Genomic DNA, 230,686 nt, shown 5'->3' with positions numbered 1-230,686 from the left:
GGAGGCCCCCGGGACGTCGGCCACCGCGTGAGAGCCGCGGCGGAGCCGCTCATCCCCGAAGCCGGGGCCGGTTCCGAGACCGCCCTGCGTGACCTCGTACGGGCCTTCGCCGAGAGCGCGGCGGACCCCGCCGACCCGCTGTGCGCGGCCCACTTGCACTGCCCGCCGCTCGCGGTGGCTGCGGCCGCCGACCTCGCGGCGAGCGCGCTCAACCCGTCGATGGACTCCTGGGACCAGGCGCCGGGTGCCTCCGTGCTCGAAGACCTCGTCGCTCGCGGACTCGCGACCGAGATCTTCCCCGCCGGATCCGCTCCGGACGCGCTCGTGACGACCGGCGGGACCGAGTCCAACCAGCTGGCCCTCCTGCTCGCCCGCGAACTCGCCCGGGAAGAAGGCCCCCTGCGCGTCGTCTGCGGGGCCAACGCGCACCACAGCATCGCCCGCGGGGCCTGGCTCCTCGGGCTGCCCGAGCCCGTCGTGCTGCCCACCCCCGCCGGGATCGTCAGCCCCACCGAACTCGACCGTGCTCTGGGCGAGTTGAGCGGACCGGCACTCGCCGTCGCCACCGCCGGCACCTCCGACGCCGGGGAGATCGACCCGCTGCCGCAGCTCGCCGACGTCTGCGCCGCGCACTCCGCCCGCTTCCATGTGGACGCGGCGTACGGCTTCCCGCTGCTGTTCAGCACCACGCTCCGCCACCAGCTCGACGGCCTGGCCCGCGCCGACACCGTCACCGCCGATCTGCACAAGCTGGGCTGGCAGCCGGTCGCCGCCGGTCTCCTGGCCGTGCCCGACCGTACGGCACTGGACCCGCTCGGCCATCGCGCCGACTACCTCAACCCCGCGGACGACACCGCCGCCGGCATCCCGGACCTCCTCGGCCGCTCGCTCCGCACGACCCGCCGCCCGGACGTCCTCAAGGTCGCCGTGACGCTGCGGGCGCTCGGCCGCACCGGGATCGCCGCCCTCGTCGAGCACGCGGTGGCCGCCGCCCAGCGACTCGCCGACCTGGTCGAGGCCCACCCGGGGTTCGACCTGTACGAGCGGCCCACCCTGTCCACGGTCCTGTTCCGGCCGGCCGGGGCCGACGACGAGCGCGTCGCGTCCGTGCGCCGCCATCTGATGACCGAGGGCCGCGCGGTCCTGGGGCGGGCCCGCGCCACCGACCACCGTGACGGCGTGGACAAGCTGTGGTTCAAGGCCACCGTGCTCAACCCGCACACCCGGCCCACGGATCTCGAAATCCTGCTCGGCGTGGTGGAAGGGAGCACGGCCGTATGAGCGACCGAACGCCGGAGTTCCCGGACCCGCCGAGGCACGCACCGACCCTGCCGGGGCAGCGCCCGGTGCCCGCGGTCGAGAGCGACGCGCCCCGGTCGCCGAAGGGGGCATCGACGGGATCGGCGGGATCACCGACGGGATCGACGGGATCACCGACAGGGTCGACGGGATCTTCTCCACGGTCGCCGGCCGCGCCGCCGAAGGGGAGGTCCGAGGCCTCCGCGCGCGAGGCCGACGTCCCCGGCCGCCCCCTCGACCTCGTCGGCATCGGCATCGGCCCGTTCAACCTCTCCCTCGCCGCCCTCGCCCACGGCGTCCCGGGTCTGCGCACCGCCTTCTACGACCGGCGCCCCGCCTTCCACTGGCACCCCGGCCTGCTCATCGAGGGCTCCACCGTCCAGGTCCCGTTCCTCGCCGACCTGGTCACACTCGCCGACCCGGCCAGCCCCTGGTCCTTCCTCAGCCATCTCCGCGCCGGCGGCCGGCTCTTCCCGTTCTACGTCGCGGAGCGCTTCCACATCGAGCGCGCCGAGTACGACGCCTACTGCCGCTGGGTGAGTGAGCGGCTGCCAGGTCTGCACTTCGGGCACCAGGTCGACGGCGTCCGCTGGAACCCCGAACGCGAGCTGTTCGAGGTCGATTTCAGCCGCACCGGCGCGGACGGCGAGGCCGAGTCCCTGGGCCGGGTCCACGCCCGTAACGTCGTCGTCGGGATCGGCACCGAGCCGTACGTCCCCGAGCGGCTCCGCCCGCTCGCCGAGGCCCCGGCCGTCCCCGTGGTCCACTCCGCGGACTACCTCGCCCACCGCGAGCGGCTGCTGGCCGCCGAGCACCTCACGGTCATCGGCTCGGGTCAGTCCGGGGCCGAGGTCTTCCTCGACCTTCTGAGGGCCCGGCCCGCCGGACGCGAACGGCTCGCCTGGCTCGGCCGGACCGCGGCCTTCGCGCCCATGGAGCACAGCAAGCTGGGGCTGGAGCACTTCACGCCCGACTACACCCGCTACTTCCACGGCCTGCCCGAGCCGATCCGTGACGAGCTGCTGTCGCGGCAGTCGCAGCTCCACCAGGGCATCGCCCCCGGCACGCTCGCCGCCATCCACGACGAGCTGTACCGGCGCACGCTGGACGGCGGCTGGCCCGACGTCGTCCTCACCCCCGGCGTCCGGATCCGTACGGCAGGACGGTTCGGCAGCGGGACCAGGCGCGTCGAACTCCACCTGGAGCATCTGCAGCAGGGCACCCGCAGCCGGGTCACCACCGACGGCGTGGTCCTCGCGACCGGCTACCGCGAGCGCGGTGTCGACGACCTCCTGGCGTCCCTCGACCCGTACATGCGGCGGGACGCCTCCGAACGGCCCCGTGTCGACGAGCAGTTCCGGCTGGTGATGGACCGCGGGGTCACGGGCGCCGTGTATGTCCAGAACGCGGAGCGGCACACCCACGGGGTGGGCGCCCCCGACCTCGGCCTCGCCGCCTGGCGGAGCGCCACCATCCTCAACACCCTGACGAAGGCGGGCGGTTGGCGTGAGGAGCCCTACCCGCTGCCCGCCCGCACCGCGTTCACGACCTTCGGTCTGGACGGCGGTGCGGACGGCAGGCGGGGGCGCCCTGCGGGCGGTGCACCGGTCAGAACAGTGGAGCTCCGTCACGCGTGAGCTTCCAGTCGACGGAGGAGAACGCGTCGACGTCGATGTTCCCCTTCGCCTTCACCCACGAGATGATCGTGTTGCGGATCTCGTCGGAGTTGGACCAGAGCTGCTTGGCCGCCGCGACGTGCGGGAAGTTGCCGCCGCCGCTGGCCCGGTAGTTGTTGACGGCGAAGACGAACTGCGCCTTCGGGTCGACCGGCTTCCCGTCGAAGGTCAGGTTCGCGATCCGCGAGCCGGCCGCCTTCGCGATGTCGATCTCGTACGCCACGCCGCTGATCACGTCGTAGTTGTAGTCCGGGGTGTTGTCGGCGTTCGTCAGCTTCGCGGGGTCGACGGGCGCGTCGGGCGCGGTCCGCACGAAGTAGCGGGCCGAGAACTCCAGATAGTCCTTGAGCTGCGCACCCGTGACGAGCCGCGCCTCCAGGGTGTTCTCGAAGACGTACAACCCGGCCACGTCCCGGATGGTGACGTCACCGGCGGGGATCGACGCCGTACGGGAGAAGCACGCTGCCTGCGAGATCACCGGCAGCTCGGCGTGCTCGGTCCCCTTCAGCGCCTCCTTCACCGTCTCCGCCTGGACGAAGTTGATGAAGTCGATGACCGGGACGTCCTTGTAGGGGGCCTCGGCCGCGGCCATGGCGGCGGTGGAGGTGCCGATGACCTGGTTGACGTAGGCCACGACCTTGCGGTGCTCGTCGGTCAGCAGCCCCGTGATCCTCGGGTCCTCGGCGACGGCGTTGGAGTTGAGGACCTTCGCGGAGACCGACTCCACGGTCCAGGTGCCGCGCTTCCACACCAGGTCGAAGTCGAAGAGGGTCAGCCGCTGGCCCCACTTGAGCGGTTCGGAGAGCACGACCTCCTTGCCGGTCTCCTTGTTGGTGACGCGGTACTCGGGGATCTCGGTGTGCGCGTGGCCGACGAGGATCGCGTCGATGCCGGGGACCTGCTCGGCCACGAGCGCCGCCGCGTTCTCGATGTGCGGCAGCTGGTCGCCGTACGAGGAGGTGCCGCTGCTGCCGGAGTGCGCCGACACGATCACCACGTCCGCGCCCATCGAGCGCAGCCGCGGCACGTACTTCGCCGCCTGCTCCTCCAGGCCGGGGAAGGCCATCTTCCCCTGGACGTTGGCCTTGTCCCAGATCGCGATGCCAGGGTTGGTCAGGCCCAGGATCGCAACCCGCACCGAGCGGCCGCAGGGCGTGCGGAACTTCTTGAAGACGTACGGCGGGAAGGCGGGGCGGAGCGTCTTCGCGTCCAGGGCGTTGGCGCCCAGGAGCGGGAAGTCGCACTGCTCCTCGAACTTCCGCAGCACCGGTATGCCGTAGTTGAACTCGTGGTTGCCGAGGGCGGCGGCGTCGTAGCCGATGGTGTTCATCGCCTGGGCCATGGGGTGGACGGGCCCGCCGGCGCCGGTGATCGGGTCGACCTTGGCGTAGTAGTACGAGAGCTGGGTGCCCTGGATGGTGTCGCCCGCGTCGATGAGGAGGGTGTTCTCGCGGCCCCGCTCCTCGCGGATCTGCTCGACGAGCGTGGAGATCTTGGCGAGTCCGACGTCGTTGTGGTCCTTGTCGTCGAACTCCTTGTCCGTGAAGTAGTCCCAGTTGAAGACATTGCCGTGCAGGTCGGTGGTCCCCATGACCGTGAAGGAGTAGCGCTTGGTGGACCGGCTGCCGCTCTGTGCGTGAGCGGTGGGCGCGGTCGCCGCTCCGGCGAGCGCCACGGCGGCGCCGGTGGCCGCGGTGCGGCCCAGGAACTTCCTTCGGTCGAAGGGCATGGGGGGACTCCTCAATGTTCGGCTGTGGTCGGTCGCGATCGGCGACGCGCGTAGATTCTGGCCCACGGGCGGCTGTGCGCAACACCCTTGCCAGATATCCGTTCGATGACCGTGCGCGGAGGGTCCGCCGCGCGCCCCGGCCTGAGAGAGTGGCGGCATGACGACATCACCGCAGCCCGCACCGTACGGCACCCCCGAGGTTCCGCGCGTCGCCGTCCGCGGCGAGGCGCGGCTCGAAGTCGACCCCGAGATCGCCAGGATCGGCATCACCGTCAGCGCACGCGGCACGGACCGGCGGGGCGCGCTGGACGATCTGACCCGGCGCAACTCCGCCGTCCTCGACCTCGTCAAGTCCTACGGCGACGCGGTCGAGAAGCTGTCGACCGGCGCGTTCGTCATCACGCCCCAGCTGACCGGCAAGGGGCGCGGCGAGCGCGTCCGGTCGTATCACGGCCGGGTGCACGTGACGGCGACGCTCTCCGACTTCACGGCGCTCGGCGAGCTCGCGACCCGGCTCGGCGACCTCGAACTCACCGGCGTCGACGGCCCGTGGTGGTCGCTCCGTCCGGATTCGCCCGCCCATCGCGACGCGCGGCAGCAGGCCGTGCGGGAAGCGGTGCAGCGGGCGCGCGAGTACGCGGGCGCGCTCGGCGCCGAACTGACGGCGCTCGTCGAACTCGCCGACGAGGGAGCCGAGGGCCCCTCGGCCCCGGCCTCTCCCAGCGGGGCGAGGACGCGAGGCTACGCGGGCGGCGGGGCGGAGTCCGAGCCGCGCGCACTGGATCTGGAGCCGCAGCGGCAGACGGTGTACGCGCGCGTCAACGCGCGCTTCACGATGTCGCCGCCGCAGCTCTGACCCTGGGACCCGCGGTCACGGCGGCTGCCGCCTAAGGGTGCTGCCGCCGGTGGGTGCGGCGGCCGGGGCTCTGTCCCTCTGTCCCGCTATCCCTCGTAGCGGGAGCCGATGTTCGTCGACTCGTCCGTGGCGGCGCACCGGGTCCGGACGCGTGAACCGGAGAGGGTCGTCGCCTGCTCGTTCTGGTTGCCGCAGACGTTGCTCTGGCGGCCCTCCTGCGCGGTGTTCGTCTGCTGCACCGTGCCGTTGCCGTTGCCGCCACTGGTGTGGGCGCCGCCGCCCTGGACGGCGGCCGCGGTGTCGGTCCGCCGGGTCACTTCGACCAACGGCCCCCGTTCGGGCCGGTCATCGCGGGGGAGTCGCAATTCCCTGAACGGCCCATCGGCGACGAGGCGAGCACCGGGCCCGGACGGGTACGTGGAGCGCTTCGGCACATGGACGGATGCCGCGCGTCGACTGATGCCGCGCGTGGACGGGTCCGGCATGCCGTCGGGTCCGGCACGTGGACCGGTCCTGCACATGGGCCGGCCCCGGCTCGGACGATGCACGAGCCGGGGCCGGGGACGGCGGCCGCCAGGGACGGTTCGGCCTAGCGGTAGTCGGAGTCGACGCTGGTCGACTCGTCGGTTGCGGTGCACTGCGTGGTGGAGCGGCTTCCGGTGAGCGTGACGGTCGCGTTGTTGGGGTTGCCGCAGTTGTTGTTCTGGCGGCCTTCCTGCGCGGTGTTCTGCTGGAAGAGATCCGCCGTGCTGCTTCCGCCGTCGGCCTTGGCGCCGCCCCCGATCTCGGTCGTGTTCGTGTTGGCGGAGTTGTCGGTCGTACCGCAGTCGATGTCGTAGCGACCGCCGGTGACCTCGATGCGCGAGGCGTTGGCGTTGGCGCAGTTGTTGTTCTGACGCCCCTCCTGTGCGGTGTTCTGCTGGTCGACCGTGGCCGCACCGCTGGAGCCGCCCGTGGCCTCGGCCCCGCCGCCGCGGGTGAGGACCTTCTCGTTCGTCGAACCGTCCTCGTGGGCGCAGGTGCCGGAGGTCGAGCCGCCGGTCACGTCGAAGACGGTGCGATTGGGGCTCGCGCAGTTGTTGTTCTGGCGGCCCTGTTGTGCGACGTTCTGCTGGATCAACGAGGCTTGTGCGGAACCGCCGTCGGCGTGCGCGCCTGCGCCCTTGACGGCGACCTTCCGGTTGGTCGAACCGTCGGTGTTCTCGCAGCTTCCCGCGATCGTGTCCAGTCCACCGGAGTTGGGGCTTGCGCAGTTGTTGTTCTGCCGGCCCCCCTGCGCCACGTTCTGCTGGGTCAGGATGCCCGTGGTGGCCGAGCCGCCGTCGGCCTTCGCGCGCCCGCCCTTGACGAAGAACTGCTCGTTGTCCGACGCGTCGGCGTTCGCGCAGCTGCCTCCGGTCACCGAGGTGAGGTTGGGGCTCCCGCAGTTGTTGTTCTGGCGGCCTTCCTGCGCGATGTCCTGCTGGAAGACGCTTGCCGTGCCCGCGCCGCTGCCGCCGTTGGCCTCGGCTCCGCCGCCCTTGATCCAGGTGTGCTTGTCCGCCGACGCGTTGTCGTTCACGCAGTCGCTCCCGGACGATCCTCCGATGACGGAGGGCTCACCGGCGTTGAGGTTCCCGCAGTTGTTGTTCTGCCGCCCCTCCTGGGCGATGTTCTGCTGGGTGACACTGGCCGCTCCGGAGCCGCCGTTCGCCTTGGCTCCGCCGCTCCGGACGAACGCCTTGTAGGCGGTCGAGGTGTCCGTGTCCGCGCAGCTGTCCTCCAGCCGTCCGCCCTGTACGAGAATGCCGGACTGGTTGAGGTCGGAGCAGTTGTTGTTCTGCCGGCCGCGCTGCGCGGTGTTCTGCTGGAACAGCCCCGTCCCGGAGGAGCCTCCCACCGCGTCGGCCCCGCCGCTGCGGAACTCCGAGAGCTCGGTGACGGAGTCGTCGGTGGTGAGGCAACGCCCCTTCGTCCGCGCCCCGGTCAGCATCAGATTCGCGTCGTTCGAGGAGGAGCAGTGGTTGTTCTGCCGTGCCTCCTGGGCGGTGTTCTGCTGGAACACGGCGCCCGTGGCGGAGCTGCCGCCGGAGGCATGTGCGCCGGGGGTGCCGGCGAGCGCGGTTCCCGAACCGAGGGAGGCGAGGCCCCCCACCGTGAGGGCGACCATGGTGGCGATCGCCAGTCTCTGCACCTTCACTACTGCCTCCGGGGGATGGTCTGGACGCGTGTTCCGTCATCCCGACCAACGCCCCCGTACGGGAGGGGGCATGGTGGTCACGGCCGAAATCCCCTGATCGGCGCAGTGATCCCGTCCTGGGCGGCAGGCAGGCAGGCAGGCAAGCAGGCAGGCAAGCAGGCACGGGCCGGCCCCGGCTCGGACGATGCGCGAGCCGGGGCCGTACGGGGCTGCCGTGGGAAGAGTTGTCGCTGCCGTGCGTCTCAGCGGTAGTCGGAACCGATGTTCGTGGACTCGTCGGTGGCCGCGCACTGCGTGGTGGAGCGGCTTCCGGTGAGTGTGACGGTCGCGTTGTTGGGGTTGCCGCAGGTGTTGTTCTGCCGGCCCTCCTGAGCGGTGTTCTGCTGGAAGAGGCTCGCGGTGCTGCTTCCGCCGTCGGACCGGGCTCCGCCGCCGATCTCGGTGGTGCGGTCGTTGGTGGAGTTGTCGGTCGTACCGCAGTTGACCTCGTACCGGCTGCCGATCACGTCGATGCTGCCGGCGTTGGGGTTGTTGCAGTTGTTGTTCTGCCGGCCTTCCTGGGCGGTGTTCTGCTGCCACATGTCAGCCGCGGTGGCGGAGCCGCCGTTGGCCTCGGCCCCGCCACCCTTGACAGCGGCCTTGACGTTGGACGAGCCGTCCTCGTTGGTGCAGCTCCCCGGTGCGGAGCCCCCACTCACATTGATCCCGGTGTCGTTGGGGTTGGCGCAGTTGTTGTTCTGGCGGCCTTCCTGAGCGGTGTTCTGCTGAATGAGACGGCCCCCTGCGGTGGAGCCGCCGTTGGCGTTGGCGCCGGTGCCCTTGAAGAACGTCTTCTCGTTGGCCGACGTGTCCGTGTTCGCGCAGTCGCCGCCGACCGAATCGGGGCCCGCGGTGTTCGGGTTGGCGCAGTTGTTGTTCTGCCGCCCCTCCTGAGCCCTGTTCTGCTGGAGCACCTGCCCCACCTGGAGCCCCGTGCCGGAGCCGCCGTCGGCGCCGGCGCCACCGCCCTTCACGAAGGCTTCTTGGTTCGCCGAGTCGTCGGTGTTCGCGCAACTGCCCCCCGGCGAGGCGCCGAAGGTGTTGGGGTTGGCGCAGTTGTTGTTCTGCCGGCCCGACTGGCCCGTGTTCTGCTGCGCGATGTCGAAGATGGTGCTGCCGCCGTTGGCTTCGACTCCGCCGCCCTTGGTCCAGGTGCGCCGGTTCTCCGAGCCGTCCTCGTTCCCGCAGGCGCTCTCCGACGAACCCCCGCTGATGTCGATCTCGGTGAGGTTGGGGTTGCCGCAGTTGTTGTTCTGCCGGCCCTCCTGGGCCGTGTTCTGCTGGTTCATGCCCATCGCTGTGGAGGATCCACCGTTGACGTCCGCAGGGCCGTTCTGAACGAACGCGCCCTGGTTGGCGGAGTTGTTCGTGTCCTCGCACGCGGTTTCCCAGCTGCCGCCGGTGATGTCGATCTCGGCGTTGTTGGGGTTGCCGCAGTGGTTGTTCTGCTGGCCGCGCTGGGCGGTGTTCTGCTGGGCCAGGCTCGCCCCGCTGGATCCGCCCTCCGCGTTGGCGCCGCCGCTCCGGAACTCGGAGGACTCGGTGAGGGAGCCGTCGGTGGTGACGCACCGCCCCCTCGCGCGCGCACCGGAAAGGTTCACCACGTCCGGGTCGCCGTTCTGGCTCGAGCAGCGGTTGTTCTGCCGGCCTTGCTGGGCCGTGTTCTGCTGGAACAGTTCCCCCGCCGTGTTCGAGCCGCCCGAGGCCTTCGCGCCCGGTGTATCGGCGAACGCCGGTCCCACTCCGAGGGACGAGAGACCGCCCACGGCCAGGGCCACGATCGTGGCCGTTGCGACGCTCTGCACCTTCACTGATGCCTCCGGGGGCTCGACGCTCGTTCGGTCAACCCGCCCAACGCCGTTCGCGGGAGACCGGTGTTGGTGGCCACCCCCGAAATCCCCTGATCGGCCCAGTGCCGTGCCGGGCATGGACCGGCCCCGGCTCCGACGGCGCACGAGCCGGGGCCGGAGCCACCGTCACCGGATACAGCTCCGGCCCAGCGGTGGTCGGAGCCGACGGTCGCGGACGTGTCGGTGGTCGCGCACCGGGCCGTGGCGGGGCCGCCGGTGACCGTGAGCGACAGGTCATCGGGGGTGCCGCAACTGTGGCCATGGCGATCCTCCGCACCTCACTGAACCTCCTGGGGTCGCGCACTGCGCCACCTGATCGCCCGCGTGATCCACCTCACCAACGCAACCCGGATGAACCGGACATGGAAGGAGGCCGCCGAATCGTCTGAAGGGATCACTGCGCGAGGCCCGGACGGCCGCTTCCTGAGAGCGCCGGTGCGTGCCGGTGCCCGCCGGGCCGGATCGGGCCCCGCACACCGCCGTACCTGCGGTCTCGTCGCGCAACGGCTGTGCGCGCGAACGGACATGGCTTCGGCCTCGCCCGCCCGGTGCGGGTCCGCCGACCCTGCGGCGACCCCGGCCGCGCACCCGGCCGCAAGCGGTTACCGCGCTCCCGAGGGGTGCGCCCGCCGCCGTACCCGGCCAGGTGCCGCGCCCGAGGACAGGGGACCCCAGGGTTGGACAGAGCGGACCTGTGCTTTAGGTTAGGCTCGCCTAAGTGGCCGCTCCCGGCGGCCGGGCGCCCATGACCCTGGGGGACTCATGTCTCGACCGCAGAACGTGCCGGCACGGCCGGAGCCGACCGCACCGACGGTCCTGTCCGGCACCCCCGCACGCACGGCAGCCCCCGCGCGCACCACGGCCCCCGCGCCCGCCGCGCAGGCCCCCCTGGCGCACGTCCCCCGGCAGTCCGCCACCCTCCCCGACGCCTCGCCCGCACCGGCCGAACCGGACATACGGATCTTCGACGGCGCCGCCGTCACCGCCGCCGCCGACCGGTGGGCCCGCGTCTACGAAGAGGTCTACGCCCAGGCGCTCGGCCTCCCCGACCACAGCGACCCGCCCATATCCGAGCGCCTGCTGCGCCACGCCACCCGCCCCGGCTTCTCCCTCGTGGCGGCCTTCGACGGCGAGGACGTGGCCGGCTTCCTCTACGGCTACACGCTGCCCCCCGACTCCCTCTGGTGGGACGGCCTGACGCCCGACCCGGGCCCGGAGTTCACCCGCGAGTACCCCCAGCGCACCGTCGGACTCTGCGAGTTGCTGGTCTCCCCCCGGCGCCGCCGCTCGCGCGTCGCGCTCACGCTCTTCGAGACCTTCCTCGCCGCACGCACCGAGGAGCGCGCCACCGGCCTCGTCGCCGACGACAACTCCGTCATGCTCGCGACGTACGCCAAGTACGGGTTCGAGATGGTGGGGCGGATGGAGCCGTACCCGGGCTGGCGCCCGCACGTCATGGTCGTCCGCCAACTGCGCCCGAGCTGAGCCCCGTCCGTCCGCCCGTCCACCCCCGAGCCACCGAGGCGAAGCCGTGTCCGTCCAGTTCCCGCCCTCCGCAGCCCCGCGATCCGCCTACCCGGTCGACGCGCTCCCCGAGCCCGTCCGCCGCCATCTGCTCGATCTGACGCAGCAGTCCGAGGCACCCGTGTCGGCTTACGTGTACGACGGCGAGGTCGCCGCCGAACGTGCCCGCGAACTGCGCGCCGCGCTCCCCGGCTGGGCCGCCGTGCACTACGCCGTGAAGGCCAACTCCTTCCCCGGCATCCTCGGCGCCCTCGCCCCGCACGTCGACGGCTTCGAGGTCGCATCGGTCTCCGAACTCGAACTCGCCCTGGCCGCCCTCCCCGACGCGAGCGGACAGGCCGGCACGCCCGCCCCCGTCGTCGCCGCGGGCCCCGCCAAATCCGTCCCCGTCCTCACCGCCCTCGTACGGGCCGGTGTCGAGGCCATCAACGCCGAGAGCCTCCTCGAACTGAGCCGCATCAGCCGTATCGCGGTCGCCGAGGGCGTCACCGCCCGCGTGGCGCTGCGCGTCAACCCGGCCGAGATCCCCGTCACCGGCTCGCTCCTCATGGGCGGCGCGCCTTCGCAGTTCGGCGTCGCCGAGCCCGACGTGCCGGGCGTGCTTGCCGAGGCCCGGCGCCTGCCCGGCCTCGACCTCACCGGCTTCCACATCCACGCCGCGTCCAACAACCTCGACGCCGAGTCCCAGGCCGCGTACCTGACGTGGTGCGTGGAGTGGAGTGTCCGTACGGCCCGGGAGAACGGCATCGATCTGCGCCACGTCGACATCGGCGGCGGCATAGGCGTCGCCTTCGAGGGTGAAAAACCCTTCGACGTGGCCCGCTTCGGCGAACTGGCCGCCCGCGTCGAGCCACCCGAGGGCGTCAAGGTCATCCTGGAGCCCGGCCGCTTCCTGGTCGCCGACTGCGGCTGGTACGCGGCGGAGGTGACCGATGTGAAGCACTCCTACGGTGAGGCGTTCGCCGTCCTGCGCGGCGGCATCAACCACTTCCAGCTCCCCACCTCCTGGGACATCGTGCACAACATCGCCGTCCTGCCCGTCGACCGCTGGACCGAGTCCTGTCCCCGCCCCGCCGCCGAGGACACCCGCGTGACCGTCGTCGGCGAACTGTGCACACCGGAGGACACCCTGCTGCGCGACGTCCGCGTGGACCGCGTGCGCGCCGGTGACCTCGTCGTGTTCCCCTACGCGGGCTCCTACGGCTGGGAGTTCGCCATGCACCGCTTCCTCGGCCACCCCGTCGCCGAGCGCCACCTCCTCTGAGCCGAGCCCGACGCACCCGAGCCCGAAGCATCCGAGCCCGACGCACTCGAAGCCCAGCGCACCCGAGCCCGAGCATCCGGGCCCGACGTACACGGAGCCCGAAGCATCCGAGCCCGCAGCATCCGACCGCGCGCCCCCCACGCCGCACCTCGCCCCCCACGGGCCCGCACGCCACGCCGCGGCCCGCCACCCGCACCCTCCTGCACCCGGAGCCCGTCCCATGACCGTGCACACCCCTGCCCGCGCCGGTAGCGACCTGCCCGCCGCGGACCGAGCGGACGCGATCCTCGCCCGCCAGCGTGCCCGCGAGTCCTCCGCCCGTACCTACGCCCGCTCCTTCCCGATCGTCCCCGTCCGCGCACAGGGCATGGTGATCGAGGCGACCGACGGACGCCGCTACCTCGACTGCCTGGCAGGCGCCGGCACCCTCGCCCTCGGCCACAACCACCCCGTGGTCCTCGAGGCCGTCCGGCGCACGGTCGACAGCGGCGCCCCGCTGCACGTCCTGGACCTGGCGACGCCCGAAAAGGACGCGTTCACGGACGAGTTGTTCGCCACCCTGCCGCCCGCGTTCGCCGACCGCGCCCGCATCCACTTCTGCGGCCCCGCCGGCACCGACGCGGTCGAGGCGGCCCTGAAGCTGATGCAGACCGCCACCGCACGCCGCGGGCTGCTCGCCTTCACCGGCGCCTACCACGGCATGACGGCGGGCGCGCTGGCCGCGTCCGGCGGCGTCGGCGCCAAGACTCCGGTGCCGGGCATCGCGGCCGATGTGACGCGGCTGCCCTACCCGTACGCGTACCGCTGCCCGTTCGGCGTCGGCGGTGAGCGCACCGCAGAGCTGTCCGCCGCCTACACCGAGCGGCTGATCGACGACCCCAACGGCGGCGTCGTCCCGCCCGCCGCGATGATCCTCGAGGCCGTGCAGGGCGAGGGCGGCGCGATCCCCGCACCCGACGCCTGGATGCGCGAGATGCGGCGGATCACCGCCGAGCGCGGCATCCCCCTCGTCGTCGACGAGGTGCAGACCGGCGTGGGACGCACCGGCGCCTTCTGGGCGATCGAGCACAGCGGGATCGTGCCCGACGCGATGGTGATGTCGAAGGCGATCGGCGGCACCCTCCCGCTCGCCGTGCTCGTCTACCACGAGGACTACGACGGCTGGCTCCCCGGCGCCCACACCGGCACCTTCCGCGGCAACACCCTGGCCATGGCGGCCGGTACGGCCACGCTGCGCCATGTCGCCCGCGAGCGGCTGACCGAGCGCGCGGCCACGGTCGGCGCCCGGATGACGGCCAGGCTCGAGGGGCTGCGCGCCGAACTGCCCACGATCGGCGACGTCCGCGGGCGCGGCCTGATGATCGGCGTCGAACTCGTCGACCCGCAGGGCGAACCCGACGCGTGCGGTGCCCGCCCGTTCGCCCCCGAACTCGCCGCCCGCGTCCGTTCGGCGTGTCTCTCACGGGGCCTTATCGTCGAACTCGGCGGCCGGCACGACTCCACCGTGCGGCTGCTGCCGCCGCTGGTGATCAGCGACGAGCAGGTGGAGGCCGTCCTGGACCGGCTCACCGACGCCATCGCCGAGGTGACGGCTTCTCAGCCCGCCGGGCGGCCGGCATGACGGGCCGCACCGGGGCGCTGCGCGAGCCCCAGCCGGCGGGTGGCGGCACGGCCGCCGCGGCGCTCACGGCGGACGACGTGCCTGCCGTGCCGGGACAGGTGATCCGCTCGGCCGCGGCCGAGCGCGTACAGGAACTTCTCGTGGAAGGGCGGGACGAACTCCTCGTGGAAGGGCGGGATGTGAACCAGCGTCACGGCGAGCCGTACGGCGCGGGGGAGCCGCATCACCCCGAACTCGCCGACGCCTTCGGCCCATCCCTGCCGACGGCCCTCGCACTGCTCGCCGATAGCACCGGAGCCGCGGTGCACGGCCTGCCGGGACAGACCCGGGGCGGTGCGTCCGTGCGCGGTGGCCGGCCGGCGGGCGGTTCAGTCGACGGCGGCACGGCCGACGGCGGTTCGATCGAGAGCCGTCCGGTCGTCAACGGCGCGGCAGACGACGGCCTGGTCGAGGACGGCCTGGCCGACGGCGGCCCATTCGAGGACGGCCCCCGCGAGGACGGCCGGGCGCCCGGGAGCGCCGCACGCCGCACCGCCCCGCTGTCCGGCGGCACGGGCGGCCCCGCCGCGCTGGAGCCGCTGCTGCGCACCGTGCTGGACGCCCTCGCCGAGGGCGCGTCCCGCCGCGGCGGGCCGCTTCCCGCCGGGACACCGGGCGAGATCGCCGCCCGGGTCGCGTGGGAATTCGCCGCCACGGGCGAGGACTTGGGGACGGCGCCGGCACCGCACGCCGATCCCCGTACGGCCCCCCGCACCGACGCCCGTACGGAGACTCGTACGGAGCCCGGTCCGGATCTCGGTACGGACCCCCGTACGGCGGAGCCCGCCGCGGACCCGCGCACCGACGTCCCGTCCGCGGACTCCGCCCTGCACCGCCTCACCGCCCTCCTCGCCCACGGCACCGCCGACCCGGCCGACCCCTCCTGCGCCGCGCATCTGCACTGCCCACCGCTGGCCGTCGCCGTCGCAGCCGACCTCGCCGTCTCCGCCCTCAACCCCTCCCAGGACTCCTGGGACCAGGCACCCGCCGCCACCACCCTGGAGACCCTGCTCCTGGAGGAACTGGCCGCCCTCGTGGGCTACGACCCGGCCGAGGCAGCCGGAGTCCTCACCTCCGGCGGGACCGAATCCAACCTCATGGGCCTCATGCTCGCCCGTGACCGGGTCCTCGGCCGCGCGTCCGGACGACAGATCGAGATGGGCGGAGTGCCGGGCGCCACCGGCCCGCGCCCGCGCATCTTCGCCTCCACCGCCGCCCACTTCTCCGTCCAGCGGGCCGCGGCCCTCCTCGGGCTCGGCGAGGACTGCGTCATCCCCGTCCCCGTCGACCGCGAACTCCGCATCGACCCGCAGGCGTTGCACACCGCGCTCCAGGACTGCGCCGACCGCGGCGACCTCCCGCTCGCCGTCGTCGCGACGGCCGGCACCACCGACACCGGGGCCGTCGACCCGCTGCGCACCTGCGCCGCGCTCGCGGCCGAGTACGGCGCCTGGCTCCACGTGGACGCCGCGTACGGAGGAGGCGCACTGCTCTCCGACCGGCTCGCCCCCCTCCTCGACGGCATCGCGCTCGCCGACTCGGTCTCCCTGGACTGGCACAAGCTGGGCTGGCAGCCCGTCGCCGCGGGCGTCTTCCTCGTCCGCCAGGCCGAGACGTACGCCTCCCTCGCCCGCCGCGCCGTCTACCTCAACCCGCAGGACGACGAGGAAGCGGGCTACCCGAGCCTGCTCGGACTGTCGCTGCGCACCACCCGCCGCGCCGACGCGTTCAAGATCGCGGTCACGCTCCGCACCTTCGGACGCGACGGCCTTGGCCGCCTGGTCGACGCCTGCCACGACCTGGCGCACGAGGGTGCCAAGGCCGTCACCGCCCACCCGCGTCTGGAACTCCACGCCGAACCGGTGCTGACCGCCTTCCTGTTCCGCTACGTCCCCGCCGGGGCCGACCCCGAGCACACCGACCGGATCAACGCCGGGCTGCGGCGCAGGCTGCTGCGCGAAGGCCGGGCGGTCGTCGGCCGTACCGAACTGCCCGGCGATGGGCCCGGACGCGTACGCCTCAAGCTCACCCTGCTCAACCCGCACACCACCCCTGCCGACGTGGAGCGGCTGCTCCACGCGGTCGCCGCCGCGGGACAGGCCGAGGAGGACGCACTGTGACCCCGCCGACCGACGCTCCGGCCACCACGGCCACCGACGCTCCGGCCACCACGCCCACCCACGCTCCGGACACCACCCCGCGGGCCGACGCCCCAACGGCCGCGGACGGCCCGACGGTCGGGCACGCGCCCGTCGGCCCGGACCCGCTCGACCACCCCGACGCCCTCCGCGCCGGTGACGCCGCCGCCACCGAGACCCTGCTGCGCGCCTACGTCCGGGAGACCGGCACCGAAGTCCCGCCCGCGGGGGAGGAGTTGCTGCTCCAGTTCCCCTCCAGCGGACTGCGCGTCGCCGTCCCCGTCCGCCACCGCTCCACCACCGGCTGGCACCGCTTCGGCGAACCCACCGTCCAGCCTGCCGAGCCCGCCGCCCAGGCCGGCCCGGCCGGATCAGCCGACCCCGCCCGCCGGATCACCGCCGACGCCGCCCTCGTGGCCGCCGCCGCCATACGGGAGACCACCGCCGGTCGCGGACTCCCGCCGCACCTCGGCGGCGACGCCGTCGCCCGCGTCCTCGGCTCCGCACGGCGCACCGGGGTGCACCTGGCGCGGCGGCGCGCCGAGGGCGAGGACGCCCACGGCCCCACGCCGTTCCTCGACGCCGAACAGGCGCTGCTCCTCGGCCACCCCTTCCACCCCGCGCCCAAGAGCCGCGAAGAGGCGTCCGACGCCGAACTCGACGCGTACTCGCCCGAGTTGCGGGGCTCCTTCCCGCTGCACTGGTTCGCCGCGCACCCGGACACCGTCGTCGGCGAGAGCGCCGACGGGCGCGCCGTCGCCGACATCCTGCGCCCGCTGGCCGCCGGACTGGACCTGCCCGACGGCATGCTCCCCGTACCCGTCCACCCCTGGCAGGCCCGCGAAGTCCTCGCCCGGCCCGAGATCGCCGCGCTCGCCGACGCCGGGCGCCTGCGGCCGCTCGGCCCCGCCGGACCGGCCTGGTACCCCACGTCGTCCGTACGGACCGTGCAGCGCCCCGACGCGGAGATCATGCTCAAGCTCTCCCTCGGCATGCGCATCACCAACTCCCGCCGCAACAACCTGCGCAGCGAGATGCGGCTCGGCGTGCAGGCCGCACGCCTCCTGGCCGGAGGACCCGCCGACTGGCTGCGCGCCGAACACCCCGAGTTCGGTATCCTCCGCGACTTCGCCTGGGTCTCCGTCGGCACCGACGGACCCGAGACCGGCCTGGAGACCGCGATCCGCGACAACCCCTTCCGCGGCGCACCGGGCACACCCGCGCGTGAAGGGCTGTGCGTCGCAGGGCTGCTCGCGGAACGCACCGGCCCCGGCGACGGCACCCCGCCCCGCCACCGCTCCCTGCTCTCCGCCGCCGTCGAACGCGCCGCCCGCGCCGACGGCACCTCCACCGCCGAGGCCGCCGAGCACTGGCTCGTCCGCTACCTCGACGTGCTCGCCGTCCCCCTCATCCGCCTCCAGGCCCGCTACGGCATCGCCCTCGAACCGCACCACCAGAACACCCTCGTCGCCCTCGACGACGACGGTCTCCCCGCCGCGGGCTGGTACCGCGACAGCCAGGGCTACTACCTCGCCGCCTCCCGTGCCGACGAGGCCGAGGCGCTGCTGCCCGGCGTCGCCGAAGGACTCGACCTCGTCTTCGACGACGCCTTCGTCGACGAACGCGTCGCCTACTACCTCGGCATCAACAACCTCCTCGGCCTCGTCGGAGCCTTCGGCGCCCTCGGCCTCGCCGACGAGACCCGCCTGCTGCGCGTACTGCACCGCGTCCTGGACCGGCTGCGCACCGAAGAACCCGGCGCCAAGGGCCTGCTCGACCTGCTCCTCGACGCCCCCACCCTGCGCTGCAAGGGCAACTACCTGACCTGCGTGGACGGACTCGACGAACTCGTCGGCGACGTCCACACCCAGTCCGTCTACATCGACCTTCCCAACCCTCTCGCGGAGGCACAGCCGTGACCGTGACCGAACAGCAGACCCCCTACGATCTCGTCGGCGTCGGCATCGGCCCCTTCAACCTCTCCCTCGCCGCGCTCAGCGACGGCGTGCCCGGACTCCGCACCCTCTTCCTCGACAGCAAGCCGGCCTTCTCCTGGCACCCCGGCCTGCTCATGGAAGGCACCGTCCTCCAAGTCCCCTTCCTCGCCGACCTGGTCACCATGGCCGACCCGACGAGCCCCTGGTCGTACCTCAACTACCTGCGCTCCCACGACCGGATGTTCCCGTTCTTCTTCTCCGAGCGCTTCCACATCCCGCGCCGCGAGTACGACCACTACTGCCGCTGGGTCGCCGAACACCTGCCGTCCTGCCGCTTCGACGCCGAGGTCACCTCGGTCGAATGGGACGAGGCCGCCGACACCTTCGCCGTCGTCCACCGCTCCGCGAAGAACGGCGACACCACCCGCGTCCTCGCCCGCCAGATCGTCCTCGGCGTCGGCACCGCACCCGTCGTCCCCGAGCCGCTGCGCCCGCTGCTGACGGAGCATCACGCGGGCCGCGTCCTGCACAGCGCCGACTACCGCACCCACCGCGCCCGCCTCGCCGGCCGCGAAGACGTCACCGTGATCGGCGCCGGGCAGTCCGGCGCCGAGGTCGCCCTCGACCTGCTCCGCCACCAGGACGGACAGGGCCAGGACGGGCCCTACGTCCGCTGGCTCGCCCGCACCCCCGCCTTCGCGCCCATGGAGTACTCCAAGATCGGCCTGGAGCACTTCACCCCCGACTACATCCGCTACTTCCGCGGCCTGCCCGAGCACGAGCGGGAGCGCCTCGTCGCCGAACAGTGGCAGCTCTACAAGGGCGTCAGCGAGGAAACCCTCGCCGACATCCACGACGAGCTGTACGAGCGCACCATCGGCGGCACCGAACCGCGCGCCGCCCTCCACCCGGGCGTCGAGATCGTCGCCGCCGAGGCCGAGGACGACGGCTACCGCCTCACCTGCCGCCACGCCCCCCAGTCCGCGACCTTCGACATCCACACCTCGGCCGTCGTCATGGCCACCGGCTACTCCGCCCGCCGCCCCGCGTTCCTCGACACCCTCGCCGACCTCGTCGACTGGGACGACCGCGGCCGCTACCAGGTCGACGGCGACTACCGCGTCGCCCTCGACCCGCGCGTCGCCGGCTCCCTCTACGTCCAGAACGCCGAGATGCACACCCACGGCGTCGGCGCACCCGACCTCACCCTCGGCGCCTGGCGCGCCGCGACGATCCTCAACGCCGTCGCGGGCAGGACCGTGCTGCGCGTACCGGAACGGGCCGCCTGGACCACCTTCGGCGTCCCGCAGCAGACCGCCGCGGAGAACGCGCCCGAGGGAGGCGTCTGGAGGGCCCCGGCCCAGCAGGGGCGGCGCGCCGAAGCGGGTACGCCGCGGTGACACGCACGGAACCACCGCACGACGCGGCCGCGGGGCGCACCCCCGCGCGCCGCGCCAAGGCCGTCCTCATATCGGCGATAGGACTCCACCTCGTCGCCGAGACCGCGCTCACCCCGTTCCTGCCGCAACTCTTCGACCGGCTCTACGGCATCGACGACCCGGGCGCCACCGGGCTCTACCTGTGGATCTGCCGCATCGTCGGACTCGCCGCGCTGCCCCTGTGGGGGCTCGCGGCGAGGCGCTGGCCGCTGCACCGCCTGGTCCTGGCCGGGCTGTGCGGCTCCGCCGTCCTCGACATCCTCCTCGGGCTCGCCCCCACCTACGCCGCCTACACGGCCGTGTCGACCGCCGTCGTCGCCACCAACTCCGCGCTGCTGCTGGCCTATCCGGCGTTCATCGCCGAGCACGGCGACGAGGACGCGGAGGGAACGACGGGCACGGACCGGGCACGGCTCGCCGGGATCTGCTCGATCGTCGTCGTCTTCCATCTGTCGACGGTCGTCGCGACCCTGGTGGGCGCCGGAGTCCTGGCCCTACCCGAACCCCGCATCGGCATCTCGGCGTTCGCCGTCCTCGACGCGGTCCTGGCGGTCCTCACCTACCGGATCCTCGGCAAGGCGGGCGGCCCCACCGCCGAAACGGGACCGGCGCTCGCGTCCGCACCAGGCGCGGGACACGACACGGTGCCCGGTGACGTGGTGGCCGCCGCCCACCTTCCCTACGGCGCGACCTCCGCCGAATCCGCAGAAGCTGCTGAATCCGCCGACGGGGGCGTCCCGGACGCGGGGGAGAGCAACGCCCGTACGAACCGGGCGGACCGTACGACGCCGGTGGACCGTACGACACCGGTGGACCGTAAGAGGCCGGCCGACCGAACGACGACGCGCGGTACCCGTCGCGCCGGGCGGCTCGCCGTCCTCGCCTACGCCGCCCTCATCGGGCTCGCCTTCGACTTCTCGGTCAACGTCGCCCGCCCCTTCTTCACCGAGTTCGCCGACAGCCTCGGCACCAACAGCGCCGGATCCGCCGTGCTGTTCTTCCTGCCCAGCGTCGCCGCCCTGGCCGTGCTTCCCGTGGCGCGCCGCTGCCACGACCGGCTCGGCGACCGGCTGCTGCCGCTCTCGCTGGCCGTCGGCGCCGCCGGACTGGCCTGGCAGGCGATCGCCTCCTCCCTGACCGGACTCGCCGCGGGGCGCCTGCTGTTCGGGATCGGCCTGGGGCTCGGCCAAGTCGCCGTGGAACTACGGATGTTCCGCGCCACCGGCACCGACGGCCCCGCCTTCACCGGCGTCGAGACCGCACGCTCCGTCGGCCTCCTCGCCGCGCCCCTGGCCGCCACCGCCGCGGTCTCCCACGACCTCGCCCTGCCGCTCGCCGTCGCCGCAGGGATTCAGGTCGCGGGCATGGCCCTGGCCGCCAGGCGACCGCGCCGGCTCGACCCCCCGGCCACCGCGGACCGGCCCGCGCCCGCGAAGGACCCCGCGCCCGCACCAGCCGGACGCCCACGCGCCCGCGCCACCACGGCAGCCGTCGCCGCACCGGAACCGGCTCACGCACCGGAGCCCGCACAGGCCCACGCACCGGAACCGGCTCACGCACCGGAGCCCGCACAGGCCCACGCACCGGGCCCCGCCCGCGTACCGCACGACGCCGTACGACCCACCGTCCCCGCGCTCGCCCGGGAACGCCACGCGCCCCCGCAGGACGGAGCCCTCGCCTCCGCCGCGTACTCCGAGGAGATCCACCCATGAACCCCACCACCCGCGACACCTGGGCGCAGGCGGGCCATCGGCTGCTCGTCAAGGCGATCGAAGAGTTCGCCTACGAGGAACTCCTCGTTCCCGAACCGGACACCGACACCGACACCACCACGGGCGAACCCGGCGCCTACCGCCTCGACTTCGCCGACGGCGTCCGCTGGACCTTCCGCGCCACCCGCGGCACCTTCGGCACCTGGCGGCTGACCGACGGCACCCTCCGCCGCACCCCCGAAGCCGACGGCGAAGCCGGGCCCGAACGACTCCTCCTCGACGCCCGCACCACCCTCGGCTGGGACGGCCCCACCACCGCCGAAGTCCTCCGCGAACTCACCGCCACCCGCCGCGCCGAGGCCGATGTCATCGCCCGCGCCGTCCCCGCCGCCCGCCTCGCCGACCTGGACCACCTCGACCTCGAGGCCCACCAGGACGGCCACCCATGCATGCTGCTCAACAAGGGCCGCCTCGGCTTCTCCGCATCCGACGCCGCCGCCTACGCCCCCGAAGCCGCAGGATCCGTACGCCTCCGCTGGGCCGCCGTCCACCACAGCCTGGCCGCCTACTCCGGCATCCCCGGCCTCGACGCCGCGACCCTCCTCGCCGACGAACTCGACGACGCCACCCGCAAGACCTTCACCACCACCCTCGAAGCGGCCTGCGCCGACAGCGGACACGCGGCAGCCGACTACACCTGGCTGCCCGTCCACCCCTTCCACTGGGACGAGGCCGTCGCCACCCTCTTCGCCCCCTACCTCGCCCAAGGAACGATCATTCCCCTCGGCGAAGGCCCCGACCGCTACCGCCCCCTGCAGTCCATCCGCACCCTGGCCAACCTCGACCACCCCCACCGCCGCAACGTCAAGGTGCCCCTCCTCATCCGCAACACCCTCGTCTGGCGCGGCCTGTCCACCGAACCCACCGAAGCCGCACCCGACATCAGCGCCTGGCTGCACTCCGTACGCGACCAGGATCCCTACCTGCGCGACGAACTCCGCTTCCACCCGCTCGGCGAGACAGCCGCCGTCTCCGTGCACCACCCGCTCTACGAGTCCGTCACCGACGCCCCCTACCGCTACCACGAACTCCTCGGCGCCGTCTGGCGCGAGCCCGTCGCCGCCCACCTCCGGAGGGGCGAACAGGCCCGCACCATGGCCTCCTTGCTCAAGATCGGCTCCGACGGGCGCGCACTCGTCACCGAACTCGTGAGACGCTCCGGCCTCGACCCCCGCACCTGGCTTGACCGCTTCCTCGCCGCACTCCTCCCCGGACTCCTCCACTACCTCTACCGCTACGGCGTCGCCTACTGCCCCCACGGCGAGAACACCGTCATCCTCTACGACGCCACCGACACCCCCATCGGCATCGCCCTCAAGGACTTCGCCGAGGACGTCAACCTGCTCCCCGGCAACCGCCCCGAGTACGCCGACCTCACCCCGCGCGCCGACGCCGTCCTGCTGCGCTGGCCCGCCCACGAACTCGCGCACTCCCTCCTCAGCGCGATCTTCGCCGGACACTTCCGCTTCTTCGCCCCCCTCGCCGAAACCCACCTCGGCATCCCCGAGACCGAGTTCTGGGCCGCCGTCCGCGCCGAGATCGAGCGCTACCACGCCCGCTTCCCCGAACTCGCCGACCGCTTCGAGGACTTCGGCCTCTTCGCCCCCGAGTTCGACCGCGTCGCCCTCAACCGCGAACAGCTCCTCGGCGGGGGCTTCCACGACCGCTCCGAACGCGACGAAGGCTTCGACGTCGTCCACGGCACCGTCCCCAACCCGCTCGCCACCGCCACCGCCACCGCCCACCAGGAGCCGCAGATATGAGCACCCCGACGCACCAGGCGTACGAGCGGCTGCGCGCCGACGCCGACGCCGGGCGCATCGACGAGGTCATCGTCGCCGTACCCGACCTCCAGGGACGGCTCCAGGGCAGCAGACTCTCCGTCGACCACTTCCTCGGCGAAGCCGCCCAGGACGGATTCGGCGCCTGCGTCTACCTCCTCGCCTCCGACGTCGAGATGGGCACAGGACCCGGCTACGCCATCGACGCCTGGAACTCCGGCTTCGGCGACTTCCTCCTCCGCCCCGACCCCGCCACCCTGCGCACCCTCCCCTGGGACGACCGCACCGCCCTCGTCCTCGCCGACACCGAATGGCCCGCCGGCCACGAGGAGGCCGGACGGCCCGTCGGCATCGCCCCCCGCCACGTCCTCCGCACCCAGCTCGACCGCCTCGCCGACCACGGCCTGACCGCATTCGCCGGCACCGAGCTGGAATTCCTCGTCTTCACCGACACCTACCGCGACGCCTGGGACCGCCGCTACCACGCCCTCGAACCCGCCACCCGGTACAACGTCGACTACGCACTCCAGGGCCTCGGCACCCTCGAACCCGTCGTCCGACGCATCCGCCGCGAGATGGTCCGCGCCGGCCTCACCATGGAGACCGCACGCGCCGAATGCCACCCCGGCCAGTACGAGATCGTCTTCCGCTACGACGAGGCGATGACCACCTGCGACCACCACGTCCTGTTCAAGAACGGCGCCAAGCAGATCGCCGCACAGGAAGGCGTCGCCCTCACCTTCATGCCCAAGTACGACGAGGGCGAAGGCAATTCCTGCCACATCCACCTCTCCCTCCGCGGCACCGACGGCACCCCCGTCCTCGCCGACCCCGCCGCCGACGACGGCATGTCGGACCTCATGCGGCACTTCGTCGCCGGACAGCTCGCCTGCCTCCCCGACTTCGCCCTCCTCATGGCCCCCAACATCAACTCCTACAAGCGCCTCCAGCCCGGCGCGTTCGCCCCCACCGGCATCACCTGGGGACGCGACAACCGCACCTGCCCCGTACGCGTCGTCGGCTCCGGCGCCTCCCTGCGCATCGAACACCGCGTACCGGGCGGCGACGCCAACCCCTACCTCGCCGTCGCGGCAGCCGTCGCCGCCGGACTCCACGGCATCGAGAACCGGCTGCCCCTGCCCGCACCGCATGCCGCCAACGCCCTGGCCGACCCCGACGTGCCCCGCCTGCCCACCACGCTCACCGAGGCCCTGCACCGCTGGGAGACCAGCGAGACCGCGGCCAAGGTCTTCGGCGAGACCGTCGTCGGCCACTACGCACAGGCCGCCCGCACCGAACTGGCCGCGTTCGAGACGGCGGTGACGGACTGGGAACGGGTCCGCGGCTTCGAACGCCTGTAGACAGCGCCGCGCACCGCCGACAAACACAGCGGCCCTGCCACGGACAACTCCGTGGCAGGGCCGCTGCGGTGTGCGCGACGAACCGGGCCTACTCGGCCGCGTAGTTCTTCTCCATCTCGTCCAGCACCTGGGTCGCGCCGGTGTAGCCGATGCCCAGCATCCACACGTTGTCGTCGACCTTGAACGCCTTCTTGCTCTTCACCGCCGCCAGGTTCTTCCAGAGCTGACCGCCCGTGATGGACGTCTCCTTGGCCTTCTTCGGGTCACCGTAGGTGGAGTAGAAGATGACGTCGGCGTCCGCCTCGTCGATCTTCTCCGGGCTGACGTCCAGCGAGAACCCGGTCTTGTCCTGGTTGGCCGGACGGCCCACCTTCAGGTCCTTGAAGATCGAGCCGACGAACGTGTCGTTGAAGTAGAGACGCGTGTCCGCACCCTCCACGAAGCGGACGAAGCCGACCTCGACCTGCTTCGCCTTCTCGGGCCCGCCGAGCGCCTTCGTCAGCCCCGCGACCTTCGTCTCGTAGGCCGACACGACCTTCTTCGCCTCGGCCTCCTTCCCGAGAGCGTCCGCGTGCAGATCGAAGTTCTCCCGCCAGGTCGGGCCGGTGGTCTCCGAGAAGACCGTCGGCGCGATCTGCGACAGCTCCTTGTAGTTCTTCTCGTCACGGACCTTGCTGCTCAGAATCAGGTCCGGCTTCAGCTCGTTGATGGCCTCGAGGTTCGGCTCACCGATGAGACCGACCTCCTTGATGCCCTTGATCTTCGCCTCGGGCAGGTAGGTGGACAGCGGCGCGCCGGCCACGACCGTGACCGCCCCGACCGGCTTGACGCCGAGGGTGACCGCCGAGTCCAGGGCGTCGGTGTCGAGCACCACGACGCGCTTGGGATGGTCGGGCACCTCGACCTTGCCCATGGCCGTCGACACCGCGTGCTTGCCACCCCCGGAGGAGGACTGCTTGGCGTCGTCGTCCGAGGAGCCGCACGCGGTGGCGGTGACGGCGAGCGCGGAGACGAGCGCCAGGGCTGCGGCGCTACGACTGAGGGTTCCGGACATGAAAGGAGGCCTTTCGTACAAGAAAGCCCGGATCCACTCCGGGCTTGAACTTAGGTAAACCTAACCTTATGCTTTCCGGCTGACAAGTCCCGATCCGGTTACGGCCCCCGAACCCCCTCCGCGCTGCTCATCGGAGCGGACCCCCGCACTTTTCAACACTTGTCAATAGCCTTTCACCTAAAGGTCGTTCGGCCGTCCCGCAGGTCCACCTCTCTACCCGCCAGTACGGCATAGGCTCGACCCATGCGCCGAGCAAAGATCGTTTGCACCTTGGGACCCGCCTCGGACTCGTACGACCAGATCAAGGCACTCGTCGAGGCCGGAATGGACGTGGCCCGCTTCAACCTCAGCCACGGCACCTACACCGACCACGAGGCGCGGTACCGCCACGTGCGCCAGGCCTCCGACGAGACCGGCCGCAGCGTCGGGATCCTCGCAGACCTTCAAGGCCCGAAGATTCGCCTCGGCCGATTCACCGAAGGCCCCGTACTCCTTGAACGCGGCGACGACTTCACCATCACCGTCGAGGACAAGGAAGGCGACCGCCAGACCTGCGGCACCACCTACAAAGGACTCGCCGCCGACGTCACCCGCGGCGAACGCATCCTCGTCGACGACGGCCGCGTCACCCTCGAAGTCACCCGCGTCGACGGCCCCCTCGTCCACACCACCGTCATCGAAGGCGGCATGGTCTCCGACCACAAGGGCCTCAACCTCCCCGGCGTTGCCGTCTCCGTCCCCGCCCTCTCCGACAAGGACGTCGCGGACCTCCGCTGGGCCCTGCGCACCGGAGCGGACATCATCGCCCTCTCCTTCGTCCGCAGCGGCCGCGACATCGAGGACGTCCACCGCATCATGGACGAGGAAGGCCGCCGCCTCCCCGTCCTCGCCAAGATCGAGAAGCCCCAGGCCGTCGACCACCTCGACGACATCGTCGACGCCTTCGACGGCATCATGGTCGCCCGCGGCGACCTCGGCGTCGAAATGCCCCTCGAATCCGTACCGATGGTCCAGAAGCGCGCCATCAAACTCGCCAAGCGGAACGCCAAGCCCGTCATCGTCGCCACCCAGATGCTCGACTCGATGATCGACGCCTCCCGCCCCACCCGCGCCGAGGCGTCCGACGTCGCCAACGCGGTCATGGACGGCACGGACGCCGTGATGCTCTCCGGTGAGACCAGCGTCGGCAAGTACCCCGTCGAGACCGTCGAGACCATGGGCCGCATCGTCTCCGCCGCCGAGGAGGACATGCTCGCGAAGGGCCTCCCGCCCCTGACCGAACGCAACAAACCCCGCACCCAGGCGGGCGCGGTCGCCCGGGCGGCGGCCGAGATGGGTGACTTCCTCGGCGCCCGGTTCCTGGTCGCCTTCACCCAGTCCGGCGACACCGTCCGGCGCCTCTCCCGCTACCGCTCCCCGATCCCCGTCCTCGCCTTCACCCCCGAACACGCCACGCGCTCCCAACTCAACCTCACCTGGGGCGTGGAGACATTCATCGGCCCGAGCGTCGACTCCACCGACGAGATGATCCAGCAGGTCGACGAACACCTCCTCAAGATCGGCCGCTGTCAGCAGGGCGACGTCGTGGTCATCACGGCCGGCTCCCCGCCCGGCGTCCCGGGCATGACGAACCTGGTCCGTGTCCACCACATCGGCGAGGACGACTACCAGAAGTAGCCCGGGCCCCGGGCGGCCCGGCGCGGCACCATGGCGCGCGGAGTCAGTACTTAGCCCCGACGTGCGCATCCATCAACGCGACGGAAGCCCGCCTGGCGACGGAGATGTTGTACGGATCCCGGCCCCGCCGGGTGACCTTCCACTCGACGCCGACCTGGTCGAGGGCGTCGGTGTAGAGCTGCCGGATGTCGTCGGACTTGTTGGTGAAGAAGTACCGGGGATATTCGTAGCGCTTACGCTCCCCGCCGACGACGCGCACGGTCCAGTTCGTGATCCGGCACCCGTCGGAGTGGACCAATCCGCGGATGAATTCCCAGGGATGGGCATCCACGATCTTCTGCTGCCAGGGTTCGAGGGCGATCTTCCGGTCGTGCTTCTTTCCCTTTCCGTGCTGAGGGAAGAGGCACCACAGGTGCTTCGAATAGACCTTCACGTTGCTGCAACCGGTTCTGCGGATGCGGCAGACGGAATTGTCGGGGAAGACGGCTCGGATGGCCTTCTCGCAGTCACCCATGAGGCCTGGCCAGGACTGGTCGCAGGCGATCATCAGGTTGGGCACGCGGTGTTCGGAGTACTGGATGATGTGGCCGTCGCCGAGGTAGAGGGCGAGCAGGTAGGAGTAGGCCGCCTCGTCGAGTTCGCGGCCGTCGCACCGAGGACAGGGGCGGTGCGGCCTGCCCGGTAACTCGCCCTGGGCCGCCCGGTCGAGGTGCAGCCAGTAGCCGACGGTCCCCGGCGGTACGTCCAGGGAGCGTGACACATCGGCGTTCTTCTCCCCGGCCCGCAATCGGCGCACGGCCTCGGCTCGCACATCAGTGCCATATGAGTTCATGCCATTACAGTGCGTGATGAACGGGAGATGTGCGGACCGAACCGTCGAGGTTCACGAGAAGGTGGAGATCCGCTTAGGGTGAGAGATGTGCCGGGTGCGGGATTCGAACCCGCAAGCCCTTTCGGGCAGATGTGTTTGAGACATCCGTGTATGCCATTCCACCAACCCGGCCGGGTTGCAGAGACACCCTACCGTGTGTGTGTCCTCACCTGCAGCTAGGTAGGCTGCAGGGGCACCACCTTGCCCTGGAACGAGGAGTCCCGTGAGCGCCGCCGAGCCCGAGCAGCCCTTCGATGACGCGCCGTCGCACGTCCCGCCGCTGACCACCCGCGTCGTCATCGCCGAGGACGAGGCTCTCATCCGACTCGATCTCAAGGAGATGCTCGAGGAGGAGGGCTACACCGTCGTCGGTGAGGCCGGAGACGGTCAGACGGCCGTCGATCTCGCCCGCGAGCACGATCCGGACCTGGTCATCCTCGATGTGAAGATGCCGATCCTCGACGGCATCTCCGCCGCCGAGAAGATCGCCGAGGAGCGCATCGCGCCGGTCCTGATGCTGACCGCCTTCTCGCAGCGCGAGCTGGTGGAGCGCGCGCGGGACGCCGGGGCGATGGCGTATCTGGTGAAGCCGTTCAGCAAGAGCGACGTCGTGCCCGCCATCGAGATGGCGGTCTCCCGCTTCACCGAGTTGAAGGCCCTCGAGCAGGAGGTCGCCGATCTCTCGCAGCGGCTGGAGACGCGCAAGCTGGTGGACCGGGCCAAGAGCGTTCTGCAGACGCAGTACGGGCTGACCGAGCCGGCCGCGTTCCGGTGGATCCAGAAGACCTCGATGGACCGCCGGCTGTCGATGCAGCAGGTGGCCGAGGCCGTGATCGAGGACGCGGAGGAGAAGAAGCAGAAGGGGTAACGGATCCCGTACGCGAAGCCCGTACGCGAAGGGTCCCCCTGTACGAAGGGCCCGCACCGGACGAGATCGGTGCGGGCCCTTCGCGTTCGGCGCCCGTGACGGCGCGCCGTACGGATGTCAGTCCTCGCCGAGGTAGGCCTTGCGGACCGACTCGTCGTGCAGCAGGTGTTGTCCTGTTCCCGAGAGCACGATCTTGCCGATCTCCATCACATGGCCCTGGTCGGCCAGGGACAGCGCGGCCTGGGCGTTCTGCTCGACCAGCAGAATGGTGGTGCCCTGGGACTTCAGCTCGGTGATCGTCGCCATGATCTTCTGCATCATGATCGGCGACAGGCCCATCGAGGGTTCGTCGAGCATGAGCAGCTTCGGGCGGGACATCAGAGCCCTGCCCATCGCCAGCATCTGCTGTTCGCCGCCGGACAGCGTGCCCGCTGCCTGGTTGCGTCGCTCGCCGAGGATGGGGAAGAGCTCGTACGCCCTTTGCTGGTCGGCGCGTATGCCCTCGTTGTCCTTGCGGAGGAAGGCTCCGAGCTGGAGGTTCTCCGCGATCGTCAGCCGGGGGAAGATGTGGCGTCCCTCGGGCGAGTGGGCCAGGCCCAGTGCGACGATCTTGTGGGCGGGCGTGCCGTTCAGCGGCTTGCCGTCGAAGCGGACCTCACCGCTCAGGGGCTTGAGGAGCCCGGAGAGGGTGCGCAGCGTGGTGGTCTTGCCCGCGCCGTTCGTCCCGATGAGGGTGACGACCTGGCCGGCCTCCACGCTGAACGAGATGCCCTTGACGGCTTCGATCTTGCCGTAGGCGACCCGCAGGTCCTCGACTTCGAGCAGAGCGGTCACTGGTCGCCCTCCTTGCTGATGTTCTTGGGGGGAGTGGCGGCCTCGCCGGTGTCGGCGGCGGGGGTGTCGTCCCCGGCGGGTGTGTCGTCCGCGGCGGGGTCCGTCGCGGGGTCCGTCGGGTTGTCGGGCTGCGGGGCCGGCTGGTCGGTTCCCGCGGCGACTTCGGCGGCTTCGACTTCGGCGACCTCGTCGTCCCCGGGTGCGCCCTCGAAGGGTTCGCCGAGGTAGGCGGCGATGACGCGTTCGTCGCCCTGGACGACGTCGGAGGTGCCTTCGACGAGCTTCTGGCCCTGGACGAGTACGGCGACCCGGTCGCAGAGGTTGAAGATGAAGCGCATGTCGTGCTCGATGACGAGGACGGCGGTGCCTTGGTCGCGGATGGCGAAGACCAGTTCCTCGGTGGCGCGGGTCTCCTGGGGGTTCATGCCCGCGGTCGGCTCGTCGAGGAGGAGCAGGCCGGGGTCGCTGGCGAGGGCGCGGGCGATTTCGAGCTTGCGCTGTTCGCCGTAGGGGAGGTTGCGGGCGAGGTGGTCCTTCTTGGCGGCGAGGCCGGTGAACTCGAGGAGTTCCATGGCTCGTTCCTCGGAGGCCCGTTCCGCCTTCTTGAAGCCGGGGCCACGCAGGAGGGCGGACCAAAGGCCTTCCTTGGTGCGGGTGTGGCGTCCGACGAGGACGTTCTCCAGCACGGTCATGTTGGCGAAGAGCCGGATGTTCTGGAAGGTCCGTGCGATGCCGGCCTGGGTGACGAGGTGGGGCTTGGGCGGCAGGACTTTGTTCTTGTACTTGACGGTGCCTTCGGTGGGGACGTAGAGCCCGGTGAGGCAGTTGAAGAACGTGGTCTTGCCGGCGCCGTTGGGGCCGATCAGGCCGACGATCTCGCCGGTCCTGACTTCGAGGTCCACGGAGCGTACGGCGGTGAGGCCGCCGAAGCGCATGGTGACGCCGCTGGCGCTGAGGACGGGTACGGCGGTCTTGACGGGGCCGGTTCCGGTGGTGGTCGTGGTGGTCATGTCGCTCACGCCTCCGCCTTGCTGACGCCGACGGACCCTGGTGGCAGGCGTTGTTCTGGCACGTCGAGTTGTCCGGTCTCGTGGAACTCGAGCTGCTTCCTGCGGTCGGCGATCAGGCCCTCGGGGCGGAAGCGCATCAGGAGGATGAGTGCGAATCCGAAGAAGAGGAGCTGGTAGTCGGAGAGGAACTGCAGCTTCGCGGGGATGAGGTAGAGCAGTGAGGCGCCGAGCAGGGGGCCGGTGATGGTGCCCATGCCGCCGAGGATGACGGCCGCCAGGAGGAAGGCGGAGCTGGGCGGTACGGGGCCGGCGAAGACGTACTGCTCGGGTACGACGGTGTACTGGACGTGGGCCTGTACGGTGCCGGCGACTCCGGCGAGTGTGGCGCCGAGGGCGAAGGCGATGAGCTTGACCTTGAAGCCGTTGATGCCCATGGCGGTGGCGGCGGTCTCGTCCTCGCGGATGGCGACCCAGGCGCGTCCGATGCGGGAGTTGCCTGCTCGGCTGAAGACGAGGACGACGAAGGCGGTCACCAGCAGCATCAGGAAGTAGTAGTTGGCGAAGCCGCCGATTTCCTGGCCGAGGATGGTGTGGTCCTCGCCGAAGTTGAAGCCGAGGATGGTGAGGTCGGGGATGTTGGGGATGCCGTTGGGGCCGTTGGTGACGCGGGGGCCGGAGTCGCCGTCGAGGTTGCCCATGGCGATGCGGAAGATCTCTCCGAAGCCGAGGGTGACGATGGCGAGGTAGTCGCCGCGCAGTCGCAGGGTGGGGGCGCCGATGACGACGCCGAAGATCAGCGACGCGAGGGCGCCGGCGAGGACCGCGGCCCAGAAGGGGAACTGGATGTCGAGGACGGAGGCGGTCGATCCGGAGACGAGGGCGGCGGTGTAGGCGCCGACGCCGAGGAAGGCGACGTATCCGAGGTCGAGGAGTCCGGCGAGGCCGACGACGACGTTCAGGCCGAGGGCGACGGTGGCGAAGATGAGGATGTTGACCGCGACGAGGGTGTACTGGTCGTTGGTCTGGGTGACGGGGAAGAGCGCGGCGGCGACGAAGGCCGCGATGAGGGTGATGGATCGGTTCTTCGCCGTGATGCGGCTGAGGCGGGCGATGAGCCCGGACTTGAACAGCGCGGTGGCGGCGAGTCCGGCGGTGAAGAGGTAGCCGGTGAAGAGTTCCGCGTATTCGGTGTCGATGCCGTAGGTGAAGACGTACAGCGCGAGGCCGAATGCGGCGACCACGATGAGGATCTCGGCCCAGGAGGGGAGTTCCTTGGCGGGTGGTGCGATGCGGGTGTCGTCGGGCAGCAGGAAGCTGGTGACGACGGGGGCTGCCGAGGCGAGGACGGCGATCCAGCCGCCGGGCTCGACGTTGATCAGGCCGCCGAGTTCGACGGATATGGCGATGGCGGTGAACCAGGTGGTGGCCATGGCGCCGATGGCGAGCAGGCGGAGGGCCTTTGTGCTGCCGGCGGGGATGAGCCACCCGGTGCCGCGGACGCCGAGGGCGGCTGCGGCGAAGAGGGTGACGAGGAGGCCCGCGACGAGGGTGAGGACCTGGAGGCCGCCGGGATAGCCGTAGACGGTCAGGTTGCCGGGGAAGTCGGAGCTGTAGGCCCAGGCGAGGAAGGTGCTGGCCACGGTGGCGAGGCCGCCCGCGGCGGTGAGGACGCGGAGCATCCTGGTGCGCGGGGTGGTGTCGCCGGCCGTCACGGTGGTGGTCTTGGTGGTGGTTTCGGTGCTCATCGGCCTCACGCCCGATCCGCCACGCGCTCACCGAGCAGGCCTTGTGGCCGCACGAGGAGCACGAGGATGAGAAGTACAAAGGCCCATACGTTCGCCCAGGCACCGCCGCCGAGCTGTTCCATCCCGGGGATGTCCTGGATGTAGTGGATGGACATGGCTTCGGCGAGGCCGAGGACCACGCCGCCGAGCATGGCGCCGTAGATGTTGCCGATGCCGCCGAGGACGGCTGCGGTGAAGGCCTTGAGGCCGGCGATGAAGCCCATTTCGAACTGGACCTGGCCGAAGCGGAGTCCGTGGGCGACCGCGGCGACGGCGGCGAAGACCGCGCCGATGGCGAAGGCCATCACGATGATGCGGTCGGTGTTGATGCCCATGAGCTTGGCGGTGTCGGGGTCCTGCGCGGTGGCCTGCATGGCGCGGCCGGTGCGGCTCTTGGAGACGAAGACGCCGAGGGCGAGCATGCACAGGGGGGCGGCGATGAAGAGGAACGCGTCGCCGCGCTGGATGTGCAGGTTGTCGAGGATCTCGAACGACTTGCCTTCGAACTGGGGGAAGGGCCGGGCCTTCTTGGCGTCCGGGTAGAACGCCCAGACCAGCTGCATCAGGGCGATGGACAGGCCGATCGCGGTGATGAGGGGGGCGAGTCGTGGTGCGCCGCGCAGCGGCCGGTAGGCGAAGCGTTCCGCCGCGACGGCGATGCCGGTCGAGGCGACGGCGCCGCCGATGAGCATGAGGGGCAGGGCCATCAACAGGCCGGTTCCGTTCGGAAGCAGCAGGTAGACGGTGAGGGCGCCGAAGCCCCCGATCATGAAGATCTCGCCGTGGGCGAAGTTGATGAGCTGGACGATGCCGTAGACCATGGTGTACCCGATGGCGATCAAGCCGTAGAGGGTACCGAGGGCCAGGCCGTTGGCCAGCTGTTGCGGCAGTTCGTGCACCGCAGGGCCTCCGATGAGCGTGTCGGATGTGAGTCCGCGCGAGGGCGCTGTGTGCGCCCTCGCGCGGGTGATTCAGGTGGACGGGGTGGGGCGGGGCGAGGTCAGTCCTTGAACGTCTCGCTCTTGACGGCTTCCCAGGCGTTGCCCTTCACCTCGTAGACGGTGAGCTGCTTGTTGGTGGTGTCGCCGTACTTGTCGAAGGCGACCTTGCCGGTGACGCCGTCGAAGGAGACGCCGGAGAGGGCTTCGGTGACCTTGGCGCGCGAGTCCTCGGGCAGCTTGCCGTCGTTGTCCTCGACGACCTTCTTGACGGCCTGGATGATCGACCAGGCGGCGTCGTAGGAGTAGCCGCCGTAGGCCGCGTACGGGTCCTTGTAGCCGGCTGCCTCGTAGTCCTTGATGAAGGCCTTGGCGGAGTCGAGCTCCTCGACGGGGTAGCCGACCGAGGTGGCGAGGTCGCCGTCGTTCTTGGTGCCGGAGGCCTTGATGAACTCGGGGTCGTAGATGCCGTCGCCGCCCATGAGCGGGATCTCGGCGCCGGCGCCCTTGACCTGGTCGGAGAGCAGGCCGCCCTCGGGGTACTGGCCGCCGAAGTAGACGGAGTCGGCGCCGGAGTTCTTGACCTTGTCGGCGATGCTGGAGAAGTCGGTCTCCTTGACGGTCAGGTGGTCGGTGCCGACGACCTTTCCGCCGAGGCGCTTGAACTCCTGGGCGAAGATCGACGCCAGGCCGGCGCCGTAGGTCTGCTTGTCGTCGATGACGAAGACCTTCTTCTTCTTCGCGTCCTTGTAGTAGTACTGCGCGGCGAAGCGGCCCTGGATGACGTCGGTGGTGGCCGTGCGGAAGTAGCTCTTGAAGGGGCGCTTGAGGTCGCCCTTGGCCCAGTTGTCGCCCTGGCTGAGCGCCGGGTTGGTGTTGGCGGGGGAGACCTGGGCGAGGTCCTGCTTGGCGAGGACGCCCTGCATGGACTGGGCGACGCCGGAGTTCAGCGGGCCGACGACGCCGAGGACCTCGTCGTTGCCTGCGAGCTTGGTGGCGTTCTGCTGGCCGGAGGCGGGCACGGCCTGGTCGTCGAGGGCTTCGATCTTGAAGGTGACCCCGTCGACCTCGTTGTTCTTGTTGGCGGTCTTGGCGGCGAGGTCGGCCGAGTTCTTGATGCCCTGGCCGAGCGCGGACAGCGATCCGGTCAGCGGGGCGTCCACACCGATCACCACGGTGGTCTTGCCGCTGTCGCCGCCGCCGTCGCTGCTGTCGTCGCGCGATCCGCACGCGCTGAGGGTGAGGGCCCCTGCCGTGATCGCGGTGGTGAGTATGAGCAAGGAACGGTGTCTCACTGGTGTGTCCTCTCCCTGGCGCGGCGCCTCGCTTGAGGTGCCGATCGCGTGCCGGACGAGTCCGGGGGTCTCTATGGGCCGAACTGTGAAAGTGCTGTGTGCATCCGGCTGCGCCGTGACTGGCGGTGACTCTAAGCGCGGGGGGCTGCCAGGGGCAGAGGGCCTGGCCATGATGTGACTGTCTTGTTATGCCGAACACCGTGTCCGGCTATCGGTGTAGCCCCAATAACCATTCATAGTGGGCAAACTCGGACAAGGTGTCCGGTCCGTATAGGGAGAAGCTGCAGTTCCGCTAAGCAGTCCCGGGTGTCGCGGGTCACACCGGCCGGAATGCGGCGAACGGGTGCCCGGTCCTTCCGCTTGTGCGGGTTGCGTGAACATCGCTGATGGTGTCGGGTACGGCCTCGTCGTCACGGAGTGTTACGGCCGCGGGTTCCCCCGTTGTCCGCGGGCGAGCCCTGCTTGTCCCCGTCCGCCCTGCACCGCCGTTCGGTCTGACGGTCCATCGTCTTCTCCGCGGCGCCCTCGCCGTGGCGCGAACGCTCGGCCTTCCCCGCGGCGACCACCGCGTCGAGGATGTCCCGCTGCACGGTCGACAGGCCCTTCTGCTCCCAGTCGAGCCCGGCGCCCCGGCCGTCCTTCAGCATGACGTCGGCCCAGTACCCGACGAGGGTGATGCACAGTTCCTGGGGCGAAGTGCTGTGCGGAGCGGGGGAGTTGGCCGGACGGGACTCAGGGGCCGGGCCGCCGCAGGCCGCCAGTGGCGCCGCGGTCAGGAATGCTGCCAGCGCGCAGGCGAGAGTGCGGCGCACGCGGCGCCCGCGCGCCGGTCCGGCCGGGCGCGGCCGACGGCCGGAGGTCTCTTCCGCGGACGGCCGGACCGTGTACGGCCCGTGTCCGCGGCGCCCGTGCGCGTACGGCCGTTCTGCGAACGGCGCTTCCGTTTGTGGCTCTTCCGCGTACGGCGTCCGCCCCATGCGGACCGACGCCGGGCCGTGTCCTCCGGGTCGGCTCGGATCGCCCGCGGCGTCTGGTGCGGTGCGTCGCAAGGCGGAGGGGCGTCCTCGTAGTGGGCCTACTCGGATGCTCCGACAACGCAGCGAGGCGCCGTGCCAGGCGTCGCGGGCCCGAGCTGATCCAGAAGGCACGGCCTAGCCCGCCGCGCCGTCCTCGGCCACCTCGCGGAGCAGACACGTCAGTCGGGCCGTGCAGACTCGCCGGTCCCGCTCGTCGGTGATCACGATCTCGTACGAGGTGGTGGACCGGCCGCGGTGCACCGGGGTGGCCACGCCGGTCACCAGCCCCGAGCGGATGCCGCGGTGGTGCGTGCAGTTGAGGTCGACACCGACCGCGATCTTGGTGGGCCCGCCGTGCAGCATCGCGCCGATCGAGCCGAGCGTCTCGGCGAGAACGCCCGACGCACCGCCGTGCAGCAGTCCGTACGGCTGGGTGTTGCCCTCCACGGGGAGGGTGCCCACGACGCGCTCCGGGGCCGCCTCCAGGACCTGGAGGCCCATCCGCTCGCCGAGATGCCCGGCCGAGAACAGAGCGGGGAGATCGTGGCCGAGTCCGGCCCACTGCTCGATGATCTCCTGCGGGAACTTCGTGCTGCTCTGCTCACCCATGGGGCCCGGCTCCGATCGGCGGTTCTCTGCACAACGCTGATGTTCGGTGCAGTGTGCACCGTCTTATCAGCCGGCCGCAGTGATCCCGGTCTCGGGGCCCGATGCCCCGCCCGCCTCCACCCGCACGACAACGGACTTGGAGACGGGGGTGTTGCTGCCGTCGGCGGTGGAGTCCAGCGGCACCAGGACGTTGGTCTCCGGGTAGTAGGCGGCCGCGCAGCCCCGCGCCGTCGGGTAGTGGACGATCCGGAACCCCGGCGCCCGCCGCTCGCTGCCGTCCACCCACTCGCTGACCAGGTCCGCGTAACCGCCGTCGGCGAGGCCCAGGTCGGCGGCGTCCTCGGGGTTGACCAGGACGACGCGGCGGCCGTTCCTGATGCCGCGGTAGCGGTCGTCCAGGCCGTAGATCGTGGTGTTGTACTGGTCGTGCGAGCGGATCGTCTGCAGCAGCAGACGGCCCTCCGGCACCCTCGGGTACTCCACGGGTGCGGCCGTGAAGTTGGCCTTGCCCGTGGCGGTGGGGAAGCGGCGGCTGTCGCGCGGGGCGTGGGGCAGGGTGAAACCGCCCGGGCGGCTCACCTTCGCCTCGAAGTCCTCGAAGCCGGGCACGACGCGGGAGATGCGGTCCCGGATCGTCGCGTAGTCGTGTCCGAACTCCTCCCACGGCGTACGACTGTCCTCGCCCAGTACGCGCCGGGCCAGCCGGCACACGATGGCCGGCTCGGACAGCAGTGTGGGACCGGCCGGCTCCAGCCTCCCGCGGGAGGCGTGCACCATGCCCATCGAGTCCTCGACCGTCACGAACTGCTCGCCGCCGCCCTGCAGATCGCGCTCGGTCCGGCCGAGGGTGGGGAAGATCAGGGCGCGCGCGCCGGTGACCACATGGGAGCGGTTGAGCTTGGTGGACACATGCACCGTCAGCCGGGCGCGGCGCATCGCCGCCTCGGTCACCTCGGTGTCGGGGGTCGCCGAGACGAAGTTGCCGCCCATCGCGACGAAGACCTTGGCGTGGCCGTCGCGCATCGCGCGGATCGACCGTACGACGTCCAGGCCGTGCTCCCGCGGGGGTGCGAAGCCGAACTCCTTCTCCAGGGCGTCGAGGAAGGCCGGCGCGGGGCGCTCGAAGATGCCCATGGTGCGGTCGCCCTGGACGTTGCTGTGCCCGCGCACCGGACACACCCCGGCGCCGGGGCGGCCGATGTTGCCGCGCAGGAGAAGGAAGTTGACGATCTCCTTGATGGTGGGCACGGCGTGCTTGTGCTGGGTGAGGCCCATCGCCCAGCACACGATGATCCGCTTCGACTCCAGGATCATCGCGAGGGCCCGCTCGATGACGTCCCGGTCCAGTCCGGTCGCGCGCAGCGTCTCGTCCCAGTCCTGCGCCCGCGCCTCGGCCGCGTACTCCTCGAAGCCGTGGGTGTGCTCGGCGATGAACTCCGCGTCGATCGCGGCCGGGCCCGCGCCGGAGGCGTTGTCGGACGCCTCCAGGACGAGCCGGTTGAGCGTACGGAAGAGGGCCTGGTCGCCGCCGAGCCGGATCTGCAGGAAGAGGTCGGTGAGGGCGGTGCCGCGGCCGGCCAGGCCGCGCGGGGTCTGCGGGTTCTTGAACCGCTCCATGCCCGCCTCGGGCAGCGGGTTGACGGTGATGATCCGCGCCCCCTCCTCCTTGGCCTTCTCCAGGGCGGAGAGCATCCGCGGGTGGTTGGTGCCCGGGTTCTGGCCGGCCACGATGATCAGGTCGGCGCGGTAGAGGTCCTCCAGCAGCACGCTGCCCTTGCCGACGCCGAGGGTCTCGGTCAGCGCCGACCCCGACGACTCGTGGCACATGTTGGAGCAGTCGGGGAGGTTGTTGGTGCCGAACTCGCGGGCGAAGAGCTGGTAGAGGAACGCGGCCTCGTTGCTCGTACGGCCCGAGGTGTAGAAGACGGCCTCGTCGGGGGAGTCCAGGGCGCGCAGTTCCTCGGCGACGATGTCGAAGGCCCGCTCCCAGGGCACCGGCTCGTAGTGGTCGGCGCCTTCGGGGAGGTACATGGGCTGGGTGATCCGGCCCTGCTGGCCCAGCCAGTAGCCGCTGCGTGTCGCGAGGTCGGTGAGGGAGTGCGCGGCGAAGAAGTCCGGGGTGACGCGGCGCAGCGTCGCCTCCTCGGCGACGGCCTTCGCGCCGTTCTCGCAGAACTCGGCCGTGTGGCGCTTGCCGGGCTCGGGCCAGGCGCAGCCGGGGCAGTCGAAGCCGTCCTTCTGGTTGACCCGCAGGAGGGTGAGCGCGGTGCGCTTCACGCCCATCTGCCGCTGGGCGGCGCGCAGGGTGTGGCCGACGGCGGGGAGGCCGGCGGCCGAGGTCTGCGGGGGCGTGACGTCCGGTGCGTCCTGGACGGGGTCTCCCGCGGGGGGCTTGCCTGCCATGTCGCTGCCTCCTTAAGCGCCGCAACGCGCTCCCACAGCAATCCTCGCACGCCGCGGCGGGACGGTGCCGCGTGGTCACGGGGCACAGGCCGTACGGGATGCGGGCGGGCCGTCGTACGAGGTGCGGGCGGACGGTCGTACGGGATGCGGGCGGGCCGTCGTACGAGGTACGGGTGGCCCGTCGTCCGGATTCCGGAGGCCCGTCGTCCGTGAGCTTCGCACGGCTCACGGTGCTGTCAGTGTTCCGTGGCAGGATCGGGGGCGTGGCAGAGACAGCAACGAAGAAGACCGCACCGACCGCGCCCTCCGACGGGTCGGCGACGCGCCCGCGCCTGATGCTCCTGGACGGCCATTCCATGGCGTACAGGGCGTTCTACGCCCTGCCCGCGGAGAACTTCAGCACCACCACGGGCCAGACGACCAACGCGATCTACGGCTTCGCGTCGATGATGGCGAACACGCTGCGCGACGAGTCGCCCACGCATCTCGCGGTCGCCTTCGATGTCTCCCGCAAGACCTGGCGCTCCGAGGAGTTCACCGAGTACAAGGGCAACCGCATCCAGACACCTGACGAGTTCAAGGGCCAGGTCGAGCTGATCGGCGAGCTGCTGGACGCGATGAGCGTGCCCCGCTTCGCGGTCGAGGGCTTCGAGGCGGACGACGTGATCGCCACGCTGGCCACCCAGGCGGAAGCCCTCGGGTGGGACGTGCTGATCATCACCGGCGACCGGGACGCGTTCCAGCTCGTCAGCGATCACGTCACCGTCCTCTACCCGACGAAGGGCGTCAGCGAGCTGACCCGCTACACCCCCGAGAAGCTCGAGGAGAAGTACGGACTCACTCCTGAGCAGTACCCGGACTATGCCGCGCTGCGCGGGGACTCCTCGGACAACCTCCCCGGCATCCCGGGTGTGGGGGAGAAGACCGCGGCGAAGTGGATCAGGCAGTTCGGCTCGTTCCAGGAGCTGGTCGACCGGGTCGACGAGGTCAAGGGCAAGGTCGGCGACAACCTCCGTGAGCACCTGGAGTCCGTGAAGCGCAACCGCCGGCTCACCCAGCTCGTGCGGGACGTGGAGTTGTCGTCGGGGCCGGAGGGGCTGGAGCGCAGCGGGTACAACCGTGAGGCGCTGTCCCTGATCCTGGACATGCTGGAGTTCCGCCACCAGAACTTCCGGGACCGGCTGATGGCCGCGGACCCGGCCGCGGGGGAGTCCGGCGAGGAGGAGCCCCCGGCACCCGGCCTGGAGCTGGAGGGTGAGGTGCTCGCCTCCGGCGAACTGGCCCCCTGGCTGGAGCGTCACGGCGAGGGGCCGATCGGCCTCGCCACGGTCGACGCGTGGGCTCTGGGAAGCGGGAGCGTCAGCGAGATCGCGCTCGCGCTGGGCTCGGGAGCGGCCGCCTGGGTCGACCCGGCCGAGCTGGACGAGGCGGACGAACGGGCCTTCGCCGCCTGGATCGCCGCCCCGGAGAAGCCGAAGACCCTGCACAACGCCAAGGGCGTGATGCGGGTCTTCGCCGAGCACGGCTGGGAGGTCGGCGGCGTCACCATGGACACCGCGCTGGCCGCCTATCTCGTCAAGCCCGGCCGCCGCTCCTTCGCCCTGGACGCGCTGTCCGTGGAGTACCTGGGCCGTGAGCTGGCGCCGGCCGCGGACGAGGGCGGGCAGCTCGCCTTCGGCACCGACGAACAGGCCGAGAAGGACGCGCTGATGTCCCAGGCGCGCGCCGTACTGGACCTGGGCGAGGCGTTCGAGTCCCGGCTGAAGGACGTCGGCGCCGCCGCCCTCCTGCGTGACATCGAGCTGCCGACCTCATCGCTGCTCGCGCGTATGGAGCGGGCGGGGATCGCGGCGGACCGCGCCTGGCTGGAGAGCATGGAGCAGCAGTTCGCGGACGCGGTGCAGCAGGCGGTGAAGGAGGCGCACGCCGCCGTCGGCCACGAGTTCAACCTGGGCTCGCCCAAGCAGCTCCAGGAGGTGTTCTTCGGCGAGCTGGGACTGCCCAAGACCAAGAAGACCAAGACCGGTTACACCACGGACGCCGACGCGCTGGCCTGGCTGGCCACCCAGACCGAGCACGATCTTCCCGTGATCATGCTGCGCCACCGTGAGCAGGCGCGGCTGCGGTCCACCGTCGAGGGCCTGATCAAGACGGTGTCGCCCGGCGGCCGTATCCACACCACGTTCAACCAGACCGTGGCGGCGACCGGCCGGCTGTCCTCCACCGACCCGAACCTGCAGAACATCCCGGTCCGCACGGACGAGGGCCGGGCCATCCGGCGCGGCTTCGTCGTCGGCGAGGGGTTCGATTCGCTGCTGACCGCCGACTACAGCCAGATCGAACTGCGCGTGATGGCCCATCTCTCCGAGGACGAGGGACTGATCGAGGCGTTCACCTCCGGCGAGGACCTGCACGACACCGTCGCCTCCCAGGTCTTCTCCGTGGCCAGGACCGACGTCGACCCCGAGATGCGCCGCAAGATCAAGGCGATGTCGTACGGGCTGGCGTACGGGCTCTCGGCGTTCGGGCTGTCGGGGCAGCTCAGCATCTCGCCCGACGAGGCGCGCGGGCTGATGGACACCTACTTCGAGCGCTTCGGTGGCGTCCGCGACTATCTGCGGCGGGCCGTCGACGAGGCGCGAGCCACCGGCTACACCGAGACCATGCTCGGCCGACGCCGGTACCTCCCCGACCTGACCAGCGACAACCGCCAGCGCCGGGAGATGGCCGAGCGTATGGCACTCAACGCCCCGATCCAGGGCACCGCCGCGGACATCGTGAAGATCGCGATGCTGCGCGTGGACGAGGCGCTGACCCGGGAAGGGCTCTCCTCGCGCATGCTGCTCCAGGTGCACGACGAAATCGTGCTGGAGGTGGCCCCGGGCGAGCGGGGCGCGGTCGAGGAGCTGGTGCGGCGCGAGATGATCGGCGCGGTCGAACTGCGGGCGCCGCTCGATGTGTCGGTCGGATTCGGCCGCGACTGGGAGTCCGCCGCGCACTGACGCGGTGGGCCCGGCCGCAACGGGCAGGCCGCAACGGCCCGGTCGCAACGGGCCGGGCCGGTCGAGCAGGCCGGGCCGGTCGAGCAGGCCGGGCCGGTCGAGCAGGACCGGCCCGGCGGGGCGAGCGGGGCAGGCGGTTGGACGGGACCTGGCGGGATGTGGACGGGGTGGCGCGGGCGTCAGCCCGTCCCGGGCTGCTCTGCGCGGCGGCGGATCCGTACCGCTGCCGCGTACAACGGCAGCCCGAGCGCGAGTCCCGCCCCCGCCCCGAACATCGCCGTGGGGATGAAGTCCATCGGTGTCGGATCGCCGGTGAGCGTCATGATCGCGTCGTAGGAGCGCAGACAGCGGTGCACGACTCCCGCGCAGAGCGCGAGCACCAACAGCGTTGCGGCCAGCATCCGTTCGCGGGGTGTCAGTCCCGGTACGGACTCGGGTGCCTCCAGGTCACCCGGCAGTCCGCGCACCGCCGTGACGAGGAAGGCACCGATCAGCAGCAGCGCGAGCGCCGAACCGCCGTACTGCGCGTACGTGTAGAGCGGGAAGCCCGCCACGACCTCGCCCAGTGCCGGCACCAGCCGCGTCCCCCAGCGGTCCAGATGCGTGAACGCGTCCCACACGATGTGCGTCGCGGCACCCAGCACGGCCGACACCCAGAACCACAGCAGCAGGGGTACGAGCGGCCGGCCCCGCCAGGACCGGCCGCGCACCAGCGCCCAGGCCCGTCCCTGCCAGGACGGCGGCAGGAGCGCAAGCAGCGGTTCGCGCAACAGCAGCCAGCCCGCGACGAGTACGGCCGTCACCACGGCGTCGACGGTCAGCACCCCGGCGGGGGAGTGCGTGAAGTCGCCGAAGAGCATGGCGCCGGGGAGAACGGTGTCGGCGAAGTAGGTCATGTCCGGCGCGAACGAGCCCGCGACCAGGGCGGAGGCGACCAGAGGCCCCCGCGCGCCCGTTGCGTCCCGGCGGACGGCCGGAAGTACCGCCGCCGCATGGCTGAGCGTGAACGGCATGCTCCCCCTTGGTTCTTCGGTCGCTCTCGGTCGCTCTCGGTCGCGACGGGCGTCGGACGCCACCTCGGTCGCGACGGGCGTCGGTCGCCGCCTCGGTCGGCGCCGGCTGCGCCGTCGACGGGAACGACGCGAACGCCGGGAAACCGGTTGCGCCTCAGCGGGTCCGCGCGGGCCCGCGCCGGTCCGCCTGGTCCGGTTCCGCGCCGTTCCACCCGGTGCCCGCCCTCACGCCTCGCCGCCTGCGACCCTGCGCCCGCTTGCGAGGTCACGGTGATCGTTCCCGGCTCAGTATGCGGGACGGGCGTTTTCCGGAATCCGCCGAACCGTACGCGCGAATGAGGTGAAATCTGGGCAGGAGCCGGTGACTCCTGGCCCGAAGGTGCCGTAGGGTCACCAGAGTTCGCGCCGGGGGACCCACGGGCGCGACGCCTCAGACCGGGCCGGGGGCGACACCCCTCGCCGCGCATACAGGGGAGGACGCACGTATGGCAGCCCAGTTCGGACGGCGCATACGCAGGGGCGCGGCCACCACGGCCGTCGCTGCACTCGCGATGGCGGCGCTCACCGCCTCCCAGGCGCCCGACCTGCTGGACTCGAAGCGGCAGTCGGCGAGCGGTCCGTCGCCCGCCACTGACACGCCCATCGACGGCGGCTCGTCGTACTACACGGATCTTCCGCCCCTCAACACCCCGGACAAGCCCGGTACTTCCGTCGAACTGCCCCGTAAGGGCAAGGCGGAGGCGGGCATCCCGGCGACCGTCCTCGACGCGTACAAGCAGGCCGAGTCCGCGCTCGCCGAGAGCAACCCCGGCTGCAACGTCCGCTGGGAACTGCTCGCGGCCATCGGCAAGGTCGAGTCCGGGCAGGCCCGCGGCGGCCGGGTCGACGCCGAAGGCACCACGCTCTCGCCGATCCTCGGCCCGCAGCTCAACGGCAACGGCTTCGCCGAGATCCGTGACACCGACGGCGGTGCGTACGACGGCGACACCACGCACGACCGCGCCGTCGGCCCGATGCAGTTCATCCCCTCCACCTGGGCGAACTGGGGCGCGGACGGCAACGGCGACGGCGAGAAGGACCCCGGGAACATCTACGACGCGGCGCTGGCCGCCGGCCGCTATCTGTGCGCGGGCAGCCGCGACCTCTCCCGGCAGGCCGATCTCGAGCGCGCGATCCTCGGCTACAACCGGTCCCAGGAGTACCTGCGAACGGTCCTGTCCTGGTTCGAGTACTACAAGAAGGGCACGCACGAGGTGCCCGACGGCACGGGTGTCCTGCCGGTCGGCACCGGTCCCGGCGGCGAGGACGACGGCACCAAGGGCGGCGGCAGCGGCGCCAAGGACTCCGGCGGCTCCAAGGGCTCCGGCAAAGGGTCGAAGGACACCCCGTCGAAGGACGAGGACAAGCCGCAGCCCCCGAAGGGGGAGGACGGCGAGGACGACACGCCGGACCCGGACCGCCCTGCCCCGGCCGACACCGTCACCGCCTTCGCGCACGTCGGCGCGCGGGAGCTGACCGCCACCGCGGGCGGCGCGTTCGCCGATCCTCCCCGCGTGCGGACACGGGACGCGGCAGGCAGGTCCGTACGGGACGTCCGCGTGCAGTACGAGATCCGGGGCACCACCGAGGCACGCTTCCCCGGCAAGGCCACCCGCGTCACCGTCCGCACCGGCAGCGACGGCACGGCCACCGCGCCGAAGCTGCTCGCGGGCGGCAAGGCGGGCGAGTTCACGGTGCGGGCCACCGTCGTCGGACGCTCCCTGCCCGCCGTCGACTTCGCGGCCGCCGTCAAGGCCGCCCCCGTGCCGAAGGCGGACGTCCTCGCCCGTACGAGCGAGGAGCCGCTGAAGGCCGAGGCCGGCGGCGAGTTCGCCGAGCAGGTGGAGATCAAGGCCACCTACCAGGGTGCGGTCGCGGCGGGTGTGCCGGTGACCGCCACCATGATCACCTCCGACCCGGACGAGCCGGTCGTCAACGACAAGGGCCCTTACTTCAAGGACGAGGACGACAAGCCCGTCCGCACCCTGAAGGCCCTCACCACCGACGAGGACGGCGTCCTGAAGCTGCCGAAGATCTTCACCGACGCGGAGAAGGGCACCTTCCTCCTCCGCCTCACCACCGCCGACGGCGCCACACTGACCCTGGAGCTGGAGGTCACCGAACCGGCGGCCGAGGACCAGTAGCGGCCCAGCGCCCCCTCCGGGCGTTCCCGCCCCGGCCGGACCGCTTCCCGCCCATCGCGCGCACCGCTCCCACTGCCCCGCCGGGCAGGGGAGCGGTGCGACGTGTTCTCTTCTGCGGCCCCCGTTGCTACGGTGCCCCAGCCCCAAGCATTCTGACGAACCGTCAGTCCATGCCGACCGAGCCGCCACATCACGGGAGGCCGACCATGCGCGCTCTGGCAGCCGCCGCCATCGGACTGGCCGCGGCCCTCGCGCTCGTCCTCACCGTGACCGCGATCGGTGCCCCCACCGGCGAGACCTCACCGAAGCCGCTGCTCACCACCGTCCCCGACCGTCCGTAGACGGCCCCCGCCGGCCGCACGCCGACCGTCCTGGCAGGCCCCAGGGCCCGCACCCCCGAACGCCCGCACACCTCAACGCCCGCACAACCCAAGGCCCTTACCGCACGAGGGCCCGTACCGCACGAAGGCCCGAACACCCGCAGAGGGAGGACGCACCGCCATGAGCCGCGCTGTGCCGACCCGGGAGAACGGCCCCGGATCCCCGGCGGCGACCCGAGCCGGTCACCCCGCCCGACGCCGGAGCCGGAGCAGGGTCGGCATGCGCCGCAGAGCGAGCCTGGTGCTCCTCGCCCTCGCCGTCTTCTGCGCAGCGCTGTCGCCGCTCCTGCGCTGGTACGCCTTCCCGCGGCTGGTCAAGATCCCGGCGAACCAGTACCAGGACATGGTCCTCGAAGCGAAGGACGCCACCCTCCTCGACTACGGCACGATGAAGCCCAGGAACGTCTCCAAGGTGACCATCGTCCAGACGCTCAAGGGCAATGTCGAGGCGTCGGAGAAGATCGAACGGACCGCGGGACGCGACGTCGTCGTCTGGGACGGCCTGTCCTACGTGGTGGGCCCGGACGGGAAGATGGTCTCCGAGATTCCCGAGCGCTACATCTTCGACGCCCACACCCAGGAGCCGGTGCACGCGGACGGCGAGCACGTCGACGGCGACCCCGTCCGGCGGGAGGGCATCGAGTTCAAGTGGCCCTTCCTGACCGAGAAGCGCGACTACACCTACTTCGACGCCCAGGCCCGCGTCTCCGCGCCCATCCACTACAAGGGCACACGCACCTTCCGCGGGCTGGAGGTCTACTACTTCGAGCAGACCGTCCCGTGGACGAAGGTCCCCATGCCGAAGAAGCTGCCGGTGAAGGGGATCACCCCGGAGTCGGTCGCGAAGACCGGTACGACCCGCTGGTACACCACCAAGCGCATGTTCTGGGTCGACCCGACCACCGGGGGCCCGGTCAACGGCCAGGAGATCCACAAGGAGGAGCTGCGCGGCGGCACACTGCTCGGCGGGCGCGAGAAGGTCACCGCGTTCGCCGGGCACGTGAAGATGCGCGAGGACTACATCGATTCCACGGTCGAACTCGTCTCCGCGCAGCGGCAGTTGGTCCTGCTGATGACCAGCTACCTCCCCTGGGGACTGCTGGGCCTCGGCGCCGGACTGCTCGCTCTGGCCCTCGTCCTGGAGGCGCGCGGCCGGCGGCCCGCGGAGCCGGCCGGCGACGACGACCGGTCACGGGAACCGGTCGCCCTGTGAACGGGCCCTGACGCGCTCTGCCGAACAGGCCCTGCCCGGCGCTCCGTTCGGCCCGCACCCCGCCATTACGTCCGGTTCAGCCGTGCCTTCGTGTGCCGGGTCGGCTCCGCGGACGCCGGGTCCTCGGGCCACGGGTGCTTCGGGTACCGCCCGCGCAACTCGGCCCGTACGGACCGGTACCCGTCCCGCCAGAACGACGCCAGGTCGGCGGTGACCGCGGCCGGGCGTCCGGCGGGGGAGAGCAGATGGACGAGCAGCGGCACGCGCCCGTCCGCGATCCTCGGCGTCTCCTGCAGTCCGAACAGCTCCTGCAGCTTCACCGCGAGCACCGGCTGCGCGCCCGCGTAGTCGATCCGGATCCGCGAGCCGCTCGGCACCTCCATCCGCTGCGGCGCCAGTACCTCGAACCGCACCGCGTCACCCGTGGCCCACGGCAGCAGCCGCGTCAGGACCGAGCCCGCGCCGACGCGCTCCAGATCCGCGCGCCGCGCCGCGCGGTCCAGCTCCGGCCCCAGCCAGACGTCCGGATCCGCCAGCAGCGCCGCGTCCGACACATCGGGCCACGGCGGGCCCAACTCCCGGTGCAGAAAGGCCAGTCGCTGCCGCAGCTCGGACGCCTCCCGCGACCAGCGCAGCAAACCGGGCCCCTCGCACCGCAACCCCTCCAGCAGCGCCGCCCGCACCCGCGCCGGTTCGGGCGAGTCCAGGGGGCGTACGAGCAACTCGACCGCGCCCAGCCGCTCCACGCGCCGCGCCGTCACGTCCCGGCGCTCCTCGGACCAGTGCACCTCCTCGTCCGCGGACAGCAGCGGGGCGGCCGCGCGCCGCGCGGTCTCCTCGTCGGTCACGGCGGCCAGCCGTACGCGGGCGGAGGCGGATGTCACGGGCCGGTCGGCGACGGCGACGGCCAGCCAGTCCGCGGAGCCGAGCCGTGATCCGCCGGCCAGTTCGGCACCCGTCCCCGACGCCATGAGGTACGCGCCCTGGCCCCGGCCGCGCGCCACGCGCTCGGGGAACGCCAGGGCCACGACCAGCCCCGCGGCCGCGTCATCCGTCCCTCCTCGTCCGCCCGTTGCCGCCGCGCCGTCCCCCGGCGCGGTGTCCGCACGGCCGTCTCCGCGCGCCGCGCGCAGTGCGCCCTCCAGGCGGCGTGACTCGGCGCGCCAGCGGGCGGCGTACGCGTCGCCGCCGCGCCGCGCGGTCCGCCAGGCGGCCACCAGGTCGTCCCCGTACGCGCGCGGCGGCTCCTCCGACAGCAGAGCCACCACCTCCGCCGCCCGGCGCGCGCCCACCGCGTCGGCGCCGTCCAGCAGCGCCCGCGCGAGCCGGGGGTGCACGCCCAGCCGGGCCAGCCGCGTACCGCGCCCCGTCACCCGTCCGTCCGCGTCCACCGCGCCGATAGCGCGCAGCACCTCGCGTGCGGCGGCCATCGCGCCGCCCGGCGGCGGGTCGAGCAGCGCGAGCCCCGAGGCGTCCGGATCGCCCCAGCAGGCGGCCTGCAGCGCGAAGGCGGTCAGATCGGCCACCGTGATCTCCGGCGAGGGCCACCGCGGCAGGCGCCCGTCCTCCTCCTCGGCCCAGCAGCGGTACACCGCGCCGGGAGCCTCGCGCCCCGCGCGGCCCGCGCGCTGCCGGGCGGCGACGCGCGAGGCCCGTACGGTCGTGAGCGCGCTGAGCCCGCGCGCATGGTCGGTGCGCGGCTCGCGCGCCAGGCCCGCGTCCACCACCACGCGGACGCCCGGGACCGTGAGGCTCGACTCGGCGACGGCGGTCGCCAGCACCACCCGCCGCCCTTCCGTACCACCGGCCAGGACGGCGTCCTGGACCTCCGCGGGAGCCCGGCCGTGCACCTGCAGCACCTCCGCGCCGCACCCGGCGAGCTGCCCCGCCACCCGCCCGATCTCCCCGACGCCCGGCAGGAAGCACAGCACGTCGCCGTCCCGTTCGCGCAGCGCCCGCCGCACGACGGCGGCGACGTGCTCCAGCAGGGCGGGGTCGACCCGCATGCCGTGCGGCGGCCTCACGGAGCGGGGCGGAGGTGCCCACACCACCTCGACCGGATGGGACGCCCCTGCCGCCTCGACCACCGGCGCCTCCGCGGCCTCACCGCCGGAAACGGCGCCGTCGCCGAGCAGCCGGGCCCAGCCCGCGGCGTCCGTCGTCGCCGACGCCGCGACGAGCCGCAGTTCGGGACGGAGCGTCTGCCGTACGTCGAGGAGGAACGCGGCCGCCGTGTCGGCGTCCAGATGCCGCTCGTGGCACTCGTCGAGGACGACGACGTCGACCCCGGCCAACTCCGGGTCGCGCTGCAGCCGCTGCAGCAGTACGCCGGTCGTCACCACCTCGACGACCGTCCCCGGCCCGGTACGCCGCTCTCCCCGCACGCTGAACCCGACCCGCTCGCCGACGCTCTCGCCGAGCAGCCACGCCATACGACGGGCCGCGGCACGGGCCGCGATGCGCCGTGGCTCGGCGACCACCACACGCCGTACCGGGCCCGTGCCCGGCAGCGCCCGCCCGCCGTCCGTCAGCCCGGCCAGGGCCAGTGGCACCAGCGTCGTCTTGCCCGTCCCCGGCGGTGCGCACAGCACCGCGGTGCCGCGGGTCTCCAGGGCCTCGTCCAGCGCGGGCAGCGCCGCCCCGACCGGCAACCGCTCCAAGGCGTCCGTCCGTATCACGCGCCCAGTCTCCCAGCGCGCCGCGGCGTCCCGCCCCGGGCCGTCCCGGGGGTCCCGACCGTACGAGCTGCCCTACGCCGTCTCGCAGACGAAGATCGCCGTGCCCGGGATCAGATGCCCGCGCAGCGGTGACCAGCCGCCCCACTCCTGGTGGTTCCATTCCGGCCACTCGGGCTCGACCAGGTCGACGAGGCGGAAGCCCGCGGCCACGACGTCCCGGACCCGGTCGCCCACCGTCCGGTGGCTCTCGACGTACACGGCACGCCCCGACTCGTCCTGCTCGACATAGGGCGTGCGGTCGAAGTAGGAGGACGCGACCGACAGACCCTCGGGTCCCGGCTCGTCGGGGAAGGCCCAGCGGAGGGGATGGGTCACGGAGAACACCCACCGGCCGCCGGGCCGGAGGACCCTGCGCACCTCGCGCAGCACCCGCACCGGGTCCGCCACGAACGGCAGCGCGCCGTACGCGGAGCACGCCAGGTCGAAGGAGCCGTCGGCGAAGGGCAGTGCGCCCGCGTCGGCCTGGACGAGAGGGAACGCCGGCGCCGGCCCTCCTTCGTCCGTGCCGGTTCCGTCCGCTCCGGTCGAGCCCTCCGTGCCGCCCTGGCCGCCGCCGAGGCGCAGCGCGTGCTGGAGCTGCCGGAACGAGAGGTCCAGCGCGACCGGGCGCGCTCCCTGCGCGGCCAGCCAGCGGGAGCACTGGGCCGCACCGGCGCCGACCTCCAGGACGTCCCGCCCCTTCAGTTCCTCCGCGGGGCCGAGCAGCGCGGCCTCTTCCTCGTCGAGCCCTTCCGGGCACCAGACGAACCGGTCGTCGCCGAGGAAGCCGCCGTGCTCCAGCTGGTACTCGTCCGCATTGCGGTCCCACCAGCCGCGGTTGGCCCGGCTGCTCTCCGTGTTCCCCACGCCACGCCGAGTGGCCTCGGCTTCTTCCTCTTGGCTCATCGCGTCCGTCGTCGTAACCTTCGCTCAAACCTGTAGCTGCGGACCGCAGCATGTGTTGTGCCGGGTATGGGCCTTGTGTCCGCTTGTGCCCTGGGTGCGCTCTTCGCGCATTGACCCTGCCCGGCCGCCCCCGTATGCTACAAGTTGCGCTGCGGGCCTGCGCGCCTCAGACGGAGCAGGCTGCGCTCGCATCTGTTGTATGTCCCCTCGGTTGTCGAGGCGCCACCGGCCCTGTGAAGGACGGCGTCTCCTGGCTGTCCGGCTTCGGCAGTGCGATAACGGGCTCCCGGCGTGAGCAGTACCTACGACCTCAATGTCCGTACCGGAGCCCTTTCCCACATGACGAGCAGCACCGAGACCACCGCCACCACTCCGCAGGTAGCGGTCAACGACATCGGTAACGAGGAAGCATTCCTCGCCGCGATCGACGAGACGATCAAGTACTTCAACGACGGCGACATCGTCGACGGCGTCATCGTGAAGGTCGACCGGGACGAGGTCCTGCTCGACATCGGCTACAAGACCGAGGGTGTCATTCCCTCGCGTGAGCTCTCGATCAAGCACGACGTCGACCCCAACGAGGTCGTCGCCGTCGGCGACGAGATCGAGGCCCTGGTTCTCCAGAAGGAGGACAAGGAAGGCCGCCTCATCCTGTCCAAGAAGCGCGCTCAGTACGAGCGGGCCTGGGGCACGATCGAGAAGATCAAGGAAGAGGACGGCATCGTCACCGGTACCGTCATCGAGGTCGTCAAGGGTGGTCTCATCCTCGACATCGGCCTCCGTGGCTTCCTCCCCGCCTCGCTGGTGGAGATGCGCCGCGTCCGCGACCTCCAGCCCTACGTGGGCAAGGAGCTCGAGGCGAAGATCATCGAGCTGGACAAGAACCGCAACAACGTGGTCCTGTCCCGCCGTGCCTGGCTCGAGCAGACCCAGAGCGAGGTCCGCCAGACCTTCCTCACGACCCTGCAGAAGGGCCAGGTCCGCTCCGGCGTCGTCTCCTCGATCGTCAACTTCGGTGCGTTCGTGGACCTCGGCGGCGTCGACGGTCTCGTCCACGTCTCCGAGCTGTCCTGGAAGCACATCGACCACCCCTCCGAGGTCGTCGAGGTCGGCCAGGAGGTCACGGTCGAGGTCCTGGACGTCGACATGGACCGCGAGCGCGTGTCCCTGTCGCTCAAGGCGACCCAGGAAGACCCGTGGCAGCAGTTCGCCCGGACCCACCAGATCGGTCAGGTCGTCCCGGGTAAGGTCACCAAGCTCGTTCCGTTCGGTGCGTTCGTCCGCGTCGACGAGGGCATCGAGGGCCTGGTCCACATCTCCGAGCTGGCCGAGCGCCACGTGGAGATCCCGGAGCAGGTCGTCCAGGTCAACGACGAGATCTTCGTCAAGGTCATCGACATCGACCTCGAGCGCCGCCGCATCAGCCTCTCGCTGAAGCAGGCCAACGAGTCCTTCGGTGCCGACCCGACGGCGGTCGAGTTCGACCCGACCCTGTACGGCATGGCCGCGTCCTACGACGACCAGGGCAACTACATCTACCCCGAGGGCTTCGACCCGGAGGCCAACGACTGGCTGGACGGGTACGAGAAGCAGCGCGAGGAGTGGGAGCGTCAGTACGCCGAGGCGCAGACCCGCTTCGAGCAGCACCAGGCGCAGGTCGTCAAGTCCCGCGAGGCCGACGAGCAGGCCGCGGCCGAGGCCGGTCAGGCCGCCCCGCAGCAGGGTGGCGCCGGTGGCGGCGGTTCGTACTCCTCGGAGACCCAGGACAACTCCGGCGCGCTCGCGTCGGACGAGGCCCTGGCCGCTCTGCGCGAGAAGCTGGCCGGAGGCCAGAGCTGACCGCTCGCTGAGCACCGGCTGAAGAGCTGAACGCGAGGCCCGTCCCCTTCGGGGGGCGGGCCTCGCGCCATGTCCGGGACCCGCACTCCCCGTGCCGCCGGGCATCGCTTCGGTGCCGACCGGCCACCACTGACGGTGCGTCACACCCCGCGTGACGCAAGATCACGCCGTGGAAGGGGAATGCCCCCGAGGCCTTCCGCGTTGATCGGGAGGAACACGAGGAGGCGCGGTTACGGTGCTTGATCCGCAGGATCTGTACGCATGGGAGCCCAAGGGGCTCGCGGTGGCGGACATGGCGATGGCCCAGGACACGGCGGGGTTCGTCATGCTCTACCACTTCGACGGCTACATCGACGCCGGGGACACCGGAGAGCAGATCGTGGAGCGGCTGCTCGACCAGCTCCCGCACCAGACCGTCGCCCGCTTCGACGTGGACCGCCTCATCGACTACCGCGCCCGGCGCCCCCTGCTGACCTTCCGCAGCGACCACTGGAGCGCGTACGACCGGCCGACGCTCGACGTGCGCCTCGTCCAGGACACGACCGGTGCCCCCTTCCTGCTGCTGTCCGGGCCCGAGCCCGATGTGGAGTGGGAGCGCTTCGCCGTCGCCGTCCGCCAGATCGTCGAACGCCTCGGCGTCCGGCTCTCGATGAACTTCCACGGCATCCCCATGGGCGTCCCGCACACCCGCCCGGTCGGCCTCACCCCGCACGGCAACCGCCTGGACCTCATGCCCGGCCACCGGGCCTTCTTCGACGAGGCACAGGTGCCCGGCAGCGCCGAGGCGCTCGTGGAGTTCCGCCTCGCCGAGGCAGGACACGACGTGCTGGGCATCGCGGCGCACGTACCGCACTACATCGCCCGCTCCTCGTACCCCGACTCGGCGCTCGCCGCGCTGGAGGCCATCACGGCGGCGACGGGCCTCGTGCTCCCCGGCGTCGTGCAGACGCTGCGCACGGACGCGCACCGCACCCAGACCGAGATCGACCGGCAGGTCGGCGAGGGAGACGAGGAGCTGGTCTCGCTCGTACGCGGGCTGGAGAACCAGTACGACGCGGTCGCCGGCGCCCAGAGCCGCGGCAACCTGGTCGCCGAGCCGGCCCAGCTGCCGTCGGCGGAGGAGCTGGGCGAGGAGTTCGAGCGGTTCCTCGCCGAGCGTGAGGGCAACGGCGACTGACCGCCCGGTCCCGGGGCGTTCCCGGCCGGTTCTGGGTCGGCGCTGTCCGCGGCGGACGGCTGAACTACGCTGACCGCATGCTGAAGGTGGGCCTGACCGGTGGCATCGGCGCGGGAAAGAGCGAGGTGTCACGGCTGCTGGCGTCGTACGGCGCGGTGATCGTGGACGCGGACAAGATCGCCAGGGAGGTCGTGGAGCCGGGCACCCCTGGACTGGCGGCCGTCGTGGCCGAGTTCGGCCCGGAGATCCTGACCGGCGACGGCACGCTGGACCGGCCGAAACTCGGCGGCATCGTCTTCAACGACCCCGAGCGGCTGCGCGCGTTGAACGCGATCGTGCACCCCCTGGTCGGCGCCCGCTCGGCCGAGCTGGAGGCGTCCGCGCGCGGCGAGGACGCCGTCGTCGTCCATGACGTGCCGCTCCTCGCCGAGAACGGGCTGTCGAAGCTGTACGACCTGGTGGTGGTCGTGGACGCGTCCACCGAGACCAGGACCGACCGGCTGGTGCGGCTGCGCGGTATGGCCGAGGACGAGGCCCGCTCCCGTATGGCCGCGCAGGCCACGCGTGAGCAGCGGCTGGCCGTCGCCGATCTGGTGATCGACAACGACGGGCCGCTGGACGCGCTGGAACCGCAGGTCCGGAAGGTGTGGCAGAAGCTGCGGGAGCGCGCGGCGGCGCACTGACGGGCTGCGGGGGGACCGGGCGGGAGCGCCCGATGCCCGTCCGGTCCGTCGGTGCGGGCCCGGAGCCGGAGCGCCCGCGGGCAGCGGCCGGGGAATGCCCTCCCGTAGGGCGTTGTTGACCGGACGGCGGTGGCGCGACCGTTGCGTGGACCCTTGCGCGCACGACGATGCCCGCCGAGTGTGTGCACGAGATGCCCGCCGAGCCGAGCCGCGCGGAGCTGCGCCGCCGCCGAGGAGCTGAGGAAGGAGCCGGCCGTGCCCGAGAGCACCCCCGCGACCCACGTCATCGACTTCCGAGCGGCGGAGCACCTGCTGGCCGCCCGCGACCCGCGGGGCGCGATCCAGCTCCTCGACAAGGTGATCGAAGCCCATCCGGAGAGCGGCGCGGCGCGCCTGCTGCGGGCCCGCGCGTACTTCCTCGCGGCCCGGCTCGGGGCCGCGGAGCGGGAGTTCCAGCACATCGTCGACCTCGAACCGGACAACGCGTTCGCCCACTTCGCCCTGGGCCGCACGCTGGAGCGCGCCAACCGCCCGGACGAGGCCATCCGCCACTTCCGCCTGGCCGCAGCCCTGGACCCGCGCCCGGACTACGTCGAGGCCGCACGGTTCGACACCCCGGCCTGAGTTTCGACACCCGGGCTCGAGCGGGCCGCGGCCCTCGTGCGCGAGAATCCGTGGGCACCGACGTGACCGCGGTCCGGCAGGAGCCCCTGCCCCCCCAGGACGCCCTGCCCGACGGAGAGGCCCGAGATGGAAATCTGGATCAACCCCGCATGCTCCAAGTGCAAGTCCGCGCTGACGCTCCTGGACGAGGAAGGCACCTCGTACACCGTCCGGCACTATCTGGACGAGCCGCCGAGCACGGAGGAGATCGAGGAAGTGCTGCGGCGCCTGGACATGGAGCCGTGGCACATCGCCCGTCTCGGAGAGCCGGTCGCCGCCGAACTGGGCCTGGACGCCTGGGCGCGTGACGCCTCGACGCGCGCCCGCTGGATCGAGACCCTCGCCGCGCACCCGATCCTGATCCAGCGCCCCATCATCACGGTCGACGACACGACGGCGGTGGTGGCCCGCACGGAGGACTCGCTCCGCTCGGTCCTCCCGTAGCGGCCGAGCCGTCCTCCGATTCAGCGCCGGCGCGAGCGGTGTCGGTCCGGGCCGGTGACGTGAGCGTCTGCTGAGTCCTGTGGGGGCCGGGCGAGCGGTGGGGCGTCTGCGCCGCGTGCGGGCGGAGGGGCGCTCGCGAAAACGGGCGTGGTCGTGTCACAGGCGTGTGGCACGATGCTGGCGTGCCAAGACTCGGATCGGGAATTCCGCTGGTCGGGCGTGGCGTCGAGATGGACCGGCTGCGTGCGGCGGTCCGCCGTGCGGCGGGGGGATCCTCCGGGGCGGTGCTGATCGCCGGGGAGGCCGGGGTCGGCAAGACCCGGCTCGTGGAGGAGCTGGCCGCGTACGCCCGCGAGGCGGGGGCGGTCGTGCTCTCCGGCCGCTGCGTGGACGTCGGCGAGGCCGGTCTGCCGTATCTCCCCTTCGTCGAAGCGCTCGCCCAGGCGCGCGATCTCGGCGGCGAGGGCCGTCCGGCGCGGCCGGGCTTGTCGATGCTGCTCCCCGGTCCCGTGGTCGCGCAGACCGAGTCGGCCGCCGCCGAACCGCAGCGCTTCGCGCCGAACTTCGTCAGCGTGTCCGGTATGGCACCGCGGCGCGAGCAGGACATCGGGCAGCTCCAGCTCTTCGACGCCGTCCACGCCCAGCTCGCCGAACTCGCCGCCGAGCGCAGCGTCGTGCTCGTCGTCGAGGACCTGCACTGGGCGGACGGTTCGACCCGGGGGCTGCTGTCGTTCCTGCTGTCCCGGTCGAGCACCAGAGGGCTGCTCGTGGTGGGCACCTACCGTACGGACGATCTGCACCGCCGCCACCCGCTGCGCCCGCTGCTCGCCGAACTCGCCCGCCTGCCCTCCGTGGAGCGGCTGGAGCTGGCGCCGTTCGACGCCGCGGACGCGCACGCGTTCGTCGCCGCGCTCGCCGAAGGGCGGGTGGACGAGGTGACGTTGAGGCGCGTCGCCGGCCAGTCCGAGGGCAACGCCTTCTTCGCGGAGGAACTGCTCGCCGCGTTCACCGACGAGGGCGGGGACGGCGAGAGCCGCGCGGGCACCACCCGCGGCATCCCGTCCTCCCTCATGGACGTCCTGCTGACCCGCGTGGAAGGGCTCGGCGAACCGGCCCAACGGGTCATCCGCGTGGCCTCCGTGGCCGGGCGCAGAGTCCGGCACAGCACACTCCGCGAGGTGTGCGATCTGGACGACGACCGGCTCGAGGAGGCGCTGCGCGAGGCAGTGCAGCACCATGTCCTCGTCGTCGGCGGTGACGGAGGCGGGGGTGGCGGCGGCAACGGCGGGGGCGGCACGGGAGGCGACCTCGGCGACCGGGAGATGTACGCCTTCCGGCACGCGCTCCTGCGCGAGGCCGTCTACGGCGATCTGCTGCCGGGCGAGCGCGTCCGTCTGCACGCCGCGTACGCCCGGTATCTGACGGAGCGACAGGAAACCCAGCGCGGAGCGTCCGCCGCGCTCGCCCACCACAGCCTGGAGAGCAACGCCCTGCCCGCCGCGCTCGCCGCGTCCGTACGGGCCGCCGAGGAGGCCACCGGCCTCGGTGCGCCCGCCGAATCGCTGCGCCTGCTGGAGCAGGCGCTGCGGCTGTGGAGCGCCGTGGAGCCGGACCGTCGCCCGCCCGGCACCGACGAACTCACCCTGCTGCGCAGGGCGTCGTGGGCGGCCGGCACGTCCGGGGAGCCGGAGCGGGCCGTCGCCTTCGCGCGTTCCGCCGTCCAGCTCGCCGACGAGCGCGACGATCCCGAGGTGGCCGCCGAGGCGCGGCGCCGGCTCGCCCAGGCCCTGCTCGCGATCGAGGGCACCGAGGAGGAGGCCCGTACGGTGATCGCGTGCGCCTGGGAGGGCGTGGCCGGACTCCCGCCGAGCCGTGTCCGCGCCTGGGTGCTGGCCGTACAGGCCCGAATCCTCCGCTTCGACCAGTGCGCATTCGCCCGCGAGCAGGCCGAGTTGGCGGTACGGGACGCGCGTGCCGTCGGCGCCACCGGAGCCGCCGCGGACGCGCTGGCCACGCTCGCGATCCTCACGGAACTCGAACGCGGGCCCGGCGAAGGCGGGCCGGACGAAGGCGGGCCGGAAGGCCGCGGGCCGGACGTAGGGGGGCCGGGCGACGGCGGGCCGGACGACGGTGAGCCCCGGGAAAGCGGGCCCGATAGGAGCCGGGCCCTGCTGATGGAGGCACTGGAGGGCGCCGCGGAGGCCGGCGCGATCGCCGTCGAGCTCCGGACCCGGTACTACCTCGGACTCCACCACTACGAGCGGGGGCGGCTGAAGGAAGCGGACGAGGCCATCGAGACAGGGGTCGGGCGCGCCTGCGCCACCGGCCTCACCTGGAGCGACTTCGGCCTGGAGCTGCGCGTGCTGCAGGTGCTGGTCCGCTTCGCGAGCGGCGACTGGGACGGGGGAGAGGCGGCGGCCGAGCAGCCGCGCGGGCGGGTCTCCGGCACCGTCTCCGCACGGCTCGCCGCCGTCGGCCTCCATATCGCCGTCGCCGGCGGCCGGTTCGGGGACGCGGAACAGCTGATCACCGACCTGCGCACGGAGTGGTACCGCGACCTGCAGATCCCGCTGATGGCCGGTTCGGTCGGCGCCGAACTGGCCTGCTGGCGCGGCCAGCCCGAACTCGCCGTCGCCCGGGTCCGCGAGACGCTCGACTGGGCCCGCAAGGTCGGCGGGCCCTGGCTGATGGCCGGGATCCGGCTCGGAGCCGTGGGCACGAGCGCGTACGCGGACCTGGCCGCGAACGCCATGGCCCGGGACGACACCACCGCGGCGGAGCGCGCCGTGGCGGAGGGCGAGCGGTTCGCCGAGCACGCCCGGCGTACGGCGGAGCACGGCACCCCGCGCACCGGCGTTCTCGGCCCCGAGGGGCGCGCCTGGCTCGCCCGGGCGGAGGCCGAACTGACCCGTCTGCGCGGCGCGAGCGCCCCGGAGAGCTGGGAGGCGGCGGTCGAAGCCTTCGGCTACGGGGCCGTGTACGAACAGGCGCTGTGCCGGTGGCGGCTCGGCGAGGCCCTGCTCGGCGCGGACCGCAGGGACGAGGCGGCGGGTGCCCTCCGGGACGCGGACGCGGTGGCGGCACGGCTCGGCGCCGTACCGCTGCGGGAGGCCGTGGCCCAACTCGCCCGCCGCGCACGGATCCCGCTCACCTCCGCCGACGGCAGACCGGTGCCGGAGAGCGGCGAGGCGGCGGCCGTGGCGCTCACGCCGCGTGAGCTGTCCGTGCTGCGCGTGGTGGCGCTGGGCAGGACCAACCGGCAGGTGGGCGAGGAACTGTTCATCAGCGAGAAGACGGTCAGCGCGCACCTGTCGCACATCATGGCGAAGCTGGGCGCGAGCCGGCGGGGCGAAGCGGTGGCGATCGCGTACGAGCGGGGGCTCCTGGACTGACGCGTGGTGCTGCGGCGAGGGGTGTCGGGGCGCCCCCGCGGCGGCGCGTGTCCCTCGCGAACTCGGGAGTCGGCGGCCCGAGTTCGCGCCGGCCGCTTGGCCCCGGCCTCGCCGCGTACGGCCCCCTGGACCCGCGCCCGCCTCGCCGGGCCTTGGCCGCTCCCGGTCGGGCGCTGCCCTGCCCGGCCGCGCCCTGGGCCTGCCCTCGAGGCCATGCCCGTCCGGCCCGGGCCTGGCCGACTCCCATAGAGCCCAGAGCCGGCCCTCACCGGTGGCTCGTCCTGCGCGCGCCCGCCTCGCCATGCCGCGGCCGCTCCCTGGCAGGCCCTGGACGGTCTGTCCGGCTCCGCCTGTCCGGCTCAGCCTGTCCGGGTTCGCCTGTCCGGCACGGTCTGTCCGGCTCAGCCCTCCAGTCCGAGCCCGGCTCTCGGGCCCTTAGGCGCCCCCTGTCGGGGACGGTCCTGGCCCTGCCCCGTACGGCCCCGTGCGCTTCGCCGCCGCACTCTCGGCCCCCGCACCACCCCGTGGGAGTCCGCCTCCGCCTTACCCCGTCGGGCCAGCGCCCCGTCGGGCCAGCGCCCCGTCGGGCCCGCGCCCCGTCGGGCCCGCGCCCCGTCGGGCCAGCGCCCCGTCGGGCCCGTGGCCTCGCCCCCGCCGGGCCCGCGTCCGCCCTTCACCCGCGGCGGGTGAGGTGACGCGGCGTCCCCGTCCGCCACTCTCGGAGCAGGCCCGCGGCTGGGTGCCCCTGCCCACGCCCGCGGGGCCCATCGCCGGGCCCGGCCGGGACCCGGCCCACCCGGCGGATCGGAGACCAGCCCCGCGCCGCGTCGGAGACCCGCCCCGAGGAATCGGGGACCCGCCCCGCGGCATCGGAGGACCCCGCCGGAACGGCGACCCGATCCGGCGATCGGAGATCGGAGAGGTGCCCATGACCGACCCGGACACGTTGGCGGTGAACACCATCCGCGGCCTCTGCATGGACGCCGTCCAGCGGGCCGACTCCGGGCACCCCGGTACGCCGATGGGCATCGCGCCCGTCGCGTACACGCTGTGGCAGCGCTTCCTGCGTTTCGACCCCGGCAATCCGATCTGGCCGAACCGCGACCGCTTCGTCCTCTCCGAGGGGCACGCCTCCACTCTGCTGTGGTCCCTGCTGCACCTCACCGGTGTCCGCGCCGTGGACCCCGACTACGAGGTGCTGGGCCGCCCCGCCGTGACCCTGGACGACCTCAAGTCGTTCCGCCGGCTCGACTCGCACTGCCCCGGCCACCCCGAGTACCGGTGGACGAGCGGGGTCGAGACCACCACGGGGCCCCTCGGCCAGGGCGTGGCCACCTCCGTCGGCATGGCGATCGCCGGGCAGTGGCTCGCCGCGCGCTACAACCGCGACGGCTTCCCGCTCTTCGACTTCGACGTGTACGCCCTCGCCGGCGACGGCTGCATGATGGAGGGCATCGCCTCGGAGGCCGCCTCGCTCGCCGGCTACGAGCAACTGTCCCGTCTGTGCTGGATCTACGACGCGAACCGGGTCACCATCGAGGGCCACACGGACATCACCTTCACCGAGGACGTGGCGGCCCGCTTCCTCGCGTACGGCTGGAACGTCACCACCGTCGCCGACGCCAACGAACTCGACCAGGCCGCCCGCGCCTTCCACACCTTCAAGGCCGAGACCGAGCGCCCCACCCTCGTCCTGGTGCACAGCCACATCGGCTACGGCTCACCGGTCGAGGACTCGCCGAAAGCCCACGGATCCCCCTTCGGCCCCGAGGGCGTCCGCGAGACCAAACGCTTCCTCGGCATGGACCCGGACGCCGACTTCGCCGTCCCCGACGGTGTGCGCGACCACTTCGACCACGGCATCGGCGCGCGCGGCGAGGAGCTGCGCATCGAGTGGGAGAAGCGGTTCGAGGACTACAGGGCCGCGTACCCCGCTCTCGCCGACGAGGTGGAGCGTATGCAGCGCCGCGAGCTCCCGGGCGGCTGGGAGGCGGCGCTGCCCGACTTCCCGCCCGACCCCAAGGGCATGGCGACCCGCGAGTCGTCGGGGCGGGTGCTCAACTCCCTTGCGCAGAAGGTGCCGTGGCTGCTCGGCGGATCGGCGGACCTGTCGCCGTCCACCAAGACCCGTCTGACGTTCGACGGGGCGGGGGACTTCGAACCCGACGACCGGGCGGGACGCAATCTGCATCTCGGGGTACGGGAACACGCCTCGGCCGCCGTCGCGAACGGCATGGCACTGACCAAACTCCGCCCGTACTGGTCGGGGTTCCTGATCTTCTCCGACTACGCGAAGGGCGCGATCCGGCTGTCCGCGCTCATGGAGATCCCCAGCGTCCACATCTTCACGCACGACTCGATCGGGGTCGGCGAGGACGGCCCCACCCACCAGCCGGTCGAGCAGCTCGCCGGTCTGCGCGCGATGCCGGGGCTGCTGGTCTTCCGGCCCGCGGACGCGAATGAGGTCTCCGAGACCTGGCGCGTCGTGGCCGCGCTGCGCCACGAGCCCGCGGCGCTGGTCCTCTCCCGGCAGGCCCTGCCGACGCTGGACCGGTCGGAACTCGCGCCCGCGTCCGGTGTCGCGCGCGGGGCGTACGTCCTGGCCGACGCACCGTCAGGGACACCCGAAGTGATCCTGCTCGCGACCGGATCCGAGGTCGCCCTCGCCCTCGCCGCGCGCGACGAACTGGCCGCCGAGGGCATCGGGGCCCGGGTGGTGAGCATGCCGTGCTGGGAGCTGTTCGACCGCCAGCCCCGGGAGTACCGCGACCAGGTGCTGCCGCCCGACGTACCGGCCCGGGTCGCCGTGGAGCAGGCGTCCACCTTCGGCTGGGAACGCTGGGTGGGCGACCGCGGCACCGTCGTCGGGATGCACACCTACGGCGCCTCCGCGCCGCTCAAACAGCTGCTCACCAAGTTCGGGTTCACCCCTGAGCGGGTGGCCGCCGCCGCACGGGACTGCGTGGAGGCCACCGGCCGCCACGCGCCGCAGCGACAGGAAACGGAGGGCCGGTCATGACCACGGACACCCCCCTGCAGCTCGGCATGGTCGGGCTCGGCCGGATGGGCTCCAATCTGGTGCGCCGGCTCATGCGCGACGGCCATCGCTGCGTCGTGTACGACCTCGACCGCGAGGCCGTCGAGGAGCTGGAGCGCGAGGGCGCCTCCGGGGCCTCCTCGCTCCAGGACCTCGTGGGGAAGTTGGAGACGCCCCGGACCGTGTGGCTGATGCTGCCCGCCGGCGTCGTCCGGTCCACGCTGGAACAGCTCACCGGAATGCTCGAGCCCGGGGACACGGTCATCGACGGCGGCAACTCGTACTACCGCGACGACATGGCCCGCGCCCGGCAGCTCGCGCCGCACGGCATCCACTACGTCGACTGCGGGACGTCGGGCGGCGTCTGGGGCCTGGAGCGCGGCTACTGCCTGATGATCGGCGGCGAGGACGAGCCGGTCCGGCGCCTCGACCCGCTCTTCCGCACCATCGCCCCCGGTGTCGGGAGCGCCGAGCCCACCCCCGGCCGGACCGGCACCGGCGGGACCGCCCCCGAGGGCTATCTGCACTGCGGGCCCAGCGGCGCCGGGCACTTCGTGAAGATGGTCCACAACGGGGTCGAGTACGGGATGATGGCCGCCATCGCGGAGGGCCTCAGCATCATCGAGCACGCGGACGCCGGTCTGAGGGACCGGTCGGTGGACGCCGAGACGGCCCCGCTGCGCGAGCCCGAGGCGTACCAGTACGAGATCGACGTGGCCGAGGTCGCCGAGGTGTGGCGGCGCGGATCGGTCGTCGGCTCCTGGCTCGTCGACCTGATCGCCGACGCCCTGGCCCGCTCCCCGGAACTCGGCTCGTACACCGGGCGCGTCTCGGACTCGGGGGAGGGCAGGTGGACGGTGCTCGCGGCGGTCGACGAGAGCGTGCCCGCTCCCGTCATCAACGCCGCGCTGACCGAGCGCTACGAGTCGCGCGGGCTGGGCGAGTTCGGCGACAAGGTGCTGTCCGCGATGCGCGGCGAGTTCGGCGGGCACGCCGAGAAGGCGGCGTGAACCATGGCGTCGGCGCGCCCGTCGCGGCGCAGCACGGGGCCGGTTCCCGACCCGCACGTCATCGTGCTGTTCGGGGCGACCGGTGACCTGGCCCGGCGCAAGCTGCTGCCCGGGCTGTTCCATCTCGCCAAGGCCGGGCTGCTGCCCTCCCGTTACCGCATCGTGGGCTCGGCGCCCGCGCAGGCCGCGCTCGGCGACGACGCGTTCCGCAAGCACGCGCGGGAGGCCGTCGAGGAGTTCGGGCGGGCGAAGCCCGACGGCCGGGCCTGGCAGGAGTTCGAGGAGACGCTGCGCTTCGGCGCCGCCGACTCCGACGACCCCGGGCCGCTGCTCGCGGCCGTGCGGGACGCCGAGCGGGACATCGGCGGGAGCCCGCGCCGGCTGTTCCATCTGGCCGTGCCGCCCGCGGCGTTCACCTCCGTCGTCGAGTTGCTCGGCGCGACCGGGCTCGCCGAGGACGCCCGGCTGATCGTGGAGAAGCCGTTCGGCACCGACCTGCCCTCGGCCCGGGCCCTCAACGACACGATCCACGCGGTCGTCGACGAGTCGCGGGTGTTCCGCATCGACCACTTCCTCGGCAAGGAGTCCGTGGACAACATCCTCGCGCTCCGCTTCGCCAACGGACTATTCGAGCCCATCTGGAACCGCGACCACATCAGCCATGTGCAGATCGACGTGCCGGAGAGCATCGGCATCGAGGGCCGCGCCCAGTTCTTCGAAGGCACCGGCACCTTCCGCGACATGATCGTGACGCATCTCTTCCAGCTCCTCGGTTTCGTCGCCATGGAGCCGCCGACCGCCCTGAACGCCAAGTGCCTGAGGGACGAGACGGAGAAGGTCTTCGAGACCATGGAACCCCTCGACCCGGCGCAGGTCGTCCGCGGTCAGTACGAGGGGTACCGCCAGGAGCCAGGGGTCGCCCCGCACTCCGACACCGAGACCTTCGTCGCCCTGCGCGTCCGGCTCGAGAACTGGCGGTGGGCCGGCGTCCCGTTCTATCTGCGGTCAGGCAAGTCCCTCGGGCAGGGGCGGCACGTGGTCACGCTCGGCTTCCGTGAACCCGCCCTGCGGATGTTCCCCGACGATGCGCGGCGCGGCGCCGGTGCCCAGGGCAACCGGCTCGTCATCGACTTCGCCGACCCCGGCCGGATCGCGGCCCGCTTCCTGGTGAAGGACCCCGGCCCGGCCATGCACCTCGGCACGGCCGACATGACCTTCAGCTACGCCGAGTCCTTCAACAGCCTGCACGCCCTGGAGGGCTACGAACGCCTCATCCTCGACGCCATGCTGGGCGACCAGTCGCTGTTCACGCGCGCCGACGGGATCGAGCGCCTCTGGGCGGCGTCCACCCCGCTGCTGGAGAACCCGCCGCCGGTGCAGCCGTACGCCCAGGGCTCCTGGGGGCCGGACGCGGTGCGCCGGCTGATCGCGCCCTACCACTGGTACCTGCCGGACCGTTAGGGTCCGGCGGCAAGCCCCGACCGCCGGTGACCGGGGGACACGGCCAGGCGGGGAGTCCGCGCCGTCCGCGGATCCCGCGGCCGCCGCGCGTCGTCCGCACCCGCCCGCCGGTCGCTTCTAGGCTCGGGGCCATGCTCGGGCTTCCGGATCACGTGCGTACCTGCCTCTTCGACCTCGACGGTGTGCTCACCCGGACCGCTGAGGTCCACGCGGCCGCGTGGAAGGAGATGTTCGACGACTATCTGCGGCATCGGGCCGACCGCGAGGGCGTCCCGTTCGTGCCCTTCGACCCGGTGCACGACTACGACCGGTACGTGGACGGGCGGCCGCGCGCCGACGGGGTCCGCACCTTCTTCGCCGCCCGCGGCATCGACCTCCCCGAGGGCACCCCCGACGACCCGCCGGAGGCGGACACCGTCCACGGCCTCGGCAACCGCAAGAACGACCTGGTGCTGCGCAAGATCGACGAACAGGGCGTGCAGCCGTACGAGGGCTCGGTCGCCTACGTCCGGGCCGCCCGGGACGCCGGGATCCGGCGCGCCGTCGTCTCCTCGAGCGCCAACTGCCGGGCGGTGCTGGAGGCCGCGGGCATCGCCGATCTCTTCGAGACGCGGATCGACGGCATCGTCGCCCGACGGCAGCGCCTCCGCGGCAAGCCGCACCCCGACACGTATCTCGCCGCCGCCCAGGCGCTCGGGGCGGAACCGGGCGACGCGGCGGTCTTTGAAGACGCGCTCGCAGGAGTGGAGTCCGGTCGTTCGGGGAACTTCGGAATGATCGTCGGCGTGGACCGGACGGGACAGGCCGACGAACTGCGCCGGCACGGTGCCGACGTCGTCGTCCAGGACCTGGCCGATCTGCTGGAGGGCCGAGACACGTGATCAGCCACCCGAACTACGCCGTGGAACCCTGGTGTCTGCGGGAGACCGAGCTCGACCTGCCCGTCCTGGCACAGAGCGAGTCCGTCTTCGCCCTGGCCAACGGGCACATCGGCTGGCGCGGCAACCTCGACGAGGGCGAGCCGCACGCACTTCCCGGCACCTACCTCAACGGTGTCCACGAACTGCACGACCTGCCGTACGCGGAAGCCGGCTACGGCTATCCCGAGTCCGGCCAGACGATGATCAACGTCACCAACGGGAAGATCATCCGGCTGCTTGTCGACGACGAACCCTGCGACCTCCGCTACGGCGAACTCGCCGCCCACGAACGGGTCCTGGACTTCCGCGCCGGAGTGCTGCGCCGCACCGCCGACTGGACCTCCCCGGCCGGCCGCAGCGTCCGCATCACCTCCACCCGGCTGGTCTCCCTCACCCAGCGGGCCGTCGCCGCGGTCCTCTACGACGTGGAACCGCTCGACGGACCGGCCGACGTCGTCCTGCAGTCCGAGCTCGTCGCCAACGAGCAACTGCCCGGCGGGGACGACGACCCTCGCAACGCCGCCGTCATCGACTCCCCGCTGCTCGCCGAGGAGGACTTCGCGCAGGGAACCCGGCTGCGCCTGGTCCACCGTACGAACCGCAGCGCCCTGCGCGTCGCGGCCGCCGCCGACCACATCGTCGACGGGCCCGAGTCGACCGCCTGGTCGGCGGAGAGCGAGCCGGACGTCGCACGGCTCACCGTCACCAGCAGGGTCGAGCCCGGACAACGGCTGCGGCTGGTGAAGTTCGTGGCGCAGGGCTGGTCCGGGCAGCGGTCGCTGCCCGCCGTGCACGATCAGGTCGACGCGGCGCTCGCCGCGGCCCGCTCCACCGGCTGGGAGGGCCTGCTCCGGGACCAGCGCGCGTATCTGGACGACTTCTGGTCGCGCGCTGACGTGGAGGTCGAGGGCGATCCGCAGATCCAGCAGGCCGTACGGTTCGCGCTGTTCCACCTGCTGCAGGCATCGGCGCGCGCCGAACGGCGGGCCATCCCTGCCAAGGGCCTCACGGGCACGGGCTACGACGGGCACTCGTTCTGGGACATCGAGTCCTTCGTCCTTCCCGTCCTCACCTACACCGCCCCCGACGTCGTCGCACCGGCCCTGTGCTGGCGGCACGCGACCCTGGAGGCCGCCCGCGACCGGGCACACCAACTCGGCCTGCGCGGCGCGACATTCCCGTGGCGCACCATCACCGGGCAGGAGTGCTCGGCGTACTGGCCCGCCGGCACCGCCGCCTTCCATGTGAACGCCGCCGTCGCCGACGCCGCCGTGCGCTACGCGATGGCCACCGGGGACGAGGACTTCGAGCGCGGCCCCGGGCTGGACCTCCTGGTCCACACGGCGCGCCTGTGGCGCTCGCTCGGCCACCACGACACCGAGGGCACCTTCCACATCGACGGGGTGACGGGCCCCGACGAGTACAGCGCCGTGGCCCGCGACAACCTCTACACCAACCTGATGGCGCAGCAGAACCTGGTCGCCGCCGCGCAGGCCGCCGTACGCCACCCGGACCGGGCGCGGGAACTCGGCGTCGACGACGAGGAGACCGCGGAGTGGCGGGACGCCGCCGCCCGCGTCGCCGTGCCGTACAACGAGACGCTCGGCGTCCATGAGCAGTCGGCGGGCTTCACCCGGCTCCAGATGTGGGACTTCGAGGACACCGAGCCCGGCCAGTACCCGCTGCTGCTGCACTTCCCGTACTTCGACCTCTACCGCAAGCAGGTCGTCAAGCAGGCGGACCTGGTCCTGGCGATGCAGGTCCGCGGCGACGCGTTCACCGCGGAGGAGAAGGCCCGCAACTTCGCGTACTACGAGGCACTGACCGTACGGGACTCCTCGCTCTCCGCGTGCTCGCAGGCCGTGATGGCCGCCGAGACCGGCCACCTGGGCCTGGCCTACGCCTACTTGGGCGAGGCGGCGCTGATGGACCTGGAGGACCGGGAGCACAACACGCGGGACGGGCTGCACATCGCGTCCCTCGCGGGCACCTGGATCGCGCTGGTCTCCGGCTTCGGCGGCATGCGGCGGCCCGGCGACCACCACGACGGCGAGCTCTTCGGGTTCGCGCCGCGGCTGCCGGAGCAGCTCTCGCGGCTGGCGTTCAGCGTCGTGGTGCAGGGGCGGCGGCTGCGGGTGGAGATCGGCGACTCGACCGCGCGCTACACCCTGGTCCACGGGGAGCCGCTGCGGATCCTGCACCACGGCGAGGAGGTCACCGTCTCGGGCAAGGAACCGGTCGAGCGGCAGGTCCCTCCCCTGCCGCAGCGACCGGAACCGCGCCAGCCCAAGGGCCGGCGCCCCGCCGACCGCTCGGGCGGGACGCCGGACCGGGAGGAAGCACCGGACTGACGGCGTCCGGGGAGGCCGTCACCCCCGTCGCGGGAGGGTGACGGCCGTGGCTCGCCGGTGGCGTGGCAGGCGGGTGCCGCGGGCTGTTCCCGTGGCCCTGGCTCAGCGCTTCTCCTCGCACTCCTTCCAGGCCAGGTGGTAGACCGTGCTGACGCTGGCGTCGGTGGAGTCCATCGTCATGAAGCTGGTCTTGCGCGGGTCGGAGGTGCCCCGGTTCACGCGCAGTTCGGTGTTGATGTTGAAGTTGCGCTGCTCACCGCAGGGCGCCCAGACGAGCTGCGCGACATCGGTCTCGTCGGAGGCCTGCCAGGTGTCGTTGTAGGGGCCCTTGAAGGTGTGGCTCTTGGTGACCGTCTGCGGCATGCCCTGGAAGTAGTAGTTGGCCCGCGACTGCCCGCTCGCGCCGTTCTCCAGGTACGCGAACCCGCGGTAGTCGGCCCGGGCGATGGCGTACGTGAAGCCGCCGGGAACATGGACGATCAGGTTGAGCTGGCAGTTCTTGCGGAACCACGTCGGATCCGCGTTCCCGCCCACCTGGGCGAGGTAGTCGCTGTACGTCACGGTGAAGGCCTCGTTGTCGGGCGAGACGGCCACGGCGGCGGTGCCCTCGGGACACCCCGACCCGTTGACGGTCGCGAGCTCGATCACGATCTTGTCCGGCGGGACGTCGATCGCGGGCGCACCGTAGGCCGACGTGGTCGCACCGAACAGCGCGGCCACCGCACCGAGCACGGCCAGGGTTCTTCGCATGGGGGGTTCTCCATTCGCTCGTCGCTGGTCCCGACACCCGTCTGCGGCGCGGCGGATGGCGCGGGGCAGGGTGGGGCGTCTGTGAAGAAGTGCTAGAGATTGCGACCACATGGGAGCAGGTTGCGGCGAACCTGTGAAGGCCGCCTCGGGGTGGGCGCGCATTCGGACGGCCGGTACGGGGGAGATCCGGCCGAGTGCGGGATCGGCCGGAATGGGGGTGGCGGCCGGGGCGTCCTGGCAGTGGGGCCCTCTGAGGGCGCCCACCGGAGCCGGAGTGACCAGCTCCGGTGGGCAGGTGGACCGGCACGCAGGGGGCGGATTCCGGACGGCCGCGCCGTCGCCGCCCGGTGAGGGCGGCGGTGAGGCGCTGCCAACTCGTCCAATTCACGACGGGGTTCGGTCCGTTGAACCGTCACACGGTTGCGTCCCCGATCCCGCGGGTCCCGTGGCGCGCGGGTCTCCACTGCGCGCGCCGGTCTCCTTGGTGAGTGCCGGTCTCCCTTACGCGACGCCGGTCTGCCTCATACGCCGCTCGTCTCCGGCGAGCCGCTCGACCGCGGAGCGATTCCCGCCGCATGGGCGGCGGCCAACCACGCGGGGAACTCACTCATGAGCCTGTCGTACAGCGCGGCATCCGTGAGCGCGCGCGGCTCGGACCCTGCGGGAAAGAAGCCGGTGTTGTCGACGATGCGCTTTCCCGGCACATCGAGATCGTCCAGCCTCCGGAGAAAGTCGAACTGTGCGTCCTCGGGATCCCCGAACCCGATGAACTGCCAGAACATCGGCAGCCGCGCAGCCCTGCAGACCCATCGCTCGGTGGCCGTGCGGTTCGTCGGACCGCCGTCGGTCTGGAACACGACGAACGCCGGATCCTCGCTGCCGCTCGCCAGATAGTGGTCGATGACGGCGTCCATGGCGGCTTCGTAATGGGTCCGGCCCATGTGCCCCAGGGAATCGCTGAGCGGACCGATGCGCCCGGCGTAGCTTTCCAGCGAGATTTCGGCGGTGCCGTCGACATCCGTGGAGAAGAACACCACCGGGACGACACCGTCGTCATCGAGGAGCGCGGCCAGCCCGAGGACCTGTTCGGCGAGATGCTGGACCGTACCGTCCTTGTAGTAGCGGCGCATCGAGCCGGAACGGTCGAGAACGAGATAGACGGCGGCGCGATGACCGGTCAGCCCGAGGTGTTCCAGTGCCGTCGCCGCGGACTTGTAGAGACTGACCAGCCGCGGGGCGGTGCGCTCCACCTTCTCGAGGCTGATGGCGGGACCGTGCGCGACGGGTGGTGGAGCGGTGTGCTTGGAGTAGTCGATCGCCATGGGTGCGGTTCTTCCGGTGTAGTGCCTTGGGGGTGCGTGCGGGGCAACGGGCGCGCCCGGTCGGCTCATCCGTCCTGCGACGTCCCGGGAGCCAGGCCATGGCGTCGAGTACGCGCAGCAGGGACACATCGTCGCCGATGCCCGCGGACGTGCGGACCAGGTGAACTCCCGTGGAAATCCTGCCCATACGGGTGAGAGCGATGGCAGGAATGCAGGTCTATCACTTCTCTTCCGCCTGTCAGGGGGATTCGCCCGAACGATCAGATGCCGACCCCGGTCTTGTCCCTGGCGCCGGAAGCGGTGTCATAAATCCCGCGCCCATCCCTCCAGGCGCGCGAAGTCATCGTCCCGGAGCCCGCGCCGGGGGTCGATGCGGAGCAGCAGGGCCGGGGCGTCGTGGTGGGTTGCCACGTGGGCCGTGTCGCGGTGCGTGATCAGGTCGTCGACCCAGGCGAAGGGGCGGCCCGCCGCCCACGCGAGGATGTGGCGGGTCTTCCAGTACAGGCCCTCGGGGTCGCGGGTGAAGAGTTCGGGCCATTCGATGACCGGCAGGTCGCGCGGGAGGCCGATCGCCGGGGCGATCATCTCGTTCGCCTGGTGCATCCATGTCGTGGCCCAGGCCAGTTCGTACGGCAGCGCGGTGAGGCGTGCCCCGTGGCCCGGATTGAGCCGGACGCGCAGGCCGCGGCGGTGGCGGCGCGAGCCGGGGGTCTGGCGGGCGAGCCAGATCGCGGGATGGAAGCGGTGGGTCGTGTAGCCCTGGGGACGCAACAGCCGGGCGCCGTGCGGGTTGAGCGGGCCGTCGACGTCGAGCAGCAGCAGCGGGCGATCCGTCATGCCGTGGTCCCTACCCCGGCCGCCGCCGGTTGCCCCTCGACGTGCACTCTCGACGCGGAAAGGTAACGCAGAAAGGCGACGCGGACTCGACGCGGAACGCGACGCGGAAAGGCGACGCGGAGGTCCGCGCCGTTCCTGCCGCAGCGGCACAGGGCCATCGAACTTGACGGTTCGTCAGATCACCGCGACCGTAGGGCCCATGGCGAACCCACGCGCGCACCGGGGCCCGTTCCGTACGCGGTGGTTGGCCGGCCTCGTCGCCGGGCCGGCGGCCGTGGCGGCGTTGTACGGCGCCCCCGCCCAGGCACAGGACCAGGCACGGCCCCAGGGCCGGGCGCCTGCGCCCGCGCACACCTCCGCCCAGCGCACCGCCGGCGCCCCGCTCTGGTTCGACACCCGCGCCGCGGACGACGTGACCCCGCAGGGCACGCGCTTCGTCGACGGCCACGGACGCGAGGTCGTCCTCCGCGGATTCAACGTGTCCGGCGAGGTCAAACTGGACGAGAACCGCGGGCTGCCGTTCGCGAGTACGGCCGATGCGCGCACGTCCGCCCAGGCCCTGCGGAATCTGGCCGGCGCCGACTCCGTCCGCTTCCTGCTCTCCTGGGCCTACGCCGAGCCCGAGCCCGGACGCGTCGACACCGCCTATCTCGCCGCGGCGACCGAGCAGATGAAGGAATTCCTCGACGCCGGGCTCCGGGTGTATCCCGATTTCCATCAGGACCTCTTCTCCCGCCATCTCTTCGACCGGGACAGCTGGTACACCGGTGACGGCGCCCCCGCATGGGTCGTGAAAGCGGGCGGCTACGGCAAGGAGTTCTGCGGAATCTGCGTGCACTGGGGCCAGAACATCACCCAGAACAAAGCCGTCATGGACGCGAGCCGGGACTTCTGGCACAACCGCACGCTCTCCACCGACCACGGATCCCTCGGTGTCCAGGACGCCTTCCTGGACACCGCCGAGAAGACGATGACGTATCTCCGCGACCATCTCACGGCCGGTCAGTTCGCACGCGTCGCAGGGTTCGACCCGTACAACGAGCCGTACGCGGGGACCTACGAGTCCGGGCAGAACAGCCGCTCCTGGGAGCGGGACCTGCTGTGGCCGTTCTACGAGCGGTTCCGGGCCCGTATGGATGCCGCGGGCTGGCGGGACAAGCCCGCGTTCGTGGAGCCGAATCTGTACTGGAACTCCAATCTCGACTTCACCCGCCAGGAGGGCGGTCTGCTCGACGCAGGAAAGCTCGGCCCCCGCTACGTCTTCAACACGCACTTCTACGACCAGAAGGCGATATCCGGGATCTTCATGCCGGGAAAGGCGAAGGACGGCCGGTACGGGGCGGACTTCCAGAAGCTGCGCGACCGTTCGGCCGCCGCCGACACCCCGGCCGTGGTCAGCGAATTCGGCCATCCCCTGAACGGCCTGGTCGCGGACAAGGCGCCGACCATCCTGAAAGCGATGTACCAGGCGCTCGAATCCCGTCTCCCGGGCCGGGACTGGTGGAACCGGGCACCCGAATCAGGTTCCGTTCTCTCCTCGACCCAGTGGCAGTGGGACCTCTACAGCGGCCGTCATCACGAAGCGATGAACGGCCATCCCGGCAAGGTGCTCACCGAGGCCGACGCGTGGAACGACGAGGATCTCTCCGCCGTCGCGCTCGACGACTCCGGCGAGCCCGTGCTGCGCCAGGACGCACGGCTCATCGACCGCCTCCACCCGACCGCGGTCGCGGGCCGCACCCTCGCCTTCACCTACGAGGACCGGTCGCGCGACCGCGGCACCACGCTCACCTGGAACCGCGTCCCCGACGACCTCCCGAACGTGGCCCGACTCGTCGGCTCCGGCCAGTACGGCATCCTCGTATGGCGTTCCGGCGACGGCCCGGCCGGGGTGCCGACCGAACTGCATGTGCCGCACACCTTCGACCCGGCCACCACGACCGTGATCTCCGATCTCGGCACGGTCACCGGCCCTCCGCGCTACGCCGCCGAAGGGCGCACCGCCTCCCATCCCGTCGCGATCGCACCCGAACCCGGAGCGTCGGCGGACACGGGGGACGGCGGTGCGACGGCCCGCCGGCTGCTGTTCTCCGCGCCCCACCGGGCGGGGGCGCTCCACTACGCCCTCGTCAGCGACGGCACGACGCGCCCTTCGTCCGAACTGCGTGCCGCCGCGCAGAGGGAACTCAACCGCTGGACGGTCCGTTCCGGCTTTCCCGAGGCCCCGGCGGGCTGACGGCCGCGGGCCCCGCGTTCCGCGCGCCGGTCCCCGACGGCGTACGGCCCGGGGGTACGGGGCGGCCGCCGGTCACCGTCACGGCTTCCGCTCCGGCGCGGCAGCCGGCCCGGGCGGCGGACACGGCGTCGTGCGCCGCCAGACGCGCGGCGAGGAACGCGCCGGTGAACGCGTCGCCCGCCCCCGTCGTGTCCACGCACCGGGCAGGTACCGCGGCGACCCGCGGGCCGGCCGTGCCGTCCGACGCCAACAGGGCGCCGTCCGGCCCGAGTTTCGTGACCACGAGCGGGAAACGGCCGCTCAGGACGGATGCCGCTTCCTCGGGGTCCTGCGTGCCGGCGAGGAGCCGGGCCTCCTCGAGGCTGGGGAGCAGGACATCGACGCCGGACAGCGCGTCGAGGAGCCGGTCGGGTCCGAAGCCGGCGATGAAGCCCGCCGACGCCGGGTCCACGCTCACCGGGATGCCGTGCGCCCGGGCGGACTTCAGCGCCGCCCGCGCCAGTGCGCGGGAGCTGTCCGCGAAGAAGAGATAGCCCGACAGGTGGAGCCGGGCCACCCCGTCCAGGAAGGCGTCGTTCCAGTCCTCCGGGCCGAGGCGGAGGGCGGCGCCGCTGTCGGTGACCAGAGTGCGCTCGGCCGTCGGGTCCACGAGCGAGATGACCACCGCCGTGGGGACGTCCGGGTCGATGCGGAGCATCGGACGGACGCCGGACCGGCGCAGCGCCTCCTCGTGCCAGGACGCCGAGTCCTCTCCGGCACAGGCCAGCAGGCGTACGTCGGAGGCGCCCGCATGGGCCGCCCAGCACGCGACGTTGGCACCCGCGCCGCCGGGCAGCGTCGCGATCCTGGCGGCGGTGTCGGTCGCCGCGGCCAGGGGAGTGGCATGGCGGGCGACGACATCCGTGACGACGTCGCCGATGACCAGCAGTGCGCCGGGAGTTCCGCCCGCGGCGACGGGACCGCTCACGCCTGGGCCCATGCCGTCGCGATCTGCGCCGCGAGGCGCACATTGCCGCGAACGGCGGCCAGGTTGGCCTCAAGCGACGCGCCCGCCGTGTGGCGGACCAGGTAGTCCAGGAGGAACGGGGTGACCGCCTGGCCGGTGACGCCCTCGCGGGCGCACGCCTCCAGCCCGTCCTCCAGCACGCGGTCGTGGAGGGCGGGGTCGAGCTGATGGTGCGTGGGAACCGGGTTGGCCACGACGAGGGCCGACTCCCGTTCGCCCAGCCTGTCCTGGGCGGCCATGATCGCGGCCACGCTCCGGGGTTCCTGCACCGTCCAGTCGACCGGCTCGCCCGAACTGCTCACGTAGAAGCCGGGGAAGGAGTCGGTCCGGTAGCCGACGACGGCGACGCCCAGGGTCTCCAGGCGCTGCAGGGTCGCCGGTACGTCGAGGATCGACTTCACGCCCGCGCAGACGACGGTGATGCGTGTCCGGGCGAGGAGCCCGAGGTCCGCCGATTCGTCCTGCGTCGTCGTCCACTCGCGGTGGACGCCCCCGAGGCCGCCGGTCGCGAACACCCGGATCCCGGCGCGCCGCGCCAGGAAGGCCGTACCGGACACCGTCGTCGCCCCGCTCGCCCCCGCCGCCAGCGCAGGCGCGAGGTCGCGGTGGCCGAGCTTCCGCAGCGAGGGGTCGTCGGCGACTCGCTCGAGCTGCGCCTTGCCCAGGCCCACATGGACCTGTCCGTCGAGAACCGCGATGGTCGCGGGCACCGCGCCATGGGCCCGGACGATTTCCTCCAGCTCCTCCGCCACCCGCAGATTGCGGGGCCGGGGGAGGCCGTGCGCGATGATCGTCGACTCCAGGGCGACCACGGGGCGACCGTCCGCCAGCGCTCCCCGTACCTCCTCGGACTGGACCATCAAGGGTGCGGTCATCGCTGTTCGGCTCCCGTCTCGTCGGTGGTGCAGTGCTGCCGTCCTTCTCCGGCGGCCGTCCCGGTCGGCGGACTCCGGAGCGAGGCCCGCCCCGCGCAAGCCCCCCCCGTAAGCCCTCGTCCGGCCTCCATACGGGTACGGCCGGCCGCCCCTCGGCGCGGCCATACGGGTACGGCCTGGGCCCGCGTACAGCCGTCGTCCCGGGAACGGCGGTCCGCGGTACGACCGTGCCGATCAGGCGCTTCCTACCCATCCCTGGCATGCGCGCCACGCACCCAAACCTGCGCGGCAGTCCTTGACTCCGGCGTCGTTTGGATGGAAAACCATGACACAAGATGACAAATGCTGATAGTCCGTCACGGTCCCGAGCGCGTGAGCTCACGGGGACGCGTCTGAGAAGCGCTCGCCGGAAAGCTCCTGAGCACGCCCTCGCGTGAACCGAGAACTCGAGAACCGCCGGACCCGGCCGACTCCACGGGGGCCTTCATGCGCAAGCTCCGCGCCACGCACCGCATCAGACCGAGTCTCACCCTCCTCGTCGCCGCCGTCACCGGCGGCGCGCTGACGTTCGTCCTCGCCCCGCCCGCCACCGCCGACCCCGCCACCCCGGTCACGTATCCCTCGGGCGGAACCTCCACGCGCTTCTCCGGGCAGGCCTTCGACACCTGCTCGGCGCCGACCCTCGACGCCATGAAGGCCTGGGGCAGCTCGCCGTACCGCGCCGTCGGCATCTACTTCGGCGGCGTCAACCGCACCTGCTCCCAGCCGCAGCTCACCCCCGACTGGGTGGGCGAGGTCACCGGGCTGGGCTGGCGGCTGCTCCCCATCTACAAGGGTCTGCAGCCCGCCTGCGGCGCCCGCGCCAAGGACGAGAAGATCACCTCCTCGGGAGCGGCCGCCGAGGGCAGGGCCGCGGCCCGGGACGCCGTCTCCAAGGCCAAGGCCCTCGGCCTCCTCCCCGGCAGTGCGTTCTACAACGACATCGAGAACTACTCGCGGACCGACACCGGCTGCCGTGACGCCGTCCTCACCTACCTCTCCGCCTGGACCAAGGAGCTGCACGCCCGCGGCTATCTCTCCGGGGTCTACATGAACCTCAACCACGGGGCGAAGGACCTCGCGGACGCCCACAACTCCTCGTCGTACGCCCGCCCCGACGCCCTCTGGATCGCCCGCTACGACGGCACCCAGTCCCTCACCGGGTGGGAGGGCATCGGCGCGTCGCAGTGGGCCGTGCACCAGCGCGCCAAGCAGTACACCAACAGCCACGACGAGACCTACGGCGGCGTCCGGATCAACATCGACAGCGACCGGCTCGACGCACCGGTGGCCACGGTCGCGCACCCGTACAAGGTGACCAGCTCCTCCGCGCTCTCGGCGCGCAGCGGGCCCACCACGACCGCGTCGGTCGTCCGCTCGGTCGGCGCGGGAGCGTCGGTGAACGCGGTCTGCCAGACACCGGGTTCCAAGGTCGGCGACAGCTCCGTGTGGAACAAGCTCTCCGACGGCACGTACATCGCCGACAGTTACGTGAACACCCCATCGGACACCGGCTACAGCGAGGCCCTGCCGCGCTGCGCGTACCCGTACCAGGTCACGGCCGCCGACGGGGTCAACCTCCGCACCGGCGCGGGCACCGCGAACGCCACCGCCGGGACGATCCCCGGCGGCGCCCTCGCCTGGGTCGTCTGCCAGGCGCCGGGGTCGGACGTGAACGGCACCAAGGTGTGGAACAAGCTCGACAACGGCCGCTGGGTCTCCGACTACTACGTGTCCAACGCCAGCAATACGACGTACAGCAAGCCCGCGCCGCGCTGCTGAGCCCGGCACAGGCATGATGGGGACGTGCGGCTCGAAGCGATCTCCTGGGAACGGTTGACCGGCGCTCTCGCCGGCCGGATCGCGGAGACGGAAGCCGCCGACGGCAGCCCCTGGCTGCGCGTCGCCGTCGACGGAGCACGCGCCGCCGGCCCCGAGGGGCCGGCGGCCGCCGTCGCGGACGCCCTGCGTCTCCTCGGCCGCCCGGTCCTCACGGTGGCTGCGGGCGGATTCCTGCGACCCGCCTCCCTGCGCTACGAGTACGGGCGCGAGGACCCCGACACGTTCTACGACGGGTGGCTCGACACCGGCGCGCTGTGGCGCGAGGTCTTCGGCCCGCTGGAGCCCGGGGGCAGCGGGCGCGTCCTGCCGGACCTGTGGGACCCGGACACCGACCGCGCCACGCGCAGCCCCTACGCCGAACTGCCGCCCGGCGGCGTGCTGATCCTGCACGGACCGCTCCTCCTCGGACGGTGGTTCCCCTTCGACGTGACGGTGCATCTGATGCTGACGCGCGCCGCGCTCGCCCGCCGGACGGAAGAGCGGGACCGCTGGACCCTCCCGGCCTTCGAGCGCTACGAGGAGGAAGTGGAGCCGTCGGAGGCGGCCGACGTGGTCGTGCGGGTGGACCATCCCCGCAACCCGGCCTGGAGCGGGTGGCGAGGTTAGAGCGCCGGAGCATTGGCTCGGGCGGGGAGCGCTCCGGCGTACGGGGACCCGTGCCGTGGTGCCGTGAGAGGTGGGGAATGTGGGTTGACTTGGAGTGCGCTCCAAGTGATGCACTCCGGGTCCCGGTCGGGAGAGGGGGGGCGCGGCAGCCGCCGTCGGCCACCGTCCCGACCCCGTCACCTGAGCATCGGGGGCCTTCTCATGACAAAATCAACGACCGTTTCCTCGCCCGACTCCCCTGTCGTCCTCATCACGGGCGGCGGCAGCGGCATCGGGGCGGCGGCGGCACGGCGGCTACTGGACCTGGGACACCGCGTGGCCGTCACCGGGCGGACGGCGGACCGGCTGCGCAGGTTCTCCGACGAACTCGGCTGCCCCGAGGGGCTGTTGACGCTGCCCGGGGACGCGTCCGACCACGAGGCCGTCGAGTCGGCCGTCGGCGCCACGCTGGACCGGTTCGGACGGCTGGACACCGTCGTCGCCAACGCCGGGTCCGCCACCCACGACACCCTCGCCGACGGCGATCCGGCGGCGTGGCGGGACATGGTGCTGACGAACGTCCTCGGCCCGGCCCTCCTCATCAGGGCCGCCCTTCCGGCGCTGAAGGAGACGCGCGGGCGCATCGTGCTCGTCGGCAGTGTGGCCGGGATCGTGCACACCCCGGGCAACGTCTACGGGGCGACCAAGTGGGCGGTGACGGGGCTCGCCGAGAACGCCCGCCGCATGGTGACCGGGGACGGTGTCGGTGTGACCCTGATCGCTCCGGGGCGGGTGGAGACGCCCTTCTGGGACGGGCTCGGAAGCCTCCCCGAAGGACGGCTGCTGACAGCCGATCAGATCGCCGAGTCGATGGTGTGGGCGATCCGGCAGCCGGAGGGCGTCGACGTCAACAGCGTGATCGTCAGGCCGGTCGGCCAGCCCGTGTGACGGTGCCGGTCCGGTGGGGAGTGCGGGGCGCGGGGCGTGTGCCCGGGGTGGGGAGCGTGGACGGGGGCGTGGCCGTAACCGCTTGCTGCACGCATCTGTCCGTGTACGGACAAAGCCTGCCACCATCGTCCACGTCCGTACGCGGTCCGTACGCACAACCTGTGCGCCCCTCGCGCGAACGCACGACCGCGTTCGCGTGGGGCGTCCGGTACCGCGTCGGCGAGAACACCCCACGAACCCCCACTCGACACCGGGAGAAACCCGTGAAGAGATCCGCACTTCTCGGCCTGTCCGGCGCTCTCCTCGCCGCCGCGACGGCGTTCGGCGCCGCCGCCGCGTCCCCCGCCGCCGCGTCCCCCGCCACCCCGGCCGCCTCCGAACGGGCCGCGGCCGCCAAGCTCACCCACGCCCAGGCGACGTCCCGGCTGAGTGCCGCCGGCATCTCCTGGACCTCCAGCGGCGGGTGCAGCGACCGCAACAACCCGACCTGCACCTCGTTCGAGCAGGTCAATCTCGCGACCGTCCAGGGCGCGGACACCCTGAGGTCCGCGAGCGGGTGCGCCCTCACGATCACCGGGGGCACGGAGACCGGCCACGCCTCCGGCACGTACAGCCACTGGAACGGCTACAAGCTCGACTTCAGTCCCACGAGCTGCCTCAGCAACTACATCACCGGCACGTTCACGAACATCGGTCCCCGCCCGGGTGACGGCGCCGCTCAGTACCGATCGGGTTCGGGCAACATCTACGCCCGCGAGAGCAACCACTGGGACGTCCTGTACTACAACTGCGGCGGCTGCTGACCGCGCGCCACCCCCTGCTCCCGTGCCCCCTTTCGTCCCTCGGGGACGCGCTGGCGTACTGGTTGCCCGGGCCCCGGGCAACCAGTGCCGGGCGGTACGCAGGAAGGGGCGGAGTGCGGTGAAGTGGCTGCGGAAACGGCAAGGGCAGCGCGAGCACGACCTCAACGAGAACGCCAAGGAGATGTTCAGCCGGGGCGACCGCGACGGGGCGTTGCGGCTCTGGCGGGAGCTGGCCACGACGGGGGACGGCGCCGCCGCCGCGAACATGGTGATCGAGTGCGCCGCCGACGAGCTGTACGACGAGGCGTTCGCGTGGTGGGGCAAGGCCGTCGAACGCGGCATGGACATCCCCGTACACGAGCCCGGCGTACGGCTGCGCACGATGCAGCGCAGACCCGCTGCCGAGGGGTGGTGGCGCAAGGCGGCCGAGGCCAGGAACGACGACACCAGCCGCGAGTACCTGGGCGCCGCCCTGCGCGAACAGGGCCGGTCGGACGAAGCCGAGGAGTGGCTGAAGCCGGGCGCGGAGCGCGGACACGGGGGCTGCGCACGGGAGTTGGCGACGCTGTACATGCGCCGGAAGGAAGAGGCGACCGGCGACCAGGCCAAGCGCGACCACGCGGCCCGGGCGCTCAACTGGGCCCAGCGGGCGGTGGTCGCCGGTGACGCACGTGCCCGGGTCCTGCTGTTGCGTCTCGACCGCTGAGGCCGCCGGGCCGACGTGCCGGGCCGAGGCGCTGGGTCGAGGTGCCGGGCTGAAGTGCCGTACTGAGGAATCGAGTTCAGGCACGGGCGACGGCCGAGAGGGGCACGGTACGGCGCGGAACTCGGCCTGTGCGCCCGGTGGTTGCACCGGTGCCCGGGCGCCGTGCCTCACCCGGTCGGCATGGACCGGCCCTCGCCTCTCGGCGCGGAACGGGAAGCCTCCGCGGCCGTCGTTCAGAACAGCGGCTGCGGCAGCACCCCTTCGAGCGCGAGCAGGGCGCGCTTGGTCTCCAGCCCGCCGCCGAAGCCGCCGATGCCTCCACCGCTCTCGACCACGCGGTGGCAGGCGACCACGACCGGCAGCGGGTTGGAGCCCATCGCCACGCCCACGGCCCGTGCCGCGCCGGGCTCGCCGACCCGCTCGGCGAGGTCGACGTAGCCGACGACCGTGCCGTACGGGACGCCGTCGGCCAGTTCGCGCAGCACCTGCCGGTTGAAGCCGCCGGACAGCGACCAGTCCAGAGGGAGGTCGAAGGCGCGCAGGGTGCCGTCGAAGTACGCGCCGAGCTGGTCCACGGCCTCCGTCAGTACGCGATCCGCCGCCGCCCGGTCCTCTGCTGCGCCGCCTCCGGCACCGTCCTGGGGCGCCGCTTCCGCGCCCTGATCCCCGCCCCCGCCCCGCCGCTCGGCCGGTGAGCCGACCTCCACGGGCTCCGCGCCCAGCCGCGCCGCCAGGCGCTCCCGTGCCGCGCGGGACGTCTCCTCGTCGGCGTGGAAGACGACGTTGACCAGCCCTCCGGGAGTGGCGGCGAGCAGCAGCGGCCCGATCGGGCTGTCGGTCACGGTCCAGGTCACGGTGGTCATGCTCCGGAGCGTAGCGCCGGGGTCCGACATCCCCGCGGGCTCCGCCGTACCGCCGCGACCGGCCCCGCTCCGCACCACCGCCACCCGCTCCGCTCGCCGTCCCCACGCGGTGCGGCCGCGCCCCGGGCGGGGGCGCGGCCGCGAGGGTCGCCGTGGGCTCCGGGAGCGGGAGCTACGGCGTGGCGCCGGCCCCGGCCGGTTCGCGGGAGGCCCCGGAACCGGTGTCCGCGGTGACGCCCTGTGTGGCGTCCCGTACGACATCGGGCTTGTTGGTGATGATCCCGTCGACCCCGTACCCGGCCAGGCGCTTCGCGATCTCGGCGTCGTTGACCGTCCAGGTGAACAGCTCCAGGGTTCGCTGGTGCGGTCCCCGGAGGCTGTGAACGGCCTTGACGTACTCGGGGGTCACCGTCCCCTGGCTCGGGTTGATCTGGTCCGTGAACTCGGCGTACGCCGGGAGGTCGGCGACCGCCGGGGTCCCGAGGAACCCGGTCTTCACATCACGCCGGATCGTGTGCACCGTCTTGATGGCGTCCGCGTCGAAGGACTGGATGATCAGCTTGCTCCGCACATGGGACCGGTCGAGCCAGCCCTCGCGGAACAGCACCCACAGCGTCTGGGCCTCGATCCCCGGGTAGAGGTCGGGCGCCTTCAGCTCCAGCAGCAGCTTCTGGTGGTTGTCCTCGACCCGGTCCAGGTACTCGCTCAGCGTGGGTACGCGCGCGCCCTTGTAGTCCGCGGAGAACCAGCTCCCCGCGTCGAGCCGCTTGATCTCGGCCAGGGTGAAGTCGGCGACGTTCCAGGGGGAGCGGTCCGGGAAGACCTCCTCCACGTCGGTGGTGCGCTTCAGGTTGGTGTCGTGGATGACGACCAACGCGCCGTCCCTGGTGCGCTGGACGTCGTTCTCCACCCAGGTGGTGTCGAGCTCGTCGGCCTTGTCGACCGCCTCGAGCGTGTTCTCGGGTGCGTACGCCGATGCGCCGCGGTGTGCCACGACCACGGGGCCGTGGTCCGTCTCGGCGGCGTGCGCCGTGGATGTCGGGAGGAACAGAGCGGAGAACCCCAGAATCGCACCAAGAGCGGCGGCGACAGCGCGTGTTTGCACATGGACTCCTCGCGTCGGCTGTGCACGGACGCCAGGAGAGTCCCAGTCGGGTCCCAACGGGGGACAGGCGCAGAATGGCCAAGAGTTGAACGGGACACCTCAGGATCTTCGGAGCGCGGCAAACCGCTCAGGACGCGGTCCCGGTGCGCTCCCGAGCGCCCCCTGTGCGCGCCGGGGGCGCCCCCTGTGCGCGCCGGGGGCGCCCCCCCGAGCGCTCCGGCGTCCGTTGTCGGTGGCGAGTCGTACGGTGGATCCATGCGGCCCGTATCCCACATCGAACGCACCGTGGCGCCCTTCGAGGTCGTCAGCCCCTACCAGCCGAGCGGCGACCAGCCCACGGCGATCGCCGAGCTGGAGCGGCGCATCAAGGAGGGGGAGAAGGACGTCGTGCTGCTGGGCGCCACCGGCACCGGCAAGTCGGCGACCACCGCCTGGATGGTCGAGAGGCTTCAGCGGCCCACGCTGGTGCTCGCGCCGAACAAGACGCTCGCGGCCCAGCTCGCGAACGAGTTCCGGGAGCTCCTGCCGAACAACGCCGTCGAGTACTTCGTGTCGTACTACGACTACTACCAGCCGGAGGCGTACGTCCCGCAGTCGGACACCTACATCGAGAAGGACTCCTCGATCAACGAGGAGGTCGAGCGGCTCCGTCACTCCGCCACGAACTCCCTGCTCACCCGCCGAGACGTGGTCGTGGTCGCCTCCGTCTCGTGCATCTACGGCCTGGGCACCCCACAGGAGTACGTGGACCGCATGGTCCCGCTGAAGCTCGGCGAGGAGATCGACCGCGACACCCTGCTGCGCCGCTTCGTCGACATCCAGTACCAGCGCAACGACCTGGCCTTCACCCGCGGCACCTTCCGCGTGCGCGGCGACACCATCGAGATCTTCCCGGTCTACGAGGAGCTGGCCGTCCGCATCGAGATGTTCGGCGACGAGATCGAGGCGCTCTCCACGCTCCACCCGGTGACCGGCGAGGTCATGAGCGAGGACGACCAGCTGTACGTCTTCCCGGCCAGCCACTACGTCGCGGGTCCCGAGCGCATGGAGAAGGCCATCGCCGGGATCGAGACCGAGCTGGAGGTGCGGCTGGCCGAGCTGGAGAAGCAGGGCAAGCTGCTGGAGGCCCAGCGGCTGCGCATGCGCACCACCTACGACATCGAGATGATGCGGCAGATCGGAAGCTGCTCCGGCATCGAGAACTACTCGCTGCACATCGACGGCCGGGAGACGGGCTCCGCGCCGCACACCCTGCTCGACTACTTCCCCGAGGACTTCGTCCTGGTCATCGACGAGTCCCATGTGACGGTGCCGCAGATCGGCGCGATGTACGAGGGCGACGCCTCCCGCAAGCGGACGCTGGTCGACCACGGCTTCCGGCTGCCCTCCGCCATGGACAACCGCCCGCTGAAGTGGGAGGAGTTCCTTGGACGCATCGGCCAGACCGTCTATCTGTCGGCCACCCCCGGGCAGTACGAGCTGTCGCGTTCCGGCGGTGTCGTCGAGCAGATCATCCGTCCCACCGGGCTCGTCGACCCCGAGGTGGTCGTCAAGTCCACCGAGGGCCAGATCGACGACCTGGTCCACGAGATCCGCACCCGCACGGAGAAGGACGAGCGCGTCCTGGTCACCACCCTGACCAAGAAGATGGCCGAGGACCTGACCGACTACTTCCTCGAACTCGGCATCCGCGTCCGGTATCTGCACAGCGACGTCGACACGCTCCGCCGCGTCGAGCTGCTGCGCGAGCTGCGGTCGGGCGAGTACGACGTCCTGGTCGGCATCAACCTGCTGCGGGAGGGCCTCGACCTGCCCGAGGTCTCGCTGGTGGCGATCCTCGACGCCGACAAGGAGGGCTTCCTCCGCTCCGGCACCTCGCTGATCCAGACCATCGGCCGCGCCGCGCGTAACGTCTCCGGCCAGGTGCACATGTACGCCGACAAGATGACCCCGGCGATGGAGAAGGCCATCGACGAGACCAACCGCCGCCGGGAGAAGCAGATCGCGTACAACAAGGAGCGGGGCATCGATCCGCAGCCGCTCCGGAAGAAGATCAACGACATCGTGGCGACCATCGCCCGCGAAGGGGTCGACACCGAGCAGCTGCTCGGCACCGGCTACCGCCAGGGCAAGGACGGCAGGCCGAAGGCCCCGGTCCCCGAGCTGGGCGGCAGGACCGGCGCCAAGGGCAAGGCGGCGGCGAAGGCGGCGAGCGGCGCCAAGGACGGGACGGTGCTGACCGACCGGCCCGCGACGGAGCTGGCCGGGATCATCGAGGAGATGACCGAGCGGATGCGCGCCGCGGCCGCGGATCTCCAGTTCGAGGTCGCCGCCCGGCTGCGCGACGAGGTCGGCGAGCTGAAGAAGGAGCTGAGGCAGATGAGGGAGGCGGGGCTGTCCTGATGTCCGTCTGTTGCAAGAAAGCCACAAGTTGGCATGTGCCATGCACCTCGGTCCGTGCCGATGCGTAGGGTTTCAGGCGCAGCCGCCACAGGGAGGGCGGTTGCGGTGGATTTGTTGAGAGGGGACAGCGCGTGAGCGTCAACTTGTCCAAGGGGCAGGGCATCAGCCTGCAGAAGTCCGACGGGGGCACCCTGAGTGCGGTGCGGATGGGCCTGGGCTGGCAGGCGGCTCCCCGCCGCGGGCTGTTCGGTTCTCGCACGAGGGAGATCGACCTCGACGCATCGGCCGTGCTGTTCGCCGACAAGCAGCCCGTGGACGTCGTCTTCTTCCGTCACCTCGTCAGTGACGACGGCTCCGTGCGGCACACCGGCGACAACCTGGTCGGCGGCGCCGGACAGGGCGGCGACGACGAGGCCATCCTCGTCGATCTCCAGCGCGTCCCCGTCCACATCGACCAGATCGTCTTCACGGTGAACTCCTTCACCGGCCAGACGTTCGCCGAGGTGCAGAACGCCTTCTGCCGTCTCGTCGACGAGTCCAACGGCCAGGAGATGGCGCGCTACACGCTCACCGGCGGCGGTCAGTACACCGCCCAGATCATGGCCAAGGTCCACCGCGTCGGGGGCGGCTGGCAGATGACGGCGGTCGGCAACCCCGCCAACGGCCGGACCTTCCAGGACCTGATGCCGGCGATCCTGCCCCACCTCTGAGCGGAGTCCGGCGTGCCGCGGCAGCGGCGGCCGGCACCGCAGTACCGACGGCTCCCGGAGGCACGGCCCCCGGGAGCCGCGCAGCACCGGCTCCGGTGCCGGGGCTCCGGAGGGGGCCGCGAGAGTGGCGGGTGCCGAACCCCCGCCACGGGAATCGCCGATCACCACCGGGACCGCCGCCCGTCACCGGGACACCCGGCCACCGACCGGGATCACGTACCGGTACCACCGGACCCGTACGACACCGACCCGTACGACACAACGAGGGGAAGCACGATGACGGCCGAGCTGGTGCGTGGGCAGAACCACCCACTGCCCGGGGCGCGTTGGGAGATCCGGGTCTCGGCGGGCAAGCCGGTCGTGGCCGGGGCCACCCTGAGCGACGAGCAGGGCAGCATCCGGGGCACCGACTGGGTCGCCCACCCCGCCTCGCCGAACCTCCCCGGCCTCGAAGTGCCCAGGCAGGCCGCGGCCGAGCACCGGCTCGCCGTCGATCTCGACGCGATACCCGAGGCCGTCCACCGCGTCAGCGTGCTGCTCGCCCTGCCCGTCGGTGTCGGCGGCCCCGTGAGTTTCGCCGGGCTCGCCGCGCCCTTCGTCGCCGTCACCGGCCTCGACGGCACCGAGATCGCCAGCTACACCGTCACGGGCCTCGACGCCGAGTCCGCGGTCATCGCCCTCGAGCTCTACCGCAGGCAGGGGGCGTGGAAGGTGCGCGCCGTCGGCCAGGGGTACGCGGGCGGGCTCGCCGCCCTGCTCCAGGACCAGGGACTGCCCCAGGCCGCCGAACTCGCCGCCGCCATCAACGAGGCCGTCGCCGAGGGCATCGCCCGGTCCGTACCGGCGCCTCCGCCCCTGCCGCCGGGCGACGGAGGCCGCGTCCGGACCGCCACCTCGGGCGGCGCGACCGGCAACGGCACCATCGGGGGCCCCTCCGGCTCCGGCCCCGCTGGGGGCGCCTCCGGCACCGTCCCCACCGGGGAGCCCGGTGACTCCATGGGCGGGCCGGCCCCCGCGACGCCGGGCGGCCCGACACCCGTATCGCCCGCCCAGCCCGTGGCGGGCGGCGGCGGACCGGTCAACTACCAGCACCCGGGCCGTACTCCGGCCGCTCCCCCCACGCCGCCCCCGGCCGCGCCGCCCGCCGAGCCGGGCCGGCCCGCGCAGCCCGTCGCGGGCGACGCCACCGGCTGGACCATGGAGGAGCGCCTCTACAACCAGGTCTGGGGCATGTTCGAGGACCTGGCCCGGACCACCGCCGCCTACCGCAGTGCGGTCGACTTCGCCGACTCGCGGATGGAGCAGGAGCTCGACCGGGTGCTCTCCGACCCGCGTTCCCGGATCGGGAGCGCGGGCGACGCCGCACGTGCCGAGGCCCGGGCCAAGCACGCGGCCCTGGTCGACCAGGCCCGCGCCGCCCTCGACCGGGACCTCGCCCAGCTCGTCGCCGAGGCCGAGGTCGTCGAGCCCGCACTGCCCCCGGCCTTCGCGGGCTGGGACAGCCCGGTCTGGCAGGGCTACCGCGTCCCCATGGAGATCCCGATGGCCCTGCGCCTGGGGGACGTCCATCTCCCCGAGCGCCCCGAGCTGCGGATCCCCATGCTCGTCCGGCTGCCGCTGGAGCGCGGGCTCTGGGTGGACAGCGGCCGGGTGGCGTCGGACGAGGGCAGCCTGGCCGACCCCGCACGGATGCGCCGCCTGGCCATGGACACCGCCGTCGCGCACGCCGCGCGCATGCTCGCGGTCTATCCGGCGGGCGAGTTCACGGTGCAGGTCATCGACCCCGCGGGGTCCGCCGCGTCCGCGCTCGCGCCCCTGACGGAGACCGGGGCGCTTCGGGAGCCGCCCGCGTCGGGCGCCGCGGGCGTCTCCTCGGTGCTGGCCCGGCTCACCCAGCGCGTGGACCTGGTGCAGATGGCGCTGCGGGGCGGGGCGTCCGACGCGCTGCCGCCCGACCTGGACACCGCCGAGCAGCTGCTGATCGTGAACGACTTCCCGCACGGCTTCGACGACCGGGCGGTCACCCAGCTCCGCTACCTCGCCGACGAGGGACCGGCCGTGGGCGTGCATCTGATGATGGTGGCCGACCGGGAGGACGCCCGGGAGTACGGTCCGGTGCTCGACCCCCTGTGGCGGTCGCTGCTGCGGATCACCCCCGTCGCCGACGATCATCTGGCCGATCCCTGGGTCGGGCACGCCTGGACCTACGAGCCGTCGCTGGCCCCGGCCGGGAGCGCGGTACTGCATCACGTGCTCGGCAAGGTCGCCGAGGCCCGCCGGGCATGGGGTCGCTGACCTGCCGCCTTACCCCTTCTTTGCCCTTTCCTTTACCTTTCCTTGGTGTTGCGTGTACTCTTCTGGGTGCGGAGGGGAGTACTCCTGCTGCGACGTTCCCGTCAGTACGGATCGCTGTGTGATCCCGGGGCGTCGGCCCGGCGCGCGGTGCGCGACCCAGGGTGGAAGAGACCTCCGGCAGCTACGACGCTGACCATTGCCGTACGACTCTGCCGGAGGAGTTAGTGGACGTCTCCATGGGCCTGTGGGCGCTGACCATTGGTGGTCTGTGCGCCCTGATCGCGGCCGACTTCTTCATCGGGCGCAAGCCCCATGACGTATCGATCAAGGAAGCCGGGATCTGGACGATCGTCTGGATCGCGCTGGCCGCCCTCTTCGGGGTGGGCCTGCTGATCTTCGCGGGCGGGCAGCCCGCGGGCGAGTTCTTCGCCGGATTCATCACCGAGAAGTCGCTGAGCGTCGACAACCTCTTCGTCTTCGTCCTGATCATGGCGAAGTTCTCGGTGCCCTCGCAGTACCAGCAGCGCGTCCTGCTCTTCGGTGTGCTGATCGCCCTGGTGCTCCGCGCGATCTTCATCGCGGCGGGCGCGGCCATCATCGCCAGCTTCTCCTGGGTCTTCTTCATCTTCGGCGCGTTCCTCATCTGGACCGCCTGGAAGCTCATCCAGGAGGCGCGCTCCGGCGGCGAGGACGAGGAGTACGAGGAGAACCGCCTGCTCAAGGCGGCGGAGCAGCGCTTCGGCGTGGCCGACCGCTACCACGGCACCAAGCTGTTCATCCAGAAGAACGGCAAGCGCATCATGACCCCGATGCTCGTGGTCATGCTGGCGATCGGCACCACGGACGTCCTCTTCGCGCTGGACTCCATCCCGGCGATCTTCGGCCTCACCCAGGACCCGTACATCGTCTTCACCGCCAACGCCTTCGCGCTGATGGGTCTGCGGCAGCTCTACTTCCTCATCGGCGGGCTGCTGAAGAAGCTGGTCCACCTCTCGTACGGCCTGTCGGTCATCCTCGGCTTCATCGGTGTGAAGCTGGTGCTGCACGCGTTGCACGAGTCCGGGGTCCACGTCCCCGAGATCAGCATCCCGGTCTCGCTCGCCGTGATCTGCGGCGTGCTGGTCGTCACCACGATCACCAGTCTCCGCGCCTCCAAGAAGCAGGCGGAGGCGGAGGCGAAGGCGGCCGGGGAGCAGCCGGAGGCCGCCGGCGCCGGGTCGCGGTCCGCGGGCGGCGGCGGGAGCGACAAGCAGCTCGACGGCTGACGGGTCGCGCTTCGCGGCTCACGGGCGCCGACCGTGCTCGTCCGACGGTGTCCGGCGTACTCGTCGCCCGACGGGGCACATGCATGAATGTCCTCCGTGCAGGGGCGGTCCGGGGTTCTCCCCGGGCCGCCCCGCGGCGTGTCCGGGGTCTTGCGGGCGGCCCCTCGCAGGCCGTCCCGCCGGGCGGACGCGGTGCGGACGCGGTGCGGACGTTGGGGACCGGCCGGGGCCGGGTACCCGTGGCCGGACGAGAGGCTCCGTATGCACCCCATCGACACGCTGGACACGACCGGCCTCGGCAACCGCAGCTATCTCGTGGCGGGTACGGACGCGGCCGCCGTCATCGATCCGCCGCGCGACATCGACCGTGTGCTCGCCGCCGCCGAGCGGCACGGGGTGCGTATCGCGCTCGTGGCCGAGACCCACGTCCACAACGACTACGTCACCGGCGGCCTCGAACTGGCCCGGCTCACCGGCGCCCGCTATCTCGTCCCCGCAGGAGCCGACGTCCGCTACGCGCGCGTCCCGGTGACCGACGGGGACGCCGTCCCCGTCGACGACGGACTGAAGCTCGAGGCCGTCGCGACCCCCGGCCACACCCAGCACCACACCAGCTACGTCCTCCACGACGACGGCCTGCCGGCCGCCGCCTTCACCGGGGGCTCGCTGCTCACCGGCACGGTCGGCCGCACCGACCTGGTCGACCCCCGGCTGGCCGAGCCGCTGGCCCGGGCCCAGTTCGCCTCCGCGCACCGGCTGGCCGACCGCCTCCCCGACGACGCCCTGGTCCTGCCCACTCACGGATTCGGCAGCTTCTGCGCGTCCGGAGGGTCCGAGGACACCGACCGTACGACCATGGGGGAGCAACGCCGGGCGAACGAGGCGCTGTCGGAGGACGTCGACACCTTCGTGGGGCAGCTGCTGGCCGGACCGGACGACGTGCCCGCGTACTACGCGCGAATGGGGCCGGTGAACGCCGACGGCCCTCCGCCCCTGGACCTGACCCCACCGGAGACCGTGGACGCCGGCGGCATCGCGGCCCGGCTGGAGGCGGGGGAGTGGGTCGTGGACCTGCGCAGCCGGGTCGCGTTCGCGCGGGAGCACGTGCGGGGCACGTACAACTTCGAGGGCGACGGACGCCTCGCCACCTACCTGGCGTGGCTGATCCCCTGGGGCACGCCGGTCACGCTGCTGGCCGGGACCGCCGGCGACATCGCCGCGGCACAGCGGGAACTGGTGCGCGTCGGCATCGACCGTCCGGCAGCCTCGGCGACGGGCGGCCCGGCCGACTGGCTGGCGGGGAACGACCGCCCCTCCGGCTTCCGCCGCGCGGACTTCGCCGCCCTCGCGCGGGAGCTCCGCGCGGGCGAGGACTCCGTGGTGCTCGACGTACGCCGGGACGCCGAGCGTGCCGAGGGCGCGGTCACCGGTTCGGTTCACCTCCCGGTCCACCAACTGCCAGGACGGCTGGCCGACGTGCCCGCCGGGACCGTGTGGACGCACTGCGCGAGCGGCATGCGCGCCGCCATGGCCGCCTCCCTTCTGGACGCGGCGGGACGCTCGGTGGTCCTGGTGGACGACCACTTCGAGGCCGCGGAGGAGGCGGGGCTGGTGACGACGGGACGGACGGGGTGACGCGCGGCAACGGCGGTACGTACGCCACGTCGCCGAGCAAACGGTGCCGACCCTCCGGACGCGCCCCTGACCCATGGCGGTCGGGCCGGTGCGATCAGCCCGGCAGCCGAACCCAGTTGGGCTCACACGGCCGTGCTCGCCACCGCCTTGCCCGCTCCCGCGGCCGCCGGCCGGGTCTCCGGCAGCAACGCGAAACAGCCCAGGCTCACCAGCGCCACCGCCGTCAGATAGGCGGCGACGCCCCAGGGCGGGCCAGGCCCGTCCGACACGGCCGTCGCCACGATCGGCGTGAGCGCACCGCCCAGCACGCCGCCGAGGTTGTAGCCGACCGCCGCACCCGTGCAGCGGACCCGCGCCTCGTACAGCTCGGGGAGATACGCCGCCACGACCGCGAACATGACGATGAACGCGAGCAGCGCACCGAGGGTGCCCAGGAACATGAACAGCGGCTCGCCCGTGCTCAGCAGGGAGATCAGCGGGAACATCCACACCGCCGAACCCGCGCATCCGGCCAGGCACATGAACCGCCGCCCGTACCGGTCGCCGAGCACCGCCATGAATGGCGTGCATACCCCCTTGACGGCCACGGCGGCCATGACGCACCCGAGCATGACGGTCCGGCTGACCCCCAGCCGATCGGTCGCGTAGGCGAGGGACCATGTCGTCACGGCGTAGAAGACGGCGTACCCGACGGCGAGTCCCCCGGCCGTCAGCAGCACCAGCCGCCAGTGATCGCGGACGACTTCGGCGAGCGGGACGCGGGAGCGCGCGCCCCGCTTCGCCAGCTCCTCGAACTGCGGGCTCTCGGCGAGCGAGGCGCGCAGGAGCAGCCCGGCGAGCGCGAGCAGCCCGGCCGCCCAGAACGGCACCCGCCAGCCCCAGGAGCGGAACTCCGCATCGGTGAGCAGGGCGGACAGCGCCAGCATCACCCCGTTCGCCAGCAGGAAGCCCACCGACGGCCCGATCTGCGGAAAGCTCGACCACAGCGCGCGCCGTCGCTCGGGCGCGTGCTCGGCGGTCAGCAGCACCGCTCCGCCCCACTCGCCCCCCAGGCCCAGCCCCTGCAGAAAGCGCAGGGCGATCAGCAGCGCGGGAGCGGCGGCGCCGATCGAGGCGTACGACGGGACGAACCCGACGCACACGGTCGCGACACCCGTCAGCAGCAGGGACGCGACGAGTACGGGCCGCCGGCCGTGGCGGTCCCCGATGTGCCCGAAGAGCATCGAGCCGAGCGGACGGGACACGAATCCCACGGCGAACGTGGAGAACGCCGCCAGCGTGCCCGCCATGGGGGAGAAGGCCGGGAAGAACAGCGGCCCGAGGACCAGGGCAGCTGCCGTCCCGTAGACGAAGAAGTCGTAGAACTCGATCGCCGTGCCCGCCAGGGACGCCGCGGCCAGGCGCCGCATCGTCGGCCCGGCCGGGGGTGCGTCCGGTGCCGGGGTGGCCGAGGGGCGAGGGGCGGCTGCGCGGTGATCATCCACGCTGCGCCCAACGAGGCGCCGCACGCCCCGGTCACCGGGCGCACGGGGGCACCGGCGGCCGACCGGTGTCCGCCCGGCGCCCGTACGGTCACCCGGTCCACCCGCTCTCCCCGCCCGAACAGGAGGGGCCCGCGATCAGTACGTGACGGTGATCCGGCGCGCCGGGCCGTCGACGCGCACCAGCCCGCCGTACGGGATCACCTGCTGCGGATCGGTGTGGCCGAGGTCCACGTCGAAGACCGCCATGGTCTCCGGAGCGTATGCCTCGAGCGCCCGCAGCACCGCGGCGCGCTGCTCGCGGGCGTAACGCGCCTTGGTCTCCGGGTCGTTCCGCTTCTCCAGCGACCAGGCCTTGGCGCGCCCCATCAGCAGCGCCGGGAACCGCTGCAGCAGACCGCGCTCGCCCATGGTGCGGAGGATGCGGAAGACCTCCTCCGCGGTGGGCAGTTCCTCCGAGGTCTCCAGGAAGAGCACGCAGCCGTCGTACGCGCCGGCGTCCCGCTGGATCTCGCGGTCGGCCATGAGCAGCCAGGACAGGATCTCGAGGTTGCCTCCCCAGCTCGCGCCCTCGACGACCCGCTCCGGCCGGTGCCACCACCAGCCCTCGCACGGCCGCATCACGGGCTCGGAGTCGAAGGTCGCGGGATCGGCCCAGTCGGCCCCCTCGTCCCCGTAGGTCTCGACGGGCGACAGCTCGTACGGACCCGAGGTGAACAGCGCGGCGCGCAGCGATGCGGCCGTCAGCGGGTGCATCGCGCCGGGGCGGCCCAGCTCGGCCATCACGCTCGCGCCGTGGTAGCCGACGATGCCGGTGTTCCACAGATAGGCGAGCAGGTTGGTGTTGTCGCTCCACCCGAAGAACGGCTTGGGGTGGGCGCGCAGCAACGCGCGGTCGAGCAGCGGCAGCACCGTGATCTGGTCGTCGCCGCCGATGCTGGCGATGACGGCGGCGACGGACGGATCGGCGAAGGCCGCGTGGATGTCGTCCGCACGCTGCCGGGGCGTGGAGTCCATGCGGCGGGTGCTCGGATACTCGACCGGTACCAGCCCGAAGTCCTTCCTCAGCCGCTCCAGGCCGAGTTCGTACGGCAGCGGCAGCACGCCGGGCAGGCCGGAGGACGGCGAGATGACGGCGATCCGGTCACCGGGGCGGGGTTTCGGGGGGTACGAGAGGGGCGGCATCCACGGAGAGTAGCCACCGGGCAGCGGCGTCGGCATCCGGTTTCCTGCGCGGTCCTGAAGAGCGCGAGGGCGCGGGCAGGCCCCGGGCTCCGTTCCCTGAGGACCGGGGTGTGGGCCCGCGGTTCACCAGCCGCGCTTGCGCCAGTCCGCCAGGTTCGGGCGTTCGGCGCCGAGGGTCGTGTCGTTGCCGTGCCCCGGGTAGACCCAGGTCTCGTCCGGGAGCCGGTCGAAGAGCTTGGTCTCGACGTCGTGGAGGAGGCTCGTGAACGCCTCCGGGTCGTCGTGGGTGTTGCCGACCCCGCCCGGGAACAGGCAGTCGCCTGTGAAGACGTGCGCGTGGCCGTGGGGGTCGTCGTAGACGAGCGCGATGCTGCCCGGTGTGTGCCCGACGAGATGACGCGCGGTCAGCTCGACCCGGCCGACGCGGATGACGTCCCCGTCGTCGACCAGGACGTCCGTCTCCACGGGGATGCCCGCCGCGTCATGACGGCCCGCGTAGGTCCGCGCGCCGGTGGCCTCCACGACCTCGGCCAGCGCCTGCCAGTGGTCGCCGTGGCGGTGGGTGGTGACGACGGAGGCGATGCCGCCGTCCCCGATGAGGTTCAGCAGGGTGCGCGGCTCGTTCGCGGCGTCGATGAGGAGTTGCACGTCCGTGGCGCGACAGCGCAGCAGATAGGCGTTGTTCTCCATGGGGCCGACGGCCACCTTGGAGATCATCAGGTCCGTGAGCTCGTGCACATCCGCAGGTCCGCCGACCGTCACCATTCCGCTGTACGTCATGCCGTCAGCCTAGTGGGGGGAGGACGGGCAGCGGCGAGCCGCCCGTGTCGAGTCCGGTGCCGTCCGAACGGCCCGTGAGCCACCCGAGCAGGGCGACGGGGGAGCCGCCGACGACCGTCGCCTCTTCCGTAACACCGGCCTCGTCCGCCCCACCTGTCCCGGCTCCGCCTGCGACGACCCCGCCGCGGCCCGTACGCCAGGAACGGCCCTCGTCGGTGCGGATGACCAGGGCGGGGACATCGGCGCGTCCCGCGAAGCGCTCGCCCGCCACGTACTCCAGGTCGCGGTCGACGAAGGAGGCCGGCAGGTCGTCGACGGTGCAGCCGACGCCGAGGTCGACGTGGTGCAGTTCGACCTCGATCAGCCGGCGGAAGGGCACGCGGGCGGCGAGGTCGGTGACGCCGTTGCGCAGTTCGACGGTCCGCTGCCACATCTCGGAATGAAGCGAGGCCGCTTCGTCGTTGAAACGCTCGGCGCTGCCGGCCAGGTCCGCGAGATGGACGTCGAGCGGGCGGGGTGCGTCGCGCTCGATGTCCGCGGTGCGGCTCTCGGCGCTCGCGTACATCGGTACGTGCGTGGCGGTGCGGGCGGCGGTGAGGACGTTCAGCAGCGCGTCCGCGTTGCGGGCGACATGGGCGAGCACATGGCCGCGTGACCAGCCCTCGAGCCGGGAGGGCTCGCGGAGCGCGGCGTCGTCGAGTCCGCGCGCGGTGACGAGCAGGCGGTCGGTGGCCTCCCGTACGGCGGCCATGTCCTTGATGGGGTCGGTCCCATGATCGGTCATGGGCCGACGCTATCGCCGCCACACGTTCGGGTGAAGGAGGGCGATGGCGGGCTTAAATCGAATGTGCGTGCTATAGGCTCGTCCCGGCATCAGTAAGACATCGACGTGGCGTCCCCCATACGCTTGAGCGGGGGTGCGGCGCACCTCTGCTTCTCTCACGAAAGGTCCCGACCGGCGTGGCCGACCGTCTCATCGTCCGTGGCGCTCGCGAGCACAATCTGAAGAATGTGTCGCTCGACCTGCCCCGGGACTCCCTCATCGTCTTCACGGGCCTGTCGGGCTCCGGCAAGTCATCCCTCGCGTTCGACACGATCTTCGCCGAGGGACAGCGGCGGTACGTCGAGTCCCTCTCCTCGTACGCCCGGCAGTTCCTGGGCCAGATGGACAAGCCCGATGTGGACTTCATCGAGGGTCTGTCCCCCGCGGTCTCCATCGATCAGAAGTCGACCTCGCGCAACCCGCGCTCGACGGTCGGCACGATCACCGAGGTCTACGACTACCTCCGCCTCCTCTTCGCCCGTATCGGCAAGCCGCACTGCCCCGAGTGCGGCCGCCCGATCTCGCGGCAGTCGCCGCAGGCGATCGTCGACAAGGTGCTGGGCCTGGAGGAGGGCAGCCGCTTCCAGGTCCTCTCGCCGCTGGTGCGCGAGCGCAAGGGCGAGTTCGTCGACCTCTTCTCCGACCTCCAGACCAAGGGCTACAGCCGCGCGCGCGTCGACGGGACGACGATCCAGCTCTCCGACCCGCCGAAGCTGAAGAAGCAGGAGAAGCACACGATCGAGGTGGTCGTGGACCGCCTCACCGTGAAGGACAGCGCGAAGCGGCGGCTCACGGACTCCGTCGAGACCGCGCTCGGGCTCTCCGGCGGCATGGTCATCCTCGACTTCGTCGACCTCGACGAGGACGACCCGCAGCGCGAGCGAATGTTCTCCGAGCACCTGTACTGCCCGTACGACGACCTGTCGTTCGAGGAACTGGAGCCGCGGTCGTTCTCCTTCAACTCGCCCTTCGGCGCCTGCCCCGAGTGCACCGGCATCGGCACGCGTATGGAGGTCGACCCCGAGCTGATCGTCCCCGACCCGGAGAAGTCGCTCGACGAGGGCGCCATCCACCCCTGGTCGCACGGTCACACCAAGGACTACTTCTCCCGTCTCGTGGGCGCGCTCGCCGGAGAGCTCGGCTTCCGCACCGACATCCCCTGGGACGGGCTGCCGCAGCGCGCCCGGAAGGCCCTGCTGAACGGCCACCGCACACAGATCGAGGTGCGGTACCGCAACCGCTACGGGCGGGAGCGCGCGTACACCACCTCCTTCGAGGGCGCCGTGCCGTTCGTCAAGCGGCGTCACTCGGAGGCGGAGAGCGACAGCAGCCGTGAGCGCTTCGAGGGCTACATGCGCGAGGTGCCCTGCCCGACCTGTGAGGGCACGCGGCTCAAGCCCATCGTCCTGGCGGTCACCCTGCAGGGAAGGTCGATCGCCGAGGTCGCCGCGATGTCCATCAGCGACTGCGCCGACTTCCTGCGGGACATGAAGCTCTCGGCGCGGGAGAAGACCATCGCCGAGCGGGTCCTCAAGGAGGTCAACGAGCGGCTCCGCTTCCTCGTGGACGTCGGCCTCGACTATCTGTCGCTGAACCGCGCCGCAGGCACGCTCTCCGGCGGCGAGGCCCAGCGCATCCGGCTGGCCACGCAGATCGGCTCCGGCCTGGTCGGCGTTCTCTACGTGCTGGACGAGCCGTCGATCGGACTCCACCAGCGCGACAACCACCGCCTGATCGAGACCCTCGTCCGGCTGCGGGACCTCGGCAACACGCTGATCGTCGTCGAGCACGACGAGGACACCATCAAGACCTCGGACTGGGTGGTGGACATCGGCCCGGGTGCGGGCGAGCACGGCGGCAAGGTCGTGCACAGCGGGCCCCTGAAGGAGCTGCTGGACAACGAGAAGTCGGTGACCGGGCAGTATCTCGCCGGGAGGAAGGCGATCCCGACGCCGGACCTGCGGCGGCCGGTCAACGGCACGAAGCACCTCACGGTCCGCGGCGCCCGGGAGAACAACCTCCAGGACATCGATGTGTCCTTCCCGCTGGGCGTCTTCACCGCCGTGACCGGGGTGTCGGGCTCCGGCAAGTCGACGCTGGTCAACGACATCCTCTACACGCACCTGGCGCGCGAGCTGCAGGGCGCGAAGGGTGTGCCGGGCCGGCACACCCGGGTCGACGGGGACGACCTCGTCGACAAGGTGGTGCACGTCGACCAGTCGCCCATCGGCCGTACGCCGCGGTCCAACCCGGCCACGTACACCGGGGTCTTCGATCATGTCCGCAGGCTGTTCGCGGAGACGATGGAGGCGAAGGTGCGCGGCTATCTGCCGGGCCGCTTCTCCTTCAACGTCAAGGGCGGCCGCTGCGAGAACTGCTCCGGCGACGGCACCATCAAGATCGAGATGAACTTCCTCCCCGACGTGTACGTCCCGTGCGAGGTCTGCCACGGCGCGCGCTACAACCGGGAGACGCTGGAGGTCCACTACAAGGGCAAGTCCATCGCCGAGGTCCTGGACATGCCGATCGAGGAGGCGCTCGACTTCTTCGAGGCGGTGCCGACGATCTCGCGCCATCTGCGGACGCTCAACGAGGTCGGCCTCGGCTACGTCCGCCTCGGCCAGCCCGCACCGACGCTCTCCGGCGGTGAGGCGCAGCGGGTGAAGCTCGCCAGCGAGCTGCAGAAGCGCTCGACGGGCCGCACGGTCTATGTCCTGGACGAGCCCACGACCGGACTGCACTTCGAGGACATCAGCAAGCTGATCAACGTTCTCTCAGGGCTGGTCGACAAGGGCAACACGGTGATCGTCATCGAGCACAACCTCGATGTGATCAAGACGGCCGACTGGATCGTCGACATGGGGCCCGAGGGCGGCAGCGGCGGTGGCCTGGTCGTCGCCGAGGGCACGCCGGAGGAGGTCGCGGCGGTCCCGACGAGCCACACCGGCAAGTTCCTCCGGGACCTGCTGGGGGAGCGGGTGAGCGACGCGGTCCCGCAGCAGCGCTCTGCGAAGCCGAAGAAGGCGGCGGCGAAGAAGGTCTCGGCCGCGAAGGCGTCGACGTCCGGGACGAAGACGGTGAACGCGACCGCCACCGGGGAGAAGCGGGCCGCCACGAAGAAGACGGCCAAGACGGCCAAGACGGCCAAGACCGCCAAGCCGGCGAAGTCGTCGGCCCGCACGCGACACGCCTGAGGCGCCGCCCTTGACGTGGGCGCGCGGGCAGCAGGTGACGAGAGCCCGGCCACCGGCCGGGCTCTCGTCGGTTCTTCTGCGCGGGCCGGAGCGGTCTCCGCACCGGATCCGGCCGCCGGGGCGAGGAGCCCGACGGAACGCACCACGCTGCCTGTCCCGGGCGCGGCTCTCCGCACTTCCCCGGGCTACGGGGTCAGCCCAGCTCCGACGCGTACGGCGGCTCCGCGCCCGCGCGGGAGCAGGTGATCGCGGCCGCGCGTGCCGCGAAGCCGAGGATGTCCTTCCACTCGGCCTCGCCCAGGTCTCCGATCGCGCCGGGCGTGAACGCGTCGTGCGCGCCGAGCCGGTGGAGCAGCGCCGCGTTCACCGTGTCGCCCGCGCCGATGGTGTCGACCACGTCCACCTTCTCGCCCGGCACCGCGTACTCCTCGCCGTCGCGGGTCAGCACCCGGAGCCCTTCGCCCCCGTGCGTCAGCACGACCGCGGACGGTCCGGCCGCGAGCCACTCCCTCGGGGTGCCGCCGAGCCAGTCCGCGTCCTCCTCCGACAGCTTCAGCAGCGACGTGTGCGGCAGCCAGGAGAGGAACCGGGCCCGGTAGGCGTCCGCGTCGGGGATCAGGGAGGCGCGGATGTTGGGGTCGAGCGCCGTGAAGACCCCGCGCGCCGCCTCACGCCGCATCAGCTGCTCGTACGCGCCGGCGCCGGGCTCCAGCATGAGCGAGCAGGTGCCGAACGAGACCGCACGCGTCGACTCGGGCAGCGCACCCGGCAGGCCGAAGAGCCGGTCGGCCGTGCCCTCGACGTAGAAGCCGTAGCCCGCCGAACCGTCGGCGCCGATCGCGGCCACCGCCAGCGTCGTCGGCTCCTGGCCCCGCTGGACCAGGGAGACGTCGACCCCGTCGGCACTCAGACCGCCCAGCAGGGACTCACCGAACACATCCGTGGAGACGCGCGAGCAGAAGGCGACGGACGAACCGAGGCGGCCCAGGGCCACCGCTGTGTTGTAGGGGCCGCCGCCGCGGCGCGGCAGCAGCGCGGGCATGTCACCGCCCCCGTTCGCCGTGCCCGTCCCGCTCCCGGAATCCGCGACCGGGCTGTGCCCCGTCCCAGCGGCCGGGACCAGATCTATCAGCGCCTCTCCCGCAACGACGATCACCAGCCGGTCCTTTCTCTGCCGTCCGCCCTCTGCCTCTGCACCGTCCCGCAGCTCACCTGCGACGAGCGCGTGGCGTCGAGTCTGTCAGCAGGTAGGGTCGGGCCGCAGCACGGTCCCGACCTGTGAAACACGCTGGAGGGGCGACATCGCCATACGCCTTCCCGGAGCGCTGCGGGGAACGGCCTCCGCAGGCCCCCTCTGGTGGGAGAGCCGCCGCTCCATGCTGTTCGACGCCGCAGTGGCGCTGGGCTGTGTTCTCTCTCCGGGCGGGTTCGTCGTCCACGACCACCCCTGGGGCATCCCGCCCGGCGCCTCCCTCACCGTGGCGGTCGTGATGGGGCTCGCCACGCTCGTACGGCGCCACCGGCCCCTGCACCTGTGCGTGGCCGCCGTCCTGCTCATCCCCCTGGGGCTGGCCTCTCCCGTGCTGCCCGTGAGCCTGTACGCGCTGGCCAAGTACGGGCGCAGCCGCCGTAGCCTCCTGCTCGCCACGGCGGCCGCCGCCGCCGGCCTGGTCGCCACCGCGGTGCTCATCGGCCCGGGCGAGGACCTGCCGTTCGTGATGGTGGTCGCTCCCGGCCTCTACATCGCCGTACCGGTGCTGGCCGGTATGTACGCGGGAGCGCGCCGCCAGATGCTGGAGGGCCTGCGGGAGAAGGCGGAACGGCTGGAGCGCGAGCAGGTCCTCCTCGGCCGCCAGGCGCGCATGGAGGAGCGGACCCGTATCGCGCGGGAGATGCACGACGTCGTCGCCCACCGGGTGAGCCTGATGGTGATCCACTCCGGGGCCCTGGAGGTCTCGGTGAAGGACCGGAAGACCGTGCAGACCGCCGAACTCATCGGCGAGATCGGCCGCCAGGCCCTCGACGAACTGCGGCAGCTGCTGGGCGTGCTGCGCACCGCGGACGAGGACGAGGACGACGCACCGCGGAGCCCGCAGCCGACGCTGGAGGATCTGGCCGCGCTGGTGGAACAGTCGCGCGGCGCCGGTATGCGGATCGACCTGGAGCGGTCCGGCACCTGCCGCCCGCTGGACCTGACGGCGGAGCGCACCGTCTACCGGCTCGTGCAGGAGGCGCTGACGAACGTGCACAAGCACGCGGGCGGCGCGTCCGCCCGCGTCCACCTCCGCTACGCGGCCGACGCGCTCCACCTGACCGTGGAGAACGACGTGCCGGTGAAGCTCCCCGGCCCCCGCCTCCCCAGTGGGGGCAACGGCCTGGTGGGGCTGCGGGAACGCGTGACGGTCCTGGGCGGATCGTTCGAGGCCGGCCCCCGGGACGACGGCGGATTCCGGGTCTCCGCCGTGGTCCCCGTGAAAGGAACGCCGTCATGACGATCCGCCTGCTGCTCGCGGACGACGAGGACCTCGTGCGGACCGGTCTGGCCATGATCCTCAGGGCCGACCCGGACATCAGCCTGGTCGCGGAGGCCCGCAACGGATCCGAGGCGGTGCACCTGACCCGCGCCCACCGGCCCGACGTCGTCCTCATGGACATCCGGATGCCGGTCATGGACGGGCTCGCGGCGACCCGGGAGATCACCGGCCTCCCGGACGCGCCCAGGGTGGTCGTGCTCACGACGTTCGACATGGACGAGTACGTGCACGCCGCCCTGCAGGCCGGTGCGATGGGGTTCCTCCTGAAGAACACCCGCCCCCGCGACCTCACCCAGGCGGTCAAGACCGTCCACGACGGGGACGCGCTGCTCGCCCCCTCGGTCACCCGCCGCCTGATCTCGACGTTCGCGGCCCGCGAGACGTCGAGGGAGGCGGACGCGCGCAGCCGTACCGCGTCCCTGACCGAACGGGAGCGGGACGTGCTCCGTCTCGTCGGGGACGGCCGGTCCAACGCCGAGATCGGGGCCTCTCTGCATCTGAGTGAGGCGACGGTGAAGACGCACATGACGCGGCTGCTGGCCAAGCTGCGGTGCGCCAACCGCGTTCAGGCGGCGATCCTCGCGCACGACGCCGGGATGCTCGGGGCCTGAGACGGGGGCGGCGCTCCGGCTCGGGCCGCTGTGCGCCGGCGGGGGAAGGCGGGCCCTGGCGGTGACACGGAGCCGAACTGCCGCTCCCGGAGTCCCTGTTGGCCGCTCGCCCGGTCAGGCGTCGCGCCGGCCGTCTTTGACCCGGTAGCGCAGGTGCGTGACGCCGGTACCCTCCACCACCGTCGTGGGCCCCTCGAACTGCACCGGCGTGACGCCCAGTTCGCCGAACAGGGTCTTCCCGCCGCCCAGGACGACCGGCACCAGCTCGATGCCGACCTCGTCCAGCAGTCCCGCCTCCAGCGCCTGGCGGGCCATCTGCCCGCCGTTGACCACGACATTCTTGTCACCGGCCAGCTTTCGCGCCGTACTCACCGCCGCCTCGATGCCCTCGGTGACGAAGACGAAGTTCTCGTCGTCCTCCGGGCGGTCGTCAGGGCGCCGGTGGGTGAGCACGACCGTGGTCACGTCGATCGGGTGACGCCCGCCCCAGGCGTTGGTCATGTCGTAGAGGTACCGGCCGACGACCAGCGCACCCGTATCCCTCCACTCCGGCCTGATCAGTTCGGCGCTCGCGGCGGAGACGCGGATGGGCGGGACGTCCGGACTGGCCGACGGGATCTCGGCATCGCCGTTGCCGTACCACTGGAACAGCAGGTCGAAGCCGCTCTCCTTTGGCCCGGCGATGTAGCCGTCGAGGGACATCGTGGCGCCCGTGATGATCTTGCCCATCGGAGGTCTCCTTCGTCGTCTGCGGCTGTCGTGGGTACGTCGGAGCCAAGGCCGTACTTTCGACATCCTGCGCCAGGATTCCGTCCGCGGGCCGGACGAGCGCCGGCACGGCGGTGTGGTCGCGGCGGGGTCGGTCCCCGTCCCAGCCGATGCACTCGCGACTCGCCCCTCACACCCCCCGCGTCCCACCTCTTTCCCCGGAGCCCCGTCACCCACCCCGCGGCACCGCAGCGCCCCAGCACTCCAGCGCTCGGCCGGTGGTCTCTCAACGTCCGCCGCACGCGACCCGCTGTCACTCCGCGCCAGTAGGGTGAGTGACATGGCCGACCCCAGCACCTACCGACCCAAGCCGGGACAGATCCCCGACTCGCCGGGGGTCTACAGATTCCGCGACGAGCACCGGCGCGTGATCTACGTAGGGAAGGCGAAGAGCCTCCGCCAGCGGCTCTCCTCCTACTTCCAGGATCTCGCCGGGCTGCACCCGCGTACCCGCACCATGGTCACCACCGCCGCCTCGGTCGAGTGGACCGTCGTCTCGACCGAGGTCGAGGCGCTGCAGCTGGAGTACTCCTGGATCAAGGAGTTCGACCCGCGGTTCAACGTCAAGTACCGCGACGACAAGAGCTATCCGTCCCTCGCCGTCACCCTCAGCGAGGAGTTCCCCCGGGTCCAGGTGATGCGCGGACCCAAGCGGAAGGGCGTGCGCTACTTCGGCCCGTACGCCCACGCCTGGGCGATCCGCGAGACGGTCGACCTGATGCTGCGGGTGTTCCCCGTACGCACCTGTTCCGCCGGGGTGTTCAAGCGCTCGGCGCAGATCGGCCGCCCCTGCCTCCTCGGGTACATCGGCAAGTGCTCGGCGCCCTGCGTCGGCCGGGTCACCCCCGACGAGCACCGCGAACTGGCCGAGGAGTTCTGCGACTTCATGGCCGGCCGCACCGGAACGTATCTGCGCCGCCTGGAGAAGCAGATGCACGAGGCCTCCGAGGAGATGGAGTACGAGAAGGCGGCCAGGCTCCGGGACGACACGGAGGCCCTGCGCCGCGCGATGGAGAAGAACGCCGTCGTGCTCGCCGACGCCACCGACGCCGACCTGATCGCGGTCGCCGAGGACGAACTCGAGGCCGCCGTCCAGATCTTCCACGTCCGCGGCGGCCGGGTGCGCGGCCAGCGCGGCTGGGTCACCGACAAGGTGGAGGCCGTCGACACGGCGGGGCTCGTCGAGCACGCCCTCCAGCAGCTCTACGGCGAGGAGACCGGCGAGGGCGTTCCCCGCGAGGTACTGGTCCCCGCTCTCCCCGACCCGGTCGAGCCCGTCGCGCAGTGGCTCGCCGAGCACCGCGGATCAGGCGTCAGCCTGCGCATCCCGCAGCGCGGCGACAAGAAGGACCTGATGGAGACGGTCCAGCGCAACGCCCAGCAGGCGCTCGGGCTGCACAAGACCAAGCGCGCATCGGACCTGACCACCCGCTCCCGCGCGCTGGAGGAGATCACCGAGGCACTGGAGCTGGACTCGGCGCCCCTGCGCATCGAGTGCTACGACATCTCCCACCTGCAGGGCCAGGACGTGGTGGGCTCCATGGTGGTCTTCGAGGACGGCCTGGCCCGCAAGAGCGAGTACCGCCGCTTCCAGATCAAGGGCCGTGTCGGGGACGAGCAGGTCTGGCACGGCGAGGGCCAGGACGACGTACGGTCCATGCACGAGGTCGTCAGCCGGCGGTTCCGCCGCTATCTGCTGGAGAAGCAGAAGACGGGGGAGTGGGACGAGGAGCCGGGCGGCGAGGTCGGCCCGGACACCGACGGCGTGCCCGGCGGTCCCGTGGACCCGGAGACCGGCAGGCCGCGCCGGTTCGCCTACCCTCCGCAGCTCGTGGTCGTCGACGGAGGAAAGCCGCAGGTCATGGCGGCGCAGCGAGCCCTGGACGAGCTGGGGATCGACGACGTGGCCGTCTGCGGTCTCGCCAAGCGGCTGGAAGAGGTCTGGCTGCCCGGCCAGGACGACCCCGTGGTCCTTCCGCGGACGAGCGAAGGGCTCTACCTTCTGCAGCGGATCCGGGACGAGGCGCACCGGTTCGCCATCGCCTACCAGCGCGGCAAGCGCGGGAAGCGGATGAAGGCCGGACCGCTGGACTCCGTCCCGGGTCTCGGCGAGTCCCGCCGCCAGGCGCTGCTCAAGCACTTCGGATCGCTGAAGCGTCTGCGCGCGGCGACCGTCGAGGAGATCTGCGAGGTGCCCGGAGTCGGGCGGAAGACGGCGCTGACGATCGTGGCGGCCCTGGCCGGCGCGGCACCCGGCGCGCCCGCGGTGAACACCGCGACAGGAGAGATCATTGAAGATGAGAGCGCGGACGGGATCGCGGCCCCCGCGTCCGCCGCGTCCTCGTCCTCATCCGAACAGGGGCAGGACAGATGACCGGCATCGACGGAGACGGAGCACAGGTGAGTACGGGCACGACGGCCGAGGGCGGCGCCGAGGCGGCGGCCATCCCCGAGCTGGTGATCATCTCCGGCATGTCCGGCGCGGGCCGCAGCACCGCCGCCAAGTGCCTGGAGGACCTGGGCTGGTTCGTGGTCGACAACCTGCCCCCCGCGCTCATCCCGACCATGGTGGACCTCGGGGCCCGCTCGCAGGGCAATGTCGCCCGTATCGCGGTCGTCGTGGACGTCCGCGGCCGCCGGTTCTTCGACAATCTCCGGGAGTCGCTGGCCTCCCTGGACTCCAAGAGCGTCAAGCGCCGGGTGATCTTCCTCGAGGCGTCGGACGAGGCGCTGGTGCGGCGCTTCGAGTCCGTGCGCCGCCCGCACCCCCTCCAGGGTTCGGGCCGCATCGTCGACGGCATCGCTGCTGAGCGCGAACTCCTGCGCGAGCTGCGCGGCGACGCCGACATCGTGATCGACACCTCCAGCCTCAACGTCCATGAGCTGCGCGCCAAGCTGGACGCCCAGTTCGCGGGCGAGGAGGAGCCGGAGCTGCGCGCCACGGTGATGTCGTTCGGCTACAAGTACGGCCTGCCCGTGGACGCCGACCTCGTCGTCGACTGCCGGTTCCTGCCCAACCCGCACTGGGTCCCGGAGCTGCGGCCCTTCACGGGCCTGAGCGCCGAGGTCTCCGGTTACGTCTTCAACCAGCCCGGCGCCAAGGAGTTCCTGGACCGTTACGCCGAGCTGCTGCAGCTCATCGCCGCCGGCTACCGCCGCGAGGGCAAGCGGTACGTGACCATCGCCGTCGGCTGTACGGGCGGCAAGCACCGCAGCGTCGCCATGTCCGAGAAGCTGGCCACGCGCCTCGCCGCCGAGGGCGTGGAGACCGTCATCGTCCACCGCGACATGGGGCGCGAGTGACGCCCGGCAGGCCCTCGCGGCTGGGCCGCGTACGGAGGCTGGTCCCCGAGCGCAGGGCGGACGGCACCAGCCGTGCCCCGGCCCGTACGCCCGCACGCACGTTCCGCAAGCGCGGCGCGCAGCCCAAGGTCGTCGCGCTCGGCGGTGGCCAGGGGCTGTCCGCCTCGCTCGCCGCGCTGCGCCGCATCACCGGCGATCTGACGGCCGTCGTCACCGTCGCGGACGACGGCGGCTCGAGCGGCAGGCTCCGCGACGAACTGGGCGTCCTGCCACCGGGTGATTTGCGCAAGGCGCTGGCCGCGCTGTGCGGGGACGACGAGTGGGGCCAGACGTGGGCCAGGGTCGTCCAGCACCGCTTCGCGAGCGAAGGCGATCTGCACGGACACGCCGTCGGCAATCTGCTGATCGTCGCCCTGTGGGAGCAGCTCGGCGACCACGTCAGGGCGTTGGAGTGGGTGGGCCGGCTGCTCGGCGCGCACGGCAGGGTGCTGCCGATGTCGGCCGTGCCGCTGGAGCTGCAGGCGCTGGTCCGCGGCCACGACCCGGCGTTCCCCGAGGAGGTGTCGACCGTACGGGGCCAGGCGACGGTGGCGTTGACGCGCGGTGAGGTCCAGTCCGTCCATCTCGTGCCGAACGACCCACCCGCCGTGCCCGAGGCGGTCGAGGCGGTCCTCGACGCGGACTGGGTGATCCTCGGTCCCGGCTCCTGGTTCTCGTCCGTGATCCCCCATCTGCTGGTGCCCGGGCTCCTCGACGCGCTCACCGAGACGAAGGCCCGGCGGGTGCTGTCGCTGAACCTCGCGCCGCAACCCGGCGAAACCGCGGGCTTCTCCCCGCAGCGTCATTTGGAGGTTTTGGCCCGACACGCCCCTAAACTCGCCTTCGACGTGGTGCTGGCCGACGAGGCCGCCGTCCCCGACCGGGACAGCCTGATCGAGGCCGCCGAGCGGCTGGGCGGGACGGTCGAGCTGGCTCCGGTGGCCTCGGCCCAGGGCGTCTCCCAGGCCGACGGCTCCGGGGGAAGCTCTCCGAGGCACGATCCGGAGCTGCTGGCGGCCGCGTACGACCGTATTTTTCGGATGCATGGAAGGATCGGCCCATGGCGATGACGGCAGCGGTGAAGGATGAAATCTCCCGGCTCCCCGTCACCCGTACCTGCTGCCGGAAGTCGGAGGTCTCGTCGATCCTGCGGTTCGCGGGTGGACTGCACCTGGTCAGCGGCAGGATCGTGATCGAGGCCGAACTGGACACGGGCATCGCGGCCCGGCGGCTGCGCAAGGACATTCTCGAGATCTTCGGACACGCGTCCGACCTGGTGGTGATGGCGCCCGGCGGGTTGCGCCGCGGCAGCCGCTACGTGGTGCGGGTCGTGGCCGGCGGTGACCAACTGGCGCGGCAGACCGGCCTGGTGGACGGCCGCGGCCGCCCGATCCGCGGCCTCCCCCCGCAGGTCGTCTCCGGCGCGACGTGTGACGCGGAGGCCGCGTGGCGCGGTGCGTTCCTCGCGCACGGCTCCCTCACCGAGCCCGGCCGGTCCTCCTCGCTGGAGGTCACCTGCCCGGGACCGGAGGCGGCGCTGGCACTGGTGGGTGCGGCGCGCCGGCTCGGGATCGCCGCGAAGGCGCGCGAAGTACGCGGTGTGGACCGGGTGGTGGTCCGGGACGGTGACGCGATCGGCGCGCTGTTGACGCGCCTCGGGGCGCACGAGTCCGTCCTGGCGTGGGAGGAGCGGCGGATGCGCCGCGAGGTGCGCGCCACGGCCAACCGTCTGGCCAACTTCGACGACGCCAACCTGCGCCGCTCGGCGCGTGCGGCCGTCGCCGCCGGGGCCCGCGTGCAGCGCGCGCTGGAGATCCTCGCCGATGACGTGCCGGAGCACCTGGCCGCCGCGGGGCGGCTGCGGATGGAGCACAAGCAGGCGTCGCTGGAGGAGTTGGGGGCGCTGGCCGACCCGCCGCTCACCAAGGACGCCGTGGCGGGCCGTATCCGCCGGCTGCTCGCGATGGCCGACAAGCGCGCCCAGGACCTCGGGATCCCGGGCACCGAGTCGAACCTCACGGAGGAGATGGCCGACGGCATGGTCGGCTGACGCCGGCTCGGATCACGAGCTCACTTGGCGGGCCGGGGACGGCGGTTGTCGTCCCCGGCCCGTTCGATGTTCGTGGTGGGGACCGTGGTACCGGCCCTATTGACATGATCATGTGGCGTCACAAGTCTGTCGTCCGCTCACGCACTCGCGCGTGGCGGACAACAGCAAGGGGGGCTCATGAGACGCAGAGCGAGACCGATCCTCGCAGCGGTTTCACTGCTGCTCGGTGGACTGGCGGCGGCACCCGCCGCCCAGGCGGATCCCGGCACCGGCGGCGGCGACGCGCTCACCGCATGGACCGCCGAGGTCACCAAGGCAGAGATACCGCTCCTCCTCGAGGCCGGCGCCGACGGCCACGAACTGGGCGAACGGGCACCGGACAAGGGCACCACCGAGGTCGAACTCTTCCTCACCGGCCGGCAGGCCAAGAAGCTCAGGAGCCAGGGGGTCGACCTCACCGAACGCTCCCTCTCCGAGCGGGCCGAGAAGCGGCTCGCGGCCGCGGGCGACGGCGTGTTCCGCCCGTACAGCGGCGGGACAGGCATCGCGGCGGAGATCCGCGAGACCGCCCGGAAGCATCCCTCCCTCACCAAGGTCGTCAGCATCGGCAGGACGGTGAACGGCCAGGACATCCTCGCCCTGAAGGTCACCAAGGGCGCGGACCGCACCCGCGACGGCGCCAAGCCGTCGGTGCTGTACGCCTCCAACCAGCACGCCCGAGAGTGGATCACGCCGGAGATGACGCGGCGGCTGATGCACCACTACCTCGACGGCTACGGAACCGACCGCCGTATCAAGAAGATCGTCGATTCCACCGAACTCTGGTTCGTCATCTCCGCGAACCCCGACGGCTACGACTTCACCTTCACCCCCGGCAACCGCCTCTGGCGCAAGAACCTCCGCGACAACAACGGCGACGGGAAGATCGCCCCCGGCGACGGCGTCGACCTCAACCGCAACTTCGCCTACAAGTGGGGCTACGACAACGAGGGTTCCTCGCCCGACCCCGCCGACGAGACCTTCCGCGGCACCGCGCCCATGTCCGAACCCGAGACCAAGGCGCTCGACCGCTTCGAGAAGCGCATCGGCTTCGAGTACGGCATCAACTACCACTCCGCCGCCGAACTGCTGCTCTACGGCGTGGGCTGGCAGGTCGCCACCCCGACCCCCGACGACGTCCTCTACAAGGCGCTCGCGGGCACGCCCGAGAACTCCGCGATACCCGGCTACCGCCCGCAGGTCTCCTCCGAGCTGTACACCACCAACGGCGAGGCCGACGGTCACGCGGCCAACGTCAACGGGATGATGATGTTCACCCCGGAGATGTCGACCTGCTCCACGGCCTCCCGCGTCGACCCGAACGACGCCTGGAACCCCGCCGACTGCGAATCCGGCTTCAACTTCCCCGACGACGAGAAGCTGATCCAGCAGGAGTTCGCCAAGAACGTCCCCTTCGCGCTCGCCGTCGCCGAGAGCGCCGCGCACCCGGACCGGCCCTCCTCCCCGGTCGGCATCGACGCCCCGGACTTCACGCCCGACACCTTCACGACCTCCTACGCGCGCGGCGCCGACCAGGAGGTGTCCGTCACCGCTCGCAGCAGCGTGCGCGACAAGAAGCTCAACTACCGCATCGACGGCGGCGTCAAGCACACGGAGCGGCTCAAGGCCTGGAAGGGCGGCGAGACCTACGGCGGCGAGGACAACATCCGCTTCGACCAGTACCGGGCGGAGGTGGAGAACGCAGACCCGGGCGAGAAGGTCCAGGTCTGGTTCACCGGCCGCACCGCGAGCGGCAAGCGCACGGCGAGCGAGCCGTTCACGTACACGGTCGCCGAACGGCCCCGCGCCGACACCCTGGTCATCGCCGAGGAGGGCGGCACCGCGCCCGCCCGCCACGCCGGCGCCTACACCGACGCACTGGCGGCCAACCACCGCAAGTCCCTCGTCTGGGACGTCGCCGAGCGGGGCGCGCCGCACGCCCTCGGCGTCCTGAGCCACTTCCGCACCGTGCTCTGGTACACCGGCGCCTCGGAGCCCGGCGGTGCGACCCTCCTCGCGGTGCGCGACTACCTCAACGAGGGCGGCAAGCTCGTCAACGCCGGTGAGAAGGCGGGCGGCAGCTCGCGCGTCGGCCGGGCCGCCACCGACGACTTCAGCCAGTACTACCTCGGCTCCGGGGGCCGGATCGCGCTCAAGAGCCCGCCGGACTTCGCGGGCACCGGGAAGCTCGGCGGCGCGAAGGCCGGGCTCGGTGACGCGGCGGGCAATCCGCTGGACGGCGCGGGCGCGTACACCGTCATCTCCGACGAGCTGCCCCCGGCGGACTTCCCGCAGTTCAGCAGCGCGGCCGCGGGCGACTACCCGGGCGTACGGACCCCGTTCCAGCCGTACGAGGGTGACTGGTTCGCCGCGGCGAGGCACACCGACAACTCGTGGATGCGGCTGAGCCGCACCGTGGACCTGACCGGGACGCAGGCGTCGGCGAAGCCCAGCCTTGCGTTCATGCTCAGCCATGACACCGAGGGCGACTACGACAACGTGGTCGTGGAGGCACACACGGTCGGCAAGGACGACTGGACCACGCTGCCCGACGCCCGAGGCGGCACCGCGACCGACGTCCCGGCCGAGTGCTCCGAGGGCTTCTACGTCCGCGCCCACCCCTTCCTCGAGCACTACCTCACCGTCGGCGACGACGCGTGCACCGCCGAGGGCACCACCGGGCGCTGGAACCGCTTCACCGGCGCCTCCGACGGCTGGCAGCCCGTCGCCTTCGACCTCAGCGGCTACGCGGGCGAGAAGGTCGAGTTGTCCGTCTCCTACATCACCGACCCGGGCACCGGCGGCCGCGGCGTTTTCGTCGACGACACCCGGCTCGTCACAGCAGGTGCCGCCGAGGGCGACGGAGGGTTCGAGACCGAGCTCGGCCCGTGGGCCGCTTCCGGGCCGCCCGCGGGCAGCCCAGCGGGCGGCGCCGACTGGGCCAGGTCGCAGGAGCTGTTCCACTCATCGGCCGCCGTAACCACGCGCGACACCGTGCTTCTCGGGTTCGGACTGGAGCACGTACGAGGGGAGAAGGAGCGGTCCGACCTGGTGAGAGCGGCACTGCGCGCGCTGCGCCGCTGACCCCGGAATCCCGGCCCGTGTCCCCGGCCGCCCGATGTCACCCCGCGCCTCCGAGAGGGGTAGGGTCGTGGGTGGTCGGGGACTTCCCTATACAGCTCGCCGGAGTGTGCACACCGGCGTACCAACGAGGAGATCGGTTCGTGACGATCCGCGTAGGAATCAACGGCTTTGGCCGTATCGGCCGCAACTACTTCCGGGCGCTCCTGGAGCAGGGTGCCGACATCGAGATCGTCGGTGTCAACGACCTGACCGACAACGCCACCCTGGTTCACCTGCTGAAGTACGACTCGATCCTCGGTCGTCTCCAGCAGGACGTCAGCCACACCGACGACACCATCACGGTGGGTAACCAGACCTTCAAGACGATGGCGGAGCGCGACCCCGCTCAGCTCCCGTGGGGGGAGCTGGGCGCCGACGTCGTCATCGAGTCCACGGGCATCTTCACCAAGCGCGACGACGCCGCGAAGCACCTCGCCGCCGGGGCGAAGAAGGTCCTGATCTCCGCGCCCGCCAAGGACGAGGACATCACGATCGTCATGGGCGTCAACCACGACAAGTACGACGCCGCGAAGCACCACGTGATCTCCAACGCCTCCTGCACCACCAACTGTGTGGCGCCGATGGCGAAGGTCCTCGACGAGAGCTTCGGCATCGTCAAGGGCATGATGACGACGGTCCACGCCTACACCAACGACCAGCGCATCCTGGACTTCCCGCACAAGGACCTGCGCCGCGCCCGCGCCGCCGCGGAGAACATCATTCCGACCTCCACCGGTGCCGCCAAGGCCACCGCGCTGGTCCTCCCGCAGCTCAAGGGCAAGCTGGACGGCATCGCGATGCGCGTCCCGGTCCCGACCGGCTCGGTCACCGACCTCGTCCTCGAGCTCGACCGCGAGGTCACCAAGGACGAGATCAACTCCGCCTTCCAGAAGGCGGCCGAGGGCCAGCTCAAGGGCATCCTGGACTACACCGAGGACGCGATCGTCTCCTCGGACATCGTCAACTGGCCGGCCTCCTGCACCTTCGACTCGCAGCTCACGATGGTCCAGGGCAAGCAGGTCAAGGTCGTCGGCTGGTACGACAACGAGTGGGGCTACTCCAACCGCCTGGTGGACCTCACCACCTTCGTCGGCGGCAAGCTCTGATCGCTGCCAGCGGCACCGAGATGTAAGGGACAGGGCTCGAATGACGCGAGGACGCGTCGTCCGGGCCCTGTCCTGTTGATGAAGACGACACGGAGTCCCCATGAAGACGATCGACGACCTCCAGGTCAGCGGCAAGCGGGTGTTCGTCCGCGCCGACCTGAACGTGCCGCTGGACGGCACCACCATCACCGACGACGGCCGGATCCGCGCCGTCCTGCCGACCATCGCGGGGCTCGCCGACGCGGGTGCCCGGGTGATCGTCGCCTCCCACCTCGGCCGTCCCAAGGGCGCCCCGGACCCGCAGTTCTCGCTCGCACCGGCCGCCAAGCGCCTGGCCGAACTCCTCGGCAAGGGCGTCGCGTTCGCCACCGACACCGTCGGTGAGTCGGCCCGCTCGACCGTCGCCGGACTGGCGGACGGCCAGGTCGCGCTGCTGGAGAACCTGCGCTTCAACGCCGGTGAGACCGCCAAGGACGACGCCGAGCGCGGTGCCTTCGCCGACCGGCTCGCCGGCCTGGCCGACCTGTACGTGGGTGACGGCTTCGGCGCCGTCCACCGCAAGCACGCCTCGGTCTTCGACCTCCCGGCCCGCCTCCCGCACGCCGCGGGGCTCCTCATCGCCGCCGAGGTGGAGGTGCTGAAGAAGCTCACCGAGGACGTACAGCGCCCGTACGCCGTGGTGCTCGGCGGCGCCAAGGTCTCCGACAAGCTCGGGGTCATCGACCACCTGCTGGAGAAGGCCGACCGCATCCTCATCGGCGGCGGCATGGCGTACACCTTCCTCAAGGCCCAGGGCCACGAGGTCGGCACGTCCCTGCTCCAGGAGGACCAGGTCCCGGCCGTGCAGGCGTATCTGCGGCGGGCCGAGGAGCTCGGCGTGGAATTCGTGCTCCCCGTCGACGTCCTGGCCGCGGGCGAGTTCCCGGACCTGAAGACCAAGGCACCGGCGAACCCGAAGGCCGTCCCCGCGGACGGCATCCCGGCCGACCAGCAGGGCCTGGACATCGGCCCCGAGTCCCGCAAGCTGTACGCGGGCAAGCTCGCCGACGCCGCGACCGTCTTCTGGAACGGCCCGATGGGCGTCTTCGAGCACCCCGACTACGCCGACGGCACCCGGGCCGTCGCCCAGGCCCTGATCGACAGCCCGGCCTTCACCGTCGTCGGCGGCGGCGACTCGGCTGCCGCCGTACGCATCCTGGGCTTCGACGAGAACGCCTTCGGCCACATTTCGACCGGCGGCGGCGCGAGCCTCGAGTACCTCGAGGGCAAGACGCTCCCCGGACTCGCCGCACTGGAGGACTGACCCTCCCGTGATGCGCGACGCGCGCGCGGCCGCAGGGCCGCAGTCCCACACCCATCCCGCACCTCTGCGCCGCGCGGGCGGAGACGGGGGTACCTCCCGGGCGAACGCCCCGGCAGCGAATCCAGAAGGAGGGGCATGAGCTCCCGCACCCCGCTGATGGCCGGCAACTGGAAGATGAACCTCAACCACCTCGAGGCCATCGCACACGTCCAGAAGCTCGCCTTCGCTCTGAGTGACAAGGACTACGAGGCCGTCGACGTGGCCGTCCTGCCGCCCTTCACCGACCTGCGCTCGGTGCAGACCCTGGTCGACGGCGACAAGCTGAAGATCGCCTACGGTGCGCAGGACCTGTCCGCGCACGACTCCGGCGCGTACACCGGCGAGATCGCCGGCCCGATGCTGTCCAAGCTCAAGTGCACCTACGTCACCATCGGTCACTCCGAGCGGCGGCAGTACCACGGCGAGGACGAGGAGATCGTCAACGGCAAGGTCAAGGCCGCGTTCCGCAACGGCCTGACCCCGATCCTCTGCATCGGCGAGGGCCTGGACGTCCGCAAGGCGGGCAACCAGGTCGCGCACACCCTCGCGCAGCTCGACGGCGCCCTGAAGGACGTCCCGGCCGAGCAGGCCGCGACGATCGTTGTCGCCTACGAGCCGGTGTGGGCGATCGGCACCGGCGAGGTGGCCACGCCCGAGGACGCCCAGGAGGTCTGCGGGGCGATCCGCGGCCGTCTGGCCGAGCTGTACAGCCAGGACGTGGCCGACGCGGTCCGGATCCAGTACGGCGGCTCGGTGAAGTCCGGGAACGTCGCGGCGATCATGGCGCAGCCGGACGTGGACGGCGCCCTGATCGGCGGGGCCTCGCTGGACGTCGACGAGTTCGTCAAGATCGTCCGGTTCCGCGACCAGTAGGCTGACCAGCGAGTGGGCCACAGGGCCTCCTCCGTCGTACCCTGTCGGGGGTCGGGTGGTGCGGACCGCGAGGTCCCGTGCCCGGCCCCCGGCTCCGTCGCCGTACCGTCCCGAAGCCGAGTCCCAGTCCGAATCAAGCCCGAGTTTTCCGAGAGAGTTGGTCCAGCCGTGATTGTTGGGTTCTCGATCGCCCTCATCGTCTTCAGCCTGCTGATGATGCTGCTGGTGCTGATGCACAAGGGGAAGGGCGGCGGTCTCTCCGACATGTTCGGTGGCGGCATGCAGTCGTCCGTCGGTGGTTCCTCGGTCGCTGAGCGCAACCTCGACCGGATCACCGTCGTGGTCGGTTTGCTGTGGTTTGCCTGCATTGTCGCCCTCGGTCTGCTCATGAAGGCGAACAGCTGACCTCAGCCGTCCGTACCCCGTCTCCCGGCGGGCGCGGCCTATCATGAGGTCGGCGTTCCGGGGGAATGTGCGGGGGGCGGGTGTAACTCCTGTCACTGGACGCGCGTTGGGCCTTACGTAGACTGGGGCGCCTCGGGCAGCGGAGCTGCCGACCGAAGCTTTGCGGCACCATGACGCAGGGGAGATACGACCGTGGCAAGTGGCAACGCGATCCGTGGAAGCCGGGTCGGAGCGGGGCCGATGGGTGAGGCCGAGCGGGGCGAGTCCGCGCCGCGTCTCCGCATCTCCTTCTGGTGCTCGAACGGGCACGAGACGGTGCCCAGCTTCGCAAGCGATGCGCAGATCCCCGAGACCTGGGACTGCCCCCGCTGCGGCTTCCCCGCCGGCAAGGACCGGGACAACCCGCCGGACCCGCCGCGCACCGAGCCGTACAAGACGCACCTCGCGTACGTACGGGAGCGGCGCAGTGACGCCGACGGCGAGGCCATCCTCGCCGAGGCGCTCGCCAAGCTCCGCGGCGAGATCTGAACGCCGCATTCCGGCTCCGCGGCACCGCCGCGGCACCATGACCCACGGCCCGGCAGGGCAGCCGCTCAAGGCTGCCCGGCCGGGCCTCTTTGCCGCCCCTCGGCCGCCCCTCGGCCGCCCCGGACCGGCGCGGCCGGACCTGTGCGGTCCCTCCTCACCTCCGTCGGTGTCATCGATTAGGTTGGGGCGGCAGCGGGGGCTACGCACGAGAACGAAGTGGGCTGATGTCCGAGATGAACGCAGAAGGCCGTACCAGGCTCGACCGGATGCCCGAGTGGACCGCGCTCGCCGAGCACCGTGAGCGCCAGGGGGAGGTGTCGCTGCGTCAGCTCTTCGCCGGTGAACCGGGCCGCGGCGAGCGCTACTCCCTCCAGGTGGGCGACCTGTATCTCGACTACTCCAAGCACCTGGTGACGGACGAGACCCTCGCGCTGCTGAGGGATCTGGCGGCGGCGACCGGCGTGGCCGAACTGCGGGACGCCATGTTCCGCGGCGAGAAGATCAACATCACCGAGAACCGCGCCGTGCTGCACACCGCCCTGCGTGCCCCGCGCGACGCGGTGGTCGAGGTCGACGGCGAGAACGTGGTCCCCCGCGTGCACGCCGTGCTGGACAAGATGGCGAGCTTCGCCGAGTCCGTCCGCTCGGGCAAGTGGGTCGGCTCGACGGGCGTACGGATCCGCAATGTCGTCAACATCGGTATCGGCGGCTCGGATCTGGGCCCGGCGATGGCCTACGAGGCCCTGCGCCCCTTCACCGACCGCTCCCTGACGTTCCGTTTCGTCTCCAACGTCGACGGCGCGGATCTGCACGAGGCCGTACGCGACCTGGACCCGGCCGAGACGCTGTTCATCGTCGCGTCCAAGACCTTCACCACCATCGAGACGGTCACCAACGCCACGTCCGCCCGCTCCTGGCTCCTCGACGGTCTGAAGGCCGAAGGGGATTCCGCGGTGCCCTTCCACTTCGTCGCGCTCTCCACGAACGGGCCGGAGGTGAAGAAGTTCGGCATCGACCCGGAGAACATGTTCGAGTTCTGGGACTGGGTCGGCGGCCGCTACTCGTTCGACTCGGCCATCGGGCTCTCCCTGATGATCGCCATCGGCCCGGAGCGCTTCCGTGAACTGCTCGACGGGTTCCACCGGATGGACGAGCACTTCCGCACCGCCCCGCCCGAGGCCAACGCCCCGCTGCTGATGGGCCTGCTGGGCATCTGGTATGGCGACTTCCACGACGCGCAGTCGCACGCCGTCCTCCCGTACAGCCATTACCTGTCGAAGTTCACCGCCTATCTCCAGCAGCTCGACATGGAGTCCAACGGCAAGTCCGTGGACCGGCAGGGCCGGCCGGTGGACTGGCAGACCGGTCCGGTCGTCTGGGGCACGCCCGGCACCAACGGGCAGCACGCGTACTACCAGTTGCTGCACCAGGGCACCGAGCTCATCCCGGCCGACCTCATCGGCTTCGTCCGGCCGGTCGAGGAGCTGTCGCCCGAACTCGCCGCCCAGCACGATCTGTTGATGGCCAACCTGTTCGCCCAGGGGCAGGCGTTCGCGTTCGGCAAGACCCCCGAGGAGGTCCGGGCCGAGGGCACCGCCGAGGAGCTGGTGGCGCACCGCACCTTCCCCGGCAACCGCCCGACGACCACCATTCTGGCGAAGGAGCTGAGCCCGTCCGTACTGGGCCAGCTCATCGCGCTGTACGAGCACAAGGTGTTCGTACAGGGCGCGGTGTGGAACATCAACTCCTTCGACCAGTGGGGCGTCGAACTCGGCAAGGTGCTCGCCAAGCGCATCGAACCGGTGCTCACCCAGGGCACCGGCGCCGACTCCCTCGACAGCTCGACGGCCGCGCTCGTGGCCACCTACCGCGCGCTGCGCGGCCGTTAGGCCGCAGCCGCTCGCAACTCGCAAGCCAACGCGCAGGACGGCCCCCGCACCGGCGTGCGGGGGCCGTCCCTGTGACGATCCGTCAGTGCGTCACGGCGAGGCCGGCGGGTCAGTGCCTCATGGCGAGGAGGGCGGGTAGAGACCGCGCGGCAACTGCGACGCCGCGGCCGAGTCCAGCAGCCACAGCGTGCGCCTGCGCCCGTACGCCCCGGCCGCCGGTGCCTGCACCTCACCCGCACCGGACAGGGCGATGGCGGCGGCCCTCGCCTTGTCCCCGCCCGCGGCGAGCAGCCACACCTCGTTCGCCGCCCGGATCGCCGGGAGCGTGAGCGAGACCCGGACGGGCGGCGGCTTCGGGGCGCCCCGTACGCCGACGACGGTGCGCTCGGTCTCACGCACCCCCGGCATCTCGGGGAAGAGCGAGGCGACATGCGTGTCGGGACCGACGCCCAGCAGGAGCACGTCGAAGTGCGGGACCGGCCCGTGGTTCTCGGGCCGTGCGGCGGTGGCGAGTTCACCGGCGTACGCCTCGGCCGCGGCCTCCGCATCGGCCCCGTACGGACCGTCGGACGGCGGCATCGGATGCACGCGCTTCGGGTCGAGTGGCACCGCGTCGAGCAGTGCCTCACGCGCCTGGGTGACATTGCGGTCCGCGTGCCCTTCGGGCAGGAACCGCTCGTCGCCCCACCAGAGGTCCAGGCGCGACCAGTCCACGGCGTCGCGGGCCGGCGAGTCCGCGAGGGCGGCCAGCAGGCCGTTGCCGTTGCGGCCGCCGGTGAGCACCACCGACGCGAAACCGCGCGCCGACTGCGCATCCACGATCTTGGTGATGAGCCGGGCCGCGGCGGCCTTCGCCATCAGATCCTTGTCGCGGTGGACGACGACCTGGGGCGTGCTCACGACGCCGTCGCCTTCCGCGCCGCGGGCTTCGCCTTCTTCGGCTGGCCGGACTGCTTGGCATCGTCGCCCGGGCCGGACCCGGCCGAGCCCTCCGACGGCGCTCCCGCACCGGCGTCCATCACCCTCCGGCCCGGCTTGGTCTCCCCGAACCGGACAGTGTCCGCGTACATCTCGTCCGGGTCCAGCCGCCGCAGCTCCTCGGCGATCAGCTCGGAGGTGTCCCGGCGGTGCAGTGCCACATGACGGTCCGGCTGGCCGGGCATCGCCAGCTCGGCCAGCGACCCGTCGGCCCGGTCCAGGTGGATCGGCCCGTCGGCCGTCTCCAGCCGTACGGCCGTCAGCCCGGGACCCTCCGACAACGCGCGCTCCACCGGCACACCCAGCCGGTGGGAGAGCCAGAGGGCGAGCAGCTCGTTGCTGGGGTTGTACGCCTCGCCCTCGACCACGGCGGAGACGATCGTCGAGTGCCGCTGGTCCAGTGCGGCGGCCAGCACACTGCGCCACGGCGTGATCCGCGTCCAGGCCAGATCCGTGTCGCCGGGGCTGTACGTACGGGCGCGCAGCGCGAGCGTGGAGACCGGGTCCTCGGTGGCCGCCGCGTCGGTGATACGGCGCTGCGCGAGCTTCCCGAGCAGATCCTCGGCGGGGTGCTCGGGGGCGTCGTCCGGCCACCACACGACCACCGGGGCGTCCGGCAGCAGCAGGGGCAGGACGACGGAGTGGGCGTGGTGGGCGAGTTCGCCGTGCAGCCGCAGCAGCACCGTCTCACCCGTGCCGGTCTCGCCGCCGACCCGCACCTCGGCGTCCAGCCGGGCCGTCTTCCGGTCGCGCGGCGAACGCCCGGGCCGCTTGATGACGACGAGGATGCGGGAGGGGTGCTCCCGGGACGCGTCGCTCGCGGCCTTCAGGGCGTCGTAGTGGTTCCCCTCGTCGGTGACGATGACGAGGGTCAGCACCATGCCGACGGCCGGGGAACCTATGGCCCGGCGCGCCTTGACCAGGGAGGCGTTGATCTGGCTGGAGTTGGTCTCCGTGAGATCGATCTTCATGGCCTGCGCCAGGACCTTCCGTCGCGTGCGAGCATCTCGTCGGCCGCCTTCGGCCCCCAGGTACCGGCGGTGTACTGCTCCGGCCTGCCGTGCTTGTCCCAGTGCTCCTCGACGGGATCCAGGATGCGCCAGGACTCCTCCACCTCCTGGTGGCGGGGGAAGAGGTTGGCGTCACCGAGGAGCACGTCGAGCAGCAGCCGCTCGTACGCCTCCGGGCTGGACTCGGTGAAGGACTCGCCGTAGGCGAAGTCCATCGTCACGTCCCGGATCTCCATGGACGTGCCGGGCACCTTGGAGCCGAACCTGATGGTGATCCCCTCGTCCGGCTGCACCCGGATGACCAGGGCGTTCTCGCCCAGCTCCTGGGTGTCGGAGGTGTTGAAGGGGGAGTGCGGGGCGCGCTGGAAGACCACCGCGATCTCGGTGACCCGCCGGCCGAGGCGCTTGCCGGTGCGCAGATAGAACGGGACGCCCGCCCAGCGGCGGTTGTCGATCTCCAGCTTGAGCGCGGCGTAGGTGTCGGTCCGCGAGTCGGGGCTGATGCCCTCCTCCTCGAGGTACCCGAGCACCTCCACACCGCCCTGCCAGCCGTGGGCGTACTGCCCGCGCACCGTGTTCCCGTCCAGGTCCCGGGGCAGCTTGACGGCCTTGAGGACCTTCAGCTTCTCGGTGACCAGCGCCTTGGCCTCGAAGGAGGAGGGCTCCTCCATCGCGGTCAGCGCCAGCAGCTGGAGCAGGTGGTTCTGGATCACGTCACGGGCGGCGCCGATGCCGTCGTAGTAGCCGGCGCGGCCGCCGATGCCGATGTCCTCGGCCATCGTGATCTGCACATGGTCGACGTAACTGCGGTTCCAGACGGGCTCGAACATCGTGTTGGCGAAGCGCAGCGCCAGGATGTTCTGGACCGTCTCCTTGCCCAGGTAGTGGTCGATCCGGAAGACGTCGGAGGGCCGGAACACCTGGTGGACGACCTGGTTCAGCTCCTGGGCACTCGCCAGGTCGTGGCCGAAGGGCTTCTCGATGACGGCACGCCGCCAGGAGTCGCCCGACCCCTCCGAGAGGCCGTGGGTCTTGAGCTGCTGGACGACGGTGGGGAAGAACTTCGGCGGTACGGACAGGTAGAAGGCGAAGTTGCCGCCGGTGCCCCGGGCCTTGTCCAGCTCTTCTATCGTCGTCCGGAGCCGCTCGAAGGCCGCGTCGTCGGAGAACTGGCCGGGCACGAAGCGGAAGCCCTCGGCGAGCTGCTGCCAGACCTCCTCGCGGAACGGGGTCCTGGCGTGCTCCTTGACCGCGTCGTGCACGACCTTCGCGAAGTCCTCGTCGGCCCAGTCACGGCGGGCGAAGCCGACGAGGGAGAAGCCCGGAGGCAGCAACCCGCGATTGGCCAGGTCGTAGACCGCGGGCATCAGCTTCTTACGGGACAGGTCGCCCGTGACCCCGAAGATGACCAGGCCGGACGGCCCCGCGATCCGCGGGAGCCGCCGGTCCTTCGGGTCGCGCAGCGGGTTGCCGCTGGTCAATTCACGCCTCCGCGGGAGCGAGGCGCGACAGCTCCGCCTCGGTGGACTTCAGCAGGTCGTTCCAGGACGCCTCGAACTTCTCGACCCCTTCGTCCTCCAGGAGCTGGACGACCTCGTCGTAGCCGATGCCCAGCTCCGCGAGCGCCGCGATGTCGGCGCGGGCCTGGTCGTAGGTGCCGCGCACCGCGTCGCCCCGGATCTCGCCGTGGTCGGCGACCGCGTCGAGGGTGGCCTCCGGCATGGTGTTGACGGTGCCGGGGGCGACCAGGTCCTCCACGTACAGCGTGTCCTTGTACGCCTTGTCCTTCACGCCGGTGGAGGCCCACAGCGGGCGCTGACGGTTGGCGCCGGACTTCTCCAGGGCCTGCCAGCGGGCGGAGGAGAAGACCTCCTCGTAGGCCTCGTAGGCGAGGCGGGCGTTGGCGACGGCTGCCTTGCCGCGGAGCGCCTTGGCCTCCGGGGTGCCCTGGGCGTCCAGTCGCTTGTCGATCTCGGTGTCCACGCGGGAGACGAAGAACGACGCGACCGACTCGATCGTGGAGATGTCCAGGCCCGCGGCGTCGGCCTTCTCCAGGCCGGACAGGTAGGCGTCCATGACCTCGCGGTAGCGCTCGAGGGAGAAGATCAGCGTGACATTGACGCTGATGCCCTTGGCGATCGTCTCGGTGATCGCCGGGAGCCCCGCCTTGGTCGCCGGGATCTTGATGAACGTGTTCGGCCGGTCGACCAGCCAGGCGAGCTGCTTGGCCTCGGCGACGGTGGCCCGGGTGTTGTGCGCCAGGCGCGGGTCGACCTCGATGGAGACCCGGCCGTCCCGCCCGCCGGTCGCGTCGAAGACCGGGCGCAGCACGTCGGCGGCGTCCCGGACGTCCGCCGTCGTGATCATGCGCAGGGCTTCCTCGACGGTGAGCCTGCGGGCCGCGAGGTCGGCGAGCTGCGTCTCGTAGCCGTCCCCGCCGGAGATCGCCTTCTGGAAGATCGACGGGTTGGTGGTCACGCCGACCACGTGCTGCTGGTCGATCAGCTCGGCCAGGTTCCCGGACGTGATGCGCTGGCGCGACAGGTCGTCCAGCCAGATCGCCACGCCCTCGTCGGAGAGGCGCTTGAGTGCGTCTGCCATGAGAAATGCATCTCCTACTTGTCGTATACGAGCGTCAGCGACCGGAGGCGGCCAGAGATTCCCGGGCCGCCGCCTCCACGGCGTCCGCGGTGAGACCGAACTCGCGGAACAGCACCTTGTAGTCGGCGGAGGCCCCGAAGTGCTCCAGGGAGACGATCCGCCCGGCATCGCCGACGTAGCGGTGCCAGGTCAGCCCGATCCCTGCCTCGACGGCGACGCGCGCCGTGACGGACGGAGGAAGCACCCTGTCGCGGTACCCCTGGTCCTGCTCCTCGAACCACTCGACGGACGGCATCGAGACGACCCGGGTCGGCACGCCTGTGGCCTGCAGCTTCTCGCGCGCCTTGACGGCGAGCTGCACCTCGGAGCCGGTCGCGACGATGATCACCTCGGCGGCGCCGCCGTCGGCCTCCAGCAGCACGTAACCGCCCTTGGCGGCGTCCTCGTTGAACTCGTACGTCGGCACGTTCTGCCGGGTCAGGGCCAGGCCGTGCGGGGCCGGCTTGGCCTTGTGCCGGCGCATGATCTCGCGCCAGGCGATCGCCGTCTCGTTGGCGTCGGCGGGGCGGACCATGTTCAGGCCCGGGATCGCGCGGAGGGCGGCCAGGTGCTCGACCGGCTGGTGCGTCGGGCCGTCCTCGCCGAGACCGATGGAGTCGTGCGTCCACACGTAGGTGACGGGGAGCTCCATGAGAGCGGCGAGCCGCACCGCCGGGCGCATGTAGTCGGAGAAGACGAGGAACGTGCCGCCGTAGATACGGGTGTTGCCGTGCAGCGCCACGCCGTTCATCGTCGAGCCCATGGCGTGCTCGCGGATGCCGAAGTGCACGGTCCTGCCGTACGGGCTCGCCTCCGGAAGCGGGTTGTCCGCGGGCAGGAAGGACGACGAGGCGTCGATGGTGGTGTTGTTGGAGCCGGCCAGGTCGGCGGAGCCGCCCCACAGCTCGGGGATCACACCGCCCAGGGCCTTCAGCACCTCGCCGGACGCCTTACGGGTCGCGACGTCCTTGCCGGCCTCGAAGACCGGCACCTTGTGCTCCCAGCCCTCGGGCAGTTCGCCCGCGGCGATGCGGTCGAACTCGGCGGCGCGCTGCGGGTTGGCGGAACGCCAGTCCTGGAACCGCTTGTCCCAGGCGGACCGGACGTCGCGGCCGCGGTCGACCGCGGTGCGGACGTGCGCGAAGACGTCCTCGTCGACCTGGAAGTCCTGCTCCGGGTCGAAGCCGAGGACGCGCTTGGTTGCGGCGACCTCCTCGGCGCCCAGCGCCGAGCCGTGGGAGGCCTCGGTGTTCTGCGCGTTCGGGGCCGGCCAGGCGATGATCGTGCGGGCCGCGATCATCGAGGGGCGCTCGGTCTCGTCCTGCGCCGCCTTGAGCGCCGCGTGCAGCGCCTGGACGTCGAAGTCGCCGGACGGGTCCTGCTCGATGCGCTGGACGTGCCAGCCGTACGCCTCGTACCGCTGCAGCACGTCCTCGGAGAGCGCGGTGGCCGTGTCGCCCTCGATGGAGATGTGGTTGTCGTCGTAGAGGGCGACGATGTTGCCGAGCTTCTGGTGGCCGGCCAGCGAGCTGGCCTCCGCCGAGATGCCCTCCTCCAGGTCGCCGTCGGAGACGATGGCCCAGATGGTGTGGTCGAACGGAGAGGTGCCCTCGGGCGCGTCCGGGTCGAACAGCCCGCGCTCGTAACGGGCGGCCATCGCCATGCCCACCGCGTTGGCGATGCCCTGCCCGAGCGGGCCGGTCGTGGTCTCCACGCCGGCCGTGTGCCCGAACTCCGGGTGCCCGGGGGTCTTGCTGCCCCAGGTGCGGAACGCCTTGAGGTCGTCGAGCTCGAGGCCGTAACCGGCCATGTAGAGCTGGATGTAGAGGGTCAGGCTGCTGTGACCGGGGGAGAGGACGAACCGGTCGCGGCCCGTCCACTGCGGGTCGGACGGGTCGTGCCGCATCAGCTTCTGGAAGAGCATGTACGCGGCCGGAGCGAGGCTCATGGCCGTGCCCGGGTGGCCGTTACCGACCTTCTGCACTGCATCCATGGCCAGGACGCGAACGGTATCGACGGAACGCCGGTCCAGATCGGTCCACTCGAGGTCTGTTGTGGTCGGCTTCGTGCTCACCCTGAGTCAGGGCTCCTCTCCACATGTCAATGCCGGTGACGCTCTGCACACCGGACGCCGTCGAGCCTACCCTTGGCCCCTCTCCGTACCGTTCCGGGCGCCGGGGCGCCGTACGGGCGGGGACCAGGGCGGAGGAGAGGCCGGTCAACACGACCGACCCCCGCGGCGGACGGCGTATCCGCTACGTCTAGAGTGGCGTGGTACGCGCAAGTCGTATCCGGCCTCACGGTCCGGTGCTTGCTGGTCTGTGCCCGCGGCGCGAGCCGCTGAGGCCGCTTTACAGGGGTGTGCGTGACGGCCGTCGATTCCCGTCCTTCGGGTGGGGGTACCTCCCATGCCCGCGGGGCCATGGGGGCGCTCGCGGAAGTTCCCGGTCACCGGCCGTTCGGGGCCCGTGTCATGGGCTTCGTCGCCCTGACCAAGCCGCGCATCATCGAACTGCTCCTGATCACCACGGTTCCGGTGATGTTCCTCGCCGAGCAGGGCGTTCCCGATCTGTGGCTGGTGATCGCCACCTGCATCGGCGGCTACCTCTCCGCGGGCGGCGCGAACGCGCTCAACATGTACATCGACCGCGACATCGACGCGTTGATGGACCGCACATCCCAGCGCCCGCTGGTGACCGGCATGGTCTCGCCGCGCGAGTGCCTGGCCTTCGGTGTCGCGCTGGCCGTGATCTCCACCGCCTGGCTCGGGGTCCTCGTCAACTGGCTCTCCGCGGCGCTCGCCCTGGCGGCCCTGCTCTTCTACGTCGTCGTCTACACGATGTGGCTCAAGCGCCGTACCGCGCAGAACATCGTCTGGGGCGGTATCGCGGGCTGCATGCCGGTCTTCATCGGCTGGTCCGCGGTCACCGACTCCGTCTCCTGGGCCGGGCTGGTGCTCTTCCTCGTCATGTTCTTCTGGACGCCGCCGCACTACTGGCCGCTGTCCATGAAGGTCAAGGACGACTACGCGCGCGTGGGCGTGCCCATGCTCCCCGTGGTCGCCTCCAACCTCGTGGTCGCCCGCCAGATCGTGATCTACAGCTGGGTGATGGTGGCCGTCTCCCTGGCGCTGTGGCCGCTGGGTTACGTCGGCTGGTTCTACCCCGTCGTCGCGGTTCTGGCCGGTGCCTGGTGGCTGCGTGAGGCTCACGCCCTGCGCTCCCGCGCCAAGGCCGGGGTCACGGGAGCGAAGCTCAAGGAGATGCGGCTCTTCCACTGGTCCATCACCTATGTATCGATCCTGTTCGTGGCCATCGCGGTCGACCCCTTCCTGCGCTAGTACCCGGCCCCCGCGGGCAGTTCCCCGGCCCGCCGCCAAACGTCGCCTGTGAATTCGAGGGGCGCTCTCTCTCAACGCAGTACTGGCGAGTAGCATTCAGTCATGGCAGAGAAGGCAGAGACAGAAGCCAAGGTGGACGGCGCCGGGCTCGACGCCCGCGCCGAGCGCGCGGCCGCCCGCCTGGCCAAGCAGATCCAGCGGTTCGCCCGCAGCCACGGCGGCAGCGCCGACGGCTCGCTCGAGTACATCGGGCAGATGGGCACCCGCATCGTCCTGGTCGGTGAGGACGGCACCTGGGGCGACCTGGTGGCCGGCGATCACGCGACCGCGCAGCGCGCCGCCGAGAAGGCCGGCGTCACGCTCCACGACGCCTTCGACGGGGACCTGGCGGCCAAGGTGCGCACCGGCCCGTACGAGTGGTCGCGCATGGCAGGCATGCAGGTCGGGGGCGTCAGCAACACCTGAGGCACGGCCCGCCCGTTAGACGGTACGACGGTACCGACGACGAGGGCGGGCCCTGTGATCGAATTGCCACTGCTGGTGGACCAGCACTGCCATGGTGTGTTCCGGACGGAGCTGGGGCTCGGCACCTTCGAGGCGTGCCTGAGCCGGTCCGCCTCGCCCGCCGCCCCCGGCACCACCTTCTTCGACACCCGGACGGGCTTCGCCGTACGCCGCTGGTGCCCGCCGCTGCTCGGGCTCGAGCCGCACTGCCCGCCCACGACGTACCTGGCACGCCGCCGGGAACTGGGCGTGCTGGAGGCCGGGCGGCGGCTGCTGCGCTCGACCGGTATCGGCACGTATCTGGTCGACACCGGACCGGCGGGCGATCTCACCCACCCCGCGGAACTGGCTGCCGCGGGGTGGGCCGGCGCCCACGAGATCGTGCGCCTCGAACTCCTCGCGGAGCAGGTCGCCGACACCTCGGGCACGGCCGACGGCTTCATGGCCAACCTCGCCGAGGCGGTGCACGGCGCGGCCCAGTCGGCCGTCGCCTTCACCTCCGTCGCTGCTGGCCGCCACGGCCTCGCGCTCGCCCCCGAACCGCCGGGACCCGCCGAGGTCTCCCGTGCCGCCGGTGCGTGGCTGGCGGGGCGGAGGCGCGAGCGACGGGCGGCGGGCTCGCTCACGGTGCTCGCCCGCCCGGACAGCGCGTCCCCGGACACGCTGCGGGACGGCGGGAGCCTGACCGATCCGGTCCTGCTGCGCCATCTGCTCTGGACGGCGGTGGCGACGGGGCTGCCGCTCCAACTGCACGGCGGCGCGGGCGACATCGGGCTGTGCGGCTGCCGTACGGACCCGTCGGGACTCACCGCCTTCGTGGCGGCCACCGCCGGGCTGGGCACGGACCTGATCCTCCTGCACGAGTACCCGTACCACCGTCAGGCGGCCCGGCTGGCGGATGCCTTCGCACATGTCTACGCCGACCTCGGGCCGGCGCTCCGCACCGGGCCGGGCGCGCGGACCGTCCTCGGCGACGCCCTGGAGCTGGCGCCTTTCGGGAAGCTGCTCTTCTCCACGGGCGGGCTCGGGCTGCCGGAGCTGCATGTGGTCGGGGCCCGGCTCTTCCAGGAGGCGCTGAGGCGGCTGCTGTCGGAGTGGGTGTCCGAGGGCGCCTGGTCGCGGAGCGACGCGCGGCGGGTGGCCGGGCTGATCGCCGCCGGCAACGCCCGGCGGGTGTACGGGCTGCCCGATCCCTCGTACGGCACGCAGGGCTCTCTCGGCTCTCCCTCCCTCGGCTCGGAGGGTGCGGGGCGTGCGTACGGTTCGTACGTTTCGGACGGAGCCGGGCGCGGATACGGCTCGGTGGGCGCCGACCGCGCGTACGGCTCGGACGGTGCCGGGCGTACGTACGGTTCCTGGACCTCGGACGGGGCCGGGTGGGCGTACGCCTCAGACGGCGGCCGGAACGGCTGAGTCCTCCGGTGCGGGGTCCGGGACGCCGGGCTCGGCGACCGGCCGTTCGCGCAGCGACAGCAGCACGCGCAGCACGGCGATCCAGACCAGGCATGACCCCAGCATGTGGGCGGCGACCAGGACCTCGGGCAGCTCGGTGAAGTACTGGACGTAGCCGATCACGCCCTGGGAGAGCAGGACCAGGGTCAGGTCGCGGGTGCGGGCGCGAGGCACATCCGGGGCGTCGACCGCCTTGAGGACGAACCAGAGGGCCACGGTGAGGGCCACCACGATCCACGCGAGATCGGCGTGGACCTGGGCGATGAGTGTCCAGTCGATCCCGACGCGCGGCACGTCGCTCGAGTCGCCCGCGTGCGGGCCCGCGCCCGTCACCAGCGTGCCGACGGCGACCAGCGCGCCGGTCACGGCGACGAGCACCCAGGCGAGCTGCTTGACCGCGCGGCCCACGAACGGACGCGGGGCGCCGTCGCCCTCCCCGGTCCGGTGCCAGGTCAGCAGCGCGACCGAGATCAGGGCGGTGGAGAGCAGGAAGTGCGCCGCGACGGTGTACGGGTTGAGGCCGGTGAGCACCGTGATGCCGCCCAGGACGGCGTTGCCCATGACGACCCAGAACTGGGCCCAGCCGAGCCGGGTCAGGCTCCTGCGGCGGGGCTTGACCGCGCGGGCCGCGATGATCGCCCCGCCGACGGCCGCGCACAGCACGTACGTCAGCATGCGGTTGCCGAACTCGATGACCCCGTGGATGCCCATCTCCCGCGTCGTGGTGAGGCTTTCCTCGGTGCAGGACGGCCAGGTCGGGCACCCCAGGCCGGAGCCGGTGAGGCGCACGGCGCCACCGGTGATCACGATGGCCACGCTCATGACGAGCGCGGCGAGGGCAGCGCGCCGGAGCGTCCGGAGGGACGGGGTCCAGCGCTGGGCGATGAAGGCGAGGGGATTCCGCGCGGCTTCGAGCAACTTCGGCACGCGCCTATCGTAGGCGGGCGCTTGTGCACGACTTCACAACCCCCCCTCGTTACACGTGGGAGGGGCCGGCAGGTGGGGGTCGGGCGCCCGTGCCACTCCGGGAGGGCGAGCGTGATGCCGGGACGGAGCGGTGTCACTCCGGAGATGACGAGACGTCACTCGTGGAGTGAGGGGAATCGTCACTCGCGTGGTGACGGGCGGGTCGACCTCGTGGTGACGGAAGCCGTCAACCCTGCCGTGACGGAAGCCGTCAACTCTGCCGTGACGGAAGCCGTCAACCTCGCAGTGACGCACGCCGTCAACTCCGCGGTGACGGGAGCCGTCACTCTTGCGGTGACGGAGTCCTCGCCCCGGCGGAGACGGAGGCCGTCACTCCCAGCGGAAGAAGCGCGCCGCGGCACCCAGGCTCACGGCCGCCCACCCGGCGAGCACACCCAGGTCGCCCCACGGCACCCCGGCGCCCTGCTGGAGTACGTCCCTCAGTCCGTCGGACAGGGCCGAGATGGGCAGGAGCTGCAGCACGGTCTGTGCGCCCTCGGGGAACTTCTCCAGCGGCACGATCACCCCGCCGCACACCAGCAGGAGCAGGAAGACCAGATTGGCCGCGGCGAGGGTGGCCTCCGCCCGGAGCGTGCCTGCCATGAGGAGGCCGAGGCCCGAGAACGCCGCCGTGCCGAGCACGAGCAGCAGCACGACCGCGAGCGGATTGCCGTGCGGGGACCAGCCGAGCGCGAAGGCGACCAGGGTGAGCAGCACGATCTGCAGGATCTCGGTGACCAGCACCGATCCCGTCTTGGCGGTCATCAGCGCCCAGCGGGGGAGCGGCGAGGCACCCAGCCGCTTCAGGACGCCGTAGCGCCGCTCGAAGCCGGTCGAGATGGCCTGCCCGGTGAAGGCCGTGGACATCACGGCGAGCGCGAGGACCCCGGGCGTGAGGAAGTCCACGGCCGCGCCGTCACCGGTGTCGACGACATCGACCGTGCTGAACAGGGTCAGGAGCAGCGTCGGGATCACCACGGTGAGCAGGAGCTGCTCGCCGTGGCGCAGCAGCATCCGGGTCTCCAGCGCCGTCTGCGCCGCGATCATGCGGCCCAGCGGAGCCCGTCCCGGCTTCGGGGTGAAGGTCCCCGCTCCGGCGGCCGTGCCGGTGGCGGTCATACGCGCAGCTCCTTGCCGGTCAGCTCCAGGAAGACGTCCTCGAGGGTGTGCCGCTCCACGGAGATCCGCTCGGGCATCACCCCGTGCTGCGCGCACCAGGTGGTGACGGTGGCCAGCAGCTGCGGGTCGACCTCGCCGGTGACGCGGTACGTGCCCGGGGTCAGCTCGACCGCCGTGGTCTCGGGCGGCAGTGCCTTCAGGAGCGTGGACAGGTCGAGGGCGGGGCGGCCGGTGAAGCGCAGCGTGTTCTCCGCGCCGCCCCGGCACAGCTCCTCCGGGCTGCCCTGGGCCACGACCCTGCCGCCGTCGATGATGGCGACGTCGTCCGAGAGCTGTTCGGCCTCGTCCATGGCGTGGGTCGTCAGCACGACGGTGACGCCGTCAGTGCGCAGCTCGCGCACCAGGTCCCAGGTGGCGCGCCGCGCCTGCGGGTCGAGCCCGGCCGTCGGCTCGTCCAGGAAGACCAGCTCGGGCCGTCCGACCACGGCCATGGCGAGCGCCAGCCGCTGCTGCTGGCCGCCGGAGAGCCGCCGGTAGGGCGTACGCCCGCAGGAGCCGAGGCCCAGGCGCTCGATGAGCGGGTCGACGTCGACGGGGTGCGCGTGCAGCCTGGCCGTGTGGCGCAGCATCTCCTCCGCGCGGGCCCCCGGGTAGACCCCGCCGGACTGCAGCATCACTCCGATGCGGGAACGGAGGGCGGCCGAATCCGAGACCGGGTCGAGGCCCAGGACTCGGACGCTCCCGGCGTCCGGTCTGCGGTAGCCCTCGCAGGTCTCGACGGTGGTGGTCTTGCCGGCTCCGTTGGGGCCGAGGACCGCCGTGACCGTGCCCGCCCCGACGGCGAGATCGAGGCCGTCCACCGCGGTCTTCCGGCCGTACCGCTTGACCAGACCCTGGACCTGGACGACGGGGTCGCTTCGCATGCCCGGCAGTGTACGAAGCGCCGTCGGGCGCGCGGACTTCAGGGGCCGGAGCCGGCCGTTCCTCCGGTGGCGTCCCCGCCCCGGCCTCGCCGTTTAGGTAACCCTAAGTGACCGAGCCCACCCCTTGGCGTACGGATCATCGCTTGTCGCGACCCGGGGAATTACGCAACAATGGCGTTGTGAAATACGTGAGCGAGGCGCAGAAGGCCGCGGCGGTCGAGGCGACCGCCGCCTCGGGCGTGCCCGCTTCCGCCGCCTCGTTCGGCGACGAAGGCCAGAGCAGCACCCGGAACCGCGTGGCCCGGTCGATCCTCGACCACGGCCCGTCCACCGCCGCCGAGCTCGCGCTGCGGCTCGAGCTGACGCAGGCCGCGGTCCGCCGCCATCTCGACTCACTGCTCACCGACGGCGTCGTCGAGCCCCGCGAGCAGCGGGTCTACGGCTCGCGCGGCCGCGGCCGCCCCGCCAAGGTGTTCGCCTTGACCGACTGCGGCCGGGACGCCTTCGAGCAGGCCTACGACCACCTCGCCGCCGACGCCCTGCGCTGGATCGCCGAGGCGGCCGGCGGGGGCGAGGAGGGCGACGCCGCGGTCGCGGCCTTCGCCCGTGCCCGCTTCGCCGCCCAGGCCGAGACCTACCGCGAGGCCCTCGAGGGCGCTGCCCCCGAGGACCGCACCGAGGCGCTGGCGAGGGCGCTGACGGCCGACGGGTACGCTGCCACGGCGCGCAGCGCACCGGTCGGTGAACAGCTCTGCCAGCACCATTGCCCGGTCGCTCATGTCGCCGAGCAGTTCCCGCAACTGTGCGAGGCGGAGACCGAGGTCTTCTCCCGCCTGCTCGGCACGCATGTGCAGCGACTGGCCACGATCGCCCATGGTGACGGGGTCTGCACGACCTTCGTCCCGAAGGCGGGCCACGGCCCGGAGCCACCGGGCAACCGCACCACCACCAAGACCGCCACAGCATCTGCAAGCACGGCCGGGAGGAACCCCGCATGACTCTCCCCACGGAGACTGCCCACCCCGAACTCGAGGGTCTGGGCAATTACGAGTACGGCTGGGCCGACTCCGACGTCGCCGGCGCTTCCGCGAAGCGCGGTCTGTCGGAGGAGGTCGTCCGCGACATCTCCGCGAAGAAGTCAGAGCCCGAGTGGATGCTCAAGCTGCGTCTGAAGGGGCTGCGTCTCTTCGGCAAGAAGCCCATGCCGAACTGGGGCTCGGACCTGTCGGGGATCGACTTCGACAACATCAAGTACTTCGTGCGCTCCACCGAGAAGCAGGCCGCTTCCTGGGAGGACCTGCCCGAGGACATCAAGAACACGTACGACAAGCTGGGCATCCCCGAGGCCGAGAAGCAGCGCCTCGTCGCCGGTGTCGCGGCGCAGTACGAGTCCGAGGTCGTCTACCACCAGATCCGTGAGGACCTGGAGGAGAAGGGCGTCCTGTTCCTCGACACGGACACCGCGCTCAAGGAGCACCCGGAGCTCTTCAAGGAGTACTTCGGGACCGTCATCCCGGCGGGTGACAACAAGTTCGCCTCGCTGAACACCGCGGTGTGGTCCGGCGGCTCGTTCATCTACGTGCCGAAGGGTGTGCACGTCGACATCCCGCTCCAGGCCTACTTCCGGATCAACACCGAGAACATGGGCCAGTTCGAGCGGACGCTGATCATCGTCGACGAGGACGCCTACGTCCACTACGTCGAGGGCTGCACCGCGCCGATCTACCAGTCGGACTCGCTGCACTCCGCGGTCGTCGAGATCATCGTCAAGAAGGGCGCCCGCTGCCGGTACACGACCATCCAGAACTGGTCGAACAACGTCTACAACCTGGTCACCAAGCGCGCCGTGGCCTACGAGGGCGCGACCATGGAGTGGGTCGACGGCAACATCGGCTCCAAGGTCACCATGAAGTACCCGGCCGTCTACCTGATGGGCGAGCACGCCAAGGGCGAGACCCTGTCCATCGCCTTCGCGGGCGAGGGCCAGCACCAGGACGCCGGCGCCAAGATGGTCCACATGGCCCCGAACACCTCGTCCAACATCGTCTCCAAGTCGGTGGCGCGGAACGGCGGGCGTACGTCCTACCGCGGCCTGATCGAGATCGGTGAGGGCGCCGAGGGTTCGAAGTCCAACGTCCTCTGCGACGCGCTGCTGGTCGACACGGTCTCCCGCTCGGACACCTACCCGTACGTGGACGTCCGCGAGGACGACGTGTCCATGGGTCACGAGGCGACCGTCTCCAAGGTCAGCGACGACCAGATCTTCTACCTGATGAGTCGTGGGCTGTCCGAGGACGAGGCCATGGCGATGATCGTGCGCGGCTTCGTCGAGCCGATCGCGCGTGAGCTGCCCATGGAGTACGCGCTGGAGCTCAACCGGCTGATCGAGCTGCAGATGGAGGGCGCGGTCGGCTGATGCCCCCCGCCCGTCCCCGAAGCAGCACTGTTTTCTGACGTTATGAGAGAGAGCACGACGACAGCTATGGCTGAGCCTGAGAACTCCCCAGCGGCGGGTGCCACCACCACCGGATCGATCGCGGTGGCGGGCGAGTCCACCATCGCCACCCGGATGAGTGCCCCGCCGTCCTTCGACGTCGCGGACTTCCCGGTCCCGCACGGCCGCGAGGAGGAGTGGCGCTTCACGCCGCTCGAGCGGCTGAAGGGCCTGCACGACGGCACCGCGGTCGCCGACGGCGGCGGGGTCAAGGTCGACGTCACCGCGCCCGAGGGCGTCACGGTCGAGACCGTGGGCCGTGACGACGCCCGCGTGGGCAAGGCCGGCAAGCCCGTCGACCGGGTCGCCGCGCAGGCGTTCTCCGGCTTCGAGAAGGCCTCGGTCGTCTCGGTGCCCAAGGAGGCCGTGCTGACCGAGCCGGTACGCATCACCGTGCACGGCGAGGGCGGCACCGCCTTCGGGCACCAGGTCATCGAGCTGGGAGCCTTCGCCGAGGCCGTCGTCGTGATCGACCACACCGGTGACGCGGTGCTCGCCGCCAACGTCGAGTACCACCTCGGTGACGGCGCCAAGCTGACCGTCGTCTCCGTCCAGGACTGGGACGACACCGCGGTCCACGCCGGGCAGCACACCGCCCTCGTCGGCCGGGACGCCACCTTCAAGTCCGTCGTGGTCACCTTCGGCGGCGACGTCGTCCGCCTGCACCCCCGCGTGCGCTACGTGGGCCCCGGCGCCGAGGCGGAGCTGTACGGCCTGTACTTCACCGACAACGGCCAGCACCAGGAGCACCGGCTGTTCGTCGACCACGAGGCCCCCAACTGCCGCAGCAACGTCGCCTACAAGGGCGCGCTGCAGGGCAAGGACGCGCACGCCGTGTGGATCGGCGACGTGCTGATCCGCGCGTCCGCCACCGGCACGGACACCTACGAGCTCAACCGCAACCTCGTCCTCACGGACGGCGCCCGCGTCGACTCGGTCCCCAACCTGGAGATCGAGACCGGCGAGATCGTCGGTGCCGGCCACGCCTCGGCGACCGGCCGCTTCGAGGACGAGCAGCTCTTCTACCTGATGTCCCGTGGCATCCCCGCAGAGGAGGCCCGCCGTCTGGTGGTCCGCGGCTTCTTCGCCGAGCTCGTCCAGCAGATCGGCCTGCCGGACGTCGAGGAGCGCCTGATCGCGAAGATCGAGGCCGAGCTGGAGGCGTCCGTCGCATGAGCGTCGAAGGCTTCGTCCGCGCCTGCGCGCTGAGTGAGCTGGAGGAGGACATGCCCCGGCGTGTCGAGCTCGACGGTGTGCCGGTCTCGGTCGTCAGCACCGAAGGTGAGGTGTTCGCGATCCACGACATCTGCTCGCACGCGAACGTGTCGCTCTCGGAGGGCGAGGTCGACGACTGCACCATCGAGTGCTGGCTGCACGGCTCGCGCTTCGACCTGCGGTCCGGCAAACCGTCCGGCCTGCCCGCGACGCGCCCTGTCCCCGTATACCCCGTAAAGATCGAAGGGGACGACGTGCTCGTCTCCGTCACCCAGGAGTCCTGAGGCACCCATGGCAACGCTTGAGATCCACGACCTGCACGTCTCCGTCGAGGCCGAGAACGGCCCCCGCGAGATCCTGCGCGGCGTCGACCTGACCGTGAAGCAGGGCGAGACGCACGCCATCATGGGCCCGAACGGCTCCGGCAAGTCCACCCTGGCCTACTCCCTCGCGGGCCACCCGAAGTACACGGTCACCGGCGGCACCGTCACCCTCGACGGCGAGGACGTCCTGGAGATGTCCGTCGACGAGCGCGCGCGGGCCGGCGTCTTCCTCGCCATGCAGTACCCGGTCGAGGTCCCCGGCGTCTCGGTGAGCAACTTCCTGCGCACCTCCGCGACCGCCATCCGCGGTGAGGCCCCCAAGCTGCGCACCTGGGTCAAGGAGGTCAAGGAGGCCATGCAGCGCCTCAACATCGACCCCTCCTTCGCCGAGCGCAACGTCAACGAGGGCTTCTCCGGCGGTGAGAAGAAGCGCCACGAGATCCTGCAGCTCGAGCTGCTCCGTCCGAACATCGCGATCCTCGACGAGACCGACTCCGGCCTCGACGTCGACGCCCTGCGGATCGTCTCCGAGGGCGTGAACCGGGTGCGGGAGACCGGCGAGGTCGGCACCCTGCTGATCACGCACTACACCCGCATCCTGCGGTACATCAAGCCCGACTACGTCCACGTCTTCGCCAACGGCCGCATCGCCGAGTCCGGTGGCGCGGAGCTCGCGGACAAGCTGGAGGAAGAGGGCTACGAGGCGTACGTGAAGGGTGGCGCATCCGAGTGACAGAGCTGCCGGGCCTCCTCGACACCGAGGCGATCCGCAAGGACTTCCCGATCCTGGACCGCCAGGTCCACGACGGCAGGAAGCTCGTGTACCTGGACAACGCGGCGACCTCCCAGAAGCCGCGCCAGGTCATCGACGCGCTCAGCGCGTACTACGAGCGGTACAACGCCAATGTCCACCGCGGCGTGCACGTGCTCGCGGAGGAGGCCACGGCGGCGTACGAGGGTGCCCGCGACACCGTCGCCTCCTTCATCAACGCGCCGAGCCGCGACGAGGTGATCTTCACCAAGAACGCCTCGGAGTCCCTCAACCTCGTGGCGAACATGCTGGGTTGGGCCGACGAGCCGTACCGCGTCGACGACCGCACCGAGATCGTCATCACGGAGATGGAGCACCACTCCAACATCGTGCCGTGGCAGCTGCTCGCGCAGCGCACGGGCGCGAAGCTGAAGTGGTTCGGCCTCACCGACGAGGGCCGTCTCGATCTGTCGAACATCGACGAGGTCATCACCGAGCGGACGAAGGTCGTCTCGTTCGTCCTCGTCTCCAACATCCTGGGCACGGTCAACCCGGTCGAGAAGATCATCCGGCGGGCCCAGGAGGTCGGCGCGCTCGTCGTCGTCGACGCCTCGCAGGCCGCCCCGCACATGCCGCTCGACGTACAGGCATTGCAGGCCGACTTCGTGGCCTTCACCGGTCACAAGATGTGCGGCCCGACGGGCATCGGCGCGCTGTGGGGCCGTCAGGAACTGCTCGAGGACCTGCCGCCGTTCCTCGGCGGCGGCGAGATGATCGAGACCGTCTCGATGAACTCCTCGACCTATGCCCCGGCTCCGCACAAGTTCGAGGCGGGCACGCCCCCGATCGCGCAGGCGGTCGGGCTCGGCGCGGCCGTGGACTATCTGCGCTCCGTGGGCATGGAGGCGATCCAGGCCCATGAGCACGCGATCACGGGATACGCGGTGGAGCGGCTGCTCCAGGTCCCGGACCTCAAGATCATCGGTCCGGTGACGGCGGAGGACCGCGGCGCCGCGATCTCCTTCACCCTCGGCGACATCCATCCGCACGACGTGGGCCAAGTCCTCGACGAGCTGGGCATCGCGGTACGGGTCGGCCACCACTGCGCCCGCCCCGTCTGTCTGCGGTACGGAATTCCCGCGACCACGCGAGCGTCGTTCTATCTGTACTCCACGCCGGCCGAGGTCGATGCCCTGGTCGACGGCCTGGAGCACGTACGGAACTTCTTCGGGTAAGCGGGTCAGAGGGTAGAGAGGTCGCTCGTGAAGCTGGATTCGATGTACCAGGACGTCATCCTGGACCACTACAAGCACCCGCACGGGCGGGGGCTTCGGGACGGGGACGCCGAGGTGCACCACGTCAATCCGACGTGCGGCGACGAGATCACCCTCCGGGTCCGGTACGACGGAGAGACCATCGCCGATGTGAGCTACGAGAGCCAGGGCTGTTCGATCAGCCAGGCCAGCGCATCGGTGCTCAATGAGCTGCTGGTCGGCAAGAGCCTCCCGGAGGCGCAGAAGATCCAGGAGACCTTCCTGGAGCTGATGCAGTCCCGGGGCAAGATCGAGCCGGACGACGCCATGGAGGAGGTGCTGGAGGACGGTGTCGCATTCGCCGGTGTCTCCAAGTACCCGGCCAGGGTGAAGTGTGCTCTGCTGAGCTGGATGGCATGGAAGGACGCCACCGCCCAGGCCCTGGGCGACGGCGCTGCGAAGGAGACGGTATGAGCGAGACCACCACCAAGCCCGCGAGCGAGGAAGAGGTCCGCGAGGCGATGATGGACGTCGTCGACCCGGAACTCGGCATCGACGTCGTCAACCTGGGACTGGTCTACGGGGTCCACGTCGACGACTCCAACATCGCCACCATCGACATGACGCTCACGTCCGCGGCCTGTCCGCTGACCGACGTCATCGAGGACCAGGCGAAGTCGGCGACCGAGGGCATCGTGAACGAGCTCCGGATCAACTGGGTCTGGATGCCCCCGTGGGGCCCCGACAAGATCACCGACGACGGTCGCGAGCAGCTGAGGGCACTCGGCTTCAACGTCTGACGGACCGGACCCGGCCGGCGCGCGGCGCCGCGGGAGGCGTCCCTGTTCTGCCCCGCCTGGCATGCCCGGCGGGGCAGAGCGCTGTTCAGCCGTCCTGGATGCGGCGGCTAGCCGTCCGAGGGGGACTCGGCGTCCGTGTAGAGGCAGAAGGGGTGACCGGCCGGGTCGAGCATCACCCGGACGTTCTCCTGGGGCTGGTGGCCCGCTTCCCGCGCGCCGAGTCCGAGGGCGTGCGCGACGGCGGCCGGAAGGTCGATCACCTCGAAGTCCAGGTGCATGGTGATCCGTTGGGCGCCCTCCTGGGCGGGCCATACCGGAGGCACGAAGCCTTCGGAGCGTTCGAAGCCGATGTACGCGACGCCTTCCGGAGGCGCGATGGCCGCACCGTCCGCGTCCTCCCTGACGACCTCCCAGCCCACCACCTCGGCGTAGAACCGGGCGAGGGCCCCGGGGTCGGGAGCTTCGACGGTCACACCCCACCAGTCGTGGCGTGACATCCGGGGAAGACCTTGCTGGTGGTCCGCGTGTCCGTGCATGACCCCAGTGTGGCCGTGTCCGCAGCGGTCGGGGAGCCGTGAGCCACGAGCCACGAGCTGTGCGGCGTGAACCGTGAGCCGCAGCCCCGAGAGCCGTGAGTCATGGAGACCGTAGAGGGCGGCTGGGCCAGTTGCGGGTGTTCGCGCCGCCGTCCCGGTGCCCGGAGGCCGTCGCGGGCAGACTGACGGGCATGACCCTTTCGCTGTACCAGATCGCCGTCGACGCACACGATCTGCCGGGGATGGCCCGGTTCTGGTGCCAAGTGCTCGACTGGAAGGTGCTGTTCGAGCACCCCGAGGAGATCGTCATCGGCGCCGGCGACCAGGCCTGGCCCGGGATGGTGTTCCTGCCCGTGCCGGAGGGGAAGTCCGGCAAGAACCGCCTCCACCTCGACCTCAGCCCCGACGACCAGGCGGCCGAGGTCGAGCGCGTGATCGCCCTCGGGGCGCGCCGCGTGGACGTCGGACAGGGCGACGACGTGACCTGGGTGGTCCTCGCCGACCCGGAGGGCAACGAATTCTGCATCCTCCGGCCCAAGACCTCGCTCTCCGCCTGACCACGCTGCCCGATCACGACGCCTGACCATCACACCTGACCACGTCGGCCATAGGTGTGTACGGTCGTACACAGTGGTGTGTACGCTCGTACGCATGATGTGGCTGATGCTGTCCGGCGCGATCCTCGCCGAGGTCCTGGGCACCACCGCGATGAAGTACAGCGACGGGTTCACCCGGCTGTGGCCCTCGCTGGCCACCGCGGCCGGCTACCTCGTCGCCTTCGCGCTCCTCGCCCAGACGCTCAAGACGATGTCGGTCGGGACCGCATACGCCGTCTGGGCCGGTGTCGGGACCGCGGCCATCGCCGCCATCGGCATGATCTTCCTCGGCGAATCGGCGTCCCCGGCGAAGCTCATCGGCATCGGGCTCGTCATCGTCGGCGTCGTCGTCCTCAACCTGGGGGGAGCGACGCACTGATGGCCCGCCGCTACGACCCCGACCGCCGCCGGAGGATCATCGACGCCGCGATCCGGGTGGTGGAACGGCGCGGCCTGGACGGGCTCAGTCACCGCACGGTCGCCGCCGAGGCCGACGTCCCGCTGGGCTCGACCACGTACCACTTCGCCACGCTCGACGATCTGCTCGTCGCGGCCCTCCGGCAGGTCTGCGTGGAGCCCCCGACGGCGGTCGAGGACTGGCGGCGCCACCTGGACGAGGACGGCCCCCTGGCCGACCGGCTCACCGCGCTCCTGGACGAGCTGATGACCGGCGACCGCGGCCGGATGCGGATGGAGTACGAGCTGTACCTGGCGGCCCTGCGCCGTGAGGCCCTGCAGCCGGTGGCCGCCGCCTGGCTCGACGCGGCGGTCGGGCTCCTCCGCGACTACACCCGCGATCCGGCCACCGCCCGCGCCCTGATCGCCTTGATGGACGGGCTGCTGCTCCAACTCCTGCTGACGGGGCGCCCGTTCGACCGGACGGAGGCCCGTGAAGCGCTCGCACGCGTCATAGGCTGAGCGAGGTCGAGCGCGTAAGGCGACGTCCGGCAGCGGCCGTTCGCCACGTTGGTCACCACCGCGCACCGCCCTCACCGCGGGCCTTCCCGGCGGCCCGCGGGTCGCCGGGAACCGCTGCGGCCCCTGCGGGGAACAGGGAGTGACATGGTCACCCCCACCCCTCAGAGACGGAGCACCTGTGACCGGACCACCACCGCCCGACGACGACGCCGCTGTCGTCGCGCAGTCCTGGGAACGGCCCGAGATCTTCGCGCGCCTCTACGACCGGTACGCGCCCGACATCCACCGCTATGCGGCCCGCCGACTCGGGGACGGCGCGGCCGACGACATCACGGCGGAGACCTTTCTCGTCGCGTTCCGCTCCCGCCATCGCTACGACGTCAGCCGGCCCCACGCCCGCCCCTGGCTGTACGGCATAGCCGCGAACCTCATCGGCAAGCACCGCCGCAAGGAGGTACGGGCCCTGCGCGCCCTGGAGCGCACGGGAATCGACCCCGTGGCCGAGTCCTGGGTCGACCGCGCCGACAGCCGTGTGACCGCCGAGGCAGCGCAGGCCGCGCTCGGAGGCGCGCTCGCGCGGCTCTCCGCCGGCGACCGCCATGTGCTGCTGCTCGTGGCCTGGGCCGACCTCAGCTATCAGGAAGTCGCCGAAGCACTCGGCATCCCTGTGGGGACGGTCCGCTCAAGGCTCAGTCGCGCGCGCCGCTCGGTGCGCGCCGCGCTCGGCGGAGACCCCACCCTCGTCAATGAGCCCACGGAGGTGGCGAACAGTGGATGAGATGACCCAGGTACGCGAGTTGCGCGCCGATGTTCCCGTGCCCGACCGCGCCCGCCTCGTCGAAGGGCGGCAGCGGCTGCTCGACGTGTCCGGGAGGGCGCGCCGTGTCCGTACGGTCCGGGGCGACCGGAAGCTTGCGGTGGCCGGTGTGGCCGCGGCGATCATGGTGGTGGCGCTCCTGGCGACCCAGCTCGTCGGCTCCGCGGGACGGACGACCGAGCCCGCCACGCGCACGTACCCGGTCGGCACGGTGAGCGAGGTGCTGGACCGCGCCGCGGACACCATCGAGAAGATGCCGGCGCCCCACCCCCGGGACGGGCAGTGGATCTACAGCAAGCGGATCGACGTCAACCTGACGAACGAGGACACCGGCCCCCGGGAACGCGAGCGCTGGCGGCCGTACGCGGACACCGCGGCGGAGAACGGAGAAGCGGGGAACGACGAGTTCTCCGCACGGGAGATCTTCCGCAAGCTGTCCCGGCTGCCCGACGACCCGGAGGAGGTGCGGAAGGCCGCCGAGGCCTGGTACCCGAAACACGAGGACACGTCCCCGGCCGAGCACGCCTGGACCGCGCTGACCACCCTGGCCCATACGTACCCGATCCAGCCCGAAGGAGTGGCCAAGGCCTATCGGGCGCTCAAGACGGTCGAGGGGATCGACGTCGTGAACCACCTGGTCAAGGACGCCGCCGGCCGGGACGCCATCGCCCTGTACCGCAAGGACGCGAACGCGACCTTCCGCTACGAGACACTCATCGACCCCGACACCTACACCTTCACCGGTTTCCGCGCTGTGGCGGCGCGGGATCACACGGACGAGCCGATGCCGGACGGTGAGCCCGGGGAGAGCTGGAAGAAGGGCGAGGTCGTGATCACGGAGGCCGTGAAGGACCACGCGCTGGTGGAGGAGGACGGGCAGCGGCCGTAGCCCCGTAGCACGGGCCGACCGCCACGCGTACTCCGCCTGCGTCGCCCGGGGTCTGACCGATGAGACCGGTTCGCATCGGCGGCCCCCGGGCGGTTAGGTTTCGAACATGACCGACACGACTGCTTCTCGTACCACCGGCGCTGTCGCCGCCGGCCTCGCCACCGTCGCCGCGGACGGCACCGTACTCGACACGTGGTTCCCGGCTCCGGAGCTCGCCGCCGAGCCGGGTCCGGCCGGGACCGAGCGGCTGAGCGCCGAGCGCGCCGCCGAGCTGCTGGGCGAGTCCGCGCCCAAGGCCCTGGGCCAGGACGCGCGGCGCGGGGTCGAGATCGTCGCCGTACGGACGGTCATCGCGTCCCTGGACGACAAGCCGCTCGACGCCCACGACGCGTACCTGCGGCTGCATCTGCTCAGCCACCGCCTGGTCCGGCCGCACGGCCAGAACCTGGACGGCATCTTCGGCCTGCTGGCCAACGTCGCCTGGACGAACCTGGGCCCGGTGCCCGGCGACCAGGTCGAGACGGTGCGCCTCGCGGCCCGCGCCGACGGCCTGAACCTCAACGTCACCAGCATCGACAAGTTCCCGCGGATGACGGACTACGTGGTCCCGTCCGGCGTGCGCATCGGTGACGCCGACCGCGTGCGGCTCGGCGCCCACCTCGCGTCCGGGACCACGGTCATGCACGAGGGCTTCGTGAACTTCAACGCCGGGACGCTGGGCACCTCCATGGTCGAGGGCCGGATCAGCGCGGGCGTCGTGGTCGGGGACGGCTCCGACATCGGCGGCGGCGCGTCGATCATGGGCACCCTGTCCGGCGGTGGCAAGCAGATCGTCTCCATCGGCGAGCGCTGCCTGCTCGGCGCCGAGGCGGGCATCGGCATCGCGCTCGGCGACGAGTGCATCGTGGAGGCCGGGCTCTACGTGACCGCGGGGACCCGCGTCACCCTCCCGGACGGCAAGGTCGTCAAGGCGCTGGAACTGTCCGGCGCCCACAACCTGCTCTTCCGCCGCAACTCCACGACGGGCACGGTCGAGGTCCTGCAGCGCTCCGGCTCCTGGGGCGGCCTCAACGAGGCGCTCCACAGCCACAACTGACCGGACCGGGCCCGGGCACACGCCCCCCGGTCCGGCCCGGGACACACGCCCCACCGGACCCGGCCCGGAACTCCCGCGTCCCGCACGGCGCACGGAACGGCCCGGCAGGCATCCCCGGACGCCTGCCGGGCCTTCGCCGTCCCGTCGCCGTCCCCGCGGAGGACGGCGGACCACGGACGGCCACGCCGTACGAGGGTCAGTAGCCGGCCACTTCCGGCCAGCGCAGTTCGACACCCGAGGCGCTGATGCGGCCCCGGAAGTCATCGAGGAGACCTGAGGTGTCGCGCACCGCGCCCGGGGGAGCGCCCATCTCGTCGCAGAACGCCACGAGACGGGCCGCGACCTCGCCGACGTTCCACTCGACGGGCGGCATGCGGTAACTGCCGTTGGTGATGTGGGTGGTCCCGATGTTGCGCGCCGCGGGCAGCAGGTTCCGTACACGCACGGGCAGCAGCGCACCCAGGGGAAGTTCGAAGGGACAGCAGGCCACGTCGATGTAGGGGTCGCCCCCGGTGGAGGGGTGCAGGTCGATCCGGTACGAGCCGACGCCCACGCTGTCGGGGTAGGTCACCGCCCCGCGGCTGCCCCGTACGTCGAGGGCGATGTCCTGCTCGACGACCGTGTACTGGGCCTCGATGCGCCGTGACTCGCGGATGTACGGCGCCATGGCGAGGCCGTCCGCGGTGTCGCCGACGACGTCGCCGCGCAGCCGCAGACCGGGCAGGCCGGTGCCGCCGTCCGGCCGGGGCGCCTCGGTCTGCAGCCAGTACAGCAGGCTGAGGGCGAGGTTCCGGGCACGGGCGAGATGGCGCGCGGCCTCGTCCTCGGGCACCTCGAAGACCGGCCCTCCCCAGTAGTCCGACTGCGGCCAGTTCACCAGGGTGATGTCGCCGGCGTACGTGCCGGGCAGGAAGGTGTCCCGGGCCGCGATCCGGCGGAAGGTCCACAGATTGGTGTCGCGGCTGTCGACGCGCTCGTCGGCGTAGTCGGGTCCGATGGCCGCGACATCCCCGGCGGGGTCGGGCACGAAGGTGTGAAGTTGCGGCTTGCGGGTCTTGGGATGCGGGGCGACCCAGCTCAACTGCCCCTCCGGCCAGTCGAGGGCACGGGCGTCGCGGAACTCGGCGTAGCCCGGCGGACGGTCGATCGTGTGGTCCTCGCCCGCGCGGTGGTCCATGGCGAAGCAGACGGACACCGGCTGCATGTTCAGCGGCCGGTCCTCGGCGGAGGCGTGGGGCTCGCCGGTGCGGGCCACCGACTCCGAGCCCGTGACGTACTCGACCCCGCAGAGCGGCAGCAGTTCGCCGGTCTCCGACGCGTCCAGCACCCAGGGCGCCGTGACGGTGACCTTCTCGCCCGTGTCGCCGCCGAGGAATGTGACGGCCTTGACCACGTCGCCGTCCACGTCCGCCGCGACCGGCCGGTGGCGGAGCAGCACGCGCAGCCGGCCGGACGAACGGTGCGGGGCGAGCATGCCCTCCAGCACCGCCAGCGCGACCCGGGGCTCGAAGCACAGCCCACTGACCCATGCGGCTCCCGGGTTGAGCGACCGGCGTTCGCGCGCCTCGGCGGTCAGGGGGTAGTGGGTCCGGTAGTACCTCCGCACCCCGTCACGGAACTGCCGGTAGGTGCGAGTACATCCGAAGGACTCGATCCAGGGGTGCTCGTCCGGTGGTACGGCCTGGCTGGTCAGGACGCCGCCCAGCCAGGCCGTGGGTTCGGTCAGGACGACGTTCCTGCCGAGCCGGGCCGCGGTCAACGCCGCCGCGACGCCGCCCAGTCCGCCGCCGACGACAAGGATCTGCGTGCCGAGTTCCATGGGCTCCCTTTGTCTGTCGTCAACACTGCCGGGGGGCTCCGCACCGTTGTGTGTCCCGTACGGATCCCTGCACCCGGCCGGAGCCGGAGCGGGATGCCCCGTGCCCGGGTGCGGCTCCCTCGGCGGTGCAGCGCGGTGAGGTGCTGTCACCTGCCGGTACGGCCGCACCCGGCCTCGCCATGGTGGCCCGGTGGGTGGGCTGTTTACCATGGCCGGGATGAGCGAGGTTGTGTCCGGAAGTGATGTGCCGGTGGGTCTGCAGCTGGTGCGGACCGCGGTCGGCGAGGTCACCCATCCCTGCCGCGCCACACTCGGACCGCGCCTCCAGAGGCACGTCGAGGTGATGCTCGTCCACTCCGGAGTGATGCACGTCCTCATCGACGACGGCCCCGAGTTCTCCGTACAGGCGGGATCCGCCTGCCTGTTGCTGCCCGGCCGTACGGAGCGGTTCCGCTTCGGCGGGGGGACCGGGTGCCGGCAGACGTGGCTGCGCGGGCTCCCCCGGGGGCTCACCGGGCCGGTACGGGAACGGTTCGACCGCGTGCGCCCGACGCTCCCGCTCTCCTCGGCGCTCGAGTACCTGGCGCGGGAGACGATGGCCGCCGAGCGCTCTCAACTGACGGCACGCGGCGCGCTGCTCGATGCTCTGGCCACCGCCGTCGTATGGCGCTACGTGGCCGAGGCGGAGAGCGATCCTGACCGCTTCCCGGCCGCTCTGGAGCGCGCCCGGCGCCACATCCACCTGCATCCGGACGAGGCGGTGGACCTCGCTGACCTGGCGCGCCTGGCCGGCGTCACCCCGGCTCACCTCATCCGGCTCTTCCGCGAGCACCTGGGGACGACGCCGATGCGCTACCTGTGGGACCGGCGGATCACGCTGGGCGTCGAACTGCTCACCAGCACGGGGCTCCCGGTCGGCGTCGTCGCCGAACGCTGCGGTTTCCGGACGAGCTTCCACTTCGCCCGCCGCGTCAAGCAGGCCACCGGGCTGTCCCCGACCGGGCTGCGGCACGGGAGCTGGACCCCGGGCTGACACCGCCCGCGGTACGACGACGGCCGCGGTACGACGACGGCCGCTGAACGACGACAGCCGCTGAACGACGACGGCCCGGCCGCTCACGACGACGGCCCGGCCGCGCCTTGCGCGCGGCCGGGCCGGATCGGGGTTCAGGCCGTCACGGACGGATCCGCAGCACCTGCGGGTCGTGGTCGCTCGCCTGGTCGGCGAACTCCGCGTTGATGTGGACGATGTCGTAGTCCGCCTTGCGGATGCCCCGGCTGGTCAGCATGTGGTCGAGCACCTGGGAGTTGCCGTTGAACACGTAGCCGTAGCGCTGGTTCTTCGGCAGCCGGGTCACCAGGTCGGTGAGCACACCGCCCTGCGTGAGCGTGTCCAGGGCGGGGGAGAAGTCGAAGTCGTTGAGGTCGCCCGCGACGACGACCCGGGCCTTCGGGTCGAGGTCGAGCAGCGACTTCACCCATCCGTTCACCGCGGTCGCCTGCGCCTGGCGCTGCTTCTCGGACGTGCGGGCCGGAGGCTGGTGGAGGCCCTCCAAGCCCTGGTCGCCGCCCTTGCTGTTGAAGTGGTTGGCGACGACGAAGACCGGCTTGCCCTTGAAGGTGAACTCGGCGGCCAGCGGCTTGCGGCTGTTCTCCCATGCCGCGTCGGCCGGTGCGATGCGGCCCGGGTTGGAGGAGAGCGTGACCTTGCCGTTGTCGTCCTTCACGGGCTTCATGGCGGTGTCGGCGTCGCCGCCCGGCACGTCCTTGAAGGAGACCCGCTCCGGGTTGTAGAGGAAGGCGACGCGGATGTTGCCGCCGGGCTGGCCGCCGTCCTTGTCGTCGGCCGGGTCGATCTGCCGGGCCTCGTACTTCGGGCCACCGGCGGCGGCGATGGCCTCGGTCAGCTTCTTCAGGGTCTCGCCCGCGGAGACGACCTTGTCGTTGGTGGGGCCGTTGTCGTCCTGGACCTCCTCCAAGGCGATGACGTCGGGCGAGGAGAGGTTCGCGACGACGGCCTCGGCGAGGCGCTCGAACTTCGCCGGCTTGTCCTTGGGGGAGAGGTTCTCCACGTTGTAGGTGGCGACGGAGAGTTCGGAGGCGTCGGCCTTCTTCGTCTTCTCGCGCTTCAGGCCCTTGTCCTGGTGCTTGCCCAGCTCGGTGGCCTGCAGCTCGTATCCACCGAACTGGTCGTAGTCCAGCGGGCCCGCGGTGACGCCGTCGAGGCGGTCGCCGACGTTCGCCTTCGGGAACGGGTTCTCGTCGAAGGGCAGCAGCGAGGCGATCTTGACCCGGCCGCCGTTCTGGTCCTTGTACGAGGAGTAGAGCGTGCCGCCGCGCTCGGTGCGGTTGGTGCGCGGCTCGGCCGTCGCCCACAGCTCGTTGAACTCGCTGCTGGCGCCAACCACCTGGGCGTCCGAGAGCTGGGTCCGCATGCCCTCGAGCGACTCGTACCGGTCGAGGGCGTACGAGCGGGGCTTGAGCTTCAGGTCCTCGATGCTGTCGCCGTCGGCACCCGGGGCGTAACGATCCGGCACGGTCGAGGCGTTGAGCTTGAACGCGGCCGGGAGCTTGTTGTCGGAGGAGACGGCCTTGTACTCGGGCTTGGTGATCTGGGTGACCGACTGCAGACCGGCGTCGGCGCCGCCCGGGTAGTACTCGGAGACGGTGCCGGAGACCTGCACGGAGTCGCCGACCTTCACCTCCGGGGTCTTCGCACCCGTGAAGACGAAGATGCCCTCACTCGTCGCCTGGTCGCGGTCCGGCTTCTCGTCCTGGATCCAGAAGCCGCGGGAGGAGCCGAAGGCGCGTATCGCGGTGACGACGCCGGGGACGTCGGTGACCTTCTCGCCCGCGTGCGGGGACACGCGGGTGCTCCCCTGGATGTCGTGGATACGGACCTCCGCGGCGGTCGCGGATCCGGGGACGGCGAGCAGGCCCGCGCCCAGGGCGGCGGCGATCACGGCGGCGACGGTCGCGGGCTTGCGGTAGGGGCTGGGGGGTTTGGAGGGCATCGAATGCTCCGGAATTGAGGGTGACGGAGACGTTCAGGACAAGGTGTTGCGCGTGTGGTGCCGGTGGTGCGGTATGTCGCGAGTTGTTCTACGCGCGTCAATGTCCTGGGTGTGCGGGGGAGTTGTCAAGGGATGGCCGATGTCCGTCCTCTGACAGGGACATGAACCGGGTGTTGGGGTCAAATCCGTCTAGGCTTGGGCAGCGCACGCCGCGCGCGGCCGACCTGTTTCGAGGAGAACCCGCTGATGTCCGGAGAACGCCCCACCATGCCCCCGGTGCGTCTGCCCTCGGAGGCCGAGCTGGCGCGGGACGCGCTGGCCGCGCCGCTCTTCGCCAGATCCGTACGGCTCGCCCGCTGGGCCGGTCCGCACACACAGGTCGGCGCGGGCGGGGAGCTGCTGGACGAGGCGGTACGGCTGGGGGTCGCGCACCTCGGCCTCGAGGACGACGAGGACGGCCCGGAGTTCGTCAGCGAGGCATGGCAGCTCGCCGTCGACACGGGTCTGGTCGAGATCGACGAGTCCGATGACGCGGAGGAGGGCGACGCCATCGGGACCGCCGCCCCCAGCGAGGAGGCCGGACTCGTCACCTCCGGCACCCCGCAGGACGTCCTGGACATCTGGCTCAGCGGCCTGGAGACCCTGCTCGGCGACGCGGTGGCGCCCGACCTCGCCGAACTGCTGGCGAGCGTGCAGGAGAGCGCGGAAGAGGGCGAGGCGCCCGACTTCGGCGCCCTGGACTGGAACCCCGAGGAAGAGGCCCGGTTCCTGGACGAGGTGCTGCACAACCTCTATCTGCTGACGGCGCTGGAGGGCGGCTCGGCCGACTCCGCGGTGCCGCTGCCCGCGCTCGCCGCCTCCGTGATCGTCCCGGAGGACATGGACGAGCCCACGGACGACATCCTCGAAGAGGTCTCCGTGGCGATGATGCGGCTCGACGACCAGTTCCGGCTGCTCGCGCCCCTCGGCCTGATCGACTACAAGCCGGTCGACGAGGCGCTGATCGGGGAACTGGACGAGGGCGCCGAGCAGAAGGGCGCCGAGGAAGCGGCGGCAGGCGGGAACGCCGACGCGATCGACGTCGAAGAGGTCTCGCGCTACGGCATGGTCCGGCTGACCCCGCTCGGTCTCTACGGTGTACGGGCCCGCTTGCTCGAGGAGGGCACCGAGGCCCCCGCGGTCGGCGACCTCGCGGACAAGGGCGCGGACGTGCTGCTCGACCGGCTTCCCGGCTACCCGGAGGCCATCGCCATGGCCGAGGCCGGGCAGTGGATCGCCGGGCGCGAACCGGCTGACGCGGCCCGCGAACTCCTCGCCGCGGCGCGCGGCGACGACGACTACGCCCCGAAGCGCCGGCTCGCCTGCCAGCAGGCACTTCTGCTGCTCGGTCCCGAGGCCGCGCCCGCGCTGCGGGAGGTGCTCGACGACCCGCGGCTCGGCGGACTCGCCCGGGTGGGCCTCGCCGAACGCGGCGTGGCCGATGTGCCGCCGCCCTCCCAGGACATGATCTTCTGGCTGACCATCGACACCATCGCGGCGCAGCTCGGGAGCGCGGACGACTCCGGCGAACTGCGGGAGCTGATCGAAGGGGTGGCCGGACAGCACAGCGGCTTCTTCGAGGCCGCCTGGCGGGTCGACCACCCGGCGACGGCGGACGTCCTGGAGACGATGGGGCGACTGCATCCGGACAAGAAGGTCGCCAAGGAGGCCCGCAAGGCCGCGTTCAAGGCGCGGTCGCACAAGGCGCGGTAGCTCTCGACCGGCCGTCCGGGCCGGGGTCGGACCCGGTCGGACCCGGTCGGACCCGGTCGGACCCGGTCGGGTGCGGCCGCAGGCTGTCCGGCTCGACACCGCCCGGCTCGGCTCGACCCCGGCCGCCCGGCTCGGCGCGGCTCCGTCCGGCTGTCCGGATCGGTCCCGGTCGCCCGGCTCGGCCTCGCCCGTCCGCCTCGGCCCAGCTTCGTACCGGCCGCCCGGCCGCCCGGCCGTCCCGCCGTCCGGCAGGAGGGCAACCGGCGGGAAGTTGGTGGTTCCGGGAGGCAATCGGCCCCCTGGCGTCGTGTGCTGTTCAACCGCCGTTCGGCGTCGCGCGGCAGCGTTGACACAGCACACCAGGTGCCAGACCTGCCATCCAGGAGATGACGATGCCGCTCACCCGGAGAGACTTCGCGAAGAGTTCCGCCAGCGCCGGCGCGGGTGTCGCACTGGTCGGCAGCGTCGGCGTGCTGGCCACCGCCGGGGCGACCGGCTCGCAGGCGGAGGAGATCGGCGGCCGGGGCGAGCAGGCCGCCGACGGCCCGGGCGTGGACCGGCGGACCGGTTACGGCCCGCTCGTACCGGACCCGGACGGCATCCTCGCGCTGCCCGAGGGCTTCGCGTACCGGATCATCACCCGCAGCGGCGTGACGCGGCTGGAGTCGGGTGAGTTCACGCCCTCCAACCACGACGGCACGGCCACCTTCGAAGGTCCGCGCGGGGTGACCCTGCTGGTCAACAACCACGAGCTGAAGGGCCCCCGGGCCGACTGGGAGCACCCTGTCCCGCTCACCGAGGGCCTCGTCTACGACCCGGCGGCCGCCGGTGGCTGCACCGTCGTGGAGGACCGCGGCCCCGGGCGGGTCGCCGAGTGGGTCGGCATCGCCGGGACCTCCACCAACTGCGCGGGCGGGCGCACCCCCTGGGGGACGTGGCTGACCTGCGAGGAGAACTCCGACCGGGCCGGCGAGAACGGCATGACCAAGGACCACGGCTACGCCTTCGAGGTCGACCCCTACGACAGCCGCGCCAACCGGAACCCCAAGCCCCTCAAGACGCTTGGCCGTTACGACCACGAGGCCGTCGTCGTCGATCCCCGGCGCGGCCACCTCTACCTCACCGAGGACGCTTCCGGCCCCAACGGCCTCTTCTACCGCTGGGTCCCGCCGCACGGCTTCAAGCACGGCCGCGGCAGGCTCCGGACGCTGGCCGACGACGCCGGGGTGCTTCAGGCGCCCGCGTGCTACGACTCGGGCGGCCGCTTCGTCGACGATCTCTCCCGTGCCACCAGGACCGGCACCGTCTACGGCGTGGACTGGGTCGACGTACCCGACCGGGACGCGCGTGAGACGCCGGTGCGCAAGCAGTTCCGCGACGGCGAGGTGACCCGCGCCCGCAAGCTCGAAGGTATGTGGTGGGCCGATGGCGGCGCCTACATCGTGTCGTCCTACGCGCGCGAGGAGAGCCCGGCCGCCCACGACGGCCAGGTGTGGTTCTACGACCCGCGCCGCCGGACCCTCACCCTCAAGGTGCTCCTCGCCGTCAACCCCGATCCCTCGAAGGACGGGCGGCTCGACGGCCCCGACAACATCACCGTGTCCCCGTACGGCGGGCTGGTCATCGCCGAGGACGGCGAGGGCGTCCAGCACCTCTTCGGCGCCACGGACGACGGCCGGACCTATCCGATCGCCCGCAACGACCTCAACATCGGTACCGAGGAGGAGCCGGAGTTCAGCGAATTCACCGGCGTCACCTTCGCGCCGGACGGGCGGACGCTGTTCGCCAACATCCAGGACCCCGGGATCATGGTCGCGATCACCGGACCCTGGCGGCGTCAGCGGTGACCAGGTAGTAGTCGAGGTACCCCTTCTCGTACGCCTCCAGGAAGCGGCGGGGCCAGAGGTTCCTCAGCGGCGTCCGGGCGAGCCAGCGGTCGTAGGCCGCCCAGACGTCCTCCCCGATGGGCACCGCCCGGACGCTGCTGAAGCCGCTCCGTGTCAGGGCGCCGGTGACGTCGTCGACGACATGCGGGAGATCGAGACCGTCGGCATACGTGGGCAGCAGCCGGGGCAACTCCTCGACCCCGCACGCGCCCGGGGCGAAGAACGTGGCCAGAGCCAGCCGCCCGCCAGGGCACAGCACGCGGTCCGCCTCGTCGGCGAACTCCCGCAGATCGGGGAAGTGCTGGGCCGCGTTGACCGAGAACAGGCACTCCGCCGAGCCGTCGGGCAGCGGCATGACCTCGGCGGCTCCCCGGACATAGCGGAGCCGCTCGGGGTGTTCGGCGAGGAGGCCGGCGTTGACGATCCGCGCCCGGTCGAGCTGGGCCGGGTGCAGATCGACACCGCAGACCTCGGTGAAGCCGAACTCCCGCAGGGCCAGCGCACAGCCGAGTCCCAGACCGCAGCCGACCTCGACGGCCCGCAGGCCCTCGGTGGACCCCAACTCACCCAGGACGAGGCGGTAGAGGTCCTGCTCGGAGCGGAGCCGGTCGTCCTCGGTGAGCGGCCGGTCCCGCGGGACGTCGCGCCAGTAGCCGAAGTTGATGAAACCACCCGTGAACGCAGGCACGGTGCTGAGATCCCAGACACCGTAGATCGTATCGATCTGGCCCGGTATGCGCGGTTCCAGCGCCATGAGTGGCCCTCGCTTCGTTGCGGTCACCCCATTAGAGAGCCTGACCTCCCGGCTTGACCATGCCACGGACCGTACGGGAATCGACGTAGTCGCCGAGGGCGGTCATCTCCCATTCGCCGGAGAACTGGCGGATCAGTTTCGCCATCATGACGCCGGTGCGCGGCTCGGCACTCGTGAGGTCGAAGCGTACGAGCTCCTCGTTCGAACCGGCATCCAGCAGGCGGCAGTACGCCTTGGCGACCTCGGTGAACTTCTGCCCCGAGAAGGAGTTGACGGTGAAGACGAGACCCGTGACGTTCGGCGGGATGTTGCCGAGGTGAACGGTGATGACCTCGTCGTCGCCCCCGCCCTCACCCGTGAGGTTGTCCCCGGAGTGCTGGATGACACCGCCGAGGATGGCGAGCTTGCCGAAGTAACAGGCGTCGATCTTCTCGCGGTTGGGGCCGTACGCGATGACGGAGGCGTCGAGGTCGATGTCCTTGCCGCGGTAGGCGGGCTCCCAGCCCAGGCCCATCTTCACGGAGGTCAGGAACGGGCGGCCGCCCTTGACGAGCGAGACCGTCTGGTTCTTCTGGAGGCTGACCCTGCCCTTGTCGAGGCTGATCTTCCCGGCTCCGGGGGCCGGTGGGGCGGGAGCCGCGGCTGCGGGCTGCGGAGGTGCCGAGGGCGCGACGGGCGGGGCGGCCGCCGGCGCAGGGGGAGCCGCGGCCGGAGGCGGGGGAGCGGCGGCGGCCTGCGGCGGGGCGGCCGGTGCGGTGGGCGCAGGCTCGGCCTCCACGGTCACGCCGAAGTCGGTCGCGATGCCCGCGAGGCCGTTGGCGTAGCCCTGTCCGACCGCGCGAGCTTTCCACACGCCGTTCCGCCGGTAGACCTCGACGACGACGAGGGCCGTCTCGCTGCCGAGCGACGGCGGTGTGAACGTGGCGACCGCGGCACCGTCGTCGGCCTGGCGGATGGTCGCGGTCGGCTCGATGCCCGAGAAGGTCTGGCCGGCGGCGTCCGGGCTGGCCGTGACCACGATCTTCTCGATGTCGGCGGGCACGGCCGAGGTGTCCACGACGATCGCGTCGGGGGCCGAGCCGCCGCCGGACCGGTAGGTGACACCGGGGCCCGAGGGCTGGTTGTAGAAGATGAAGTCGTCGTCGGAACGCACCTTGCCGGAGGCGGTGAGCAGCAGGCCCGACACATCGAGCCGCACCGGAGCGGCAACGTCCACCGCCACGCGGGCGACGGGCAGCGGGATGTTCGAGCCGGGGGTCATTGCGGTCATGCCCCGGGTAACGAGCGGCCCCGCTTTGCAGTTCCATTACCTGGGCATCAATGCGGCCAGATGGGCGGATCGGTGCAGAAGTGGCCACCGAGGCGGTCGTGGTCCGGGTCGCCGGGACGCAGATCGCCCTGCTCCTCGATCAGTGCGGCGGCGTGGACCTCCGAGTCGTCCCGCGGTTCGTAGCCGAGCGCACGCGCGCCGGAGAGGTCCCAGACGAGGCGGGTGTTCGCCGAGCTGCCGTGGACGACCGTGTGGCCCACGCCCTCCTTGGTGAGCGCGGAGTGCACCAGCCGGGCGCAGTCGTCCGGGCTCAGCCAGATCGACAGCATGCGGACGGACGTGGGCACCGGGCAGCAGGCGCCGATGCGGAGGGAGACTGTCTCCAGGCCGTGCCGGTCCCAGTAGAAGGAGGCCAGGTCCTCGCCGAAGCACTTCGAGAGACCGTAGAAGGTGTCGGGGCGGTGCGGGGTGTCGGCGGGTATGAGCGCGTCGCCGGGCACGGGGCTGCCCGAGGGGCGGGGCGTGAAGCCGACCGCGTGGTTGCTGGAGGCGAGGACGATCCGGCGTACGCCCTCGGTGCGCGCTGCCTCGTAGAGGTGGTAGGTGCCCCGGATGTTGGCCTCGAGGATCGTCTCGAAGTCCGATTCCAGCGGGATGCCCGCGAGGTGGACGATCGCGTCGACCCCGCGTACGGCCTTGCTCAGCGCGTCCCGGTCCGCCAGATCGGCCGTGATCGCGCCGGGTTCGCCCTCCACGGGGGCCCGGTCGAAGAGGCGCAGAGCGTAGCCGTGGTGCGGGAGGCGTTCGCGCAGCAGGGTGCCCATGCCGCCGGCCGCGCCGGTGAGCAGGACGGTGCGGGGTGCGGGCATGGGCCTCTCCTCGGGCGGTCCGGGGGACGCGTGCGCTCCTGCCGAGCCGGCGCGTGCTCGTCCGCGGACATCGTTCCCCTCCGGGGGCATCTCGCGTCAACGGTCGGGCGCATGGGGGACGTCGTCCGCCGAGCCGTGCGCACCGTCGGGCGGTCCGGGAGCGTCGCGCCGGGGACACCGCCGAGCGGTGCGGATCGTCGAGCGGTGCGGATCGTCGGGCTGGGCTCTTCGCGTCGGAGGCGCGGGCACCTTTCAGCCATGCTCATTTTTGATCACAGAGTGGCTACTCCGTGACACAGTGAGATGCAGAACTGCCAACATGGCGTGGACAATTCCACTACTCCATCTGCCCGTCCGCTGAGGGAGCGCCATGTCCGGACACGTCACCCCCCACACCCACAGGCACGCAGCACCACCACCGACCGATTCCCAAGGGCCGGTCGACCGCTGGTTCCGGATCAGCCAGCGCGGATCGACCTATGCGCGCGAGATACGCGGTGGCATGGCGACATTCTTCACGATGGCCTACATCATCGTGCTGAATCCCATCATCCTGGGTGGCGCAACCGATAAATTCGGCCATCAGCTGACAGGGCCCCAACTGGTCACCTCCACCGCGCTGGTGGCGGCCGTCATGACGTTCATCATGGGTGTCGGTGGCAACCTCCCGCTCGCCATCGCCACCGGCCTCGGACTCAACGCCGTCGTGGCCTTCCAGCTCGCCCCCCTCATGAGCTGGCAGGACGCGATGGGCCTGGTGGTCCTCGAGGGCATCGTCATCTCCTTGCTGGTCGTCACGGGACTGCGCGAGGCGGTGATGTACTCGATACCGCAGCCGCTCAAGCAGGCCATCAGTGTCGGCATCGGCCTCTTCATCGCCTTCATCGGCTTCATCGACGCCGGCTTCATCACCCGTATTCCGGGTGACACCGGCACCGTGCCGGTCCAGCTCGGCGACGGCGGCCGGCTGATCGGCTGGCCCGTGGTGGTCTTCTGCATCGGCGTCCTGCTCACCGTCGCCCTGATGGCGCGCAAGATCCGCGGCGCGCTCCTCATCGGCATCCTCTCCATGACGGCCCTGGCGATCGTGATCAACGAGATCGTCGACATCAACCCCGCCGCGTGGGGCGTCACCGAGCCGCGCCTGCCCGACGACATCGTCGCCGCCCCCGACTTCGGACTGCTCGGCTCCTTCAGCCTCTTCGGCGCGTTCGAGCAGGTCGGCATCATCACGGTCGTCCTGCTCGTCTTCACCCTCGTGCTCAGCGACTTCTTCGACACGATGGGCACGATCGTCGGCGTCACCAACGAGGCCGGGCTGCTCGACGAGCGGGGCCGGGTCCCCAACCTCGGCCGGGTGCTGCTGATCGACGGCGCCGCCGCCATCGCGGGCGGCGCGGCCTCCTCGTCCTCCAGCACCAGCTACATCGAGTCCGCCGCGGGTGTCGGCGAGGGAGCCCGTACGGGTCTGGCCAGCGTCGTCACCGGCGGCCTCTTCGCGGTCGCGCTGTTCCTCACCCCGCTCGCCACCGTCGTCCCGGCCCAAGCCGCCGCGCCCGCGCTGATCGTCGTGGGCTTCCTCCTGATGTCGCAGGTCCGGCACATCGACTGGGAGCACTACGAGATCGCGATCCCGGCGTTCCTCACGATCACCGTCATGCCGTTCACGTACTCCATCACCAACGGCATCGGTGCCGGCTTCATCGCCTACGCCGTGATCCAGACGGTGCTCGGCCGGGCGCGCGCGGTGCACCCGCTGATGTGGGGCACCTCGCTGCTCTTCGCGATCTACTTCGCGATCGAGCCGGTCGAGCAGCTCCTCGGGGTCAAGTGACCTGATTCCGCTGGATGCCGGTCGCCCCCGGACGGACCACCGAGACGGTCCGCCGGGGGCGCCGCGCGTGCGGGCTCGGTCGGGTCACCCCTCTCTCCGGGGACTCAGACCGCCTGCGCGTTCGCGGCGGGTGCCTTCTCCCGGCGCAGCGCCGATGCGGTCGCCACCGCGCCCAGACCTTCCCAGAGCCCGATGCCCAGGAACGGGGCCGGCGCGGTCCCGGCCAGCACGAGCAGCGTGAACACGGTGCAGGTGAGCAGCCGGAAGGGCACCGTCCAGCGGAAGAAGGGCCGCCAGTCGGCGAGCGCCGCCAGCACGTAGTAGACGCCCATGTTCAGCGCGGCCATCGAGGAGGCCGCCAGGAACGCGGTCGTGTGATCGCCCTCGGGGCGCTCGCCGTCCACCGCTTCGAGGCCGAGCAGCGCGAGCTGGACGTCCGGGGCGGCCAGACCTACCAGCCCCATGACGGCGGCGAGGACGCCGAAGACCGCCATGGTCCAGCCGGAGGGGGAACGGGGCATTCTCATACGGGGGCTCATCCGCGCACTCATGTGTGCATCCTCGCCGGACACCGGGTGCCGACGGGGGGCGGCGCCCGAATACGGTCACCGCCGCGCGCGGACCGTCACGAAGAACTCCGGCCATTCCACGGTGCGGGCCGCGGACTTGACCTGGGCTCCCTCCGACTCGGCGACCGGCGTCGCCCTTGACCCTCTCGTTCGACCGGAAATAGAGTCCCGCCAGTATTCCGAGTTTCAGCATGAGGAACAACGTTCAGTATCTTGAACATCACCTCATGTGCGCCGGCAGGAGGATCCGCCGTGTCAGCCCCAGTGTGGAGTGTCGACCCCCGAACCGGTAAGCAACGGGAGCAGGTTGCGGTCGAGGCCACGGCGGAGGAGGTCGACCGGACCGTCCGTGCCGCGCACGCCGCCCGTGACGCCCTCGCCGACCGGGCCGTGCGCGCCGCGTTCCTCCGTACCGCCGCGGACCTGTTCGACGAGGCCGGTGAGTTCGTCATCGAGGCCGCCGACGCGGAGACCGCGCTCGGCCCCGGCCGTCTGACCGGCGAGCTGGCCCGTACGACCTACCAACTGCGTTCCTTCGCGCGGGTCGTGGAGGAGGGCGCGTTCCTGGACGTCGCCATCGACCACGCGGACCCCGACGCGGGACCGGTGCCCCGCCCCGACCTGCGGCGCTACAAGGTGCCGCTCGGTGTCGTCGCCGTCTACGCCGCGAGCAACTTCCCCCTCGCCTTCTCCGTGCCCGGCGGCGACACCGCCAGCGCGCTCGCCGCGGGCTGCCCCGTCGTCGTCAAGGCGCACCCCGACCACCCCGGCACCTCCGAGGTGTGCGCCTCCGTCCTGCGCAGGGCGGCCGCGCGGCACGGCCTGCCCGAGGGCGTGGTCGGCCTGGTGCACGGCTTCGACGCCGGACTCGACCTGGTGCGGCACCCCCTGGTCTCCGCGGCCGGGTTCACCGGCTCCGTCCGCGGCGGACGGGCCCTCTTCGACGCCGCGGCCGCACGGCCGGTGCCCATCCCGTTCCACGGCGAGCTCGGCAGCCTCAACCCCGTCGTCGTCACCGAGAGCGCGGCGGGGGAGCGCGCCGAGGAGCTCGGCGCGGGACTCGCCGCCTCGATGACGCTCGGCGCGGGCCAGTTCTGCACCAAGCCCGGCCTGGTCCTCGCCCCCGCGGGCGAGGCAGGGGACCGGCTGGTCGAGTCCCTGACCAAGGCCGTCAGCGACACCGCGGAGGGCGTCCTGCTCGATCTGCGGATGCGGGAGGCGTTCGTCGCGGGCGTACGCGACCGGATGGCGCTCCCGGACGTCAGCAGCCCCGTCACCCCCGGCGAGAGCGGCGAGACCGCCGTCGCCGCGGGCTTCCTCACCGTCCCGGCCGCCCGCCTCGCCGCCGGGGACGATCACGCGCTGCTGCTGGAGGAGTGCTTCGGCCCCGTCACGGTCGTCGCCCGCTACGAGGACGAGGCCGAGATCGCGGCGGTCGTCGGGCGCCTGACGGGCAGCCTCACCGCCACCGTCCACCTCGGGGACGCGGAGGCGGCCGAGGACGGCGGCCGTGCGGCCCGGCTGCTGGCCGCGCTGACCCCGCTCGCCGGACGGGTCCTCGTGGGCGGCTGGCCCACCGGGGTCGCCGTTGCACCGGCGCAGCACCACGGCGGTCCGTACCCCGCCACCACCTCGACCTCGACATCGGTCGGCTCCACGGCCGTCGAGCGCTGGCTGCGGCCGGTGACCTTCCAGACCACCCCCGACGCCCTGCTCCCGCCGGAGCTGCGGGAAGGCAATCCGCTGGGCCTGCCGCGGCGCGTGAACGGCGTACGCGAGGGCTGAGACGGGCGCCGGAACACCTCGTATGCGGCGGATCGCCCCGCCGCATACGGCTGCCCGGACCGTATACCCGCAGGTCAGAGACCACGCATAAGGATTGCTTGGGGAAATGCTGTAGATCTCAGCAATAGACGAGGGGTTCGGCGGGCCCCATAGTGATGGGCATGGAGAAGAGCCTCGGCGGCGCCGAGTTCGCGCCCCAGACGACCTACCTCAACACCGCTTCCAACGGACTCATCCCCGCACGAGCCGTAGCCGCGATGCGCGCCTCGGTGGAGGATGCGGCCGCGGGCAGGCCGGTGGACCACTTCAGCGCGGTCGAAGCCTCCAGGGCCACGTACGCCCGGCTGGCCCGGGTGCCCGCCGAACGCGTCGCCGCCGGCGGCTCGGTCGCCGTCTACGCAGGACTGATCGCGACATCCCTGCCCTCCGGCGCCGAAGTCCTCGTCGCCGACGGTGACTTCAGCTCGCTGGTCAACCCCTTCACCGTCCGCCCCGATCTCACCGTGCGCAGCGCCCCGCTCGACGAGCTGGCCGCGGCCGTACGCGAGGAGACCGCACTCGTCGCGGTCAGCGCGGCCCAGTCCGCGAACGGCCGGATCGCCGACCTCGAGGCCGTACGGTCCGCCGCCCGCGCGCACGGGGCCCGGACGCTGATCGACGCCTCCCAGGCGGCGGGGTGGCTCTCGCTGAACGCCGGGGACCACGACTACACCGTGACCGTCGGCTTCAAGTGGCTGATGTGCCCGCGGGGCGTCGCCTTCCTCACCGTCCCCGAGGATCTCGGGGGCCTCGTGCCCGTCTTCGCCGGTTGGGTCGCGGGCGAGAAGCCGTGGGACAGCTGCTACGGACCGGTCGAGGAACTCGCCCGTTCCGCACGCCGCTTCGACGAGAGCCCGAGCCTGTCCAGCTACGCCGCGGCCGAGCACTCCCTCGCCCTCATCGAGGAGCTGGGCACCGACACCATCCACGCCCACGACGCCGCGCTGGCCGACCGGTTCCGTGCGGGCCTCGCGGAGCTCGGGCAGCAGCCCGTCCCGGCGCCGGGCTCACCGATCGTCTCCGTCCCCGGGCTGGGGCACGCGGCGGAAGCGCTCTCGAAGGCCGGGGTCGAGGTCTCGGCACGCGCCGGCAACCTCCGCGCCGCGTTCCACCTCTACAACACCTCGGCGGATGTGGACCGTCTGCTGGACGTGCTGTCCGGCAGCCTCTCCGCGCGCTGACGGTACGGCGCGCGGGCCGATCGGACGGACAGACGGAAGCCCCGCCCTGACACGCACCACGTCAGGGCGGGGCTTCCGGCTTCCGGCGGGGCGCCCGGAGCGCGAACTCCGGGCGCCGACGGCTCACTTCACCGGGGTGAAGTCCCGTGCGCCGATGAAATCGGGACGGCGGATCGGTGCCGCGAACGGCTCCACGGCCTCATTGTCCACGCTGTTGAAGACGATGAAGACGTTGCTGCGCGGGAAGGGCGTGATGTTGTCGCCCGAACCGTGCATGCAGTTGCAGTCGAACCACGTCGCGGACCCGGCCCCGCCGGTGAACAGCTTGATGCCGTGCTTGCCGGCGAAGTCCGTCAGGGCCTCGTCCGACGGCGTGCCCGCGTCCTGCATCTGCAGCGACTTCTTGTAGTTGTCCTTCGGCGTAGCCCCCGCACAGCCGAGGAAGGTCCGGTGCGAGCCTGGCATGATCATCAGGCCGCCGTTGGTGTCGTAGTTCTCGGTCAGGGCGATCGAGACGGACACCGTACGCATGTTGGGCAGGCCGTCCTCGGCGTGCCAGGTCTCGAAGTCCGAGTGCCAGTAGAAGCCCGAAGCACCGAAGCCGGGCTTCACGTTGATCCGGCTCTGGTGGACGTACACGTCCGAGCCGAGGATCTGGCGGGCCCGGCCCACCACACGGGGGTCGCGCACGAGCTGCGCGAACACCTCGCTGATCCTGTGCACCTCGAACACGGTCCGTACGTCCTTCGACCGGGGCTCGATGATCGAGCGCTCGTCGGCGTGGACGGTGGGGTCGTGGACCAACCGGTCCAGTTCGGCCCGGTAGGTGGCGACCTCGTCCGGAGTGATGAGCTGGTCGACCGTCAGGAAACCGTCACGGTCGAAATTGCTCAGATCCGACGGCTGGATGGGGCCAGGGGCCCCAGGCTCCGACCACACGACCGGGTCGAGACGCGGCGTAGCGACCTCGGTGGCGCCGCGTGTCGGGTACAGGTCGGTCGTTCGCTCGGGTGCGGTTGTCATGGTGGTGCTCCTTCTCCTCTCGTACGGCCCTGTCAGTCAAGTGCCCTTTCGGTTGCGGGACAGGTCAGTTCCCCGAGGGCTCCGCAGGCTCGGTGAGCAGCGGGTAGACACCGTTCTCGTCGTGGTCCTCACGGCCGGTGACCGGCGGGTTGAAGACACAGACGACACGGAAGTCCGTCTTCGGGCGCAGGGTGTGGCGCTCGTGCCCGTCCAGGAGGTACATCGTGCCGGGAGTGATGACGTGCTTCTCGCCGGTCTCGTCGTTGGTCAGCTCGGCCTCACCCTCGACGCAGAGCACCGCCTCGATGTGGTTGGCGTACCACATCGAGGTCTCGGTCCCCGCGTAGAGGACGGTCTCGTGCAGGGAGAAGCCCACGCGCTCACGGGCGAGCACGATGCGCTTGCTCTCCCAGGTGCCGGAAGCGGACTTCACATGCCGCTCGGTTCCCTCGATGTCCTTGAAGGATCGGACGATCACGGTGATTTGTGCCTTTCTTCTCTACGGTCGGCGGTGTGCGGCCGACGGTCAAGGTCTTCCGGTCCCCGGAACGGCCCGGCCGCCCACGACGAGCGGCCGGGCCGTCCCGGCGGGATGATCAGGCCGTCTCGCGTACCGCCCTGGCGAGGGTGCGCAGACCCTCGTCCAGCTCGTCGGGCGAGATCGTCAGTGCGGGAAGCAGTTTGACGACCTCGCTCTGGGGGCCCGAGGTCTCCACGAGGAGCCCCAGTTCGAAGGCGCGGGCGGCGATGGCGCTCGCGCGGGTCTTGTCGGCGAACTCGATGCCCCAGACCAGTCCGCGGCCGCGGAAGTCGGGCTCGAGGTCGGGGTGCTCGTCGGCGATGGCGCGCAGGGCCTGCTCGACCTGCTCGCCGCGGGCCAGGGTCTGCTTCTCCATCTGGCCGTCGGCCCAGTAGGTGTCCAGCGCGGCGGCGGCGGTGACGAAGGCCGGGTTGTTGCCGCGGAAGGTGCCGTTGTGCTCGCCCGGCTCCCAGATGTCCAGCTCCGGCTTGAACAGCGTCAGCGCCAGGGGCAGGCCGTAGCCGCTGATGGACTTGGAGACGGTGACGATGTCCGGGACGATGCCGGCTTCCTCGAAGGAGAAGAAGGCACCGGTGCGGCCGCAGCCCATCTGGATGTCGTCGACGATGAGCAGCATGTCGCGCCGCTTGCACAGCTCGGAGAGGTTGCGCAGCCATTCGGCGCGGGCGACGTTGATGCCGCCTTCGCCCTGCACGGTCTCCACGATCACGGCGGCGGGCTGGTTCAGGCCCGAGCCCTGGTCCTCCAGCAGCCGCTCGAACCACAGGAAGTCCGGGACGGAGTCGTCCAGGTAGTGGTCGAAGGGCATCGGGGTGCCGTGGACCAGCGGGATGCCCGCGCCGGCGCGCTTGAAGGCGTTGCCGGTGACGGCGAGCGAGCCCAGCGACATGCCGTGGAAGGCGTTGGTGAAGGACACGATCGACTCGCGGCCCTTGACCTTACGGGCCAGCTTCAGCGCCGACTCCACGGCGTTGGTGCCCGTCGGGCCCGGGAACATCACCTTGTACGGCAGGTCACGCGGCCGCAGGACGATGTTCTGGAACGCCTCGAGGAAGGCGCGTTTGGCCGTCGTCGACATGTCCAGACCGTGCGTGACGCCGTCACGCTCGATGTAGTCGATGAGGGCACGTTTCAGCACCGGGTTGTTGTGGCCGTAGTTCAGTGACCCCGCACCGGCGAAGAAGTCGAGGTAGGTATGGCCGTCCTCGTCGTACATGTAGCTGCCCTGTGCACGGTCGAAGACGGTGGGCCAGCTGCGGCAGTAGCTGCGCACCTCCGACTCCAGGGTCTCGAAGACACTCAGGTCGGGCTGGGTGATGGTCACAGCATGCTCCTGGGAGATGAGTGGGGAGAGGGAGAAGTCTTGGGGGCCTGGGGAGGCGGGCCTAGGGGGCCGCGGTCGCGAGCGGCGCGAGGGGGCCGATCTTGTACAGCACCTCGGGCTCGTGACCGCCATCAGGGAAGAGGCCGCCGTGGAACAGCACCTCGCGGTCGACCGATGCGCCGTGGCGCTCGGCGAAGGAGGTGAACAGGCGGTTGGAGGCGGTGTTGTCGGGGGTGATCGTGGTTTCCACGCGGCGCACGCCCAGCTCCTCGGTCACGCGGGCGGTCAGCCCGTCCAGGAGGGAGGCGGCCAGCCCCCGGCCACGCTGGGACCGGTCGACGGCGACCTGCCAGACGACCAGGGTCTGGGGGCGCTCGGGGCGGATGTAGCCGGTGACGAACCCGACGGGCTCGCCGCCGTCCTCGTCGCGCGCCACCACGGAGGTGGCCGCGAAGTCACGGCACCACAGGAGGTAGCTGTACGAGGAGTTGAGGTCGAGCACCTGGGAGTCGCGGGCGATGCGCCAGATCGCGGCTCCGTCCTCGACCCGCGGGGTGTCGATCACAATCCCCTCCGGTATTTCGAGGAATTCTCTTCGGGCGCCTGCAAGGTCTGCTTGTGCGGCGGTCATGCGTATTCAATTTACCCAGGCCAAATGAAAAATGCATCGCGAGAAGGGGTTCCGCTACAGCCTGCTCTGTGGTATCGCGCGTGGGCGGGCGTGCGCACGGGCCTACGAGGGTTTATGCTGGTTTGACCAGGACGATCCGGACGAAGCGGACTGCTTGTGAAGTGTGTCACGCGTCCGTAACGCCTGTGAGATCCGTCCGAATTATGGAGCCTCGTGTTAGCAAAACTCTAGCGTTTGGCACCCGAAAAAGCGGGCAGAAGAATACGGGGCGCTACGCTTCTGAGGAATTGGAAATTCGCCCTCGGAAGATAACCCGGATTTGCTCTCCCGGGGAAGATCTGGATGCGGTTTCCGTGCACGGACTCGTACAGTGCGTGCCATGAGCGAGAGCGCGGTGCTGCACATCAAGGGGCGGGTGCTGGCCGGACCCGACGACGTCCGGGACGAGCTGTGGGTGGTGGACGGGAGGATCTCCTACGAGCGGCCCGCCGCACGGGACGCCGGAACCCTCTCCGGCTGGGCCCTCCCCGGTCTCGTCGACGCCCACTGCCACGTCGGGCTCGACGCCCACGGCGCTGTCGACGAATCGACCAGCGAGAAGCAGGCCCTTACCGACCGCGACGCGGGAGCCCTGCTGCTGCGCGACGCCGGATCCCCCGCGGACACCCGCTGGGTCGACGACCGGGAGGACCTGCCGAAGATCATCCGTGCAGGGCGTCACATCGCGCGCACCAAGCGCTACATCCGCAACTACGCCCATGAGATCGAGCCCGAGGACCTCGTCGCCTATGTCGCCCAGGAGGCGCGGCGCGGCGACGGCTGGGTCAAACTCGTGGGGGACTGGATCGACCGCGGGACCGGGGACCTCAGCGCCTGCTGGCCGCGCGGCGCCGTCGAGGCCGCCATCGCCGAGGCCCACCGGCTCGGGGCCCGGGTCACCGCCCACTGCTTCGCCGAGGAGTCGCTCCCCGACCTGGTGGAGGCGGGCATCGACTGCATCGAGCACGCCACCGGGCTGACCGAGGAGACCATCCCGCTCTTCGCCGAGCGCGGCGTCGCGATCGTCCCGACCCTGGTCAACATCGCGACCTTCCCCACGCTCGCCGACGCCGGCGCGGGCAAGTTCCCTCGGTGGGCCGACCACATGCGCCGGCTCCACGCCCGCCGCTACGACACGGTGCGCGCCGCCTACGACGCCGGCATCCCCGTCTACGCGGGCACGGACGCGGGCGGCGGACTCGCCCACGGACTGATCGGCGCGGAGGTCGGGGAACTCGTCACGGCCGGCATCCCGGTGGAGGCCGCGCTGTCGGCGGCGACCTGGGGCGCCAGGGAGTGGCTGGGCAGGCCGGGCCTGACCGAGGGGGCCCCGGCCGACCTGGTGGTCTACGAGACGGATCCGCGCGAGGACGTACGCGTGCTGACCGCGCCGCTCCATGTCGTCCTGCGGGGCCGCGTGGTCGGTTGACGTCCTGGCGCTCCAGGTCAACACAGCTGGCCCGCCGGAGGGGCCGGGGGAGGAGCGTCGGGGAACGGGGCCGCCCCGGAAGGGTCGTTGAGGGGCGGGTCGGCGAAGGCGGCCGCCAGGGCTGCCGCTTCCGCGTACGACGGGATCTCCGCCGCCGGCTCGCTGGGGTGGACGATGCCCCGGGCGAGCTCGACCGCGCCGTGCAGAGAGGCGCGAAAGAGCAGCGAACCGGTGCTGATGCGCCGGACGCCGAGCGCCGCCAGCTCCTCGTAGCGCTGGCGGCCGGGCGCGAACAGGACGTTGAGCGGCAGCGGCGTCCGGGAGACCAGCGCCCTGATCCCGTCCGGGTCCTGCAGTCCGGGCACGAAGATGCCGTCGGCGCCTGCCCGTTCGTACGCCTCGGTCCTGCGGAGCGTCTCGCTCTCCGCGTCGGCCGACTTCAGCCAGTACGTGTCGGTCCGCGCGTTGACGAAGAGCCGTGGTGCGCGCTCCTTCACGGCCGCGATCACGGCGCACTGGTGGTCCTGCGGGGCCAGGGAGCCGTCAGGGCGGCCGTCCTCGATGTTCACACCCACGACTCCCGCGTCGGCGAGACCGGCGGCCGACGCCGCCACCTCGTCGGGCCGTTCGGCGAAACCACCCTCGATGTCGACGGTGATCAGCGCCGGGAGCCGGACGAGACGGCGGGCCAGGGCGAGGGTCCGGTCGCGGGTGGCGCCCTCCGCGTCCGGCAGGCCCGCCGCGGCGGCGACCCCGAGGCTCGTGGTGCCGATGGCGGCGAAGCCGCGGGCGGCGAGCGCGGCCGCGGAGGCGTGGTCCCAGGCGTTGGGCAGGAGCAGCGGACGGTCGGCGTGGTGGAGGTCGCGGAAGGCGGCGAAGCGGTCGTCGGTCACACGCTCATGATGCGGCGAGGGTCTGACAACGGGACGGCGTGGCGCTGTGCGGGATGGTGCGGCGGGCGCGGGGCGACGAGGGCCGGTGTGCGGGCGTCTGTGCGGGCAGGCGCGGGCGTCGCGAGGCCGGTGCGGGAGTGACGCGAGGCCGGTGCGGGCGTCGCGGGGCCGGTGCGGGAGTGACGCGGGGGAACGTACGTGCCGCCGGATTCGAATGCCGAAGCGGAAACCACCCGATGGAGTGAACTCACGCAAGGCCGCTGCCTGTTCACTCTCGGTGCGTAAGTATGACGAGCATCGAGGCCGTCGGCGCACCTTGATGTCCCCCATGGGCGCGCGCCGTTCGGCTCCATGTCTCTTGTGGGGGTTCTACCACCGTGAACAGCTCTGCCTTCAGCATGCCCGCGCGCCGTGCCGCCGCCGTGCTGACCGTCACCGCCCTGGCCGCAGGTCCCGCGGCTCTCATCGGGGCGGTGCCCGCGTCCGCCACCGGCGGGGCCGGCGGCGGAAAGGCCGGTGCGGTCGTGCTCCGCACCGGCCTCGATGTCGACCTGCTCAACAAGACGGTGCACGCGCCGCTCAACGTCGTCCTCAACGAGGTGGACGCCCCGGCGAGCGAGAGCAAGACGGCGCTCACCGCGAAGCTGGACGGGGTCGACCACGGCAAGCCGTTCAGCGTGCTGCGGGCCGATGTCGCCACCGCGAGCGCCACGACGAAGGGCAAGAAGGCCAAGGGCTACGCCAACCTCGTCCGGGCGAAGGTCAATCTGCCCGGCCTTCCCCTGCGGTCGCTGATCGAGGTCGAGCAGGCCACCTCGAAGGCCGTGTGCGAGGCGGGCAAGAAGCCCACCGCCACCTCGAACGTGCTCGGGACCGTACGCGTCCTGGGCAAGAAGGTCACCCTCAGCGCCAGCGGCACGACCGACGTCAAGGTTCCGGGCGTCGGCGAGGTGCGCCTCGACCTCTCCAAGACCTCCACCACCTCCCGCTCGGCCGCGGCCACCGCCCTGGAGCTGGCCGTGTCCGTCAACCCGGCGAAGCTCAACGTCGCCGAGGTGAACGGCAAGGTCACCCTCGTCAAGGCCACGTGCGAGAGCCCCTCGGGCACGCCGTCGACGGAGACGCCCGAGCCCGAGACGCCCGACACCGAGACGCCCGGGGCGGAGAACCCCGAGACCGAGGGGCCGGACATCAGCACCCAGACCGGCAAGGAGGGGTCGGACAACCTCGCCGAGACCGGTGGCAGTTCGAGCACCCCTTACCTGGCGGGCGGTGCCGCACTGCTGATCGCCGCGGGCGGCGGAGCCGTCGTCATGGCCCGTCGGCGTCGCCAGAACTGACGCAGGCGCGTTGATGCCGGGTGTCGGCACCGGGGCCCTGACGCCCAGGTGCTGACACCGGACCGCCGACCCGGGCCCTCCCGGCCCGGGTCGGCGTGCGCACGGCCCGTCCCACGTACGAGTCCGGCCGGCGGTCACGGTCCTGCGTACGAGAACCGGCCGGCGGTCACGGTCCTCGTACGGGGGCGGCCGGTGGTCGCCCGTGCTGCCCGCGGTCCCGCCACACGGTTCCTGTATCCCGGCCGGTCGGTCAGCCCGCTCGGCGTTCGGCGAGGACCTCGGCCAGCGCTTCGGTGAAGCGGTCGGTCGTGCCGCGGTCGCGTACGGCCACCCGCAGCCAGTCGGGACCCAGACCTGGGAACGTGTCGCCACGGCGCACCGCGTACCCCAGGTCGCGCAGCCGCTCCCGTACCGCGTCTGCTCCGGCGACGCGCAGCAGCACGAACGGGCCGGCGGCCGGTTGGCACACGCGGACTTCGTCGAACTCGGCCAGCCGTGCGATGAGATGGGAACGGTCCGACGCCAAGTGGTGTGCGGTGTGCGCGGCTTCGGCGAGCGCGGGCGGTGCGCTGCACGCCTCCGCCGCGGTCAGGGCCGGAGCGGACACCGGCCACAGGGGCTGGGCCTGCTCCAGCGCGGAGACCATGCCGGGTTCGGCGAGGGCGTAACCGATGCGCAGCCCCGCCAGCCCCCAGGTCTTGGTCAGGCTGCGCAGCACGACCAGCCCGGGCAGATCCGTCCGCGAGGCCAGGGACTCGCGCTCACCCGGCACCGCGTCCATGAACGCCTCGTCCACGACGAGGATCCGCCCGGGGCGGGCCAGCCGCGCAAGGTCGTCCGCCGGGTGCAGTACGGAGGTGGGGTTGGTGGGGTTGCCGACCACGACGAGGTCGGCGTCCTCCGGGACCGCGTCCGGCCGGAACCGGAAGCCGTCCTCCTCGTTCAGGACGACCTGCTCCACCGCATGGCCCGCATCCCGCAGAGCCGCTTCGGGCTCCGTGAACTGCGGATGCACGACGACGGCGCGGCGTCCGCGGAAGGCGCGGGCGACCAGCACGAACGCCTCCGCCGCACCGGCCGTCAACAGCACACGGTCCACCGGCAGTTCATGCCGTACGGCCACGGCCTGGCGCGCCGACCGCTGGTCCGGGTAGACGGCGAGCCCGTCGAGAGACGAGGCGATCCGGGCCTTGAGCCAGGTCGGCGGGGTGCCGGCGCGGACGTTGACCGCGAGATCGGTCAGCCCGGCGCCGGCACCCCGGACTTCCGCGTCACCGTGGTGCCGCAGGTCGTGAGCACCGGGCCGCGCTCCCGGGGCGCCCGGGGCGTACGGCGTGTGCGCATACGGCGTGCCTGGATGCGGTGTTTCCCCAGGGCCCGGACCGGGACCCGGACCGCGGCCGGAACCGCGGCCGGGCGCGGCGTGCGGATCGAGTCCGGCTGTCACTTCGGCCGTCGCCTGCGGCTGGTGCGCTGTCTGCGGATCGGGCATGGGGTGCGGCTCCCGCGCTGCGTGCGGATCGGACAGGACGTGCGGCACCGGCACCGGCTGCGGCACCGGTGCAGGCCGCCGGCGGGGCGTGGGCTGCGGACACGGCGACGGCCGCGAACCGGCCGCGGGCGGCGGCCCCGGCGCGGGTGAGGCGTCCGGCACGGGTGAGACGCCCGGCACGGGTGAGACGCCCGGCGCGGAGGCCGGTGCCTTCGTCACGCCCTGTGGGCGCTCCGCGGCGTCCGGACTCGGCGGATGCCGCCGGTCCGGACCGGCCGAAGCCCCCTCCGCCGCGCCGGGTTCAGCGGGCGTGGGCATGTCCGCCGTGGAGGTGATCGCCGCCCTCGGGGCCGTGGCGCCGGTGGTCGTGGTCGCCGGACTCGTCGGCGGGGTGTTCCAGGGGCTGCTCGGGCCGGGCGCCCTCGCCCTCGGAGACCGGGGACGCGCCGCGGTCCGAGCAGGAGGCGCAGGACGTCCCCGAGTCGCCGTCGCCACCCTCGACCGCCTCGCGATAGCGCTCCATGACGGCGTCCGCCAACTCCTCCGCGGACCCGATGACTTCGGCCGGCAGCACGTCCACTTCGGGATGGGCCGCCGCCCAGCCCTCGGTCTGCATCCGTACGCGTTCGGGCAGTCCGCCGGTGAACAGGAAGTACGGCAGGACGACGATGCGGCGTGCTCCGAGCCGTACGCACCGGTCCAGCCCTGAAGGCACGTCCGGCGCCGCCAAGGAGACGAAGGCGGTCTCCACGCCCGCGAATCCGCGGCCCTCCCAGAGCAGCCGCGCGGCCCGGTGCACCTCCGCGTTGGCTCCGGCGTCGGTCGAGCCGCCGCCCACCAGCAGGACCGTCGTCCCGGCGCGGTCGGAGGGCTTACGGGCCCGCTCGCCCAGGGCCTCCTCCAGACGCCGCTCCAGGACCGCCAGCACCTTGGGGTGGGCCCCCAGCGGTCGCCCGTACCGGTACGCGACGCCGGGGTGCCGCTCCTGCTCGCGGGCCAGCGCGGCCGGGACACTGTCCCCGGCGTGCCCGGTCTGTCCGGCGGAGACCAGCGTCAGCGGTACGGCCGCCAGCCGGCGCACGCCCTGCTCGACGAGTTCGGACACGGCGTCCGTCAGCGGCGGTGCGGACCGGTCGGTGAAGCCGCCCGCCACCGGCAGGCCGGGGTTCCGCCGGCGCAGCTCGCGTATGAGGGCGCGGAAGGCCTCGGCCCCCGCTTCGTCACGCGTTCCCTGGGCGGCGATGAGCAGCGCGGGCGGGGTGGTCACGAGTACTCCTCGGTGGTGCGGGGGGAGCCGACCGATCCGGACGGTTCGGGGTACAACGGTGCGTTCAAGGCGGCTGCGCCGACCGCGGAACCGTCTTGGCCCGAGACGTTACTGACGGCGGGGAGACCGTGTGCACCCAGGGGCGTCTTCTTTTCCGGTGCGGCCGAGGCAGGGCCGCTGCCGTCCGCACCGCAGCGGGCCACGGCCGCCGTCGCCCTGGCGGCTCCTCTCCGGGGCGTGGACTTCCGCTTGGGAACGAGGAGTTGGGCCCCGCGCCCCGCGGCGAGCAGCGCGGCGGCCTCCGCGACGCTCGGCGTGCCCAGGGCGGGCAGCGGCGCACGGGACGGGTTGGGCACCGCGACACCGGCCAGTGCCTCGGCCGCGTACGTTCGCAGCTCCACCCCGAGCTCCCGTGCCGCCTCGACGATTCCCGACTCGCCCGCTTTGGCGTCGACCGTCGCCAGCGCGACGACCGACCGCGCCGGGAGTCCCGCCTGGGCGAGGCAGTCCCGGATCAGGCCCAGGACGTCGTCCTTCGCCACCCCGCGGCCCGCTCCGACGCCGACCGTCAGGGAGGGCCGCCGCGCCGCCGGGGATGCCTCGGCGGGCGGAGCTGTCCGGCCGGCGACCGGGGGAAGCCGGTTCCTCACCGTGACGCACCTCCCCGAGCACCGTCGGCCTCACTGTCCGCAACGGTCCACGAACCTGCGGGCGATACCCGGTGCGGCGGCCCAGTGCACATGGACGTACGACGCGTGCACGCCACCCCGGACGAACCCCTCCACGCGCGGCTTCGGCTGGCGCAGGCCCCAGGCGGGCGTCTCGCCGGAGCCGGGCTCGATGACGGTGCGGTGGAACTCGTGCCCGCGCAGACGCGTACCGGCAGGGGCCAGCACGTTGTCCGAGAGCGCGACCGCCTCGCGGTAGCCGAGCGTGAGACGGTCGGACATCCGCGCCTCCGCGCCCAGGACGCCGCACATCGGGCTGCCGTCGAGGGACGTGGACAGATAGAGCAACCCCGCGCATTCGGCGGCCACCGGGGCGCCGGAGTCGGCGAGGGCGGCCACCGCCTTGCGGAGCGGCTCGTTCGCCGACAGCTCCGGGGCGTAGACCTCCGGGAAGCCACCGCCGACGACCAGACCGGTCGTCCCTGGCGGAAGGTCCTCGTCCCGCAAGGGGTCGAAGACCGCCACGTCCGCCCCCGCCACGGAGAGCAGTTCGGACAGCTCGGTGTAGGAGAAGGTGAAGGCGGGGCCCCCGGCGACCGCCACAACGGGGCGGCCGGCGGGCGCCGTTGCGCTCCCTGCCACCGCGGCCGGCGTCGCTGCCGGATCCCAGGGCTCCTCCCACAGCGGCGGGGCGCTGCGGGCCAGGGCCAGCAGAGCCTCCAGATCGCAGCCCGTGCGGATCCGCTCGGCCCACGCGGCGACCGAGCCCGTCGCGTCGCGGTGCCGCTCCGCCGCCGGGATCAGCCCCAGATGACGCGACGGCGTGCTGACGCCGTCGGCTCTCCGCAGGACACCCATGACCGGGACGCCGGACGCCTCCAACGCCTCGCGGAGCAGCGCCTCGTGGCGGTCCGACGCGACCTTGTTGAGGATCACCCCGCCGATTCGCACCTCCGGGTCCCACGAGGCGAAGCCGTGCACCAGCGCCGCGACCGAGCGCGACTGCGACGAGGCGTCGACCACCAGCACCACCGGCGCCCGGAGCAACTTGGCGACGTGCGCTGTCGACGCCAGCTCCCCCTGCCCGGCCGCACCGTCGTACAGCCCCATCACGCCCTCGACGACCGCGAGATCGGCTCCCGCCGCTCCGTGCAGGAACAGCGGGGCGATCAGCTCCGGGCCGCACAGATACGCGTCCAGATTGCGGCCCGGCCGGCCCGTCGCCAGCGCGTGGTAGCCCGGGTCGATGTAGTCCGGGCCCACCTTGTGCGGGGACACCGCGACCCCGCGCTCCGCGAAGGCCGCCATCAGCCCCGACGCCACCGTCGTCTTCCCGGCGCCGGACGAGGGCGCCGCAACGACCAGACGCGGAACGGTGACCGCCGCGGGGCTCGTGCTCCCGCGCGGTGCGACGAACGGAGCCGTGGGTGGTGCGGTCGTCCCCGAAGGAGCCGTTGCGGCAGGGCCGGAGGCTCTCACCACTCGATGCCCCTCTGGCCCTTCTGGCCGGCGTCCATCGGATGCTTGACCTTGGACATGTCGGTGACCAGATCGGCCGCGTCGAGCAGCTTCTCCGGCGCGTTACGCCCGGTGACGACGACGTGCTGCATGCCGGGGCGGTCCCGCAGCACCGACACCACCTCGTCGGTGTCCACCCAGCCCCAGTGCATCGGGTACGCGAACTCGTCCAGCACATAGAGCCGGTATGTCTCCGCCATCAGGTCGCGCTTGACCTGCTCCCAGCCTTCCCGCGCGGCCTCCTCGCTCGACTCGATGTCGCGCTGGACCCACGACCAGCCCTCGCCCATCTTGTGCCATGAGATGGTCCCCCCTTCGCCCGAGTCGCCCAGGACGCGCAGCGCACGCTCCTCACCGACCCGCCATTTCGCGGACTTCACAAACTGGAATACACCGACCGGCCAGTTCTGGTTCCACGCCCGCAGCGCCATCCCGAAGGCAGCGGTCGACTTTCCCTTCCCCACCCCCGTGTGCACCATGAGCAGCGGCCGGTTCCGGCGCTGCCGGGTCGTCAGCCCGTCGTCCGGCACGACACTCGGCTTTCCCTGCGGCATCAGGCGGCCCTCCTCGGCCTCGGTGTTCCTGCTCCCGGCACATCGCGTGCGCCCCGCACGTCCCTCGCGTCGCGAGCCCCCGGCGCACGACGCGCATCGCGACCCCCCGCATCGCGACCCCCCGCATCGCGGCCGCCCACGTCGCGCACCGTGCGGACCAGCGCGGCGACGCTGTCCGCGCGCAGTTCGTCCAACGTGACGGCAGCGCCGCCCAGGTCACGGGCCAGCGCCCCCGCCAGCCCCAGCCGTACCGGACCGGTCTCGCAGTCCACGACCACCGACGCCGTCCCCTCGGCCGCCAGCAACCGGGCGGTCCGCGACGCCTGCGCGACCGGATCCGCGCCGCCCGTGGCCCGGCCGTCGGTCACGACGACCAGCAGCGGCCGTCGCGCCGCGTCCCGCATCCGCTCGATCCGCAGCACCTCGCGGGCCTTCAGCAGCCCGGCGGCCAGCGGCGTACGGCCCCCGGTCGGCAGCTTCTCCAGACGGGCCGCGCCCGCCTCCACCGACGACGTGGGCGGCAGCGCGACCTCAGCTCCCGTACCGCGGAAGGTCACCAGGCCGACCTTGTCGCGGCGTTGGTAGGCGTCGAGGAGCAGCGACAGCACCGCGCCCTTGACCGCGCTCATCCGCTGCCTGGCGGCCATCGACCCGGAGGCGTCCACGACGAACAGCACGAGATTGCCCTCGCGCCCCTCCCGCACCGCCTGCCGCAGGTCGTCCCGCCGCACCAGGAGTCCCGGGCCGGAGCGCCCCCGCGCGTGCTGGTGCGGGGCGGCCGCCCGGACCGTCGCCGCCAGGTGCAGCTTGGTCAGCGCGCCGCGGGGGCGCCGGGCCCCCGTCGTCCGCCCGTGTTCCGTACGGGCCCGGGAGCGCCGTCCGGCGGCGCCGTCACCCAGGCCGGGGACGCTCAACGTGCGCGTACGGAACGGCTCAGCGGCACCCACCGCCGCCTGTTCGTGCCCCTCGCCCACCGGACCGGGGGCGCCGCCGTCGCCGGACGCGTCCGGTGCGTCAGAGGCGTGCGGCTGTTCCCCGGCCTCGGCCTCGCCCCGGCCCGAACCGTCCTCCGTACGAGGCTCCGGGACCGGCGGCTCGGACGCCTGGCCCTCACCGGCCGGGGGCGCCCCGTCGGGAGACGTGTCCGGTGCGTCGCCACCACCGGGCCCAGGGTCCGGGTCCGGATCCGGGTCGGGCTCGGGCTCCGGACCGGGGTCGTCGCCGAACTGCTCCAGCACCTCGTCCAGTTGGTCCTCGTCCAGCCCCGGTGCGTCGAACGGATTGCGCCGGCGCCGGTGCGGCAGCGCCAGCAGCGCGGCCTGCCGCACGTCCTCCTTGAGTACATCCGTGCGCCCCGCCCATGCCGCGAGCGCCGTCGCCGTCCGCGCGGTCACGATGTCCGCGCGCATCCCGTCCACCTCGAACGCGGCGCACACCGCGGCGATCTGCCGCAGCGCCCCGTCCCCGAGCCGCACCGCCGGCAGCAGCGCGCGGGCCGCCGCGATCCGCTCCCGCAGCTCCCGCTCCTCCTGCGCCCACCGCGCGGCGAAGGCGGCGGGATCCTCGTCGTACGCCAGCCGGCGGCGCACGACCTCCACCCGCTGGTCCGGTTCGCGCGAGGCCGCGACCTCCACCGTCAGCCCGAACCGGTCGAGCAACTGCGGCCGCAGTTCGCCCTCTTCCGGGTTCATGGTGCCGACCAGCAGGAAGCGGGAGGCGTGCCGTACGGACACGCCCTCGCGCTCGACGTAGGAGGCGCCCATCGCCGCCGCGTCCAGCAGCAGGTCCACCAGGTGGTCGTGGAGCAGATTGACCTCGTCCACGTACAGCACACCGCGGTGGGCGTCGGCCAGAAGACCCGGTTCGAAGGCCTTCTTGCCCTCCGACAGGGCCCGTTCGATGTCCAGGGCGCCCACCAGCCGGTCCTCGGAGGCGCCGACCGGCAGCTCGACCATCCGGGCCGCCCGCTGTGCGCCCGGACCGTTCTCGTGCGGACCGTCGGGACACGCCGCGTCCGGGGCCGCCGGGTCGCAGGAGAAGCGGCAGCCGGCCACGACGCCGACCGGCGGCATGAGGGCGGCCAGCGCCCGCACCGCGGTGGACTTCGCCGTGCCCTTCTCGCCGCGGACCAGGACGCCGCCGACGGCCGGGGAGACCGCGTTCAGGAGCAGGCCCAGCCGCAGATCGTCCATCCCCACGATCGCCGTGAACGGGTAGTGGGGGACGGCGGAGCGGTCCGCGGCAGCGGGATCGGTGACGGGGGTACGCGTGGTCATGCCTGATGGCCCTCCAGATCGCCTTCGGACTGCGGATGGGTCGCGCGGAGCCGCGCGGGCACCGGGGCCCGCCGGCCGGACAGCGCCGTAGGGGCCGCGCGCCCCGTCTCCCTCTCGCTCACGGTGTCCCGGCCTCCTTGTTCGTTCATGACGGTCCGCACCTCAGTCCCGCCGCCCGGGGAGCGGCAGTTGCCTTCCCTGGCGGGCTCGAGCCCCGCACCCCGCATCCCGCACCCCGCGCGCCACGGTCCCGAACACCGTGCACGGCGTTCGCGCCCGGACCCACCGCCGTAGCGCCGTCCGCGCCCGTGCCGCGGGTCGTCCCGCCCCGCCGCGTCATGGCGCCCCCGGAGGGACGAACGGCAGCCCGGACGGAACCCCGTCCTCGATCAGCCGCAGCAGCGCACCGGTGTCCGCGTGCTCCTCGATCAGGTCGCCCAGACGGTCGAGTTGCTCCTCCCGCAGCGCCCCGAACGAGGTGTCCGGCGCCGGTACGAAACGCCGTCCCGACGCCTCGGCCACCCACCGCAGGAACGCGCGGCGGAACCCGTCGCTCTCCAGCGACCCGTGCCAGTGCGTGCCCCGGACGGACCCGGCACGGCAGCCGTCCAGCGCGCGCCCCCGCCCGTCGGTGAAGAACGGCCCGTCCCCGCCCAGCACTTCGGCCACGCCGTGATGGATCTCGTAGCCCTCGACGGGCTCGCCCAGCGCCTCGCCCACGGGCCGCGCCAGGGTCTTCTCCCTGGCGAAACGGACCCGTACGGGCAGCAGTCCGAGCCCGTCGACCGTCCCCGCCCGCGACTCGACATCGTCCTCGATGCGCTCGCCCAGCATTTGGAAGCCGCCGCAGATGCCCAGCACCGGGCGGCCCTCCGCGGCCCTCCGGGCCACCGCCTGCGCGATGCCGCGCTCGCGCAGCCACTCCAGGGCGCGCACCGTGCCGCGGGTGCCCGGGAGCACCACGAGGTCCGCGTCGGCCAGCTCCTCCGGCCGGTCCACGAACCGCACGACCACGCCCGGTTCGGCCGCCAGCGCGTCCACGTCCGTGAAGTTGGACATCAGCGGAACCGCTGCGACCGCCACCCGCAGCACGTCCTCGCCGTGCGGCGGCGCGACCACGGATTCGCGGACCGTGCCGCGCAGCGACACCCGCAGGCCGTCCTCCTCGTCGATGCCGAGGCCGTGCGCGTACGGCAGGACCCCGAGGCTGGGCCGCCCGGTCAGGTCGTACAGCATGTCCAGGCCGGGTTCGAGCAGGCTCACGTCGCCGCGGAACTTGTTGACCAGATAGCCGGCGACGAGGCGTTGGTCCTCGCGTGCGAGCAGCGCGGTCGTCCCGAAGAACGAGGCGAAGACCCCGCCCCGGTCGATGTCCCCGACCACGACCACCGGAAGGCGAGCCGCTCGCGCCAGGCCCATGTTGACGATGTCGGTGCGGCGCAGATTGATCTCGGCGGGGCTCCCGGCCCCCTCGCAGATCACCGCGTCGTAGGAGCCCCGCAGCTCCTCCAGGCACGCCACGACCGTTCCGAGCAGCTCCTCCTGGCGGCCGCCGTGGTAGCGGCTGGCGCTCATCTCGCCCACCGGCTTTCCCAGCAGTACGACTTGGCTGCTGCGGTCGCTGCCGGGCTTGAGCAGGACGGGGTTCATGAGCGCCGTCGGTTCGACGCGGGCGGCGGCGGCCTGCATCGCCTGGGCCCGCCCGATCTCCGCACCCTGCCGCGTCACGAACGAGTTCAGCGACATGTTCTGCGCCTTGAAGGGCGCGACGGCCACGCCCTTGCGCGCCAGCCACCGGCAGATGCCCGCCGTGACGACGCTCTTGCCCGCGTCCGACGTGGTCCCGGCGACCAGCAGGCCCCCGCCCCGTGCGCGCGTCATGCCGATCCCTTCCCGCTGTTCCCCCGGAGCCGTACGCCCCGCAGCCCAGTGCCCGTCCGACGGCCGCGACGGGACGCCGAGGACGCCGTACGGGCCGCACCCGCGGCACGCCCCGGCCTGTCGTCCCGTGCGCACAGCGCCCCCCACACCAGGCGCGCGCCCGCGCACGCCACGAGCGCGAGGACGTTCACGCGCCGGGAGAGCCGTACGGCCCGCTCGATGTCCGCCACCTTCACGGGGCGGTTGCCCTCGCCGAGCACCGGCCGGTGCTCCACGCGCCCGCCGTACGCCAGCGTTCCGCCCAGCCGTACGCCCAGGGCCCCCGCGAACGCCGCCTCCACCGGGCCCGCGTTGGGGCTCGGGTGGCTCCGGGCGTCCCGGCGCAGCACACGCCGGGCGCCGCGCGGGTCCGGGCCCGCCAGGACCGCGAGCGCCGCGGTGAGCCGCGAGCCGGGGAAGCCCACCACGTCGTCCAGACGGGCCGCCGCCCATCCGAACCGGACATGGCGGGGCGACCTGTGACCGACCATCGCATCAAGGGTGTTGACCGCGCGGAAGCCCACGAGACCAGGCACGCCCGCCGCGGCGCCCCACACCAGGGCGCCCACGACCGCGTCCGAGGTGTTCTCGGCGACCGACTCCACGACGGCCCGCGCCATCTGCTGTCCGTCCAGGGCCTGCGGGTCGCGGCCGCACAGATGCGGCAGACGCTCCCGGGCCACCTCCAGGTCCCCGGCCGCCAGGGCGTTGCCAACGGCCCGCGCCTCGCGGCGGAGCGACGTGCCACCCAGCACGGACCAGGTCGCGGCGGCGGTCAGGGCGACTGCCGCGGCGGGGGAGCGGCGCACGGTACGGGACAGCCCGGCCGCGACCGCCGCGGCTCCGCCCGCGCACACCACCGCGTACAGGGCGCCGTGGCCGCGGTGGTCGCGCCACAGGCGGCGCTCGGCGGCGGCAGCGGCCCGCCCGAAGACGGCCACGGGATGGGCGCGCCGGGGGTCGCCGACGACCAGGTCCGCGGCGAAGCCCAGTGCGGCGCCGTACACGAAGGAGGCGTGTTCGGCACGCATCGGATCAGGACGCCGTCACGCCTCGAAGGGAACGGGCGCGGCGGTGACACGGCACGGGAACTCTGGGCGTACGACGGCGGCCGGGCATGCGACATGTCCTCACTCAGGGTCCGCGCCCTGGCTCGACGTGACCGGCGGTGAGAGTCTCCTGGCTTCCGGATCGGCGCGACCCCCGGCCTTCCAACCCGCCGCTGCGGGCCGTGACTTCTGGGGTGGGGGAGCGCTCCCCGGTGACAGTGGCGGGACCGCGCCGGATTCGCACCGGCTTCCTCTCCTGCCGCCGTTTGGCTCGGGCAGTCCACCACGGTCCGCGAACAGCCGTCAACTGAGCTGTGACCTGCGAGATGAGGCCCACAGCAGCGCGGTCCGGGAACGGCTGTGCCGTTCCCGGACCGCGGAGGTGACCGGTGTGCCGCCGCCCGTACGGCAAACGGGTCGTCAGGCGACGATCAGATACAGGCCGTAGGCGACGGCCGCCGCGCACAGCCCGTAGCAGACGTACGCGCCGATACGGGCCGGGACGCTCGGAGCGGCGGTGGCCGCGACCGTGCCGTCCGGCTGCGTCTCCGCCTTCCGGGAACTGCCGACGATGCCGAGCGTGAACACGCCCACGATGCCGACGGTGACCACCAGGCTGACGCCGAAGACCTGGCCGAGTGCTGCCCAGTCGATGTCCATGCGGATGCTTCCTTCTTAACGCTGTCGAGTCGCGTGCCGGACCGGGCCGGCGCTCAGACCGAGACCTTGGAGCCGCTGGACGAGCGGGGCTCGCCGACCTTGGCGGCCTCGTCCGTCCCGGACGTCTCCGGCTGCTCCGCGGAGCCCGTGCCCGATCCCGAACCGCCCAGCGGCGGCGGGGTGACGGACCGGATGGCGGCGGTGATGACCCCGACCGGCTCCTCCGGGATCTCGGCGTCGTTGACGTTGGTGTGGTCGACCGGGCGGCGCCGGGAGGCGACCCAGATCGCGCCGCAGGCGAGGAGCGCCAGGACGGCCACGGCGGCGACCCCCGCGGTCCCCTGCTCGGCGAGCAGTGCCGCCGCCGCGCCGACCAGGCCCGCGGCCGGAAGCGTCAGCCCCCAGGCGACGAACATCCGGCCGGCCGTGGACCAGCGCACCACGCCGCCCTTGCGGCCGAGCCCCGAGCCCATGACCGCACCGGAGCAGACCTGGGTGGTGGAGAGGGCGAAGCCGAGGTGCGAGGAGGACAGGATGGTGACCGCGGCGCCGGTCTGGGCGGCGAAGCCCTGCGGCGGCTGGATGTCGGTCAGGCCCTTGCCCATGGTGCGGATGATCCGCCAGCCGCCCAGGTACGTGCCGAGCGCGATGGCGAGACCGGCGGAGACGATGACCCACATCGGCGGGTCGGCGTCCGGCGCGAGCGCGCCGCCGGTGATCAGCGCCAGGGTCATCACACCCATGGTCTTCTGCGCGTCGTTCGTGCCGTGGGCCAGGGAGACGAGCGCGGCCGAGGCGATCTGGCCGGCGCGGTAGCCCTTGGCGGTGGCCTTCGGGTCGGCCTTGCGGGCCGCGCGGTAGGTGAGGCGGGTGGCCAGCAGCGTGGCCAGACCGGCGACGATCGGTGCGGCGACCGCCGGGATGAGGACCTTCATGACGACCTCGTCGGCGTGGACGGCGCCGAAGCCGACCGAGGCCACGGTCGCGCCGATCAGGCCGCCGAAGAGGGCGTGCGAGGAGCTGGACGGGAGTCCTGCGAGCCAGGTCAGGAGATTCCAGACGATGGCACCCACCAGGCCCGCGAAGATGACTTCGGGCCGAATGCCGGATTCGTCGATGATGCCTTTGGAGATCGTCGCTGCGACCTCGACCGAGAGGAACGCGCCGACGAGGTTCAGGGCCGCCGACATCGCCACCGCGCTCTTGGGCTTCATCGCCCCGGTGGAGATGGTGGTGGCCATGGCGTTGGCGGTGTCGTGGAAGCCGTTCGTAAAGTCGAACACCAAGGCCGTGATGATCACGATCCCGATGAGAAGCGTGATGTGTTCCATTCACCCAGGCAATCAGCTCGATGGTCAGTGGCACGGTGACCGTAGGGACGGCGAGTGAACGGAAGATGAACTGAACGCGGCGCTCGGGTGCTGCTGTCCTGCGATGGGCAGTTCTCGGCCGAATGTACGGAGATTCAGCCTCCCTGGTGACGGCTGTCTCGCCCAACGCTGTGAAACAGATCACTGACTTCGAGGTGAACGCATGGAATCGCTGGAACGGCCGACGCCGGTGAACGAGGCCTGGGCCGACCTGGTCGCCACGGCCCGCCGCACCGTTGCCGACGGCCTGGTGGTCGGCACCTCGGGCAACGTCTCCGTACGGGTCGGGGACATCGTGCTCGTCACCCCGACCGGGGTCCCGTACGAACGGCTGGCCGCCCAGGACGCGACCGCCGTCGACCTCTCCGGGCGCCAGATCCTCGGCGAGCTGAAGCCCACCAGCGAACTGCCCATGCATCTTGCCGTCTACCGCACCACCGCGGCCACGGCGATCGTCCACACCCACGCCGTCCACGCCACGGCCGTCTCCACGCTCGTGACCGAGCTGCCGCCCATCCACTACCTGACGGCCACGCTCGGCGGCCCCGCGCGCGTCGCTCCCTACGCGCTGTACGGCAGCGACGAATTGGCCGAGAACATGCTGTCCGCCCTCCGCGACCGCAGCGCCTGCCTGCTGCAGAACCACGGCACCGTGGCGTACGGGGCGAGCCTCGACGAGGCGTACGACCGCACCGCGAACCTGGAGTGGATGTGCCGCGTCTGGCTGGCCGCGCACGGCGTGCCGGGGCGCGAGCCCAGCCTGCTGTCGCCGGAACGGCTCGCGGAGGCGGGGGAGAAGCTCCGCGGCTACGGCCAGTCCGGCGGCGCGGGCTGACACCGGAGGGCCAGGGGGCCAGGGCGGGCGTGAGAGGGCCGGAGGGCGAAGCCCCGCTCCCGGACGGTGTCATCCCGCTGGCCGCGCGCCCCGCGGCCGACCACACTGGGACGGATGCGCCTGCGTTCTGCGGCGGCCGCGGCCGCCACCACCGTGCTCGGTGCCGGAGCCGCCGCCGTGGCGGCCGGACGGTACGCCTGTGACGCTGCCCTGAAACCGGCGCGCACCCGCCCGTTGCCGGCCGACCCGCCCCTCACCGTGCACGCCGCGGACGGCGACCGGGTCACCCTGACCCGCAGTCTGGCGTCCGTGCGGCCGGGCACGTACGGGCTGACCGGAGGCGAGTCCCACGCCGTCGTCGGACCCGTCGTGGACTCCGCGCCGCACCCGCCCGACTGCGTCGTGCGCCGTCTCGAAGGGGTCACGCACGGCGCGCTGAAGCAGGGCGCGCGCCTCTACCTCACCCCGCAGGTCCACATCGGCAACCCGCGCGACGCGCTCGGGCTGGACCACGCCGACGTCGACGTGCCCGGTGAACTCGGCCCGCTGCCCGCCTGGTTCGTACCGGGCGCCCGCGACACCTGGGTCATCACCGTGCACGGCCTCGGCACCACCCGCGAACACCCCATGGTGGCCCTGCCCTTCCTGCACCAGCAGGGCGTCCCCGTGCTCGACCTCGCCTACCGCGGCGACCTCGGCGCCCCGCGTCCCCCGGACGGCATCGGCCACCTAGGCGACACGGAGTGGCGCGACCTGGACGCGGCGATCCGCTACGCGGTGCGGTACGGCGCCGAGACCGTCGTGCTGTACGGCTGGTCGACGGGCGCCACGATGGCCCTCCATGCCGCTGCCCGGTCAGCCCTGCGCACCCGGATCAAGGGCCTGGTGCTCGACTCGCCGGTCCTCGACTGGCGCGCCACCGTACGCGCCCTCGCCTCGGCGGACGGCACCCCGGGGCTGCTGCTCCCGCTGGCCGTCCGCGCCGCCCAAGGGCGTACGGGACTGGACGGCGGGCCGCTGACCGGATCCTTCGACCCCGCGCGGATGACCGTACCGACGCTGATCCTGCACGGACCCGACGACGGCATCGCCCCGTGGGGTCCCTCGCAGGAGCTCGCCGACGCCCGGCCCGACCTCGTCACGCTCCACACGGTCGACCACGCGCCGCACGCGTCCATGTGGAACGCGGACCAGGAGGGGTACGAGGAGACGCTCCGGCGCTTCCTGACACCCCTCATGTAGTCCCGCGCCTTGCGATGCCGTCCCCGCCGGGCCGGGTGGGCGCTTGCCCGATGCCTGCCCGATTCCTGCTCGGCGCTTGCTCGAGGCTTGCTCGACACCTGCTCGTAGCCCCGCCCGCCGCGCGCCCTTCCCCGTGCGGGGGACACCGGTCCCCGAGATGTGACGCCCGTACGGTCACGGGTTCCCGGGGCCGTGCCCTGCGCGACGACGTGCCCGCGGGCCGTGCGCACCCGCAGGTCGGAGCCACCGCGCGGCCGGTGCACGGAGCCCGCCGGATACGTGCGGCCGGATTCCGATTGGGCTTTCCGGCCGCCAGCGGGAAGACTGCCCCCGTGACGTCCCGTACCCCGCGCGACTCCCGGCTCCGCCTCGTCCCCCGCCGACCGATGACCGCCGCCCGCCGGGCCGTGCCGAACCGGCGCCCCCGCACCGCGCCGCGGCCGCCCGAGGGCACACCGCCGCGGGCCGAACTCGCGCGCCAGGCGCGGGCGGAGCTCGCCGACGCGGTACGGATCGCGCGCTGGGCGGACACGGAGTGCGGCCGCGGTGCCTGTCTGCCGCCCGGAGACAGCGGCACGCTCAGCGCCGAGGCGGCCGAAAGCGCCGCGGCGTCGCTGAAGCTGACGCCGCACCAGGTGCAGGCCGACTGGGACCGGGCGCGCCTCGCCGGACTCGTCGAACTGCACGGTGACACCGCCCGCTCCGGCTGGCGGCTGCAGGCCTGGGACCGCGACGACGGTGCGGTGCTCCGCGGCTGGGTCGCGCTGTTCGACGCCTGGTCCATCGCGCACCCCGCGCCCTCCGCCTTCGCGCCCGCGCCCGTGGCCGAGGTCGTCGAGGCCGTGCCGCAGCTGCTGTCCCTGCTGCAGCTCTCCGAGGGCGCCTTCCTGGTCTCGGCGCTCCAGGACCTGCTGGAGCAGCGCATCGCGGAACTGCGCACCGAGCGCTGCGAAGTGCCCTACGGCGGCGGCATTCCCGAGCCGCGCGCGGCGGCCGAAGCCGCCGTCCCGGACGGTGTGGTCCGCCACCCCGGAGTCGGGACGTTCGGAGCGGGGACGCCCGGAGCACGCACGCCCGAAGCACCACCCCAGCTCCGGACGCCCGAGCCCCGCACGCCCGATGGCCGTGCGCCGGAGGCCGGTCCTCCGGCGGCCGGGACCCCTGAAGCCGGGACGCCCGCCGCCGAAGGCCCGCCGTCCGGGGCGCTGCTGGACTGGGCCCTGGACGCCCTGGTCAGCGTCGGCGCCCTGACCGTGGGCGACGGCCAGGCCCGGCTCACCCCGCTCGGCAACTGGGCGGTGTGGGTCAAGCTGGAGCAGATCTGCGTGGCCGCGCAGAGCCCCGCAGGGAACATCGAGCGGTCCGCCGAGGACATGCTGCGCGGCTGCGCCCGCCTCACCCCGGGCCCCGCGCGGGACGAGTACCGGGCCTGGCTCGCCGCCCGCCCCAGCGGCAGCGCCGTCTCCGAACTCCTCGACGCCGCCCGTGGGGACGACGCCCTGCTGCGAGGGCTCGCCTTCGAGGCGCTGCGCGTCGTCGGTGCGCCCGCCGAGCCCGCCGTGCGGTCCGTCGTCGACGAACCGGGCCTGCGCCCCTACGCGTTGATGTGGCTCGCCGAGCAGGAAGGCGTCGACCCGGACGACCCGCTCGCGGTACTCACCCGCGAAGAGGCCACCTGGCTGTGGATCGACACCGCGGCCGCCGTCGCCGACCACGGCGAAGCGCCCCTGCTCGTACGGCACTTGGACTCCGCCGTGCAGGGCACGGTCCCGGCGTTGCTTCAGGAGGTACGGGCCGTCGGCCACCCCCGTACGGTGCAGGTGCTGGTTGCCCTCGCCGCCGCGCACCCCGACCCTGCGCTCGCCAAGGCCGTGCGCAGGGCGGCCTTCCAGGTGCACACCGGAGAGGCGTAGCGGCGGCCGACGCCACTCCACCGGGGCCGGACACGGCACCCCGGTTCAGAGCACGTCGGCGTGAATCCTCACCAGGAAGTCGAGGATCGGCCCGCCGTGATGCGCTCCGGCCGGTCGATCGCCGCCCGGATCGCCTGGTCGAGCCGAGCCCCGTGCCGCCGACGGCCGCGTGCCCCGCGCCCGCCCGGTCGAGCAGCGCGAACACGTCGTTCGTTTACTGCTGCCAGGTGTGGCGGGAGGGGTCGGCGCACACCGGCGTCCCGTAGCCGCGGATGTCCGGCAGGAGCACGGTGAAGCGGTCACGGAGGCGACGCGCGAGCGGCAGCAGGCTCCAGCGGTCGGGACCTCCGGCGTGCAGGAGGACGACGACCGGACCCTCGCCCAGGGCCGTGCCGCCCGCCGCGGGGCGTTCGTGCCGCCGACGAGCCGGAGTATGCGTGAAACACGTCACGTCGGCTCGCCGCGCCTCACGGCGACGGCCCTCCTCAGCGGCGGCACGGGGGTGTTCGGCCCGGAAAAGCAGTTGCAAGGCACCGCTAGACTTCCTCTCATGGCAATTCTCCTTGTGCATTAGACGGCGTCGCCGCTCCGCCGACGCCGCCCGGCCCCCTGCCGGTGCGCTGCGTGCGCGGCCGTCCCACCCCCCGCCCGACGCCCTCTTCTGCTGCCCTGGAGTCTTTCCGTGATCACCGCCACCGGCCTCGAGTTGCGCGCCGGCGCCCGCATCCTCATCGAGTCCGCCTCCTTCCGTATCGCCAAGGGCGACCGCATCGGTCTCGTCGGGCGCAACGGCGCCGGCAAGACCACCCTCACGAAGGTCCTCGCGGGCGAGGGCATCCCCGCCTCGGGCACCGTCACGCGCGGCGGCGAGGTCGGGTACCTCCCGCAGGACCCGCGCACCGGCGACCTCGACGTCATGGCCCGCGACCGCATCCTCTCCGCGCGCGGCCTGGACACCGTGCTGCGCCGCATGCGCGAGAACGAGGAGCGGATGTCCACCGGCCAGGGGGCCACCCGCGAGCGCGCGATGAAGAAGTACGAGCGCCTGGAGACCGAGTTCCTGACCAAGGGCGGGTACGCGGCCGAGGCCGAGGCCGCGACCATCGCCGCCAGCCTGAACCTCCCTGACCGGGTGCTCAGCCAGCCCCTGCACACCCTCTCCGGCGGTCAGCGCCGCCGCGTCGAGCTGGCCCGGATCCTCTTCTCGGACGCCGACACCCTGCTGCTCGACGAGCCCACGAACCACCTCGACGCCGACTCGATCTTCTGGCTGCGGGACTTCCTCAAGACCTACCGCGGCGGTTTCGTGGTCATCTCCCACGACATCCAGCTCGTCGAGACGGTCGTCAACAAGGTCTTCTACCTGGACGCCAACCGCTCGCAGATCGACATCTACAACATGGGCTGGAAGAAGTACCTCCAGCAGCGCGAGGACGACGAGAAGCGCCGCAAGCGCGAGCGCGCCAACGCCGAGAAGAAGGCCGCGGCCCTCAATTCCCAGGCCGACAAGATGCGGGCCAAGGCCACCAAGACCGTGGCCGCCCAGAACATGGCCCGCCGCGCCGAGAAGCTCCTGTCCGGGCTGGAGGACGAGCGCCGCAGCGACAAGGTCGCCAAGCTGCGCTTCCCCGACCCCGCGCCCTGCGGCAGGACGCCGCTCACCGCCGAGGGGCTGTCCAAGTCCTACGGCTCGCTGGAGATCTTCACCGACGTCGACCTGGCCATCGACAAGGGGTCCCGGGTCGTGATCCTGGGCCTCAACGGCGCGGGAAAGACGACGCTGCTGCGGCTGCTGGCCGGGGTCGAGCAGCCCGACACCGGGATGGTCACGCCCGGCCACGGCCTCAAGCTCGGCTACTACGCGCAGGAGCACGAGACCCTGGACCCGGACCGCACGGTCCTGGAGAACATGAGGTCGGCCGCCCCGGACATGGATCTCGTCGAGATCCGCAAGACGCTGGGCTCGTTCCTCTTCTCCGGCGACGACGTGGACAAGCCCGCGTCCGTCCTGTCCGGCGGTGAGAAGACCCGGCTCGCGCTGGCCACCCTCGTGGTGTCCTCGGCCAACGTGCTCCTCCTCGACGAGCCCACCAACAACCTCGACCCCGCCAGCCGCGAGGAGATCCTCGGCGCGCTGCGCACTTTCACCGGGGCCGTGGTGCTGGTGACGCACGACGAGGGCGCGGTGGACGCGCTCCATCCGGAGCGGATCATCCTGCTGCCCGACGGCGTCGAGGACCTGTGGGGGGACGACTACGCGGATCTCGTCGCGCTCGCCTGATCCACTTCGGCTTCGTCACCTGATCCACTTCGTATGGATCATTCGGCCTAGGCGTGATCCGTCATCTGAGTGAGTCAAGGTCATCATCCGGCGCGCCGCCTCGGTCGGCCCCGCCCGTCGTGGTCCAGACCTCCGCCGGTCGGATGGCGACCGAGGCTGCCTGCGCTGACCTGGACGTTCTTGACCGACTGCACACAGTGACGATGTCCGCGCTGCACGGAATCGCTGAGTCCGATTGTGGCTGTGCGCTGCGACGGCGCGAAGCTCGTCGCAGAGACCTTGCCGAATGGGTGGCCAGACGGCCCCCTAGGGGTGATCATGAGAAGTCCAGAGCGCACTTCCCATGAGGAGGCACGGGTGGCCGAGACTCTGAAGAAGGGCAGCCGGGTGACCGGCTCCGCGCGCGAAAAGCTCGCGGCTGACCTGAAGAAGAAGTACGACTCCGGTGCGAGCATCCGAGCGCTGGCCGAGGAGACCGGTCGCTCGTATGGGTTCGTTCACCGGATGCTGAGCGAGTCCGGGGTGACCCTCCGTGGTCGTGGTGGAGCCACTCGGGGCAAGAAGGCTCCCGCCTCCTGACGAGGCACCCCCGGCAGGAATTGGGCAGTGCCACCCGGTCGGTCCGCCGATCGCCCGGGTGGTTACTGTGCAGTAGGGTCGACCCGATCGTCGACCCGCGACTGCGGCCCATCCGGAGGCACCCATGACCCTGCTGGACAAGGACGGCGTACGGCTCACCGTCGACGACGCGGCAACCGTCGCCACGGTGACCCTCGCGAACCCCGACAAGCGCAACGCCCAATCGCCCGCCCTGTGGCGTGCGTTGACCGAGGCCGGACGCATCCTGCCGGGCAGCGTCCGTGTGGTCGTGCTGCGCGGTGAGGGCAAGTCCTTCTCGGCGGGGCTCGACCGGCAGGCGTTCACGCCGGAGGGCTTCGACGGCGAACCGTCGTTCATCGACCTCGCGCGCGGTTCCGACGCCGATCTGGACGCGACCATCGCCGAGTACCAGGAGGCGTTCACCTGGTGGCGGCGGAACGACGTCGTCTCCGTCGCCGCGGTGCAGGGGCATGCCATCGGCGCGGGCTTCCAGCTCGCGCTCGGCTGTGACCTCCGCGTCGTCGCCGACGATGTGCAGTTCGCGATGCGCGAGACCAGCCTCGGCCTGGTCCCCGACCTGGCCGGCACGCACCCGCTCGTCGGGCTCGTGGGCTACGCCCGCGCCCTGGAGATCTGCGTCACCGGGCGCTTCGTCCAGGCCGAGGAAGCCGAGCGCACCGGCCTCGCCAACCTCGTCGTGCCGGCCGCCGAACTCGATGGCGCGGTGGCGGACCTGACGGCAGCGCTGCTCGCCGCACCCCGTGATGCCGTGGTCGAGACGAAGGCGCTGCTGCGCGGTACGGCGGAGCGCACGTACGAGGAGCAGCGGGTGGCCGAGCGGGGTGCGCAGGCCCGGCGCCTCCGTGACCTCGCGGGTGCCGGCGACTGAGCGACGTCGTCAACGGGGCCTGAATTCAAGGGAGTTGAGCGGATGCCCCGGGCGGGTGTCCGACGAGACGAGCGCTCCTGCCGGGCGCATCGGTGACCGCGCCCCCCGGTCGCCCGCGCCCTCATCACAGCGACGCCGATCCGGGGCGGGGGACCCCCGCCCGGATCACGGCTGCTCCACCGCGGTGACGACGACGGCGACGCTCACCAGGGCGGCCGTGTCGGCAGCGGCCGCGGCGGTCACGGCCGAGCGCACGGAGCGGGTGACGTCCAGCGCGCGATGGCCGAGCGCGGTCGCCAACTGCACCTCGACATGGCGCCGTTGGGGCTCGTCCTCGTCGTGGAACCGTACGGCGCGGGCGAGTCCGCCGAGCGCCGGGGCGAGCCGGGTCACGCCCGGGACGGCGAGGACGGCATCGGTCACGTGGCGTACGGTGCCGGGCTCCGCCCCTCCGCGCTGTGAGCCCTCGTCGTCCGGTGTGCTCCGGCCGGCCGGCGCCGTGGTGTCCCCGTCCCGGCCGCCGAGGTGCGCGTCCCGACCGTGCTCGATGCCCTCCCGCTCGTCCCGTCCTCGGCTGTCCGGATCCGGCGGCTCCCCGGGGCCCGGCTCGCCGTCCAGCAGATCGGTGACACGGAGGTCGACGGCCTTCACTTCCAGTCCGAGGTCGTGCTCGGCGGCCGCCAGCAGCAGCTCACGCAGCCGCTCCGCCGTGGCCGGGAGCGACTGACGCGTCCACGCCGCGAACTCCGCCTCCACGCGAAGCGGTCCCGGCGGCAGCGCACTCGCCGGTGGCGGCACCTCGGGCTTGCCGGACGCGCCGGGGTCGGCGAGGGAGAGCCGGATCCGGCCGGTCCGTACGCCGTGCAGCCCGTCTGCGGCCCGGCGCAGCACCCCGGCCGCGGCCCGCTCCGTGATCCACGTGCCGTCGCTTGGTTCACCGAGCGGCAGGATCCTTCCCAGCCCCAGCTGTTGCCGCACGGCGTCGGTCCACACGTCCGTGACCACCGGGCCTCACTTTCCTCGGCTCCTGCACAGCGCATCAGTTTCACCGGCCGGTTCGCCGTCCCGCGACCCGCCGGTACGGGGTACAGCGTGCCGTCCCACGCCTGCCCCGTCCCCGGAGCGGCACGAAAGATTCACACTTAATGTGGGCAAAGAAGCAATATCGCGCTTCTCACCTCGGAAGGGATGGCCCGGACATGCCCGAGACCGCTCAGCGGAAACGGACCGAGACACCCGAATCCCCGTCCGCGAGCGAGCCCGCCAAGAAGCCGCTGGGCACCGCGCGAGGTGGAGGGGATCCGGCCACCCGTGGCCGTACCACCATCGCCGACGGGGTGGTGGAGAAGATCGCCGCTCTCGCGGCCCGTGACGTCTTCGGCGTCCACGCGCTCGGCGGCTCCCGCACCTTCGGCGCCGTGCGCGACCGGGTGCCGGGCGGGAAGCCGCAGCTCACCCGCGGGGTCCGGGCCGAGGTCGGTGAGGTGCAGACGGCGCTCGACATGGAGATCGTCGTCGACTACGGGGTGTCGATCGCCGACGTCTCCCGGGCCGTACGGGAGAACGTGATCTCCGCGGTGGAACGCATGGCAGGTCTCGAGGTCGTCGAGGTCAACATCGCGGTCAGCGATGTGAAGCTGCCCGACGAGGAGGACGAGGAAGAGGGGCCGCGCATCCAGTAGCCGCAGCCGGAGGGGACGGACCGCCGCACGGCGCAGGCACGACCGAAGGAGCGCACGATGAGCATGGCCCTGATCGGCATGATCGCCGGCATGGCGCTGGGTTTCGCCGGATACTTCGGCGGGTTCGGTGCGTTCCTGCTGGTGGGGGCGCTGGGCATCGTCGGACTCGTGGTCGGCCGGCTTCTCGAGGGCGACCTGGAGCTCGGCGACTTCTTCCGTCCCCGCGACGACAGGCGGCGGTGAGCGGCGGTGCCGGAGGAGCCCGTCGCGGCGGCGGAGCCGGTGCGCGGGCCCGTGGCCGCAGGGGAGCGGGGGGACACCCGTATCGCGGACCGGGTCGTCGCGAAGATCGCCGCGCGTGCCGCCAAGGAGGCGCTGGAAGGAGCCCCGGCGGCGCAGTGGGTGCCCGCGGAGCGCAGGCCGCACGCGACGGTCTCCCTGCGTCGCGCACCGGATCAGGGCGGGGCGCTGCCTCCGTTCGGTGAGGCGCGGATCCGGATCGCCGTGGAGCTGGGCTATCCCTGCGACATCGGTGCGCAGTGCGGAGTCGTGCGTCGTGACGTCATGGAGCGGGTACGTGCCCTGGCGGGCATGGACGTGCCCGAGGTCTCCGTGTCCGTGGAACGGCTGCACTCCGAGCAGTCGCGGGCCACGGAGCAGGGGAGGGTCACATGAGCGACCGCGCCCCGGACGCGGACGACGCGGCCGGGTCCACAGGCAGTACGCGGCGCATGCCGATCGTGGAGCGCGCCCCCGGCCCGGGCGACGCCCCCGGCCCGGGCGACGACCCCGGCTCGGACCGGGCGTCCGGCTCCGGCCGCCGATCCGCGTCGGGCGGGGGATCCGACCTGGAGCAGTCCTCCTCCGCGGCCGACTACGAGGGCGCGAACACGGACGGCAAGCCGCGCAGGTTCTGGTCCGAGCGCCGAGGCCCGGCGGTCGCCGTGGCCGCCGTCGCGACGGCGGCTCTCGGCCTCGCCCTCTACGACGTCGCCGCCGTGCGCTCCGGCCGGACGGCGATGGAGTGGCGCCGCGGGCTCGCCGACGGACTCGCGGAACAGCCGCTGGACGGCGGCTGGATGATCGGCGGAGCGGCCGCCGCGACGGCGATCGGGCTGTGGCTGCTGCTGCTCGTGCTCACCCCCGGCCTGCGGGGGCTGCTCACCATGCGCAGGCCCGCGAACGTCAGGGGTGGCGACGACGTCCGCGCGGGACTCCACCGGGCCGCGGCCGTGCTCGTCCTCCGCGACCGGGCGATGGAGGTGTCCGGCGTCCAGACCGTACGCGTCGGTGTCAGCCGACGCCGCGTCAAGGTCCGCGCCACGGCCCACTTCCGCGACCTCGACACGGTGCGCACCGATCTGGGCGCCGCCCTGGCCGTCGGCCTCGACGAACTCGGCCTGGTCCGGCCGCTCGCCCTGTCCGTTCACGTACGACGTCCGGCGAAGAGGTGACGGGACGATGCTGAGGATCATCAACCGCGTCCTGCTCGGCCTGCTCGGACTGGCGCTCTTCGTGCTGGGCGGATCCATTCTGGTCACCGGGCTGGACCTGCCGCGGCACTGGGGATTCGAGCTGCCGGGCTGGTGGCCGTTCACCGGACCGGACGACGTCCTGCTGAGTGAGGCCGACCGTACCCGGTACCGCGGCGACGGGTGGTGGTGGCCGACCGTGTTCGCGGTGCTCACCGTCCTGCTCGTGCTGATGCTGTGGTGGTTCCTGGCCCAACTGCGGCGTCGCCGCCTGCGCGAGGTGCTCGTGGACAGCGGGGACGGCGCGGGCGCACTGCTCCGGGGACGGGCCATGGAGCAGGTGCTGAACGCGGAGGCGGAGTCGCTCGACGGTGTCTCCCGGGCGCAGATGGTGCTGACGGGCCGCCGCCGTACGCAGCCCGAGGCGCACGGCGCGCTCCTCCTGGAACCCCATGCCGCCCCCGCCGACGCACTGGGCCGCCTGACCGCGGAGGCCTTGGCCCATGCCCGCGACTCCGCGGGACTGGACCGTCTCCCGGCGGAGTTCCACTTCCGCGCGGTGCGCCACTCCGCGGACCGCGTCCTCTGACGGCGGCACGGACCCGGACGCGGCGCCGGTACGCCCCGCCGGTCACGTCCCCGCGGCCCCGGGCGGGCGTGGGCACAGCACCGCGCCGCCCCGCCCGAATCCGCCCACGGACCGGGCAGCCGGGTCGGCGGGCGCGCAACGCGATCGCGGCCCGTGCGGCGGCGCCGCCGGTCAGAAGCCGTGCCGTGATCCGCCGTCGACCGGGAGCATCACTCCCGTGATGTAGGACGCGGCGGGGGAGAGGAGGAACGCCGCGGCCTTCCCGAACTCGTCCGGTCTGCCGTACCGCCGGAGCGGGACGGCCGCCGACGTGCGCGCCCGGGCCGCCTCCGGGTCGCCGGAGAGCGCGTCGAGCTCCCGGATCCGGTCGGTGTCGATACGGCCAGGCAGCAGCCCGACCACCCGGATCCCGCGCGGCCCCAGCTCCACGGACAAGGACTTGGCGAAGCCCGCGAGCCCCGGCCGCAGGCCGTTGGAGATCGTCAGCATGGGGATCGGCTCATGGACGGAGCCGGAGAGGACGAAGCCGATCACGCCGCCCTCGGAGAGCTCGGCCGCGGCGGTCCGCGCGAGCCGTACGGCACCGAGGAAGACGGACTCGAAGGCCGCACGCCACTGCTCGTCCGTGGTGTCCGCGCCCGTCCCGGGAGGCGGGCCGCCCACGCTGATCAGGACACCGTCGAATCGGCCGAAGCGGGCGCGGGCCGTGGCGATGAGGCGCTCGGCCACATCCGGATCGGCGTTGTCCGCCGCGACGGCGGCCGCGTCGGGCCCGAACTCCGCCGCCGCCTCCGTGACGGCCTGCTCGTCGCGGCTGCTGAGCACCACCTTCGCCCCGCCGCCGACGAGTTCGCGCGCGGCGGCCAGGCCCAGCCCGCGCGAGGCGCCGGTGACGACGTACACCCGGTCCTTCAGTTCAAGATCCATGCCCCACATGGTGACCCATCGCCCGGCGACGACGCGAGGCCTGTGGACGACCGTCGGCGGGCGCACCGGAGGGAGGCCGGCAAGGCCGCGACACGTCGGCGGAACGTGGTCACCGGCCTCAGGCCGGGACCGCGACCTGCTCCTGCTCCGGTCGCTCGGCCGCGGCGAGGCGGTCCTTGCGCTCGCGGCGCACCAGCACGACCCAGCCGACCGGGACCCCTGCCGCGAACAGCCACCACTGGATCGCGTACGCCATGTGCGGCCCGATGCTGCTGTGGTCCGGGGCGGGTACGGGCTCCGGCTGCTTCCCTGAGGCCTTCGGCGAGGTGCCGGTGAGCTGGATGTAGCCGCCGAGCACCGGCTTGCCGACGGGGCCGGTCCGCTCGCGGCTGTTGATCAGCATGAGCTGGCGCGGGGGCAGTCCCGGCTTGTCCTTGATGCCGCTGTTCGAGGTCGTCTCGTCCGGCATCAGGCGCCCCGTGACCTCGACCTGCCCGGTCGGTGCCGCCGGGACCTCGGGGAACTTCGTCAGGTCTCCGCCGGCGGGGATCCAGCCGCGGTTGACCAGTACCGCCCGGCCGTCCTTCATGACCAGCGGGGTGAGGACGTAGTAGCCGATGCTCTTCTCGTCGGCGGCGGTCCGCTGCCGGATCACGACCTCGTGCCGGGTGTCGTACGTGCCGATGGCGGTGACCGTGCGCCAGGAGTCCGCGGGGTCCACCGCACGGCCCGGAGCGGAGAGCTCGCCCACCGGGGCGGCGGGGGCGTCGAGGCTCCGCGTGATCTGCTCGTTGCGGGCGACGCGGTGCTCGTGGCGGTGAAGCTGCCAGAAGCCCAGCTCGATCATCACGGGGATGAGCGCGAGCGCGAAGAGGGTGAGCATCACCCACTGCCGGGACAACAGGAAGCGGTACACCCCACGACCGTACAACTCGGTCGCGGGGTGCTCGGCGGGCGGGGGTGGGTCATACGCGGTCGACCAGGCCCACCTTCCCCTCTTCGCGGGCGCAGTGCGCCCCGCAGTAGAAGTGGCCGTCGGCCTCCACACCCTGGCCGATGATGCTGGTCGTGCAGTGCTCGCACACCGGGGCCATCTTGGCGATGGCACAGGCGAAGCAGTCGAAGACATGCACCGCGCCCTGGGCGTGCACCTCGAAGGTCATACCGTAGTCGTTTCCGCAAACCTCACAATTGGCCATGGGGCACAGGGTGCGGGTGCCGGGCTCCGCGGAGGGAACGGACACCGGGCGCGTCGTGTGCCGTTCACTCGGACGAGGGCGCCGGGGCCACGTCCTGGAGCAGTTGCATGAAGGCCGCCTCGTCGATGACCGGGGTGCCGAAGGAGCCGGCCTTGCGGGTCTTCGTGGTGCCCGAACCGGGGTCGTTGGTCACGAGCAGGCTGGTGAGCCGGGAGATGCTGTTCGCGATGTGCAGTCCGGCCTCGAAGGCGCGCTCCTCCAGGAGTTCGCGGTCCACCGAGGTGTCGCCGGAGAACGCCACCCGCATGCCCTGGACGAGCCGCCGGCCCGGCTCGTACCGCCCCGGGTTGGGGTACGGGCAGGGCGGACGTTTGACGCTCTGGCGCCAGGTGCCCGGACGGTAGGAGCCCCGGCGGCCCGGCGGGGGCGGCGCGTCCGACCACTCCGTGAGCGGCTGGCAGGCGAGCAGGGGCAGGCGCACGCCCGCCTCCGCCGCCAGATGCAGGCTCGGCCGGAACGTCTCGGCCAGCACCCGGGCGTCGTCCAGCGCGTGGTGCGCCTGCCGCTGCTCGACGCCGTAGTGCGCGGCCAGGGTCTCCAGCCGGTGGTTGGGGAGGGGGAGGGCGAGCTCCTTGGAGAGCGCGATGGTGCACAGCCGCTGCCGCACGGGGACGGCGCGGTCGGCGCGGGCGTACTCGCGGGCAATCATCGACCAGTCGAAGACGGCGTTGTGCGCGACGAGTACGCGGCCGTCGAGGCGTTCGGCGAAGGCGTCGGCGATCTCCGGGAAGAGCGGGGCGCTCTCCAGGACCGCACTGGTGAGGCCATGGATCCACACGGGGCCCGGGTCGCGCTGTGGATTGACCGGCGAATACCAGTGGTCCTCCACATCGCCCCGGGCGTCGAGCCGGTAGACCGCGGCCGAGACGATGCGGTCGTTGCGCGCGAGGCCCGTCGTCTCGACGTCGACGACCGCATAGCCCGGCGGATACGTCTCCGGCCACGCCTCCGCCGGCACCCGGTCCCGCATCGTGTCCCGCACCGGGGGCGCGGGTTCCTGCGCGGGGGACGGTACGGAGGCGATGCGGTTGTCGAGCATGGTCCACGAGAATACGGCCCGGGTGGGACAGCGCCGACCACCGGGCCGCAGCGGTGACATGACGGAGCATCAGGCGTCGGGCGGCGGGTGCGATCCCGTGCGGTACGTCCGCCGCTCGCGCCGCGTCCATTCCGCGTCCGCGCCCCCGTCCACGTCGCTCCGCTCCCGCCGGCGGGCCGTCCCGGACCATGATCAGGCTCCGGGTCGCGCACGAACTCCTGGTGCCCCGGTCCTATACCGATCGGTAACGACCCCTGGCGGAGCGACTCGCTCCGCTCTATGGTGCGGCCATGCCGCACTTGCCCGATGTCGTGCTGTGGTCCATTCCCGCCTTCATTCTGCTCACCGTCCTGGAGGCGGTGAGCTACCGCCTGCACCCCGACGAGGACGCCGCCGGCTACGAGGCCAAGGACGCGGCGACCAGCCTCGGGATGGGGCTCGGCAGCCTGTTCTGGGACCTCTTGTGGAAGATCCCGATCGTGGCGATCTATGCCGCGATCTACGAACTGACCCCGGTCCGCGTGCCGGTGCTCTGGTGGACGATCCTGCTCATGCTGCTCGTGCAGGACTTCTTCTACTACTGGTCCCACCGCGGACACCACGTCATCCGCATCCTGTGGGCCTGCCACGTGGTGCACCACTCCAGCCGGAAGTTCAACCTCTCGACCGCGCTGCGCCAGCCCTGGACCTCCTGGACGGTCTGGCCGTTCTACGTGCCGCTGATCGCCCTCGGCGTCCACCCGGTGGCGCTGGCGTTCCTGTCCTCGGTCAGTCTCGTGTACCAGTTCTGGATCCACACCGAGCGCATCGGAAAACTGCCCCGGCCCATCGAGTACGTCTTCAACACCCCGTCCCACCACCGCGTCCACCACGCCAGCCAGGGCGGCTATCTGGACCGCAACTACGGCGGGATCCTCATCGTCTGGGACCGGCTCTTCGGCTCGTTCGCACCCGAGACCGAGCGCCCGGTCTACGGCCTCACCAAGAACATCTCCACCTTCAACCCGCTGCGGGTGGCCACGCACGAGTACGCCGCCATCGCGCGCGACGTGCGCGCGGCGCGTACGTGGAGCGAGCGCGCGGGGCGCGTGCTGCGGGGACCGGGCTGGCAGCCCGCCGATGCGCCTGCCCCCGCCCCTGCCCCCGCCCCCGCTCCCGCTCAGGACGCCGCTCAACCCCCGCCCGCGGTCCGTACGGCACCCGCGGCCGCCGTCGAGCCCGCGGACTCCCCGGCGAGCGGGGCGGCCGTACCGTAACGGCAGTCGGAACAGCGGGAGTTGGGCGCGGGGGACGCCCCCGCGCACCGTGACAGCGCGAAGGGCGGCACCCCCGATCCGGGGTGCCGCCCCACCAGGACCGCTCCGTCACGACGGCGACGTCGTCACGGCCCAGTCCTTCCTCGCTACTTCTTCACCGCGTCCAGGGCGTCCGCAATCCCGGCTCCGTAGAAGCCGTTGTTGCTCTTGGGGCCCTCGCACACCGCGTCCGCCTGGCCGTCCCCGTCGATGTCGTACGGGTCCTGGCACGCCATGTCGTCGGCCTGCTTCTTCAGCAGGGCCTTGACCGTCTTCGGGGACGCCTTCGGGTGGGTGCTCTTGATGAGCGCGGCCACACCCGCGACGTGCGGGGAGGCCATGGACGTGCCGGCCATGTAGCCGTAGCCGCCTCCGGGCAGCGGTCCGAGGATGAGGCCGCTGGTGGCCGGCGGGGCCGGGGGCTGGTAGGCGGTGCTGTCGCCGCCGGGGGCGGCGATGTCGACCACGCCCAGACCGTGGTTGGAGAACGAGGACTTCAGTCCCTTGGCCCCGGTGGAGGACACCGTCACCACACCCGGGAGCTGGGTCGGGATGTCGAAGCACTCGCTCGGGTCGACCTCGCGCTCGACCGGAGTGGTGTCGTTGGGGCTCACCGGGTCGGTGATGGAGTCGGCCGCGAGGTCGTAGTTCTCGTTGCCCGCCGCGGCGACGTTCACCGCGCCCTTGCGCTCCGCGAACCGCGTGGCCCGCGTGATGGCCTCGACCAGCGCCTTCTGGTCGGGGTCGTCAACGCAGTTGAAGTACCACGGGTCGGTGTAATAGCTGTTGTTGGTCACCTCGACACCGTGCTCCGCGGCCCAGATGAAGCCGCAGACGACCGCCTCGGTGTAGAAGAACCCGGCCTCGGTGGACACCTTGATGCCGGAGACCTTGACGCCCGGGGCGACACCGGTGACGCCGACACCGTTCTTCGCGGCGGCGATCTCACCGGCGACGTGCGTGCCGTGCGGGCTCTCCTGGGCGTTCGGGCGCCAGGCCCCGTCGGCCGTGTTCGGCTTGCCCGTCACGCAGTTGACGGACGCCTTGCGGTCGAAGTTGGGGGCGATGTCGGGGTGGGTGTCGTCCACACCCGTGTCGATGACGGCGACGGTGACGCGGTCGCTGCCCAGCGACTTCTCGTGCGCCTTGTCCGCCTTGATGGCGGGAAGGTCCCACTGGAGGGGCTGCAGCGGGTCCTCGTCGTCGTCCGCCTGCCGTGCCGCCGCCTTGGCCTGCGCGTCGCTCAGCAGCTTGGGGGCGCCGGTGTCGGTCGTGCCCTGCGCGGGCAGCGGGGCCGTACGCGTCGCGCCGGCCGAGTCGACCCCGCGGGCCTTGCGGATCTTCTCGGCGAAGTACGCGTCGGAGGAGTGGGCGACGATGACGCCTATCTGGTCGTAGGCCTGCACAATCGCTCCGCCGGCCTTGGATATCGCCTTCTTCATCGCGGAGGACGAAGCCTCCCCGGGCCGGACGTTGACGACGTAGCTGAGCTTCTCACCGCTGGCCGCGGCCTTCGTCGTCGCGGCCGCCGCGGTGGTGCCCGGGGCCTCCGCAGGCGCGGCGCTGGCCGAGGCGGGGAGGAAGGCGAGTGCGGTGGTCAGGACCATGCTGGCCGGGATGACGACGGCACGTCGTGAGCGTCCGGCTGAGCGCTCGGTCATGGGGTCTCCACTTCGGTCGAAGCAGTCACGAGCATCTTCGGAAGTCGTGAAAGGTCGGAGAAATCACGGAAACTGAGGTGCTTTCATGCGGCGGACGGCGACGGCGTGCCGGCGCAGCAGCGGTCACTTCTTGACCGCGTCGAGCGCGTCGACGATGCCGAAGCCGTAGAAGCTGTTGATGTGCTGCGTGCCCGTGCACTCGGCGTTGACCTTGCCGTCGCCGTCGGGGTCGTACGGCTCCGTCGGGCACGCGGGATTGTCCGCCTGCGCCTTCAGCAGCCACTGGATCTCCTGCGGGCTCGCGTCGGGCCGCTTGCTCTTGATGAGGGCGGCGACGCCGGCGACGTGCGGTCCGGCCATCGAAGTGCCCTGGAGGTAGGCGTAGTCGCCACCGGGCATCGTGGAGAGGATCCGTCCGTCCTTGGCCGGGGCGTCGGGCACCTGGTACTTGTCCCCGCCCGGACCGGCCACGTCGATCTGGTTGAGGCCGTAGTTGGAGTAGTACGACTTCAGGGCCTTGGGCCCGGTCGCGGACACCGTCACGACACCCGGCAACTGGGTCGGGATGTCGAGGCACTTGGACGGGTCGATGTCGCGCTCGGCCGGCGTGGTGTCGTTCGGGCTGGAGGTGTCCTTGATCGACTTCGCGGAGAGGTCGAAGGCGGAGTTGCCCGCGGACGCGACGTGCAGCGCGCCCTTGCGCTCGGCGAACTTCGCGGCCCTGCTGACGGCTTCGACGATGGCGCCCTGGTCGGCGTCGTCCTTGCAGGCGAACATCCAGGGGTCGATGTAGTAGCTGTTGTTCGTGACCTCGATGCCCTTGTCGGCCGCGAACATGAAGGCGCAGACGACGGCCTCGCCGTAGAACAGGCTCGTCTCGGGCTCGCTCACCTTGATGGAGGAGACCTTCACGCCCGGCGCGACACCGGCGACGCCCACGTTGTTACGTGCCGCGGCGATCTCGCCCGCCACATGGGTGCCGTGGTAGTCGTCGGCGGTGTACGGGCGCCAGGCGCCCTTACGGGTGTCCGCGACGCCGCCGACGCAGTTGGCGGACTGCTTGGCGGAGAAGTTCGGGGCCAGGTCCGGGTGGGTGTCGTCGACACCGGTGTCGATGACCGCGACGGTCACCTTCTTGCTGCCCGGGTTCACCTTCGCGGCCTTGTCGGCGCGGATCGCGGGGATGTCCCACTGCAGGGACTCCAGCGGTTCCTTGCCGGAGGCCTGCGCGGCCTTGAGCGCGGCGGCCGAACGCGGTTCGGCGACCTTCTCCGGCTTGCCGACCTCCGTCGTGGTGGCCGCCTTCAGCGGGGCGGTCCGCGTGGCACCGGCCGACTGGACGCCCTTCACCGCGCGCAGGGCCGCGGCGAACTCGGGGTTCGCGGAGTGGGCGACGATCACCCCGATCCGGTCGTGCACGGCGACCACGGTGCCACCGGACTTCGTGATCGCCTTCTTCACCTTCCCGAGCGTGGCGGCGTCGGTACCGGTGTTCACCACGTACGACAGCACCGGGGCGGCTTCTCCCGCGGCGGCCGTGTCCGCGGTCTGCGGAGCGGCGGCGGTGGCCGGGCCGGAAAGGAAGCCGAGGGAGGCGGTGAGCGCGAGTCCGACGGGCAGCGCGACGGCGCGACTGCGTCGGGACCGGAGAGGAGCCATGGGTTCTCCACATCATCCGTGAGACCGCCCGCGCGCGGGTGTGCGCGTGGACGGGTACATGACGACGGAAGCTAGCGCCGATGCGGTGATCTGATCAATGGATTCCGGCGAAAGGCCGAGAATCCCCTCAGCCGTGGCCTGTATGGACCGTATGGCGGAAAAGCCCAGGCATACCTGGCATTTACGTCTTTGGGGTGCTTTGCCTCAATGGCGTGACGCATGTGTCCGCAGGGCCGCGATGCTCAGCGGCGGCAGGGCCACCCGCGGACCGAACCATTGACCGGATCCGCTCGTGGTGGCGCCCGGTTTTGCCCGCCTGACCTGCGTAACTGCGACCGGGCCTGGCAGTTGCACCATGCCGAAGGGACGGCGCGCGGGCGCGGAAGGCGGGGGGTTCGACGGCTCGCTCACACCGGGGTCAACGAACAGGAAAGCGGTGGGTGTCGGCTGCGGATGACCGATCCTGTCGAATTCAACCACTCCCCCTGTCGGAACCCGCCATCCGGCCCTAGCATGCCGAATCCGAAGTGATCTAGCTCATCCCCGCCGCACACCCCACCACCGCTCACACATCCCCGTTGCAACAACAGGAGAGACCCGTGTCTACCGACTCGAGCGCCGCGAAGGAGGGGGCGCAGGGCGCGGAGCAGTACCGAGGAGTGCAGGCGAGCCCCGAGTTCGCCGAATTGCGCCGTACGTACCGCTCCTTCGCCTTTCCCCTCACGGTCGCCTTCATCACCTGGTACCTGCTCTTCGTCCTGCTGTCGATCTACGCGGGCGGGTTCATGGGCACCAAGGTCGTCGGCAACATCAACGTCGCCTTCGTCCTCGGCGTCGCCCAGTTCGTGACCACCTTCCTCATCGCCTGGTGGTACGCGCGTCACGCCGCCGCCAAGCTCGACCCGCGGGCCGAGGCCATCAAGTCCCGCATGGAGGGTGACGCGTCATGAGCCCGACCATCCAGCTCGCCGCCGACACCGGTGAGCACCGGCCGCTGATCATCACCCTCTTCTCGCTGTTCGTCGTGGCGACCCTCGTCATCACGGTCTGGGCGGGACGGCAGACCAAGGGCGCCGAGGACTTCTACGCCGGCGGGCGGCAGTTCACCGGCTTCCAGAACGGTCTCGCGATCTCCGGCGACTACATGTCGGCGGCGTCGTTCCTCGGCATCGCCGGCGCCATCGCGCTCTCCGGCTACGACGGATTCCTGTACTCCATCGGCTTCCTCGTCGCCTGGCTGGTCGCCCTGCTGCTCGTCGCCGAACCGCTCCGCAACTCGGGCCGGTTCACCATGGGCGACGTGCTGGCGTACCGCATGCGCCAGCGCCCGATCCGTACGGCGGCGGGCACGTCCACGATCGTCGTCTCGATCTTCTACCTGCTGGCCCAGATGGCGGGTGCCGGTGCCCTGGTCTCGCTGCTGCTCGGCATCACCAGCGAGGCGGGCAAGATCCTCATCGTCATCCTCGTCGGCATCGTGATGATCCTCTACGTCACGATCGGCGGCATGAAGGGCACCACCTGGGTGCAGATGGTGAAGGCGGTCCTGCTCATCGCGGGCACGCTCCTCATCACGTTCCTCGTGATGCTCGAATTCGACTTCAACATCTCCAGCCTGCTGGGGCAGGCGGCCGAGAACAGCGGGAAGGGTGCCGCGTTCCTGGAGCCCGGTCTCAAGTACGGCGCCACGGCCACCTCGAAGATCGACTTCATCTCGCTCGGCATCGCCCTCGTCCTGGGCACCGCGGGCCTTCCGCACATCCTGATCCGCTTCTACACCGTCCCCACCGCGCAGGCGGCCCGGAAGTCGGTCATCTGGGCCATCGGCATCATCGGCTCCTTCTACCTGATGACGCTGGCCCTGGGCTTCGGCGCCGCGGCGCTCATCGACCCGAAGACGATCGTCGAGTCGAACCCGGCGGGTAATACCGCGGCCCTCCTGGTGGCCCAGGAGATCGGCGGCGGCGCGGATTCGACCGGAGGCGCGATCCTGCTCGCGGTGATCTCGGCGGTGGCGTTCGCGACGATCCTCGCCGTCGTCGCGGGACTCACCCTCGCCTCGTCGTCCTCGTTCGCGCACGACCTCTACGTGAACGTCATCCGCAAGGGACAGGCGACCGAGAAGGAAGAGGTCAACGCGGCCCGCTACGCGGCGATCGGCATCGGCGCGATCGCCATCGCACTCGGCGTCTTCGCCCGCGGACTCAACGTCGCCGGCCTGGTGGCGCTGGCCTTCGCGGTCGCCGCCTCCGCGAACCTCCCGACGATCCTCTACAGCCTGTTCTGGAAGCGGTTCACCACCCAGGGCGCGCTCTGGTCCGTCTACGGCGGTCTGACCTCGTCCGTCGTCCTGGTGCTGTTCTCGCCGGTCGTCTCCGGCAAGCCGACCTCCATGTTCCCCGGGGTGGACTTCCACTGGTTCCCCCTGGAGAACCCGGGGCTGATCTCCATCCCGCTGGGCTTCCTGCTCGGCTGGATCGGGTCCCTGGTCGGCAAGGAGGAGCCGGACACCGGCAAGTACGCGGAGCTGGAGGTCCGTTCCCTGACCGGATCGGGCGCCGTGTGACGCACTGACCCGTCACCGACGGTGTACGGCCGCGTCGTAGGGATCTACGACGCGGCCGTGCCGTTCCTCGTGACATCGGGCCCGTGCCGATGTCACAGGCGTCGCGTAGGCTCGAAAGAGATCGCGAGCAAGCCCAGAAGGCGGGGAGGGCCCAGGTGCTGATAGACACATACGGTCGCGTGGCCACCGACCTGCGTGTTTCGCTGACCGACAAGTGCAATCTCCGCTGCACCTACTGCATGCCCGAAGAGGGCCTGCAGTGGCTCGGCAAGTCCGAGCTGCTCAGCGACGAGGAGATCGTGCGCCTCATCCGCATCGCGGTCACCGACCTCGGCATCACCGAGATCCGCTTCACCGGCGGCGAGCCCCTGCTGCGCCCCGGCCTCGTCGGGATCGTCGAGGAGTGCGCCGCCCTCGAACCGCGCCCCCAGATGTCGCTGACCACCAACGGCATCGGGCTGCGCCGCACCGCACAGGCGCTCAAGGACGCAGGGCTGGACCGGGTCAACGTCTCACTGGACACCCTCCGCCCCGACGTCTTCCAGGCCCTCACCCGTCGCAAGCGCCACCAGGACGTCCTCGACGGGCTGGACGCGGCCCGCGCCGCTGGGCTCACCCCGGTCAAGGTCAACACCGTCCTGATGCCGGGGCTCAACGAGGACGAGGCACCCGAACTCCTCGCCTGGGCCGTGGCGAACGACTACGAGCTGCGGTTCATCGAGCAGATGCCCCTCGACGCCCAGCACGGCTGGAAGCGCGACGGCATGATCACCGCCGGGGACATCCTGACGAGCCTGCGGACCCGCTTCACCCTCACCGCCGAGGGGGAGGAGGAGCGCGGGTCCGCCCCCGCCGAGCGCTGGCTGGTCGACGGCGGCCCCGCCCGCGTCGGTGTGATCGCCTCCGTTACCCGCCCGTTCTGCGCGGCCTGCGACCGTACGCGGCTGACCGCGGACGGCCAGGTCCGCACCTGCCTGTTCGCCCGCGAGGAGACGGATCTGCGCGAGCTGCTGCGCTCGGGTGCGCCCGACGAGGAGATCGCGCGGCGGTGGAAGCTCGCGATGTGGGGCAAGAAGGCGGGATCGGGGCTTGACGACCCGTCCTTCCTTCAGCCGGACCGTCCTATGTCAGCCATCGGCGGCTGACCTCCGCTCCCACTCCTCCAGCGGGACCACGTCCTTGAGGAAGTTGCGCACCCCGAGGAAGGCCGAGAGGTGCTCGCGGTGCTCCTCGCAGGCCAGCCAGGTCTTCCGGCGCTCCGGTGTGTGGATCTTCGGGTTGTTCCAGGCCAGCACCCACACCGCGGCGGTACGGCACCCCTTGGCCGAGCAGATCGGCGTTTCGTCGTTCACAGACTCAGTCTGCCTCCGCCGGGCGGAGCAATGCCCGCGGCCCCCTCCGGACACCCCGGCTCTGCCGAGAAGCGGCCGCACACATGGCGACGCCGGGCAGCCACGGGGGGAGCCGCCCGGCGTCGGTCCGTCGCTCCGACGGGGGATGCGGAGCGCGTACGCAGTATGTCACGCAGGACCCAGGCCGGGGCAGCCGATCCACACGATTGATCTGAGCTTTTCTTGAGCTATGCAGACTGCGTCAGACTCGCTCGAATTCAGCTCTCGTCCCGCGACCGCTCTTTCTCCTGGGCCCCGTTGGGGCCCGCGTCGGGGTCCGCGGCCGGTGCGGGCGACTCGCTCTCCGCACCGCCCCCGCTCCCCAGCATCGGTCGCACCGGCGTCGCGATGAAGGAGTCCGGCAGCGAAGGGGCGTTCTCCCGGCCCGCGTTGGCGATGACCACGGCGACGTACGGGAGGACGAAGCCCAGCACAAGGGCGACGATCGCCACATGCCGCTCGATGTTCCACAGGACCACGGCCAGGAGGAAGGACAGCGTGCGGATGACCATCGAGATGACATAGCGCCGCTGCCGGCCCTTCACGTCATCGGCCAGCCCCGAACGGGCCCCGGTGATCCGGAAGACCTCGGGGCCGCTGTGCTTCCGCATCCCGCTTCACCACCTGCGCATTCCGCCGGTACCGCCCCGGTCCCGGACACCTCCAACGGTACGCCGCCGCCCCACGGCCTACGAGACCGGGTCGTCCCCCGGCGAGCCGTCGTGAGCCGCCCGCGCCCGGCCCCGCGTCATGGCCGCGGCTGCCCGTACGCCCCCTCGGACGCACTCGGCAGCCGCCGCCTCATCAGCCTCTCGGGGCCCCCGCGCCCCTGCCGCTCACCGCAGTTCGGCGATCTTCCGTCCGGCCTTGAGGTAGACCGTGCCCGCCGACGCGGACAGGCCGGCGCCGGCCAGGGTCTGCTCGACTGCCTCGGCCAGCGGCCGGGTCGCCGCGGCTTCGTCGAGGACGAACGTCTGCTGGCCGCCGTCGGTCTCGACCACCAGCCGCAGGCCGTTCTGCTTGGCGAGCCGGCGCGCGGCCGAGGCACTCTGCGTGAACTCCAGCACCTTGGTCAGGACGGCAGCCACGGTCTCCCCGCCGTGCTCCGCCGCGTCGACGGACGGCAGCGACTCGACCTCGGTGAAGCTCTTCTTCGAGAACTGCGCGACGAAGCCGGCGCGGGCCGCCATCGCCGCCTCCACGCCGTACAGCGCGGCCACGACCTCGCCCGCGAGGACCTTCTTGACGTCCATCGGGTGCAGCGACTTCTCCTCGATCCGGGACAGCGCGAGCGCGATCTCCTCGTCCGTCCACTCGGTCCAGGCCTTGAGGTACGGCTCCATCAGCCGGTCGGGGACCGACATGATCTTGCCGAAGACGTCCTCCGCGGTCGCGGTCAGACCGACGTAATTCCCCTTGGACTTCGACATCTTGGCGCCGGAGCCGTCCGTGCCCTCGATCAGCGGCATGGTGACGACGATCTGCGGCTGCCGGCCCTTCAGCTCCATCAGCCTGCGGCCCATCTGCAGATTCAGCAGCTGGTCGGCGCCGCCCAGCTCCACGTCGCAGTTCAGGGCCACCGAGTCCAGGCCCTGGGCGATGGGGTAGAGCATCTCCGTCATCGTCAGCCCGGCACCCGACGCCAGTCGGCTGCGGAAGTCGTCGCGCTGCAGCAGCGTCGAGACGGGCACCTGGGTGAGCAGCCCCAGCAACTCGGGGAAGGTGTACGGCGCGAGCCACTCGCTGTTCTGCCGGAAGCGGACCTTCTCGAAGTCGAAGAACGGCCGGACCTGCTCGCGGTAGCCCGCGAGGTTGGCGGCGATGTCGTCGTCGGTCAGGGGCGGGCGCTCGGCCGTGCGGCCCGAGGGGTCGCCGATCTTGGCCGTGAAGTCACCGATGATCAGGGTGACATCGTGGCCCAGCCGCTGGAAACGGCTGAGGATGATCAGCGGCACCGCGTGGCCGAGGTGCACATCGGTCGCCGTCGGGTCGATGCCCAGCTTGATGTGGAGGCCGCGGCCCTCGGCGCGGCGCTCCTCGATCCGCTCGGCCAGCTTGGCCACCGCCGGCAGCACCTCGACCGTACGCGAGGCGATCAGCTCCGCCTGTTCCTTCGCCGGCAGGTCCGACAGGTCCAGATAGCGCCTCGCCTTCGTCTCCGCGAGCAGCCGCTCGACGGTCGTGTCGGAGGATAGGTCCTGCACCAGCAGGTCGCGGGTGCGAGCGACGGAGTCGCCGAGGCGTGTCATGGCGTTCCTGTGGGATGTGGTCGGTCGGAAGGATGGACTGGGCCGATTCTATGGGGTGCGATCAGACGCCCTGACTGACGGAACTCATGTTGAAGTCCGGGATGCGCAGGGCGGGTGTCGCGGCCCGGGTGAACCAGTCGCTCCACTCGCGCGGCAGCGTCCGCTCCGTGGCACCCGCTTCCGAGGCCCGCGACAGCAGGCTCACCGGGGACTCGTTGAAGCGGAAGTTGTTGACCGCGCCGGTCACTTCGCCGTTCTCGACGAGGTAGACACCGTCCCGGGTGAGCCCGGTGAGCAGCAGCGTGGCCGGGTCCACCTCGCGGATGTACCAGAGGCAGGTCAGCAGCAGTCCGCGCTCGGTGTTCGCGGTCATCTCCTCCAGGGAGCGTGTCCCGCCCGCGTCGAGGATCAGGTTGTCGATGTCGGGGGAGACGGGGAGGCCGGTCAGCCCGGCGGTGTGCCGACTGGTGAGCAGCCGGGTCAGCTCGCCGTCCCGCATCCAGTCGGTCGGGGCCAGCGGCAGGCCGTTGTCGAAGACCGAGGTGTCGTCGCCCGAGGCGTGCGCCAGCACGAACGGTGCCGCCTCCAGGCCCGGCTCGTGCGGGTCGCTGCGCAGCGTCAGCGGCAGGTCCGAGAGCTTGTCGCCGACGCGGGTGCCGCCGCCGGGCCTGCTGAAGACGGTGCGGCCCTCGGCCGCATCCCGCGCGGAGGACGACCACAGCTGGTAGACGAGCAGGTCGGCCACGGCCGAGGGCGGCAGCAGCGTCTCGTAGCGGCCGGCGGGCAGGTCCACACGCCGCTCCGCCCAGGCCAGCCGCTGCGCGAGATCGGCGTCCATCGCGGCCGGGTCGACGTCCCGGAAGTCGCGGGTGGCCTGACCCGCCCACGCCGAGCGCGTACGGTCCGGGGACTTGGCGTTGAGCTCGAGCGTGCCGGTCGGCTGGTCGTGGCGCAGCCGCAGCCCGCTGGAAGTGCCGAGGTAGCTGGAGACCATCGCGTGGTGGGCGAAGCCGTACAGCTCCCTGCCGCCCGCGCGGGCCCGCGCGAACGCCTCCCCGAGCGCGGGCGCGAAGTCCGCGAACACCTGCGAATTGGTCTCGGCCGGTGCCTCGGTGAAGGAGGCGGAGGCGGAGCCGCCTTCGACGAGCGGCTGGGCGTCCTCGGCCGGGCCCGCGTCCCGCGCCGCCGCCTCGGCGGCCCGCACCAGCGGCTCCAGCTCCTCGGCGGTGACGGCGCTGCGCGAGACGACACCTGACGCCGTGCCCTGCGCGCCGTCCACGGTGGCGATGACGGTGAGGGTCCGGCCGCGCGTCACGCCGTTCGTCGTCAGCGCGTTGCCCGCCCAGCGCAGATTCGCCGTCGACCCCTCGTCCGCGATCACCACGCAGCCGTCGGAGCGGGACAGTGCGAGGGCGCGCTCGACGACCTCGTGCGGTGCGGTCGTACGGCTCATCGGCCGGCCTCCTGCGTGGTGTTGAGGATGGTGACGCCGCGGAACAGCGCGGACGGGCAGCCGTGGCTGACCGCCGCGACCTGGCCCGGCTGCGCCTTGCCGCAGTTGAACGCGCCGCCCAGGACGTAGGTCTCCGGCCCGCCCACGGCCGTCATCGAGCCCCAGAAGTCGGTCGTCGTGGCCTGATAGGCGACGTCGCGCAGCTGGCCGGCGAGGCGGCCGTTCTCGATACGGAAGAAGCGCTGGCCGGTGAACTGGAAGTTGTAGCGCTGCATGTCGATGGACCACGACCGGTCCCCGACGACGTAGATACCGCGCTCCACACCGGAGATGAGCTCCTCGGTGGAGGGGCCGCCGGGCGCGGGCCGCAGCGAGACGTTCGCCATCCGCTGGACCGGGACATGGGCGGGGGAGTCGGCGTAGGCACAGCCGTTGGACCGCTCGAAGCCGGTCAACCGGGCGATCCTGCGGTCGAGTTGGTAGCCGGTGAGGATGCCGTCCTTGACCAGGTCCCAGGACTGCCCGGCCACGCCCTCGTCGTCGTAGCCGATGGTGGCGAGCCCGTGCTCCGCGGTGCGGTCCCCGGTCACGTTCATGATCTCGGAGCCGTACGTGAGAGTGCCGAGCTGGTCGAAGGTGGCGAACGAGGTGCCCGCGTACGCCGCTTCGTACCCCAGCGCCCGGTCCAGCTCGGTGGCGTGGCCGATCGACTCGTGGATCGTCAGCCACAGGTTGGAGGGGTCGACGACCAGGTCGTACGCGCCCGCCTCGACGCTCGGCGCGCGCAGCTTCTCGGCCAGATGCCCGGGGATCTCCGCCAGTTCGGCGTCCCAGTCCCAGCCGGTGCCCGTCATGTACTCCCAGCCGCGCCCGGCAGGCGGGGCGATGGTGCGCATCGAGTCGAACTCGCCGCTCTCCGGGTCGACCGCGACGGCGGTGAGGTGGGGGTGCAGCCGGACGCGCTGCTGGGTGGTGGAGGTGCCCGCGGTGTCCGCGTAGAACTTGTTCTCCTGGACGGTCAGCAGCGCCGCGTCCACATGGTCGACGCCGGGTGCCGCGAGCAGCCGGCTGCTCCACTCCGCCAGCAGCCCCGTCTTGTCGGCATCGGGCACTTCGAAGGGGTTGATCTCGTAGGCGGAGACCCACGTGCGGTCGGCGTGCACCGGCTCGTCCGCCAGCTCCACCCGCTCGTCCGACCCGGCAGCAGCGATCACCTGTGCCGAGAGTTTCGCCATCGCGACGGCCTGGCCGGCGACCCGCGCCGCCGCGTCCGGCGTCATGTCCACGCCGGAGGCGAAGCCCCAGGCGCCGCCGTGCACCACCCGCACCGCATACCCCAGGTCCGTGGTGTCGGAGGAGCCGGCGGGCCGGGCGTCCCGCAGGCGCCACGCGGCGCTGCGGACCCGCTCGAGGCGGAAGTCGGCATGCTCGGAGCCCAGGGAACGGGCGCGGGCGAGCGCCGCGTCGGCGAGCGCGCGCAGCGGCAGCGCCGTGAAGGACTCGTCGATGGAATGGGGCACGGCATCCTCCCGTAGTCGTCGCAACCGATCATGTCCTGTCGCGGGGGTGGCTGCCCAGTGTTTCTGTAGGGACCCGACAGTGTGTGCGGGATGCCCCTGTCGGGCCCGGATTCTCCGTCAAGGGCCGCGGACCGATAGTTTTCGTGGTAGCCGACCACTACTGAAAGGGTGATCCGTTGAGCCGCTCGGTTCTCGTCACCGGAGGAAACCGGGGCATCGGCCTCGCCATCGCCCGCGCTTTCGCCGATGCCGGCGACAAGGTCGCCATAACGTACCGCTCGGGTGAGCCGCCGGAGGGCTTCCTGGCCGTCCGCTGCGACATCACCGATGCCGAGCAGGTCGAGCAGGCCTACAAGGAGATCGAGGAGCGGCAGGGTCCGGTCGAGGTGCTCGTGGCCAACGCGGGCGTCACCCGCGACCAGCTGCTGATGCGCATGACCGAGGAGGACTTCGGCGCCGTCCTCGACACCAACCTCACCGGCACCTTCCGCGTGGTGAAGCGCGCCAACCGCGGCATGCTGCGCGCCAAGAAGGGCCGCGTCGTGCTGATCTCCTCCGTGGTCGGGCTCCTCGGCTCGGCGGGCCAGGCGAACTACGCGGCCTCCAAGGCCGGTCTCATCGGCTTCGCCCGCTCCCTCGCCCGTGAACTCGGGTCCCGCAACATCACCTTCAACGTCGTCGCGCCCGGCTTCGTCGACACCGACATGACGAGGGCACTGGGCGACGAGCAGCGGCAGAACATCATGGGCCAGGTGCCGCTCGGCCGGTACGCGAAGCCCGAGGAGATCGCCGCCACCGTGCGCTTCCTCGCCTCGGACGACGCCTCGTACATCACTGGAGCCGTCATCCCCGTTGACGGCGGATTGGGCATGGGTCACTGAACGACATGAGCGGAATCCTCGCCGGAAAGCGCATCCTCGTCACCGGGGTCCTCACCGACTCCTCGATCGCCTTCCACGTCGCCAAGCTCGCCCAGGAGGAGGGCGCCGACGTGGTGCTCACCGGCTTCGGGAGGCTGAGCCTGGTCGAGCGGATCGCGAAGCGGCTGCCCAAGCCCGTCCCGGTCATCGAGCTCGACGTCCAGGACAAGGAGCACCTGGAGAGCCTCGCGAGCAAGGTCGCCGAGCACTTCGGCCCCGACGCCTCGCTCGACGGGGTCGTGCACTCCATCGGCTTCGCGCCGCAGGACGCCCTCGGCGGCAACTTCCTCAACACCGGCTGGGAGTCGGTCGCCACGGCCGTCGAGGTCTCGGCGTACTCGCTGAAGTCCCTGACGATGGCGGTGCTCCCGCTGCTGGAGAAGCGCGGCGGCTCGGTCGTCGGCATGGACTTCGACGCGCAGATGGCGTGGCCGAAGTACGACTGGATGGGCGTCTCCAAGGCGGCCCTGGAGGCCACCTCCCGCTACCTGGCCCGGGACCTCGGCGCCAAGGGCATCCGCTGCAACCTGGTCTCGGCCGGCCCCATCAAGTCGATGGCCGCCAAGTCCATCCCCGGCTTCGACGAGCTGGCGGACGTGTGGAACACCCGCGCTCCGATCGGCTGGGACCTCGCGGACCCGGAGCCGGCCGCGCGCGGTGTCATCGCACTGCTCTCCGACTGGTTCCCCAAGACCACCGGCGAGATCGTCCACGTCGACGGCGGCGTGCACATGATGGGCGCCTGATCGCGGCACCCGCACACGGCACCGACGCCCCGGCCTCCTTCCGCGGAGGAGGCCGGGGCGTCGCCCGTTCGGCCCAGCCCGGGGGCGGAGCGGCCCCGCGGCGGCGACGCTGAACGGAGTACGCCCCCCTTCTGGTGCTCACCCCTGGTGGTGCTCAGCTGTGGTGCTCGGCGGCGGGTCCCGCCGCTGTACGGCCGAGGAGGTCCCGGGTTGCGCGCGCTCCGCCGTCTCACCGTCACGGCCACGGCCCTGATCGCCGGGCTCGCCCCGTCCGCGGCCGTGGCCCGCAGCGGCGCGGAGCGGGAGCCCTTCGGCGCCACGTGCCGTCTCTACGTCCACGGCTCCCGCGCCACGGCGAGCTGCCACAATCCGTACGCCGTGAGCGACGCCGTCCAGCTGCACATCGAGTGCGACCGCTGGTGGGACCCGGACGTGGACACCGAGCCCGCCGAGGCCGGGCCCGCGGAGACCGTCGAGCTGACGGGCCGCTGCTGGATGGAGGTCGGCAGGGCCTGGATCACTCACCACCGCTCAGGCACATGAACGCGTAGCTCGCCGCCTCGGTGCCGGCGGCCTCCGCGTCCCCGGCGCGGATCGCCTCCACCAGGCGGGCGTGATCCACATGGCGCTCCGGGCGCAGCTCGCGGCCGACGTCGCTGCGCAGCCACTCGCGGACGACATCGCCGAGGTCGGCGTAGAGCTCGGACATCGGGTCGTTGTGCGAGGCCGCAACGACCGCGAGGTGGAAGGTGCTGTCGGCCGCGACGAACACCTCGGCGTCCCCGGACTCCCACGCCTCCTCGCGCCGCCGCAGCAGCGTGTCGAGCTGCTGCAGATCGCGCTCGGTGCGGCGCTGCGCGGCCAGACGCGCCGCCGATGCCTCCAGGGTGCTGCGGAGCTCGGCGATGTGGCGCGGATCGGCGCCGGCGAAGCGCCGGTGCATCACCCCGGCCAGCTCGCTGGTGGCGACGACGTAGGTGCCCGAGCCCTGGCGGATGTCGAGCAGCCCGTTGTGCGCGAGGGCGCGTACGGCCTCGCGGACGGTGTTGCGGGCCACGCCCAGCTGCTCGACCAGCTCCGACTCGGTCGGGATCCGGGAGCCGACCGGCCACTCGCCGGACGTGATCTGGTTCCGCAGCGCCGTGATCACCTGGTCGGAGAGCGCGGAGCGGCGGGTGGTGGTCAGCGGCATGACTCTCCAGAACGTGAGACGGGGCGCCGGACGATTGGACAGCCAATCATCCCATGATTCTATGATGGCCTGCATGGCAGCCGACGAGACCCCTGTGACGACCCCCGCTCCGGCCCCTTCGAGGGACCGGGGGGCCGCGACCAGGGGCCGGGGCGCGGCGGGGAGCGCGGCGCTCGGCCGTGACATCGGCGGAGTCGGCGGCGGGGGCGCCGGCGAAGGCGCCCCCAGGGCGCCGGAGGCGGCCGGGGGCGTGACCGAGGAGGCCGGTATCACCACCAGGGCCACCACTCGCTGGATCATCCCTCTCGTCGTCGCCGGGCTCGTCCTGGCCGCCCTCAATCTGCGTCCCGCCATCACGAGCCTCGGCGCGCTGCTCGAAGAGGTCCGCGCCGGGCTCGGCATGAGCGGAAGCGTCGCCGGGCTGCTGACATCCGTACCGCCGCTCTGCTTCGCCGCGTTCGGCGTGATCGCTCCCAGGGCCGCGCGCCGCTGGGGCGCCGGCGCCGTCGTCTGCGCCGGCATGGCCGCGATAGCGACCGGACTGCTGATACGGCCCTGGGCCGGGGGCACGGCCGGCTTCCTCGCCGCGAGCGCCCTCGCGCTCGCGGGCATCGCCGTCAGCAATGTCCTGATGCCGGTGATCGTCAAGCGCTGGTTCCCCGGCCGGGTCGGCTCGATGACCGGTCTGTACTCGATGGCCGTGGCTCTCGGCACGGCGCTCGCCGCCGCCCTGACCGTGCCCATCACCGAGGCCCTGGGCGGCAGTTGGCGCGCCGGGCTGATGCTGTGGGCGCTGCCCGCGGTGCTCGCGGCCGTGCCGTGGCTGCTGCTCCGCGACCGCCGGGGCGGCGGCGGAGCAGTGACGGGACCTGCGTCGTCGGCGTCGGGGGAGTCGGTGACGACGGCATCGGCGAACGGGGCGGCGCGACGGGGGGAAGCCCCCTTCAATCCCGTCCGCAGCCGCATCGCCTGGTCGCTCGCCTGCTTCTTCGGCCTCCAGGCCACCGCCGCGTACATCACCATGGGCTGGCTGCCGCAGATCTTCCGCGACGCCGGAGTTCCCGCGTCCACCGCCGGTGTGCTCCTCGCCGTGACCATGGGCCTCGGCGTCCCGCTCTCCTTCGTGCTGCCGCAGCTCGCGGCCCGCATGCGCCATCAGGGCATGATCGCCGTCGCGCTGGGCCTGTGCGGACTGTCCGGCTACGCGGGCCTCCAGTTCGCCCCGGCGACCGGAGCCTGGGCGTGGGCGGTGCTGCTCGGCATCTCCAACTGCGCCTTCCCGCTGGTCCTCACGCTGATCGGGATGCGCTCGCGGACCGGCGCCGGGGTGGTCGGACTGTCCGCCTTCGTGCAGAGCACCGGCTACCTCATCTCCATCCCCGGGCCGCTGCTGGTCGGCGTGCTCTACCAGCACAGCGGCGGATGGGGCCTGCCGCTCGCGCTGATGACCGCGCTGATGGTGCCGCAGATCGTGCTGGGCTTCCTGGTCGGTCGCAACCGCACCGTCGAGGACGAGCACGCGGCCGCCGCCCGGGCCGCCTGACCGCCGTCCCGGCCGCCTGACCGCCGTCCGGGGCGCCTGACCACCTCACCGCGCAGGGGCACGGGTGTACGGGTGCGGGGTCGCGTGCGGGGCCCGTACCCCTGCCTCACCGGCCCCCGGAGCGGGTGCGAGACTGGTCGGCATGCCCGTCCTCGAACCGAACCCGCAGAACAGCCAGAAGAAGCTGCTCGGCATCCTCGGCGTGATGCTCCTCATCACCGTCGTCATCGGCGTGATCGCCACCCTCGCCTCGCCCTGAAGGACCCGCCGTGCCCGGGGGACCCACCGTGCCAGGAACCCACCGTGCCCGAGGAACCCACCGTGCCCAAGGGGCCCGGCCGGCGCCTCGCCCTGACGAACCAGGCGCCCCGAACCCCTAGGGGGCCAGGGTCAGGGTGAAGTGGGTGGATCACCGGATGGGCCGGCCGGCCCTCCGCCCGTAGGTTCTTCCGTAGCCGCGGTGAAGCGGCCGGCGGGGCCGTGGCAGGCGGTCCCGTCACCCACCGGATTCCACGGAGGTGGTCCCATGCGGGCCCGCACCCAGCGCTGGACCGCCCCGCCGTCCCGGGACGCCTACGAGATCCGGCTGCCGTGGTGGGCCGTCGCCCTGCCCGCCGTCGCCTTCGCCGCGCTGCTGCTGATGATCGCGGGTCCGGCGGAGGCCCGCGCGTCGACCGGGCCCGAGCCCGTACTCGTCCACACACTGGAGCGCGTCCAGGAGATCGTGGTCCACCAGTTCCGCTGAGACCGCCGCCGGGGCCCGGGAGGCGGCGGGCCGTTGCGCGGGCGGCGCCCCGCAGGGCCGGTCGGCGCGGGGTGTATGCCCCGTCTCGTCCCCATCGGTCAAGGAGGGGCGGACCGGCGCACGCAGGTCACCTTTCCCGGGTGACCTCCCAACACCCCGCGCCCGACCGTGGGTTTCGTGCGAAGCTGGGACGCATGAGCGTCGCTGCAACTCCCCCGGAAAGCACCCCAGGATCCCCGGAGACCCGCAGGCTCGTCCTCCTCCGGCACGCCAAGGCCGAGTGGTCGCAGGAGTCGGACCACGAACGCCCGCTCGCCGAGCGCGGCCGCAAGGAAGCGCCGGTCGCCGGACGCTGGCTCGCCGGGGCCGGTATCAACCCCGGCCTCACTCTCTGCTCCACCTCGACCCGTACCCGTGAGACCTGGAAGCTCGTGGTGCACGAGCTGCCCGAGCGCCCGAAGACCGTCTACGAGGAGCGGCTCTACGAAGCCTCGCTCGGCGATCTCATCGCGCTGCTCAACGAGACGCCCGACGACGTACGGGACCTCCTCCTCGTCGGGCACAACCCGGGCATGCACGCGCTGGCCGACGCCCTCGCGGGCGAGGTGGAGGGCGACGCCTTGGCGCGGATGAACCGGAGCGGGTTCCCGACGGCCTCCGTGGCCGTCGTCGGATTCAACGGCTCGTGGAAGACGGTGGAGCACGGCGTAGGGAAGCTGCTCGAGTACTGGACGTCGCACGACTAAGGACGAGACCACGGCCCGCAGGTCACGGTCATTACCGCCCGTGCGAAGGCCCCGGCGCGCGATCGGCGCGCCGGGGCCTTCGCATGACGGCGGGGGCCTGCTCAGTCGGCGTGGGTCTCCGCGGCCTCGACCTCTTCGCGCGTGATGCCGAGCAGGTAGAGCACGGTGTCGAGGAACGGCACGTTCACTGCGGTGTGGGCCGCCTCGCGCACGACCGGCTTGGCGTTGAACGCCACCCCGAGCCCCGCCGCGTTCAGCATGTCCAGGTCATTGGCGCCGTCGCCGATCGCCACGGTCTGCGCCAGCGGTACCCCCGCCTCGGCGGCGAAGCGGCGCAGCAGCCGCGCCTTGCCCGCGCGGTCCACGACCTCGCCGATCACCCGGCCCGTGAGCTTCCCGTCGACCACTTCGAGCGTGTTGGCCGACGCGAAGTCCAGGCCCAGCCGCTCCTTGAGGTCGTCGGTGACCTGGGTGAACCCGCCCGAGACGACGCCGACTTGGTAGCCGAGCTTCTTGAGCGTACGGATGAGCGTACGGGCGCCCGGGGTCAGCCGGACCTCGGCGCGCACCTTGTCGACGACGGACGCGTCCAGCCCCGCGAGCAGCTTCACGCGGGCGTGCAGCGACTGCTCGAAATCCAGCTCGCCGCGCATCGCGGCCGCCGTCACCTCGGCGACCTCGGCTCCGGCGCCCGCGTGTTCCGCGAAGAGCTCGATCACCTCGTCCTGGATGAGAGTGGAGTCCACATCCATGACGACCAGGCGCTGCGCCCGGCGCTGCAGCCCGGAGGAGACGACCGCGACATCGACGCCGCGCGCGGCGGCCTCCGTGGCCAGGGCGGTGCGCAGGGGCCCGGTCGCGGCGCCCGACACGTCGAACTCCACCGCCGTCACCGGGTACTTCGCCAGCCGGAAGATCCGGTCGATGTTGCCGCCCGCTCCGGTGATGCGCGCCGCGATGGCGGCCGTCGACTCGGCGGTCAGGGGGCGTCCCAGTACGGTGACGTGCGAACGGCCGGTTCCGCGCGGCCGGTTGTCGCCGCGGCCGGAGATGATCTCCGCCTGGAGCTTCATCGACTCGGCCCAGCCGTGGATCGTGGTGCGCAGCTCGCCTTCGGCGGCACCCCCCGGCGCCGGTGCCGTGACCAGCGCGCACAGCACTATGCGCCCCCGGGTGACCACCTGCTCGATGTCGACGACGTCGACCGCGAAGGCGGCGAGGGTGTCGAAGAGCCCGGCCGTGATGCCCGGACGGTCCTTCCCGAAGATCTTGACGAGGAGGGTGGGGGTGTCGTCGCCCGGTACGGCCGCGGCAGGCGTGTTCTGCGATGCGCTCATGGTGCCTCCACCGTATCCGTCCGCGCTCGGGCCCGCCCCACCTGTCCCGCACTGCGGACGGCCCGTACGGTGCGGGCGGCCGCCCGTGGTCCGGGCAGGTCGTACGGGGTGCGGGGCCGGTCGTACGCGGGCGGCCGAGCGGACGTGGAGCAGCGGGGGTACGGGGAGGGCCGGGGCGTTCACGGGGCCTCGCGCCCGGGGCGCCTGGTCCGTACGGGTTGCGGGGCCGGTCCCGTTCCGCCGCGGGGGCGCGTAGCCGGTGGGCGGCGGTGATCGCCCCGGACACGTCCTTGAGGGCAGGACCTCAAGGACACGGCCTCAAGGACAGAACGTCCGGTGGCCGCGGGCCGCGACGGGCCGCGGGCGCCTCCCCCGTTCCCCTGCGCCGGCCCCCGGACGAGGGTGGCGCGATATCGACGGCCGGTCGGCTCGGCTCCTACGCTGCGAACCGTCTCCCCGCCCGTCGCGACCTCGCCCCGCGGAGCGCCGAGTTGAGCCGATTGCTCACGATCCATGGTGTTCCATGGGTGGTTACCGTGCTCCGGGTCGTTTCGGCCGGGTCGGCGGCACAGTCGGCGGCACAAGGGCGCGAACTCGCCACGGGGCGGCTTTCGGTTGTGAGGCTGAGCCTGAAATAGTTCCTCACGATGTTCGCCATCCCTGGACTCCGTTGAAGGGGTCGCTCGGGGGACAACTAGTGGGGCATGGAGTGCCGGAACTCGTACTGGAATTGAACGGACGGACCTGGACGCTCGATGCGTCACGGTCGTACACGCTCGGGCGTGATCCGCAGGGCGACGTGGTGGTGGACGACGCGAGAGTGTCGTGGAGGCACGCCACCGTCCATTGGGGCGGCGGCAGTTGGATGCTCCAGGACCACGGGAGCACCAACGGCACGTACATGCGGGAACAGAAGGTCCAGCAGGTGGAGATCGGACCGGGGTCGGTCGTCCACCTGGGCAACGCGACCGACGGTCCCCGGCTGACCTTCTCCGGCTCCGCCGCCGGGGCCCAGGGCGCACCGTCCGCCGCGGCCGCGTCCCAGCAGGCGCAGGCACAGCAGCAGTCGCACGCCCAGCAGGCGCAGGGACAGCAGCAGGCGGCCGCGCACCCGGTGGCTCACCAGGCGCAGCAGGCAGCGGCCGGATGGGCCGGGCAGCAGGCCGCCCCGCAGCACCCCGCGCAGGCTCAGCAGCAGGCGCAGCAGGCCGCCCCGGCGCAGATCCCGCACCAGCAGCAGGGCGGGCACGCGCAGGCAGCCGGTTACCAGCAGGCGGCTCCGCAGGCCGGGCAGCAGGCCCCTTACGCACCGCACCAGGGCGGTGGCCGGCACCACCCGCCGGCGGGTGCGGCCGCCGGCGGAGCGACGTCCGGGCACAGCGACCGCGGACCGACCGGCTTCCACCAGCTCTCCGTCGGCCACGTCATGCGCATCGGCCGTGCGCTGGAGAACGAGCTGGTGGTCTCCGACCTCCAGGTCTCGCGCCACCACGCCGAGTTCCGCTCCACGCCCGACGGCCGCTTCGAGATCCGCGACCTCGGCAGCCACAACGGCACGTACGTCAACGGCCAGCCGATGCCGAAGTCGGGCACGGCCCTCATCGGGCCCAACGACACGGTGGGCGTCGGCCACTCGACGTTCCGTCTCGTCGGTGACCGGCTCGAGGAGTTCGTCGACACCGGTGAGATCTCCTTCTCCGCCCGCCACTTGACCGTCACGGTCGACGGCGGCAAGCAGATCCTCAAGGACGTCTCGTTCGGCGTCCCGGAGAAGTCGCTGATCGCGGTCATCGGCCCGTCCGGTTCCGGCAAGTCCACGCTGCTGAAGGCGCTCACCGGCTACCGTCCGGCGGACCAGGGGGACGTCCTCTACGACAACCGGAACCTCTACAAGCAGTTCGCCGAGCTGCGTCAGCGCATCGGTCTGGTCCCGCAGGACGACATCCTGCACAAGGAGCTGACCGTACGGAGAGCCCTCTCGTACGCGGCCAAGCTCCGCTTCCCCGCGGACACCACCGCGGCCGAGCGCAACGCCCGTATCGACGAGGTGCTGCGCGAGCTCAAGCTCGACATCCACAAGGAGAAGCGGGTCACCTCGCTCTCCGGCGGTCAGCGCAAGCGCGTCTCGGTGGCCCTGGAGTTGCTGACCAAGCCGTCACTGATCTTCCTGGACGAGCCCACCTCCGGCCTCGACCCGGGCATGGACCGCGACGTGATGCAGCTCCTGCGCGGTCTCGCCGACGACGGCCGTACGGTCCTGGTGGTCACGCACTCCGTGGCCGAGCTGGCACTCTGCGACAAGCTGCTGGTCATGGCGCCGGGCGGCGCGGTGGCGTACTTCGGTCCGCCGGAGGAGGCGCTCAACTTCTTCGGCTACCAGACCTGGGCGGACGTCTTCTCGGCCTTCGAGAACTACCGCGACTACGACTGGGCGGGCCGCTGGCGGGGCTCGCAGCACTACCAGATGTACGCCGCTGACTTCGACGCCGTCGCCCCGCAACAGGTGCACATGCCGCCCCCGCAGCAGATCCGGCCGCCGAAGCCGCAGAGCTGGGGCGCCCAGTTCTTCACCCTGGTCCGCCGCTATCTGTCGGTGATCGCCTCGGACCGCGGCTTCATGGCCCTGATGCTGCTGCTCCCCGCCGTCCTCGGTGTGGTCAGCACCCTGATCCCGACCGACTTCGGTCTGGCGCGGGGACCGGCGGTCAAGGGCTTCACCAACCGCGACGCGTCCACGATCATGCTGATCCTCGCGGTCGGCGCCTGCTTCGCCGGCGCGGCCAACTCCGTACGCGAGCTGATCAAGGAACGGGTGATCTACGAGCGCGAGCGCGCCACCGGCCTGTCACGCTCCGCGTATCTGGCGTCCAAGGTGCTCGTGCTCGGTCTGATCACCGCCCTCCAGGGCGTGATCATCAGCGCGATCGGCTTCGCCTCGCGTGACCTTCCGGCCGAGGGCGTGCTCCTCGAGGACCTGCCGGCCGTGGAGATGGCCGCCGCGATCACCGCGCTCGGCTTCACCTCCATGATGTTCGGCCTGATCATCTCCGCGCTCGTCAAGACGGCCGAGAAGACCATGCCGCTGCTGGTGATGTTCGCCATCGTCCAGGTGGTCTTCACCGGCGTGCTCTTCCAGCTCTACGACTCCCCGGGCGTGGAACAGCTCGCCTGGCTGATGCCGTCACGCTGGGCGGTGTCGGCGATGGGGGCGACGGCCGAGCTGAATCTCCTGCTGCCCTGGGAGAAGGGCAACCCCGACCCCCTGTGGGAGCACACGGCGGGCACCTATCTCCTCGACATGGGCGTGCTGCTCGCCATCGGCGCCCTGTGCGGCTTCGCCGTGCAGCGGCTGCTGCGGCGGCACGAGCCCGAGGTGATGCGCAAGTAGACGCCTTTCCGGGCCGGTTCGGGACCGGCCCGGAAACGCCGCAGGGCGGCGGCACCCTCTCGGGTGCCGCCGCCCTGGCGCGTATGGCCCTGAAGTGCCGCGCGGGACGCGACTCTTAGTACGCGGAGTCCACGTTGTCCATGGAGCCGTAACGGTCGGCGGCGTAGTTGCAGGCCGCGACGATGTTGGCCACCGGGTCGTACTGCGAGTTCTTGGTGCCCTCGACGTGGTACTGGTCGAAGGTCGGCTTGATGACCTGCAGCAGACCAATGGAGGGAACGCCGTTCTGCGCGTTGATGTCCCAGTTGTTGATCGCGTTCGGGTTACCGCCGGACTCACGGATGATGTTGCGGTGAATGCCCTCGTAGGAACCCGGGATGTTGTGCTTCTTCATGATGTCGAGGGACTCCCGGATCCAACCGTCGAGGTTGTTCGGGTAGCTCTTCGCCGGGGCAGCCGGACGGGCCTGCGAACGGTTCGCGGCGTCCTTCGCGGCGTGCGCCTTCTCGGCCTTCTTGGCGAACGCGGCCTTCTTCTTGGCCATGTCCGCGGCGGCCTTCTTCTGCTTCGCCGCAAGGTCGGCAAGCTTCTTCTTCTCGGCCTCGGCCTTGGCCTTCTTCGCGGCCTCGGCGGACTTCTGCGTGGCGCTGTCCTTCTGGATCTTGCCAACGCTGTCCGCCTGGAGCTCCGCGACCGGCTTGGCGGAGAGCGCCTGGGAGGATTCCGGCTGCTCGGCCTCGGCCGACCCGGGAACGACCGAGAAGGCCAGGGCCGCGGCTGCGCCTGCAGCGGCGACACCCGCTGCCGACAGCTTGTGGGTCTTGGTCAGACGGCGATAACCGGAGAACGTGGGGACGGGCATGAAGTGGACCTCTTCCAAATCGCTCGGTGCCGCAGAGGCCGGATCTTGGATAGGCACGCGAATCCCCCCGAGCGGTGGGGGCAGATACGCGAGCCGGTCCGGCAAAAGCGCCGCGTTCGTTCTGCGGCGCCGTGCGACGTGAAGAATTCTTAGCGGCGGGAAAAGGCGCTTGCAAAGGTGTGATGTACTACGCCGGATCGTGGACGAGCCGGAGCCAGGAATACGTTGAAAAGCTTTACCGGGCGGCTGGAGCGGGGATTTTCAGCCCACTAGGAGGGGTCGTAAGTGATGTGTGTTACATGGGGCGGCTCACAATGGAGGGGGGTTCGACTCACGTTATGAATGCGCGAATACGCAGAGCGTGCATAGAGCGGTGACGCTCTGACCTGGGAAAATGAACAGGCAGGGTCAAATCGGGCATAAAGGAACCCCGAATCGGGTCTCCGATCGGGGTCCGTAGATATCGAAGCGGCGAATTCCCAGGTCAGCCGGGGGATGCCGGCAGCATCAGATGCACATCGCCGAACTCGTGCCAGAGATAGCGGCGGTGCAGAGCGGCCTCATAGGCGCGGTCCAGCGCCTCCCGGCCCGCCACCGCCTCCAGCATCAGAAGGTGCGAGGCCTCCGGCTCGTGCAGGCCGGTCAGCAGCCCGTCCACCACCCGCACCCCCCGCTCCGGCGTGACCACCAGGTCGGTCCAGCCCGATGCCGCCCGTACGAGCCCCGAGGGCAGGGCCACCGTCTCCAGCGCCCGCACCACCGTGGTGCCGACGGCCACGATCCGCCCGCTCGCGCACCCGCCCTCGTCCCGCCCCCGCGCGCTGTCCCCGCGCCCGCGCGCACCGTCCCCACGCCCGCGCCCGCGCGCACCGTCCTCGCGCCCGCGCCCGCGCGCGTTCCGTCCCCGTACGTCCCGTGCTCCTCGCCGCACCGCGTTCACCAGGCGGGCCGTCGCCTCAGGGACGGTGAAGCGCTCCGGATACGGCGGCTCGTGCGCCTCCAGCGACGCGACACCCGTGTGCAGCGTGACCGGCGCGATGTGCACACCCCGGCTGACCAGCTCGGCCACCAGCGGCGCGGTGAAGGGGCGGGCCGCGCTCGGCATCTCCGCCGATCCGTCCCCGTCCGGCGACTCCACCCCGAACACCGTCTGGTACGCGGAGAGCGCCTGATCCCGCTCCGTGTAGGCGTAGCGGATCGCCCGCCCGTACCGGCGCAGCAGGGCGGGCACCTCCGCCCCGGCCGGGCGCGCCCACCACAGCCGCCCGCCCGGCCCGTCCAGTGGCTCCTCCAGCACCAGCGACGCCCCGCCCGGCAGCCGTACGAACGCGCCGGGGCCGTGCACCGGGCGTGGCCGCGTGCTGCCCCGCCCGTCCGGAGTCCGCAGTTCCACCGACCGCCGGCCGTCGTCCCCGCGCGTCGAGAAGTGCACGACGACCCGCTCGCCGCGGCCGTCCCCGAGCCGCCCGTCGACCGCGGCGGGAAGCGTGAGCGAGGTGTTCACCACCAGTACGTCCCCCGCGCCGAGCAGCCGGGGCAGCTCCGGGAAGGTGTGGTGCGACACCTCCGGGCCCCGGCTCACCAGCAGCCGCACCCCGTCGCGCCCCCGGCCGCCCCCGCGCTGCTCCGCGGGGACACGGGCCGACAGCTCGTCCGGGACCCGCAGCGCCCCCACCGCGCTCACCGCCCGGCCACCGGCAGCTCGGGAGCCACGTAGCGCCCGCTCGGCGCGGCACGGTCCAGCAGGGCCAGGAAGGCCGGGACCACCGCGTCCGGCAGCGGCCGTCCGTCCAGGTCGTCGTCGTCCGGGACGGCGGCCGCGTAGAGGTCCGTGCGCAGGTCGCCCGGGTCGACCGCCCAGACCCGCAGCCCCGGCTCCTCCTCGGCGAGCACGGCCGAGAGCTGGTCCAGCGCCGCCTTGGACGCCCCGTAACCGCCCCAGGTCCCGTACGCCTCGACCGCCGCGTCCGAGCTGACGTTGATCACCGCTCCCGAGTCCGCCGCCCTCAGCAGCGGCAGCGCTTCGCGGACCAGCCCGAGCGGCGCGACCACATTCGTCTCCAGCGCCGTGCGCAGGCCCTCGGGCGGCAGGTCGGCCAGCCGGACCAAGGGCTCGGCGCCGAGCGCGCTCGCGTTGTTCACCAGCAGGTCCAGACCGCCCAGCTCACGGGCCGCCGAGACCAGAGCGGCCCGGTGGACCGGGTCCGTGACGTCCCCCGGCAGCGCCACCACCCGTACGCCCGCCCGGCGGGTCTCCTCCGCCGCGGACGCGAGCGGCCCCTCCGACCGCGCGTCCAGCACCAGGTCCCAGCCCCGCCCGGCCAACGCCGCCGCCAAGGCTTGGCCCAGCCCCTTCGAAGCACCTGTGATGATCGCCACCGGCATCGGACTCGTCTCCTTCGCCATCGCTCGCCGTCAACGTGTCCTCACCGTAGGAAGGGCGTCCGGGCCCCCGCCTCGTCCGGCGGTCGCGAGCGGCCGGGGCACTTCGGCCTAGGCCCAGGGGCGGAAGCCGGGGCCTGCTGCGGTCCGATACGACGGCACGTGCCCGCCGGTACGGTGTGGCCATGACCACCGGCTCCGCACCCGAATCGGGTCTCGCCGCGGTGAGCGCCGCGCTGCTGGCGATGAGCCGCCACCTCGAGGTCCGCGACGTGCTCCAGACGATCGTGGCCTCCGCACGCGAGCTGCTGGACGCCGAGTACGCCGCCCTCGGGGTGCCCGACGATCACGGCGGCTTCGCCCAGTTCGTCGTGGACGGCGTCAGCGACGAGCAGTGGAAGGCCATCGGCCCCCTGCCGCGGCAGCACGGCATCCTCGCCGCGATGCTCCAGGACGCCACCCCGCAGCGGCTGGCCGATGTCCGCGAGGACCCGCGCTTCGAGGGCTGGCCGCGCACCCACCCCGAACTCTCCGACTTCATCGGCCTGCCGGTCGCCGACGGTGACGAGGTGCTGGCCGCCCTGTTCCTGGCGAACAAGCGGCGCCCGGACGGGGACGGCGCGGCACGGGACCGCTGCGGCTTCACCGAGGACGACCAGGCACTGCTCGGCATCCTCGCGCAGCACGCCGCGATAGCCCTCACCAACGCACGTCTCTACGAGCGCAGCCGCGAGCTGACCATCGCGGGGGAGCGGGCCCGTCTCGCCCACGAGCTCCACGACGCCGTCTCCCAGAAACTCTTCTCGCTGCGCCTGACCGCACAGGCCGCGACCGCCCTCGTCGACCGCGACCCCGCACGGGCCAAGGGCGAGATGCAGCAGGTCGCCGACCTGGCCGCCGAGGCGGCGGACGAACTGCGGGCCGCGGTGGTGGAGCTGCGCCCCGCCGCTCTGGACGAGGACGGCCTCGTGGCCACCCTCCGTACGCAGATCCAGGTCCTCGACCGTGCCCACACCGCCGAGGTCACCTTCGCCTCACAGAGCGTGCGGGCCCTGCCGGCCGCGCAGGAGGAGGCCGTCCTGCGGGTGGCCCAGGAGGCGCTGCACAACGCGCTGAGGCACTCGGGCGCCGCCCGCGTCGGGGAGACCCCGACGCGGGCGCCGCCCGCGTCGGGGTCTCGCTCGTCCGCAGCGGCCAGGGCGCCGTGCTCCGCGTCGAGGACGACGGCCAGGGCTTCGACCCGAGGGCGGTACGGCGGGCCGGCCGCCATCTGGGCTTGGTGTCGATGCGGGACCGGGCGAGCGGCGTGGGCGGCGCCCTCACCGTGGAGTCGGCGCCCGGGAAGGGCACCCTGATCGAGATGGAGGTCCCCGGTGGCTGAGCGTCGGCGCGGCATCCGCGTCCTGCTCGTCGACGACCACCAGGTCGTACGGCGCGGGCTGCGGACGTTCCTCGAAGTGCAGGACGACATCGAGGTCGTGGGGGAGGCGGCGGACGGCGCGGAAGGCGTCGCGCGCGCCGAGGAGCTGCGCCCCGATGTGGTCCTCATGGATGTGAAGATGCCCGGCACCGACGGCATCGAGGCCCTCCGCAAGCTCCGGGCCCTCGAGAACCCCGCCCGGGTGCTGGTCGTCACCAGCTTCACCGAGCAGCGCACGGTCGTGCCCGCGCTCCGCGCCGGCGCCTCTGGATACGTCTACAAGGACGTCGATCCGGACGCCCTCGCCGGTGCCATCCGGTCCGTCCACGCCGGGCACGTCCTGCTGCAGCCCGAGGTGGCCGGGGCCCTGCTCTCCCCGGAGGAGGCGGTGGGCGGCCAGGGGCGGGGTGGTTCGCTCACGGACCGGGAGCGGGAGGTGCTGGCCCTGATCGCCGACGGCCGTTCCAACCGGGAGATCGCCCGCGCGCTGGTGCTGTCCGAGAAGACGGTGAAGACCCACGTCTCGAACATCCTGATGAAGCTGGATCTGGCGGACCGTACGCAGGCGGCGCTCTGGGCCGTGCGGCACGGCGTGACGGGCTGAGGGGCTACGACGGCTGGGCGCTGAAGCACCGGCGGCGCTGAGACGGCTCGGCGCCGAGCTGCTGCTCGTCGGCGCTGAGCTGAGGCACCGCGGCGCTGAGGCACCGCGGCGCTGAGGCACCGCGCCGCTGAGGCCGGGCCAGGCCGGGCGCGACGGCGCGGCGGGCGCGCAGGCCGGACGGCGCCCTTACCGCAGGCCGGGCCGCCAAACCGAGATTCATACTGTCGGGTGTATGTCGCTCGCATGGCGCAACCGAAGCGACGGTGATCCGTTCTCCATGTCGTGCCGCGGCGAACCGTCCGCGGTGAACGCTAGGGAGGGTCAAGAAAGTGATGAACCTCAAGAAGGCCGCTGCCGTCACGATGATCGCCGGTGGGCTCGTCGCCGCCGGTGCCGGTGTCGCCTCCGCGCAGGGTGCGCACGCCCAGGGCGAGGCCGCCTTCTCGCCGGGCATCGGGTCGGGCAACCAGGTCCAGGCGCCGGTCCACGTGCCGGTCAACGTGGCGGGCAACACCGCCAACGTCATCGGCGCCCTGAACCCGGCCTTCGGCAACCACGTCGCCAACTGATCACGGCTCAGCCGATCAGTACCGGCCGGCCCCGGGGACACCGTCCCCGGGGCCGGACCCGTGTGAGCGGGCGGGCGCAGTACGGCGGCTGCCGCTCGCATGGCGTGGGCAGCGCCGGTGCCGCCGCTGCCGTTGCCGTTGGACTGTGCCAGTCCTGTGACCAGCGGATTCGCGCCACGGGACAGGCCATGAGGTTGGGCCGAATGGGGGCATCGCATCCCTGGCCCGTGTCATCGCGCGGGGCGGGGCGTTGCGCAGTCCGTGATCCCGATGCCTGGGGTCACGCTCCAAGCCGAAGGAACCTCCTCATGAACACTGCCAAGAAGGCCGCTGTCCTCCTTGCCGCCGCGGGCGCCGTCGTCGGCGTCTCGGCCGGGACCGCCTCTGCCAACGACGCCTCGGGCGTGGCCGCGGGCTCGCCGGGCGCCGTCTCGGGCAACGCCGTGGGCATCCCCGTCCAGATCCCGATCAACCTCTGCGGCAACTCGATCGGCGTCCTGGTCTCCGGCCTCAACCCGGCGATCGGCAACACCTGCGCCAACGTCAACGACTGACGCGCGCGCTCGGCGAAAGGCCCCGCGGGAGCACCTCCCGCGGGGCCTTTCCCGTGCTCGCTCGGCTCTCGTACCGACGCCGTCGCGCCCGCCCCGTGGGAGCGATCGGACGCGAACCCGCGGCCCCTGCTGATCGACGGCACGGACGACCGCCGCCGTGCCGTCGAGAGCGGACCGGCGCGGCTCCCGTCCCGCTCGGCGCCGCGCTGTCCCTCAGCGCCGCTCCCGCTCCTCCACGAACGCGTTGTAAGCCGCCACCTGTGCCCTGCGCGCCGTGCGCTCCACCGGCCGCAGCGCCTCCGTCCGTGCCGCGATCTGCGACGCGCTCACCGCGGCCCCGTGCTCACGCCCGTCCCCGCTCCCGGTGTCTCCTCCGCTCGCGATGGCGATCAGCGCACCCACGCGCTGCGCCAGCTCCAGCACTCGTACGGCACGCGGCGGATAGCCCGGCGCGAGCACTTCGCGGCCGCGCTCGGCCCGTGCCCGGTACGCATCGAGAGCCGCGTCCGCCACGGGGCCCGAGCCCGCCACGTCCATCCGCGACAGCAGGTCGGTCGCTTCCCGCAGCGCCTCGGCGAGTTCGCGCTCCGCCTCGCCGAGCGACGGCACGTCCGCGGGCGGCGCATCCCGTACGGGCAGGCAGCGCCACACGACCTCGACGTGCAGATCCCCCTCGGGACCGGCCTCGTGGACCTCGGGGACGAGGCCCAGCGGCTGCGCTCCCGGGGCGATCACCGCCTCCTCCGCCTCCATCGCCCGTGCGTTGAAGTCCGGCGGCCCGCACAGCCCCAGCGGATGTCCGGGCGCGGGCAGCGCCGCGAGCAGCCCGGTCGCACCGAGCGCGCGCAGCCGCCCGAGCCCGAGACTCAGGCCGACGGGATCCGTCTCGCCGGGCAGGCCCTCGATCCGGTGCAGTGCGTCGTCCGCCACAATGCGGTGCACGGCCTCGTCGGGTGAGACAAGTCCGGCAATAAGGGCATTTCCCCAGGCGGTCAGCCGCCCTGAACGCGGTTCCGTGAGCATGGGACCAGCCTAGAGACCGACCCCGCCGACCGGTGGCGTAGGTTTTCCCTGGGGGCTGCGTCCACAGGCGCACACGACAGCCGAGACTGCATGGGAGACAACGCGCTCATGAGCGATGTACTGGAGCTGGTGGACGTATCCGTGGTCCGCGAGGGCCGGGCTCTGGTGGACCAGGTCTCCTGGTCGGTCGCCGAAGGCGAGCGCTGGGTGATCCTCGGCCCCAACGGTGCCGGCAAGACGACGCTGCTCAACATCGCCTCCAGCTATCTCTTCCCGAGCAGCGGCACCGCGCAGATCCTCGGCGAGAAGCTCGGCAGCGTCGACGTCTTCGAGCTGCGCCCCCGCATCGGCATGGCCGGCGTCAACATGGTCGACAAGCTCCCCAACCGCCAGACGGTGCTGGAGACCGTTCTCACCGCCGCGTACGGCATGACCGCGCACTGGCACGAGAACTACGAGGCCGTGGACGAGGAGCGCGCCCGCGCCTTCCTCGACCGGCTCGGCATGAACGACTATCTGGACCGCAAGTTCGGCACCCTCTCCGAGGGCGAGCGCAAGCGCACCCTGATCGCCCGCGCGATGATGACCGACCCCGAACTGCTCCTGCTCGACGAGCCCGCGGCCGGGCTCGACCTGGGCGGCCGGGAGGACCTGGTACGGCGGCTGGGGCGGCTCGCGCGCGACCCGCTGGCCCCGTCCATGATCATGGTGACGCACCACGTCGAGGAGATCGCCCCGGGCTTCACCCACGTCCTGATGATCCGTCAGGGCAAGGTGCTCGCCGCCGGTCCGGTCGAGGAGACGCTGACCTCCCGCAACCTCTCCCTGTGCTTCGGTCTGCCGCTGGTCGTCGAGCGCAACGGTGAGCGCTGGACCGCGCAGGGCCTCCCGCTGAAGTCCTGACCGGCCGACGGGACTTCCGGACACCGGGGCAACCCCTCGCCGGGCCCGTGGCCGTCGACGCCGAACGCGCGTCCGGCCTGAACGCCCGTCTCGTACCCGCGCGTTCCTCCCCCGTTCGGAACCTCCGCCGCCGGGAATCCGCCTCGAGGAACCCCGTACGGGAACTCGCCCACCGGTCAACCCGCATACGAGAACCCCCTCCTGAGGTCCCGCTTTCCCAACGCCCGCCCCGCCGCCGGGCCTTCGGTCGATCACTCTGTCCGATCGGCCCCTGTCGGCAACGAGGTCACCCCGCCTACCATGAAGACGTGGATCCATGGGTGTGGTGGCTGATCGCCGCCGTCGGACTTGGCATACCTCTCGTCGTCACCGCGATGCCCGAGTTCGGGATGTTCGCGGTCGGAGCCGTCGCGGCCGCCGGTGTGGCCGCGCTGGGCGCCGGCACGGTGCCCCAGGTGCTCGTGTTCGCCGCCGTCTCCGTCGCTCTCATCGCGGTCGTCCGGCCGATCGCCGCCCGTCACCGGCGTCAGCGGCCCCATGTGCCCAGCGGCGTCGAGGCGCTGAAGGGGCGTCAGGCGGTCGTCCTGGAACGCGTCGACGGCGACGGCGGCCGGATCAAGCTCGCCGGTGAGGTCTGGTCCGCGCGTACGCTCAACTCCGATCAGATCTGCGAAGTGGGCCAGCAGGTCGACGTGGTGGACATCGACGGCGCGACCGCCGTGGTGATGTGACCGCTGCTGTGGCGGTCGGAGCGGGGAGCCAACCTGCTCAACGGCCCGTCGGATGGCCGGAATCCGCACCGCGCGGTGCCGCTCTCTGACAGACTCGATCATCAAGCAACCGAAGGGGTAACGGGGAGCATCCATGGAACCGATCATCATCGTCCTGATCATCCTGGTGGTGCTCGTCTTCATCGCACTCATGAAGACGGTGCAGGTCATCCCCCAGGCCAGCGCCGCCATCGTGGAGCGCTTCGGCCGCTACACCCGCACCCTCAACGCGGGCCTCAACATCGTCGTCCCGTTCATCGACTCGATCCGCAACCGGATCGACCTCCGTGAGCAGGTCGTCCCCTTCCCGCCGCAGCCCGTCATCACCCAGGACAACCTGGTCGTCAACATCGACACGGTCATCTACTACCAGGTGACCGACGCCCGGGCCGCCACGTACGAAGTCGCCAGCTACATCCAGGCGATCGAGCAGCTGACCGTCACCACCCTCCGCAACATCATCGGTGGCATGGACCTCGAGCGGACCCTCACGTCCCGCGAGGAGATCAACGCCGCGCTCCGCGGCGTCCTGGACGAGGCCACCGGCAAATGGGGCATCCGCGTCAACCGCGTCGAGCTGAAGGCCATCGAGCCGCCCACCTCCATCCAGGACTCGATGGAGAAGCAGATGCGCGCCGACCGTGACAAGCGCGCCGCGATCCTCACCGCGGAGGGCATCCGCCAGTCCCAGATCCTCACCGCGGAGGGCGAGAAGCAGTCGGCGATCCTGCGCGCCGAAGGTGAGGCCAAGGCCGCGGCCCTGCGTGCGGAGGGCGAAGCCCAGGCGATCCGTACGGTCTTCGAGTCCATCCACGCCGGAGACGCGGACGAGAAGCTGCTCTCGTACCAGTACCTCCAGATGCTTCCGAAGATCGCCGAAGGCGACGCCAACAAGCTCTGGATCGTGCCCAGCGAGATCGGCGACGCGCTCAAGGGGCTCAGCGGCGCCGTCGGCAACTTCGGCCCGATGGCCGGCGGCGGCGGCTCGGCCCCGGCCGCACCCGCGTCCTCCGCACCGAAGACGCCGGCACCGCGCCGGGAGCAGCCCCCGCTGGACTGACCCGCGGGCGGCGCTACGGCGACGCCTCCTCGGCTGCTGCCACGCCTGCGACACAGCCGCGGCCACGGAGCCGCGGCGGTGGGTCCTCTGCGATGGGTCCTCGGTCACGGCCACCCGGCCGGGGCCGCGCCCCCGTTGCCGATGCCCGCCCGCCGTCCGGCATGATCGGTGCAGGAGACACCGATCACCGGAAGGCAGAGCGTGGGCATCTGGGAGGCACTGGCCGTTTTCGGCGCAGGCATCGCCGCCGGGACGATCAACACCATCGTCGGCTCCGGCACACTGATCACCTTCCCCGTGCTGCTCGCCGTCGGCCTGCCGCCTGTCACCGCGAACGTCTCCAACACCCTCGGCATCGTCCCCGGCTCGATCGGCGGTGTCATCGGCTACCGGCGCGAACTCCGGGGCCAGCGGCGTCGCGTCCTGCGCCTCGGCGTCGTCGCCCTCGTCGGCGGGCTCATCGGCGCCGCCCTGCTGATCGTCCTCCCGTCGGACGCCTTCGACACGATCGTCCCGATCCTCGTCGGCGTGGCCGTGGTGCTGGTCGCCGTTCAGCCCTGGCTGTCGCGTGCCGTTCGGCGCCACCTGGCGCGCAAAGCCACAGGGGGACCCGAGGCAGCCGCCGGCCCTGACCCGGCTGCCGACGGCCACAGCGCCACGACCGCGAAGGCACCTCCTGAGGACACTGCCGCTGCCGCCGCCCAGGGCGAGGACACTCCCGCGAAACCCGCCCCGGCCCACGCCCACCGACGCGACGGTGGCGTGCTCCTCATGGGCGGGCTGCTCCTCGCCAGCGCCTACGGCGGCTACTTCGGCGCGGCACAAGGAATCCTCTATCTGTCCCTGATGGGCCTGCTGCTCGACGACGAACTGCAGCGCCTCAACGCCGTCAAGAACGTCCTCGCCGCCCTCGTCAACGCCGTCGCCGCCCTCTTCTTCCTCTTCGTCGCCGACTTCGACTGGACCGCCGTCCTGCTCATCGCGGCCGGATCCGCACTCGGCGGCCCCCTCGGCGCCACGGTCGGCCGCCGTCTCCCGCCCGTCGCGCTCCGCGTCATCGTCATCGCGGTCGGCGTCGCCGCGATGGTCCGCCTGCTCCTCACTTGAGCGAGCAGCAGACGGACCGTTCACGTGGGCTGCCCGGTCACCGGCGCGGGATCACGCGCGCCCGGTCACGCGGACGCGGGCACACGCGCACCGGGTGACGGCAGCCACTCGGGCAGCGCCTCACGCCCCGACAACCCCAGCGCCAGGACCAGAGCGTCCGCCGGTGTCGGCTCGAACGGCTTGCTGAGCAGCCGCATCCCAGCCTGCTCCGGCGTACGGTCCGCCTTGCGGTGGTTGTCCTCGGCGCAGGCAGCGACGGTATTCAGCCACGTGTCCGTACCACCGTGCGACCGCGGAAGGACGTGGTCCACCGTCGTCGCACGCCGCCCGCAGTACGCGCAGCGGTGCCGGTCACGCACCAGCACACCCCGCCGCGACCACGGCGCCCGTCTTCGGAACGGCACCCGTACGTACCGGCAGAGCCTGATCACCTGCGGCACCGGGAGTTCCACGGCCGCGGCCCGGACGCGCAGGCCCGGGTGGGCCTGCTCGACGACGGCCTTGTCCTGCAGAACGAGCACCACCGCGCGCCGCAGCGACACCGTCGACAGCGGCTCGAAGCTCGCGTTCAGCACCAGCGTCTCGCGCATGGCGGCCCACCTCCCGGGTCCCCCCGCCGGGTGGCGGGCTCAGATCAACTCTGGCCGCGCGCACGGGTGGGAACAACGCAATTTCCTGTACGGGAGGCGGCGGGGCGGTGAAGACGCGAAAACCCGCACGCGCCCGCCACCTGCGATGCGGGAGGGCGGGCGGAAGCACCACGCCGTTCACGGAGCAGCGTGCCGTACGACATGGGAAAGCCGCCGTGGACGCCGGAAGGGCCGGTGCGACAGGAAGTCGCCCCGGCCCCTCGCGGCATCGGCATGCTCGGTCCGCCCGCGTCAGTCCGCGGTGTACTCGCCGATCAGATGGGCGCGGCCCAGGGTGTGGAACCGCAGGTTGAAGCCCACAGCCGCGGGTGACGCGTCCGCGTCCGGACCCAGCTTCTCCGTGTCCACGGCGTAGACCGTGAACACATAGCGGTGCGTCTCTCCGGGCGGCGGAGCGGCCCCGCCGAAGCTCCGCTTCCCGTAGTCGTTCCGCACCTGCACGGCTCCCTCGGGGAGCCCTTCGAACGTGCCGCTTCCCGCACCCACGGGCAGCTCAGTGACATCGGCGGGGATGTCGAAGAGCACCCAGTGCCAGAAACCGCTCCCGGTCGGCGCGTCCGGGTCGAAGAGCGTCACTGCGAAGCTCTTGGTCTCCGCCGGGAACCCCTCCCACCTGAGGTGGGGCGAGGTGTTTCCCTCCGCGAACACCTGGGCGTCGGCCAGCGTCGCCCCCGGCGCCACGTCATCGCTCACCACGGTGAACGAGGGCACCGCCGGGTGGAAATCGTGCGGAAGCGGTGGCCTCTTGAGCTCGGACACGTCGAAACCTCCTGGTCGGACGGCTCGGGATGGATCCAGTGGATCTCTGCCTCTCCGAGCCTAGAACCAGTTGCGGCGACCGCCGACCTCGGCGAGCCACTGGTTCAGATATGCGGCCCAGTCGGTCTCCTGGAAGTTCTGGAGGTTGACGCTGAACGAGCGGTACGAGTCGGTGCCTTCGCTGAACAGGCCCGGCTTCTTGTCCATCTCCAGAACCACGTCCATCTCGTGGCCGTCCGCGATGAACGTGAGCTCGACCTGGTTCAGCCCCCGGTACTGCTGCGGGGCGAAGAACTCGATCTCCTGGTAGAAGGGCAGCCGCTGACGGGTGCCGCGGATGTGCCCGCGCTCCAGGTCGGCGCTCTTGAAGCCGAAGCCCAGGGAGCCGAAGGCGTCCAGGATGGCCTGCTGCGCCGGCAGCGGGTGGACGTTGATCGAGTCGAGGTCGCCGGAGTCCACCGCACGGGCGATCTGCAGCTCCGTCGTCACCCCCATCTCCATTCCTGTCAGATGCCGGCCCATGAACATCGTGATCGGGGTCTCCCAGGGGATCTCCAGACCGAACGGCACCGCGTGCACGGCACCGGGCTGCACCTCGAAGGCTCCGCCGAGCTGCTTGCGGTGGAACTCGACGTTCTGCTTGACGTCCTGGCCGTTGACCTGCACGTCCTCGCGCTCGACGCGCGACTGGAGACCGACGGACAGTCCCTCGATCTGCTGGGCCACGGATCCGCCCTGGATCCGCACCTCGCCCTGCACGACCCCACCCGGCACGACGTTCGACTCGGTCAGCACGGTTTCGACGGAAGCCCCGCCGGCCCCCATGCTCGCGAGCAGCTTCTTGAAGCCCATGTTCTTCCTCCCCGGGCGAAACCACGTCTCGCCGCGACAACTCTTGACCTCTAGAAACGCCCCACAGCGCCGGGCGGTTCCGTTCCGGCCAACGGTGGCAAGCCGGCGACCGTATGGCCAGCCGCCGTACGTATCAGGTGCACTACGCTCGGAGCGCATGCCGCACCGTACGCCGCTCCCGCGCGACTTCTTCGACCGGCCCGTCCTCGAGGTGGCCCCGGACCTCCTCGGACGCACCCTCGTCCGTACGACCTCCGAAGGCACGATCGAACTGCGGCTCACGGAGGTCGAGGCGTACGACGGGTCGACGGACCCCGGCTCGCACGCGTACCGCGGCCGCACCCCGCGCAACGCCACGATGTTCGGCCCGCCCGGTCACGCGTACGTCTACTTCATCTACGGCATGTGGTTCGCGATGAACCTGGTCTGCGGTCCGGTGGACCGGGCGAGCGCCGTTCTCCTCCGCGCCGGTGAGATCACGGAAGGCGCGGAGCTGGCGCGGACGCGGCGGCCCACGGCACGCAAGGACAGCCAACTGGCCCAGGGCCCGGCCCGTCTGGCCACCGCACTCGACGTCGACCGCGCCCTCAACGGCGTCGACATCTGCACGGGCCCGGACTCCTCGCTCTCGCTGCTCGAAGGCGAACCGGTGGCCGGCGACCTCGTCCGCAACGGACCGCGTACGGGCGTCGGGGGTGAAGGGGCCGTCCACCCTTGGCGTTTCTGGATCGACGGCGATCCGACGGTGAGCCCGTACCGCGCCCATACGCCTCGTCGCCGTAGCCAGAAGGCGACTTGACTCCCAGTCCGCAAACGCCTAACGTAGCCCGAGCCGCTTGACACGGGAAGAGCCGCGAACGGCCCCAGCCGAACGCCAGACCCGCAAGCGGCATAGCCATCACTACGAGCTTCTCCCTAACCGGGGTCAATTTCGGCGTGCCCGAAATTCATCTCGAAGGGGGCGATTATGAATCGCCAGAGAAACCCGCTAGTGTGGTGAACACCGAAGGGAAGCGCCCGGAGAAACCGGAGACGGTTTTGAAGGAAGCGTCCGTTCCTTGAGAACTCAACAGCGTGCCAAAAGTCAACGCCAG

Annotated in this window: 191 protein-coding genes, 1 tRNA gene, 3 pseudogenes and 1 riboswitch (1 of these 196 cut by a window edge); of the genes and pseudogenes, 111 read left to right on the top strand and 84 right to left on the bottom strand. The window is 71.8% G+C overall.

From position 1 onward, the window contains the following. Both ABZ822_RS15670 and ABZ822_RS15665 read left to right on the top strand, forming a co-directional pair. A protein-coding gene (locus tag ABZ822_RS15670) for a pyridoxal-dependent decarboxylase (RefSeq protein WP_360852969.1) crosses the window boundary here: on the top strand, nt 1–1,281 show its 3' portion. 192 nt of this gene lie to the left of the window's left edge; only the last 1,281 of its 1,473 coding nucleotides appear in the window; the start codon falls outside the window, past its left edge; its stop codon occupies nt 1,279–1,281. After that, a complete protein-coding gene (locus ABZ822_RS15665) occupies nt 1,278–2,936 on the top strand; it encodes a SidA/IucD/PvdA family monooxygenase (protein WP_360852966.1) in 1,659 nt (552 codons plus the stop codon). Before ABZ822_RS15670 ends, ABZ822_RS15665 begins: the two co-directional genes overlap by 4 nt. Here the strand turns inward: ABZ822_RS15665 and ABZ822_RS15660 are convergent. Further along, nucleotides 2,908–4,704, bottom strand: coding sequence for a 5'-nucleotidase C-terminal domain-containing protein (locus tag ABZ822_RS15660; RefSeq protein ID WP_360852964.1), 1,797 nt, complete (start codon nt 4,702–4,704; stop codon nt 2,908–2,910). The genes ABZ822_RS15665 and ABZ822_RS15660 overlap by 29 nt on opposite strands. A gap of 157 nt (nt 4,705–4,861) precedes the next feature. Between ABZ822_RS15660 and ABZ822_RS15655 the strand changes: the two genes are divergently transcribed. After that, nucleotides 4,862–5,560 (top strand): SIMPL domain-containing protein, encoded by a 699-nt coding sequence (locus ABZ822_RS15655; RefSeq protein ID WP_360852961.1) that lies wholly within the window; start codon nt 4,862–4,864, stop codon nt 5,558–5,560. Between the two features lie 86 nt (nt 5,561–5,646). On the opposite strand, the gene ABZ822_RS15650 is transcribed toward ABZ822_RS15655, so the two are convergent. The 3 genes from ABZ822_RS15650 to ABZ822_RS15640 form a co-directional block, all read right to left on the bottom strand. Next, entirely contained in the window at nt 5,647–5,886 is a 240-nt protein-coding gene (locus tag ABZ822_RS15650; RefSeq protein WP_360852958.1) for a hypothetical protein, read from the bottom strand. A 263-nt stretch (nt 5,887–6,149) separates the two neighbouring features. Continuing rightward, nucleotides 6,150–7,739, bottom strand: coding sequence for a hypothetical protein (locus tag ABZ822_RS15645; protein WP_360852956.1), 1,590 nt, complete (start codon nt 7,737–7,739; stop codon nt 6,150–6,152). A 242-nt stretch (nt 7,740–7,981) separates the two neighbouring features. After that, the gene (locus tag ABZ822_RS15640; RefSeq protein WP_360852954.1) at nt 7,982–9,589 is read right to left on the bottom strand and encodes a hypothetical protein; all 1,608 of its coding nucleotides are present in this window, start codon (nt 9,587–9,589) and stop codon (nt 7,982–7,984) included. Between the two features lie 801 nt (nt 9,590–10,390). On the opposite strand from ABZ822_RS15640, the gene ABZ822_RS15635 reads away from it, so the two are divergent. The 9 genes from ABZ822_RS15635 (at nt 10,391) to ABZ822_RS15595 (ending at nt 24,504) form a co-directional block, all read left to right on the top strand. Then, entirely contained in the window at nt 10,391–11,113 is a 723-nt protein-coding gene (locus ABZ822_RS15635) for a GNAT family N-acetyltransferase (RefSeq protein WP_360852951.1), read from the top strand. Nucleotides 11,114–11,159: 46 nt separating this feature from the next. Further along, on the top strand, nt 11,160–12,416 hold the full coding sequence (locus ABZ822_RS15630) for an alanine racemase (protein ID WP_360852949.1): 1,257 nt from the start codon (nt 11,160–11,162) through the stop codon (nt 12,414–12,416). A 220-nt stretch (nt 12,417–12,636) separates the two neighbouring features. Continuing rightward, nucleotides 12,637–14,037, top strand: coding sequence for a diaminobutyrate--2-oxoglutarate transaminase (locus ABZ822_RS15625; RefSeq protein WP_360852947.1), 1,401 nt, complete (start codon nt 12,637–12,639; stop codon nt 14,035–14,037). Beyond that, the gene (locus ABZ822_RS15620; RefSeq protein WP_360852945.1) at nt 14,034–16,196 is read left to right on the top strand and encodes a pyridoxal-dependent decarboxylase; all 2,163 of its coding nucleotides are present in this window, start codon (nt 14,034–14,036) and stop codon (nt 16,194–16,196) included. Before ABZ822_RS15625 ends, ABZ822_RS15620 begins: the two co-directional genes overlap by 4 nt. Then, nucleotides 16,193–18,133, top strand: coding sequence for an IucA/IucC family protein (locus ABZ822_RS15615; RefSeq protein ID WP_360852942.1), 1,941 nt, complete (start codon nt 16,193–16,195; stop codon nt 18,131–18,133). Before ABZ822_RS15620 ends, ABZ822_RS15615 begins: the two co-directional genes overlap by 4 nt. After that, entirely contained in the window at nt 18,130–19,551 is a 1,422-nt protein-coding gene (locus ABZ822_RS15610; RefSeq protein ID WP_360852939.1) for a SidA/IucD/PvdA family monooxygenase, read from the top strand. The genes ABZ822_RS15615 and ABZ822_RS15610 overlap by 4 nt, the downstream gene beginning before the upstream one ends. Continuing rightward, nucleotides 19,548–21,302 (top strand): hypothetical protein, encoded by a 1,755-nt coding sequence (locus ABZ822_RS15605; RefSeq protein ID WP_360852936.1) that lies wholly within the window; start codon nt 19,548–19,550, stop codon nt 21,300–21,302. Before ABZ822_RS15610 ends, ABZ822_RS15605 begins: the two co-directional genes overlap by 4 nt. Further along, nucleotides 21,299–23,125: an IucA/IucC family protein gene (locus ABZ822_RS15600; RefSeq protein ID WP_360852933.1), complete on the top strand. Its 1,827-nt coding sequence runs from the start codon at nt 21,299–21,301 to the stop codon at nt 23,123–23,125. Before ABZ822_RS15605 ends, ABZ822_RS15600 begins: the two co-directional genes overlap by 4 nt. Then, nucleotides 23,122–24,504, top strand: a complete 1,383-nt coding sequence (locus ABZ822_RS15595) for a glutamine synthetase family protein (protein WP_360852930.1) — start codon at nt 23,122–23,124, stop codon at nt 24,502–24,504. The genes ABZ822_RS15600 and ABZ822_RS15595 overlap by 4 nt, the downstream gene beginning before the upstream one ends. A gap of 88 nt (nt 24,505–24,592) precedes the next feature. Here the strand turns inward: ABZ822_RS15595 and ABZ822_RS15590 are convergent, their stop codons facing one another. Then, a complete protein-coding gene (locus ABZ822_RS15590; RefSeq protein WP_360852927.1) occupies nt 24,593–25,558 on the bottom strand; it encodes an iron-siderophore ABC transporter substrate-binding protein in 966 nt (321 codons plus the stop codon). 243 nt (nt 25,559–25,801) lie between these two features. Here ABZ822_RS15590 and pyk point away from each other — a divergent pair, with 243 nt between their 5' ends. Beyond that, nucleotides 25,802–27,235 carry a pyruvate kinase gene (gene pyk, locus ABZ822_RS15585; RefSeq protein ID WP_360852924.1) on the top strand — a complete coding sequence of 478 codons (1,434 nt, stop codon included), beginning with the start codon at nt 25,802–25,804 and terminating at the stop codon, nt 27,233–27,235. Nucleotides 27,236–27,278: 43 nt separating this feature from the next. On the opposite strand, the gene ABZ822_RS15580 is transcribed toward pyk, so the two are convergent. Together ABZ822_RS15580 and ABZ822_RS15575 are read right to left on the bottom strand one after the other, a co-directional pair. Beyond that, nucleotides 27,279–28,067 carry a helix-turn-helix domain-containing protein gene (locus tag ABZ822_RS15580; protein ID WP_360852922.1) on the bottom strand — a complete coding sequence of 263 codons (789 nt, stop codon included), beginning with the start codon at nt 28,065–28,067 and terminating at the stop codon, nt 27,279–27,281. 88 nt (nt 28,068–28,155) lie between these two features. Next, nucleotides 28,156–28,238, bottom strand: a tRNA-Leu gene (locus ABZ822_RS15575). 91 nt (nt 28,239–28,329) lie between these two features. On the opposite strand from ABZ822_RS15575, the gene ABZ822_RS15570 reads away from it, so the two are divergent. Beyond that, nucleotides 28,330–28,974 (top strand): response regulator, encoded by a 645-nt coding sequence (locus ABZ822_RS15570; protein WP_360852919.1) that lies wholly within the window; start codon nt 28,330–28,332, stop codon nt 28,972–28,974. 117 nt (nt 28,975–29,091) lie between these two features. Here the strand turns inward: ABZ822_RS15570 and ABZ822_RS15565 are convergent, their stop codons facing one another. The 8 genes from ABZ822_RS15565 to ABZ822_RS15530 all read right to left on the bottom strand — a co-directional run bounded on the left by ABZ822_RS15565 (nt 29,092) and on the right by ABZ822_RS15530 (nt 38,863). Then, nucleotides 29,092–29,808 (bottom strand): ABC transporter ATP-binding protein, encoded by a 717-nt coding sequence (locus tag ABZ822_RS15565; protein ID WP_360852916.1) that lies wholly within the window; start codon nt 29,806–29,808, stop codon nt 29,092–29,094. After that, a complete protein-coding gene (locus tag ABZ822_RS15560; RefSeq protein WP_360853359.1) occupies nt 29,805–30,818 on the bottom strand; it encodes an ABC transporter ATP-binding protein in 1,014 nt (337 codons plus the stop codon). Before ABZ822_RS15560 ends, ABZ822_RS15565 begins: the two co-directional genes overlap by 4 nt. A gap of 5 nt (nt 30,819–30,823) precedes the next feature. After that, on the bottom strand, nt 30,824–32,563 hold the full coding sequence (locus tag ABZ822_RS15555; RefSeq protein ID WP_360852914.1) for a branched-chain amino acid ABC transporter permease: 1,740 nt from the start codon (nt 32,561–32,563) through the stop codon (nt 30,824–30,826). Nucleotides 32,564–32,568: 5 nt separating this feature from the next. Further along, nucleotides 32,569–33,501 (bottom strand): branched-chain amino acid ABC transporter permease, encoded by a 933-nt coding sequence (locus ABZ822_RS15550; RefSeq protein ID WP_360852911.1) that lies wholly within the window; start codon nt 33,499–33,501, stop codon nt 32,569–32,571. A gap of 101 nt (nt 33,502–33,602) precedes the next feature. Beyond that, the gene (locus tag ABZ822_RS15545) at nt 33,603–34,835 is read right to left on the bottom strand and encodes a branched-chain amino acid ABC transporter substrate-binding protein (protein WP_360852908.1); all 1,233 of its coding nucleotides are present in this window, start codon (nt 34,833–34,835) and stop codon (nt 33,603–33,605) included. A 410-nt stretch (nt 34,836–35,245) separates the two neighbouring features. After that, nucleotides 35,246–35,647 carry a hypothetical protein gene (locus tag ABZ822_RS15540; protein WP_360852905.1) on the bottom strand — a complete coding sequence of 134 codons (402 nt, stop codon included), beginning with the start codon at nt 35,645–35,647 and terminating at the stop codon, nt 35,246–35,248. Nucleotides 35,648–35,986: 339 nt separating this feature from the next. Beyond that, the gene (locus tag ABZ822_RS15535) at nt 35,987–36,460 is read right to left on the bottom strand and encodes a hotdog fold thioesterase (protein ID WP_360852902.1); all 474 of its coding nucleotides are present in this window, start codon (nt 36,458–36,460) and stop codon (nt 35,987–35,989) included. A gap of 66 nt (nt 36,461–36,526) precedes the next feature. Continuing rightward, the gene (locus ABZ822_RS15530; RefSeq protein WP_360852900.1) at nt 36,527–38,863 is read right to left on the bottom strand and encodes an FdhF/YdeP family oxidoreductase; all 2,337 of its coding nucleotides are present in this window, start codon (nt 38,861–38,863) and stop codon (nt 36,527–36,529) included. A 263-nt stretch (nt 38,864–39,126) separates the two neighbouring features. Between ABZ822_RS15530 and polA the strand changes: the two genes are divergently transcribed. Further along, complete coding sequence (gene polA / locus ABZ822_RS15525; RefSeq protein WP_360852897.1) at nt 39,127–41,865, top strand: DNA polymerase I; 2,739 nt, start codon at nt 39,127–39,129, stop codon at nt 41,863–41,865. A gap of 179 nt (nt 41,866–42,044) precedes the next feature. Here the strand turns inward: polA and ABZ822_RS15520 are convergent, their stop codons facing one another. Next, nucleotides 42,045–42,878 (bottom strand): DUF4184 family protein, encoded by an 834-nt coding sequence (locus ABZ822_RS15520; protein ID WP_360852894.1) that lies wholly within the window; start codon nt 42,876–42,878, stop codon nt 42,045–42,047. 485 nt (nt 42,879–43,363) lie between these two features. Here ABZ822_RS15520 and ABZ822_RS15515 point away from each other — a divergent pair, with 485 nt between their 5' ends. The 3 genes from ABZ822_RS15515 (at nt 43,364) to ABZ822_RS15505 (ending at nt 46,654) form a co-directional block, all read left to right on the top strand. Then, nucleotides 43,364–45,061 (top strand): lytic transglycosylase domain-containing protein, encoded by a 1,698-nt coding sequence (locus ABZ822_RS15515; protein ID WP_360852891.1) that lies wholly within the window; start codon nt 43,364–43,366, stop codon nt 45,059–45,061. Nucleotides 45,062–45,267: 206 nt separating this feature from the next. Then, nucleotides 45,268–45,402 (top strand): SPW_0924 family protein, encoded by a 135-nt coding sequence (locus ABZ822_RS15510; RefSeq protein ID WP_360852888.1) that lies wholly within the window; start codon nt 45,268–45,270, stop codon nt 45,400–45,402. Between the two features lie 259 nt (nt 45,403–45,661). Then, nucleotides 45,662–46,654, top strand: a complete 993-nt coding sequence (locus tag ABZ822_RS15505; RefSeq protein ID WP_360852885.1) for a DUF3068 domain-containing protein — start codon at nt 45,662–45,664, stop codon at nt 46,652–46,654. A gap of 65 nt (nt 46,655–46,719) precedes the next feature. Here ABZ822_RS15505 and hrpB read toward each other — a convergent pair whose 3' ends face one another. Both hrpB and ABZ822_RS15495 read right to left on the bottom strand, forming a co-directional pair. Continuing rightward, nucleotides 46,720–49,332, bottom strand: a complete 2,613-nt coding sequence (gene hrpB, locus ABZ822_RS15500; RefSeq protein WP_360852882.1) for an ATP-dependent helicase HrpB — start codon at nt 49,330–49,332, stop codon at nt 46,720–46,722. A 72-nt stretch (nt 49,333–49,404) separates the two neighbouring features. Next, on the bottom strand, nt 49,405–50,277 hold the full coding sequence (locus tag ABZ822_RS15495; RefSeq protein WP_360852879.1) for a class I SAM-dependent methyltransferase: 873 nt from the start codon (nt 50,275–50,277) through the stop codon (nt 49,405–49,407). Between the two features lie 339 nt (nt 50,278–50,616). Between ABZ822_RS15495 and rpsA the strand changes: the two genes are divergently transcribed. From rpsA to ABZ822_RS15440, 11 genes are all read left to right on the top strand, one after another. Further along, on the top strand, nt 50,617–52,116 hold the full coding sequence (gene rpsA / locus ABZ822_RS15490) for a 30S ribosomal protein S1 (RefSeq protein WP_360852876.1): 1,500 nt from the start codon (nt 50,617–50,619) through the stop codon (nt 52,114–52,116). A gap of 235 nt (nt 52,117–52,351) precedes the next feature. Next, nucleotides 52,352–53,293, top strand: coding sequence for a PAC2 family protein (locus tag ABZ822_RS15485; protein WP_360852873.1), 942 nt, complete (start codon nt 52,352–52,354; stop codon nt 53,291–53,293). Nucleotides 53,294–53,370: 77 nt separating this feature from the next. Further along, on the top strand, nt 53,371–53,976 hold the full coding sequence (gene coaE / locus ABZ822_RS15480; RefSeq protein ID WP_360852870.1) for a dephospho-CoA kinase: 606 nt from the start codon (nt 53,371–53,373) through the stop codon (nt 53,974–53,976). A 255-nt stretch (nt 53,977–54,231) separates the two neighbouring features. Continuing rightward, nucleotides 54,232–54,600: a tetratricopeptide repeat protein gene (locus ABZ822_RS15475; RefSeq protein ID WP_360852867.1), complete on the top strand. Its 369-nt coding sequence runs from the start codon at nt 54,232–54,234 to the stop codon at nt 54,598–54,600. A 126-nt stretch (nt 54,601–54,726) separates the two neighbouring features. Continuing rightward, on the top strand, nt 54,727–55,083 hold the full coding sequence (locus ABZ822_RS15470) for an ArsC/Spx/MgsR family protein (RefSeq protein WP_360852864.1): 357 nt from the start codon (nt 54,727–54,729) through the stop codon (nt 55,081–55,083). Nucleotides 55,084–55,265: 182 nt separating this feature from the next. Further along, complete coding sequence (locus ABZ822_RS15465; RefSeq protein WP_360852861.1) at nt 55,266–58,475, top strand: AAA family ATPase; 3,210 nt, start codon at nt 55,266–55,268, stop codon at nt 58,473–58,475. A 928-nt stretch (nt 58,476–59,403) separates the two neighbouring features. Next, on the top strand, nt 59,404–61,494 hold the full coding sequence (tkt, locus tag ABZ822_RS15460) for a transketolase (protein ID WP_360852858.1): 2,091 nt from the start codon (nt 59,404–59,406) through the stop codon (nt 61,492–61,494). Between the two features lie 14 nt (nt 61,495–61,508). Beyond that, nucleotides 61,509–62,522, top strand: a complete 1,014-nt coding sequence (gnd, locus tag ABZ822_RS15455; protein ID WP_360853356.1) for a phosphogluconate dehydrogenase (NAD(+)-dependent, decarboxylating) — start codon at nt 61,509–61,511, stop codon at nt 62,520–62,522. A 3-nt stretch (nt 62,523–62,525) separates the two neighbouring features. Next, nucleotides 62,526–63,983: a glucose-6-phosphate dehydrogenase gene (zwf, locus tag ABZ822_RS15450; RefSeq protein WP_360852855.1), complete on the top strand. Its 1,458-nt coding sequence runs from the start codon at nt 62,526–62,528 to the stop codon at nt 63,981–63,983. A 131-nt stretch (nt 63,984–64,114) separates the two neighbouring features. Then, nucleotides 64,115–64,864, top strand: a complete 750-nt coding sequence (locus ABZ822_RS15445; RefSeq protein WP_360852853.1) for a beta-phosphoglucomutase family hydrolase — start codon at nt 64,115–64,117, stop codon at nt 64,862–64,864. Continuing rightward, nucleotides 64,861–67,254, top strand: a complete 2,394-nt coding sequence (locus ABZ822_RS15440) for a glycosyl hydrolase family 65 protein (RefSeq protein WP_360852850.1) — start codon at nt 64,861–64,863, stop codon at nt 67,252–67,254. The genes ABZ822_RS15445 and ABZ822_RS15440 overlap by 4 nt, the downstream gene beginning before the upstream one ends. 102 nt (nt 67,255–67,356) lie before the next feature. Here the strand turns inward: ABZ822_RS15440 and ABZ822_RS15435 are convergent, their stop codons facing one another. The 3 genes from ABZ822_RS15435 to ABZ822_RS15425 all read right to left on the bottom strand — a co-directional run bounded on the left by ABZ822_RS15435 (nt 67,357) and on the right by ABZ822_RS15425 (nt 70,163). Continuing rightward, the gene (locus ABZ822_RS15435; RefSeq protein ID WP_360852847.1) at nt 67,357–68,004 is read right to left on the bottom strand and encodes a DUF4360 domain-containing protein; all 648 of its coding nucleotides are present in this window, start codon (nt 68,002–68,004) and stop codon (nt 67,357–67,359) included. A gap of 521 nt (nt 68,005–68,525) precedes the next feature. Continuing rightward, nucleotides 68,526–69,326 (bottom strand): VWA domain-containing protein, encoded by an 801-nt coding sequence (locus ABZ822_RS15430; protein ID WP_360852845.1) that lies wholly within the window; start codon nt 69,324–69,326, stop codon nt 68,526–68,528. Nucleotides 69,327–69,629: 303 nt separating this feature from the next. After that, nucleotides 69,630–70,163: an HAD domain-containing protein gene (locus tag ABZ822_RS15425; RefSeq protein WP_360852842.1), complete on the bottom strand. Its 534-nt coding sequence runs from the start codon at nt 70,161–70,163 to the stop codon at nt 69,630–69,632. Nucleotides 70,164–70,362: 199 nt separating this feature from the next. Here ABZ822_RS15425 and ABZ822_RS15420 point away from each other — a divergent pair, with 199 nt between their 5' ends. After that, complete coding sequence (locus ABZ822_RS15420; RefSeq protein ID WP_360852839.1) at nt 70,363–72,399, top strand: endoglycosylceramidase; 2,037 nt, start codon at nt 70,363–70,365, stop codon at nt 72,397–72,399. On the opposite strand, the gene ABZ822_RS15415 is transcribed toward ABZ822_RS15420, so the two are convergent. Both ABZ822_RS15415 and ABZ822_RS15410 read right to left on the bottom strand, forming a co-directional pair. Beyond that, nucleotides 72,350–73,378 (bottom strand): sugar kinase, encoded by a 1,029-nt coding sequence (locus ABZ822_RS15415; protein WP_360852836.1) that lies wholly within the window; start codon nt 73,376–73,378, stop codon nt 72,350–72,352. The two genes, ABZ822_RS15420 and ABZ822_RS15415, sit on opposite strands and share 50 nt — an antisense overlap. Continuing rightward, entirely contained in the window at nt 73,363–74,280 is a 918-nt protein-coding gene (locus ABZ822_RS15410) for a pseudouridine-5'-phosphate glycosidase (protein WP_360852833.1), read from the bottom strand. The genes ABZ822_RS15415 and ABZ822_RS15410 overlap by 16 nt, the downstream gene beginning before the upstream one ends. Nucleotides 74,281–74,766: 486 nt before the next feature. Here ABZ822_RS15410 and ABZ822_RS15405 point away from each other — a divergent pair, with 486 nt between their 5' ends. The 5 genes from ABZ822_RS15405 to ABZ822_RS15385 all read left to right on the top strand — a co-directional run bounded on the left by ABZ822_RS15405 (nt 74,767) and on the right by ABZ822_RS15385 (nt 79,203). Beyond that, a complete protein-coding gene (locus ABZ822_RS15405; protein WP_360852830.1) occupies nt 74,767–76,101 on the top strand; it encodes a glycoside hydrolase domain-containing protein in 1,335 nt (444 codons plus the stop codon). Between the two features lie 24 nt (nt 76,102–76,125). Continuing rightward, the gene (locus tag ABZ822_RS15400) at nt 76,126–76,767 is read left to right on the top strand and encodes a uridine kinase (protein ID WP_360852829.1); all 642 of its coding nucleotides are present in this window, start codon (nt 76,126–76,128) and stop codon (nt 76,765–76,767) included. A gap of 201 nt (nt 76,768–76,968) precedes the next feature. Continuing rightward, on the top strand, nt 76,969–77,694 hold the full coding sequence (locus tag ABZ822_RS15395) for an SDR family NAD(P)-dependent oxidoreductase (protein ID WP_360852826.1): 726 nt from the start codon (nt 76,969–76,971) through the stop codon (nt 77,692–77,694). A gap of 263 nt (nt 77,695–77,957) precedes the next feature. Then, nucleotides 77,958–78,497, top strand: a complete 540-nt coding sequence (locus ABZ822_RS15390) for a hypothetical protein (RefSeq protein WP_360852823.1) — start codon at nt 77,958–77,960, stop codon at nt 78,495–78,497. Nucleotides 78,498–78,615: 118 nt separating this feature from the next. Further along, nucleotides 78,616–79,203, top strand: a complete 588-nt coding sequence (locus ABZ822_RS15385; protein WP_360852820.1) for a hypothetical protein — start codon at nt 78,616–78,618, stop codon at nt 79,201–79,203. A 233-nt stretch (nt 79,204–79,436) separates the two neighbouring features. On the opposite strand, the gene ABZ822_RS15380 is transcribed toward ABZ822_RS15385, so the two are convergent. Both ABZ822_RS15380 and ABZ822_RS15375 read right to left on the bottom strand, forming a co-directional pair. Continuing rightward, nucleotides 79,437–80,066 (bottom strand): methylated-DNA--[protein]-cysteine S-methyltransferase, encoded by a 630-nt coding sequence (locus ABZ822_RS15380; protein WP_360852817.1) that lies wholly within the window; start codon nt 80,064–80,066, stop codon nt 79,437–79,439. 172 nt (nt 80,067–80,238) lie between these two features. Next, nucleotides 80,239–81,171 (bottom strand): glycerophosphodiester phosphodiesterase family protein, encoded by a 933-nt coding sequence (locus tag ABZ822_RS15375; protein ID WP_360852814.1) that lies wholly within the window; start codon nt 81,169–81,171, stop codon nt 80,239–80,241. 255 nt (nt 81,172–81,426) lie between these two features. On the opposite strand from ABZ822_RS15375, the gene uvrB reads away from it, so the two are divergent. The 5 genes from uvrB (at nt 81,427) to ABZ822_RS15350 (ending at nt 89,479) form a co-directional block, all read left to right on the top strand. After that, entirely contained in the window at nt 81,427–83,574 is a 2,148-nt protein-coding gene (gene uvrB, locus ABZ822_RS15370) for an excinuclease ABC subunit UvrB (protein ID WP_360852812.1), read from the top strand. Between the two features lie 131 nt (nt 83,575–83,705). After that, nucleotides 83,706–84,284, top strand: coding sequence for a TerD family protein (locus ABZ822_RS15365; protein ID WP_360852809.1), 579 nt, complete (start codon nt 83,706–83,708; stop codon nt 84,282–84,284). 276 nt (nt 84,285–84,560) lie between these two features. Continuing rightward, complete coding sequence (locus tag ABZ822_RS15360; protein ID WP_360852806.1) at nt 84,561–86,579, top strand: TerD family protein; 2,019 nt, start codon at nt 84,561–84,563, stop codon at nt 86,577–86,579. Between the two features lie 224 nt (nt 86,580–86,803). Further along, entirely contained in the window at nt 86,804–87,844 is a 1,041-nt protein-coding gene (locus tag ABZ822_RS15355) for a TerC family protein (RefSeq protein ID WP_360853353.1), read from the top strand. Between the two features lie 261 nt (nt 87,845–88,105). Then, nucleotides 88,106–89,479 (top strand): MBL fold metallo-hydrolase, encoded by a 1,374-nt coding sequence (locus tag ABZ822_RS15350; RefSeq protein WP_360852803.1) that lies wholly within the window; start codon nt 88,106–88,108, stop codon nt 89,477–89,479. 122 nt (nt 89,480–89,601) lie between these two features. On the opposite strand, the gene ABZ822_RS15345 is transcribed toward ABZ822_RS15350, so the two are convergent. The 4 genes from ABZ822_RS15345 to ABZ822_RS15330 form a co-directional block, all read right to left on the bottom strand. After that, the gene (locus ABZ822_RS15345; protein ID WP_360853350.1) at nt 89,602–90,888 is read right to left on the bottom strand and encodes an MFS transporter; all 1,287 of its coding nucleotides are present in this window, start codon (nt 90,886–90,888) and stop codon (nt 89,602–89,604) included. Nucleotides 90,889–91,098: 210 nt separating this feature from the next. Next, a complete protein-coding gene (locus tag ABZ822_RS15340; protein ID WP_360852800.1) occupies nt 91,099–92,145 on the bottom strand; it encodes a S66 peptidase family protein in 1,047 nt (348 codons plus the stop codon). Between the two features lie 123 nt (nt 92,146–92,268). Next, nucleotides 92,269–92,925: an MBL fold metallo-hydrolase gene (locus ABZ822_RS15335; RefSeq protein WP_360852797.1), complete on the bottom strand. Its 657-nt coding sequence runs from the start codon at nt 92,923–92,925 to the stop codon at nt 92,269–92,271. A gap of 4 nt (nt 92,926–92,929) precedes the next feature. After that, a complete protein-coding gene (locus tag ABZ822_RS15330; protein ID WP_360852794.1) occupies nt 92,930–93,709 on the bottom strand; it encodes a maleylpyruvate isomerase family mycothiol-dependent enzyme in 780 nt (259 codons plus the stop codon). A 176-nt stretch (nt 93,710–93,885) separates the two neighbouring features. On the opposite strand from ABZ822_RS15330, the gene uvrA reads away from it, so the two are divergent. Further along, on the top strand, nt 93,886–96,942 hold the full coding sequence (gene uvrA / locus ABZ822_RS15325; RefSeq protein WP_360852791.1) for an excinuclease ABC subunit UvrA: 3,057 nt from the start codon (nt 93,886–93,888) through the stop codon (nt 96,940–96,942). 193 nt (nt 96,943–97,135) lie between these two features. On the opposite strand, the gene ABZ822_RS15320 is transcribed toward uvrA, so the two are convergent. Then, nucleotides 97,136–98,098 carry a carbohydrate kinase gene (locus ABZ822_RS15320; protein ID WP_360852788.1) on the bottom strand — a complete coding sequence of 321 codons (963 nt, stop codon included), beginning with the start codon at nt 98,096–98,098 and terminating at the stop codon, nt 97,136–97,138. Nucleotides 98,099–98,318: 220 nt separating this feature from the next. Here ABZ822_RS15320 and ABZ822_RS15315 point away from each other — a divergent pair, with 220 nt between their 5' ends. Together ABZ822_RS15315 and ABZ822_RS15310 are read left to right on the top strand one after the other, a co-directional pair. Next, nucleotides 98,319–99,434 (top strand): histidine kinase, encoded by a 1,116-nt coding sequence (locus ABZ822_RS15315; protein ID WP_360852785.1) that lies wholly within the window; start codon nt 98,319–98,321, stop codon nt 99,432–99,434. Beyond that, nucleotides 99,431–100,087, top strand: a complete 657-nt coding sequence (locus ABZ822_RS15310; RefSeq protein ID WP_360852782.1) for a response regulator transcription factor — start codon at nt 99,431–99,433, stop codon at nt 100,085–100,087. The genes ABZ822_RS15315 and ABZ822_RS15310 overlap by 4 nt, the downstream gene beginning before the upstream one ends. A 114-nt stretch (nt 100,088–100,201) precedes the next feature. On the opposite strand, the gene ABZ822_RS15305 is transcribed toward ABZ822_RS15310, so the two are convergent. Then, nucleotides 100,202–100,816, bottom strand: a complete 615-nt coding sequence (locus ABZ822_RS15305; protein ID WP_360852779.1) for a dihydrofolate reductase family protein — start codon at nt 100,814–100,816, stop codon at nt 100,202–100,204. Between the two features lie 319 nt (nt 100,817–101,135). Here ABZ822_RS15305 and uvrC point away from each other — a divergent pair, with 319 nt between their 5' ends. From uvrC to pgi, 11 genes are all read left to right on the top strand, one after another. Continuing rightward, nucleotides 101,136–103,229 carry an excinuclease ABC subunit UvrC gene (gene uvrC / locus ABZ822_RS15300; RefSeq protein ID WP_360852776.1) on the top strand — a complete coding sequence of 698 codons (2,094 nt, stop codon included), beginning with the start codon at nt 101,136–101,138 and terminating at the stop codon, nt 103,227–103,229. Further along, on the top strand, nt 103,226–104,158 hold the full coding sequence (rapZ, locus tag ABZ822_RS15295; protein ID WP_360852773.1) for an RNase adapter RapZ: 933 nt from the start codon (nt 103,226–103,228) through the stop codon (nt 104,156–104,158). Before uvrC ends, rapZ begins: the two co-directional genes overlap by 4 nt. Further along, a complete protein-coding gene (yvcK, locus tag ABZ822_RS15290; RefSeq protein WP_360852770.1) occupies nt 104,155–105,267 on the top strand; it encodes a uridine diphosphate-N-acetylglucosamine-binding protein YvcK in 1,113 nt (370 codons plus the stop codon). Before rapZ ends, yvcK begins: the two co-directional genes overlap by 4 nt. Next, the gene (whiA, locus tag ABZ822_RS15285; RefSeq protein ID WP_360852767.1) at nt 105,258–106,247 is read left to right on the top strand and encodes a DNA-binding protein WhiA; all 990 of its coding nucleotides are present in this window, start codon (nt 105,258–105,260) and stop codon (nt 106,245–106,247) included. The genes yvcK and whiA overlap by 10 nt, the downstream gene beginning before the upstream one ends. Nucleotides 106,248–106,424: 177 nt before the next feature. Then, nucleotides 106,425–109,370, top strand: coding sequence for a M14 family zinc carboxypeptidase (locus ABZ822_RS15280; RefSeq protein ID WP_360852764.1), 2,946 nt, complete (start codon nt 106,425–106,427; stop codon nt 109,368–109,370). 140 nt (nt 109,371–109,510) lie between these two features. After that, nucleotides 109,511–110,515 carry a type I glyceraldehyde-3-phosphate dehydrogenase gene (gene gap / locus ABZ822_RS15275; protein ID WP_360852761.1) on the top strand — a complete coding sequence of 335 codons (1,005 nt, stop codon included), beginning with the start codon at nt 109,511–109,513 and terminating at the stop codon, nt 110,513–110,515. 100 nt (nt 110,516–110,615) lie between these two features. Continuing rightward, nucleotides 110,616–111,818 carry a phosphoglycerate kinase gene (locus ABZ822_RS15270; RefSeq protein ID WP_360852758.1) on the top strand — a complete coding sequence of 401 codons (1,203 nt, stop codon included), beginning with the start codon at nt 110,616–110,618 and terminating at the stop codon, nt 111,816–111,818. A 135-nt stretch (nt 111,819–111,953) separates the two neighbouring features. Beyond that, a complete protein-coding gene (tpiA, locus tag ABZ822_RS15265) occupies nt 111,954–112,730 on the top strand; it encodes a triose-phosphate isomerase (RefSeq protein ID WP_360852755.1) in 777 nt (258 codons plus the stop codon). Between the two features lie 168 nt (nt 112,731–112,898). Beyond that, nucleotides 112,899–113,135, top strand: coding sequence for a preprotein translocase subunit SecG (secG, locus tag ABZ822_RS15260; protein WP_360852752.1), 237 nt, complete (start codon nt 112,899–112,901; stop codon nt 113,133–113,135). Between the two features lie 192 nt (nt 113,136–113,327). Further along, entirely contained in the window at nt 113,328–113,663 is a 336-nt protein-coding gene (locus ABZ822_RS15255) for an RNA polymerase-binding protein RbpA (RefSeq protein WP_079101126.1), read from the top strand. 233 nt (nt 113,664–113,896) lie between these two features. After that, complete coding sequence (gene pgi / locus ABZ822_RS15250) at nt 113,897–115,552, top strand: glucose-6-phosphate isomerase (RefSeq protein WP_360853347.1); 1,656 nt, start codon at nt 113,897–113,899, stop codon at nt 115,550–115,552. 117 nt (nt 115,553–115,669) lie between these two features. Here pgi and pgl read toward each other — a convergent pair whose 3' ends face one another. The 5 genes from pgl to tkt (ABZ822_RS15225) are packed head-to-tail and all read right to left on the bottom strand — an operon-like array spanning nt 115,670 to nt 122,254. Beyond that, a complete protein-coding gene (gene pgl / locus ABZ822_RS15245; protein ID WP_360852749.1) occupies nt 115,670–116,452 on the bottom strand; it encodes a 6-phosphogluconolactonase in 783 nt (260 codons plus the stop codon). After that, complete coding sequence (gene opcA / locus ABZ822_RS15240; RefSeq protein ID WP_360852746.1) at nt 116,449–117,501, bottom strand: glucose-6-phosphate dehydrogenase assembly protein OpcA; 1,053 nt, start codon at nt 117,499–117,501, stop codon at nt 116,449–116,451. The genes pgl and opcA overlap by 4 nt, the downstream gene beginning before the upstream one ends. Further along, entirely contained in the window at nt 117,498–119,021 is a 1,524-nt protein-coding gene (zwf, locus tag ABZ822_RS15235) for a glucose-6-phosphate dehydrogenase (protein WP_360852743.1), read from the bottom strand. The genes opcA and zwf (ABZ822_RS15235) overlap by 4 nt, the downstream gene beginning before the upstream one ends. Before the next feature lies 1 nt (nt 119,022). Continuing rightward, nucleotides 119,023–120,141 carry a transaldolase gene (gene tal / locus ABZ822_RS15230; RefSeq protein ID WP_360852740.1) on the bottom strand — a complete coding sequence of 373 codons (1,119 nt, stop codon included), beginning with the start codon at nt 120,139–120,141 and terminating at the stop codon, nt 119,023–119,025. A 34-nt stretch (nt 120,142–120,175) separates the two neighbouring features. Continuing rightward, nucleotides 120,176–122,254 (bottom strand): transketolase, encoded by a 2,079-nt coding sequence (gene tkt / locus ABZ822_RS15225; RefSeq protein ID WP_360852737.1) that lies wholly within the window; start codon nt 122,252–122,254, stop codon nt 120,176–120,178. A 285-nt stretch (nt 122,255–122,539) separates the two neighbouring features. On the opposite strand from tkt (ABZ822_RS15225), the gene ABZ822_RS15220 reads away from it, so the two are divergent. From ABZ822_RS15220 to ABZ822_RS15210, 3 genes and pseudogenes are all read left to right on the top strand, one after another. Further along, nucleotides 122,540–123,520 carry a heme o synthase gene (locus tag ABZ822_RS15220; protein ID WP_360852734.1) on the top strand — a complete coding sequence of 327 codons (981 nt, stop codon included), beginning with the start codon at nt 122,540–122,542 and terminating at the stop codon, nt 123,518–123,520. 102 nt (nt 123,521–123,622) lie between these two features. Continuing rightward, entirely contained in the window at nt 123,623–123,985 is a 363-nt protein-coding gene (locus ABZ822_RS15215; protein ID WP_360852731.1) for a hypothetical protein, read from the top strand. Between the two features lie 54 nt (nt 123,986–124,039). Further along, nucleotides 124,040–125,209: pseudogene (locus ABZ822_RS15210) on the top strand (hypothetical protein); the annotation flags it as partial. A 204-nt stretch (nt 125,210–125,413) separates the two neighbouring features. Here the strand turns inward: ABZ822_RS15210 and ABZ822_RS15205 are convergent. The 3 genes from ABZ822_RS15205 to ABZ822_RS15195 form a co-directional block, all read right to left on the bottom strand. After that, nucleotides 125,414–126,403: a COX15/CtaA family protein gene (locus ABZ822_RS15205; RefSeq protein ID WP_360852728.1), complete on the bottom strand. Its 990-nt coding sequence runs from the start codon at nt 126,401–126,403 to the stop codon at nt 125,414–125,416. 369 nt (nt 126,404–126,772) lie between these two features. Then, the gene (locus ABZ822_RS15200) at nt 126,773–127,561 is read right to left on the bottom strand and encodes an ABC transporter permease (RefSeq protein ID WP_360852725.1); all 789 of its coding nucleotides are present in this window, start codon (nt 127,559–127,561) and stop codon (nt 126,773–126,775) included. Then, nucleotides 127,558–128,484, bottom strand: coding sequence for an ABC transporter ATP-binding protein (locus tag ABZ822_RS15195; RefSeq protein ID WP_360852722.1), 927 nt, complete (start codon nt 128,482–128,484; stop codon nt 127,558–127,560). The genes ABZ822_RS15200 and ABZ822_RS15195 overlap by 4 nt, the downstream gene beginning before the upstream one ends. A gap of 239 nt (nt 128,485–128,723) precedes the next feature. Here ABZ822_RS15195 and ABZ822_RS15190 point away from each other — a divergent pair, with 239 nt between their 5' ends. From ABZ822_RS15190 to ABZ822_RS15155, 8 genes are all read left to right on the top strand, one after another. Beyond that, a complete protein-coding gene (locus ABZ822_RS15190) occupies nt 128,724–129,482 on the top strand; it encodes an ArsR family transcriptional regulator (protein WP_360853344.1) in 759 nt (252 codons plus the stop codon). Next, nucleotides 129,479–130,900, top strand: a complete 1,422-nt coding sequence (gene sufB / locus ABZ822_RS15185; protein WP_360852719.1) for a Fe-S cluster assembly protein SufB — start codon at nt 129,479–129,481, stop codon at nt 130,898–130,900. The genes ABZ822_RS15190 and sufB overlap by 4 nt, the downstream gene beginning before the upstream one ends. Nucleotides 130,901–130,966: 66 nt before the next feature. Further along, a complete protein-coding gene (gene sufD / locus ABZ822_RS15180; RefSeq protein ID WP_360852716.1) occupies nt 130,967–132,154 on the top strand; it encodes a Fe-S cluster assembly protein SufD in 1,188 nt (395 codons plus the stop codon). Beyond that, on the top strand, nt 132,151–132,477 hold the full coding sequence (locus tag ABZ822_RS15175) for a non-heme iron oxygenase ferredoxin subunit (protein ID WP_360852713.1): 327 nt from the start codon (nt 132,151–132,153) through the stop codon (nt 132,475–132,477). The genes sufD and ABZ822_RS15175 overlap by 4 nt, the downstream gene beginning before the upstream one ends. Before the next feature lie 7 nt (nt 132,478–132,484). Then, nucleotides 132,485–133,249: a Fe-S cluster assembly ATPase SufC gene (sufC, locus tag ABZ822_RS15170; RefSeq protein WP_360852710.1), complete on the top strand. Its 765-nt coding sequence runs from the start codon at nt 132,485–132,487 to the stop codon at nt 133,247–133,249. After that, on the top strand, nt 133,246–134,502 hold the full coding sequence (locus ABZ822_RS15165) for a cysteine desulfurase (RefSeq protein ID WP_360852706.1): 1,257 nt from the start codon (nt 133,246–133,248) through the stop codon (nt 134,500–134,502). The genes sufC and ABZ822_RS15165 overlap by 4 nt, the downstream gene beginning before the upstream one ends. 27 nt (nt 134,503–134,529) lie before the next feature. Beyond that, nucleotides 134,530–134,994 carry a Fe-S cluster assembly sulfur transfer protein SufU gene (sufU, locus tag ABZ822_RS15160; RefSeq protein ID WP_360852703.1) on the top strand — a complete coding sequence of 155 codons (465 nt, stop codon included), beginning with the start codon at nt 134,530–134,532 and terminating at the stop codon, nt 134,992–134,994. After that, nucleotides 134,991–135,320 (top strand): metal-sulfur cluster assembly factor, encoded by a 330-nt coding sequence (locus tag ABZ822_RS15155; RefSeq protein ID WP_360852700.1) that lies wholly within the window; start codon nt 134,991–134,993, stop codon nt 135,318–135,320. The genes sufU and ABZ822_RS15155 overlap by 4 nt, the downstream gene beginning before the upstream one ends. Before the next feature lie 107 nt (nt 135,321–135,427). Here ABZ822_RS15155 and ABZ822_RS15150 read toward each other — a convergent pair whose 3' ends face one another. Then, complete coding sequence (locus ABZ822_RS15150) at nt 135,428–135,856, bottom strand: VOC family protein (protein ID WP_360852697.1); 429 nt, start codon at nt 135,854–135,856, stop codon at nt 135,428–135,430. A gap of 191 nt (nt 135,857–136,047) precedes the next feature. On the opposite strand from ABZ822_RS15150, the gene ABZ822_RS15145 reads away from it, so the two are divergent. The 6 genes from ABZ822_RS15145 (at nt 136,048) to dapD (ending at nt 140,172) form a co-directional block, all read left to right on the top strand. Further along, nucleotides 136,048–136,413: a VOC family protein gene (locus ABZ822_RS15145; protein ID WP_360852694.1), complete on the top strand. Its 366-nt coding sequence runs from the start codon at nt 136,048–136,050 to the stop codon at nt 136,411–136,413. Nucleotides 136,414–136,507: 94 nt separating this feature from the next. Beyond that, complete coding sequence (locus ABZ822_RS15140) at nt 136,508–136,831, top strand: multidrug efflux SMR transporter (RefSeq protein ID WP_360852691.1); 324 nt, start codon at nt 136,508–136,510, stop codon at nt 136,829–136,831. Next, nucleotides 136,831–137,370: a TetR family transcriptional regulator gene (locus ABZ822_RS15135; protein ID WP_360852688.1), complete on the top strand. Its 540-nt coding sequence runs from the start codon at nt 136,831–136,833 to the stop codon at nt 137,368–137,370. The genes ABZ822_RS15140 and ABZ822_RS15135 overlap by 1 nt, the downstream gene beginning before the upstream one ends. Nucleotides 137,371–137,548: 178 nt before the next feature. Further along, nucleotides 137,549–138,148, top strand: a complete 600-nt coding sequence (locus ABZ822_RS15130) for a sigma-70 family RNA polymerase sigma factor (protein ID WP_360852685.1) — start codon at nt 137,549–137,551, stop codon at nt 138,146–138,148. Between the two features lies 1 nt (nt 138,149). After that, on the top strand, nt 138,150–139,076 hold the full coding sequence (locus ABZ822_RS15125) for a CU044_5270 family protein (protein WP_360852682.1): 927 nt from the start codon (nt 138,150–138,152) through the stop codon (nt 139,074–139,076). A gap of 106 nt (nt 139,077–139,182) precedes the next feature. Next, nucleotides 139,183–140,172: a 2,3,4,5-tetrahydropyridine-2,6-dicarboxylate N-succinyltransferase gene (dapD, locus tag ABZ822_RS15120; RefSeq protein ID WP_360852677.1), complete on the top strand. Its 990-nt coding sequence runs from the start codon at nt 139,183–139,185 to the stop codon at nt 140,170–140,172. A gap of 196 nt (nt 140,173–140,368) precedes the next feature. Here dapD and ABZ822_RS15115 read toward each other — a convergent pair whose 3' ends face one another. Then, a complete protein-coding gene (locus ABZ822_RS15115) occupies nt 140,369–141,991 on the bottom strand; it encodes an FAD-dependent oxidoreductase (protein ID WP_360852674.1) in 1,623 nt (540 codons plus the stop codon). Nucleotides 141,992–142,208: 217 nt separating this feature from the next. Here ABZ822_RS15115 and ABZ822_RS15110 point away from each other — a divergent pair, with 217 nt between their 5' ends. Then, a complete protein-coding gene (locus ABZ822_RS15110; protein WP_360852671.1) occupies nt 142,209–143,024 on the top strand; it encodes an AraC family transcriptional regulator in 816 nt (271 codons plus the stop codon). 142 nt (nt 143,025–143,166) lie between these two features. On the opposite strand, the gene ABZ822_RS15105 is transcribed toward ABZ822_RS15110, so the two are convergent. After that, nucleotides 143,167–145,005 carry an endonuclease/exonuclease/phosphatase family protein gene (locus ABZ822_RS15105; RefSeq protein ID WP_360852668.1) on the bottom strand — a complete coding sequence of 613 codons (1,839 nt, stop codon included), beginning with the start codon at nt 145,003–145,005 and terminating at the stop codon, nt 143,167–143,169. Nucleotides 145,006–145,251: 246 nt separating this feature from the next. Between ABZ822_RS15105 and ABZ822_RS15100 the strand changes: the two genes are divergently transcribed. Together ABZ822_RS15100 and ABZ822_RS15095 are read left to right on the top strand one after the other, a co-directional pair. After that, on the top strand, nt 145,252–146,757 hold the full coding sequence (locus tag ABZ822_RS15100; protein ID WP_360852665.1) for a hypothetical protein: 1,506 nt from the start codon (nt 145,252–145,254) through the stop codon (nt 146,755–146,757). Nucleotides 146,758–147,149: 392 nt separating this feature from the next. Next, nucleotides 147,150–148,604: an alkaline phosphatase PhoX gene (locus ABZ822_RS15095; protein ID WP_360853342.1), complete on the top strand. Its 1,455-nt coding sequence runs from the start codon at nt 147,150–147,152 to the stop codon at nt 148,602–148,604. On the opposite strand, the gene ABZ822_RS15090 is transcribed toward ABZ822_RS15095, so the two are convergent. The 3 genes from ABZ822_RS15090 to ABZ822_RS15080 are packed head-to-tail and all read right to left on the bottom strand — an operon-like array spanning nt 148,576 to nt 151,536. Further along, nucleotides 148,576–149,397, bottom strand: coding sequence for a class I SAM-dependent methyltransferase (locus ABZ822_RS15090; RefSeq protein WP_360852662.1), 822 nt, complete (start codon nt 149,395–149,397; stop codon nt 148,576–148,578). The genes ABZ822_RS15095 and ABZ822_RS15090 overlap by 29 nt on opposite strands. Before the next feature lie 31 nt (nt 149,398–149,428). Beyond that, entirely contained in the window at nt 149,429–150,658 is a 1,230-nt protein-coding gene (locus tag ABZ822_RS15085; RefSeq protein WP_360853339.1) for a TerD family protein, read from the bottom strand. A gap of 56 nt (nt 150,659–150,714) precedes the next feature. Further along, nucleotides 150,715–151,536, bottom strand: a complete 822-nt coding sequence (locus ABZ822_RS15080) for an NAD(P)-dependent oxidoreductase (RefSeq protein ID WP_360852659.1) — start codon at nt 151,534–151,536, stop codon at nt 150,715–150,717. 370 nt (nt 151,537–151,906) lie between these two features. Between ABZ822_RS15080 and ABZ822_RS15075 the strand changes: the two genes are divergently transcribed. Next, nucleotides 151,907–153,370 carry an NCS2 family permease gene (locus tag ABZ822_RS15075; RefSeq protein ID WP_360852657.1) on the top strand — a complete coding sequence of 488 codons (1,464 nt, stop codon included), beginning with the start codon at nt 151,907–151,909 and terminating at the stop codon, nt 153,368–153,370. 104 nt (nt 153,371–153,474) lie between these two features. On the opposite strand, the gene ABZ822_RS15070 is transcribed toward ABZ822_RS15075, so the two are convergent. After that, nucleotides 153,475–153,897: a hypothetical protein gene (locus ABZ822_RS15070; RefSeq protein ID WP_360852654.1), complete on the bottom strand. Its 423-nt coding sequence runs from the start codon at nt 153,895–153,897 to the stop codon at nt 153,475–153,477. A 294-nt stretch (nt 153,898–154,191) separates the two neighbouring features. On the opposite strand from ABZ822_RS15070, the gene ABZ822_RS15065 reads away from it, so the two are divergent. Then, nucleotides 154,192–155,724, top strand: coding sequence for an aldehyde dehydrogenase (NADP(+)) (locus ABZ822_RS15065; RefSeq protein WP_360852651.1), 1,533 nt, complete (start codon nt 154,192–154,194; stop codon nt 155,722–155,724). A gap of 155 nt (nt 155,725–155,879) precedes the next feature. After that, on the top strand, nt 155,880–156,944 hold the full coding sequence (locus ABZ822_RS15060) for an aminotransferase class V-fold PLP-dependent enzyme (RefSeq protein WP_360852648.1): 1,065 nt from the start codon (nt 155,880–155,882) through the stop codon (nt 156,942–156,944). 123 nt (nt 156,945–157,067) lie between these two features. On the opposite strand, the gene thpD is transcribed toward ABZ822_RS15060, so the two are convergent. The 4 genes from thpD to ectA form a co-directional block, all read right to left on the bottom strand. Next, on the bottom strand, nt 157,068–157,967 hold the full coding sequence (thpD, locus tag ABZ822_RS15055; protein ID WP_360852645.1) for an ectoine hydroxylase: 900 nt from the start codon (nt 157,965–157,967) through the stop codon (nt 157,068–157,070). 64 nt (nt 157,968–158,031) lie between these two features. After that, complete coding sequence (locus tag ABZ822_RS15050; protein ID WP_360852642.1) at nt 158,032–158,445, bottom strand: ectoine synthase; 414 nt, start codon at nt 158,443–158,445, stop codon at nt 158,032–158,034. 118 nt (nt 158,446–158,563) lie between these two features. Then, the gene (gene ectB / locus ABZ822_RS15045) at nt 158,564–159,832 is read right to left on the bottom strand and encodes a diaminobutyrate--2-oxoglutarate transaminase (protein ID WP_360852639.1); all 1,269 of its coding nucleotides are present in this window, start codon (nt 159,830–159,832) and stop codon (nt 158,564–158,566) included. A 61-nt stretch (nt 159,833–159,893) separates the two neighbouring features. Next, the gene (gene ectA / locus ABZ822_RS15040; RefSeq protein WP_360852636.1) at nt 159,894–160,463 is read right to left on the bottom strand and encodes a diaminobutyrate acetyltransferase; all 570 of its coding nucleotides are present in this window, start codon (nt 160,461–160,463) and stop codon (nt 159,894–159,896) included. A gap of 379 nt (nt 160,464–160,842) precedes the next feature. Between ectA and ABZ822_RS15035 the strand changes: the two genes are divergently transcribed. Continuing rightward, nucleotides 160,843–161,931, top strand: a complete 1,089-nt coding sequence (locus tag ABZ822_RS15035; protein WP_360852633.1) for an amidohydrolase family protein — start codon at nt 160,843–160,845, stop codon at nt 161,929–161,931. 17 nt (nt 161,932–161,948) lie between these two features. Here the strand turns inward: ABZ822_RS15035 and ABZ822_RS15030 are convergent, their stop codons facing one another. Further along, nucleotides 161,949–162,824 carry an isocitrate lyase/phosphoenolpyruvate mutase family protein gene (locus ABZ822_RS15030; protein ID WP_360852630.1) on the bottom strand — a complete coding sequence of 292 codons (876 nt, stop codon included), beginning with the start codon at nt 162,822–162,824 and terminating at the stop codon, nt 161,949–161,951. A gap of 398 nt (nt 162,825–163,222) precedes the next feature. On the opposite strand from ABZ822_RS15030, the gene ABZ822_RS15025 reads away from it, so the two are divergent. Next, nucleotides 163,223–164,164: an SCO1860 family LAETG-anchored protein gene (locus tag ABZ822_RS15025; protein ID WP_360853336.1), complete on the top strand. Its 942-nt coding sequence runs from the start codon at nt 163,223–163,225 to the stop codon at nt 164,162–164,164. Nucleotides 164,165–164,414: 250 nt separating this feature from the next. Here ABZ822_RS15025 and cobC read toward each other — a convergent pair whose 3' ends face one another. The 11 genes and pseudogenes from cobC to ABZ822_RS14970 form a co-directional block, all read right to left on the bottom strand. Further along, nucleotides 164,415–165,656 carry an Rv2231c family pyridoxal phosphate-dependent protein CobC gene (gene cobC, locus ABZ822_RS15020; RefSeq protein WP_360852627.1) on the bottom strand — a complete coding sequence of 414 codons (1,242 nt, stop codon included), beginning with the start codon at nt 165,654–165,656 and terminating at the stop codon, nt 164,415–164,417. A gap of 301 nt (nt 165,657–165,957) precedes the next feature. After that, complete coding sequence (locus ABZ822_RS15015) at nt 165,958–166,923, bottom strand: sirohydrochlorin chelatase (protein ID WP_360852624.1); 966 nt, start codon at nt 166,921–166,923, stop codon at nt 165,958–165,960. Nucleotides 166,924–167,117: 194 nt separating this feature from the next. Beyond that, nucleotides 167,118–167,507, bottom strand: a pseudogene (locus ABZ822_RS15010) (cobalamin biosynthesis protein); the annotation flags it as partial. Between the two features lie 96 nt (nt 167,508–167,603). Beyond that, the gene (locus ABZ822_RS15005; protein WP_360853333.1) at nt 167,604–168,956 is read right to left on the bottom strand and encodes a cobyrinate a,c-diamide synthase; all 1,353 of its coding nucleotides are present in this window, start codon (nt 168,954–168,956) and stop codon (nt 167,604–167,606) included. Nucleotides 168,957–169,066: 110 nt separating this feature from the next. Continuing rightward, on the bottom strand, nt 169,067–169,663 hold the full coding sequence (gene cobO / locus ABZ822_RS15000; RefSeq protein ID WP_360852621.1) for a cob(I)yrinic acid a,c-diamide adenosyltransferase: 597 nt from the start codon (nt 169,661–169,663) through the stop codon (nt 169,067–169,069). Next, on the bottom strand, nt 169,663–171,939 hold the full coding sequence (locus tag ABZ822_RS14995) for a putative cobaltochelatase (protein WP_360852618.1): 2,277 nt from the start codon (nt 171,937–171,939) through the stop codon (nt 169,663–169,665). Before ABZ822_RS14995 ends, cobO begins: the two co-directional genes overlap by 1 nt. Further along, on the bottom strand, nt 171,936–172,061 hold the full coding sequence (locus ABZ822_RS14990) for a hypothetical protein (RefSeq protein ID WP_360852615.1): 126 nt from the start codon (nt 172,059–172,061) through the stop codon (nt 171,936–171,938). Before ABZ822_RS14990 ends, ABZ822_RS14995 begins: the two co-directional genes overlap by 4 nt. A 214-nt stretch (nt 172,062–172,275) precedes the next feature. Then, nucleotides 172,276–173,820, bottom strand: a complete 1,545-nt coding sequence (locus ABZ822_RS14985) for a cobyric acid synthase (protein ID WP_360852612.1) — start codon at nt 173,818–173,820, stop codon at nt 172,276–172,278. Continuing rightward, the gene (locus ABZ822_RS14980) at nt 173,817–174,890 is read right to left on the bottom strand and encodes a cobalamin biosynthesis protein (RefSeq protein WP_360852609.1); all 1,074 of its coding nucleotides are present in this window, start codon (nt 174,888–174,890) and stop codon (nt 173,817–173,819) included. Before ABZ822_RS14980 ends, ABZ822_RS14985 begins: the two co-directional genes overlap by 4 nt. Nucleotides 174,891–175,031: 141 nt before the next feature. Beyond that, nucleotides 175,032–175,163: riboswitch (cobalamin riboswitch) on the bottom strand. Between the two features lie 165 nt (nt 175,164–175,328). Then, on the bottom strand, nt 175,329–175,568 hold the full coding sequence (locus ABZ822_RS14975; RefSeq protein ID WP_360852606.1) for a hypothetical protein: 240 nt from the start codon (nt 175,566–175,568) through the stop codon (nt 175,329–175,331). 53 nt (nt 175,569–175,621) lie between these two features. After that, a complete protein-coding gene (locus ABZ822_RS14970; protein WP_360852604.1) occupies nt 175,622–176,899 on the bottom strand; it encodes an inorganic phosphate transporter in 1,278 nt (425 codons plus the stop codon). Nucleotides 176,900–177,101: 202 nt separating this feature from the next. Here ABZ822_RS14970 and ABZ822_RS14965 point away from each other — a divergent pair, with 202 nt between their 5' ends. The 3 genes from ABZ822_RS14965 (at nt 177,102) to ABZ822_RS14955 (ending at nt 180,928) form a co-directional block, all read left to right on the top strand. Next, nucleotides 177,102–177,773, top strand: a complete 672-nt coding sequence (locus tag ABZ822_RS14965) for a class II aldolase/adducin family protein (protein WP_360852601.1) — start codon at nt 177,102–177,104, stop codon at nt 177,771–177,773. A gap of 114 nt (nt 177,774–177,887) precedes the next feature. Then, nucleotides 177,888–179,015 carry an alpha/beta fold hydrolase gene (locus ABZ822_RS14960; protein ID WP_360852598.1) on the top strand — a complete coding sequence of 376 codons (1,128 nt, stop codon included), beginning with the start codon at nt 177,888–177,890 and terminating at the stop codon, nt 179,013–179,015. Between the two features lie 386 nt (nt 179,016–179,401). Further along, a complete protein-coding gene (locus tag ABZ822_RS14955; protein ID WP_360853330.1) occupies nt 179,402–180,928 on the top strand; it encodes a hypothetical protein in 1,527 nt (508 codons plus the stop codon). A gap of 214 nt (nt 180,929–181,142) precedes the next feature. Here the strand turns inward: ABZ822_RS14955 and ABZ822_RS14950 are convergent, their stop codons facing one another. After that, the gene (locus ABZ822_RS14950; RefSeq protein ID WP_360852595.1) at nt 181,143–181,379 is read right to left on the bottom strand and encodes an alpha/beta fold hydrolase; all 237 of its coding nucleotides are present in this window, start codon (nt 181,377–181,379) and stop codon (nt 181,143–181,145) included. 231 nt (nt 181,380–181,610) lie between these two features. On the opposite strand from ABZ822_RS14950, the gene ABZ822_RS14945 reads away from it, so the two are divergent. The 3 genes from ABZ822_RS14945 to ABZ822_RS14935 all read left to right on the top strand — a co-directional run bounded on the left by ABZ822_RS14945 (nt 181,611) and on the right by ABZ822_RS14935 (nt 184,698). Then, nucleotides 181,611–183,209 (top strand): ABC-F family ATP-binding cassette domain-containing protein, encoded by a 1,599-nt coding sequence (locus tag ABZ822_RS14945; protein ID WP_360852592.1) that lies wholly within the window; start codon nt 181,611–181,613, stop codon nt 183,207–183,209. Nucleotides 183,210–183,566: 357 nt separating this feature from the next. Then, nucleotides 183,567–183,788, top strand: a complete 222-nt coding sequence (locus tag ABZ822_RS14940; protein WP_055472015.1) for a helix-turn-helix domain-containing protein — start codon at nt 183,567–183,569, stop codon at nt 183,786–183,788. A gap of 124 nt (nt 183,789–183,912) precedes the next feature. Beyond that, on the top strand, nt 183,913–184,698 hold the full coding sequence (locus ABZ822_RS14935; RefSeq protein WP_360852589.1) for an enoyl-CoA hydratase/isomerase family protein: 786 nt from the start codon (nt 183,913–183,915) through the stop codon (nt 184,696–184,698). A gap of 165 nt (nt 184,699–184,863) precedes the next feature. On the opposite strand, the gene ABZ822_RS14930 is transcribed toward ABZ822_RS14935, so the two are convergent. After that, nucleotides 184,864–185,703: a hypothetical protein gene (locus tag ABZ822_RS14930; protein ID WP_360852586.1), complete on the bottom strand. Its 840-nt coding sequence runs from the start codon at nt 185,701–185,703 to the stop codon at nt 184,864–184,866. 194 nt (nt 185,704–185,897) lie between these two features. Here ABZ822_RS14930 and ABZ822_RS14925 point away from each other — a divergent pair, with 194 nt between their 5' ends. Genes ABZ822_RS14925 through amaP form a run of 5 tightly spaced genes read left to right on the top strand, consistent with a single transcriptional unit; the run spans nt 185,898 to nt 188,441 of the window. After that, nucleotides 185,898–186,380, top strand: coding sequence for an Asp23/Gls24 family envelope stress response protein (locus ABZ822_RS14925; protein ID WP_360852583.1), 483 nt, complete (start codon nt 185,898–185,900; stop codon nt 186,378–186,380). A gap of 57 nt (nt 186,381–186,437) precedes the next feature. Next, nucleotides 186,438–186,623, top strand: a complete 186-nt coding sequence (locus ABZ822_RS14920) for a hypothetical protein (RefSeq protein ID WP_360852580.1) — start codon at nt 186,438–186,440, stop codon at nt 186,621–186,623. A 6-nt stretch (nt 186,624–186,629) separates the two neighbouring features. After that, nucleotides 186,630–187,055, top strand: a complete 426-nt coding sequence (locus tag ABZ822_RS14915) for a hypothetical protein (RefSeq protein WP_360852577.1) — start codon at nt 186,630–186,632, stop codon at nt 187,053–187,055. Continuing rightward, complete coding sequence (locus tag ABZ822_RS14910; protein WP_360852575.1) at nt 187,052–187,834, top strand: DUF6286 domain-containing protein; 783 nt, start codon at nt 187,052–187,054, stop codon at nt 187,832–187,834. The genes ABZ822_RS14915 and ABZ822_RS14910 overlap by 4 nt, the downstream gene beginning before the upstream one ends. A 7-nt stretch (nt 187,835–187,841) precedes the next feature. Next, nucleotides 187,842–188,441, top strand: coding sequence for an alkaline shock response membrane anchor protein AmaP (gene amaP, locus ABZ822_RS14905; protein ID WP_360852572.1), 600 nt, complete (start codon nt 187,842–187,844; stop codon nt 188,439–188,441). A 171-nt stretch (nt 188,442–188,612) separates the two neighbouring features. On the opposite strand, the gene ABZ822_RS14900 is transcribed toward amaP, so the two are convergent. The 4 genes from ABZ822_RS14900 to ABZ822_RS14885 form a co-directional block, all read right to left on the bottom strand. Next, nucleotides 188,613–189,368: an SDR family oxidoreductase gene (locus ABZ822_RS14900; RefSeq protein ID WP_360852569.1), complete on the bottom strand. Its 756-nt coding sequence runs from the start codon at nt 189,366–189,368 to the stop codon at nt 188,613–188,615. A 118-nt stretch (nt 189,369–189,486) separates the two neighbouring features. Further along, nucleotides 189,487–190,284, bottom strand: a complete 798-nt coding sequence (locus ABZ822_RS14895) for an SURF1 family protein (RefSeq protein WP_360852566.1) — start codon at nt 190,282–190,284, stop codon at nt 189,487–189,489. 49 nt (nt 190,285–190,333) lie between these two features. After that, on the bottom strand, nt 190,334–190,567 hold the full coding sequence (locus ABZ822_RS14890; protein ID WP_360852563.1) for a hypothetical protein: 234 nt from the start codon (nt 190,565–190,567) through the stop codon (nt 190,334–190,336). Between the two features lie 64 nt (nt 190,568–190,631). Next, on the bottom strand, nt 190,632–191,666 hold the full coding sequence (locus ABZ822_RS14885; RefSeq protein ID WP_360852560.1) for a DEDDh family exonuclease: 1,035 nt from the start codon (nt 191,664–191,666) through the stop codon (nt 190,632–190,634). Between the two features lie 290 nt (nt 191,667–191,956). Between ABZ822_RS14885 and ABZ822_RS14880 the strand changes: the two genes are divergently transcribed. Continuing rightward, complete coding sequence (locus ABZ822_RS14880; protein ID WP_360852557.1) at nt 191,957–192,922, top strand: sterol desaturase family protein; 966 nt, start codon at nt 191,957–191,959, stop codon at nt 192,920–192,922. A 146-nt stretch (nt 192,923–193,068) separates the two neighbouring features. Here the strand turns inward: ABZ822_RS14880 and ABZ822_RS14875 are convergent, their stop codons facing one another. Beyond that, complete coding sequence (locus tag ABZ822_RS14875) at nt 193,069–194,622, bottom strand: S8 family serine peptidase (RefSeq protein ID WP_360852554.1); 1,554 nt, start codon at nt 194,620–194,622, stop codon at nt 193,069–193,071. Between the two features lie 123 nt (nt 194,623–194,745). Further along, nucleotides 194,746–196,281: a S8 family serine peptidase gene (locus ABZ822_RS14870; RefSeq protein WP_360852551.1), complete on the bottom strand. Its 1,536-nt coding sequence runs from the start codon at nt 196,279–196,281 to the stop codon at nt 194,746–194,748. 659 nt (nt 196,282–196,940) lie between these two features. On the opposite strand from ABZ822_RS14870, the gene ABZ822_RS14865 reads away from it, so the two are divergent. The 3 genes from ABZ822_RS14865 (at nt 196,941) to moaA (ending at nt 199,992) form a co-directional block, all read left to right on the top strand. Beyond that, nucleotides 196,941–197,231 (top strand): DUF485 domain-containing protein, encoded by a 291-nt coding sequence (locus ABZ822_RS14865; RefSeq protein WP_360853327.1) that lies wholly within the window; start codon nt 196,941–196,943, stop codon nt 197,229–197,231. Beyond that, nucleotides 197,228–198,847 (top strand): cation acetate symporter, encoded by a 1,620-nt coding sequence (locus ABZ822_RS14860; RefSeq protein WP_360852548.1) that lies wholly within the window; start codon nt 197,228–197,230, stop codon nt 198,845–198,847. The genes ABZ822_RS14865 and ABZ822_RS14860 overlap by 4 nt, the downstream gene beginning before the upstream one ends. A gap of 155 nt (nt 198,848–199,002) precedes the next feature. Next, nucleotides 199,003–199,992 carry a GTP 3',8-cyclase MoaA gene (moaA, locus tag ABZ822_RS14855; RefSeq protein ID WP_360852545.1) on the top strand — a complete coding sequence of 330 codons (990 nt, stop codon included), beginning with the start codon at nt 199,003–199,005 and terminating at the stop codon, nt 199,990–199,992. On the opposite strand, the gene ABZ822_RS14850 is transcribed toward moaA, so the two are convergent. The 5 genes from ABZ822_RS14850 to ABZ822_RS14830 form a co-directional block, all read right to left on the bottom strand. Further along, complete coding sequence (locus ABZ822_RS14850; protein ID WP_360852542.1) at nt 199,975–200,199, bottom strand: hypothetical protein; 225 nt, start codon at nt 200,197–200,199, stop codon at nt 199,975–199,977. The two genes, moaA and ABZ822_RS14850, sit on opposite strands and share 18 nt — an antisense overlap. Before the next feature lie 257 nt (nt 200,200–200,456). Then, nucleotides 200,457–200,849: a DUF3099 domain-containing protein gene (locus tag ABZ822_RS14845; protein WP_360852539.1), complete on the bottom strand. Its 393-nt coding sequence runs from the start codon at nt 200,847–200,849 to the stop codon at nt 200,457–200,459. 225 nt (nt 200,850–201,074) lie between these two features. Further along, nucleotides 201,075–202,487 (bottom strand): tyrosine--tRNA ligase, encoded by a 1,413-nt coding sequence (gene tyrS, locus ABZ822_RS14840; protein ID WP_360852536.1) that lies wholly within the window; start codon nt 202,485–202,487, stop codon nt 201,075–201,077. Nucleotides 202,488–202,548: 61 nt separating this feature from the next. After that, a complete protein-coding gene (locus tag ABZ822_RS14835; RefSeq protein ID WP_360852533.1) occupies nt 202,549–203,940 on the bottom strand; it encodes a metallopeptidase TldD-related protein in 1,392 nt (463 codons plus the stop codon). Beyond that, nucleotides 203,937–205,460, bottom strand: a complete 1,524-nt coding sequence (locus tag ABZ822_RS14830) for a TldD/PmbA family protein (protein ID WP_360852531.1) — start codon at nt 205,458–205,460, stop codon at nt 203,937–203,939. Before ABZ822_RS14830 ends, ABZ822_RS14835 begins: the two co-directional genes overlap by 4 nt. Nucleotides 205,461–205,636: 176 nt before the next feature. Here ABZ822_RS14830 and fabG point away from each other — a divergent pair, with 176 nt between their 5' ends. From fabG to ABZ822_RS14815, 3 genes are all read left to right on the top strand, one after another. Then, nucleotides 205,637–206,341 carry a 3-oxoacyl-[acyl-carrier-protein] reductase gene (gene fabG / locus ABZ822_RS14825; protein WP_360852528.1) on the top strand — a complete coding sequence of 235 codons (705 nt, stop codon included), beginning with the start codon at nt 205,637–205,639 and terminating at the stop codon, nt 206,339–206,341. Between the two features lie 5 nt (nt 206,342–206,346). Then, on the top strand, nt 206,347–207,126 hold the full coding sequence (fabI, locus tag ABZ822_RS14820) for an enoyl-ACP reductase FabI (protein ID WP_360852525.1): 780 nt from the start codon (nt 206,347–206,349) through the stop codon (nt 207,124–207,126). Nucleotides 207,127–207,375: 249 nt separating this feature from the next. Then, nucleotides 207,376–207,669 (top strand): hypothetical protein, encoded by a 294-nt coding sequence (locus ABZ822_RS14815; RefSeq protein ID WP_360853325.1) that lies wholly within the window; start codon nt 207,376–207,378, stop codon nt 207,667–207,669. Here the strand turns inward: ABZ822_RS14815 and ABZ822_RS14810 are convergent. Continuing rightward, nucleotides 207,644–208,318 (bottom strand): FadR/GntR family transcriptional regulator, encoded by a 675-nt coding sequence (locus tag ABZ822_RS14810; RefSeq protein ID WP_360852522.1) that lies wholly within the window; start codon nt 208,316–208,318, stop codon nt 207,644–207,646. The two genes, ABZ822_RS14815 and ABZ822_RS14810, sit on opposite strands and share 26 nt — an antisense overlap. A 73-nt stretch (nt 208,319–208,391) precedes the next feature. On the opposite strand from ABZ822_RS14810, the gene ABZ822_RS14805 reads away from it, so the two are divergent. The 4 genes from ABZ822_RS14805 to ABZ822_RS14790 all read left to right on the top strand — a co-directional run bounded on the left by ABZ822_RS14805 (nt 208,392) and on the right by ABZ822_RS14790 (nt 211,352). Next, the gene (locus ABZ822_RS14805) at nt 208,392–209,861 is read left to right on the top strand and encodes an MFS transporter (RefSeq protein WP_360852519.1); all 1,470 of its coding nucleotides are present in this window, start codon (nt 208,392–208,394) and stop codon (nt 209,859–209,861) included. A gap of 142 nt (nt 209,862–210,003) precedes the next feature. Next, entirely contained in the window at nt 210,004–210,120 is a 117-nt protein-coding gene (locus ABZ822_RS14800; RefSeq protein WP_360852516.1) for an SGM_5486 family transporter-associated protein, read from the top strand. Between the two features lie 267 nt (nt 210,121–210,387). Then, nucleotides 210,388–210,606, top strand: coding sequence for a hypothetical protein (locus tag ABZ822_RS14795; RefSeq protein ID WP_360852513.1), 219 nt, complete (start codon nt 210,388–210,390; stop codon nt 210,604–210,606). A gap of 194 nt (nt 210,607–210,800) precedes the next feature. Further along, on the top strand, nt 210,801–211,352 hold the full coding sequence (locus ABZ822_RS14790; RefSeq protein ID WP_360852511.1) for a histidine phosphatase family protein: 552 nt from the start codon (nt 210,801–210,803) through the stop codon (nt 211,350–211,352). 101 nt (nt 211,353–211,453) lie between these two features. On the opposite strand, the gene serB is transcribed toward ABZ822_RS14790, so the two are convergent. Further along, nucleotides 211,454–212,689 carry a phosphoserine phosphatase SerB gene (serB, locus tag ABZ822_RS14785; protein WP_360852508.1) on the bottom strand — a complete coding sequence of 412 codons (1,236 nt, stop codon included), beginning with the start codon at nt 212,687–212,689 and terminating at the stop codon, nt 211,454–211,456. Between the two features lie 697 nt (nt 212,690–213,386). On the opposite strand from serB, the gene ABZ822_RS14780 reads away from it, so the two are divergent. Further along, nucleotides 213,387–216,077 (top strand): FHA domain-containing protein, encoded by a 2,691-nt coding sequence (locus ABZ822_RS14780; RefSeq protein ID WP_360852505.1) that lies wholly within the window; start codon nt 213,387–213,389, stop codon nt 216,075–216,077. Nucleotides 216,078–216,192: 115 nt separating this feature from the next. Here ABZ822_RS14780 and ABZ822_RS14775 read toward each other — a convergent pair whose 3' ends face one another. From ABZ822_RS14775 to ABZ822_RS14765, 3 genes are all read right to left on the bottom strand, one after another. After that, nucleotides 216,193–216,939, bottom strand: a complete 747-nt coding sequence (locus ABZ822_RS14775) for a transglycosylase SLT domain-containing protein (RefSeq protein ID WP_360852502.1) — start codon at nt 216,937–216,939, stop codon at nt 216,193–216,195. A 484-nt stretch (nt 216,940–217,423) separates the two neighbouring features. Next, complete coding sequence (locus ABZ822_RS14770) at nt 217,424–218,623, bottom strand: S-adenosylmethionine:tRNA ribosyltransferase-isomerase (RefSeq protein WP_360852500.1); 1,200 nt, start codon at nt 218,621–218,623, stop codon at nt 217,424–217,426. Then, the gene (locus ABZ822_RS14765) at nt 218,620–219,324 is read right to left on the bottom strand and encodes an SDR family oxidoreductase (RefSeq protein ID WP_360852497.1); all 705 of its coding nucleotides are present in this window, start codon (nt 219,322–219,324) and stop codon (nt 218,620–218,622) included. Before ABZ822_RS14765 ends, ABZ822_RS14770 begins: the two co-directional genes overlap by 4 nt. 182 nt (nt 219,325–219,506) lie before the next feature. On the opposite strand from ABZ822_RS14765, the pseudogene ABZ822_RS14760 reads away from it, so the two are divergent. From ABZ822_RS14760 to ABZ822_RS14745, 4 genes and pseudogenes are all read left to right on the top strand, one after another. After that, nucleotides 219,507–220,702: pseudogene (locus ABZ822_RS14760) on the top strand (GAF domain-containing sensor histidine kinase). Next, nucleotides 220,695–221,345, top strand: coding sequence for a response regulator transcription factor (locus tag ABZ822_RS14755; protein WP_360852494.1), 651 nt, complete (start codon nt 220,695–220,697; stop codon nt 221,343–221,345). Before ABZ822_RS14760 ends, ABZ822_RS14755 begins: the two are co-directional and overlap by 8 nt. A gap of 329 nt (nt 221,346–221,674) precedes the next feature. Beyond that, on the top strand, nt 221,675–221,914 hold the full coding sequence (locus ABZ822_RS14750; protein ID WP_360852490.1) for a chaplin: 240 nt from the start codon (nt 221,675–221,677) through the stop codon (nt 221,912–221,914). A gap of 308 nt (nt 221,915–222,222) precedes the next feature. Further along, entirely contained in the window at nt 222,223–222,468 is a 246-nt protein-coding gene (locus ABZ822_RS14745) for a chaplin (RefSeq protein ID WP_360852487.1), read from the top strand. A gap of 213 nt (nt 222,469–222,681) precedes the next feature. Here ABZ822_RS14745 and ABZ822_RS14740 read toward each other — a convergent pair whose 3' ends face one another. Then, on the bottom strand, nt 222,682–223,491 hold the full coding sequence (locus ABZ822_RS14740) for a hypothetical protein (protein ID WP_360852484.1): 810 nt from the start codon (nt 223,489–223,491) through the stop codon (nt 222,682–222,684). A 108-nt stretch (nt 223,492–223,599) separates the two neighbouring features. On the opposite strand from ABZ822_RS14740, the gene ABZ822_RS14735 reads away from it, so the two are divergent. The 4 genes from ABZ822_RS14735 to ABZ822_RS14720 all read left to right on the top strand — a co-directional run bounded on the left by ABZ822_RS14735 (nt 223,600) and on the right by ABZ822_RS14720 (nt 227,331). Beyond that, entirely contained in the window at nt 223,600–224,394 is a 795-nt protein-coding gene (locus tag ABZ822_RS14735) for an ABC transporter ATP-binding protein (RefSeq protein WP_360852481.1), read from the top strand. Nucleotides 224,395–224,702: 308 nt separating this feature from the next. Further along, entirely contained in the window at nt 224,703–225,125 is a 423-nt protein-coding gene (locus tag ABZ822_RS14730; protein WP_360852478.1) for an NfeD family protein, read from the top strand. Between the two features lie 133 nt (nt 225,126–225,258). After that, entirely contained in the window at nt 225,259–226,224 is a 966-nt protein-coding gene (locus ABZ822_RS14725; RefSeq protein ID WP_360852475.1) for an SPFH domain-containing protein, read from the top strand. A gap of 201 nt (nt 226,225–226,425) precedes the next feature. Continuing rightward, the gene (locus tag ABZ822_RS14720) at nt 226,426–227,331 is read left to right on the top strand and encodes a sulfite exporter TauE/SafE family protein (RefSeq protein ID WP_360853322.1); all 906 of its coding nucleotides are present in this window, start codon (nt 226,426–226,428) and stop codon (nt 227,329–227,331) included. A gap of 65 nt (nt 227,332–227,396) precedes the next feature. On the opposite strand, the gene ABZ822_RS14715 is transcribed toward ABZ822_RS14720, so the two are convergent. The 3 genes from ABZ822_RS14715 to ABZ822_RS14705 form a co-directional block, all read right to left on the bottom strand. Further along, entirely contained in the window at nt 227,397–227,921 is a 525-nt protein-coding gene (locus ABZ822_RS14715; RefSeq protein ID WP_360852472.1) for an HNH endonuclease, read from the bottom strand. 291 nt (nt 227,922–228,212) lie between these two features. Further along, nucleotides 228,213–228,740: a YbhB/YbcL family Raf kinase inhibitor-like protein gene (locus ABZ822_RS14710; protein ID WP_360852469.1), complete on the bottom strand. Its 528-nt coding sequence runs from the start codon at nt 228,738–228,740 to the stop codon at nt 228,213–228,215. A 60-nt stretch (nt 228,741–228,800) separates the two neighbouring features. Further along, nucleotides 228,801–229,592, bottom strand: coding sequence for a sporulation protein (locus tag ABZ822_RS14705; protein WP_360852466.1), 792 nt, complete (start codon nt 229,590–229,592; stop codon nt 228,801–228,803). Between the two features lie 157 nt (nt 229,593–229,749). Between ABZ822_RS14705 and ABZ822_RS14700 the strand changes: the two genes are divergently transcribed. Beyond that, nucleotides 229,750–230,391 carry a DNA-3-methyladenine glycosylase gene (locus tag ABZ822_RS14700; protein WP_360852463.1) on the top strand — a complete coding sequence of 214 codons (642 nt, stop codon included), beginning with the start codon at nt 229,750–229,752 and terminating at the stop codon, nt 230,389–230,391. Nucleotides 230,392–230,686 lie beyond the last annotated feature (295 nt).

The sequence above is a fragment of the Streptomyces sp. NPDC047108 genome, from assembly GCF_040643575.1.
In the GTDB taxonomy this organism is placed as follows: Bacteria; Actinomycetota; Actinomycetes; order Streptomycetales; family Streptomycetaceae; genus Streptomyces.
The sequence above is the reverse complement of the archived record's forward strand: the minus strand, read 5'-3'. Positions and strand labels throughout refer to the sequence as shown.

What these genes read in the sequence shown, in the direction of transcription:
- opcA (WP_360852746.1), bottom strand. Translation starts at nt 117,501, where the DNA reads ATGAAGATCGATCTCACGGAGACCAACTCCAGCCAGATCAACGCCTCC.
- ABZ822_RS15600 (WP_360852933.1), top strand. Translation starts at nt 21,299, where the DNA reads ATGAACCCCACCACCCGCGACACCTGGGCGCAGGCGGGCCATCGGCTG.
- ABZ822_RS15305 (WP_360852779.1), bottom strand. Translation starts at nt 100,816, where the DNA reads ATGGGCAAGATCATCACGGGCGCCACGATGTCCCTCGACGGCTACATC.
- ABZ822_RS15215 (WP_360852731.1), top strand. Translation starts at nt 123,623, where the DNA reads ATGGCAGAGAAGGCAGAGACAGAAGCCAAGGTGGACGGCGCCGGGCTC.
- ABZ822_RS15590 (WP_360852927.1), bottom strand. Translation starts at nt 25,558, where the DNA reads ATGTCCGGAACCCTCAGTCGTAGCGCCGCAGCCCTGGCGCTCGTCTCC.
- rapZ (WP_360852773.1), top strand. Translation starts at nt 103,226, where the DNA reads ATGACCGGCATCGACGGAGACGGAGCACAGGTGAGTACGGGCACGACG.
- ABZ822_RS15620 (WP_360852945.1), top strand. Translation starts at nt 14,034, where the DNA reads ATGACGGGCCGCACCGGGGCGCTGCGCGAGCCCCAGCCGGCGGGTGGC.
- ABZ822_RS15280 (WP_360852764.1), top strand. Translation starts at nt 106,425, where the DNA reads ATGAGACGCAGAGCGAGACCGATCCTCGCAGCGGTTTCACTGCTGCTC.
- ABZ822_RS15425 (WP_360852842.1), bottom strand. Translation starts at nt 70,163, where the DNA reads ATGACGGATCGCCCGCTGCTGCTGCTCGACGTCGACGGCCCGCTCAAC.
- ABZ822_RS15070 (WP_360852654.1), bottom strand. Translation starts at nt 153,897, where the DNA reads ATGAGAATGCCCCGTTCCCCCTCCGGCTGGACCATGGCGGTCTTCGGC.
- ABZ822_RS14980 (WP_360852609.1), bottom strand. Translation starts at nt 174,890, where the DNA reads ATGCGTGCCGAACACGCCTCCTTCGTGTACGGCGCCGCACTGGGCTTC.
- fabI (WP_360852525.1), top strand. Translation starts at nt 206,347, where the DNA reads ATGAGCGGAATCCTCGCCGGAAAGCGCATCCTCGTCACCGGGGTCCTC.
- ABZ822_RS15330 (WP_360852794.1), bottom strand. Translation starts at nt 93,709, where the DNA reads ATGACCGATCATGGGACCGACCCCATCAAGGACATGGCCGCCGTACGG.
- ABZ822_RS15175 (WP_360852713.1), top strand. Translation starts at nt 132,151, where the DNA reads ATGAGCGTCGAAGGCTTCGTCCGCGCCTGCGCGCTGAGTGAGCTGGAG.
- ABZ822_RS15445 (WP_360852853.1), top strand. Translation starts at nt 64,115, where the DNA reads ATGCTCGGGCTTCCGGATCACGTGCGTACCTGCCTCTTCGACCTCGAC.
- ABZ822_RS14810 (WP_360852522.1), bottom strand. Translation starts at nt 208,318, where the DNA reads ATGCCGCTGACCACCACCCGCCGCTCCGCGCTCTCCGACCAGGTGATC.
- ABZ822_RS15195 (WP_360852722.1), bottom strand. Translation starts at nt 128,484, where the DNA reads ATGCGAAGCGACCCCGTCGTCCAGGTCCAGGGTCTGGTCAAGCGGTAC.
- rpsA (WP_360852876.1), top strand. Translation starts at nt 50,617, where the DNA reads ATGACGAGCAGCACCGAGACCACCGCCACCACTCCGCAGGTAGCGGTC.
- ABZ822_RS15595 (WP_360852930.1), top strand. Translation starts at nt 23,122, where the DNA reads ATGAGCACCCCGACGCACCAGGCGTACGAGCGGCTGCGCGCCGACGCC.
- ABZ822_RS14805 (WP_360852519.1), top strand. Translation starts at nt 208,392, where the DNA reads ATGGCAGCCGACGAGACCCCTGTGACGACCCCCGCTCCGGCCCCTTCG.
- ABZ822_RS15515 (WP_360852891.1), top strand. Translation starts at nt 43,364, where the DNA reads ATGGCAGCCCAGTTCGGACGGCGCATACGCAGGGGCGCGGCCACCACG.
- ABZ822_RS15560 (WP_360853359.1), bottom strand. Translation starts at nt 30,818, where the DNA reads ATGACCACCACGACCACCACCGGAACCGGCCCCGTCAAGACCGCCGTA.
- ABZ822_RS15655 (WP_360852961.1), top strand. Translation starts at nt 4,862, where the DNA reads ATGACGACATCACCGCAGCCCGCACCGTACGGCACCCCCGAGGTTCCG.
- ABZ822_RS15410 (WP_360852833.1), bottom strand. Translation starts at nt 74,280, where the DNA reads ATGACCGCACCCTTGATGGTCCAGTCCGAGGAGGTACGGGGAGCGCTG.
- ABZ822_RS15350 (WP_360852803.1), top strand. Translation starts at nt 88,106, where the DNA reads ATGCACCCCATCGACACGCTGGACACGACCGGCCTCGGCAACCGCAGC.
- ABZ822_RS14985 (WP_360852612.1), bottom strand. Translation starts at nt 173,820, where the DNA reads ATGACGCGCGCACGGGGCGGGGGCCTGCTGGTCGCCGGGACCACGTCG.
- ABZ822_RS15665 (WP_360852966.1), top strand. Translation starts at nt 1,278, where the DNA reads ATGAGCGACCGAACGCCGGAGTTCCCGGACCCGCCGAGGCACGCACCG.
- ABZ822_RS14795 (WP_360852513.1), top strand. Translation starts at nt 210,388, where the DNA reads ATGCGGGCCCGCACCCAGCGCTGGACCGCCCCGCCGTCCCGGGACGCC.
- uvrC (WP_360852776.1), top strand. Translation starts at nt 101,136, where the DNA reads ATGGCCGACCCCAGCACCTACCGACCCAAGCCGGGACAGATCCCCGAC.
- ABZ822_RS14790 (WP_360852511.1), top strand. Translation starts at nt 210,801, where the DNA reads ATGAGCGTCGCTGCAACTCCCCCGGAAAGCACCCCAGGATCCCCGGAG.
- ABZ822_RS15625 (WP_360852947.1), top strand. Translation starts at nt 12,637, where the DNA reads ATGACCGTGCACACCCCTGCCCGCGCCGGTAGCGACCTGCCCGCCGCG.
- ABZ822_RS15090 (WP_360852662.1), bottom strand. Translation starts at nt 149,397, where the DNA reads ATGGCGCTGGAACCGCGCATACCGGGCCAGATCGATACGATCTACGGT.
- ABZ822_RS14890 (WP_360852563.1), bottom strand. Translation starts at nt 190,567, where the DNA reads ATGGCCAATTGTGAGGTTTGCGGAAACGACTACGGTATGACCTTCGAG.
- ABZ822_RS15520 (WP_360852894.1), bottom strand. Translation starts at nt 42,878, where the DNA reads ATGCCGTTCACGCTCAGCCATGCGGCGGCGGTACTTCCGGCCGTCCGC.
- pgi (WP_360853347.1), top strand. Translation starts at nt 113,897, where the DNA reads ATGAACGCAGAAGGCCGTACCAGGCTCGACCGGATGCCCGAGTGGACC.
- ABZ822_RS15140 (WP_360852691.1), top strand. Translation starts at nt 136,508, where the DNA reads ATGATGTGGCTGATGCTGTCCGGCGCGATCCTCGCCGAGGTCCTGGGC.
- ABZ822_RS14960 (WP_360852598.1), top strand. Translation starts at nt 177,888, where the DNA reads ATGCGCCTGCGTTCTGCGGCGGCCGCGGCCGCCACCACCGTGCTCGGT.
- ABZ822_RS15345 (WP_360853350.1), bottom strand. Translation starts at nt 90,888, where the DNA reads ATGCGGCGCCTGGCCGCGGCGTCCCTGGCGGGCACGGCGATCGAGTTC.
- ABZ822_RS15420 (WP_360852839.1), top strand. Translation starts at nt 70,363, where the DNA reads ATGGCGAACCCACGCGCGCACCGGGGCCCGTTCCGTACGCGGTGGTTG.
- ABZ822_RS15535 (WP_360852902.1), bottom strand. Translation starts at nt 36,460, where the DNA reads ATGGGTGAGCAGAGCAGCACGAAGTTCCCGCAGGAGATCATCGAGCAG.
- thpD (WP_360852645.1), bottom strand. Translation starts at nt 157,967, where the DNA reads ATGACAACCGCACCCGAGCGAACGACCGACCTGTACCCGACACGCGGC.
- cobO (WP_360852621.1), bottom strand. Translation starts at nt 169,663, where the DNA reads ATGCCGCAGGGAAAGCCGAGTGTCGTGCCGGACGACGGGCTGACGACC.
- tyrS (WP_360852536.1), bottom strand. Translation starts at nt 202,487, where the DNA reads ATGACACGCCTCGGCGACTCCGTCGCTCGCACCCGCGACCTGCTGGTG.
- ABZ822_RS14700 (WP_360852463.1), top strand. Translation starts at nt 229,750, where the DNA reads ATGCCGCACCGTACGCCGCTCCCGCGCGACTTCTTCGACCGGCCCGTC.
- ABZ822_RS15660 (WP_360852964.1), bottom strand. Translation starts at nt 4,704, where the DNA reads ATGCCCTTCGACCGAAGGAAGTTCCTGGGCCGCACCGCGGCCACCGGC.
- sufC (WP_360852710.1), top strand. Translation starts at nt 132,485, where the DNA reads ATGGCAACGCTTGAGATCCACGACCTGCACGTCTCCGTCGAGGCCGAG.
- ABZ822_RS14705 (WP_360852466.1), bottom strand. Translation starts at nt 229,592, where the DNA reads ATGGGCTTCAAGAAGCTGCTCGCGAGCATGGGGGCCGGCGGGGCTTCC.
- ABZ822_RS15060 (WP_360852648.1), top strand. Translation starts at nt 155,880, where the DNA reads ATGGGCATGGAGAAGAGCCTCGGCGGCGCCGAGTTCGCGCCCCAGACG.
- tal (WP_360852740.1), bottom strand. Translation starts at nt 120,141, where the DNA reads ATGGCAGACGCACTCAAGCGCCTCTCCGACGAGGGCGTGGCGATCTGG.
- ABZ822_RS14835 (WP_360852533.1), bottom strand. Translation starts at nt 203,940, where the DNA reads ATGAGCCGTACGACCGCACCGCACGAGGTCGTCGAGCGCGCCCTCGCA.
- ABZ822_RS14910 (WP_360852575.1), top strand. Translation starts at nt 187,052, where the DNA reads ATGAGCGACCGCGCCCCGGACGCGGACGACGCGGCCGGGTCCACAGGC.
- ABZ822_RS15435 (WP_360852847.1), bottom strand. Translation starts at nt 68,004, where the DNA reads ATGCGAAGAACCCTGGCCGTGCTCGGTGCGGTGGCCGCGCTGTTCGGT.
- ABZ822_RS14920 (WP_360852580.1), top strand. Translation starts at nt 186,438, where the DNA reads ATGAGCATGGCCCTGATCGGCATGATCGCCGGCATGGCGCTGGGTTTC.
- amaP (WP_360852572.1), top strand. Translation starts at nt 187,842, where the DNA reads ATGCTGAGGATCATCAACCGCGTCCTGCTCGGCCTGCTCGGACTGGCG.
- ABZ822_RS15125 (WP_360852682.1), top strand. Translation starts at nt 138,150, where the DNA reads ATGACCCAGGTACGCGAGTTGCGCGCCGATGTTCCCGTGCCCGACCGC.
- ABZ822_RS15310 (WP_360852782.1), top strand. Translation starts at nt 99,431, where the DNA reads ATGACGATCCGCCTGCTGCTCGCGGACGACGAGGACCTCGTGCGGACC.
- ABZ822_RS15470 (WP_360852864.1), top strand. Translation starts at nt 54,727, where the DNA reads ATGGAAATCTGGATCAACCCCGCATGCTCCAAGTGCAAGTCCGCGCTG.
- ABZ822_RS15380 (WP_360852817.1), bottom strand. Translation starts at nt 80,066, where the DNA reads ATGACCACCGTGACCTGGACCGTGACCGACAGCCCGATCGGGCCGCTG.
- ABZ822_RS15100 (WP_360852665.1), top strand. Translation starts at nt 145,252, where the DNA reads ATGTCCGGAGAACGCCCCACCATGCCCCCGGTGCGTCTGCCCTCGGAG.
- ABZ822_RS15135 (WP_360852688.1), top strand. Translation starts at nt 136,831, where the DNA reads ATGGCCCGCCGCTACGACCCCGACCGCCGCCGGAGGATCATCGACGCC.
- ABZ822_RS14970 (WP_360852604.1), bottom strand. Translation starts at nt 176,899, where the DNA reads ATGGAACACATCACGCTTCTCATCGGGATCGTGATCATCACGGCCTTG.
- ABZ822_RS15270 (WP_360852758.1), top strand. Translation starts at nt 110,616, where the DNA reads ATGAAGACGATCGACGACCTCCAGGTCAGCGGCAAGCGGGTGTTCGTC.
- ABZ822_RS15075 (WP_360852657.1), top strand. Translation starts at nt 151,907, where the DNA reads ATGTCCGGACACGTCACCCCCCACACCCACAGGCACGCAGCACCACCA.
- zwf (WP_360852855.1), top strand. Translation starts at nt 62,526, where the DNA reads ATGGCGTCGGCGCGCCCGTCGCGGCGCAGCACGGGGCCGGTTCCCGAC.
- ABZ822_RS14775 (WP_360852502.1), bottom strand. Translation starts at nt 216,939, where the DNA reads ATGCCCGTCCCCACGTTCTCCGGTTATCGCCGTCTGACCAAGACCCAC.
- ABZ822_RS14885 (WP_360852560.1), bottom strand. Translation starts at nt 191,666, where the DNA reads ATGCTCGACAACCGCATCGCCTCCGTACCGTCCCCCGCGCAGGAACCC.
- ABZ822_RS15080 (WP_360852659.1), bottom strand. Translation starts at nt 151,536, where the DNA reads ATGCCCGCACCCCGCACCGTCCTGCTCACCGGCGCGGCCGGCGGCATG.
- ABZ822_RS14965 (WP_360852601.1), top strand. Translation starts at nt 177,102, where the DNA reads ATGGAATCGCTGGAACGGCCGACGCCGGTGAACGAGGCCTGGGCCGAC.
- ABZ822_RS15315 (WP_360852785.1), top strand. Translation starts at nt 98,319, where the DNA reads ATGCTGTTCGACGCCGCAGTGGCGCTGGGCTGTGTTCTCTCTCCGGGC.
- uvrB (WP_360852812.1), top strand. Translation starts at nt 81,427, where the DNA reads ATGCGGCCCGTATCCCACATCGAACGCACCGTGGCGCCCTTCGAGGTC.
- ABZ822_RS15085 (WP_360853339.1), bottom strand. Translation starts at nt 150,658, where the DNA reads ATGACCCCCGGCTCGAACATCCCGCTGCCCGTCGCCCGCGTGGCGGTG.
- ectA (WP_360852636.1), bottom strand. Translation starts at nt 160,463, where the DNA reads ATGACCGCCGCACAAGCAGACCTTGCAGGCGCCCGAAGAGAATTCCTC.
- ABZ822_RS15530 (WP_360852900.1), bottom strand. Translation starts at nt 38,863, where the DNA reads ATGGCAGGCAAGCCCCCCGCGGGAGACCCCGTCCAGGACGCACCGGAC.
- tpiA (WP_360852755.1), top strand. Translation starts at nt 111,954, where the DNA reads ATGAGCTCCCGCACCCCGCTGATGGCCGGCAACTGGAAGATGAACCTC.
- ABZ822_RS15495 (WP_360852879.1), bottom strand. Translation starts at nt 50,277, where the DNA reads ATGAGCCAAGAGGAAGAAGCCGAGGCCACTCGGCGTGGCGTGGGGAAC.
- cobC (WP_360852627.1), bottom strand. Translation starts at nt 165,656, where the DNA reads ATGCCCGATCCGCAGACAGCGCACCAGCCGCAGGCGACGGCCGAAGTG.
- ABZ822_RS15335 (WP_360852797.1), bottom strand. Translation starts at nt 92,925, where the DNA reads ATGACGTACAGCGGAATGGTGACGGTCGGCGGACCTGCGGATGTGCAC.
- sufB (WP_360852719.1), top strand. Translation starts at nt 129,479, where the DNA reads ATGACTCTCCCCACGGAGACTGCCCACCCCGAACTCGAGGGTCTGGGC.
- ABZ822_RS14900 (WP_360852569.1), bottom strand. Translation starts at nt 189,368, where the DNA reads ATGGATCTTGAACTGAAGGACCGGGTGTACGTCGTCACCGGCGCCTCG.
- ABZ822_RS14925 (WP_360852583.1), top strand. Translation starts at nt 185,898, where the DNA reads ATGCCCGAGACCGCTCAGCGGAAACGGACCGAGACACCCGAATCCCCG.
- whiA (WP_360852767.1), top strand. Translation starts at nt 105,258, where the DNA reads ATGGCGATGACGGCAGCGGTGAAGGATGAAATCTCCCGGCTCCCCGTC.
- dapD (WP_360852677.1), top strand. Translation starts at nt 139,183, where the DNA reads ATGACCGACACGACTGCTTCTCGTACCACCGGCGCTGTCGCCGCCGGC.
- ABZ822_RS14975 (WP_360852606.1), bottom strand. Translation starts at nt 175,568, where the DNA reads ATGGACATCGACTGGGCAGCACTCGGCCAGGTCTTCGGCGTCAGCCTG.
- ABZ822_RS15340 (WP_360852800.1), bottom strand. Translation starts at nt 92,145, where the DNA reads ATGCCGCCCCTCTCGTACCCCCCGAAACCCCGCCCCGGTGACCGGATC.
- ABZ822_RS15635 (WP_360852951.1), top strand. Translation starts at nt 10,391, where the DNA reads ATGTCTCGACCGCAGAACGTGCCGGCACGGCCGGAGCCGACCGCACCG.
- sufD (WP_360852716.1), top strand. Translation starts at nt 130,967, where the DNA reads ATGGCTGAGCCTGAGAACTCCCCAGCGGCGGGTGCCACCACCACCGGA.
- ABZ822_RS14860 (WP_360852548.1), top strand. Translation starts at nt 197,228, where the DNA reads ATGAGCCCGACCATCCAGCTCGCCGCCGACACCGGTGAGCACCGGCCG.
- ABZ822_RS15555 (WP_360852914.1), bottom strand. Translation starts at nt 32,563, where the DNA reads ATGAGCACCGAAACCACCACCAAGACCACCACCGTGACGGCCGGCGAC.
- ABZ822_RS15200 (WP_360852725.1), bottom strand. Translation starts at nt 127,561, where the DNA reads ATGACCGCCACCGGCACGGCCGCCGGAGCGGGGACCTTCACCCCGAAG.
- ABZ822_RS15360 (WP_360852806.1), top strand. Translation starts at nt 84,561, where the DNA reads ATGACGGCCGAGCTGGTGCGTGGGCAGAACCACCCACTGCCCGGGGCG.
- ABZ822_RS14725 (WP_360852475.1), top strand. Translation starts at nt 225,259, where the DNA reads ATGGAACCGATCATCATCGTCCTGATCATCCTGGTGGTGCTCGTCTTC.
- ABZ822_RS14870 (WP_360852551.1), bottom strand. Translation starts at nt 196,281, where the DNA reads ATGGCTCCTCTCCGGTCCCGACGCAGTCGCGCCGTCGCGCTGCCCGTC.
- ABZ822_RS15035 (WP_360852633.1), top strand. Translation starts at nt 160,843, where the DNA reads ATGAGCGAGAGCGCGGTGCTGCACATCAAGGGGCGGGTGCTGGCCGGA.
- ABZ822_RS14800 (WP_360852516.1), top strand. Translation starts at nt 210,004, where the DNA reads ATGCCCGTCCTCGAACCGAACCCGCAGAACAGCCAGAAGAAGCTGCTC.
- ABZ822_RS15580 (WP_360852922.1), bottom strand. Translation starts at nt 28,067, where the DNA reads ATGAACTCATATGGCACTGATGTGCGAGCCGAGGCCGTGCGCCGATTG.
- ABZ822_RS14715 (WP_360852472.1), bottom strand. Translation starts at nt 227,921, where the DNA reads ATGCGCGAGACGCTGGTGCTGAACGCGAGCTTCGAGCCGCTGTCGACG.
- ABZ822_RS15145 (WP_360852694.1), top strand. Translation starts at nt 136,048, where the DNA reads ATGACCCTTTCGCTGTACCAGATCGCCGTCGACGCACACGATCTGCCG.
- ABZ822_RS15395 (WP_360852826.1), top strand. Translation starts at nt 76,969, where the DNA reads ATGACAAAATCAACGACCGTTTCCTCGCCCGACTCCCCTGTCGTCCTC.
- ABZ822_RS15430 (WP_360852845.1), bottom strand. Translation starts at nt 69,326, where the DNA reads ATGGCGATCGACTACTCCAAGCACACCGCTCCACCACCCGTCGCGCAC.
- ABZ822_RS14845 (WP_360852539.1), bottom strand. Translation starts at nt 200,849, where the DNA reads ATGCGGAAGCACAGCGGCCCCGAGGTCTTCCGGATCACCGGGGCCCGT.
- ABZ822_RS14740 (WP_360852484.1), bottom strand. Translation starts at nt 223,491, where the DNA reads ATGCTCACGGAACCGCGTTCAGGGCGGCTGACCGCCTGGGGAAATGCC.
- serB (WP_360852508.1), bottom strand. Translation starts at nt 212,689, where the DNA reads ATGAGCGCATCGCAGAACACGCCTGCCGCGGCCGTACCGGGCGACGAC.
- tkt (WP_360852858.1), top strand. Translation starts at nt 59,404, where the DNA reads ATGACCGACCCGGACACGTTGGCGGTGAACACCATCCGCGGCCTCTGC.
- ABZ822_RS15415 (WP_360852836.1), bottom strand. Translation starts at nt 73,378, where the DNA reads ATGGGCCCAGGCGTGAGCGGTCCCGTCGCCGCGGGCGGAACTCCCGGC.
- ABZ822_RS14935 (WP_360852589.1), top strand. Translation starts at nt 183,913, where the DNA reads ATGACCCTGCTGGACAAGGACGGCGTACGGCTCACCGTCGACGACGCG.
- ABZ822_RS15155 (WP_360852700.1), top strand. Translation starts at nt 134,991, where the DNA reads ATGAGCGAGACCACCACCAAGCCCGCGAGCGAGGAAGAGGTCCGCGAG.
- ABZ822_RS14765 (WP_360852497.1), bottom strand. Translation starts at nt 219,324, where the DNA reads ATGCCGGTGGCGATCATCACAGGTGCTTCGAAGGGGCTGGGCCAAGCC.
- ABZ822_RS15115 (WP_360852674.1), bottom strand. Translation starts at nt 141,991, where the DNA reads ATGGAACTCGGCACGCAGATCCTTGTCGTCGGCGGCGGACTGGGCGGC.
- ABZ822_RS15105 (WP_360852668.1), bottom strand. Translation starts at nt 145,005, where the DNA reads ATGCCCTCCAAACCCCCCAGCCCCTACCGCAAGCCCGCGACCGTCGCC.
- ABZ822_RS15095 (WP_360853342.1), top strand. Translation starts at nt 147,150, where the DNA reads ATGCCGCTCACCCGGAGAGACTTCGCGAAGAGTTCCGCCAGCGCCGGC.
- ABZ822_RS15405 (WP_360852830.1), top strand. Translation starts at nt 74,767, where the DNA reads ATGCGCAAGCTCCGCGCCACGCACCGCATCAGACCGAGTCTCACCCTC.
- ABZ822_RS14735 (WP_360852481.1), top strand. Translation starts at nt 223,600, where the DNA reads ATGAGCGATGTACTGGAGCTGGTGGACGTATCCGTGGTCCGCGAGGGC.
- pyk (WP_360852924.1), top strand. Translation starts at nt 25,802, where the DNA reads ATGCGCCGAGCAAAGATCGTTTGCACCTTGGGACCCGCCTCGGACTCG.
- ABZ822_RS15025 (WP_360853336.1), top strand. Translation starts at nt 163,223, where the DNA reads ATGCCCGCGCGCCGTGCCGCCGCCGTGCTGACCGTCACCGCCCTGGCC.
- ABZ822_RS14955 (WP_360853330.1), top strand. Translation starts at nt 179,402, where the DNA reads ATGACCGCCGCCCGCCGGGCCGTGCCGAACCGGCGCCCCCGCACCGCG.
- ABZ822_RS14995 (WP_360852618.1), bottom strand. Translation starts at nt 171,939, where the DNA reads ATGACCACGCGTACCCCCGTCACCGATCCCGCTGCCGCGGACCGCTCC.
- ABZ822_RS14880 (WP_360852557.1), top strand. Translation starts at nt 191,957, where the DNA reads ATGCCGCACTTGCCCGATGTCGTGCTGTGGTCCATTCCCGCCTTCATT.
- ABZ822_RS15110 (WP_360852671.1), top strand. Translation starts at nt 142,209, where the DNA reads ATGAGCGAGGTTGTGTCCGGAAGTGATGTGCCGGTGGGTCTGCAGCTG.
- coaE (WP_360852870.1), top strand. Translation starts at nt 53,371, where the DNA reads ATGCTGAAGGTGGGCCTGACCGGTGGCATCGGCGCGGGAAAGAGCGAG.
- ABZ822_RS14745 (WP_360852487.1), top strand. Translation starts at nt 222,223, where the DNA reads ATGAACACTGCCAAGAAGGCCGCTGTCCTCCTTGCCGCCGCGGGCGCC.
- ABZ822_RS15150 (WP_360852697.1), bottom strand. Translation starts at nt 135,856, where the DNA reads ATGCACGGACACGCGGACCACCAGCAAGGTCTTCCCCGGATGTCACGC.
- ABZ822_RS14875 (WP_360852554.1), bottom strand. Translation starts at nt 194,622, where the DNA reads ATGACCGAGCGCTCAGCCGGACGCTCACGACGTGCCGTCGTCATCCCG.
- ABZ822_RS15510 (WP_360852888.1), top strand. Translation starts at nt 45,268, where the DNA reads ATGCGCGCTCTGGCAGCCGCCGCCATCGGACTGGCCGCGGCCCTCGCG.
- ABZ822_RS15505 (WP_360852885.1), top strand. Translation starts at nt 45,662, where the DNA reads ATGCGCCGCAGAGCGAGCCTGGTGCTCCTCGCCCTCGCCGTCTTCTGC.